The organism is Noviherbaspirillum aridicola, from assembly GCF_019656455.1.
Lineage (GTDB): Bacteria > Pseudomonadota > Gammaproteobacteria > Burkholderiales > Burkholderiaceae_D > Noviherbaspirillum > Noviherbaspirillum aridicola.
Map to the genome: position 1 here is coordinate 109978 of NZ_BPMK01000003.1, position 227427 is coordinate 337404.

213 protein-coding genes, 2 tRNA genes, 1 other RNA gene and 1 pseudogene (1 of these 217 only partly in view) are annotated in these 227427 nt (G+C 66.2%); 144 read left to right on the forward strand and 73 right to left on the reverse strand.

Translation table 11 applies throughout. The features are described 5' to 3' along the window. A protein-coding gene (locus NCCP691_RS04115) for an Lrp/AsnC family transcriptional regulator (protein WP_220806980.1) crosses the window boundary here: on the reverse strand, positions 1-168 show its 5' portion. 324 nt of this gene lie to the left of the window's left edge; only the first 168 of its 492 coding nucleotides appear in the window; it begins with the start codon at positions 166-168; the stop codon falls past the left edge of the window. Positions 169-345: 177 nt separating this feature from the next. Here NCCP691_RS04115 and phhA point away from each other — a divergent pair, with 177 nt between their 5' ends. Further along, complete coding sequence (gene phhA, locus NCCP691_RS04120; protein WP_220806981.1) at positions 346-1239, forward strand: phenylalanine 4-monooxygenase; 894 nt, start codon at positions 346-348, stop codon at positions 1237-1239. Here the strand turns inward: phhA and NCCP691_RS04125 are convergent. Further along, the gene (locus NCCP691_RS04125) at positions 1217-1504 is read right to left on the reverse strand and encodes an EF-hand domain-containing protein (RefSeq protein ID WP_220806982.1); all 288 of its coding nucleotides are present in this window, start codon (positions 1502-1504) and stop codon (positions 1217-1219) included. The genes phhA and NCCP691_RS04125 overlap by 23 nt on opposite strands. Positions 1505-1749: 245 nt before the next feature. Here NCCP691_RS04125 and NCCP691_RS04130 point away from each other — a divergent pair, with 245 nt between their 5' ends. Both NCCP691_RS04130 and NCCP691_RS04135 read left to right on the forward strand, forming a co-directional pair. Continuing rightward, complete coding sequence (locus NCCP691_RS04130) at positions 1750-5373, forward strand: indolepyruvate ferredoxin oxidoreductase family protein (protein WP_220806983.1); 3624 nt, start codon at positions 1750-1752, stop codon at positions 5371-5373. 65 nt (positions 5374-5438) lie between these two features. Further along, complete coding sequence (locus tag NCCP691_RS04135) at positions 5439-6002, forward strand: nucleotidyltransferase family protein (RefSeq protein WP_220806984.1); 564 nt, start codon at positions 5439-5441, stop codon at positions 6000-6002. Here the strand turns inward: NCCP691_RS04135 and NCCP691_RS04140 are convergent. Continuing rightward, on the reverse strand, positions 5990-6319 hold the full coding sequence (locus tag NCCP691_RS04140) for a hypothetical protein (RefSeq protein WP_220806985.1): 330 nt from the start codon (positions 6317-6319) through the stop codon (positions 5990-5992). The genes NCCP691_RS04135 and NCCP691_RS04140 overlap by 13 nt on opposite strands. Positions 6320-6489: 170 nt before the next feature. On the opposite strand from NCCP691_RS04140, the gene NCCP691_RS04145 reads away from it, so the two are divergent. Beyond that, positions 6490-7245 (forward strand): DUF72 domain-containing protein, encoded by a 756-nt coding sequence (locus NCCP691_RS04145; protein ID WP_220806986.1) that lies wholly within the window; start codon positions 6490-6492, stop codon positions 7243-7245. Here the strand turns inward: NCCP691_RS04145 and NCCP691_RS04150 are convergent. Together NCCP691_RS04150 and NCCP691_RS04155 are read right to left on the reverse strand one after the other, a co-directional pair. Next, entirely contained in the window at positions 7187-8626 is a 1440-nt protein-coding gene (locus NCCP691_RS04150) for a serine/threonine protein kinase (protein WP_220806987.1), read from the reverse strand. The two genes, NCCP691_RS04145 and NCCP691_RS04150, sit on opposite strands and share 59 nt — an antisense overlap. A 2-nt stretch (positions 8627-8628) precedes the next feature. Next, positions 8629-9372: a metallophosphoesterase family protein gene (locus NCCP691_RS04155; protein ID WP_220806988.1), complete on the reverse strand. Its 744-nt coding sequence runs from the start codon at positions 9370-9372 to the stop codon at positions 8629-8631. 166 nt (positions 9373-9538) lie between these two features. Between NCCP691_RS04155 and NCCP691_RS04160 the strand changes: the two genes are divergently transcribed. After that, on the forward strand, positions 9539-11992 hold the full coding sequence (locus NCCP691_RS04160; RefSeq protein ID WP_220806989.1) for a mechanosensitive ion channel family protein: 2454 nt from the start codon (positions 9539-9541) through the stop codon (positions 11990-11992). 21 nt (positions 11993-12013) lie between these two features. Here NCCP691_RS04160 and NCCP691_RS04165 read toward each other — a convergent pair whose 3' ends face one another. After that, entirely contained in the window at positions 12014-12838 is an 825-nt protein-coding gene (locus NCCP691_RS04165) for a CBS domain-containing protein (RefSeq protein WP_238482309.1), read from the reverse strand. Between the two features lie 183 nt (positions 12839-13021). Between NCCP691_RS04165 and NCCP691_RS04170 the strand changes: the two genes are divergently transcribed. Next, entirely contained in the window at positions 13022-13885 is an 864-nt protein-coding gene (locus NCCP691_RS04170; protein ID WP_220806991.1) for an ankyrin repeat domain-containing protein, read from the forward strand. On the opposite strand, the gene queC is transcribed toward NCCP691_RS04170, so the two are convergent. From queC to NCCP691_RS04185, 3 genes are read right to left on the reverse strand one after another with little or no spacing between them, the layout of a single operon-like run. Continuing rightward, on the reverse strand, positions 13882-14586 hold the full coding sequence (gene queC / locus NCCP691_RS04175) for a 7-cyano-7-deazaguanine synthase QueC (RefSeq protein WP_220806992.1): 705 nt from the start codon (positions 14584-14586) through the stop codon (positions 13882-13884). The two genes, NCCP691_RS04170 and queC, sit on opposite strands and share 4 nt — an antisense overlap. A gap of 32 nt (positions 14587-14618) precedes the next feature. After that, complete coding sequence (locus NCCP691_RS04180; RefSeq protein ID WP_220806993.1) at positions 14619-15356, reverse strand: DUF3108 domain-containing protein; 738 nt, start codon at positions 15354-15356, stop codon at positions 14619-14621. After that, complete coding sequence (locus tag NCCP691_RS04185; RefSeq protein ID WP_220806994.1) at positions 15353-16600, reverse strand: DUF3108 domain-containing protein; 1248 nt, start codon at positions 16598-16600, stop codon at positions 15353-15355. Before NCCP691_RS04185 ends, NCCP691_RS04180 begins: the two co-directional genes overlap by 4 nt. Here NCCP691_RS04185 and NCCP691_RS04190 point away from each other — a divergent pair. Next, on the forward strand, positions 16599-17294 hold the full coding sequence (locus NCCP691_RS04190; protein ID WP_220806995.1) for a PhaM family polyhydroxyalkanoate granule multifunctional regulatory protein: 696 nt from the start codon (positions 16599-16601) through the stop codon (positions 17292-17294). The genes NCCP691_RS04185 and NCCP691_RS04190 overlap by 2 nt on opposite strands. A gap of 28 nt (positions 17295-17322) precedes the next feature. Here the strand turns inward: NCCP691_RS04190 and NCCP691_RS04195 are convergent, their stop codons facing one another. Beyond that, complete coding sequence (locus NCCP691_RS04195; protein ID WP_220806996.1) at positions 17323-19029, reverse strand: SulP family inorganic anion transporter; 1707 nt, start codon at positions 19027-19029, stop codon at positions 17323-17325. A 267-nt stretch (positions 19030-19296) separates the two neighbouring features. Between NCCP691_RS04195 and NCCP691_RS04200 the strand changes: the two genes are divergently transcribed. From NCCP691_RS04200 to NCCP691_RS04230, 7 genes are all read left to right on the forward strand, one after another. Beyond that, a complete protein-coding gene (locus NCCP691_RS04200) occupies positions 19297-19959 on the forward strand; it encodes a response regulator (protein ID WP_220806997.1) in 663 nt (220 codons plus the stop codon). Next, complete coding sequence (locus tag NCCP691_RS04205; RefSeq protein ID WP_220806998.1) at positions 19956-21308, forward strand: ATP-binding protein; 1353 nt, start codon at positions 19956-19958, stop codon at positions 21306-21308. Before NCCP691_RS04200 ends, NCCP691_RS04205 begins: the two co-directional genes overlap by 4 nt. A 418-nt stretch (positions 21309-21726) precedes the next feature. Further along, positions 21727-22914, forward strand: a complete 1188-nt coding sequence (locus NCCP691_RS04210) for a cation:proton antiporter (RefSeq protein ID WP_220806999.1) — start codon at positions 21727-21729, stop codon at positions 22912-22914. Positions 22915-22916: 2 nt separating this feature from the next. Next, positions 22917-24032 carry a YbdK family carboxylate-amine ligase gene (locus NCCP691_RS04215; protein ID WP_220807000.1) on the forward strand — a complete coding sequence of 372 codons (1116 nt, stop codon included), beginning with the start codon at positions 22917-22919 and terminating at the stop codon, positions 24030-24032. 302 nt (positions 24033-24334) lie between these two features. Further along, complete coding sequence (locus NCCP691_RS04220) at positions 24335-25189, forward strand: ferritin family protein (RefSeq protein WP_220807001.1); 855 nt, start codon at positions 24335-24337, stop codon at positions 25187-25189. A gap of 63 nt (positions 25190-25252) precedes the next feature. Beyond that, entirely contained in the window at positions 25253-25729 is a 477-nt protein-coding gene (rfaE2, locus tag NCCP691_RS04225; RefSeq protein ID WP_220807002.1) for a D-glycero-beta-D-manno-heptose 1-phosphate adenylyltransferase, read from the forward strand. Continuing rightward, positions 25726-26739 (forward strand): asparaginase, encoded by a 1014-nt coding sequence (locus NCCP691_RS04230; protein ID WP_220807003.1) that lies wholly within the window; start codon positions 25726-25728, stop codon positions 26737-26739. Before rfaE2 ends, NCCP691_RS04230 begins: the two co-directional genes overlap by 4 nt. Before the next feature lie 28 nt (positions 26740-26767). On the opposite strand, the gene NCCP691_RS04235 is transcribed toward NCCP691_RS04230, so the two are convergent. From NCCP691_RS04235 to NCCP691_RS04245, 3 genes are read right to left on the reverse strand one after another with little or no spacing between them, the layout of a single operon-like run. Further along, the gene (locus NCCP691_RS04235) at positions 26768-27226 is read right to left on the reverse strand and encodes a copper chaperone PCu(A)C (RefSeq protein ID WP_220807004.1); all 459 of its coding nucleotides are present in this window, start codon (positions 27224-27226) and stop codon (positions 26768-26770) included. A 24-nt stretch (positions 27227-27250) separates the two neighbouring features. Next, complete coding sequence (trmL, locus tag NCCP691_RS04240; RefSeq protein WP_220807005.1) at positions 27251-27721, reverse strand: tRNA (uridine(34)/cytosine(34)/5-carboxymethylaminomethyluridine(34)-2'-O)-methyltransferase TrmL; 471 nt, start codon at positions 27719-27721, stop codon at positions 27251-27253. A gap of 11 nt (positions 27722-27732) precedes the next feature. Beyond that, positions 27733-28479: a ComF family protein gene (locus tag NCCP691_RS04245; RefSeq protein ID WP_220807006.1), complete on the reverse strand. Its 747-nt coding sequence runs from the start codon at positions 28477-28479 to the stop codon at positions 27733-27735. A gap of 65 nt (positions 28480-28544) precedes the next feature. Between NCCP691_RS04245 and NCCP691_RS04250 the strand changes: the two genes are divergently transcribed. The 7 genes from NCCP691_RS04250 (at position 28545) to NCCP691_RS04280 (ending at position 34632) form a co-directional block, all read left to right on the forward strand. Continuing rightward, complete coding sequence (locus tag NCCP691_RS04250; RefSeq protein ID WP_220807007.1) at positions 28545-29474, forward strand: methyltransferase domain-containing protein; 930 nt, start codon at positions 28545-28547, stop codon at positions 29472-29474. A 561-nt stretch (positions 29475-30035) separates the two neighbouring features. Then, positions 30036-31196 (forward strand): cytochrome c oxidase subunit II, encoded by a 1161-nt coding sequence (gene coxB, locus NCCP691_RS04255; RefSeq protein WP_220807008.1) that lies wholly within the window; start codon positions 30036-30038, stop codon positions 31194-31196. Between the two features lie 18 nt (positions 31197-31214). After that, complete coding sequence (gene ctaD / locus NCCP691_RS04260; RefSeq protein WP_220807009.1) at positions 31215-32810, forward strand: cytochrome c oxidase subunit I; 1596 nt, start codon at positions 31215-31217, stop codon at positions 32808-32810. A 36-nt stretch (positions 32811-32846) separates the two neighbouring features. Further along, the gene (locus NCCP691_RS04265; protein WP_220807010.1) at positions 32847-32954 is read left to right on the forward strand and encodes a cytochrome oxidase small assembly protein; all 108 of its coding nucleotides are present in this window, start codon (positions 32847-32849) and stop codon (positions 32952-32954) included. A 1-nt stretch (position 32955) separates the two neighbouring features. Next, positions 32956-33519, forward strand: coding sequence for a cytochrome c oxidase assembly protein (locus NCCP691_RS04270; RefSeq protein WP_220807011.1), 564 nt, complete (start codon positions 32956-32958; stop codon positions 33517-33519). Positions 33520-33521: 2 nt separating this feature from the next. Next, on the forward strand, positions 33522-33740 hold the full coding sequence (locus tag NCCP691_RS04275) for a DUF2970 domain-containing protein (protein WP_220807012.1): 219 nt from the start codon (positions 33522-33524) through the stop codon (positions 33738-33740). Between the two features lie 31 nt (positions 33741-33771). Then, entirely contained in the window at positions 33772-34632 is an 861-nt protein-coding gene (locus tag NCCP691_RS04280) for a cytochrome c oxidase subunit 3 (RefSeq protein WP_220807013.1), read from the forward strand. Between the two features lie 67 nt (positions 34633-34699). On the opposite strand, the gene NCCP691_RS04285 is transcribed toward NCCP691_RS04280, so the two are convergent. After that, positions 34700-34900, reverse strand: a complete 201-nt coding sequence (locus tag NCCP691_RS04285) for a twin transmembrane helix small protein (RefSeq protein WP_220807014.1) — start codon at positions 34898-34900, stop codon at positions 34700-34702. A 69-nt stretch (positions 34901-34969) separates the two neighbouring features. Here NCCP691_RS04285 and NCCP691_RS04290 point away from each other — a divergent pair, with 69 nt between their 5' ends. The 5 genes from NCCP691_RS04290 to NCCP691_RS04310 all read left to right on the forward strand — a co-directional run bounded on the left by NCCP691_RS04290 (position 34970) and on the right by NCCP691_RS04310 (position 38922). Beyond that, a complete protein-coding gene (locus NCCP691_RS04290) occupies positions 34970-35695 on the forward strand; it encodes an SURF1 family protein (protein WP_220807015.1) in 726 nt (241 codons plus the stop codon). Further along, entirely contained in the window at positions 35670-36260 is a 591-nt protein-coding gene (locus tag NCCP691_RS04295; protein WP_220807016.1) for an SCO family protein, read from the forward strand. Before NCCP691_RS04290 ends, NCCP691_RS04295 begins: the two co-directional genes overlap by 26 nt. Positions 36261-36270: 10 nt before the next feature. Continuing rightward, positions 36271-37383, forward strand: a complete 1113-nt coding sequence (locus NCCP691_RS04300; protein ID WP_220807017.1) for a COX15/CtaA family protein — start codon at positions 36271-36273, stop codon at positions 37381-37383. Between the two features lie 7 nt (positions 37384-37390). Then, a complete protein-coding gene (gene cyoE / locus NCCP691_RS04305; protein WP_220807018.1) occupies positions 37391-38275 on the forward strand; it encodes a heme o synthase in 885 nt (294 codons plus the stop codon). Positions 38276-38376: 101 nt separating this feature from the next. Then, a complete protein-coding gene (locus NCCP691_RS04310; RefSeq protein WP_238482322.1) occupies positions 38377-38922 on the forward strand; it encodes an SCO family protein in 546 nt (181 codons plus the stop codon). Positions 38923-38971: 49 nt separating this feature from the next. Here the strand turns inward: NCCP691_RS04310 and rpoH are convergent, their stop codons facing one another. From rpoH to ftsY, 4 genes are all read right to left on the reverse strand, one after another. Further along, complete coding sequence (gene rpoH / locus NCCP691_RS04315) at positions 38972-39862, reverse strand: RNA polymerase sigma factor RpoH (RefSeq protein ID WP_220807019.1); 891 nt, start codon at positions 39860-39862, stop codon at positions 38972-38974. Positions 39863-40068: 206 nt separating this feature from the next. Next, positions 40069-40995, reverse strand: a complete 927-nt coding sequence (gene ftsX / locus NCCP691_RS04320; protein ID WP_220807020.1) for a permease-like cell division protein FtsX — start codon at positions 40993-40995, stop codon at positions 40069-40071. Further along, on the reverse strand, positions 40992-41678 hold the full coding sequence (locus NCCP691_RS04325; protein ID WP_220807021.1) for a cell division ATP-binding protein FtsE: 687 nt from the start codon (positions 41676-41678) through the stop codon (positions 40992-40994). The genes ftsX and NCCP691_RS04325 overlap by 4 nt, the downstream gene beginning before the upstream one ends. Next, positions 41675-42829, reverse strand: a complete 1155-nt coding sequence (ftsY, locus tag NCCP691_RS04330; RefSeq protein WP_220807022.1) for a signal recognition particle-docking protein FtsY — start codon at positions 42827-42829, stop codon at positions 41675-41677. Before ftsY ends, NCCP691_RS04325 begins: the two co-directional genes overlap by 4 nt. A gap of 142 nt (positions 42830-42971) precedes the next feature. Here ftsY and NCCP691_RS04335 point away from each other — a divergent pair, with 142 nt between their 5' ends. Genes NCCP691_RS04335 through NCCP691_RS04355 form a run of 5 tightly spaced genes read left to right on the forward strand, consistent with a single transcriptional unit; the run spans position 42972 to position 47143 of the window. After that, positions 42972-44342 (forward strand): M16 family metallopeptidase, encoded by a 1371-nt coding sequence (locus NCCP691_RS04335; RefSeq protein WP_220807023.1) that lies wholly within the window; start codon positions 42972-42974, stop codon positions 44340-44342. 17 nt (positions 44343-44359) lie between these two features. Further along, positions 44360-45685: a M16 family metallopeptidase gene (locus NCCP691_RS04340; protein WP_238482310.1), complete on the forward strand. Its 1326-nt coding sequence runs from the start codon at positions 44360-44362 to the stop codon at positions 45683-45685. Further along, positions 45682-46317, forward strand: a complete 636-nt coding sequence (rsmD, locus tag NCCP691_RS04345; RefSeq protein WP_220807025.1) for a 16S rRNA (guanine(966)-N(2))-methyltransferase RsmD — start codon at positions 45682-45684, stop codon at positions 46315-46317. The genes NCCP691_RS04340 and rsmD overlap by 4 nt, the downstream gene beginning before the upstream one ends. 42 nt (positions 46318-46359) lie before the next feature. Further along, on the forward strand, positions 46360-46860 hold the full coding sequence (gene coaD / locus NCCP691_RS04350; protein ID WP_220807026.1) for a pantetheine-phosphate adenylyltransferase: 501 nt from the start codon (positions 46360-46362) through the stop codon (positions 46858-46860). Between the two features lie 22 nt (positions 46861-46882). Further along, entirely contained in the window at positions 46883-47143 is a 261-nt protein-coding gene (locus tag NCCP691_RS04355; RefSeq protein WP_220807027.1) for a YfhL family 4Fe-4S dicluster ferredoxin, read from the forward strand. Positions 47144-47150: 7 nt separating this feature from the next. Here NCCP691_RS04355 and NCCP691_RS04360 read toward each other — a convergent pair whose 3' ends face one another. From NCCP691_RS04360 to NCCP691_RS04410, 11 genes are all read right to left on the reverse strand, one after another. Further along, on the reverse strand, positions 47151-48245 hold the full coding sequence (locus NCCP691_RS04360; RefSeq protein ID WP_220807028.1) for a GGDEF domain-containing protein: 1095 nt from the start codon (positions 48243-48245) through the stop codon (positions 47151-47153). Between the two features lie 46 nt (positions 48246-48291). After that, positions 48292-49143 (reverse strand): MOSC domain-containing protein, encoded by an 852-nt coding sequence (locus tag NCCP691_RS04365; RefSeq protein ID WP_220807029.1) that lies wholly within the window; start codon positions 49141-49143, stop codon positions 48292-48294. A gap of 66 nt (positions 49144-49209) precedes the next feature. After that, positions 49210-50301, reverse strand: coding sequence for a redox-regulated ATPase YchF (gene ychF / locus NCCP691_RS04370; RefSeq protein ID WP_220807030.1), 1092 nt, complete (start codon positions 50299-50301; stop codon positions 49210-49212). A gap of 112 nt (positions 50302-50413) precedes the next feature. After that, positions 50414-51520 (reverse strand): patatin-like phospholipase family protein, encoded by a 1107-nt coding sequence (locus tag NCCP691_RS04375; RefSeq protein WP_220807031.1) that lies wholly within the window; start codon positions 51518-51520, stop codon positions 50414-50416. Then, positions 51517-52092, reverse strand: a complete 576-nt coding sequence (pth, locus tag NCCP691_RS04380; protein ID WP_220807032.1) for an aminoacyl-tRNA hydrolase — start codon at positions 52090-52092, stop codon at positions 51517-51519. Before pth ends, NCCP691_RS04375 begins: the two co-directional genes overlap by 4 nt. 141 nt (positions 52093-52233) lie before the next feature. Beyond that, the gene (locus NCCP691_RS04385; RefSeq protein ID WP_220807033.1) at positions 52234-52836 is read right to left on the reverse strand and encodes a 50S ribosomal protein L25/general stress protein Ctc; all 603 of its coding nucleotides are present in this window, start codon (positions 52834-52836) and stop codon (positions 52234-52236) included. Between the two features lie 111 nt (positions 52837-52947). Next, complete coding sequence (locus NCCP691_RS04390) at positions 52948-53898, reverse strand: ribose-phosphate pyrophosphokinase (protein ID WP_220807034.1); 951 nt, start codon at positions 53896-53898, stop codon at positions 52948-52950. 94 nt (positions 53899-53992) lie between these two features. Then, positions 53993-54069 (reverse strand) — tRNA-Gln (locus NCCP691_RS04395). Then, positions 54068-55000: a 4-(cytidine 5'-diphospho)-2-C-methyl-D-erythritol kinase gene (gene ispE, locus NCCP691_RS04400; protein ID WP_220807035.1), complete on the reverse strand. Its 933-nt coding sequence runs from the start codon at positions 54998-55000 to the stop codon at positions 54068-54070. Before ispE ends, NCCP691_RS04395 begins: the two co-directional genes overlap by 2 nt. Beyond that, on the reverse strand, positions 54985-55587 hold the full coding sequence (locus NCCP691_RS04405; protein WP_220807036.1) for an outer membrane lipoprotein LolB: 603 nt from the start codon (positions 55585-55587) through the stop codon (positions 54985-54987). The genes ispE and NCCP691_RS04405 overlap by 16 nt, the downstream gene beginning before the upstream one ends. Beyond that, positions 55584-57392 (reverse strand): tetratricopeptide repeat protein, encoded by a 1809-nt coding sequence (locus tag NCCP691_RS04410; protein ID WP_220807037.1) that lies wholly within the window; start codon positions 57390-57392, stop codon positions 55584-55586. The genes NCCP691_RS04405 and NCCP691_RS04410 overlap by 4 nt, the downstream gene beginning before the upstream one ends. A 221-nt stretch (positions 57393-57613) precedes the next feature. Between NCCP691_RS04410 and mutM the strand changes: the two genes are divergently transcribed. The 3 genes from mutM to mutY are packed head-to-tail and all read left to right on the forward strand — an operon-like array spanning position 57614 to position 61549. Continuing rightward, the gene (gene mutM / locus NCCP691_RS04415) at positions 57614-58435 is read left to right on the forward strand and encodes a bifunctional DNA-formamidopyrimidine glycosylase/DNA-(apurinic or apyrimidinic site) lyase (protein WP_220807038.1); all 822 of its coding nucleotides are present in this window, start codon (positions 57614-57616) and stop codon (positions 58433-58435) included. A gap of 47 nt (positions 58436-58482) precedes the next feature. Then, a complete protein-coding gene (locus tag NCCP691_RS04420; RefSeq protein ID WP_220807039.1) occupies positions 58483-60420 on the forward strand; it encodes a dynamin family protein in 1938 nt (645 codons plus the stop codon). A 10-nt stretch (positions 60421-60430) separates the two neighbouring features. Next, the gene (gene mutY, locus NCCP691_RS04425; protein ID WP_220807040.1) at positions 60431-61549 is read left to right on the forward strand and encodes an A/G-specific adenine glycosylase; all 1119 of its coding nucleotides are present in this window, start codon (positions 60431-60433) and stop codon (positions 61547-61549) included. Here mutY and NCCP691_RS04430 read toward each other — a convergent pair. From NCCP691_RS04430 to ilvA, 7 genes are all read right to left on the reverse strand, one after another. Next, on the reverse strand, positions 61508-62641 hold the full coding sequence (locus NCCP691_RS04430; protein WP_238482311.1) for a GGDEF domain-containing protein: 1134 nt from the start codon (positions 62639-62641) through the stop codon (positions 61508-61510). The two genes, mutY and NCCP691_RS04430, sit on opposite strands and share 42 nt — an antisense overlap. Before the next feature lie 203 nt (positions 62642-62844). Beyond that, positions 62845-63474 carry an LON peptidase substrate-binding domain-containing protein gene (locus NCCP691_RS04435; protein WP_238482312.1) on the reverse strand — a complete coding sequence of 210 codons (630 nt, stop codon included), beginning with the start codon at positions 63472-63474 and terminating at the stop codon, positions 62845-62847. 25 nt (positions 63475-63499) lie between these two features. Next, complete coding sequence (gene rapZ / locus NCCP691_RS04440) at positions 63500-64360, reverse strand: RNase adapter RapZ (RefSeq protein WP_220807042.1); 861 nt, start codon at positions 64358-64360, stop codon at positions 63500-63502. A gap of 60 nt (positions 64361-64420) precedes the next feature. After that, on the reverse strand, positions 64421-65359 hold the full coding sequence (gene hprK / locus NCCP691_RS04445; protein ID WP_220807043.1) for an HPr(Ser) kinase/phosphatase: 939 nt from the start codon (positions 65357-65359) through the stop codon (positions 64421-64423). A gap of 13 nt (positions 65360-65372) precedes the next feature. After that, positions 65373-65840, reverse strand: a complete 468-nt coding sequence (locus NCCP691_RS04450; RefSeq protein ID WP_220807044.1) for a PTS sugar transporter subunit IIA — start codon at positions 65838-65840, stop codon at positions 65373-65375. 222 nt (positions 65841-66062) lie between these two features. After that, positions 66063-66902, reverse strand: coding sequence for an NADPH-dependent 7-cyano-7-deazaguanine reductase QueF (gene queF, locus NCCP691_RS04455; RefSeq protein WP_220807045.1), 840 nt, complete (start codon positions 66900-66902; stop codon positions 66063-66065). A 53-nt stretch (positions 66903-66955) separates the two neighbouring features. Continuing rightward, positions 66956-68479 (reverse strand): threonine ammonia-lyase, biosynthetic, encoded by a 1524-nt coding sequence (gene ilvA, locus NCCP691_RS04460; RefSeq protein WP_220807046.1) that lies wholly within the window; start codon positions 68477-68479, stop codon positions 66956-66958. Positions 68480-68565: 86 nt separating this feature from the next. On the opposite strand from ilvA, the gene NCCP691_RS04465 reads away from it, so the two are divergent. From NCCP691_RS04465 to clsB, 16 genes are all read left to right on the forward strand, one after another. After that, complete coding sequence (locus NCCP691_RS04465) at positions 68566-69054, forward strand: YqaA family protein (RefSeq protein ID WP_220807047.1); 489 nt, start codon at positions 68566-68568, stop codon at positions 69052-69054. Between the two features lie 117 nt (positions 69055-69171). Next, a complete protein-coding gene (locus NCCP691_RS04470) occupies positions 69172-73164 on the forward strand; it encodes a DUF3683 domain-containing protein (protein ID WP_220807048.1) in 3993 nt (1330 codons plus the stop codon). A gap of 3 nt (positions 73165-73167) precedes the next feature. Then, positions 73168-73608, forward strand: a complete 441-nt coding sequence (locus tag NCCP691_RS04475; RefSeq protein ID WP_220807049.1) for an HIT family protein — start codon at positions 73168-73170, stop codon at positions 73606-73608. A gap of 2 nt (positions 73609-73610) precedes the next feature. Beyond that, complete coding sequence (locus NCCP691_RS04480; protein WP_220807050.1) at positions 73611-74021, forward strand: gamma-butyrobetaine hydroxylase family protein; 411 nt, start codon at positions 73611-73613, stop codon at positions 74019-74021. Between the two features lie 154 nt (positions 74022-74175). Continuing rightward, the gene (ubiE, locus tag NCCP691_RS04485) at positions 74176-74910 is read left to right on the forward strand and encodes a bifunctional demethylmenaquinone methyltransferase/2-methoxy-6-polyprenyl-1,4-benzoquinol methylase UbiE (RefSeq protein WP_220807051.1); all 735 of its coding nucleotides are present in this window, start codon (positions 74176-74178) and stop codon (positions 74908-74910) included. A gap of 9 nt (positions 74911-74919) precedes the next feature. After that, positions 74920-75837 (forward strand): Tim44 domain-containing protein, encoded by a 918-nt coding sequence (locus NCCP691_RS04490; RefSeq protein WP_220807052.1) that lies wholly within the window; start codon positions 74920-74922, stop codon positions 75835-75837. An 88-nt stretch (positions 75838-75925) separates the two neighbouring features. Beyond that, complete coding sequence (locus tag NCCP691_RS04495; RefSeq protein ID WP_238482313.1) at positions 75926-76495, forward strand: ubiquinone biosynthesis accessory factor UbiJ; 570 nt, start codon at positions 75926-75928, stop codon at positions 76493-76495. Then, positions 76496-78070 carry a ubiquinone biosynthesis regulatory protein kinase UbiB gene (gene ubiB / locus NCCP691_RS04500; protein WP_220807054.1) on the forward strand — a complete coding sequence of 525 codons (1575 nt, stop codon included), beginning with the start codon at positions 76496-76498 and terminating at the stop codon, positions 78068-78070. A gap of 4 nt (positions 78071-78074) precedes the next feature. Then, entirely contained in the window at positions 78075-78698 is a 624-nt protein-coding gene (locus tag NCCP691_RS04505; RefSeq protein ID WP_220807055.1) for a methyltransferase, read from the forward strand. Positions 78699-78791: 93 nt separating this feature from the next. Further along, positions 78792-80261 carry a high affinity choline transporter 1 gene (locus tag NCCP691_RS04510; protein ID WP_220807056.1) on the forward strand — a complete coding sequence of 490 codons (1470 nt, stop codon included), beginning with the start codon at positions 78792-78794 and terminating at the stop codon, positions 80259-80261. Between the two features lie 103 nt (positions 80262-80364). After that, on the forward strand, positions 80365-80667 hold the full coding sequence (locus NCCP691_RS04515) for an FmdB family zinc ribbon protein (RefSeq protein WP_220807057.1): 303 nt from the start codon (positions 80365-80367) through the stop codon (positions 80665-80667). Between the two features lie 29 nt (positions 80668-80696). Continuing rightward, entirely contained in the window at positions 80697-81326 is a 630-nt protein-coding gene (locus NCCP691_RS04520; RefSeq protein ID WP_220807058.1) for a DUF502 domain-containing protein, read from the forward strand. A 79-nt stretch (positions 81327-81405) separates the two neighbouring features. Beyond that, positions 81406-83208, forward strand: coding sequence for an aspartate--tRNA ligase (gene aspS, locus NCCP691_RS04525; RefSeq protein ID WP_220807059.1), 1803 nt, complete (start codon positions 81406-81408; stop codon positions 83206-83208). A gap of 109 nt (positions 83209-83317) precedes the next feature. Then, positions 83318-83812, forward strand: coding sequence for a dihydroneopterin triphosphate diphosphatase (gene nudB, locus NCCP691_RS04530; RefSeq protein ID WP_220807060.1), 495 nt, complete (start codon positions 83318-83320; stop codon positions 83810-83812). Positions 83813-83846: 34 nt separating this feature from the next. After that, complete coding sequence (locus NCCP691_RS04535) at positions 83847-84650, forward strand: endonuclease/exonuclease/phosphatase family protein (RefSeq protein WP_220807061.1); 804 nt, start codon at positions 83847-83849, stop codon at positions 84648-84650. A gap of 36 nt (positions 84651-84686) precedes the next feature. After that, the gene (clsB, locus tag NCCP691_RS04540) at positions 84687-85853 is read left to right on the forward strand and encodes a cardiolipin synthase ClsB (protein WP_220807062.1); all 1167 of its coding nucleotides are present in this window, start codon (positions 84687-84689) and stop codon (positions 85851-85853) included. Between the two features lie 60 nt (positions 85854-85913). On the opposite strand, the gene gcvA is transcribed toward clsB, so the two are convergent. After that, the gene (gene gcvA, locus NCCP691_RS04545) at positions 85914-86825 is read right to left on the reverse strand and encodes a transcriptional regulator GcvA (RefSeq protein WP_220807063.1); all 912 of its coding nucleotides are present in this window, start codon (positions 86823-86825) and stop codon (positions 85914-85916) included. 107 nt (positions 86826-86932) lie between these two features. Between gcvA and NCCP691_RS04550 the strand changes: the two genes are divergently transcribed. The 6 genes from NCCP691_RS04550 to NCCP691_RS04575 all read left to right on the forward strand — a co-directional run bounded on the left by NCCP691_RS04550 (position 86933) and on the right by NCCP691_RS04575 (position 93421). Then, a complete protein-coding gene (locus tag NCCP691_RS04550) occupies positions 86933-87820 on the forward strand; it encodes a DMT family transporter (RefSeq protein WP_238482314.1) in 888 nt (295 codons plus the stop codon). Between the two features lie 43 nt (positions 87821-87863). After that, a complete protein-coding gene (locus NCCP691_RS04555; protein ID WP_220807064.1) occupies positions 87864-88607 on the forward strand; it encodes an SIR2 family NAD-dependent protein deacylase in 744 nt (247 codons plus the stop codon). A 79-nt stretch (positions 88608-88686) separates the two neighbouring features. Next, a complete protein-coding gene (locus tag NCCP691_RS04560; RefSeq protein ID WP_220807065.1) occupies positions 88687-89196 on the forward strand; it encodes a pyridoxamine 5'-phosphate oxidase family protein in 510 nt (169 codons plus the stop codon). Between the two features lie 230 nt (positions 89197-89426). Beyond that, on the forward strand, positions 89427-90599 hold the full coding sequence (locus tag NCCP691_RS04565; protein ID WP_220807066.1) for a hypothetical protein: 1173 nt from the start codon (positions 89427-89429) through the stop codon (positions 90597-90599). Positions 90600-90725: 126 nt separating this feature from the next. Further along, on the forward strand, positions 90726-91511 hold the full coding sequence (locus tag NCCP691_RS04570; RefSeq protein ID WP_238482315.1) for a ferritin-like domain-containing protein: 786 nt from the start codon (positions 90726-90728) through the stop codon (positions 91509-91511). 224 nt (positions 91512-91735) lie between these two features. Next, a complete protein-coding gene (locus NCCP691_RS04575) occupies positions 91736-93421 on the forward strand; it encodes a methyl-accepting chemotaxis protein (protein WP_220807067.1) in 1686 nt (561 codons plus the stop codon). A gap of 13 nt (positions 93422-93434) precedes the next feature. On the opposite strand, the gene NCCP691_RS04580 is transcribed toward NCCP691_RS04575, so the two are convergent. Together NCCP691_RS04580 and NCCP691_RS04585 are read right to left on the reverse strand one after the other, a co-directional pair. Continuing rightward, entirely contained in the window at positions 93435-94169 is a 735-nt protein-coding gene (locus NCCP691_RS04580; protein WP_220807068.1) for an anti-sigma factor, read from the reverse strand. Beyond that, positions 94166-94756, reverse strand: a complete 591-nt coding sequence (locus NCCP691_RS04585) for a sigma-70 family RNA polymerase sigma factor (protein ID WP_220807069.1) — start codon at positions 94754-94756, stop codon at positions 94166-94168. The genes NCCP691_RS04580 and NCCP691_RS04585 overlap by 4 nt, the downstream gene beginning before the upstream one ends. Positions 94757-94847: 91 nt before the next feature. Here NCCP691_RS04585 and NCCP691_RS04590 point away from each other — a divergent pair, with 91 nt between their 5' ends. The 6 genes from NCCP691_RS04590 (at position 94848) to NCCP691_RS04615 (ending at position 102431) form a co-directional block, all read left to right on the forward strand. After that, positions 94848-95222: an RNA-binding S4 domain-containing protein gene (locus NCCP691_RS04590; RefSeq protein ID WP_220807070.1), complete on the forward strand. Its 375-nt coding sequence runs from the start codon at positions 94848-94850 to the stop codon at positions 95220-95222. Positions 95223-95396: 174 nt separating this feature from the next. Then, positions 95397-96035: a TetR/AcrR family transcriptional regulator gene (locus tag NCCP691_RS04595; RefSeq protein WP_220807191.1), complete on the forward strand. Its 639-nt coding sequence runs from the start codon at positions 95397-95399 to the stop codon at positions 96033-96035. 53 nt (positions 96036-96088) lie between these two features. Next, positions 96089-97879, forward strand: coding sequence for an acyl-CoA dehydrogenase C-terminal domain-containing protein (locus NCCP691_RS04600; protein WP_220807071.1), 1791 nt, complete (start codon positions 96089-96091; stop codon positions 97877-97879). A 57-nt stretch (positions 97880-97936) separates the two neighbouring features. Then, positions 97937-100324: a 3-hydroxyacyl-CoA dehydrogenase/enoyl-CoA hydratase family protein gene (locus tag NCCP691_RS04605; RefSeq protein ID WP_220807072.1), complete on the forward strand. Its 2388-nt coding sequence runs from the start codon at positions 97937-97939 to the stop codon at positions 100322-100324. Between the two features lie 18 nt (positions 100325-100342). Then, entirely contained in the window at positions 100343-101539 is a 1197-nt protein-coding gene (locus NCCP691_RS04610) for an acetyl-CoA C-acyltransferase (protein ID WP_220807073.1), read from the forward strand. Between the two features lie 124 nt (positions 101540-101663). Next, positions 101664-102431: an enoyl-CoA hydratase gene (locus NCCP691_RS04615; protein ID WP_220807074.1), complete on the forward strand. Its 768-nt coding sequence runs from the start codon at positions 101664-101666 to the stop codon at positions 102429-102431. A gap of 10 nt (positions 102432-102441) precedes the next feature. Here the strand turns inward: NCCP691_RS04615 and NCCP691_RS04620 are convergent, their stop codons facing one another. Continuing rightward, the gene (locus NCCP691_RS04620; protein ID WP_220807075.1) at positions 102442-103137 is read right to left on the reverse strand and encodes a hypothetical protein; all 696 of its coding nucleotides are present in this window, start codon (positions 103135-103137) and stop codon (positions 102442-102444) included. After that, a complete protein-coding gene (locus NCCP691_RS04625; protein WP_220807076.1) occupies positions 103134-104087 on the reverse strand; it encodes a fatty acid desaturase family protein in 954 nt (317 codons plus the stop codon). The genes NCCP691_RS04620 and NCCP691_RS04625 overlap by 4 nt, the downstream gene beginning before the upstream one ends. Positions 104088-104382: 295 nt before the next feature. Between NCCP691_RS04625 and NCCP691_RS04630 the strand changes: the two genes are divergently transcribed. Next, positions 104383-107004: a hypothetical protein gene (locus NCCP691_RS04630; protein ID WP_220807077.1), complete on the forward strand. Its 2622-nt coding sequence runs from the start codon at positions 104383-104385 to the stop codon at positions 107002-107004. A gap of 93 nt (positions 107005-107097) precedes the next feature. Continuing rightward, entirely contained in the window at positions 107098-107772 is a 675-nt protein-coding gene (locus NCCP691_RS04635) for a hypothetical protein (RefSeq protein ID WP_220807078.1), read from the forward strand. Here NCCP691_RS04635 and NCCP691_RS04640 read toward each other — a convergent pair. The 3 genes from NCCP691_RS04640 to NCCP691_RS04650 form a co-directional block, all read right to left on the reverse strand. Next, positions 107759-108178: a secondary thiamine-phosphate synthase enzyme YjbQ gene (locus NCCP691_RS04640; protein WP_220807079.1), complete on the reverse strand. Its 420-nt coding sequence runs from the start codon at positions 108176-108178 to the stop codon at positions 107759-107761. The genes NCCP691_RS04635 and NCCP691_RS04640 overlap by 14 nt on opposite strands. 16 nt (positions 108179-108194) lie before the next feature. Continuing rightward, positions 108195-108719, reverse strand: a complete 525-nt coding sequence (locus NCCP691_RS04645) for a hypothetical protein (protein ID WP_220807080.1) — start codon at positions 108717-108719, stop codon at positions 108195-108197. Between the two features lie 107 nt (positions 108720-108826). Then, positions 108827-110536 carry a thiamine pyrophosphate-binding protein gene (locus tag NCCP691_RS04650; protein WP_238482316.1) on the reverse strand — a complete coding sequence of 570 codons (1710 nt, stop codon included), beginning with the start codon at positions 110534-110536 and terminating at the stop codon, positions 108827-108829. Between the two features lie 80 nt (positions 110537-110616). On the opposite strand from NCCP691_RS04650, the gene rnpB reads away from it, so the two are divergent. From rnpB to NCCP691_RS04740, 18 genes are all read left to right on the forward strand, one after another. Beyond that, positions 110617-110971: RNase P RNA component class A (gene rnpB / locus NCCP691_RS04655), an RNA gene on the forward strand. A 362-nt stretch (positions 110972-111333) separates the two neighbouring features. Next, entirely contained in the window at positions 111334-112317 is a 984-nt protein-coding gene (locus NCCP691_RS04660; RefSeq protein WP_220807082.1) for an SLAC1 anion channel family protein, read from the forward strand. Positions 112318-112701: 384 nt separating this feature from the next. After that, positions 112702-113130, forward strand: coding sequence for a division/cell wall cluster transcriptional repressor MraZ (mraZ, locus tag NCCP691_RS04665; protein ID WP_220807192.1), 429 nt, complete (start codon positions 112702-112704; stop codon positions 113128-113130). Positions 113131-113139: 9 nt separating this feature from the next. After that, positions 113140-114108 (forward strand): 16S rRNA (cytosine(1402)-N(4))-methyltransferase RsmH, encoded by a 969-nt coding sequence (rsmH, locus tag NCCP691_RS04670; RefSeq protein WP_220807083.1) that lies wholly within the window; start codon positions 113140-113142, stop codon positions 114106-114108. Then, positions 114105-114377, forward strand: a complete 273-nt coding sequence (ftsL, locus tag NCCP691_RS04675) for a cell division protein FtsL (RefSeq protein WP_220807084.1) — start codon at positions 114105-114107, stop codon at positions 114375-114377. Before rsmH ends, ftsL begins: the two co-directional genes overlap by 4 nt. Further along, on the forward strand, positions 114377-116134 hold the full coding sequence (locus NCCP691_RS04680) for a peptidoglycan D,D-transpeptidase FtsI family protein (RefSeq protein ID WP_220807085.1): 1758 nt from the start codon (positions 114377-114379) through the stop codon (positions 116132-116134). The genes ftsL and NCCP691_RS04680 overlap by 1 nt, the downstream gene beginning before the upstream one ends. A 29-nt stretch (positions 116135-116163) precedes the next feature. After that, the gene (locus tag NCCP691_RS04685) at positions 116164-117672 is read left to right on the forward strand and encodes a UDP-N-acetylmuramoyl-L-alanyl-D-glutamate--2,6-diaminopimelate ligase (RefSeq protein WP_220807193.1); all 1509 of its coding nucleotides are present in this window, start codon (positions 116164-116166) and stop codon (positions 117670-117672) included. After that, complete coding sequence (locus NCCP691_RS04690; protein ID WP_220807086.1) at positions 117672-119054, forward strand: UDP-N-acetylmuramoyl-tripeptide--D-alanyl-D-alanine ligase; 1383 nt, start codon at positions 117672-117674, stop codon at positions 119052-119054. The genes NCCP691_RS04685 and NCCP691_RS04690 overlap by 1 nt, the downstream gene beginning before the upstream one ends. A gap of 1 nt (position 119055) precedes the next feature. After that, positions 119056-120225 (forward strand): phospho-N-acetylmuramoyl-pentapeptide-transferase, encoded by a 1170-nt coding sequence (mraY, locus tag NCCP691_RS04695; protein ID WP_220807087.1) that lies wholly within the window; start codon positions 119056-119058, stop codon positions 120223-120225. A gap of 20 nt (positions 120226-120245) precedes the next feature. After that, positions 120246-121925, forward strand: a complete 1680-nt coding sequence (gene murD / locus NCCP691_RS04700; RefSeq protein WP_220807194.1) for a UDP-N-acetylmuramoyl-L-alanine--D-glutamate ligase — start codon at positions 120246-120248, stop codon at positions 121923-121925. Continuing rightward, positions 121922-123133 (forward strand): putative lipid II flippase FtsW, encoded by a 1212-nt coding sequence (gene ftsW / locus NCCP691_RS04705; RefSeq protein ID WP_220807088.1) that lies wholly within the window; start codon positions 121922-121924, stop codon positions 123131-123133. Before murD ends, ftsW begins: the two co-directional genes overlap by 4 nt. Next, positions 123130-124206, forward strand: coding sequence for an undecaprenyldiphospho-muramoylpentapeptide beta-N-acetylglucosaminyltransferase (gene murG / locus NCCP691_RS04710; protein ID WP_220807089.1), 1077 nt, complete (start codon positions 123130-123132; stop codon positions 124204-124206). Before ftsW ends, murG begins: the two co-directional genes overlap by 4 nt. Beyond that, complete coding sequence (gene murC / locus NCCP691_RS04715) at positions 124203-125588, forward strand: UDP-N-acetylmuramate--L-alanine ligase (protein ID WP_220807090.1); 1386 nt, start codon at positions 124203-124205, stop codon at positions 125586-125588. The genes murG and murC overlap by 4 nt, the downstream gene beginning before the upstream one ends. 11 nt (positions 125589-125599) lie before the next feature. Continuing rightward, entirely contained in the window at positions 125600-126586 is a 987-nt protein-coding gene (locus NCCP691_RS04720; protein ID WP_220807091.1) for a D-alanine--D-alanine ligase, read from the forward strand. An 18-nt stretch (positions 126587-126604) separates the two neighbouring features. Beyond that, positions 126605-127378, forward strand: a complete 774-nt coding sequence (locus NCCP691_RS04725) for a cell division protein FtsQ/DivIB (protein ID WP_220807092.1) — start codon at positions 126605-126607, stop codon at positions 127376-127378. Between the two features lie 2 nt (positions 127379-127380). Further along, positions 127381-128613, forward strand: a complete 1233-nt coding sequence (gene ftsA / locus NCCP691_RS04730; RefSeq protein ID WP_220807093.1) for a cell division protein FtsA — start codon at positions 127381-127383, stop codon at positions 128611-128613. Positions 128614-128709: 96 nt separating this feature from the next. Next, positions 128710-129882: a cell division protein FtsZ gene (gene ftsZ / locus NCCP691_RS04735; protein ID WP_220807094.1), complete on the forward strand. Its 1173-nt coding sequence runs from the start codon at positions 128710-128712 to the stop codon at positions 129880-129882. Between the two features lie 141 nt (positions 129883-130023). Next, on the forward strand, positions 130024-130530 hold the full coding sequence (locus tag NCCP691_RS04740) for a peroxiredoxin (protein ID WP_220807095.1): 507 nt from the start codon (positions 130024-130026) through the stop codon (positions 130528-130530). 80 nt (positions 130531-130610) lie between these two features. Here NCCP691_RS04740 and NCCP691_RS04745 read toward each other — a convergent pair whose 3' ends face one another. Further along, the gene (locus NCCP691_RS04745; protein WP_220807096.1) at positions 130611-131063 is read right to left on the reverse strand and encodes an Lrp/AsnC family transcriptional regulator; all 453 of its coding nucleotides are present in this window, start codon (positions 131061-131063) and stop codon (positions 130611-130613) included. A 42-nt stretch (positions 131064-131105) separates the two neighbouring features. Then, positions 131106-132320: a benzoate/H(+) symporter BenE family transporter gene (locus tag NCCP691_RS04750; protein WP_220807097.1), complete on the reverse strand. Its 1215-nt coding sequence runs from the start codon at positions 132318-132320 to the stop codon at positions 131106-131108. Positions 132321-132493: 173 nt separating this feature from the next. Between NCCP691_RS04750 and proB (NCCP691_RS04755) the strand changes: the two genes are divergently transcribed. Continuing rightward, positions 132494-133615 carry a glutamate 5-kinase gene (proB, locus tag NCCP691_RS04755; protein ID WP_274387221.1) on the forward strand — a complete coding sequence of 374 codons (1122 nt, stop codon included), beginning with the start codon at positions 132494-132496 and terminating at the stop codon, positions 133613-133615. Then, a complete protein-coding gene (locus tag NCCP691_RS04760; RefSeq protein WP_220807099.1) occupies positions 133612-134514 on the forward strand; it encodes an aspartyl/asparaginyl beta-hydroxylase domain-containing protein in 903 nt (300 codons plus the stop codon). The genes proB (NCCP691_RS04755) and NCCP691_RS04760 overlap by 4 nt, the downstream gene beginning before the upstream one ends. A 50-nt stretch (positions 134515-134564) precedes the next feature. Here the strand turns inward: NCCP691_RS04760 and NCCP691_RS04765 are convergent, their stop codons facing one another. After that, positions 134565-135326, reverse strand: a complete 762-nt coding sequence (locus tag NCCP691_RS04765) for a DeoR/GlpR family DNA-binding transcription regulator (protein ID WP_220807100.1) — start codon at positions 135324-135326, stop codon at positions 134565-134567. A gap of 159 nt (positions 135327-135485) precedes the next feature. On the opposite strand from NCCP691_RS04765, the gene glpD reads away from it, so the two are divergent. From glpD to lpxC, 9 genes are all read left to right on the forward strand, one after another. Then, entirely contained in the window at positions 135486-137009 is a 1524-nt protein-coding gene (gene glpD, locus NCCP691_RS04770) for a glycerol-3-phosphate dehydrogenase (protein WP_220807101.1), read from the forward strand. Positions 137010-137075: 66 nt separating this feature from the next. Further along, positions 137076-138173 carry an ABC transporter ATP-binding protein gene (locus tag NCCP691_RS04775; protein ID WP_220807102.1) on the forward strand — a complete coding sequence of 366 codons (1098 nt, stop codon included), beginning with the start codon at positions 137076-137078 and terminating at the stop codon, positions 138171-138173. Between the two features lie 2 nt (positions 138174-138175). After that, positions 138176-139261 (forward strand): ABC transporter ATP-binding protein, encoded by a 1086-nt coding sequence (locus NCCP691_RS04780; protein ID WP_220807103.1) that lies wholly within the window; start codon positions 138176-138178, stop codon positions 139259-139261. A gap of 1 nt (position 139262) precedes the next feature. After that, positions 139263-140132, forward strand: a complete 870-nt coding sequence (locus NCCP691_RS04785) for a carbohydrate ABC transporter permease (protein WP_220807104.1) — start codon at positions 139263-139265, stop codon at positions 140130-140132. After that, complete coding sequence (locus NCCP691_RS04790) at positions 140129-140944, forward strand: carbohydrate ABC transporter permease (RefSeq protein WP_220807105.1); 816 nt, start codon at positions 140129-140131, stop codon at positions 140942-140944. Before NCCP691_RS04785 ends, NCCP691_RS04790 begins: the two co-directional genes overlap by 4 nt. A gap of 1 nt (position 140945) precedes the next feature. Continuing rightward, a complete protein-coding gene (locus tag NCCP691_RS04795; protein WP_220807106.1) occupies positions 140946-141230 on the forward strand; it encodes a DUF2160 domain-containing protein in 285 nt (94 codons plus the stop codon). Positions 141231-141320: 90 nt separating this feature from the next. Continuing rightward, the gene (locus NCCP691_RS04800) at positions 141321-143045 is read left to right on the forward strand and encodes an ABC transporter substrate-binding protein (protein WP_220807107.1); all 1725 of its coding nucleotides are present in this window, start codon (positions 141321-141323) and stop codon (positions 143043-143045) included. A 67-nt stretch (positions 143046-143112) separates the two neighbouring features. Then, entirely contained in the window at positions 143113-144603 is a 1491-nt protein-coding gene (gene glpK, locus NCCP691_RS04805; protein WP_220807108.1) for a glycerol kinase GlpK, read from the forward strand. Positions 144604-144682: 79 nt separating this feature from the next. Next, a complete protein-coding gene (gene lpxC, locus NCCP691_RS04810; protein ID WP_220807109.1) occupies positions 144683-145612 on the forward strand; it encodes a UDP-3-O-acyl-N-acetylglucosamine deacetylase in 930 nt (309 codons plus the stop codon). Between the two features lie 84 nt (positions 145613-145696). Here the strand turns inward: lpxC and NCCP691_RS04815 are convergent, their stop codons facing one another. Further along, the gene (locus NCCP691_RS04815) at positions 145697-146206 is read right to left on the reverse strand and encodes a DciA family protein (protein ID WP_220807110.1); all 510 of its coding nucleotides are present in this window, start codon (positions 146204-146206) and stop codon (positions 145697-145699) included. Between the two features lie 63 nt (positions 146207-146269). On the opposite strand from NCCP691_RS04815, the gene NCCP691_RS04820 reads away from it, so the two are divergent. The 7 genes from NCCP691_RS04820 to NCCP691_RS04850 all read left to right on the forward strand — a co-directional run bounded on the left by NCCP691_RS04820 (position 146270) and on the right by NCCP691_RS04850 (position 156023). Then, the gene (locus NCCP691_RS04820) at positions 146270-147220 is read left to right on the forward strand and encodes a M23 family metallopeptidase (protein WP_220807111.1); all 951 of its coding nucleotides are present in this window, start codon (positions 146270-146272) and stop codon (positions 147218-147220) included. 220 nt (positions 147221-147440) lie between these two features. After that, the gene (gene secA / locus NCCP691_RS04825; RefSeq protein ID WP_220807112.1) at positions 147441-150203 is read left to right on the forward strand and encodes a preprotein translocase subunit SecA; all 2763 of its coding nucleotides are present in this window, start codon (positions 147441-147443) and stop codon (positions 150201-150203) included. A 121-nt stretch (positions 150204-150324) separates the two neighbouring features. Continuing rightward, positions 150325-151563, forward strand: coding sequence for a bifunctional glutamate N-acetyltransferase/amino-acid acetyltransferase ArgJ (argJ, locus tag NCCP691_RS04830; RefSeq protein ID WP_220807113.1), 1239 nt, complete (start codon positions 150325-150327; stop codon positions 151561-151563). 1 nt (position 151564) lies between these two features. After that, positions 151565-152440, forward strand: coding sequence for an ATP-binding protein (locus tag NCCP691_RS04835; RefSeq protein ID WP_220807114.1), 876 nt, complete (start codon positions 151565-151567; stop codon positions 152438-152440). After that, positions 152433-152858 carry an NUDIX domain-containing protein gene (locus tag NCCP691_RS04840; protein ID WP_274387222.1) on the forward strand — a complete coding sequence of 142 codons (426 nt, stop codon included), beginning with the start codon at positions 152433-152435 and terminating at the stop codon, positions 152856-152858. Before NCCP691_RS04835 ends, NCCP691_RS04840 begins: the two co-directional genes overlap by 8 nt. A gap of 241 nt (positions 152859-153099) precedes the next feature. Continuing rightward, positions 153100-154395: a D-amino acid dehydrogenase gene (locus NCCP691_RS04845; RefSeq protein ID WP_220807115.1), complete on the forward strand. Its 1296-nt coding sequence runs from the start codon at positions 153100-153102 to the stop codon at positions 154393-154395. 83 nt (positions 154396-154478) lie between these two features. Beyond that, positions 154479-156023 carry a sigma 54-interacting transcriptional regulator gene (locus NCCP691_RS04850; RefSeq protein ID WP_220807116.1) on the forward strand — a complete coding sequence of 515 codons (1545 nt, stop codon included), beginning with the start codon at positions 154479-154481 and terminating at the stop codon, positions 156021-156023. Between the two features lie 12 nt (positions 156024-156035). On the opposite strand, the gene yacG is transcribed toward NCCP691_RS04850, so the two are convergent. The 8 genes from yacG to ispB all read right to left on the reverse strand — a co-directional run bounded on the left by yacG (position 156036) and on the right by ispB (position 162971). Further along, positions 156036-156224 (reverse strand): DNA gyrase inhibitor YacG, encoded by a 189-nt coding sequence (yacG, locus tag NCCP691_RS04855; RefSeq protein ID WP_220807117.1) that lies wholly within the window; start codon positions 156222-156224, stop codon positions 156036-156038. 7 nt (positions 156225-156231) lie between these two features. Then, on the reverse strand, positions 156232-156987 hold the full coding sequence (gene zapD, locus NCCP691_RS04860) for a cell division protein ZapD (RefSeq protein ID WP_220807118.1): 756 nt from the start codon (positions 156985-156987) through the stop codon (positions 156232-156234). 131 nt (positions 156988-157118) lie between these two features. Next, positions 157119-157751, reverse strand: coding sequence for a dephospho-CoA kinase (gene coaE, locus NCCP691_RS04865; RefSeq protein WP_220807119.1), 633 nt, complete (start codon positions 157749-157751; stop codon positions 157119-157121). Positions 157752-157761: 10 nt separating this feature from the next. After that, complete coding sequence (locus NCCP691_RS04870; protein ID WP_220807120.1) at positions 157762-158628, reverse strand: prepilin peptidase; 867 nt, start codon at positions 158626-158628, stop codon at positions 157762-157764. Next, on the reverse strand, positions 158628-159854 hold the full coding sequence (locus NCCP691_RS04875; protein WP_220807121.1) for a type II secretion system F family protein: 1227 nt from the start codon (positions 159852-159854) through the stop codon (positions 158628-158630). Before NCCP691_RS04875 ends, NCCP691_RS04870 begins: the two co-directional genes overlap by 1 nt. A 10-nt stretch (positions 159855-159864) precedes the next feature. Further along, positions 159865-161604, reverse strand: coding sequence for a type IV-A pilus assembly ATPase PilB (gene pilB, locus NCCP691_RS04880; RefSeq protein WP_220807122.1), 1740 nt, complete (start codon positions 161602-161604; stop codon positions 159865-159867). Between the two features lie 272 nt (positions 161605-161876). Then, positions 161877-161953, reverse strand: a tRNA-Pro gene (locus NCCP691_RS04885). A 28-nt stretch (positions 161954-161981) separates the two neighbouring features. After that, on the reverse strand, positions 161982-162971 hold the full coding sequence (gene ispB, locus NCCP691_RS04890; RefSeq protein ID WP_220807123.1) for an octaprenyl diphosphate synthase: 990 nt from the start codon (positions 162969-162971) through the stop codon (positions 161982-161984). A 229-nt stretch (positions 162972-163200) separates the two neighbouring features. On the opposite strand from ispB, the gene rplU reads away from it, so the two are divergent. The 4 genes from rplU to proB (NCCP691_RS04910) all read left to right on the forward strand — a co-directional run bounded on the left by rplU (position 163201) and on the right by proB (NCCP691_RS04910) (position 166239). Continuing rightward, positions 163201-163512, forward strand: coding sequence for a 50S ribosomal protein L21 (gene rplU, locus NCCP691_RS04895; protein ID WP_089397768.1), 312 nt, complete (start codon positions 163201-163203; stop codon positions 163510-163512). Positions 163513-163547: 35 nt separating this feature from the next. Further along, on the forward strand, positions 163548-163805 hold the full coding sequence (gene rpmA, locus NCCP691_RS04900; RefSeq protein ID WP_220807124.1) for a 50S ribosomal protein L27: 258 nt from the start codon (positions 163548-163550) through the stop codon (positions 163803-163805). 143 nt (positions 163806-163948) lie between these two features. Continuing rightward, complete coding sequence (gene obgE / locus NCCP691_RS04905) at positions 163949-165058, forward strand: GTPase ObgE (protein ID WP_220807125.1); 1110 nt, start codon at positions 163949-163951, stop codon at positions 165056-165058. A gap of 59 nt (positions 165059-165117) precedes the next feature. Beyond that, entirely contained in the window at positions 165118-166239 is a 1122-nt protein-coding gene (gene proB, locus NCCP691_RS04910; RefSeq protein WP_220807126.1) for a glutamate 5-kinase, read from the forward strand. A 10-nt stretch (positions 166240-166249) separates the two neighbouring features. Here the strand turns inward: proB (NCCP691_RS04910) and NCCP691_RS04915 are convergent, their stop codons facing one another. Continuing rightward, a complete protein-coding gene (locus NCCP691_RS04915; protein WP_238482317.1) occupies positions 166250-166837 on the reverse strand; it encodes a CNP1-like family protein in 588 nt (195 codons plus the stop codon). Between the two features lie 2 nt (positions 166838-166839). Beyond that, a complete protein-coding gene (locus NCCP691_RS04920; RefSeq protein ID WP_220807127.1) occupies positions 166840-167418 on the reverse strand; it encodes an RNA pyrophosphohydrolase in 579 nt (192 codons plus the stop codon). 197 nt (positions 167419-167615) lie between these two features. Here NCCP691_RS04920 and NCCP691_RS04925 point away from each other — a divergent pair, with 197 nt between their 5' ends. Together NCCP691_RS04925 and NCCP691_RS04930 are read left to right on the forward strand one after the other, a co-directional pair. After that, positions 167616-169340, forward strand: a complete 1725-nt coding sequence (locus NCCP691_RS04925; protein WP_220807128.1) for a proline--tRNA ligase — start codon at positions 167616-167618, stop codon at positions 169338-169340. 52 nt (positions 169341-169392) lie between these two features. After that, complete coding sequence (locus NCCP691_RS04930; RefSeq protein ID WP_220807197.1) at positions 169393-169971, forward strand: lytic transglycosylase domain-containing protein; 579 nt, start codon at positions 169393-169395, stop codon at positions 169969-169971. 81 nt (positions 169972-170052) lie between these two features. On the opposite strand, the gene NCCP691_RS04935 is transcribed toward NCCP691_RS04930, so the two are convergent. Both NCCP691_RS04935 and ffh read right to left on the reverse strand, forming a co-directional pair. Beyond that, complete coding sequence (locus NCCP691_RS04935) at positions 170053-170565, reverse strand: SWIB/MDM2 domain-containing protein (protein WP_220807129.1); 513 nt, start codon at positions 170563-170565, stop codon at positions 170053-170055. A gap of 405 nt (positions 170566-170970) precedes the next feature. After that, positions 170971-172338 (reverse strand): signal recognition particle protein, encoded by a 1368-nt coding sequence (gene ffh, locus NCCP691_RS04940; RefSeq protein ID WP_220807130.1) that lies wholly within the window; start codon positions 172336-172338, stop codon positions 170971-170973. Positions 172339-172510: 172 nt separating this feature from the next. Here ffh and NCCP691_RS04945 point away from each other — a divergent pair, with 172 nt between their 5' ends. The 13 genes from NCCP691_RS04945 (at position 172511) to NCCP691_RS05005 (ending at position 187094) form a co-directional block, all read left to right on the forward strand. After that, on the forward strand, positions 172511-174292 hold the full coding sequence (locus tag NCCP691_RS04945; RefSeq protein WP_220807131.1) for a sensor histidine kinase: 1782 nt from the start codon (positions 172511-172513) through the stop codon (positions 174290-174292). After that, a complete protein-coding gene (locus NCCP691_RS04950; protein ID WP_220807132.1) occupies positions 174282-175613 on the forward strand; it encodes a sigma-54-dependent transcriptional regulator in 1332 nt (443 codons plus the stop codon). The genes NCCP691_RS04945 and NCCP691_RS04950 overlap by 11 nt, the downstream gene beginning before the upstream one ends. Positions 175614-175691: 78 nt before the next feature. Then, positions 175692-176501: a cytochrome C assembly family protein gene (locus NCCP691_RS04955; RefSeq protein ID WP_220807133.1), complete on the forward strand. Its 810-nt coding sequence runs from the start codon at positions 175692-175694 to the stop codon at positions 176499-176501. Continuing rightward, positions 176498-176728: a PP0621 family protein gene (locus NCCP691_RS04960; RefSeq protein WP_220807134.1), complete on the forward strand. Its 231-nt coding sequence runs from the start codon at positions 176498-176500 to the stop codon at positions 176726-176728. The genes NCCP691_RS04955 and NCCP691_RS04960 overlap by 4 nt, the downstream gene beginning before the upstream one ends. 52 nt (positions 176729-176780) lie before the next feature. Then, positions 176781-178460 (forward strand): sensor histidine kinase, encoded by a 1680-nt coding sequence (locus tag NCCP691_RS04965; RefSeq protein WP_220807198.1) that lies wholly within the window; start codon positions 176781-176783, stop codon positions 178458-178460. A 16-nt stretch (positions 178461-178476) separates the two neighbouring features. Then, a complete protein-coding gene (locus NCCP691_RS04970) occupies positions 178477-179943 on the forward strand; it encodes a sigma-54-dependent transcriptional regulator (RefSeq protein WP_220807135.1) in 1467 nt (488 codons plus the stop codon). Continuing rightward, positions 179943-180524: a 1,6-anhydro-N-acetylmuramyl-L-alanine amidase AmpD gene (gene ampD / locus NCCP691_RS04975; protein ID WP_373870322.1), complete on the forward strand. Its 582-nt coding sequence runs from the start codon at positions 179943-179945 to the stop codon at positions 180522-180524. Before NCCP691_RS04970 ends, ampD begins: the two co-directional genes overlap by 1 nt. 337 nt (positions 180525-180861) lie before the next feature. Beyond that, positions 180862-183771, forward strand: a complete 2910-nt coding sequence (locus NCCP691_RS04980; protein ID WP_220807137.1) for a ribonucleoside-diphosphate reductase subunit alpha — start codon at positions 180862-180864, stop codon at positions 183769-183771. Positions 183772-183857: 86 nt separating this feature from the next. Beyond that, a complete protein-coding gene (locus tag NCCP691_RS04985; RefSeq protein ID WP_220807138.1) occupies positions 183858-185027 on the forward strand; it encodes a ribonucleotide-diphosphate reductase subunit beta in 1170 nt (389 codons plus the stop codon). A gap of 138 nt (positions 185028-185165) precedes the next feature. Further along, on the forward strand, positions 185166-185336 hold the full coding sequence (locus NCCP691_RS04990; RefSeq protein ID WP_220807139.1) for a hypothetical protein: 171 nt from the start codon (positions 185166-185168) through the stop codon (positions 185334-185336). 242 nt (positions 185337-185578) lie between these two features. Further along, positions 185579-186163 carry a histone H1-like DNA-binding protein gene (locus NCCP691_RS04995; protein ID WP_220807140.1) on the forward strand — a complete coding sequence of 195 codons (585 nt, stop codon included), beginning with the start codon at positions 185579-185581 and terminating at the stop codon, positions 186161-186163. Between the two features lie 98 nt (positions 186164-186261). Further along, complete coding sequence (locus NCCP691_RS05000; protein WP_220807141.1) at positions 186262-186804, forward strand: YggT family protein; 543 nt, start codon at positions 186262-186264, stop codon at positions 186802-186804. Then, on the forward strand, positions 186801-187094 hold the full coding sequence (locus tag NCCP691_RS05005) for a DUF167 domain-containing protein (protein ID WP_220807142.1): 294 nt from the start codon (positions 186801-186803) through the stop codon (positions 187092-187094). Before NCCP691_RS05000 ends, NCCP691_RS05005 begins: the two co-directional genes overlap by 4 nt. On the opposite strand, the gene NCCP691_RS05010 is transcribed toward NCCP691_RS05005, so the two are convergent. From NCCP691_RS05010 to NCCP691_RS05050, 9 genes are all read right to left on the reverse strand, one after another. Then, positions 187084-187545: an outer membrane lipoprotein gene (locus NCCP691_RS05010; RefSeq protein WP_220807143.1), complete on the reverse strand. Its 462-nt coding sequence runs from the start codon at positions 187543-187545 to the stop codon at positions 187084-187086. The two genes, NCCP691_RS05005 and NCCP691_RS05010, sit on opposite strands and share 11 nt — an antisense overlap. A gap of 39 nt (positions 187546-187584) precedes the next feature. Next, the gene (locus NCCP691_RS05015; protein ID WP_220807144.1) at positions 187585-188517 is read right to left on the reverse strand and encodes a carbohydrate kinase family protein; all 933 of its coding nucleotides are present in this window, start codon (positions 188515-188517) and stop codon (positions 187585-187587) included. A 39-nt stretch (positions 188518-188556) separates the two neighbouring features. Beyond that, on the reverse strand, positions 188557-189666 hold the full coding sequence (locus NCCP691_RS05020; protein WP_220807145.1) for a DUF3426 domain-containing protein: 1110 nt from the start codon (positions 189664-189666) through the stop codon (positions 188557-188559). Between the two features lie 6 nt (positions 189667-189672). Further along, the gene (prmA, locus tag NCCP691_RS05025) at positions 189673-190593 is read right to left on the reverse strand and encodes a 50S ribosomal protein L11 methyltransferase (RefSeq protein ID WP_220807146.1); all 921 of its coding nucleotides are present in this window, start codon (positions 190591-190593) and stop codon (positions 189673-189675) included. A 2-nt stretch (positions 190594-190595) separates the two neighbouring features. Further along, the gene (gene accC / locus NCCP691_RS05030; protein ID WP_220807147.1) at positions 190596-191975 is read right to left on the reverse strand and encodes an acetyl-CoA carboxylase biotin carboxylase subunit; all 1380 of its coding nucleotides are present in this window, start codon (positions 191973-191975) and stop codon (positions 190596-190598) included. 87 nt (positions 191976-192062) lie between these two features. Continuing rightward, complete coding sequence (gene accB, locus NCCP691_RS05035; RefSeq protein ID WP_220807148.1) at positions 192063-192530, reverse strand: acetyl-CoA carboxylase biotin carboxyl carrier protein; 468 nt, start codon at positions 192528-192530, stop codon at positions 192063-192065. Between the two features lie 81 nt (positions 192531-192611). Then, on the reverse strand, positions 192612-193049 hold the full coding sequence (gene aroQ / locus NCCP691_RS05040; RefSeq protein ID WP_220807149.1) for a type II 3-dehydroquinate dehydratase: 438 nt from the start codon (positions 193047-193049) through the stop codon (positions 192612-192614). Between the two features lie 85 nt (positions 193050-193134). Continuing rightward, the gene (locus NCCP691_RS05045) at positions 193135-193656 is read right to left on the reverse strand and encodes a TlpA family protein disulfide reductase (RefSeq protein WP_220807150.1); all 522 of its coding nucleotides are present in this window, start codon (positions 193654-193656) and stop codon (positions 193135-193137) included. Beyond that, positions 193653-194264, reverse strand: a complete 612-nt coding sequence (locus tag NCCP691_RS05050; protein WP_220807151.1) for a hypothetical protein — start codon at positions 194262-194264, stop codon at positions 193653-193655. The genes NCCP691_RS05045 and NCCP691_RS05050 overlap by 4 nt, the downstream gene beginning before the upstream one ends. A gap of 161 nt (positions 194265-194425) precedes the next feature. Between NCCP691_RS05050 and mpl the strand changes: the two genes are divergently transcribed. The 8 genes from mpl to corA all read left to right on the forward strand — a co-directional run bounded on the left by mpl (position 194426) and on the right by corA (position 202787). Continuing rightward, the gene (gene mpl / locus NCCP691_RS05055; protein WP_220807152.1) at positions 194426-195802 is read left to right on the forward strand and encodes a UDP-N-acetylmuramate:L-alanyl-gamma-D-glutamyl-meso-diaminopimelate ligase; all 1377 of its coding nucleotides are present in this window, start codon (positions 194426-194428) and stop codon (positions 195800-195802) included. Further along, positions 195799-196383 carry a YqiA/YcfP family alpha/beta fold hydrolase gene (locus tag NCCP691_RS05060; RefSeq protein WP_220807153.1) on the forward strand — a complete coding sequence of 195 codons (585 nt, stop codon included), beginning with the start codon at positions 195799-195801 and terminating at the stop codon, positions 196381-196383. The genes mpl and NCCP691_RS05060 overlap by 4 nt, the downstream gene beginning before the upstream one ends. Beyond that, on the forward strand, positions 196380-196970 hold the full coding sequence (locus tag NCCP691_RS05065; RefSeq protein ID WP_220807154.1) for a chorismate--pyruvate lyase family protein: 591 nt from the start codon (positions 196380-196382) through the stop codon (positions 196968-196970). Before NCCP691_RS05060 ends, NCCP691_RS05065 begins: the two co-directional genes overlap by 4 nt. A gap of 12 nt (positions 196971-196982) precedes the next feature. Next, positions 196983-199043, forward strand: a complete 2061-nt coding sequence (locus NCCP691_RS05070; protein ID WP_220807155.1) for a ribonuclease catalytic domain-containing protein — start codon at positions 196983-196985, stop codon at positions 199041-199043. A 69-nt stretch (positions 199044-199112) separates the two neighbouring features. Further along, positions 199113-200012: an energy transducer TonB gene (locus NCCP691_RS05075; RefSeq protein ID WP_220807156.1), complete on the forward strand. Its 900-nt coding sequence runs from the start codon at positions 199113-199115 to the stop codon at positions 200010-200012. Continuing rightward, positions 200009-200833, forward strand: coding sequence for a shikimate dehydrogenase (gene aroE, locus NCCP691_RS05080; RefSeq protein ID WP_220807157.1), 825 nt, complete (start codon positions 200009-200011; stop codon positions 200831-200833). The genes NCCP691_RS05075 and aroE overlap by 4 nt, the downstream gene beginning before the upstream one ends. After that, entirely contained in the window at positions 200833-201528 is a 696-nt protein-coding gene (gene mtgA, locus NCCP691_RS05085; protein WP_220807158.1) for a monofunctional biosynthetic peptidoglycan transglycosylase, read from the forward strand. Before aroE ends, mtgA begins: the two co-directional genes overlap by 1 nt. 296 nt (positions 201529-201824) lie before the next feature. Continuing rightward, complete coding sequence (corA, locus tag NCCP691_RS05090) at positions 201825-202787, forward strand: magnesium/cobalt transporter CorA (protein WP_220807159.1); 963 nt, start codon at positions 201825-201827, stop codon at positions 202785-202787. Positions 202788-202829: 42 nt separating this feature from the next. Here the strand turns inward: corA and hemL are convergent, their stop codons facing one another. Both hemL and thiD read right to left on the reverse strand, forming a co-directional pair. Further along, the gene (gene hemL / locus NCCP691_RS05095; protein WP_220807160.1) at positions 202830-204110 is read right to left on the reverse strand and encodes a glutamate-1-semialdehyde 2,1-aminomutase; all 1281 of its coding nucleotides are present in this window, start codon (positions 204108-204110) and stop codon (positions 202830-202832) included. 19 nt (positions 204111-204129) lie between these two features. Next, positions 204130-204954, reverse strand: a complete 825-nt coding sequence (gene thiD, locus NCCP691_RS05100; RefSeq protein ID WP_220807161.1) for a bifunctional hydroxymethylpyrimidine kinase/phosphomethylpyrimidine kinase — start codon at positions 204952-204954, stop codon at positions 204130-204132. A gap of 99 nt (positions 204955-205053) precedes the next feature. Between thiD and NCCP691_RS05105 the strand changes: the two genes are divergently transcribed. From NCCP691_RS05105 to NCCP691_RS05130, 6 genes are all read left to right on the forward strand, one after another. Continuing rightward, positions 205054-205206 carry a rubredoxin gene (locus NCCP691_RS05105; protein ID WP_220807199.1) on the forward strand — a complete coding sequence of 51 codons (153 nt, stop codon included), beginning with the start codon at positions 205054-205056 and terminating at the stop codon, positions 205204-205206. A gap of 165 nt (positions 205207-205371) precedes the next feature. Beyond that, the gene (locus tag NCCP691_RS05110; protein WP_220807162.1) at positions 205372-205770 is read left to right on the forward strand and encodes a response regulator; all 399 of its coding nucleotides are present in this window, start codon (positions 205372-205374) and stop codon (positions 205768-205770) included. A gap of 21 nt (positions 205771-205791) precedes the next feature. Continuing rightward, positions 205792-206157, forward strand: coding sequence for a response regulator (locus NCCP691_RS05115; protein WP_274387223.1), 366 nt, complete (start codon positions 205792-205794; stop codon positions 206155-206157). A gap of 9 nt (positions 206158-206166) precedes the next feature. Further along, on the forward strand, positions 206167-206745 hold the full coding sequence (locus NCCP691_RS05120; protein WP_220807163.1) for a chemotaxis protein CheW: 579 nt from the start codon (positions 206167-206169) through the stop codon (positions 206743-206745). Positions 206746-206819: 74 nt separating this feature from the next. Next, positions 206820-209111, forward strand: coding sequence for a methyl-accepting chemotaxis protein (locus NCCP691_RS05125; protein ID WP_220807164.1), 2292 nt, complete (start codon positions 206820-206822; stop codon positions 209109-209111). Positions 209112-209206: 95 nt separating this feature from the next. Further along, on the forward strand, positions 209207-215146 hold the full coding sequence (locus NCCP691_RS05130; RefSeq protein WP_220807165.1) for a hybrid sensor histidine kinase/response regulator: 5940 nt from the start codon (positions 209207-209209) through the stop codon (positions 215144-215146). A gap of 147 nt (positions 215147-215293) precedes the next feature. Here the strand turns inward: NCCP691_RS05130 and NCCP691_RS05135 are convergent, their stop codons facing one another. Then, entirely contained in the window at positions 215294-216784 is a 1491-nt protein-coding gene (locus NCCP691_RS05135) for a cryptochrome/photolyase family protein (RefSeq protein ID WP_220807166.1), read from the reverse strand. A 75-nt stretch (positions 216785-216859) separates the two neighbouring features. On the opposite strand from NCCP691_RS05135, the gene NCCP691_RS05140 reads away from it, so the two are divergent. The 6 genes from NCCP691_RS05140 to NCCP691_RS05165 are packed head-to-tail and all read left to right on the forward strand — an operon-like array spanning position 216860 to position 221420. Next, positions 216860-217528: a YqgE/AlgH family protein gene (locus tag NCCP691_RS05140; protein WP_238482319.1), complete on the forward strand. Its 669-nt coding sequence runs from the start codon at positions 216860-216862 to the stop codon at positions 217526-217528. After that, complete coding sequence (gene ruvX, locus NCCP691_RS05145; protein WP_220807167.1) at positions 217529-217918, forward strand: Holliday junction resolvase RuvX; 390 nt, start codon at positions 217529-217531, stop codon at positions 217916-217918. It begins immediately after the preceding gene. Then, complete coding sequence (pyrR, locus tag NCCP691_RS05150) at positions 217905-218411, forward strand: bifunctional pyr operon transcriptional regulator/uracil phosphoribosyltransferase PyrR (protein WP_220807201.1); 507 nt, start codon at positions 217905-217907, stop codon at positions 218409-218411. Before ruvX ends, pyrR begins: the two co-directional genes overlap by 14 nt. Next, positions 218404-219363 (forward strand): aspartate carbamoyltransferase catalytic subunit, encoded by a 960-nt coding sequence (locus tag NCCP691_RS05155; protein WP_220807168.1) that lies wholly within the window; start codon positions 218404-218406, stop codon positions 219361-219363. Before pyrR ends, NCCP691_RS05155 begins: the two co-directional genes overlap by 8 nt. Before the next feature lie 4 nt (positions 219364-219367). Continuing rightward, positions 219368-220654 carry a dihydroorotase gene (locus tag NCCP691_RS05160; protein ID WP_220807169.1) on the forward strand — a complete coding sequence of 429 codons (1287 nt, stop codon included), beginning with the start codon at positions 219368-219370 and terminating at the stop codon, positions 220652-220654. Between the two features lie 10 nt (positions 220655-220664). Next, on the forward strand, positions 220665-221420 hold the full coding sequence (locus NCCP691_RS05165) for a lysophospholipid acyltransferase family protein (protein WP_220807170.1): 756 nt from the start codon (positions 220665-220667) through the stop codon (positions 221418-221420). On the opposite strand, the gene NCCP691_RS05170 is transcribed toward NCCP691_RS05165, so the two are convergent. Further along, a complete protein-coding gene (locus NCCP691_RS05170; RefSeq protein ID WP_220807171.1) occupies positions 221399-222220 on the reverse strand; it encodes a symmetrical bis(5'-nucleosyl)-tetraphosphatase in 822 nt (273 codons plus the stop codon). The genes NCCP691_RS05165 and NCCP691_RS05170 overlap by 22 nt on opposite strands. Positions 222221-222502: 282 nt before the next feature. Here NCCP691_RS05170 and NCCP691_RS05175 point away from each other — a divergent pair, with 282 nt between their 5' ends. The 5 genes and pseudogenes from NCCP691_RS05175 to NCCP691_RS05195 all read left to right on the forward strand — a co-directional run. Further along, positions 222503-223912 (forward strand): mannose-1-phosphate guanylyltransferase/mannose-6-phosphate isomerase, encoded by a 1410-nt coding sequence (locus NCCP691_RS05175; protein ID WP_220807172.1) that lies wholly within the window; start codon positions 222503-222505, stop codon positions 223910-223912. Between the two features lie 174 nt (positions 223913-224086). Next, a complete protein-coding gene (gene gmd, locus NCCP691_RS05180) occupies positions 224087-225130 on the forward strand; it encodes a GDP-mannose 4,6-dehydratase (protein WP_220807173.1) in 1044 nt (347 codons plus the stop codon). Continuing rightward, a complete protein-coding gene (locus NCCP691_RS05185) occupies positions 225114-226031 on the forward strand; it encodes a GDP-mannose 4,6-dehydratase (RefSeq protein ID WP_220807174.1) in 918 nt (305 codons plus the stop codon). Before gmd ends, NCCP691_RS05185 begins: the two co-directional genes overlap by 17 nt. Before the next feature lie 131 nt (positions 226032-226162). Next, on the forward strand, positions 226163-227254 hold the full coding sequence (locus NCCP691_RS05190) for an MraY family glycosyltransferase (RefSeq protein ID WP_220807175.1): 1092 nt from the start codon (positions 226163-226165) through the stop codon (positions 227252-227254). A gap of 34 nt (positions 227255-227288) precedes the next feature. Further along, a pseudogene (locus NCCP691_RS05195) lies at positions 227289-227427 on the forward strand (phosphomannomutase/phosphoglucomutase); the annotation flags it as partial.

Sequence of the window (227427 nt, forward strand, 5' to 3'; positions counted from 1 at the left end):
GACGTACTGCCGGATCACGCCGGCTTCCTCGAGCTGGCGGATGCGGCGCAGGCAGGGCGAGGGCGACAGGTTGACCCGCTCGGCCAGCTCCTGGTTGCTGAGCCGTCCTTCGGCCTGCAGGATCGCCAGGATTTTGCGATCCGTCTTGTCCAGTTTGATCGTTGGCATGATCTTCCAAAATTGAGCGGAGAAGAGAAAGAATATTGCCAAAAAAAGGAAAGCCGCGCGCGACTTGGCAATTTTCTGCCGGCCTCCCTTGTCTATACTGCCCCCATTACGCTTGTCATGAAAACATCGGCATCAGCCGGGGCGACAGGCATTCCGGTTCGAGAGACGAGGGACGAAATGAACACGACAGTCGATCAGGCCGACTTTTTCCGCACGCTGGAAGAAAAGTCGGACCACGGCAAACTGCGCGGCGACTACAGCGGCTGCGACGAACGTTATGTGGTGCAGCAGGACTGGCAGGCCTACACGCCCGAGCAGCACGCGCTCTGGCGGCGGCTCTACCAGCGGCAGGCGAAGCTGGTGCCGGGGCGGGCCTGCCAGGTCTTCCTCGACAGCCTAGCGAAGATGGATGCGGGCGACGGCATTCCCCGCTTCGACCGCACCAGCGAAGCGCTGCGCCGCGCCACCGGCTGGGAGCTGGTGGCGGTGCCCGGCCTGGTGCCCGACCAGGTCTTCTTCGAACACCTGGCCAACCGCCGCTTCCCGGTCACCGTCTGGCTGCGCGAGCCGCATGAATTCGACTACATCGTCGAGCCGGACGTCTTCCACGATTTCTTTGGCCATGTGCCGCTGCTGTTCAATCCCGTGTTCGCCGACTACATGCAGCAGTACGGCAAGGGCGGCCTGAAGGCTTCCCGCCTCGACGGTCTTCCCAATCTCTCGCGGCTGTACTGGTACACGGTGGAATTCGGCCTGATGCATACGCCGGAGGGCTTGCGCGCCTACGGTGCCGGCATCCTGTCCTCGGGCGGCGAGGTGGAATACTGCCTGTCCGACCCGCGTCCGCGCCGCGTCGCCTTCGAGGTGGAAAGGGTGATGCGCACCCTGTACAAGATCGACTCCTTCCAGGAGACGTATTTCGTGATCCGCGATTTCCAGCAGCTGTTCGACGAGACCGCGGCGGATTTCGCGCCGCTTTATGCCCGGCTGCGCGAACAGGAAGTACTGCCGGCCAACACCCTGCTGCCGGGCGAAACCAATATCCCGCCTAACTCGAAATCCGGGTCTTGATCATCTGCCGGATCTCGGCGGCCGTGAGGAGACCGTCGCGGTCGGCGTCCAGCCGGTCGAAGGATTCGGCGATGTGGTGCAGGCGCGCCCGCTGCGCCTCGACGCGGCTCAGCATGCCATCGCCGTTCTGGTCGGCGGCGCGCAGCTGATCGCGGTATTTCGCCACGGGGGAGGACGAGGGTTGCACGGGGACTTGCTCGGTGGCGACGGCGAGGCCGGCGCCGAAGAGGGTGCCGAGAGCCATGCATATCAGGATCGGATGCATTTTTCCTCCTGGACACTTTTCAAACGCTGACTACTCTAAGCAGCCGGCGCCGGGCTGACGAAACGATTTACGGCTTGTTACACCTTGAGCGATGCCGCTGGATGCTGCGTCGTGCATTGAGCGGCACCGGCGCCTGTGCTAATGTCCACAGCGTCAAAATGAAAGAAACGACACGTCCAAAAGACCTGTCAGTTTGACAGCGAGACCATCGCGCCCAAGAACACAATTTTTGGTACGGAGACTGAATGAACGCACCCCTTCCTCCCGGGCAGCGCCAGCTGCTGGAGAATATTTCCCTCGACGACAAATTCACGCTGGAGCGCGGACGCGCCTTCCTCACCGGCACCCAGGCCCTGATCCGGCTGCCCATGCTGCAGCGGCAGCGCGACCTCAAGGCGGGGCTCAACACCGCGGGGTATATCACCGGCTATCGCGGCTCGCCCCTGGGCAATGTGGACATGACCGCGATGAAGGCGCGCAAGTATCTCGAGGCGCATCACGTGAAGTTTCATCCCGGGATGAATGAAGACCTCGCCGCCACCGCGGTCTGGGGCACGCAGCAGGTGAACCTGTTCCCGGGCGCGAAATACGACGGCGTGTTCTCGATGTGGTACGGCAAGGGCCCGGGCGTGGATCGCTGCGGCGACGTCTTCAAGCATGCGAACATGGCGGGCACCGACAGGCATGGCGGGGTGCTGGTGCTCGCCGGCGACGACCACGCTGCAAAGTCTTCGACCACCGCCCACCAGAGCGAACACATCCTCAAGGCCTGCGGCATCCCGGTGCTGTATCCATCCTCGGTCCAGGAATACCTCGACTACGGCCTGCACGGCTGGGCGCTGTCACGCTACACCGGTCTCTGGGTATCGATGAAGTGCGTGACCGATCTCGTCGAATCGGGCGCCTCGGTCGACATCGATCCGGAGCGGACCCGCATCGTCATCCCGTCCGACTTCGAGCTGCCGCCGGGCGGCCTCAACATCCGCTATCCCGATACCGTGCTGGATCAGGAAGCGCGGATGAACAATTTCAAGTGGTATGCGGCGCTCGCCTACGTGCGCGCCAACCGCCTGAACGAGGTCATCTGGGACAGCCCGCATGCCCGCATCGGCATCGTCACCGCCGGCAAGTCCTATCTCGACACCCGCCAGGCGCTGGCCGACCTCGGCATCGACGAACAGGTGGCGCGCGACATCGGCATCCGCCTGTACAAGATCGGCATGACCTGGCCGCTCGAGGCCGAGGGCGTGCGCGCCTTCGCCCAGGGGCTGGAAGAGATCATCGTGGTCGAGGAAAAGCGCCAGATCCTCGAATACCAGCTCAAGGAAGAGCTGTACAACTGGCGCGACGACGTGCGCCCGCGCGTGGTCGGCAAGTTCGACGACACCGGCGAATGGAGCGGCAATCATCGCGAGGGCCACGGCAACTGGCTGCTGCCCGCGACTTATGAACTCAACCCGGCGCAGATCGCGCGCGCCATCGCCGCACGCATCTCCCGGTATTTCGCCGGTCATCCGATCGAGCAGCGGGTGAAGGAACGCATCGCCTATCTGGAAGCGAAGGAGGCCGTGCTCAAGGTGGGCAGCGGCAAGCCCGACCCGCAGCGCGACCGGGTTCCGCATTTCTGCTCCGGCTGTCCGCACAATACCTCGACCAAGGTGCCGGAAGGCAGCCGGGCGCTGGCCGGCATCGGCTGCCACTACATGGTGCTGTGGATGGACCGCCAGACCGCGACCTTCACCCACATGGGCGCGGAAGGCGTGACCTGGGTCGGCCATGCGCCGTTCACCGAAGAACAGCACGTGTTCTCCAATCTCGGCGACGGCACCTATTTCCATTCCGGGATACTCGCGATCCGGGCGGCGGTGGCGGCCAGGGTCAACATGACCTACAAGATTCTCTACAACGATGCCGTCGCCATGACCGGCGGGCAGAACGTGGACGGCCCGCTCGACCCCGCGATGATCTCGCGCCAGATCGCGGCCGAGGGCGTGCAGCCGATCGTGGTGGTGACCGACGACCCGGAGAAATATCCGGCCGGCGTCAACTGGGCGCCGGGCGTTACCATCCGCCACCGCGACGAGCTCGACGCGGTGCAGAAGGAGATGCGCGAGGTGAAGGGCGTGTCGGCGATCATCTATGACCAGACCTGCGCCTCGGAGAAGCGCCGCCGCCGCAAGAAGCTGGGGCCGGACGGCAAGCCGCTGTATCCCGATCCCGCCAAGCGCGCCGTGATCAATGAAGCCGTGTGCGAAGGCTGCGGCGACTGCAGCGTGCAATCCAACTGCCTGTCGGTCGAGCCGCTCGATACCGAGTTCGGCCGCAAGCGCCAGATCAACCAGTCGTCCTGCAACAAGGACTTTTCCTGCGTGAAGGGCTTCTGCCCGAGCTTCGTCACGGTCGAAGGCGGCCAGCTGAAGAAGCCGAAGAAGGCCGCCGCCAGCGACAAGCAGGGCGCCACCGCGCTGCCCATCCTGCAGGGCAGCCGGCTGCCGCAGCCGCAGCTGCCCGGCACCGCGCAGCCTTTCGGCATCCTGGTCACCGGCGTCGGCGGCACCGGCGTGATCACCATCGGCCAGATCCTGGCGATGGCCGCCCACGTGGAAGGCAAGGGCGTGTCGGTGCTGGACATGAGCGGGCTGGCCCAGAAGGGCGGCCCGGTGATGTCGCATGTGCGCCTGGCCGACCGCCAGGAAGACATCCATTCCACCCGCGTCGGCACCGGCGCGGCCGACCTGGTGATCGGCTGCGACGCCATCGTCACCGCCAGCCGCGATGCGCTCTCCCGCATGGGCGAGGGCCGTACCTACGCCGCGGTCAACGCCACCGGCACCCCGACCGCGGCCTTCGTGCGCAACCCCGACTGGCAGCATCCGGGCGCGCTCGCCGAGCAGGACATCCGCAATGCCTGCGGCAGCGACAGGGTGGAGTTCATGCAGGCAGGGAAGCTGGCGACGGCGCTGATGGGGGATACCATCGCCACCAACATGTTCATGCTCGGCTACGCCTGGCAGAAGGGCTGGGTGCCGCTGTCGGAGGCGGCGCTGATCAAGGCGATCGAACTCAACGACGTGTCGGTGGAGTTCAACAAGCAGGCCTTCGTCTGGGGCCGCAACGCGGCGCACGACTGGGCGGCGGTGGAGCGGCTGGCCGGCCTGAATGAAGCGCAGGCGCAGGTGATCGAATTCAAGCGCGCGCCCTCGGTCGATGAACTGATCGAGACCCGCGCCGCCTTCCTGGCCAAATACCAGAACGCGCGCTATGCGGATGAGTATCGTGCTTTCGTCGACCAGGTGCGGACGGCCGAGCGCAATGCGATCGGCGAGCGCACGCCGCGCCTGACCGAGGCGGTGGCGCGCTATCTGTTCAAGCTCATGGCGTACAAGGATGAGTACGAGGTCGCGCGCCTGCACAGCGACGCCGCGTTCCAGGCGAAGATCGATGCCATGTTCGAGGGCGACTACAAGCTGAAATTCCATCTCGCTCCGCCGATCTTCGCCAGGCGCGATGCCGATGGCCATCTCGTCAAGCGGGAGTACGGTCCCTGGATGCTGAAGGCTTTCGGCGTGCTCGCGAAGATGCGTTTCCTGCGCGGCACGGCTCTCGACCCCTTCGGTCGCACCGAGGAACGCAAGACCGAGCGTGCGCTGATCGCGCAGTATCGCGAAACCGTCTCGTCGCTGCTGCCGCAGCTGAGCGCGGACAACATGCAGACCGCGGTCGCCATCGCCAGCGTGCCGGACCAGATCCGCGGCTATGGCCATGTCAAGGAAAGGCACCTGAAGGCGGCCCGGGAAAAGGAAGCGGCGCTGCTGCAGGCCTTCCGCCAGGGAGCGGTGGCGCCCGATCCTTCGCGTCACGCCGCGTGATGCCGCATGTGCCACCCCGGGCTGCCGCGCCGACGGCGCGGCAGCCCATCGTTTCCTCACCCAAGATGATGCTGGAACAAACCCTGTGCCAATGGATCGAGGCCGATCCGCTGCGCATGCGCGCGCTGCATATCGCGGCCGACCTCGACCTGCCGGACTGGTGCATCGCCGCCGGCTTCGTACGCAATCTCGCATGGGACAAGCTGCACGGTTTCGCGCAGCCGACGCCGCTGGCCGACATCGACCTGGTGTATTTCGATCCCTTCCAGGTCGGGCCGGTGCGCGACCGCGAGCTGGAAGCCCACCTGGCGACGGTCGATGCCTCGCTGCCCTGGTCGGTGCACAACCAGGCGCGCATGCATGAGCGCAACGGCGACGCGCCCTACGAGGACACGCTCGACGCGATGCGCCACTGGGTGGAAATCGAGACCGCGGTCGGCGTGCGGCTGAATGTGCGGCGCGAGGTGGAGATCGTCAGCGCCTTCGGGCTCGACAGCCTGTTCGCGAAGAAGCTCACGCCCAATCCGCGCCGCCGCAGGCTGGCGGAATTCAGTGCCCGGCTCAATCGCAAGAACTGGTTGTGGACCTGGCCGGAGCTGCAGGTCGAGACCGCGCCTCAGTCCAGCTGATTGCGCAACGCCGACAGTTCGATGTGGGTGAGGATCACCGCGCTCTTGAGCGCGTAGTTCATGCCGTCGGCAGGACGCAGGCGGCTCTGCGCCTGCTCGCTCAGACGCGCCAGGTCGTCGAGGCTCTGCCGCACCTGGCCGGCGTCCTGCTGTCTGAGTGCCTGCCGGGCCTGGCTGCTGTGCTGGCCGAGCTGGTTGACGTAGTAGCGCATGTCTTCCGGCACGTTGGCGTCGGAGCGGCATGCCCGCACCGCGTGGTCGATGGTGCGGTCGATGAAGCCGAGGCGTTGTTGGATCTCGTCGTGGTGCGCTGCCATTCAATCCCCCGAAGTCCCCGATCTGGTGAGCGGTTTTGATGATGGGCCCGCTGCGAAGTTCCTGTTCGCTCCCGCACCGCGGGAATGAAGAAGCCCTATTCTGCGCGCGCGCAGCACGCGATTCTATGCGCGCTGCACAATGTCCTCCGGTCACATGACGGGAGACGGGATTGGACGCAGGGAACGGGACGGGGACGCTGATCGGCTGCGCAGGCTGGAGCCTCTCGCGCGCCGTGGCTTCGCATTTTCCCGGAGAGGGCAGTCATCTCGAGCGCTATGCCCGGGTGCTGCCGGCGGTGGAAATCAACAGCGCTTTCTATCGTCCGCACAAGCCCGCGACCTATGCGCGCTGGCGCGACAGTGTGCCCGCCGCGTTTCGGTTTTCGGTGAAGATGCCGAAGGAAATCTCGCACCTGCGCAGGCTGCGCGACTGCGGGCAGCCGCTGGAGAATTTCCTGTCCGAAGTGGCCGGGCTGGGCGACAAGCTGGGCTGCCTGCTGCTGCAGCTGCCGCCGTCCCTGGCTTTCGATCCGCCGGCGGCGCAGGCTTTCCTGCTGCGCCTGCGCGCGGCGACCGGGGTCGATGTCGTCTGCGAGCCGCGGCACGCAAGCTGGTTCGGCGAGGAGGCGGCGGCACTGCTGGCGGAATGCCGCATCGCTTACGTCGAGGCCGATCCGTCGCCGCATGCGCTGCCCGCGTCGCCCACCGGCCCGGTGTACCTGCGCCTGCATGGCACGCCGCGCATTTATTACTCCGACTATCCGGAGGACGTCATCGATACGCTGGCGGCCAGGCTGTCGGCGCTGCGCGAAGCGGGCCGCACGGCGTGGTGCGTGTTCGACAATACGGCGGAAGGCGCGGCGGTGCCTAATGCGTTGTCGCTTCTGGCGAAGCTTGCGGCACGCTGCCCGCCCGCGCGCCCTTGACCACGGTCACCGTGCATTCCGCCTGCGCCACCACCTGCGAGGACACGCTGCCGAGATAGCGGCGCAGCGCGGAGATGCCGCGCGAGCCGATCACGATGTGGTCGACGTCGTTGATGCGCGCGTACTCGACGATGGCCGACGCGGGATCGGGCGCTTCCAGCACATGGAAGGTGATCTTCTCCGGCGCGATATTGAGGGGCCGCGCCCAGTGCTTGAGCGCGACCAGGTGCTTGACGTGAATATTGCGTCCCTGGCTGTCGACCACGTCGTCCATGCCGATGCGGCTGGTGCGCTGCACGGTCAGGCAGGCGAGCCGGGCGCCGGGCTCGGTCTGCAGGATGCGGCGGGCGGCGATGCGCAGCGACTCCGCGAGTTCTTCCGAACCGTGCGCGATGTCGATCGCGACCGCGATGATCGGCGCGCGCGCCAGCTGCTGCTCCGCCGATTGCTGCGGCATGGCTTCCATGCCGATCGCATGGAACCAGCGGCGGGTGACGGTGAACAGGCCGTCGCGCGCCGATTTCTCGGCACGTGCGGTGAGCTTCACCTGCTCCGGATTCTGCAGCTCGAAGGCAAGCTGGGCCGCGGTATCGTGGCGCGCGGCGGGATTGACCTCCAGGCAGCGCAGGATGATCTCCTGCAGCCAGGGGGGAATCGCGGGATTGATCGCGCGCGGCGGCTCCGGGTCCCGGTACAGGCGTCGGCGCAATCCGCGCACCGAGGTCGGATGGCCGTGCGGCCGCTCGCCGGTGGCCAGGTGATAGAGCAGCACGCCGAGCGCGAACAGGTCGCTGCGCGGGTCGTTGCGGATGTGCAGCACCTGTTCCGGCGAGATATAGGGGCCGGTGCCCATCGGCAGCCGGAATTCCTCCGCCAGCAGGTCCGGCATCTTGTCGTGGCGCGACAGGCCGTAGTCGATCAGGATCGCCTCGCCGCCGGCGCGGAACATGATGTTGCTCGGCTTGATGTCGAGATGGATCACATGCTGCCGATGCAGGTCGTGCAGCGCGCTGGCGACGCGGATGCCGATCGAGATGACTTCATCGACCGGCAGCGGGGCCTGATCGAAGCGCGCGCGCAGGGACTCGCCGGCGATGCGCTCCATCACGATGTAGGGATGGCCGGTGAAGTCGCCCGAGGCGATGAAATGCGGCACGTGTATGCCGGTCAGCTTGGGCATGATCATCTGCTCGACTTCGAAGCCGACGATCACGGTCGGGTCGTCATTGTCGCCGAGGATGGGGATCTTCATCAGCAGCGGCGCCTCGCCCGGCACCGGCTCGACCCTGCTGACCGCCCACAGCCAGGCCATGCCGCCCTTGTGCAGCCGCTGATCGAGGCGGAAGCCGTCGATCACCATGCCCGCTTCCAGCCGCTGCATGTTCAGCGTCCCTCGAGCAGGCGCTCGGCGAGCGCCGGCGGCAGGCCGGCGGCGCGGATCTTCTCCGCCGCCAGGTCGTGGTCGTAGGGCACGCGGAAATAGGTGAGTTCGTTGCTGGCGTCGTCGAACAGCGCATAGCAGGCGGCGGGATTGCCGTCGCGCGGCTGGCCGACCGAACCGGGCAGCACCAGCCAGCGGCGCTGCGTGGACAGCGGAATGCTGCTGTCGCCGGTCGGCACGAAGGACGAGATCTTCCCGGTGAGCGACAGGTTGTACAGCGCCGGTTCATGCACATGGCCGACGAAGGTGATCCGGCACTGGGTCGCATGCATGCTCTTGACCGCCTCCAGCGTGCCGTTGATGTATTCCCAGCTGCCGGGGTCGGCCGCGGTCGCGTGCACATAGAGGCAGTGCCCGGACTGCTGCGTCAGCGGCAGCTGTTCGAGAAAGCGCAGATGTTCCGGCGCCAGCTGCGACCGGGTCCACTCGACCACCTGGCGCGCCTGCGCATGCATGCTGGCGCTGCCGCCCTGCACCGTGGCCTGGTCATGATTGCCCTGCACCGCGATGCCGCCGCGGGCCACATGTTCCATCACGGTCTGCACCACCCAGCCGGGGTCGGCGCCGTAACCGACGAGGTCGCCGAGGAAGGCATAGCGCTGCGCCCGCTTTTCCTGCGCATGGGCGAGGCAGGCGGCGAGGGCTTCGCGGTTGGCATGGATATCGGTCAGGATGGCGGTGAGCATGGCGTGTACCGGGCGTGGCGGCGTTGGCGAAGCCCTCATCCTACTCCCCGATTCTTTGAATTTGCTTACAAGATGCCGGAGCTGAAATTGGATTTCGGGAAACTTCGGCGGCCCCGGCCCTTCCAAGCCATGCGCACCGCGCTTTCCCAAGATAAGAAAACAGAACGTGAAACGCTTTCCGGATTGTCTACTTCGCTGCCTGCTCGCCGCCTGGCTCATGCTGGCCGTGCAGGCCGGTCTTGCCCAGGCGCCGCCGGCGCCCGCCGCACCCGCCGCACCCCCTGCCGCCAAACCGGGCGACGCCCCGGCCGTGCCCGAGGCGCCGGCCGCCATTCCCGTGCCCGACATCGCGGTGCAGTCGGAGAATGCGATGCTGGAAATCCGCCAGCTCGACAACCGCGGCAGGATGGAGGAAACGCTGGTCAGCGCCGAGCGCGGCCTGCCCGCCCTGGAACGGGAAACCGGTTTCCGCCTGCGCGAGGTGCGACAGCTCAGGAGCGCGAGCGCCTCGCTGGACACGGTGCAGGGACTGGAGGAGGCGCTGCGCGATATCGAGCAGCGGACGGCGCCGCTGCGCCGCGATCTGACCCGCGTGGCGCTGCAGTCGGACCGCGACCTGAAGGAGCTCGACCGGCTCGAGGCGGTGTGGAAGGCGACGATAGAAGCGGCCAGCGCGGCCGCCGCGCCGCCGGAAGTCATCGACCGCGCGCGCGACATCGCCCGCACGGTGGCCCAGGCCAAGAAGCGGGTGATGGACGGGCGGGCGCAGGTGCTGGCGCTGCAGGGCCGCGCCTCCGACATCGGCACCCGCATCGCCGACGCCCGCGAGCTGCTCGCCGGCGCCAGCGAGCGCGCGGTCACGCGCCTGCTGTATCGCGACAGCCCGCCGGTGTGGAGCGCCGAATACTGGTCGGGAGAGGTCGACAGCTTTTCCGACGAGGCGCGGAACAACCTCGTCAACCAGACCAATACCCTCAACGACTACCTGCGCACCCGCGAGAGCGGCTTCATCCTGCACCTGGTGTTCTTCGGCCTGCTGGTGGTCATGTTCGTGGCGGTGCGCAACCGCATGGACGCGGTGCAGGGCACGGAGGAGGCGCTGCCGGGCAGCCGGCAGATCTTCGACATGCCCATCGTCTCCGCCATGCTGTTCGCGATGCTGTGCAGCAGCTGGTTCTATCCGCGTCCGCCACGCGCGCTGTGGCTGCTGATCGGCGTGCTGGCCGCGGGACCGCTGCTGGTGTTCGCGCGCCGCGTGGTGGAGGCGCGCATCTGGCCGCTGCTGGCCTCGCTGGTCGGCTTCTATCTCGCCGACCGCCTGCGCGCGCTGTTCGCGCCGTTGCCGGGCGTGCACCGGGTGCTGCTGCTGCTGGAAGTGCTCGGCCTAATGCTGTTCGTGCTCACCTGGCTGCGCCGCAACCGCGACGCGCCGCATACGGTGCCGCCCGAGCAGCGCTTCGCCTGGCGCATCGCGCTGGCGGGCGTGCGCGCCGCGCTGCTGCTGTCGGTGGGCATACTCGCGGTGACCGCCAGCGGCTATGCCCGTCTCGGCGACCTGCTCATGCGCGGCCTGCTCGCCAGCGCCTATACCGCGGTGGTGCTGTATGCGCTCACGCGGGAGGGACTGGTGCGCGGCCTGCTGCACGTGCCGCCAATCTCTTTCCTCGCCGGCGTGCGCCGCCATCGCGCGACGATCGCCATGCGGCTCAACACCTGGTTCAAGCGGCTTGCCTTCCTGCTGTGGGTGATGCTCAGCCTGCAGGCCACCGGCTTCCTGCAGCAGGCGCTCGACTGGGCGGGCGAGGTGTGGAACGCTTCGTGGGCCATCGGCTCGCTCAGCATTTCGATCCGCGAGATCAGCCTGTTCCTGCTGATCCTGTGGACCACATGGATGCTGTCGCGGCTGACGCGCTTCCTGCTGGAGGAAGAGATCTTCTCGCGGGTGCGGCTCGACCGCGGCCTGCCCTATGCGGTGTCGACCACGGTGCACTACATCATCCTGCTGTCGGGCCTGGTGCTGGCGCTGACCGCGGTCGGCGTCGACATGACGAAGTTCACCATCGTCGCCGGCGCGCTGACGGTGGGCGTGGGCTTCGGCCTGCAGAACATCGTCAACAATTTCGTGTCGGGGCTGATCGTGCTGTTCGAGCGCCCGGTGAAGGTGGGGGACACGATACAGATCGGCGACATGGTGGGCCGGGTGCAGCACATCGGCATCCGCGCCACCATCGTCCACAGCACCGCCGGATCGGAAGTCATCATCCCCAACGGCAAGCTGATCGCCGACCAGGTCACCAACTGGACCCTGTCGAGCCAGCTGCGGCAGATCGCCGTGCCGGTGATCACCAAGCCGGACGTCAGCGTGCTGCAGCTCAAGACCATCCTGCTCGACATCGCCCGCGCCAACCGCCAGGTGCTGGAAGTGCCGGCGCCGGAAATGCTCTTCCTCAAGCGCGGCGTGGACCTGTTCGAGTTCGAGCTGCGGGTATGGACGGCGGACGTCGACGCCTGGCTGCAGGTGCGCAGCGACCTGATCACCGCGATCAACGAAGCCCTGAGCAACAACGCGCTCGCGGCGGCGGCGGCCGAGCATCCGCCGCCGCCGCCGGAGACCGTCTAGCGGGCCGCTGCCGGCAGGTCGCTAGGGCGTGGCGCCGCCGGCGGTGCCGGCCGAGCCCGCGGTTCCCGCCGTGCCGCCGGAAGGCGCGCCCGGCGTGCCGATGCCGATACCCTCTGGATCGCCGCTCTCGCCCGAGGTGGTGTCGTTGCCCTGCCTGGCGATGTGGCGCACCGTCACGCCCTGCTGCTGCGGCGGCGGCAGGCGGCCGGCGCCCTCGGGGCTCAGGCCGGTGCTGTTGGGCGCATTGCGGTTGGCGAGCTGCTCGGGCGTGACTTCCACCGCGTCGGCCGGATCGCCGGTCGATGAGGGCTCGACATCCGGTTCCATCTCCTCGGCCAGGACATTGGAGCCGGCCATCCCCGTCGCGGTGCCGGTGTCCGAACCCGTCGCCATGCCGGCGGCACCGGCGCCGCCGGCGGCAGCGATCCCGCTGCGGTCCGGCTCGGACGGCGAGGATACCCGGCTGAGCACCTGCCCGGCGCGGTCCGGATCGGCATCGGTGGCAATGTCGCCGAGCGACACGATGCCGACCAGCCGGTGCGCGTCGTCATGCGTCACCACCGGCACCCGCCGCAGCTGGCTGTCGGCCATCTGCCGCATCACCTCATCCAGGTCCTGGTCCTCGAAGCACCAGCGCACGTCGGTGCTCATCACCGCATCCACCGCGGTGCCGTCGGGCGGCAGGCCGGCCGAGACGCCGCGCACCGTGATGTCGCGGTCGGTCACCATCCCCACCAGCCGTTCGCCGTCGCATACCGGCAGCGCGCCCACATTGAGATCGTCCATCATCTGCGCCGCGCGCCGCAGGCTCTCCTGTGGCGACACAAACTGGACATTGCGTGTCATGACTTGTGAAACCCTCTGCATGGCGATCACCTTTCATTTCAAGAACAGGCGGCCGGGCGCGATACGGACCGGCCGCATCATTCCGATAACGCGACCGCGGTTTGGTTCAAGACAGGGCGCCGCGCTTCGGCTGGCACTGCTTATGCAATCGCTGGCGCTTCCCTTTGGAGAAAGAGAAGCATCATGGATATCAACGACAGATTGCTCGGCGCGGTCATGCAGTCCGACAGCACCGCGGTGCGCGCCTGCCTCGCCACCGGCGCCTGCATCAATGCCAGGGATGTGGACGGCTGGACGGCGCTGCACTACGCGGCCGGCCTCGCGGATACGTCGATGGCGGCGCTGCTTTTGGCCGAGGGCGGCGATATCGGGACGCGGGACAAATACGGCATGACGCCGCTGCACATCGCCGCCCTCAGCGGCAGCGAGCAGATGGTGGGACTGCTGCTGGACGCCGGCAGCGCTCCCGACGAGCGCGACCTGTATGGCGTCACCGCGCTGTCGCTTGCCGCCGGGCACGGAGCCGACGGCGCGGTGCGCCTGCTGCTGGCGGCGGGCAGCGATGTAAATATTACCGACGACCTGGGTTACAGCGCGATGCACTGGGCGGCCAGCAACAGGAAGACAGAAGTCATGCGTGCCCTGCTGCAAGCCGGGGCCGCGCTGCACAAGCAGGACAATGACGGCGCCACGCCCTTGCACCTGGCGGTCTTTGCCGGTCATGCCGACGTCGCCAGCCTGCTGATCGCCGCCGGCGCCTCGACCGACGCGGTCGACTGCGAGGGACGCACCCCGCTGCACGTGGCCGCGCAGGAGGGTCGCGGCTTCCTGGTCACGATGCTGCTCGCCGCCGGCGCCGGGCGAGACCTGCGCGACCGCCACGGCGACACGCCGGGAAACCTGGCGCAGGCGCAGCATCATGCGACGGTGGTGAGGTTGCTGTCGGAGAGCGGCGGACCGCAGGCGCACGCCGCCGAGCCGCCGTCCACCGCACGCACGCTGAACGCGGGCGCCCGGCGCGACAGGCCGGGGGCAGGGAAGTACTAGGGCGCCGCGGCGAACTGCCGGTACCCGCGCGCCCTCAGCTCGCATGCGGGGCACTTGCCGCAGCCGTAGCCCCAGTCGTGCAGCGCGCCGCGCTCGCCGAGGTAGCAGGTGTGGGTGTCGCTGCGTATCAGGTCGACCAGCGCCTGGCCGCCGGTGTCCTGCGCCAGCTTCCAGGTCGCCGCCTTGTCGATCCACATCAGCGGCGTCTCCAGCCTGAAGCGCGTCGCCATGCCGAGATTGAGCGCCACCTGCAGCGCCTTCATGGTGTCGTCGCGGCAGTCGGGATAGCCGGAGAAATCCGTCTCGCACATGCCGCCCACCAGCACGTCCAGCCCTCGCCGGAACGCGAGCGCGGCGGCCACCGTCATGAACAGCAGGTTGCGGCCGGGGACGAAAGTGTTGGGCAGGCCGTTCGCCTGCATCGCGATTTCCGCGTCGCTGGTGAGCGCGGTATCGGAGATCGCGCCGAGCAGGCCGAGATCGACCAGGTGGTCGTCGCCGAGGCGTCGGTCCCAGTCCGGACTCAGCGCCCGCATCTTCTGCAGCAGGGTCGGGCGCACCTGCAATTCCACCGCGTGGCGCTGGCCGTAGTCGAAGCCGATGGTCTCCACCCGCGGATAGCGCGCGAGCGCCCAGGCCAGGCAGGTGGTGGAATCCTGGCCGCCCGAGAAGAGCACCAGCGCGCCGGTAGTCGTGGTCATGGTGATGTTCCTGGAACGGAAAGGCCTAGATTCTATCGCTTGACCTGCTGCAGCGTCTGCTCGATGAAGTCGCCGTCATCCTCGCTGTAGCGCAGGCGGACCGGATACCACTCCAGGCCAGGGGCCAGCCAGATGTCGAGCTGCTGGTCCTTCGAGCCCGGCTCGGGCATGCGCACCACGTGCAGCGTCGCCATTTCTCCCGCCCCGGTGGCGATCTTTTCCTGGCCCACCGCCTTGAAGGTCCAGGGATCGAGGTCGCGCCTGCCGGCCACGGTGAAGGTCCACTGGCTGCCTGCCTTCGCTTTCGCCGGCGTCGCGCGCGCGGTCGAAATCAGTTGCCACAGCACCGTGTTGCGGTCCTGTTCGCCGCCCTTGAGCGGCAGCGTCGCCCCGTTCTCGCCGAAGCGCACGGTCCTCGCCCCCTGGTCGAAGACCGTGGTCTGGGCGGGGCGGCGCAGCCGCTTTTCCTCGAAGGAAGCGGGCACGAGTCCGTTGGGGCCGATCGTGCCCTCGCTGCGCGTGTCGAGAATCTTGCCGAGCAGGGCGGCGCGCGCCTGGCTGCTGGCGGTGAAGCGGCCGCTGGACGCCTCCCACCTGGCCACCGCCTCGCCCTCCAGCGACAGGCCTTTCTGCCGGGCCTTGATCGTGTATTGCAGTTCGGCGTTCGGCGGCGGATTGACTTTCTGCCTCGGCGGCGCGGACGCGGCGGCGGCGTCGAGGCCGACGGCAAGCAGGCATGCCGGCAACAGGGCGCTCAGGCGGAGCATCATTTTTCGGTCGGCGACGCAGCGCCGTGAAGTTCGGAAAGGGACATGTCGAGGAATTCTCCGTTTGCGTAATTGTGCCGCACCCGCACCGGGTACCACTCGAGCTGCGGCGCGAGCCAGATGTCGATGCCCTGGTCGCGCCGCCCGCCGCGCGGCTCCCGCTTCAGATGCCAGGCCAGGTGGCGGCCGTGCGGCGTTTCCACCTCTTCCAGGCCGATCATGCTGAAGCGCCAGCGGTCGGCATGGCGGGCGCCGGCGACCACGATTTCCAGCTCGCCGCCCGGGACGAAGCGGCTGCCGTCGCCGCGGCCGAGCGCGGCAAGCTGCCAGGCGACGCTGGCGCGATCCTGCTCGCCGCCCTGCAGCGGCCAGCTGCCGGCGGACGAGGAAAAGCTGATGCGCCCGGCCTGGCGGTCGAACCAGGCCTGCGCCATGTCCTTGCGCCACGGCGTCTCGCTGTAGCGCTCCGGCATGATGCCCTGCGGGTTGATCCTGCCTTCGCTTTGGAAGTTCAACACCGTGATGCGGAACAGAATCGTGACGCTCGCCTCGCCGCTGATGCGGTAGCGGTCGCCGTCGGTCTGCCAGTTGAAGCGGCCGCTGCCATACCAGTTGCTGCCCTCGCGCAGCGCGGTGACCGTGTATTCCAGGCGGGCCGGCGGCGGCGGATCCGCGCGCCAGGGAACGGGGGGCGCTTGCTGTGCCGGCGGCGTTTCACCCGTGCCTTCCGCGGCGCTCGTTGCGTGCGCGGTGGCGTTCACGTCGGCGCCGGCATTCGGCTCCGCCGTCTCCGTGGCCGTCGCGGCCGGTGCCGCCGGTTCCGTCCCGGCGATCTGCGGCGGTGTGGCCGGTGCGGGCGCCGGCCGGGGACGCGGCTTTGCCTTGCTCTTCGGTTTTTCCCTCGGCGCGGGCGGCGGCGGCGCGGTCTTCGGCGGCGGCGGCGGAAGCAGCGCGACCGACAGCGGCTCGGCCGGGACGTCCGTCGGGCCGCCGGGCAGCGTCAGGTAGCCGCTCGCCCAACCCATGACGAGCAGGTGCGCGACGACGGAGGCGGCCAGGATGAACAGCCAGCGCCAGGGGCGGCGGGGCGGCGACGGGGAAACGGACATTGCGCTAGTGTAGCAAGGCTGGCCGCCCGCGCTTTCCTTGCGCGCCCTCACATGACAGCCGGCGGCGGCCGGCGCATACTTCAGGCTTGGCGTCTTGCCATGAATGGAACGGATTTCCCGCCAGAGGAGACAGATCATGACCAATCCGAGCATGCCGAACATTCCGGGGATGGAGGCCGTCGCCGACACCCTCGAATTCGTCAAGAACCTGTGGGGCAGCATGGGCATTCCCGGCATGGGCGCCGCCGGCATGCCGGGCGCGATGCCCGGGATGAACATGCCCGGGATGAACATGCCGGGCATGGTGATGCCCACCCTGTCCGTCGAAGAGATCAACAAGAAGATCGCCGACCTGAAGGCGGTCGAGTCCTGGCTCAACCTCAACATGGGCATGCTGCGCAGCACGATACAGGCGCTGGAAGTGCAATCCGCCACCATCAGCACGCTGCAGTCGATGGGCCAGACCTTCGCGGCCAGCATGAGCGGCGGCCTCAAGGAAGGCGGCGAGTCGAAACCGGCGTCCGGCAACGGCTCGGCCGGCGCCGGCAACGGCCATGCGGCTGGGAAGGAAGCGTCCGCCGCACAGCCCGCCGGCGCGGAAACGGGCGATGCGGCCATGTTCGCGGCGCCGCTGGTCAACGCCGCGGCCTGGTGGAACGCACTGCAGGAACAGTTCGCCAACGCGGTCACCACCGCCATGGCCGACGGCGCGAAAGCCATGGCTCCCGCCGCGCCGGCCACGGAGGAAGAAAAGCCGGCGGCCCGGCCGAAACGCGCCGGCGCCACCGCCAACAGCCGCCGCAAGAGCGGCAAGCCGGGCGGCGAGTCGTGACGCGGCCGACGCCGGCAGGACCGTCGAGCTAGCGGGCAGCCCGCGCAATCCCGCCGTATCCCCCGCCCTCCGACAGCGCCGCCACCGCCGCGCTGTCGGTCGGGAAAATGCGCGCCGGCCCGAGCGTCTGCGCGAAGCCCGCCTTTTCCAGCATCTCCATCACCTGTTTCTTCACCGAGCACAGCTGCAGCGAAATGCCCTCGGCCTGCAGCGAGGCATGCAGCTGCGCGAGCGCGTCGGTGCCCGTGGTGTCGATGTCGTTGATGCCGCTCGCGCACAGCAGCACCCGCCGCAGGCCGCGGTCCTGCCGGCAGCGTTCGCCGATGAAGCGCAGCAGCGCCGCCGAGGTCAGAAAGTTGAGCGCGGCATCGATGCGCACCGCCAGCAGGTCCGGCGCCAGCGGCGGCAGCGAGAAGCGGGCGCGGTCGCGCAGGGTGCCGTCGGCATGCAGGCTCACTTCGATGATGCGCGGCTCGGTGCGCCGGTAGAGGAAGGCGCCCATGGTCAGCACCACGCCGGCCACCACGCCCCAGTGCAGGCGCGGCATCGAAAACAGCGTCACGAAAAAGGTCACCAGCGCGATGGCCGCATCGAGCCGCGACACCGCGAACAGGCGCCGCAGCGCACGCAGGTCCAGCAGCGAGAACACCGGCATCATGATCATCGCCGCCAGCACCGCCAGCGGCAGATGGCGGATCAGGTCGGTCAGGAACAGCAGGGAGAGCAGCACGCACAGCGTCGCGACGAGCGTGGCCCAGGCGCTCTGCGCGCCCGCGTACAGGTTGAGCGCCGACCGCGAGAACGAGCCGCTGACCGGGAAGGCGCCGGTGAAGCCCGCCACCGTCTTGGCCAGGCCCTGGCCGATCAGTTCCTGGTTTTCGTCCCAGGCCTCGTTGCGCTTGCGGCTGAGCGCGCGGCAGCTCGTCATGGCCTCGGTAAAGCTGATCAGCGCCAGCACCAGCGCCGCCGGCCACAGCTCCTGGTGGCTGGCGAGCGGGATCGACGGCGGCAGCGAAAGCGCCGGCAGGCCGGCGGGAATGGCGCCGACCACCGCGCCGCCGAGGCGTTCGTAATCCAGCAGGCGTCCGGCGCCGATGCCGAGCACGCATACCGCCAGCACGCCCGGAAAGGCCGGCCACAGGCGCTTGAACAGCGCCAGCAGCAACAGCGAGGCGAGTCCGAAGCCGCAGCTCAGCAGCACCCGGGTGCCGTCGTCGCGCAGCTGCCGCATGAGGGATCCGGGGTCGTCCGCCCGCAGCCCGGTGAGGGCCGGCAGTTGCGAGACGATGATGATGATCGCCGCCGCATTGATGAAGCCGGTCATGACCGGCTGCGAGACCAGGCTGGCGATGCGGCCGAGGCGGAAGGCGCCCAGCAGGAACTGGATCAGGCCGGCGTAGAGCGACAGCCAGATGGCCAGCCCCACCCATTTCGCGCTGCCCGGTTCGGCCAGCGGCGCCAGCGAACCGAAGGTCAGCAGGCTGGTCAGTGCGACCGGCCCCACCGCCAGCAGCGGCGCCGAGCCCCAGAGGATGCCGACGATCGCCGGCAGCAGGGCGGCGTAAAGTCCGGTTTCGGCCGGCATGCCCGCCAGCGCCGCATACGCCACCGCCTGCGGCACCAGCACCAGCCCGACGGTGATGCCGGCCCAGACATCCTGGCGCAGGCCGGCCGGCGTGGGGCGCGGCCATTGCAGGAAGGGGAAGAAGCGGCGGAGACGGGGCGAGATCTGCATGGCAGGGCATGACGATACGGCAATTGCGGAAAACCTGCTGCCGGAATTGACAAGGCCCGTGCCGGGGCACGGGCCTGTCGTCTCCTCACCATCCTCGAGAATGGATTCTTTATCAACACACACGGCGTGAAGGATGCCGTGGCGCAAAGTCTACCGCCCAATACTTATTGGAATCTTAAGGCCCGCCGCGCAGCTTGCCCTGCCGCCGCCGGCGTGCCTACAATCCGACGCTCACCCCTATACGGCGGCGCCGCCCGCTCCCGAATCATGAAAGTACTGCTGGTCGAAGACGACGCCATGATCGGCGAAAACATCCAGATCGCGCTCGAAGGCGAGGACATCGTCATCGACTGGGTGCGCGACGGCGGCGCGGCCGAGGCGGCGCTCGCCGGCGGCGCCTATGACGCGATGCTGCTCGACCTCGGCCTGCCGCGCAAGGACGGCATCGACGTGCTGCGCTCGCTGCGCGGCCGCGGCAACAACATGCCGGTGATGGTGATCACCGCGCGCGACACCGTGGCCCAGCGGGTGCAGGGCCTCAACAGCGGCGCCGACGACTACCTGGTCAAGCCCTTCGACCTCGAGGAAATGATCGCCCGCCTGCATGCGCTGGTGCGGCGCGCGCGCGGCGCGGTGGAACCGGTCTACCGCAACGGCGAAGTCGTGGTCAACACCGCCACCCGGCAGGTGCTCGCCGGCGAGCGGCAGGTCATCCTGTCTTCCCGCGAGTGGACCATTCTCGACGCGCTGGTGTCGCGTCCCGGCGCCATCCTGTCGCGCGCCCAGCTCGAGGAAAAACTCTACGGCTGGTCCGGCGACGTCGAAAGCAATGCGGTCGAAGTCTACATCCACGGGCTGCGCAAGAAGCTCGGTCAGCAGTTCATCATCAATGTACGGGGGCTCGGCTACATGGTCGAGAAGACGGCATGATGCGCTCGCTGCGCATCCGCCTGATCCTGCTGCTCGGGATCGCGATCGGCGGCGCCACGCTGCTGCAGTTCACGGTCGCCTTCAACACTTCGATGAAGAAGGCCGACACGCTGTTCGACTATCACATGCAGCAGATGGCGATGGCGCTGCGCGACAGCAATTTCGAACAGCCCGACTGGTACACCTCGAAGAAGGAAGAAGAGATCAACTTCGACTTCGTGATCCAGGTGTGGACCGACGACGGCGTGCGCGTCTACCAGTCGCGGCGCTACCGCTCCCTGCCCGAGCAGGGCGTGCTCGGCTATTCCACCGTCACGCTCGACAACGGCGACTGGCGCATCTACTCCGTGCATACCGATACCCGGGTGATCCAGGTCGCCCAGAAGATGGACAGCCGGCGCGACCGCGCCATCGACGTCACGCTGCAATCGGTCTGGCCCATCATTCCGGTGTCGCTGCTGCTGCTCGGCGCGGCCTGGTGGGTGGTCACCTCGGCGCTGGCGCCGCTCAACCGCATCGGCAGCGACCTCGCCCGGCGCGACGCGCGCTCGCTGGAGCCGGTCTCGGACGCCGGCGTGCCGAAGGAAGTCTCGCTGCTGGTGGCCGAGCTCAATTCGCTGCTGGCGCGCGTCAACGGCGCACTGCTGTCGCAGCAGCGCTTCGTCGCCGACGCCGCGCATGAATTGCGCTCGCCGCTGACCGCCCTCAAGCTGCAGGTGCAGACACTGGCGAGGGCGCGCGACGATGCCGCGCGCAGCCAGGGCATCAGCCGCCTGCTCGGCGGCGTCGACCGCGCCTCGCGGCTGGTGGAACAGCTGCTGTCGCTGGCGCGCGAGGATCCGCTCGCCCACGATGCCGGGCCGTCCGAGGTCGACCTGTCGGCCTGCGTCGACACCGCGATCGCCGACGTGTCGGTGCTGGCGGCCTCGCGCGCGGTCCGCCTCGAGCACGCGCCGGCGGCGCCGGCGCTGGTGCACGGCGACAGCGAGAGCCTGCGCATCATGTGCCGCAACCTGCTCGACAACGCGGTGCGCTATACCCCCGAGGGCGGCGTCGTCCGCTGCACGCTGTCCGCCGCGCCGGACCAGGTGCTGCTGTGCGTGGAGGATTCCGGTCCCGGCATTCCCGAGGAAGACCGGGCACGGGTGTTCGACCGCTTTTACCGGCTGCCGGGCACCAGTCCCGGCGGCAGCGGCCTCGGCCTGGCCATCGTCAGGGCCATCGCCGACCGCCATGGCGCGGACGTCCAGCTCGGACGGAGCGCGCTGGGCGGGCTCTCCGTCTCGGTCCGGCTGGCGCCGATGCCGTCGCCCGCCGAACAGCAGGATGCGGCGGAAACCACGGAATGAGCCGCAACAACCCTTTCTTAAGTTTCCCTTAAGAATCGTGGTGCATGATGCGTTTCATGCACCGAAGGATTGGTGCCGGGACCACCCTCCCGACTCCGGATTCCGGTCCCGCGCCCGCGGGATCCGCGGCGCCGAGCATCGGCGGCGCACGTAAAGAGCAACGACGTTGCACAACAGAGGAAGGCCGAGCGCCTTTTTAAGCCCCCCTTAAGCAAGGGGGATTTTTTTTCGCCGCAGCCGGCGGCACGGTCCGCCGCAGGACCCGCGCCGCGACTAGCCCCGTCTCCTGCCCAGCCACCCGTCGCATCCCGGGTGCTGCGCTTGCGCAATACACAACTTTGCGCCACATCAGACAATGCGCGGCTGCGCCGGTGGGAGCGATTTTTCTTGCCGCACCACCAACAAACATGGAGGACCCATGACCGAAACCATGCTCTCGGCCACCGACCTCGTATGGCCGCTGGCCTTCGCCCTTGCCTGGGTGCTGGGCGAACTCGGCCATCGCTTCACCGGGTTGCCAAGGGTGAGCATCTACGCGCTGACCGGTTTTTTCGCCTCGTACTGGCAGGCCGGCCTGTTGCCGCGCGTCTCGGACAGCACGATGCTGCTGCTGGCCAATATCGCGTTCGGCCTGATCCTGTTCGAATTCGGCTACCGCATCAACCTGCGCTGGCTGCGCACCAATGCGTGGGTAGGAATTACCGGCCTGTTCGAAGCCCTGCTCACTTTCTCCCTGGTGTACGTGGTCGCCTACGGCTTCGGCCAGACCATGCTGTCGTCGCTGCTCCTGGCCGCGCTCGCCATTCCCACCTCGCCGGTGGAGCTGATGCGGGTGGTCAATGAAAGGCGAGCTTCCGGGCAGGTGACCGAGCGCGCGCTGCACCTGTCCGCGCTCAACTGCTTTCTCGCCGTGTTCGCCTTCAACCTGGTGGTCGGACTCTGGACCTTTGAGAGTTCGGGCAGCGTCTGGGGCGCGGTCTCCAACAGCCTGCTGGTGCTCGCGGTATCGGGCGCGCTCGGCGCGCTGTTCGGGCTGGCGGTGCCGGGGCTGCTGCGCAAGCTCGGCAAGGTCAGCACCGATGCCACCCTGGTCTTCGGACTGGCCGTGATCCTGCTCGCCGCGCTGGCGCAGACGCTCAAGGTATCCCCCTTGCTGGCGACGCTCACCTTCGGCTGCGTCGCCCGTCACCGCCGCGTCGTCTTCAACCAGACCCAGCGCAATTTCGGCGAACTCGGCAACCTGCTCACCGTGCTGCTGTTCGTCGTGATCGGCGCCGGCCTGTCCTGGGCGCGCGTCTACAACGGCCTCTGGATCGGACTGGCGCTGCTCGCCGCCCGCTTCGCCGGCAAGCTGATCGGCACCGCCGCCTTTTCCCGCGTATCCGGCACGAGCTGGCGCAAGGGCGTGCTGACCGGGGTCGCGCTGTCGCCGATGTCGGTGCTGGTGGTCCTGCTCTTGCTGCAGACCCGGCAGATGGGCGTCGATCTGCTCGACCAGCTGGCGCCCCTGAGCGCGGCGGCGCTGGTGCTCGCCATCCTCGGCCCGCTGCTGGTGCAGTGGGCGCTGAAGCTGGCGCACGAAACCGCGGACGACGAGGAGAAATAGACATGCCGCTCGAAACCTTCAAGACTTCCAGCCCGCTCACGCTCGGCGTGGAGCTGGAGCTGCAACTGGTCAGCCTCTCCGATTTCGACCTGGTCGATGCCAGTCCCGACATGCTCGACCTGCTCGGCCGGCGCAAATTCCCGGGCAACGTGGTGCCCGAGATCACCGAGAGCATGATCGAGATTTCCACCGACGTGCAGACCAGCCATCACGGCCTGCTGGCGCAGCTGCGCGAAATCCGCGACGCGCTGGTGACGGCGGGCGACAGGCTCAATGTGGGCGTATGCGGCGGCGGCACCCATCCGTTCCAGAAATGGACCGAGCGCAAGATATTTTCCAAGCCGCGCTTCAAGCAGGTGTCGGGCCTGTACGGCTACCTCGCGAAGCAGTTCACCATCTTCGGCCAGCACGTGCACGTGGGCTGCGGCAGCGGCGACGACGCGCTCTACCTGCTGCATTCGCTCAACCGCTACATTCCGCATTTCATCGCGCTGTCCGCGTCCTCGCCCTATTCGCAGGGCAGCGACACGCTGTTCAATTCGGCGCGGCTCAATTCGGTATTCGCGTTTCCGCTGTCAGGGCGCGCGCCCTTCCTGCTTTCCTGGGACGATTTCCGCCACGATTACTTCTCGCGCATGGAAGAGACCGGCATCGTCAGCAGCATGAAGGACTTTTACTGGGATATCCGACCCAAGCCGGAATTCGGCACCATCGAGCTGCGGGTCTGCGATACGCCGCTCACCGTGGACCGGGCCGCGGCGCTCGCCTGCTACCTGCAGGCGCTGTGCAGCCACCTGCTCGAGCGCAGCGAGCCGCCGCCGGAGGAAGACGACTATCTCGTCTACAACTACAACCGTTTCCAGGCCTGCCGCTTCGGCCTCGACGGCACCCTGGTGCATCCGCAGACGCACGAGAACCTGTCCATCAGGGAAGACATCCTGGCAACGCTGCGCAAGCTCGAGCCGCACGCCGACAAGCTCGGCAGCCGGCCGGCGTTCGACCACCTGTATCAGGTCACCCACGCGGGAAGCGATGCGCACTTCCTGCGGCAGGAGCGGGCCTCCAGCGGCAGCGCCGAAGGCATGGTCGATGCAGCGCTCCGGCGATTCCGAGAGTAAATGAGTTTGAAACGGCGCAGGCGCGCGGCACTTGTCGACCCGACGACGGTCATACAGCCGACAGCGCGGCCACCGGATGTCCGACGGTCGCGCGCGCCATCGTCCGGCACCGGCTGTGTCGCAGGCAAGGCCTGCGGGCACCGCCGCAAAGCCAGCGCGCGGATCGGCGGGTGAGCGCGGCAGGAAGCTCGACCCGCGGCCCGAGATCCGTTCCCTTTTTGCCAAGGTTGCCGGCGGCTGTCACGGTGCTGCTACATTTTCTTGGTAGAATCAACCACTTATCTCAATCACTAAGGTGCTTCATGCTGTACCCGGAACTATTCAAATCGCTCGAACAAGTGCGCTGGAACATGGAGACGGACATCCCCTGGGACAAGTTCGATGCCTCACTGCTGTCGGACGAACAGGCACAGACCATCCGGATGAATGCGATCACCGAATGGTCGGCCCTGCCCGCGACCGAGATGTTCCTGAGGGACAACCGCGGCGACAGCGATTTTTCGGCATTCATGTCGGTCTGGTTCTTCGAGGAGCAGAAGCATTCCCTGGTGTTGATGGAGTACCTTCGCCGTTTCCGCCCCGACCTCGTTCCCACCGAGGAAGAGCTGCATAACGTGCGCTTCGAGTTCGATCCGGCGCCTCCGCTGGAAACCCTGATGCTGCACTTCTGCGGCGAAATCCGCCTCAACCACTGGTATCGCTGCGCCTCCGAATGGCATACCGAGCCGGTGATCAAGCAGATCTACAAGATCATCAGCCAGGACGAGGCGCGCCACGGCGGCGCCTATCTGCGCTACATGAAAAAGGCGCTCAACGAAGCCGGCGACGCCGCCCGTGCCGCCTTCGCCAAGATCGGCGTGCTGATGGCCTCCGCCCGCCGCACCGAAAAGCCGCTGCATCCGACCAACCTGCACGTGAACCAGGCGCTGTTCCCGAACGACACGGTGCAAAGCCGCCTGCCCGACCCGAACTGGCTCGAGCGCTGGCTGGACGGCCAGATCAAGTTCGACGGCGAGTGGGAAAAGAAGGTCGTCGACCGCATCCTGCACAACATGTCGCTGCTGTTCGAGCGTACTTTCGAATCGGTGCAGGACCTGAACCGCTATCGCAAGGAAGTCACCTCGCGCCTGGCCGCGCAAAAGCCTGCCGCGGCCTGACGGGCGAAGCGTTAAACTGGAGGCCGCGCGCGTTCCGCCCGCGGCCTTTTCCGTTTCTGCGCCATGCCCGACTTCGAAAAAAAACTCGCTTCCCGCAAGACCCTCGCCGAACGCATCGCGGCGCTGCCGCAACCGGTCGTGCTGACCAACGGCGTCTTCGACATTCTCCACCGCGGACATGTCACCTATCTCGCCCAGGCCCGCGCGCTCGGCGCCTCGCTCGTGGTGGCGGTCAACACCGACGCATCGGTCAGGCGCCTGGGCAAGGGCGACGACCGTCCGATCAACAGCTGCGACGACAGGATGGCCGTCCTCGCCGCGCTCGAATCGGTCAGCCTGGTCGTGCCCTTCGATGAAGACACCGCGCTCGAAGTGGTGCAGGAAGCCCGGCCCGACATCTATGTGAAGGGCGGCGATTACGACATGGCCGCGATCCCCGAGGGCAGGGCCGTCAGCGCCTACGGCGGTCGTGCGGTCGCCATCGCTTTCGAGCATGACCGGTCCACCAGCAAGCTGCTGGCGAAGGTGCGCAGCCAATGATCGGGCAAGGATTCGACATACTCGCCGAAAGCACGCGCGGCGGCCACGTCGAATCGGTGCATGCGGGCGCGGTCGCCGTGGTCGACACGGCAGGGCGCCTGCTGTACAGCGCGGGCGATCCGGACTTCCCCGCCTTCACCCGCTCCACCATCAAGCCCTTCCAGGCACTGCCGCTGCTGCGTGCCGGCGGCCACGAGAAATTCCGCTTCGGCAGCCGGGAGATCGCGCTGCTGTGCGCCAGCCACTCCGGCGAAGACATGCACACATCGGTCGTGCAGCGCATGCTGCATGAGGCGGGATGCGACGAGCATCACCTGCGCTGCGGCTGCCATGTCCCGCTGCGCTACGGAACAGGGGAGGCGCCGCCCGCCGGCATGTCGTTCAATCAGCTGCACAACAACTGCAGCGGCAAGCATGCCGGCTTTCTCGCCTATTGCGTGCAGCACGGGCTGCCGCTCGACAGTTACCTCGACCCGTCGCATCCGCTGCAGCAGGCGGTCCGGCGCAGCGTCGCATCCGCCGCGCGGCTGCCCGAGACCGCCCTGATCACCGGCACCGACGGCTGCTCCGCACCGAACTTCGCACTGCCGCTCTCGCGTCTCGCGCATGCCTATGCGCGGCTGAGCCAGGGCGAAGGCGACACCGAGGCGGGCGACCTGTACGGCCTGCTGTTCGCGGCAATGACCGGGCACCCGGAGCTGGTGTCCGGCAGTGGTCGCGGCGACCTCGCGTTCATGCGCACCGCGCCCGGCGACTGGGTCGCCAAGGGCGGCGCGGAAGCGGTCCAGGTGCTCGGCATACGCTCGGCGGGCATCGGCATAGCCGTCAAGATCGCCGATGGCGGGGCGAGGGCGCTGTATCCGGCGACGATCGCGGTGCTGCGGGACATCGGCCTGCTGCCCGACCCGTCGGCGACGCCGCTACGGGAATGGGAGCAGCCGGCGCTGAAGAACCTGCGCGGCCTGCAGACCGGCGTGCTGCGGGCGACGCTGCGATTGCGCAGGCACTGAACGGCGGCCCGCCCGGCGGTCCACCGGATCAGTGACCGTGACGGTGCCCGCCCGCGGCCTCCTGCACGCTGACCTCGACCTCGAGCTTGCCCGCCTTGTCGAACTGCAGGGTCAGCGGAAAGCGCTCGCCGGCCCTGAGCGGCTGGCGCAGGCCCATCAGCATCAGGTGGTAGCCTTCCCCCGGTTTCATCTCCAGCGTCGCCGCCGAACCGATGTCGATGCCGCCGACTTCGCGCATCTTCATCACGTTGCCCTGCATGCTCATCGTATGCAGTTCGACCGACTTCGCCACCGGCGTGGCGGCGCCGACCAGCCTGTCGGCGGCCTTTCCCCTGTTCTCGATGGTCAGGTAGGCGCCGCCGGCCGGCTGCTGCGGCATCGTCGCCCGCGCGTAGGCCTGGCTCACCCGCAGCTCCTGTGCATGGGCGGAGCCGAGGGCCAGGGCGGCGCAGGTGGTGAAGAGGGCGATGATCGAGCGCTTTTGCATGATGCTTTCCTTTGATTGAATGACTCAGGCGCCGCCGGCGTAGCCGTGCTGCCGCCAGGCTTCGAAGACCACGACCGCCACCGTGTTGGACAAATTGAGGCTGCGGTTGCCCGGCCGCATGGGCAGCCGGATGCGCTGTGCTGCCGGGAAGCTCTCCCGAAGCGCCGGCGCCAGTCCCCGCGTCTCGGAGCCGAAAATGAACCAGTCGCCGGGCCGGAAGGCGACGGACGCGAACGGCGTCGAGCCGTGGGTGGTCAGCGCGAACATGCGTTCCCGGTCCGGGTTTTCGGCGAGCAGGAAAGCGTCCCAGCCGGGATGCACCTTCATCGTCGCATAGTCATGGTAGTCGAGTCCGGCGCGCCGCATCTTCGCATCGTCCAGCGGAAAACCGAGCGGTTCGACCAGGTGCAGCTGCGCGCCGGTGTTGGCGCACAGGCGGATGACGTTGCCGGTATTCGGCGGAATTTCGGGTTCGACAAGCACGACGTTGAACAAGCAGGACTCCTTTAATTGACGGTGCGGGCGAACACCAGGGCGGTGACGCGGGCCGCGCCGCGCCGCTTGAGCGCGGCGGCGGCCGCATTGAGCGTTTCGCCGGTGGTCATCACGTCGTCCACGATCGCCACATGGGCGCCGGCAAGCGCGCCCAGTCGCATCGGATCGACACGGAACGCCTGCCGCATGTTCCGGCGGCGCTCGTCCGGGTGCAGCAGGGCCTGCGGCGTGGTGTCGCGCTGACGCTGCAGCAGCCGCAGGTCGAGCGGCAGCTTCAGCAGCGACGCGAGCGGACGTGCGATTTCCGCCGCCTGGTTGAACCCGCGCTCGGCCAGTCGGCTTGGTCCCAGCGGCACCGCGGTCAGCAGGGCGGGTGGCGGATGCATGGAGACTCGCCACGTCTCGGCCATGCTGCGCGCGAGCAGCGGCGCGAGCGCGAGGCGGTGACCGAACTTCAGCCCGAGCACCAGCTGTTCGAGCGGCGGGGCGTAGTCGACCGCCGCCACCGCCGCATCGAAGGCCGGAGGGCGTCGCAGGCACTCGCCGCACTGCGTCGCCGCCGACGCGTCTGCCGGCAGCGGCAGCGCGCAACGGCGGCAGCGCCTGGGCCGGGCGGCAAAGTGCTGCGCCGCGCATCCCGCGCACAGCCCGTCGCCGCATTCGCCGCCGCACAGCGCGCAGGCGCCGGGCAGCAGCGCCCGCAGCATGCCGGTCAGGGCGGGCAGGGCGGACAGCACGGAAGGCAGGGGCGGCGGCATCGGAGCAGCAGGCGGGACTAGCGTGTAAACTTCGCCATTATCTCACTGCGGCACCGGATTCCCCCTTGTCATCTCCAGCTCCCGACAACAGCGCCAGCGGACCGATCGATATCGGGCTCGTACGCCGCCTGTTCCATTCCCCAGGCAATTTCGCCGACTCCGATTTCCTGCGCCGCGAGATCGCCGGCCGCATGCACGAGCGCCTCGCGCTGGTGAAGATCGCGCCCCGCCGGGTGCTCGATATCGGCTGCGCCGACGGCCCCGACCTCGGCCGCCTGCACGAGCAGTATCCGCAGGCGGAGGTGCTCGGACTCGATGCATCGGAAACATTGCTCCGCTGCGCGCGCGAGCGCCACCAGGCCGCGAGTTCGGCGGTCAGCCGGCTGTTCGGCCGCTGGCTGCGGCAGTCGGGCGGCGGCGGACCGGCCGGGCTGGTGTGCGGCGACCTCGGCCACCTGCCGCTGCAGACCGGCGCCGTCGATCTCGTCTGGTCCAACCTCGTGCTGCACTGGCATCCGCAGCCCGACCAGGTCTTTTCGGAATGGCGCAGGGTGCTGGCCACCGACGGCCTGCTGATGTTTTCCTGTTTCGGCCCAGACAGCTTCCGCGAAATCCGCCATGCGTTCGCCCAGGCCGACCATGCATCGCATGCGCTCAGCTTCGTCGACATGCATGATTTCGGCGACATGCTGGTCAACGCCGGGTTCTCGACGCCGGTGATGGACATGGAAACCATCACCGTCACCTACGAGAGCGTGGACAAGCTCATGGCCGACGTGCGCGCCTGGGGCGGCAATCCGCTGCTGACGCGTCGCCGGGGACTGCTCGGCCGTGCCGCCTGGCGGCGGGTGGCCGACGCCCTCGAAGCCATGCGCGGCGGCGACGGCCGCATCCCGCTCACCTTCGAGGTCGTCTACGGCCACGCCTTCCGTCCCGCGCCGCGGCAGACCGCCAGCGGCGAAGCCATCATCCGCTTCGAGCCGCGCCGCAAGTGAATGAGGCTGTCGGACAAACGCCGTCGGCGGCGCACATCCCGCCGCCGGCCGCGCCTCGCCGTCTCCCGGGCGGCCGGCGCTTGACGCAGGCTGGTTTGTAAGACATTTCCCGCTTGATAACCAGCCAAAGTCCGACTTATACTTCGGGGGTTTTGCGCTGTGCGCGCGTCTCCCCGGACCGAACCCAGGCAACACTTCACGACCCACGCGCGGAATCTGCGGAAGCACAACGACCGATCCTGCCGCGGCGCCAGGACCGCATGCGCCCGGCGCGGCCTTCCGTCCTCGCAGCAATTCATCCTCGTACGTGGTTGCGAAGTCTCCTGCCTGTTTTCCCAGTTTCTGGAAGCGTTGTCATAAGGAATGATTTTTGTTGTATGCTCGTTTGTCATGACCCCTCACCGGGCATGCTGACGGCGTTCCGCCGACAGCGCTCCTCAGGACGGAGACAACCGGCACGCCAGTCATGGCGGGCCGCGAAGAATGGAACAGATGCCGGACGCACCGCGGGCGCGACCGGCAGCAGGAAAGAATTCCAATTGAGAGGCATTTGAGGAAACTATGAAACTTGCGAAGCGCGTCCAATCCCTGATGCTCGGTGCGTCGCTGCTGGCTGCGGGCCTGCCGGTCTGGGCAGTGAACGACAGCGACGGCGGTCCCGCCGTGCGCCAGCTGAACTTCCAGCAGCCGGTCACCCGGATCGCAGAAGAGGTCTACTCGCTGCACAACCTGATGCTGGTGATCTGCCTGGCGATCTTCATCGGCGTCTTCGGCGTGATGTTCTATTCCATCCTCAAGCATCGCCGCTCCCTCGGCCACCAGCCGGCCACCTTCCATGAAAGCACCGCCGTCGAGATCGCCTGGACCGTGGTGCCCTTCCTGATCGTCATCGCGATGGCGCTGCCCGCCACCAAGACCGTGGTCGCGATGAAGGACACCTCCGCCGCCGACATCACGATCAAGGCCACCGGCATGCAGTGGAAGTGGGGCTACGACTACCTCAAGGGCGAAGGCGAGGGCATCTCCTTCCTGTCCGCCCTGGCCACGCCGCGCGCGCAGATCGTCGACGCCTCGGTCGCCAAGAGCGACAACTACCTGCTCGAGGTCGACAATCCCGTCGTCGTGCCCGTCAACAAGAAGATCCGCATCGTCACCACCGCCAACGACGTGATCCACGGCTGGACCATCCCGGCCTTCGCGGTGAAGCAGGATGCGATTCCCGGCTTCGTGCGCGACACCTGGTTCCGCGCCGAGAAGATCGGTACCTACCGCGGCCAGTGCGTCGAGCTGTGCGGCAAGGACCACGCGTTCATGCCGATCGTCGTCAACGTGGTGTCCGACGCCGATTACACCAAGTGGGTCGAGGGCAAGAAGAAGGAAATGGCTGCCCTGGCCGACGATCCGAACAAGACCTGGACCCTCGACGAGCTCCGCCAGCGCGGCGAGAAGGTCTATGCCGCCAACTGCGTGGCCTGCCACCAGGCTACCGGCAAGGGTGTGCCCGGCGCCTTCCCGGCCCTCGACGGTTCCCCGGTCGTCACCGGCCCGCGCGCCGAACAGATCAGCGTGATCGTTAACGGCCGCAAGGCAATGCCGGCCTTCAAGGGTACGCTGTCGGAGACCGATATCGCCGCCGTGATCACCTACACGCGCAACGCCTGGTCGAACAAGGCGCAGGAAAACATCGTTCAACCGGCCGAAGTGCTGGCAGCGCGCAAGTAATCGCATTAGGAGACTGAGATGAGCACCACCGTAGTCGATCACGCCCACGATCACTCGCACGACCACGCACACGACCATCCGCACGGCTGGCGGCGCTGGCTGTTCGCCACCAACCACAAGGACATCGGCACGCTGTACCTGTGGTTCTCCTTCGTCATGCTGCTGTCCGGCGGCGTGCTCGCGCTGGGCATCCGCGCCGAGCTGTTCCAGCCCGGCCTGCAGCTGGTGCAGCCCGAGTTCTTCAATCAGCTCACCACCATGCACGGCCTGATCATGGTGTTCGGCGCGATCATGCCGGCCTTCGTCGGCTTCGCCAACTGGATGATTCCGCTGCAGATCGGCGCTTCCGACATGGCCTTCGCGCGGATGAACAACTTCTCGTTCTGGCTGCTGCCGCCCGCCGGCATCCTGCTCGCCGCCTCCTTCCTGGCACCGGGCGGCGCCACCGCGGCGGGCTGGACGCTGTATGCGCCGCTGTCGACCCAGATGGGCATCGGCATGGACATGGGCATCTTCGCGATGCACATCATGGGCGCGTCCTCGATCATGGGTTCGATCAACATCATCGTCACCATCCTCAACATGCGCGCCCCCGGCATGACGCTGATGAAGATGCCGATGTTCTGCTGGACCTGGCTGATCACCGCCTACCTGCTGATCGCGGTGATGCCGGTGCTCGCAGGCGCGATCACCATGACCCTGACCGACCGCCACTTCGGCACCTCGTTCTTCAACGCGGCCGGCGGCGGCGACCCGGTGATGTACCAGCACATCTTCTGGTTCTTCGGCCACCCCGAGGTCTACATCATGATCCTGCCGGCCTTCGGCATCGTGTCGCAGATCATCCCGGCCTTCGCCCGCAAGCCGCTGTTCGGCTATGCGTCGATGGTGTACGCGACCGCCTCGATCGCGATCCTGTCCTTCATCGTCTGGGCGCACCACATGTTCACCACCGGCATGCCGGTGACCGCGCAGCTGTTCTTCATGTACGCCACCATGCTGATCTCGGTGCCGACCGGCGTGAAGGTGTTCAACTGGATCGCGACCATGTGGAAGGGCTCGATGACCTTCGAGACGCCGATGCTGTTCGCGGTCGGCTTCATCTTCGTGTTCACCATGGGCGGCTTCACCGGCCTGATCCTGGCGGTGACCCCGATCGACATCCAGATGCAGGACACCTATTACGTGGTGGCGCACTTCCACTACGTGCTGGTCGCCGGCTCGCTGTTCGCGCTGTTCGCCGGCTTCTACTACTGGGGTCCGAAGTGGACCGGGTACATGTACAACGAAACCCGCGGCAAGATCCACTTCTGGGGTTCGATCATCACCTTCAACATCACCTTCTTCCCGATGCACTTCCTCGGGCTGGCCGGCATGCCCCGCCGCTATGCGGACTATCCGGCGCAGTTCACCGACTTCAACATGATCGCCACCATCGGCGCCTTCGGCTTCGGCCTGATGCAGGTCTACTTCCTGTTCGCCGTGGTCCTGCCGTCGATCAAGGGTGGCCAGAAGGCGGCCGACAAGCCCTGGGATGGCGCCGAAGGCCTGGAGTGGACGGTGCCGAGCCCGGCGCCCTTCCATACCTTCGAAGAACCGCCGGTCGTCAAGTAAGGAGAACGCGGCGGGCGCAAGCCCGCCGCACATGTGATGGCAGATCCGCGCAAACCCAATAACCTGAGGACCGGCCTGATCCTCGCATCGATCGCGCTGATGTTCTTCATCGGCCTGTTCGTCAAGAAGATCTGGCTGAGCTGACATGAGCGAACCCACGGATGCAGGCGGCAACGGCAGACTGAACCGGCAAATGCTCGGCAAGCTGCTGGTGGTGGCGGTGATGATGTTCGGTTTCGGCTACGCGCTGGTGCCGATCTACCAGAAGATCTGCGAAATCACCGGCATCAACCTGCTGACGCCGAAAGACGTCACGGTGGAGGGTCCGGTCAATACGCAGGTCGACAAGACGCGCACCATCACGATCGAGTTCGATGCCACCGCGCAGGGCCCGTGGCGCTTCCGGCCCACGGTGTCGAGCATGCAGGTGCATCCCGGCGAGATGGCGCAGGTGGTGTACGAAGTGGTGAACACGCAGTCGCGCAGCGTCGATGCGCAGGCGATTCCGAGCTATGCGCCGCAGCAGGCGTCGGCCCACTTCAAGAAGATGGAGTGCTTTTGCTTCAAGCAGCAGACGCTGGGACCCAATGAAGCCAAGCAGATGCCGGTCGTGTTCTTCATCGACCCGGCGCTGCCGAAGGATGTGAAGACGATCACGCTGTCGTACACCTTCTTCGAAATCGGCGGCCCCGGCAAGAAGACGAGCTGACGATGGATGATGAGCTGAAAAAGGCGGCGCAGCGCAAGGCCTCGTTCGGCGCAACGATGAAGGCAGTGTTCTGGTCGTTTTTCGGGGTGCGCAAGCGTCGAGACTATGAAAACGATGCGCAGCAGCTCAATCCGGTGCACGTGATCATCGCCGGCATCATCGGCGCCGCGATCTTCGTCGCGACCCTGCTGCTGATCGTCAAGAGTGTGGTGGCCCAATAAATCAATTTGAATTTCGTATCGGGAGATGGAGATGAGTTCTCAACACGCTACCAAGGCACCCTACTATTTCGTGCCGGGTCCTTCGAGCTGGCCGGTTCTGGGCGGCGCTTCGCTGCTGGTCACCATGGCCGGCGCCTCCGGCTGGGTCAACGGCTTCGCCTGGGGCGCGCCGGTAACCCTGGTCGGCGTCCTCGCCATGCTGGTGGTGCTCTACAAGTGGTTCGGCGACGCCATCGCCGAGTCGGAGAGCGGCCTCTACGGCCCGCGCATCGACCTGTCCTACCGCTGGAGCATGAGCTGGTTCATCTTCTCCGAGGTCATGTTCTTCGCCGGCTTCTTCGGTGCGCTGTTCTACGCCCGCGCGGTCACCGCGCCGTGGCTGGCCGACCTCGACCACAAGATCCTGTGGCCGGATTTCGTGCCCGAGTGGGGCAACACGCCGGCGGGCACGATCGATCCGTTCGCCAAGATGGGTCCGTTCCCGATCCCGACCATCAATACCGCGCTGCTGCTCGCTTCGGGCGTCACGCTGACGATCTCGCACCACGCGCTGCGCGCCGGCGTGCGCGGCAAGGCCGCGTTCTGGCTGTTCGCCACCATCCTGCTGGGCACCATCTTCATGGGTTTCCAGGTTTATGAGTACATGCATGCGTACAGCGACCTGAACCTCAAGCTCACCTCCGGCATCTACGGTTCGACCTTCTTCATGCTGACCGGCTTCCACGGCTTCCACGTGACGCTGGGCGCGATCATGCTGGCCGTCGTCCTGTACCGCCTGATGAAGGGCCACTTCACGCCGGAAAACCACTTCGCCTTCGAAGGCGCCGCCTGGTACTGGCACTTCGTCGACGTGGTCTGGCTCGGCCTGTACGTGGTCGTGTACTGGCTGTAAGCAGCCTTGGTCCAAATGAAGAAGCCGCACCTCGGTGCGGCTTCTTTTTTGCGTTTCCCGGCGCGCGTCAGCGTATGCCTGTCGGCTGTATCCATCCCTGGCTGTGGGCGAAGAGAATCAGCAGGAACAGCGTGATCGAGAAGCCGACCCGAAAAGCCAGCGCCTTCACGGTACGATTGCTCTTTCCCCGGTCCCGCATCAGGAACAGCAGCGCCGAGCCCAGGCTGGCGAGAATCAGGAAGAATGCGATGGCGACCAGGATTTTCATGAACGCGGAATGGCCGGGTGCGGCCTGTGGAGGCCGCCGGGCCGAATGGATGAGTAAAAAGGCATTGTAATGCGGTTGCGCTTTCGCTTCAGTTGGATTCCCTTCATTGCCGCGCTGTGCACCGCCGCGGCCGGCGTATCGCTCGGCCAGTGGCAGACCCGCCGCGCGCTCGAAAAGGAAGCCATCGAGGCGCGGCTGACCGAGCGGACCGCGCTGCCGCCGCTGGACTTGAGATCGGCGCCGCCGGACCCAGATGCGATCGAGTACCGCCGCGTCGTCGCCAGGGGCGAGTTCATGCAGAACTGGAACATCTGGCTCGACAACCGCCCGCACCAGGGGACGGCGGGCTTTCACCTGCTGACTCCGTTTAGAATGGCCGGCAGCGATGCGTGGGTACTGGTTGCCCGCGGCTGGGTGGCGCGCAACCCCTTCGAGCGTACCCGCCTGCCGTCCATCGCCACGCCGGACGGGGAAGTCAGGCTGGAAGGCGTCGCCGTGCGCCACGCCGGTCGCGTCCTGCAGCTGGGCGAGGCGCCGCCGCCCGCCCCGGGGGCCATCGTGCAGAACGTGGCCATTGACGACGTCGCAAGGTCGGCCGGCATCCGCCTGCTGCCCTTCATCGTCGAGCAGACCGGCGACATGCGCGATGGCCTGGTGCGCGACTGGCCGCGGCCGTCGAGCGGCGCCGACAAGCATCGCGGTTACGCCTTTCAGTGGTATGCATTGGCAGCGACCGCGCTGCTGTTTTTTGTTGTGACAGGATTCAGACGTGGAACAAGCCAGACAAAAGAGTAGCGGACGCTGGAAGCTGTTTGCGGTGCTCGCCGTATGCGCGTCGCCGATGATCGCCTCCTATCTCACCTACTACGTGATCAAGCCCGAGGGCCGCACCAACTACGGAGAGCTGATCGACCCGCGCGCCCACCCGATGCCCGCGCTCGGCGCCACCACCCTCGACGGCAAGCCCTCGGAGCTCGACAGCTTCAGGGGCAAGTGGATCATGCTGCAGGTGGCGGGCGGCGACTGTGGCGATGCGTGCCGCAAGCGGCTGCACGACATGCGCCAGCTCAGGCTGGCTCAGGGCAAGGACATGGACCGTATCGAACGGGTCTGGCTCGTCACAGATGGCCAGCCGCTGGAAACTGTGCTCATGCGCGAGTACGACGGTACCCGCATGCTGCGCGTCAGCGCGGACGCGGTCGGCCGCTGGCTGCCGGTCGAGCAGGGCGGCAGGCCCGAGGACCATATCTACATGATCGACCCGCTCGGCAACCTGATGATGCGCTTCCCCAGGGACGCCGATCCCAACAAGATCAAGAAAGACCTTTCGAAGCTGCTCAAGGCTTCCCGCATAGGATGACCGCCGCGCCATGCTGATACAACTCGCGATCATGGGACTGCTGGCGGCGATGCTGCCGCTGGCCATCGTCTGGGCCTCCAGTGACGCCGACAAGTACCGCAAGCTGGTCTGGGTCACGGTTTTCCTGACCTTCGACCTGATCATGTTCGGCGCCTTCACCCGACTGACCGATTCCGGCCTCGGCTGCCCCGACTGGCCGGGCTGCTACGGCCACGCCAATCCGCTGCAGGCGCACGAGCAGATCAGCGCCGCCGAGGCCGCCATGCCCACGGGCCCCGTGACCGTGGCGAAGGCCTGGATCGAGATGATCCATCGCTACCTGGCCATGGGCGTGGGCGTGCTGATCATTGCCATCATGGTCATCGCCTGGATGCGCTGGCTGAAGTCGAAGCGCCAGGAGGCCCGCTTTTCGCCCGGACTGCCGACCATGCTGTTCGTATCCGTCTGCCTGCAGGGCGCGTTCGGCGCCTGGACCGTGACGCTCAAGCTGCAGCCGGCGATAGTCACGACCCATCTGTTGCTCGGCATGCTGCTGCTGGCGATGCTGACCTGGCTCGGCGCCCGGCAGAGCGCGGTACCGGCGTCGTCGCCCGACGGCCGCAGGCTGGCGCTTTCGGCGGCGGTGGGCAGCGCGCTGCTGGCAGTGCAGATCGCGCTCGGCGGCTGGGTGAGCACCAATTACGCGGCGCTGGCCTGCCTCGACTTCCCGCTCTGCCACGGCAAGCTGGTGCCGGAAATGGACTTCGCCAACGGCTTCGAACTCTGGCGCCATCTCGGCAAGACCGGCGACGGCGACTGGCTGCCTTTCCCGGCCCTGACCGCCATCCACTGGGTGCATCGCAATTTCGCTTTCGTGGTGGTGGCCTGGCTGGGCTGGCTCGGACTGCGCGCGATGCGCATCGACGCCACGCGCCGCACCGGTCGCCGCATACTTATCGTCGCCGGCCTGCAGTTCATGACCGGCATGTCGACGATTTTCCTCAAGTGGCCGCTCGCGCTGGCGGTGGTCCACAACGGCGGCGCGGCCGCTCTCGTGCTGCTGCTCACCATGTTAAACTTCGAGGCTCGCAGTGCGGCGCAAGCCGCCGTCAACCGGGCTGCAACGCGGCTTTCCGCCGCCTGAGATCAACGTGAATACCCTGACCATTCCACCCAACCGGCTGGCCCAGTACTGGGCGTTGACCAAACCCCGCGTCACCCAACTGGCAGTGTTCTGCGCGGTGATCGGCATGTTCCTCGCATCGCCCGGCCTGCCGGACTGGAAAGTCGTGGTCGCCGCGACCATCGGCATCTGGCTGCTCGCCGGCGCCGCGTTCGCCGTCAACTGTCTGGTGGAGCGCGAGATCGACTCGCGCATGGCCCGCACCGCGCGCCGGCCCATGGCGCGCGGCGAACTGACCGTGCCGCAGACCCTGGTCTTCTCCGGCGTCATCGGCGGCGCCGGCATGTGGGTGCTGTTCAATTTCGTCAATCCGCTCACCATGTGGCTCACCTTCGCCACCTTCGTCGGTTATGCGGTCATCTACACCATGCTGCTCAAGCCGGCCACGCCGCAGAACATCGTCATCGGCGGCCTGTCCGGCGCGATGCCGCCGGCGCTCGGCTGGGCCGCGGTCGCCAACGACGTGCCGATGCAGGCCTGGATCCTGGTGCTGATCATCTTCGTCTGGACCCCGCCGCATTTCTGGGCGCTGGCGCTCTACCGCCGCGACGACTATGCCAAGTCCGGGCTGCCGATGCTGCCGGTCACGCACGGCCTCAAGTTCACGCAATTCCACATCTGGCTCTACACCATCGCGCTGGTCGCCACCAGCATGCTGCCGTTCGCGGTGCGCATGAGCGGCCTGATCTACCTCGCCAGCGCCGCGGTGCTCGGCGCCATCTTCCTGCGCTACGCCTGGCTGATCTGGAAACACTACACCGATCTGCTGGCCCGCAAGGCCTTTGCCTATTCCATCATCTACCTGTCGCTGCTGTTCGCGGCGCTGCTGGTCGACCACTACATACGGTTCTGATCGTGACTCCTTCCAAGCCCGTGCGCTGTCTCGCCTCCCTCCTGCTGGCCGCCTCCAGCCTGCTCCTCGTTGCCTGCGACAGGCAGGGCGAGGGTGGGCAGATGCTGCTGTCCCCGGTCGGATCGGGATTCAAGAACACCGATGTCACCGGCCTGGACTACGCGAAGGGATTCGCGATGAAGGACCATAACGGGCAGCCGCGCAAGCTCGAAGATTTCCGCGGCAAGGCGGTGGTGGTGTTCTTCGGCTATACCCATTGCCCCGATGTCTGCCCGACCACGATGGCCGAGATGGCCAACGTGATGCAGCAGCTCGGCCCCCAGGCGGAGCGGGTGCAGGTACTGTTCGTGACGGTCGACCCTGAGCGCGATACGCCGCAGCTGCTGTCCCAGTACGTGCCCGCGTTTCATCCGAGCTTCCTCGGACTCATCGGCGACAAGGCCGAGACCGAAAAGATCGCGAAGGACTTCCGGGTGTTCTATCAGAAGGTGAACGGCAAGGACGGCGGCTATACGATGGACCACACCGCCGGCAGTTATGTGTTCGACCCGCAGGGCAGGATCCGGCTGTTCGTGAGGCACGGCCAGGGGACCGAGCCTATCGTGCACGACCTCAAGCTGCTGCTCTCCGAGGCGGGCGGCAAATAAAAAAAGGCGCCTTTTCAGGCACCTTTCTTGTTTCAGTCGGATCAGGCGATCACGCGTAGGACGCGAGCGTCGTCTTCATCTTCTTGAGCGCGGCGCTCTCGATCTGCCGGATGCGCTCGGCCGACACGCCGAACTCGTCCGCCAGCTCATGCAGGGTCGCCCCCGAGCCGTCGTCGTTGGCCAGCCAGCGTGCCTCGACGATGCGCCGCGACCGCGGATCGAGCTTGCCGAGCGCAGTCTCCAGTCCTTCCGACTGCAGGCGGTCGTACTGGCGCGCTTCCAGTTCGCGCGTGGGCTCGCTCGATTCCGAGGACAGGTAGGCGATCGGTGCGAACTTTTCGTCTTCGTCGTCGCTCGGCGCATCCAGCGCGATGTCGTGGCCCGACATGCGGGTTTCCATCTCGATGACTTCCTCGCGCTTGACGTTGAGCGTCCTGGCCAGGTCGTCGACCTGCGCCGGCGTCATCGTATCGAGGCCTTCCTTGTGGCTGCGCAGGTTGAAGAACAGCTTGCGCTGCGCCTTGGTCGTGGCCACCTTCACCAGGCGCCAGTTCTTCAGGATGTACTCGTGGATTTCGGCCTTGATCCAGTGCATCGCATAGGACACCAGGCGCACGCCCTGTTCCGGATCGAAGCGCTTGACCGCCTTCATCAGGCCGATATTGCCTTCCTGGATCAGGTCTGCATGCGGCAGACCGTAGCCGAGATAACCGCGCGCGATCGACACCACCAGCCGCAGGTGCGAGAGCACCAGTTTCTGCGCGGCGCCAAGGTCATTGTCCTTGCGGAAGCGGCGGGCCAGGTCGGTTTCCTCTTCCTGGGTCAGCATCGGAATGCGATTGACCGCCGAAATATACGCTTCGATATTGCCGAGATTGCCGGAAAAACCAAGCGCCAATGCCTTGCTGCTGAACGGAACCAGTGCGGATTGTGCTTTCATTCTTTCTCCTTGCTTCCCAAGCGGGGATGGTCGGAAATGACAGCATCCCCTGATGGAAAGTATATTAGCACTCCATGAGCGAGAGTGCTAATCGCGGCTTCCAACCGGGACGATAGCCGCTTCCTAATTGAAATTAAGGCAAGAAAATGCTTTGCCTACTGTAGAAGAACGGGGCGCCGCGGCAATGCGCGGCGTCAAGATGCGCCTCAGGCCAGGCGCGCCAGATGCCGTCGCACGCAGAGCGCCGCACCAAGCAGACCGAGCAGCGCGCTCGCGGCGAGCAGCACCGCCGACGTGGCGGCGCCGAGCGGCGCCAGACGGAATTCGGACGCATACAGCCTTGCGAATTCCGTGACGGCGCCGTTGAGCGGTTGCAGCGCCAGTGCCACCAGCAGCAGCGCCAGGGCGCCGGCGGCCAGCCCCAGCATCGCGCCCGAGTAATAGAACGGCCGGCAGACGAAGCTGTCGGTCGCGCCGACCAGGCGGCACACTTCGATTTCCTCGCGCTGGGTCATCACCTGCAACCGGATCGTGTTGAACACGACCGCGATGACGACCACTCCAAGTGTTGCTGCGAGGAAAAGAAGCGCCAGCCGCAGCACCTGCAGCAGGGCCGCCAGCCGCTTGACCCAGGCCGAATCGATCTGCACGTATTCGACGCCGGGCAGCGCCTTGATGCGAGAGGCGATGGCTTCGACCCTGCCCGCCTCCGCGGAGTTCTGCACGCCGGATAATTTCAGCACATAGCTGTCCGGCAGCGGATTCTCGCCGAGCGCGGTGATCGCTTCCGACAGCCCGGTCTTGTCCTTGAGCGTCGTGAGCGCGCGTTCGCGCGGAATGAATTCCAGCCGGCCGGCACCGCCGCTTTCCTGCAACAGGCTGCGTATCCGCGGCGCCAGGGCACTGGCCTGTTCGCGGCTCGCATCCAGGGCCATGAAAATGCTGATCTCCGGCTCCACCGCGAGCTGCTCCGACACCGGGCGCACGTTCTCGAGAATGGTCAGGCCGGCGAACGGCAGGGCAAGCGCGATCGCCACCACGATCGCGTTCAGCCCGAAGCTGCCGCGCGAACGCAGCACATGGCGCAGCGCATCGCCGATGGCCAGTCCGTGCAGGCGCAGCCAGGCGCTCATGCCGTCACCTCGGCGTTCATTTCCTCGGCGGGAAAGTCAACCAGCCTGCCGCGCTCGAGATAGATCACCCGCGGGGCGTCACGCAGCATGGATTCGTCGTGGGTGGCGATCAGGCAGGTCACGCCGACGCCGTGAAACGCCTTGAGCGCGCTCATCACGCGGTTGGCGCTGGCGCGGTCGAGATTGGCGGTGGGTTCGTCGGCCAGGATGATCTGCGGCCGGTTGACGATGGCGCGCGCGATCGCCACCCGCTGCTGTTCGCCGCCGGACAGCGCGAGCGGCTCGCTGGCGGCGTGGCCGAGCAGGCCGACCTTGTCGAGCGCCGCGCGCGCGCGCTTCTCGGCATCCGCGCGCGGAGTGCCGGTCACCATCAGCGGCAGCATGACATTGGCCAGCACGCTGCGGTCGGTGAGCAGGCTGTGCGGCTGGAAAATCAGGCCAAGGTTGCGCCGCAGCCAGGGCAGGCCGGACGGCTTGAGCTTGCCGATGTCCTGCCCGTTGACCGTCACCGTCCCCGAAGTCGGCCGCTCCATCGCGGCGATCATGCGCAGCAGCGTCGACTTGCCGGCGCCGGACGGCCCGGACAGGAAGACCAGCTCGCCCTTGTCGATGCGCAGGTCGATGTCGGACAGGGCGGCGGCGTTGCGCGCGTAGTGCTTGGAGACCCGGTGGAATTCAATCATGTGAGCAGGGCGTCGACGAACTCTTCTGCGTTGAAAGGCTGCAGGTCTTCGATCTTCTCGCCGACGCCGATGAAATAGACCGGCACCGGGTGGGTCTTGGCGATGGCGGCCAGTACGCCGCCCTTGGCGGTACCGTCGAGCTTGGTCACGACCAGGCCGGTCAGCTGCAGGGCGTCGTCGAAAGCCTTGACCTGGGCCAGCGCGTTCTGGCCGGTATTGCCGTCGATGACGAGCAGCACTTCGTGCGGCGCGCCCTCCAGGCCCTTGCCGATCACGCGCCGGATTTTCTTCAGTTCTTCCATCAGATGCAGCTGGGTCGGCAGGCGGCCGGCGGTGTCGACCATGACGACGTCGGTCTTGCGCGCCCTGGCGGACTGCACCGCGTCGAAGGCGACCGCGGCGGGGTCGCCCGATTCCTGCGCGATCACCGCGACATTGTTGCGTTCGCCCCAGATCGCAAGCTGCTCGCGCGCGGCGGCGCGGAAAGTGTCGCCGGCCGCCAGCAGCACGGACTGCCCGTGGGCCTGCAGGTGCTTGGCCAGCTTGCCGATGGTGGTGGTCTTGCCGGCACCGTTGACGCCGGCGATCATCATCACCAGCGGCTGGTGGCGGCCGAGCACGAAGGGCTTCTGCAGCGGCGCCAGCAGCTCGATGAGCAGCGTGCGCAAGGCATCCTTGACCTGGGCGGCCTCGGTCAGCCGCTCGCTCTTGACCTTCTTCCTGAGCGCGTCGAGCAGGTGGCGGGTCGCTTCGACGCCGGCGTCGGACATCAGCAGCGCCGCCTCGAGTTCATCGTACAGGTCGTCGTCGATGCGGGCGCCGACGAAGAGCGTGGTCAGGTTGGACGAAGTCTTGGACAGGCCGGCCTTGAGCCGCTGCATCCACGACTGCCTTTCCTCCGGCGTCTGGACGTCGGCGACGAGTTCGCCCTCATCCCCGGCGGGTGCGGGTGCGGGTGCAGGGGCGGAGGTCTCTTCGGCCGCGGCCGGCGCGTCCTCTTTCCTGAACCAGGACGGAATCCATGACGATTTCTGCTCCGCGGCTGCGGGCGCGTCCGCAGCGCCGGTGTCGGCCGCAGGCGCCTCGGCCGGGGGCGCGGGCTCCTGCACTGGCGGCGCGTCGTTCTGTTTTTTCTTGAAGAAACTAAACATCTGTGCAGGCGGGAAGGGGTTCCGCCGGAGCAAAGGGCGGCCGGCGGAAAGAAGATACAATCGGAACCTTCTTTTGCGCGCCCCGCGGCAGACGCCGCAGGGCACTTCAAAAACAGCCCCGTATTCTATCAGAGCACAGACCATGAAATTTCGGATTGCCCTCATGGCGGCAGCATGGGCCCTTTGCCTGTTCCTGCCCGGCGCCCATGCGCAGACCACCCAGGAATTCACCTTGAAGAACGGCATGAAGGTGATCGTGAAGGAAGATCACCGGGCGCCAACCGTCGCCCACATGGTGTGGTACCGGGCCGGCTCGATGGATGAGCAGAACGGCACCACCGGCCTCGCACACGTGCTCGAGCACATGATGTTCAAGGGCACCAGAACCCTCAAGCCCGGCGAGTTCAGCCAGCGCGTGGCGGCGCTCGGCGGCCGCGAAAACGCGTTCACGAGCAAGGACTACACCGCCTATTTTCAGCAGATCGAGAAGTCGAACCTGGAAAAGGTGATGGCGCTGGAAGCCGACCGCATGGCGAACCTGGTCTTCAGCAAGGATGAGTTCGCGCGGGAGATCCGGGTGGTGATGGAGGAGCGGCGCTGGCGTACCGAGGACCAGCCGATACCGCTGCTGTATGAAAGTCTCTATGCGACCGCGTACCAGGCCCATCCCTATCGCCATCCCATCGTGGGCTGGATGAGCGACCTGCAGACGATGACGGTGGAAGATACGAAGCACTGGTACGAGCGCTGGTACGCGCCGAACAATGCGACGCTGGTCGTGACCGGCGACGTCGACGCCAGGCGCGTGCTGGCGCTGGCGGAAAAGCATTACGGCCGGATTCCGAAGAAGCCGCTGCCGATGACCCGCACCCAGGTCGAGCCCGAGCAGCAGGGCATGCGGCGCGTCATCGTCAAGGCGCCGGCAGAGAATCCCTATGTGGCGCTGGCGTTCAAGGTGCCGACCCTGCGCGACGTGGAAAAGGACGATGAAGCGCATGCGCTCGACGTACTTGCCGCCATCCTCGACGGCTATGACAACGCGCGGCTCAACGCGCGCCTGGTGCGCACCGACCGCGTGGCCGTGTCGGCCGGCGCCGGCTATTCCAACATCAACCGTGGGCCCTCGCTGTTCGTGCTCGACGGCACGCCGGCCGACGGCGTCACCACCGAGCAGCTGGAAAAGCTGCTGCGCGCCGAAGTCGAGCGCATCGCCAACGAGGGCGTGTCCGAGTCCGAGCTGGAACGGGTCAAGACGCAGCTGGTCGCAAGCCAGATCTACAAGCGCGATTCCATCTTCGGCCAGGCGATGGAAATCGGCACGATGGAAATGTCCGGCATCTCGCACAAGCTGATCGACCGCATCATCGAGAAGCTGCGGGCGGTGAAGGCCGAACAGGTGCAGGCCGTCGCAAGGAAATATTTTGGCGACGACAAGCTCACCGTCGCCACCCTCGTCCCGCTGCCGCTGTCCGAGAAAAAAGCGCCGCCGCCGCCCAAAGGCCTGCGCCACTGATTGCAAGAGGAATGAAGATGATCAAGCGTTTCTGGTTTGCCCTCGCGCTCGCGTTCACTGCCTGCGGTCCGGCGTTTGCCGCCCTGCAGATCCAGTCCTGGACGCTGGATAACGGCGCGCGCGTCCTGTTCGTCGAAAACCGGTCGATTCCCATCCTCGACATCAGCGTGGAATTCGACGCCGGTTCGCGGCGCGACCCCGCCGGCAAGTCCGGCCTGGCCGAACTCACCAATGCCATGCTCGCGCGCGGGCTGCGCGAGGCGACCGGCGCCGCCGCGGAGCCGGCAATGAGCGAAGCGCAGATATCCGATGCCTTCGCCGACCTCGCCGCCCAGCGTGGCGGCGGCGCCAGCGCCGACCGCGCGGGCGCCACGCTGCGCACGCTGTCGAGCAGCCGCGAGCGCGATGCCTCGGTCGCCTTGCTGGCGCGCATCCTGGCCCAGCCGTCGTTCCCGGCCGATCTGCTCGCGCGCGACAAGGCCCGCACGATCGCCGCCATCCGGGAAGACGAAACCAAGCCTGAGTCGATCGGCAGCAAGGCATTCTGGCGGCTGATGTACGGCGACCACCCATATGGTCAGCATGAAACCGTCGCCTCGGTGGACGCGATCACCCGCGACGACCTGGTCGCCTTCCACCAGGCTCACTATGTCGCCAACCGTGCCGTCATCGCGATCATCGGCGACATCAGCCGCGCGCAGGCGGATGCCATCGCGCGCCAGCTCACGCAGCGGCTGCCCCAGGGCGCGGCGCTGCCCGCCCTGCCGCCGGTGCAGCTGGCGCCGCCGCGCGAGCAGCGCATCGCTCACCCGGCGTCGCAGGCCCATATCATGCTAGGCGTGCCGGCGATCGTGCGCGGTGACCCGGACTACTTCCCGCTCATGGTCGGCAATTACACGCTGGGCGGCGGCGGTTTCGTGTCGCGGCTCACCCATGAGGTGCGGGAAAAGCGCGGCCTGTCCTACAGCGTCTACAGCTATTTCAATCCCATGGCCCAGCCGGGGCCGTTCCAGGCTGGCCTGCAGACCCAGAAGGACCAGGCCGACGAGGCGCTGAAGATCGTGCGCGCAACCGTGGCCGGCTTTCTGCGCGAAGGACCGACGCCGGCCGAGCTGAAGGCGGCCAAGGACAACCTGATCGGCGGCTTCGCGCTGCGCATCGACAATAACCGCAAGATCCTCGACAACATGGCGGCCATCGGCTTCTATGGCCTGCCGCTCGACTATCTCGATACCTGGACCGAGCGCGTGGCCAAAGTGACGGCGGCCGACATCCGCGCCGCCTTCCAGCGCAAGATCGCGCTCGACAAGATGTCGACCGTCATCGTCGGCAACGGCCAATGAAAAGCCGGTCGTCGCAGTCGGCGCGCCCCGTGTCCGGCCCGAGGCAGGTCCGCATCATCGGCGGCCAGTGGAAGCGCACCCCGCTGCCGGTGCTCGATGCCGAAGGCTTGCGGCCGACCCCGGACCGGGTGCGGGAGACCGTCTTCAACTGGATCAACCATCTGATCGACGGCCAATGGTCGTCGCAGCGCTGTCTCGACCTGTTCGCCGGCACCGGCGCGCTCGGCTTCGAAGCGGCCAGCCGCGGCGCGGCATCGGTGACCATGGTCGAACAGAGCCTGCCCGCGATCCGCCAGCTGCAGGCCAACCAGGCCAAGTTGAAGGCGGACCGCGTCGCCATCGTGCGAGGCGACGCGCTGGCCAACGCACGTGCCATGCAGGCGCGCGGCGAGCGCTTCGATCTCGTCTTCCTCGACCCGCCGTATCACCAGGACTGGCTGGTAAAAATACTGCCGCTGTGCGCGTCGCTTCTGAGCCCGGCGGGCATGGTATATGCTGAAGCAGAAATGCCGCTGGAACCCGGTTCCGGCGCCGGATGGCTGCAAGACTGGGAAGTGCTGCGCAGCGACCGGGCCGGCATGGTGTGGTATCACTTGTTGCGCCGCAATAGCCCTGCGCAAATTCAGGCATAATGCGCGTTCAGAAATTTGAACAGATTTGGTCTGGGAGCCGCGATGGTTACTGCTGTTTATCCGGGAACATTTGATCCGCTCACCCGCGGGCACGAGGATTTGGTGCGCCGGGCGTCGGGTCTGTTCGACAAGCTGGTGGTCGGCGTCGCCGACAGCAAGAACAAGCGGCCCTTCTTTTCGCTCGACGAGCGCCTGTCGATCGCGAGCGAAGTGCTCGGTCACTACCCGAACGTGCAGGTGATGAGCTTTTCCGGCCTGCTCAAGGATTTCGTGCGCGCCAACGATGCGCGCGTCATCGTGCGCGGCCTGCGCGCGGTGTCCGACTTCGAATATGAATTCCAGATGGCGGGCATGAACCGCTACCTGCTGCCCGACGTCGAGACCCTGTTCCTGACGCCCTCGGACCAGTACCAGTTCATCTCCGGCACCATCGTGCGCGAAATCGCCACCCTCGGCGGCGACGTGTCCAAGTTCGTCTTCCCCTCGGTCGAAAAATGGCTGAAGAAGAAAATGGCGGACATCCACGCGGCCGGCGGCCAATAATTCCGGAGAGGCTGGTTTCACCATGGCGCTGATGATCACCGACGAATGCATCAATTGCGACGTCTGCGAGCCTGAATGCCCGAACGACGCCATTTCGATGGGGCCGACGATCTACGAGATCGACCCGCAAAAGTGCACCGAATGCGTCGGCCATTACAGCGAGCCGCAATGCGTGCAGGTCTGTCCGGTCGAGTGCATCCCCTTCAATCCCGCCTGGCGCGAGAGCAGGGAAGAACTGCAGGCCAAGTTCGAGCGCCTGCAGGCGCAGAAGGCCGCGGCCTGATGCCCGCCTAGGCGGCGCCCACCACCCGGTTGCGGCCGTCCGCCTTTGCCTTGTACAGCGCCTGGTCGGCGCGCGCCAGCAGATCCTGCGCCGCCGTCTCGACCGTGGACGCCGCTTCCAGCGTCTCGAGTGAGGCAACCCCGACCGACACCGACACGGCCAGCGTGTCCCCGCTGGCGAGCCGGACCGGCTGCTCGGCCACGCTTTGCCGGATGCGCTCCGCGACGCACACCGCGTCCACCATTTCCGCGTCGATCAGCAGCACCACGAACTCTTCGCCGCCGAAACGGCCGAGCGCATCGGACAGCCGCAGCTCCGCCTTGATGCGGCCCGCCACTTCGCGCAGGACTTCGTCGCCCGCCTGATGTCCGCGCGTGTCGTTGATCTTCTTGAAATGGTCGATATCGATATACATGCACGACAGCGCATGGCCGTGGCGGCGGCTGCGCCCGAGCTCTTCCATCAGCCGCCGTTCCACATAGCGCCGGTTGTTGACGCCGGTGAGCGGGTCGGTCAGACCGATGTGCTTGAGCCGCTCGCCGTTGATCACGTTCTCGAGGGAGATCGCGATGATCGACGCCCGGTGCTCGATGAAGTCGGTGGCCATGCCGGGCATGAAACGCCGGGGATCGCCGCTGCCGAGGTTGAGGCTGCCGATCAGCTGCCCGCGCCGGCGCAGCGGCACGATGGCGACGCTGGCGGGCGGGCGCAGCGGTTCGGGATACATCGGCCCGTGCAGCTGCTCCCGATAGGCGGCCAGCAACGGATGCGACAGGCGTCCGGCCAGTTCGCCGAACTCGGCTTCCTCCTCCAGGAACAGCAGCTGCGGCCATGACGACTGGCTGATGCCGAGGTCGGCCAGCATGCGACGGATTTCGTATTCCGGATCGAGCAGCGACAGCGTGATGGTGTCCAGCGCGGCCGCGGTGGCAAAGGAATGGAACAGGGCATCCAGCAGCTCGCGCAGGCTGCCGGCGGAGATGAACTGCAGGTCGAAGGCCTGGTGGCGCCGCAGGATCTGCTGGTTATGCTCGGCCTGCTCCAGCAGCTGTGCGAGCTGCTTTTGCAAACGCAGATTTTCCGCCACCAGGTCACGCGCCATGGACGAGGCTCCGTCAGTTCAGCGCGCGAGTCGCCGGCGCGCCCGGTCAGAAGGCGAGGGCGACGTCGACTTCCTGGCCGACGCGCAGCACCTGGCCTTCGCCTTCGAGCAGGATGGTATTCATGCCGAAGGCAATGCCGCCGCCGACTCTAGCATTTGTCCGGAAACTTTGCATCACGTCCAGCGGATCCGGACCCGGAACGCCGGTGGCCTGGTCCACCGAGGGCATGTTGCAGCGGGCGCAGGGCTTGACCGGCTTCAGGCGCGCGCTTCCGATGCGGATCTCCTCCGCATGGTCTTCCTCGTAGGCGCCGACGCCGGCGACGACGAGATTGGGGCGGAAGCGGTCCATCGGCAGCGCGTCCCGGCCCTGCGCACGCAGCTTTTCATTCAGGTCCGCGAGCGACTCTTCCGAGATCACCAGCATCGGAAAGCCGTCGGTGAACATGTTCGGCGCCTCGACGGCGCCGGTCCATTCCCTGCTCGACAGGCGTTTGGCGTCCGCGTGGAAGCGCACCAGCCGGCACGGCGTGCCGAGGAAATTGCTGAACCAGACCGCGGTCGTCTCGTCGCAGTCGTAGGCCTTCACCACGTCGTCCCACACCCGCACTTCCAGCGTGCGCTCATCCTCCGGCGCCGGCAGTCCGAGCGGCACCTCCAGCCGCAGCATGCCTGGCGCGCGCAGCTCCAGGGTATCCGCCTTGATGCGCGGGACGATCAGCGCCATGCGCGGATGCTGGCGTTGCGACATGAAATTGCCGTCGGCATCGACCACCATCCACTCGCGGTCGTAGATCTGCTCGCTCATCAGGCCGGCCGGGGTGAGCACCGCCTCGCGCAGGGAGATGCCGGCGCAGGACTTGATCGGGTAGAGGTTGAGCTGGGTGAGGGTGGGCATTCCGGTTTCTATGATGGTTGGTCGCGAATTGCCCGCAGTTCGTCACTGCGGACGGTGGCGGCGCGATCAGACGTTGAACAGGAAATTCAGCACATCTCCGTCCTTGACCACATACTCCTTGCCTTCCGCCCGCATCTTGCCGGCTTCCTTGGCCCCCTGTTCGCCCTTGCAGGCGATGAAGTCGTCGAAGGAGATGGTCTGGGCGCGGATGAAGCCGCGCTCGAAATCGGTGTGGATCACGCCCGCGGCCTGGGGCGCGGTGGCGCCGACCGGGATGGTCCAGGCGCGCACTTCCTTGACGCCGGCGGTGAAGTAGGTCTGCAGGCCGAGCAGCTTGAAGCCTGCGCGGATCAGGCGGTTCAGGCCCGGCTCTTCCATGCCCATGTCGGCCAGGAAGGCGCCCTTGTCCTCTTCCTCGAGATCGGCGATCTCGGCCTCGATGGCGGCGCAGATGGCGACGATCGGCGCGTTTTGTTCGGCCGCATAGGCGCTGAGCTGGTCGAGCAGCGGATTGTTGCTGAAGCCGTTTTCGGCGACGTTGGCGACATACATCGCCGGCTTGGCGGTGATCAGGCAGAGCGACTTGATGATCGCCATTTCCTCGGCGTCGAGGCCGAGCGCGCGCACCGGGCGTGCCTCGTTCAGCTCGGGCACGATGCGCTCGAGCAGCGCGACCAGCTTTTGCGCGTCCTTGTCGCCGGACTTGGCTTTCTTGCCTTCGCGCTGTATGGCCTTCTCGACGGTCGCCAGGTCGGCCAGCGCGAGTTCGGTCTGGATCACCGCGATGTCGTCCAGCGGGCTGACCTTGCCGGCGACGTGCACCACGTTCGGGTCCTCGAAGCAGCGCACCACGTTGACGATGGCGTCGGTCTCGCGGATATGCGCGAGGAACTGGTTGCCCAGGCCTTCGCCCTTGGACGCGCCGGCCACCAGGCCGGCGATGTCGACGAATTCCACCACCGCCGGCACGATGCGCTCCGGCCTGACGATCTCCGCCAGCGCGTTCAGGCGAGGATCGGGCACCTCGACGATGCCGACATTGGGCTCGATGGTGCAGAACGGGTAGTTCTCGGCTGCGATGCCGGCCTTGGTCAGCGCGTTGAACAGGGTGGATTTGCCGACGTTAGGCAGGCCGACGATGCCGCATTTGAGACTCATGGGGGTGCTTTCAATAGAATTCTTGCAAGACCGCGGCCCCGCATCGCGGGCCGCGTCGAAAAACGACAATTGTAACCCTGCCGCATGGGCTTATCCAAAGCGGCGGGACGGATCAGAGCGGTTGCACAAGGGTCGGGTCGGGTTTCTCCACGAAGGCCGCCAGCGCGTCGCGCAGACGGCCGCTTTCGCCGATGGCCAGCCTCCAGTTGAGCACCCGGAAGTCATTGTTCTGTCCGTAGTAGTGGAAATCGTTGCGGTCGGGCAGCTTCCCGCGCGGCAGGGTCTGCAGGAAGGCCCGCGACGGTGAGACCAGGATCAGGTTGTCCAGCCATTCGCGGTTGGCGCCGGCCCCGGCGCGGCGCCAGGGCAGCGACTTGTCGAGCCAGCCGGGAACGATGCGGCTGCCGAAATGCGGATACAGCACCAGCCCGCCTTCCGGATTGCCGGCCACGCGGGAGTAGGGCAGGGACAGGTGGTAATCGATCAGGCCGCCATCCCAGTACGTGCCTTCCGGCGCTTGGGCGATGCCGCGCACCGGCGTCATCGTGAAGGGCAGCGTGCCCGAGGCCAGCAGTGCGCGGCGCAGGTTGTCCGCGCCCAGCGGCGCGAAGCGGGTGTCGAAGTTGTCGAATTTCGCCTTCAGCCAGAACAGCGGGTCGCGGGCATCGCCGATGACGACGCGGCCGAGATGGTCGGCCAGCCGCGAACGCGCGGCGAGATTGCCGAGTACCGCCAGCCCGAAGCCGGCGGAAAGCATGAGATTGCGGCGCGGCGCCCTGAGCAGGCCGCGCCCGCGCGCGACCAGGATCTGCAGCCGGTGATAGGGATGATTGACGATCTCGGATTCATATCCGTCGATCAGGCCGCCGAGCACGTTCTCGCAGGTCTCGGTCACGTATTCGGCGGACGGGCGGTGCGGATAGCGCTGGCTGCAGTACAGGTCGGCGAGGCGCTCGAAGGCGGCGGCCGGGTCCGCCTGGCAGGCGGCCGCCATGCGCCAGGCGCCGATCGAGGCGCCGATCAGCGTGCGCTCGCGCGGTGCGGACGGCAGCCAGCTGCCGAACAGCCACTGGTCGAGCTTCTGCAGGATGAGGCCTTTCGGCCCGCCGGCCGCGCCCGGCACCACCGCGATATCGGCGGCGCGCAGACCGTGCTCGCGGATGTGGGCGAGCGCCTTCGGTCCGGCGTGGATATCGATTGCGTGCGCGGCGTTTTTCATTTGCCCGTATGCAGCTGCATCATCGCCGCTTCGAACTTGCCCTCGCAAAGCAGCGGGATGACATCGATGCTGCGCGAGATCGCTTCATCGATGAGCGGCTGTTCTTCCTTGCGCGGGCGATGCAGCACGAAGTCCACCACCGGCTGCTGGAGATTGAGCGTGCGGGGATGGCCGATGCCGATGCGCAGGCGCCAGTAGTCCTGCGTGCCGAGCGCCGCGGTGATGTCCTTGAGACCGTTGTGGCCGCCCGAGGAACCGCCGCGCTTGATCTTGGCGCTGCCCGGCGGCAGGTCGAGCTCGTCATGCACGACCAGCACCTCGTCCGCCGCCATCTTGTAGAAGCGGGCGATGGCGCCGACCGACTGTCCCGACCGGTTCATGTAGGTCTGCGGTTCCAGCAGCCAGACTTCCTGGCCGGCGATGCGCGTCTTGCAGGCCAGCGCGTTGTAGCGCGACTCGCGCGCGAGCGCGCCGCGCGCCAGCTGGTCGACCAGCCAGAAGCCGGCGTTGTGGCGCGTGTGTTCATAATCCGGTCCCGGATTGCCGAGACCGACGATCAGGCGTATGGGCATGCTTGCAAGGCCCGGCGGCGGAGCAGGGCGCTGTATGAGGAAAGCGGTGATTATCCCGGAATCGGGTATGTGGCGTCCAACGCGCGCACGAAAAGAAAAACCCCGCCGGAAGGGGCGGGGTTCTTCGGGTGCGAAGCGAAATTACTTGGCTTCGCCGCCTTCGGCTGCGGCGTCGTCGGCGGACTGCTGGCCGGCCGGCACGCTGGCGGTGGCGATGGTCAGGTTTTCCTGGCTCACCGCGGTCACGCCCTTGGGCAGCGCGAGGTCGGCCAGGTGGACCGAAGCGCCGGCCTCGACCTTGGACAGGTCGACTTCGATGAACTCGGGCAGGTCTGCCGGCAGGCAGGAGATGTCGAGTTCATTGATGACGTGGCTGATCACCGCGCCGCCCAGCTTCACGGCGGGCGAAACTTCGGCGTTCACGAAGTGCAGCGGCACCTTGACGTGGATCTTCTGGTTGGCGTCGACGCGCTGGAAATCGACGTGCAGCACCAGCTGCTTGAACGCGTGGGTCTGGAAGTCACGCAGCAGGACCTTCTCGGTCTTGCCATCGACTTCGAGGTCGAGGATCGAGGAGTGGAACGCCTCTTTCTTCAGCGCGTGGAACAGCGCGTTGTGGTCGAGGGCGATGGTGACCGGCGGGGTGTTGCCACCGTAGATGATGCCCGGGGTCTGGCCGGCGTTGCGCAGGCGGCGGCTCGCTCCGGTCCCCTGCTCTTTGCGCGGAAATGCGACTACTTTCATGGTTTAGCTCCAAATATGGCAAGGCCAGGCCTTGCGTTTAGGCCCCCCGCGACCAGGGGGCCAGAAAAACCTTCGCCCCGCGCGGGCGGGGTGAAGGTGAATGCAGAAAACTTAGTCGGCGAACAGCAGGCTGACCGAATCGCCCTTGGTGATGCGCTTGATCGTCTCTGCCAGCAGGTCCGCGCAGGTGAGCTGGCGGATTTTGGTGCAGGCCCTGGCCGCGGCCGACAGCGGAATCGTGTCGGTGACGACCAGTTCGTCCAGCGGCGAGGTGGTGATGCGCTCGATCGCGGGACCGGACAGCACCGGGTGCGTACAGTAGGCGATCACCTTCTTGGCGCCGCGCTCCTTGAGCACTTCGGCAGCCTTGGTCAGCGTGCCTGCGGTGTCGACCATGTCATCCATGATCACGCAGTTCCGGCCTTCGACTTCACCGATGATGTGCATCACCTCGGACACGTTGGCCTTGGGGCGGCGCTTGTCGATGATCGCGAGATCGCAGTTCAGGCGCTTGGCCAGCGCGCGGGCGCGCACCACGCCGCCGACGTCCGGCGACACCACCAGCAGGTCGTCGTGATCCTTGGCGATCAGGTCCGACAGCAGGACCGGCGACGCATAGATGTTGTCGACCGGGATATCGAAGAAGCCCTGGATCTGGTCCGCGTGCAGGTCCATGATCAGGACGCGGCCGACACCGGCCTGCTGCAGCATGTTGGCGACCACCTTGGCCGAGATCGCCACGCGCGCGGAACGCGGACGGCGGTCCTGGCGGGCATAGCCGAAATAGGGGATGGCGGCGGTGATCCTGCCGGCGGAAGCGCGCTTGAGCGCGTCGACCATCAGCATGATTTCCATCAGGTTGTCGTTGGTCGGTGCGCAGGTCGACTGCAGCACGAACACGTCCTTGCCGCGGACGTTCTCGTTGATCTCGACCATGACTTCGCCGTCGGAGAACTTGGAAACGACGGCCTTGCCGAGAGGGATGCCCAGCTGCTTGGCGACTCCTGCTGCCAGCTCCGGGTTAGCGTTGCCGGTGAAGATCATCAGGTTTTCAAGCGCCATGGGACACCTAAGTGCAATAGATTGGAGTTGAAAAGCCGCCAAGCTTGACTGGTCTGTCTCGCATTGGCGGCTTTCTTTTTTGCTGCTGTTTTAATGGCAGGGGAACAAGGATTCGAACCTTGGAATGCCGGAATCAAAATCCGGTGCCTTAACCAACTTGGCGATTCCCCTACACAACCGTGTTGCCTGTCATCCTGTCCTGCGACAGCATGCCAGACGAATTCTGGCTTTTCGACTTCAGCAGATGCGAGAGCGGGTGGCGCTCGATCGACCTGGCCTTCCATGCTTTCCATTGCGGGTGCCCGGTCGACTGCGCAGCTTGCACCACTGCGTCGGCGTCGCGTTCCTGCGCAAATGCGCAAAAAACACAGGCGCCCGAACCGGTCATTCTCGCATCCCCGTATTGCCTGAGCCATTTGAGGGCCTCGGACACCGGCGGAAAAAGCTTTTCAGCCACTGCTTGAAGATCGTTCTTTCCGAAGCGGGTGGGCGCTTCAGGAAAGTCCGTTATTCTGACGGGTTCCGAATCTCTTGTCAATTCCGGACTGGAAAAAATTGCGGCGGTGGGCACTTGCACCCCGGGTTCCAGCACCACGTACCAGCATTTAGGCGTCCTCACTTCGGCCAGCGCTTCGCCCACGCCTTCGGCGAATGCGTTGCGGCCGAAGATGAAGAACGGTACATCGGCGCCGAGGCGCAGTCCGAGCGCCATCAACTGCTCGCGATCGAGCCCGGCCTGCCACAGGTGGTTCAGGGTGATCAGCGTGGTGGCCGCGTCGGACGAGCCGCCGCCCAGCCCGCCGCCCATCGGCAGGCGCTTGCGCACCGCGATGTCGGCGCCGGCCCCGCGCTTGTCCGGCACCGCCTGCTGCAGCAGGCGCGCCGCGCGCACGACGAGGTCGCTGTCTTCCGGCACGCCTTCGACTTCGGTGACGCGGCGGATCACGCCGTCGTCGCGCAGGCTGAAATCCAGGCTGTCGCCCACGTCGAGCAACTGGAACACCGTCTGCAGCAGATGGTAGCCATCGGCCCGGCGCCCGGTGACGTGCAGGAAAAGATTGAGTTTGGCCGGAGCCGGGCAGTTCTTCAGGACGCTTGCCATGAGTCGATTACGATGCGGATGGATACCTCGCCCGCCTGTTCCGTGCTGCGGGAGAGATCGATGCGGCGCGGCCGGCCCTCGTCGGACCAGGCGGCGTAGTGAATGCGCCAGCCGTCATGGGTGAGGACCTGGTCCCGGCGCGGCGAGGCAATGAAGCGCCGGCCGTCGCTGTCGGTGGCGAAGCCCTGCAGCCATTCGCGCATGCCGGCCACGGGCAGCGGCCAGCCGAGCGCCTCGGCGGTGAGAGTGTCGACATCCGGCGCGACCCGCATGGGCTGCCCGGGCTGCGCCATGGTGGCGCCGGCGGGACCGGCCTCGATCACCGCCACCGTCTGGCCGAGCGGGGACAGCAGCGTGACCCCGGTGCGCTCCGGCGCCTGCGCCCAGACGAAACTGCCGTGCACCGATTCTTCCTTTTGCGTGCCCTGATAGCGCACCGACAGCCGGCCACCAAGCTCCAGCCGCGCATGATAGTCGCGCTGGGCGGCGGCGGCCGGCGCCGCGCCGGGCGGGGGCAGGGCCGCGCAGCCAGCCAGCGCCAGGCTGGACGCCACGAGCGCCAGCCGCAACGGGCAAGCCCACGTCATAGCCTGACGTTGAGCCGCGCCAGCGTGCTCTTGAGAGTGTCGTTCTGCGGATCCTTGTTCTGCGCGTCGCGCCACAGCTTCTGCGCATCGTCGCGCTGGCCGCGTACCCACAGCACCTCGCCGAGATGCGCCGCGATCTCGACGTCGGGGCGCAGCTCGTAGGCGCGCCGCAGCAGCGCCTCCGCTTCCTTCAGGCGGCCGAGCCGGAACTGCACCCAGCCCATGCTATCCAGGATGAAGGGATCGTCGGGCGCCAGCTTGAGGGCCTTTTCGATGAGGGTGTAGGCTTCGTCGAGGCGGATGTTGCGCTCCGCCAGCGAATAGCCGAGCGCGTTGTAGGCGTGCTGGTTCTCCGGCGCCAGCTGCATGATCTTGCGCAGCGAGGTTTCCATTTCTTCCCACAGGCTGCTCTTCTCGGCCAGCATCGCGTAGTCGTACAGCAGGTCGGTGCTCGTCGGGAAGCGCTTGAGACCCTGCGTGAGCACCTCGAGCGCCGCCGGCAGCTGGTTGTTGTCCCGCAGGAGCTGGCCCTCGGCGATGATCAGCTGGGCCTGTTCGCGCTCGCCTTCGGCGGGCAGGTCGCGCAGCAGCTTGCGGGCCGCCTCGAGCTCGCCGCGCTTGGCCATGACCTGGGCGCGCTTGAGCTGCGCCTGCAGATAGGCTTCGCCCGGTTCGATCTGTTCCAGCCACTTCAGCACCGCGGCACTGTCCTTGCGCTCTTCCGCGATCTGCGCCAGCAGCAGCAGGGCCTGCGAGGGATCGCGGTCCTCGTCCGGCTTTTCTTCCACCACGGCGAGATAGTCGGTCAGGTAGCGTTCCGCCGCCTTCAGGTCATTCGTCTGCGCCGCCAGCACGCCGAGTGCGTAAAGCGAGGTCGCGTCCTTCGGGTCGTTCTTGAGCAGCGCTTCGAAGTCGCGCCGGGCCCTGCCGTATTCCTTCATCTCGACCAGCATGCGGGCATGGGCGAGGCGCACGTCGCGCGAATTCGGGTAGCGGTTCAGGAAATCCTGCAGCCGCTTGACCGCGGCCTCCTTGTCGGGCGTGACCTGGGCCAGCGCCAGCGCGGCGAGTTCGGAATCGGGCTTGATACGCAGGGCCGCCTCGGCTTCCTTGCGTGCGCGCTCGGCGTCGCCGTTGCCGAACGCGGCCTGCGCCAGCGCGAGCCGCGCTTCCGGCAGATCGCCGTACGGCGCGAGCACGTCTTCCAGCAGCGCGAAGGCGGCCGCCTTGTCCTTTGCCCGGGCCAGCAGTCGCTGCATCTGGAAGGCCAGCAGGCCGCGGGTCTGCGGACGGGCTTCCTTCAGACGCTGTTCGAGTATCGGCCTGGCTTCGGCCAGGTTTTCGCCGAGGATGGCGAAGCTCAGGTAGTACTGCGCCGCCTCGTCGGATTCGGGGGCGATGGTACGCCAGAGGCGCACCGCGGCCATGGCTTCATCCACCTGCTTGGCGGCCAGCGCGATCTCCGCCGCGCGCCGGGCCAGGCGCGGGTCGCGGGTCTGCTGCGCCGCGCTCATCACCGTCACATAGGCCGACTGCCATTCGCCGCGCTGCAGCGCGATCTCGGAGCTCAGCAGCTTGAACAGCAGTTCCTCGGTGAGTTCCGCCGCGGGCAGGTTTTCCTCCTGCTTGTCTTCCTCGGATGCATTGCCGCGCGCGGCCTGCGAAAGGGCGACCTTCTTGGTCCGGCCCTGCGACGAAGCGGTCTGCTCCGAGGCCAGCGGCGGAATGTCGGTCTTCTGCGGCGCCTTGCTTGCGCATGCCGCCAGGACCAGCGGCAGCGTTACAATGAGAAGCGTGTTTTTCAAGGGGATTTCCCGAAGATTAAAGCTGTGGGCATTTTACGCCCAATGTCCGGCGGACGCGCCCGCGCCGCCTTGCCTGTCCTGCCCGTCCCGCCTGCTGGTTGGTGGCGGGGAGTCGCGCGGTGTTCCCCGCGATCCGTTTTTTTCCGGCCGCCGGCGTGTCGCGTAGAGATAGCACGGCCGCGCGGCGTCAAATTTGTCATTCTGCAAAAAGCCAGCCTTCCATGCCCGAATTGCCCGAAGTCGAAGTCACCCGCCGCGGTGTCGCACCGCACCTGGAGGAGCGCGAGGTAAGCGATGTCATCCTGCGCCATACCGGCCTGCGCTGGCCTTTTCCGCCGCGGTTGCCGGATCTGCTGCGCGGACGGCGCATCCTGTCCACCGGGCGCCGCGGCAAATACCTGCTGATCCGGTTCGCGCACGGCACGCTGATCATGCATCTCGGCATGTCCGGCCACCTGCGCATCCTGCCGGCGGGCACGCCGCCGCAGAAACACGATCATGTCGACCTGGTGCTCGGCGATGTCATGCTGCGTATGACAGACCCCCGCCGTTTCGGTGCCGTGCTCTGGCATGGCGTCGAGGAGGGGGCGCTGGAGGAGCACCTGCTGCTGCGCGGCCTCGGTGTCGAGCCGCTGGAGGAGGGATTCGACGGCGCCCTGCTGTACAGGATGACCCGCCGGCGTGCCGCGCCGATCAAGCAGGTGTTGCTTGCGGGAGACATTGTCGTCGGCGTCGGCAATATATATGCATCGGAAAGCCTGTTCCGGGCGGGCATCAATCCCAGGACCGCGGCACATCGCATCGGGCTGGCGCGCTATGAAAAGCTCGCGGCGGCGATTCGCGAGATTCTCGCCGCTTCGATCGAAAAAGGGGGCAGCACGCTGCGGGATTTCAGGGCCGCCGACGGCAGGCCGGGGTACTTCCAGCAGACGTACTTCGTGTATGACCGCGCGGGCGAGGACTGCCGTATCTGCGGCGGCGCCGTGCGTCAACTGACCCAGGGCCAGCGTTCCACCTTCTATTGCCCAAATTGTCAAAAGTAGGATCGGGTGCTAGATTGCTGCCTATCACTCTGAACACCGGGGAAAACGTGAGCAATCTGGTACAGAAGTTCCAGGAATACAGCGGCTGGCGCAATGCCGTGCTGGCCGCACTGGCCCGCTGGCGCGCCGGCATCGAGACGGCCGAGCTTTCCGACGCGGCGGGCGACCAGCGGCTCGCGCGGCTGTCCGCACGCCTGACCGACGACAAGCTGTCGATCGCCTTCGTCGCCGAATTCTCGCGCGGGAAATCCGAACTCATCAACGCCATCTTCTTCGCCGACTACGGCCAGCGCATCCTGCCGTCGTCCGCCGGCCGCACCACGATGTGCCCGACGGAGCTGATGTACGACGAGACCTTCCCGCCGTCCATCCGGCTGCTGCCGATCGAAACGCGCGCGCAGGCGGCGTCGACCAGCGACTTCAAGGAGCAGAGCAATGTCTGGACCGTGCTGCCGCTCGACATCAGCTCGGGCGAAGGCATGCTGGAGGCATTCAAGCAGGTCAGCCTGACCAAGCGGGTGCCGGTCGACGAGGCGCGGCTCTACGGCCTCTATCATGAAGACGACCCGGATGCGGCACTGTCCGTCGATGCGGACGGCATGGTCGAGATTTCGCAGTGGCGGCACGCGATCGTCAATTTCCCGCACCCGCTGCTCAAGCAGGGGCTCGTGATCATCGATACCCCGGGCCTCAACGCGATCGGCACCGAGCCCGAGCTCACGCTCAACCTGATCCCGAATGCCCATTCCGTGCTGTACGTGCTGGCCGCCGACACCGGCGTGACCAAGAGCGACATCGATGTCTGGCGCGACCATATCGGCGCCGGACCGGCGCGCATGGTGGTGCTCAACAAGATCGACAGCATGTGGGACGAGCTGCGCAGCCCGGCCGAGGTGGCCGAGCAGATCGACCGCCAGGTGGCGACCGTCGCCCACACGCTGGAGCTGGACCGCGGCCAGGTATTTCCCATCTCGGCGCAGAAGGGCCTGGTCGCCAAGGTCAATCATGATGCCGCCCTGCTTGAGAAGAGCCGGCTGCCGCAGCTGGAGGCGGCGCTGTCGGAAGAACTCATCCCGAGCAAGCAGGAGATCGTGCGCAGGCAGCTCGCCGGCGAGATCGACGAACTCGCGGCCTCGGCGCATTCGCTGCTGGCCGCGCGCACCCGCAACGTGGTGGAACAGCTGGTCGAGCTGCGCAGCCTGCGCGGCAAGAACCAGAACATCATCGAGCACATGATGAAGCGCGTCGACCTCGAGAAGAAAGAGTTCGACAACAGCCTGCTCAAGCTGCAGGGCACGCGCGCGGTATTCACCCGCCTGTCGACCGAGGTCTTTACCAACCTCGGCATGGACGTGCTCAAGGCGGACATCGCCGAGACCCGGACCGCGATGGAGCAGAGCCGCTTCACCTCCGGCCTGCGCGCGGCGGTGAAGGAGTTCTTCACCCGCGTGCGCTACAACCTCAACCAGTCCTCGCGCAAGACCGAGGAAATCACCGCGATGATGACGGTGATGTACCGGAAGTTCTCGACCGAGCACGGGCTGGCGCTGTCGGCGCCGATGCCGTTCTCGCTCGACAAGTACATCAAGGAAGTCGAGCTGATCGAGGGGATCTACCACAAGCAGTTCGGCGCCGCCGCCATCCTCACGATGCCGCAGATGTCGCTGATGTCGAAGTTCTTCGACTCCATCGCATCCCGCGTCAAGCAGAGCTTCCTGCAGGCCAACCGCGACGTCGAGGCCTGGCTGAAGGTGGTGATGGCGCCGCTGGAAGCGCAGATCTGGGAGCACAAGCAGCAGCTCAAGAAGCGCCGCCAGTCGATCGAGCGGATCCACGTCGCCACCGACGACCTGGAGGAAAAGCTCGGGTCGCTGGAAGAGATGCATGCCGAGCTCGAGGCGCAGAAGGACAAGCTGGCCGCGCTCGAAGCAGAGCTCCGCCGCGCGGTCGATTCCGAGCTGTCCGAACTGCGGGCCGCCGCCTGATCGGATCCTGATGAAAAAATTGCTGGACACGACGCCCGCTTCGGCGGGCGTCGCGCATTTTTCCGCCGCCGAAGAGGGCTTCGCCGACGCCGTGGTCGCCTGGCAGAAGCGGCACGGCCGTCATGCGCTGCCCTGGCAGAACACGCGCGATCCCTACCGCATCTGGCTGTCCGAGATCATGCTGCAGCAGACGCAGGTGGCCACCGCCATTCCCTACTACCAGCGGTTCCTGCAGCGCTTTCCCGACGTTGCCGCACTCGCAGCGGCGGCGCCCGAGGAGGTGATGGCGCACTGGAGCGGTCTCGGCTATTACAGCCGCGCGCGCAACCTGCACCGCTGTGCCCAGCGCGTGGTGGCCGAATACGGCGGGCGCTTTCCCGTCGATCCCGGCCTGCTGGCGGAGCTGCCGGGCATCGGCCGCTCCACCGCCGCCGCCATTGCCGCGTTTTCGAGCGGCGCGCGCGCGGCGATCCTGGACGGGAACGTGAAGCGGGTCTTTTGCCGGGTTTTCGGCATCGACGGATTTCCGGGCGAGCGGCGGGTCGAGGAAGCGCTATGGCTGCGCGCGGAGCGCCTGCTGCCTGCCGCCGGCATGGAGGCCTATACCCAGGGCCTGATGGATCTGGGTGCGACGATCTGCACCCGCAGCCGGCCGTCCTGCCCGCAATGCCCGCTCGCGCCGCGCTGCGTCGCACTGGCCCAGGACCGCGTAGCCGATCTGCCTGCCCGCAAGCCGAAAAAGACGGTGCCGGAGCGCCACGCGTCGATGCTGGTGCTGTCGCACGGCGACGAGGTGCTGCTCGAGCAGCGGCCCGACAGCGGCATCTGGGGCGGCCTGCTGTCGCTGCCGGAACTGGGTGCGGACGCAGGCGAAGCGGATGTCGTCGCCCTGGCGTCGCGCTTCGGCGAGGCGGGCGACAGTGAAAGACTGTCGCGGTTCACGCATGTGTTCACCCACTTCAAGCTGCATGTCGCGCCCTGGCGGATGCGGCTGCGCGGGCGCGCGGGCCTGGCGTCGGACGGTGCGCATGTCTGGTACCCGGTTGCCCGGCTGGAGGATGCGCCGCTGCCGGCGCCGGTGAAGAAGCTACTGCTGGCTGCATTCCGGAGCGGCGACCTGCTCGGTTGACCACTCCACCCGGTTGCGTCCGAGCTGCTTGGCGCGGTAGAGCGCGGCGTCGGCGCGCGCGATCAGGTCGGTGATCTTCTCGCCCGGCCGGTACTCGGCGACGCCGATCGACAGCGAGATATGCTTTTGCGGCAGCACTTTCTGGAAGTCGAGGAAGTGGGCATACACGCGCAGCCGCTCGGCATGCATGACCGCGCCCTTGAGGTCGGTGTCGGGCAGGATCTGCAGGAATTCATCTCCGCCGTAGCGGCCGAGGACGTCGGTGTCGCGGATGCAGTCGCGCGCGGTCTTCGCGAATTCCCTGATGATGGTGTCGCCCGCGAGGTGGCCGCAGTTGTCGTTGATCTGCTTGAAGCGGTCGATGTCGATCAGGCAGATGCAGAACGGCACAGCGCGGGTCTGCGCATGCAGCCTGGCCTGCTCGAGTTCGGTCTGCAGCTGGCGCCGGTTGTAAAGGCCGGTCAGCTCGTCGCGCACCGATTTTTCCTCATAGTGCTCGAGCTGGTAGCGGGTGGCGCGCAGCAGCTGCCGCATGTTCTGGATCTGCTTGCCGACCAGGATCATGCCGGGCAGCGTCAGCGCCAGCACGCACCACTGCACGAGGTCAGCGCGGAACACGAAGTCATGGCCCTCGGCCTGGCCCCGCAGCAGGATGATGGCGAGATAGGCGCTCAGGCAGACTGCCGACAGCATGATCAGCGACAGCGTCGTCAGGCGGAAGATCCCGAACGAGAAGGCGATCAGCATGAAAGGCACCAGCGCGATCTGGGTCGGACGCTCCAGCCAGGCGACGGTCAGCATGATTGCCAGCGACACCACGAGCTGCGGCAGCATCAGGCTGGGATCGCGGTAGCGGGTGTGATGGCCGAAGCGGAACAGCAGATGGAAGCCGGCGACGCTGGCGACCACGACCATCGCGATGAGCACGAAGCTGCCGCCGCTGATGAAGCCCTGCCGGTAGAAGACGAACAGGCTGAGCGCATACAGCAGCGAAATCAGGCCGATCGGGGACACCTGCGGCATCCGTACCGGCTTGATGGTCCGTCGCCGGTTGATCGACTCGGACCTTAAGGTCTCGCGTGCATCATCCATTAACATTCGAAAAGCGCTCAAGATGGTACCTGATGGGCCCTGCGGAAGAGTTTGCCAGGGGAGTGGAACTGCGGACGAAACGACTCCTGCATTTATCCTATGAATGCATGGCGCCGATTTTGCGCACCGACAAACGGGTTTGATATAGGGCCGTCGCCGCGGCGAGGCGGGCGGGAAGCGATTGACGCTTTGCTATCGAAAGCTCAGATGATGCCGTGCTGGGTCAGGAACTGGTGCACCACTTCGAGGCGCGAGCGCGGGTCCTCGAGTTCCAGCAGCGCCTGCCGCGCCTTGAGTGGAATCGGCAGCAGTTCGCACCAGCGATTGGCGACCCAGCCCGCGCTGTCGAGGCGCAGCGGCTGCGAGAACGGACTGATGAAGTCTTTCCCCTGCTCGGCGCGACCCTGACGCTCGACGTTTTCGATCACGGTCTTGAGCGCGCCGGCGCAGGCCACGTGCAGCGCATCCGCCGCGGGCATGCCGTCCGGCGCGAGCATGTGAACCCTTGCTTCCAGCCGCTGGTCCGGCAGCACGCGCGTGTCCTCGATGCGAAAGCGTTCGCCGCCCTCGGTCACCAGGCTCATGAGGCCGAGCTGCGCCATGTCCCAGTCGCGCATGTGGGCCAGCGTGCCGACCCGTTCCGGCTCGGCGGCGGCGCCGACCTCCTGCCCCGCGCGTATGAGCACCACTCCGAAAGGCCGCTCCTGCTTCATGCATTCGCGCACCATGTCGATATAGCGCGTCTCGAATACCCGCAGCGGCAGCACGCCCTGCGGGAAGAGCACGGTATTGAGCGGGAACAGCGGCAGCCAGGCCTCGGTTTGCGGCAGCATGATGGGAAGGAGTGCGGTGTACGCGTCAGGAGAGTTCGCGGTGGCGCACGAGCACACGCTCGCTCGCGCGGAAGTGTCGGGCCAGCTGCTCGACCATGTAGACCGAGCGGTGCTGGCCGCCGGTGCAGCCGATGGCGACCGTCAGATAGCTCCGGTTGTCATTCTTGAATGAGGGCAGCCACTTCTCGATGAAGGTGCGGATGTCGGCCAGCAGTTCGGCGACATGGGCCTGCGAGTCGAGAAAGGCGATCACCGGTTCGTCGCGGCCGTTGAAGGGGCGCAGCGCGGTGTCGTAATACGGATTCGGCAGCACGCGTACATCGAATACCATGTCGGCATCGAGCGGCACGCCGAACTTGAACGCAAAGGACTCGAACAGCAGCGTCAGCGGCGTCCTTTCGGTCTCCACCAGGTCCTTGATCCAGGCCCGCAGCTTGTTGGCCGACAGGCCGGAAGTGTCGATCACGTGACCGACGCCCTCGATGCCGGACATGATCTCGCGTTCGAGCTGTATGCATTCGGTCAGCGTCGGCTGTTCGTTGCTGCCGGGAGGACGGAAGCGGTGCGACAGCGGATGACTGCGGCGGGTTTCGGAAAAGCGGGTGATCAGGGATTCGGTCTTCGCCGTCAGGAACAGCACCTTGACGTCATGACCGTCCTGCTTGAGCTGGCGGATGTCGCCGGGCAGGCTGAGCAGGGAGTCGGCGCTGCGCGCATCCATCGCCACCGCCAGCGTCTCGCCGCCTTCTTCCATGCGGGTGGCGACGAGTTGTCGCAGCAGCTTGGGAGGCAGGTTGTCGACGCAGAAATAGCCGGCGTCCTCGAGGGCGTTGAGGCCGACGGATTTGCCCGAGCCGGAGATGCCGGTGATGAGAATGATGCGCATGGCGGCAATCATACCGTAAGGTTCCGGCAATCGCTCGTCGGCGGCCGGCCCTGCCTGCGCCTATTCGTTGCCCATCGCCTTTTGCTGGCGCTCCATGAATTCCTTGAGCGTGTCGATGCCGCGCAGCTGCAGGATGGTGTTGCGCACCGCGGCTTCGAGCAGCACGGCGAGGTTGCGGCCGGCTTCGACCGGGATCACCACCTTGCGGATCGGCAGGCCGAGCACTTCCTCGGTCTGCGAGTGCAGGGGCAGGCGCTCGTAGTTTTCCTCGAGCGTGCTGCGGCGGACCAGGTGCACGATCAGCTTGAGCCGCATCTTGCGGCGCACCGCCGTCTCGCCGAAGATGGTCTTGATGTCGAGCAGGCCGAGACCGCGGACTTCGAGCAGATTCTGCAGCAGCGGCGGGCAGCGGCCTTCGATCATGTTCGGCGCGATGCGCGCGAACTCGACCGCGTCGTCGGCGACCAGGCCGTGGTTGCGCGAAATGAGTTCGAGACCGAGTTCGCTCTTGCCCAGCCCGGATTCGCCGGTGATCAGCACGCCGACGCCGAGCACGTCCATGAATACGCCGTGCATCGTCACCCGTTGCGCCAGCTCCTTGGACAGGTAGACGCGCAGGTAGTCGATCACCTGGGCCGCCGGCAGCGGCGTCGAAAACAGCGGGATGTTGGTCTCGTCGCAGACGGCGAGGATGTAGGGCGGCGTTTCCAGTCCCTCGGCGATGATGAAGGCCGGCGGTTCGCCGTTGACCAGCTCTTCGGTCTGGTACTTGCGCGAGGCGGGGGAGAGCTTGTTGTAGTACTGGATTTCCTGCTGGCCGAAGACCTGCAGTCGTCCGGGGTGGATCAGGTTCAGGTGACCGACCTGGTCCGCCGCGGACGTGGCGTCGCCCGAGATGCGCCGCTCGCCGCCGGGGAAGCCGGCGAACCAGCCCAGCTGCAGCGCCTCGCGGGTGTCGTCGAACAGCTGCTGTATGGTCAGGTGGGTGGACGTCGGCATGCCCGGTGTGCGGTCAGGCGTGGATGCTCGGCTGCCACGCGAGGATGCGGGCGTGGACGGAAGCCGCGTCGGGGTCGGTGGCCAGTTGCTGGCGGAAGGCCTGGTCGGAGAACATTTCGGCGATCTCGGACAGGATTTCGAGATGCTGCTGGGTCACGTGGTCCGGAATCAGCAGGAAGACCAGCAGGCTCACCGGCTGGCCGTCGGGCGACTCGAAGGGAATCGCTTCCTTGAGCCTGACGAAGGCTGCGAGCGGGGACTTGAGGCCCTTGATCCGGCCATGCGGCACTGCAACGCCGTGGCCAAGTCCGGTGGAGCCGAGGCGCTCCCTCGCGAACAGGTTGTCCGACACAACCGAGCGTGCAATGCCGCAGTTGTTTTCAAAGATCAACCCCGCCTGCTCGAATGCGCGCTTCTTGCTCGAGACCTCGAGGTCGAGAACCACATTCTTGGCTGACAGGATTTTTGCCAGATTGGTCATTTTGGGAAAAGCCTATGGTGCACTGCACAAAACACGGTGTCGAGACGCATTATAGGCCTCTTCGGCGAATGCGCAATCTACAGCTTAGGATTGCATCCGCCCTGTCCATTGATGCCGGACATGAAACCCATGCGCGCCGAACGCGTCGCGTCATAACTGCCACACGCGTGGCGCTTCGACCGCCGACGGCCGGAAAAGTTTTCCGGCCAGAATTGCAAGCGCTCACTGCCTCGCGTTGCGATCGTTCGAAGGCCGCTGCCCGGTGCTGAAGTTGGTGCGCCAGGGATTGATGTCAAGACCGCCGCGCCGCGTGTATCGCGCGTACACCGCAAGTTTCTGTGGCTTGCACCGGCGCAGGATATCCATGAACACCCGTTCCACGCACTGTTCGTGGAATTCGTTGTGATTGCGGAAGCCGATCAGGTAGCGCAGCAGGCTTTCCTGGTCGATCGGCGGTCCGACGTAGCGGATCTGCACGCTGCCCCAGTCGGGCTGGCCGGTCACGAGGCAGTTCGACTTCAGCAGATGCGACACCAGCACTTCCTCGACCGGCGATTCATCGAACCTGGCGACGAGCAGGGACGGGTCCGGCGTGTAAGTGTCCACATCGATGTCGAGGCGGTCCAGCAGCAAGCCTTCGAGTTCGCCCATCTTCAGGTTGCCGAAGGCATCGGGCAGGGTCAGCCTGACCTGGACGGAACTGCCGAAGCCGTCGGAGAGATCGGCGCGCAGCATGTCGGCCAAAGCTTCCGGACTCGCGACCCGGGTCTGGTTGAAGGAATTCAGGTAGAGCTTGAGCGACTTCGATTCGATGATGTTGGGAGAGTCGGCGGGCACCATGAAAGTACCGACCGCCACCTGCGGCTTGCCGCGCATGTTCAGCCACGACAGCTCATAGGCGTTCCAGATGTCCATGCCGAAGAAGGGCAGGGTGCCGCTGATGCCGATTTCCTCGCGCTTGGCCTGGCGCGGGATCGGAAACAGCAGCGCCGGCGAGTACTCCGCCTGATACGCAGTGGGTTTGCCGAGCGGCGAGGCATCCGGCTGGTTGGGGGTGGTCATACGAAAATACCAATAGACAGGACCGGGCGGCTGGCGTTCGCCCGGTCCGGGGATTACAGGAACAGCTTGTACGCCGGGTTCTCGCTTTCGTCCCAGTAGCGGTAGCCGAGCCCGGAGAGGAAGTTGCGGAAGGCCTTCATTTCCTTTTTCGGCACCTGCAGGCCGACCAGGATGCGCCCGACGTCGCCGCCCTGGTTGCGGTAATGGAACAGGCTGATGTTCCAGTTGGGCGCCATGCAGTCGAGGAAGCGCATCAGCGCGCCCGGGCGCTCGGGGAATTCGAAGCGATACAGCAGTTCGTCGTGCGCCAGCGGACTCTTGCCGCCCACCAGATGACGGATGTGCAGCTTGGCCAGTTCGTCATGGGTCAGGTCCAGCGTCCTGAAGCCGTGCTTCTCATAGTTCTTCGTGATGCGGCCGGGCTCCTCGCTGCTCGAGATCTGCAGGCCGACGAATACGTGCGCGGTCTTTTCGTCGCTGATGCGGTAGACGAACTCGGTCACGTTGCGCGGGCCGGTCAGCTCGCAGAAGCGCCTGAAGCTGCCGCGCTCCTCGGGAATCGTGACCGCGAACACGGCTTCGCGCGCCTCGCCCACCTCGGCGCGGTCGGCGACGAAGCGCAGGCGGTCGAAGTTCATGTTGGCGCCGCAGGCGATGGTGACGAGGTTCTCGTTGCGCAGCGGCTTCTTGGAGGCGCGCGAGCGCTCGATGTATTCCTTGGCGCCGGCCACCGCCAGCGCGCCGGAGGGCTCGAGGATGCTGCGCGTGTCCTGGAACACATCCTTGAGCGCGGCGCAGACCGCATCGGTGTCGACCAGGATCACGTCGTCCACATACTGCTTCGCGAGGCGGAAAGTCTCCTCGCCGACCAGCTTGACCGCGGTGCCGTCGCAGAACAGGCCGACGTCCGGCAGCGCGACGCGGCGGCCCGCCTTCAGGCTGCGCGCCATGGCGTCGGAGTCGGTCGACTGCACGCCGATGATCTTGATGTCCGGCCGCACCGCCTTGACGTAGGCCGCCACGCCGGAGATCAGGCCGCCGCCGCCGATGGCCGCGAAGATCGCGTGTATCGGCCCCGGATGCTGGCGCAGGATCTCCATGCCGATGGTGCCCTGGCCGGCGATCACGTCGGGATCGTCGAAGGGATGGACGAAGGTCAGCTTGTGCTTCTTTTCCAGCGTCAGCGCGTGGTTGTAGGCGTCGGTATAGGAATCGCCGAACAGCACGACCTCGCCGCCGCGCGCCTTCACCGCTTCGATCTTGACCGGCGGGGTGGTGGTCGGCATCACGATCACCGCGCGGCAGCCGAGACGGCTGGCGGAGAGCGCCACGCCCTGCGCGTGGTTGCCGGCCGAGGCGCAGATCACGCCGCGCTTGAGCTGCGCCGGGCTGAGATGCGCCATCTTGTTGTAGGCGCCGCGCAGCTTGAAGCTGAAGACGCTCTGCATGTCCTCGCGCTTGAGGTGAATTCGGTTGCCCATCCGCTCGGACAGGGTGGGGGCGAGCTCCAGCGGCGATTCGACCGCGACGTCGTAGACGCGGGCAGTGAGGATCTTCTTGAGATAGTCGGTTGTCATGGGCCAGTGCGTTGTTCGGTTCCCGACGCGGCGCGCAAGGGAACTCGTCATTATAATGGACGCCCCTCGTCAACTCTCATCCATTCATGATCGAAACGGCAATCCGCTGGCTGTTCGACGTCCTCGCGGTTCCCGAAGTCGGCCTCACGTCCGTTTTCCTGATCAGCCTGCTGTCCGCCACGCTGCTGCCGATGGGTTCGGAGCCCGCGGTGTTCGCGGTGGTGAAGGCGAACGAGGCGATGTTCTGGCCAACCATCCTGGTCGCCACCGTCGGCAATACCATCGGCGGCGCGATCGACTACTGGATGGGCTATGGCGCGAAGCAGGCCTTCGCCAGGGAGCGCGAAAGCCGCTGGTTCGGCTGGCTGCAGCGCTACGGCGCCAAGACCATGCTGCTGTCCTGGCTGCCCGGCGTCGGCGATCCGATCTGCACGCTGGCGGGCTGGCTCAAGTTGCCATTCTGGCCATCGATCTTCTACATGGGGGTCGGCAAATTCCTGCGCTACCTGACGATGACCGCCGCGCTGCTCTGGGTTCCCGACGGCTTCTGGCGCGATCTTGCCAACCTGTTTTGACTGTTTGGAAAAGAATCCAACATATTCAATGATTTAGCCATGCACGAAGTAAGGCTGTTGAAGTCCGCCGCATGGCAATACGCTAAAATGCGCCTTTAGATCAGCGCACCACCCCAGATGAACGCCCCAGCACAAATCCAGGCCCTGCTTTCCGATGCGCAGACCGACGCTGCTCCGTCGCGCCTGCGTGAAATCCCCTACAACTACACCTCGTTCTCCGACCGCGAAATCGTCATCCGCCTGCTCGGCGAGGACGCGTGGCGGCTGCTGGACGAGCTGCGCAGCGAGCGCCAGACCGGCCGCTCCGCGCGCATGCTGTACGAGGTGCTGGGCGATATCTGGGTCGTGCGCCGCAATCCCTATCTGCAGGACGACCTGCTCGACAATCCGCGCCGCCGCGACGCGCTGATCGATGCGCTGAACCACCGCCTGAATGAAGTCGAAAAGCGCCGCCTGACCAGCGACCTGGCCGAGGCGGGCGATGCCAACGCCAGGCGCCGCAGCGTGGCGGTCGAGTCGCTGCTGAAGGCGGCCCGCAAGGCGGTCGCCGACTTCGGCGACGAATTCCGCAGGATGCAGGAACTGCGCAAGCGCGCCACCCGGGTGCTGGCCCGCTACACCGCCAAGGACAACATCAAGTTCGATGGCCTGTCGCGCGTCTCGCACGTGACCGACGCCACCGACTGGCGCGTCGAGTATCCGTTCGTGGTGCTGACGCCGGATACCGAGGACGAGATGGCCGGCCTGGTCAAGGCCTGCATCGAACTCGGCCTGACCATCATCCCGCGCGGAGGCGGCACCGGCTACACCGGCGGCGCCGTGCCGCTGACGCCGATGTCGGCCGTGATCAACACCGAAAAGCTGGAGCAACTCGGCGCGGTCGAAATGACCGCGCTGCCGGAAGTCGGCCGCGAGTACGCGACGATCTATACCGGCGCCGGCGTGGTCACCAAGCGGGTATCGGACGCGGCGGAAAAGGCCGGCTTCGTGTTCGCAGTCGATCCGACCTCGGCGGAAGCTTCCTGCATCGGCGGCAATATCGCGATGAACGCCGGCGGCAAGAAGGCCGTCCTGTGGGGCACCGCGCTCGACAACCTCGCCAGCTGGCGCATGGTCGACCCCAACGGCGACTGGCTGGAAGTCACCCGCATCGGCCATAACCTCGGCAAGATCCACGACGCGCCGATGGCGAAGTTCAGGCTGGAGTGGTCGCATCCGGCGGAAAAGGGGCGCCGCAGCGAACCCTTCCGCACCGAATACCTGGAAATCGAAGGACGCCGCTTCCGCAAGGAAGGCCTGGGCAAGGATGTCACCGACAAATTCCTTGCCGGCCTGCCCGGCATCCAGAAGGAAGGCACCGACGGCCTGATCACTTCCGCGCGCTGGATCCTGCACCGGATGCCCAGGCATGCGCGCACGGTCTGCCTCGAATTCTTCGGCCAGGCCCGCGACGCGATTCCGTCCATCGTCGAGATCAAGGACTTCCTCGACGCCGAGGCGAAGAAGGGCGGGGCGATCCTCGCCGGCCTCGAGCATCTGGACGAGCGCTACCTGCGCGCGGTCGGTTATGCGACCAAGTCCAGGCGCGGCGTGCTGCCCAAGATGGCGCTGATCGGCGACATCGTCGGCGACGACGAGGAAGCCGTCGCACGCGCCGCCTCGGAAGTGATCCGCATGGCCAATACCCGCGTGGGCGAGGGCTTCGTCGCCGTCAGCCCCGAGGCGCGCAAGAAATTCTGGCTCGACCGCGCCCGCACGGCCGCGATCGCCAAGCACACCAATGCGTTCAAGATCAACGAAGACGTGGTGATTCCGCTCGACCGCATGGGCGAGTACACCGACGGCATCGAGCGCATCAACATCGAACTGTCGATCAAGAACAAGCTGCAGCTGGTCGAAGAGCTGCGCAGGTTCTTCGCCTGCAGCCATCTGCCGGTCGGCAAGAGCGAGGATGCCGACGCCGCCATTCCCGCCGAGGAGCTGCTGGAAGACCGCGTGGTGCAGGCCCGCCAGCTGGTCGATCTCGCCGGCGCGCGCTGGCAGTACCTGCTCGCCAATCTCGACAAGCCGCTCAAGGCCGCGCACGATGATCTCGCCGCGCTCGGCGTGCCGATGACCTGGATCGACGAGCGCCTGCAGCGGCAGCCGGATGCCGCGCTGTTCCATGTGCTGCAGGACCGGACCATCCGCGTGTCGTGGAAGGCCGAGCTGCGCGCGCCGCTGCGCCAGATCTTCAACGGTGCCGCCTTCAAGCTCATTCTCGAGGAGTGCAATGCGCTGCACAAGCGCGTGCTGCGCAGCCGCGTGTTCGTCGCGCTGCACATGCACGCCGGCGACGGCAACGTGCATACCAACATCCCGGTCAACTCGGACAACTACGAGATGCTGCAGGATGCGCATGCCGCGGTGGCGCGCATCATGGTGCTCGCGCGTTCGCTCAATGGCGTGATCTCCGGCGAGCACGGCATCGGCATCACCAAGCTGGAATTCCTCACCGAGGACGAGCTGCGCGATTTCCGCGACTACAAGCTGCGCGTCGACCCGGAGGGCCGCTTCAACAAGGGCAAGCTGCTCAACGACCCGGCCATGCCGTCCGACCTGCGCAATGCCTACACGCCGTCCTTCGGCCTGATGGGCCATGAGTCGCTGATCATGCAGCAGAGCGACATCGGCGCAATCGCCAACAGCGTCAAGGACTGCCTGCGCTGCGGCAAGTGCAAGCCGGTCTGCTCGACCCATGTGCCGCGCGCGAACCTGCTCTACTCGCCGCGCAACAAGATCCTCGCGACTTCGCTGCTGGTCGAAGCCTTCCTGTATGAAGAGCAGACCCGCCGCGGCGTGTCGATCAAGCACTGGGAAGAATTCGAGGACGTGGCCGATCACTGCACCGTGTGCCACAAGTGCTTCACGCCGTGCCCGGTCGACATCGACTTCGGCGACGTGTCGATGAACATGCGCAACCTGCTGCGCAAGATGGGCAAGAAGTCCTTCAATCCGGGCACCGCGACCGCGATGTTCTTCCTGAATGCGACCGACCCGGCGACCATCAACGCGACCCGGCAGGCGATGACCGGCATCGGCTTCAAGGCCCAGCGCCTGGCCAACGACATGCTCAAGAAGTTCGCGAAGAAGCAGACCAAGGCGCCGCCGGCCACGCACGGCAAGCCGCCGGTGAAGGAGCAGGTGATCCACTTCATCAACAAGAAGATGCCGGGCAATCTGCCGAAGAAGACGGCGCGCGCGCTGCTCGACATCGAGGACGACAAGATCGTGCCGATCATCCGCGATCCGAAGCAGACCACCGCCGATACCGAAGCGGTGTTCTACTTCCCGGGCTGCGGCTCGGAGCGGCTGTTCTCGCAGGTCGGCCTCGCGACCCAGGCGATGCTGTGGCACGTCGGCGTGCAGACCGTGCTGCCGCCGGGTTACCTGTGCTGCGGCTATCCGCAGCGCGGCGCCGGCCAGTACGACAAGGCCGAGAAGATGATGACCGACAACCGTGTGCTGTTCCACCGGGTCGCCAACACGCTGAACTACCTCGACATCAAGACCGTGGTGGTTTCCTGCGGCACCTGCTACGACCAGCTGCAGAGCTATGAATTCGAGAAGATCTTCCCCGGCTGCCGCATCATCGACATCCACGAGTATCTGCTGGAGAAGGGCGTCAGGCTGGAAGGCGTCAATGGCGTGCGCTACATGTACCACGACCCCTGCCACAGCCCGATGAAGCAGCAGGATCCGCTGAAGACGGTGAACGCGCTGATCACCACCGCCGACGCGCAGAAGATCGAGAAGAACGACCGCTGCTGCGGCGAATCCGGCACCTTCGGCGTGAGCCGGCCGGACATTTCGACCCAGGTGCGCTTCCGCAAGGAAGAAGAAATGCGCAAGGGCGCCGGCAAGCTGCGCGACGACGGTTTCGACGGCCAGGTGAAGATTCTGACCTCCTGCCCGTCCTGCTTCCAGGGCCTGTCGCGCTACAACGAGGACGCCGGCACCAGCGCCGATTACATCGTGATCGAAATGGCGCGCCACCTGCTCGGCGAGAACTGGCTGCCCGAGTATGTGGCACGGGCCAACAACGGCGGCATCGAACGCGTACTGGTATAAGACATGAGCGACAAGCCTTCCTGCGAACTCTGCGAACAGCCCGGCGGCGAAGTCATCTACCGCGACGACAACTACCGGATCGTGCTGGTGGATGACGAGCGCTATCCCGGTTTCTGCCGCGTGATCTGGAATGCGCACGCGCGCGAAATGACCGATCTCTCCAGCGCCGAGCGGGCGATCCTGATCGCCGCCGTATTCCAGGTCGAGGAGGCCGTGCGCGAGGCGATGGCGCCGGACAAGGTCAATGTCGCCAGCCTCGGCAACGTGGTGCCGCACCTGCACTGGCACGTGATTCCCCGCTACGAGAACGACGCCCATTTCCCGAATCCGATCTGGGGCGAGCTGCGCCGCACGCCGGACCCGTCCGACATCGAGCAGCGGCGCGCGCGGGTCGAGCGCCTGCGCGAGCTGCTGCAGGACCGTTTCCACGAATCCCTACTCTGATCATGACTATTCCTTCGCCTACCGCGCTGACGGTGCACAAGCAGTCGCGCACCCTGGAAATCGCCTTCGACTCGGGCGAGCGCTTCAGCCTGCCCTTCGAATTTCTGCGGGTTTATTCGCCCTCGGCCGAGGTGCGCGGCCACGGGCAGGGCCAGGAAGTGCTGCAGACCGGCATGCGCGACGTGCTGCTCACCGACGTCCAGCCGATGGGCAATTACGCGGTGCAACTGACTTTTTCCGACGGCCACAATTCCGGCATCTATTCCTGGGACTACCTGTACGCCATCGGGCAGAAGCAGGCGCAGATGTGGGAAGACTACCTGCGCCAGCTGGAGGGGGCCGGCTACACCCGCGAAAGCGGACGCGACGCGCCGATGACCCGCAAGGGTTCGGCCTGCGGTCACCAGCACTGAAGCCCCTGCCGGCTTCCTCCCGCCGCACTTCCGCCGTGCCCGCTTGACCGCGGGCAAGCTCAATTCAGCGCCGATTTCTCGCCGCACGGAACGTCTGCCGGCCGCGCGGGTCTGCACTTGTATAATGCAGCCTCGACTATGAAGGCTGGCCCCCATGACCAATACCACTCATTTCGGTTATCAAACCGTCGCAGAAGAAGAGAAGGCGCACAAGGTCGCCGAGGTGTTTCATTCCGTCGCCGCGAAGTACGACGTGATGAACGACCTGATGTCCGGCGGCCTGCACCGGCTGTGGAAGACCTTCACCATCGCCCAGGCGGGCGTGCGGCCCGGCTTCAAAGTGCTCGACATCGCCGGCGGCACCGGCGACCTCGCCAGGGCCTTCGCGAAGCAGGCGGGTCCGACCGGCGAGGTCTGGCTCACCGACATCAACGAGTCGATGCTGCGCGTCGGTCGCGATCGCCTGTTGAACAAGGGCCTGGTGACCCCCACCTTGTTGTGTGACGCGGAAAAGCTGCCGTTCCCGACCGACTATTTCGACCGGGTGTCCGTCGCCTTCGGCCTGCGCAACATGACGCACAAGGACCAGGCGCTGGCCGAAATGCGGCGCGTGCTCAAGCCCGGCGGCAAGCTGCTGGTGCTGGAGTTCTCCAGGGTATGGGAGCCGCTGCAAAAGCCGTACGACGTGTATTCCTTCTCGGTATTGCCCTGGCTCGGCCAGCGCATTGCCAACGACGCCGAAAGCTATCGCTATCTGGCCGAGTCGATCCGCATGCATCCGGACCAGGAAACGCTCAAGCAGATGATGCAGGAGGCGGGACTGGAAAGGGTGGAGTATTTCAACCTGACTGCCGGCGTGGCCGCGCTGCATACCGGCATCAAACTCTAGGAGCTAGCCATGAAGAAGTATGTCGTTGCACTGATGGTCGCGCTGAGCGCAGCCACCATGGTCGTCCCTGAAGCCGATGCCAAGCGCATGGGCGGCGGCAGTTCCATCGGCCGTCAGTCGCAGAGCATGAACCGGCAGGCGACGCCGCCGGCACAGCAGCAGCCGTCGCAGGCCAGTCAGGCGGCACCGGCCAACCCGGGCGCGGCGGCGGCCAATGCCGCCCGCCCGAGCCCGTGGCGCGGCATCCTCGGCGGCGCGCTGCTCGGTCTCGGCCTGGGCGCGCTGCTGTCCCACCTGGGCATCGGCGGCGCGCTGGCGAGCGTGATCGGCACCATCCTGACCTTCGCGCTGATCGCGCTGGCGATCATGTTCATCGTGCGCATGGTGCGCGGCAAGAATGGCGGCAACCGGCCGGCCTATGCGGGCGCGGGATTCGGCGGACAGCCGATGGCGCGCACGCCCGAGATCGGCTCCGGCCTGAACCAGCCGTCGGGTCCGGCGGCCTTCCAGGATCAGACCGCCTACTCGTCCGCGGGCGCCGCGACCATGGATGTTCCGGCCGACTTCGACGTGCCGGCCTTCCTGCGCCATGCCAAGACCTATTTCATCCGCCTGCAGGCGGCATGGGACCGGGCCGACATCAACGACATCCGTGAATTCACGACGCCCGAGATGTTCGGCGAGCTGCGCCTCCAGCTGCAGGAGCGCGGCGCCTCGGCCAACCACACCGACGTGGTGTCGCTCGACGCGGAACTGGTCGGCATGGAACGCACCGCGACCGACTACGTCGCCAGCGTGCGCTTCTCCGGCATGATCCGCGAAGAGGAAAACGCGCCGGCTCAGCCCTTCGCCGAAGCCTGGCACCTGAGCAAGCCGATCGCCGGCCAGGGCGGCTGGGTACTGGCGGGTATCCAGCAATTGTCCTGAGCCCGGCTGTACGCTCCGGCAAGCTGTTACACTTGGGCCGCCCGTGATTCACGGGCGGCTTTGTTTTGCGATCATGATTCCTTCCCCCATGCCTTTGCCGATAGCCGCGGTGATCAATCACCTGCTTGCGCCCGAACCCTGGGCGCGTGAAAAACTCGCCCGCCACGCGGGCAAGGTCGCGCTGTTCGATGCCGGCCTGCTGTCGCTGCGGCTGCGGGTCGCCGCCGACGGCATGGTGGAGGATGCCGGCGAGGGCTCGCCCGACGTGACGATCAGGGCCAGCATGTCCGACCTGCCGCTGATTGCGCAAAACCGCGAACAGGCGTTTTCCTATGTGCAGATCGACGGCGACGCCGATTTCGCCCACACGATTTCGCAGCTCGCGCAATCGCTGCGCTGGGAAGCAGAGGCCGATCTCGGTCGCGTGATCGGGGATGTGGCCGCGGTGCGGCTGGTCGGCGGCGTGCGCCACGCGCTCGATACCGCGAAGACGGCCCAGCGCAAGCTGGCCGAAAACCTGGCCGAGTACTTCACCGAGGAGCAGCCGTTGCTGGTGCGGCCGCACGCCGTGAATGATTTTTCCGCCGAAGTGAACCGCCTGCGCGACGACGTCGAGCGGATCGCCAAGCGCATCGAGAAGCTGAAGGGAAGCCGCTAAATGTTTTTCCGTTTTCTGCGGCTGTTCAAGATCGCCCGCGTCGTCGTCAAGTATGGACTGGACGACATCGCCGTCTCCGGCCTGGCCAGCCCGCGCCTGGCGCGGCTGATCGCCGCGCTGAGCTTCTGGCGCGACATCTCGGCGCCGCGCGGCAAGCGCCTACGCATGGCCCTGGAAGAGCTGGGACCGATCTTCGTCAAGTTCGGCCAGGTGCTCTCGACGCGGCGCGACCTGATGCCGCCCGATATCGCGGCCGAGCTGGCGCTGCTGCAGGACCGCGTGCCGCCCTTCGACAGCGCGCTCGCGGTGCGGCAGATCGAAAAGGCGCTCGGCGCCCATCCCGACGAACTGTTCGCCGAGTTCGAGCGCGAACCGGTGGCGTCCGCGTCCATCGCCCAGGTGCACTTCGCCCGCCTCAGGGACGGCACGGCGGTCGCGGTCAAGGTGCTGCGGCCGGGCATGAAGCGTTCGATCGAGGAAGACATCGCGCTGATGAAAGTCGCCGCCGGCATGGTGGAGCGGCTGTGGGCCGACGGCCGCCGCCTGAAGCCGCGCGAGGTGGTCGGCGAGTTCGACAAGTATCTGCATGACGAGCTGGACCTGATGCGCGAGGCGGCCAACGCCAGCCAGCTGCGCCGCAATTTCACCGGCTCGGACCTGCTGCTGGTGCCCGAGATGTTCTGGGACTACTGCTCGACCTCGGTCATCGTGATGGAGCGCATGCGCGGCATTCCGATCTCGCAGATCGACCGCCTGGTGGCAGAGGGCGTGGATCTGAAAAAGCTTTCGCGCGACGGCGTCGAAATCTTCTTCACCCAGGTGTTCCGCGACGGCTTCTTCCATGCCGACATGCACCCGGGGAACATCCTGGTATCGGTGGAGCCGGAGACCTTCGGCCGCTACATCGCGCTCGACTTCGGGATCGTCGGCACGCTCACCGATTTCGACAAGGACTATCTGTCGCAGAACTTCCTCGCCTTTTTCCGGCGCGACTACAAGCGGGTGGCGGAGGCGCACATCGAGTCCGGCTGGGCGCCGAAGGATACGCGGGTCGACGAGCTGGAGTCGGCGGTGCGGGCCTGCTGCGAGCCGATTTTCGACCGCCCGCTGCGCGACATCTCCTTCGGACAGGTGCTGCTGCGCCTGTTCCAGACCTCGCGCCGCTTCAATGTCGAGGTCCAGCCGCAGCTGGTGCTGCTGCAGAAGACCCTGCTCAACATCGAGGGCCTCGGCCGCCAGCTCGATCCCGACCTCGATCTCTGGAAGACGGCCAAGCCCTATCTCGAACGCTGGATGCAGGAACAGATAGGCTGGCGCGGCATGATCGCCAAGCTCAAGGAAGAGGCGCCGCACTACAACAAGGTGCTGCCGCAGCTGCCGCGCCTGGTTCACCAGGCGCTGACCGGCGCTTCCGAGCGGCCGCAGGAGACGGTGGATCTGCTGCGCAAAGTGCTCGACGAGCAGCGCCGCACCAACCGCCTGCTGACCTTCGGCGTCTATTTCGGCGGCGGCATCGCGGCGGGCATCGTGATCGCCCAGATGTTCGCGCGCTGGGCACAGTTCATGCACTGGTAACGCCGTGACGACGCCCGACTTCAAGAGCCGCGACCCCAACCAGGCCGATTTCTGGACCGAGCGCTTTGCGCAGGACTTCACGCCCTGGGACCGGGGCGCCGCGCCGCAGGATTTCGCCGCGTTCGTCGCCGGTTCGCCGCGCCGCTATGCGACGCTGATTCCCGGTTGCGGGGCGGGGCACGAGGTGGCGCTGCTGGGCGAGGCCGGCTGGGACGTGACGGCGATCGACTTTTCCCCGGCGGCGGTGGACGCCGCGCGGCAGAAGCTGGGCATCTGGGGCGAGCGGGTGCGGCAGGCGGATTTCTTTGCCTTCGTGCCGGACAGGCCGGTCGAGCTGATCTACGAACGGGCCTTCCTCTGCGCGCTGCCGCGCGAGCGATGGCCGGAGATCGTCCGGCGCTACGCCGGTCTGCTGGCGCCGGGCGGTTTGCTGGCGGGGTATTTTTATTTCGACGCAGCGCCCAAGGGTCCGCCGTTCGGCGCCGATCCGGTGCAGCTGCGCGCCATGCTGGAGTCCTGGTTCGAGCAGATCGAAGACAGGGCGGTCGGCGATTCCATCCCGGTGTTCGCCGGCCGGGAGCGCTGGCAGGTCTGGCGCCGGCGGGAACGGGACGCCGCCCCGGGCTGATGCCGGAAAAAGTGTGGCGGAGAGGATGCAGCGACGCGGAAGACGTACCGATTTTCAATATAATTGGCCCATTTTTCTTCGGAGCAAGCCCGGATGAACGTCACCCTGATTTCCTTCGTCGTGCTGTATCTGCTGGGCACCCTCGCTCTGGGCGTGTGGGCCGGCACCCGCGTCCACAACACGGCCGATTTCGCCGTGGCCGGGCGCAGCCTGCCGCTGGTCATGGTGATCACCACCACCTTCGCCACCTGGTTCGGCGCCGAGACGGTGATGGGCATCCCGGCCCGCTTCGTACAAGGGGGGCTCGGCGAGATCGTCGAAGACCCGTTCGGCGCGGGCATGTGCCTGGTCCTGGTCGGCCTGTTCTTCGCCGCGCGCCTGTACCGCCTCAATCTGCTGACCATCGGCGACTTCTTCCGCCAGCGCTACGGCAAGGGCGTGGAAGTGTTCTGCTCCGCCGCCATCATCCTCAGCTATCTCGGCTGGGTGGCCGCCCAGGTCACCGCCCTCGGCCTCGTCTTCAACGTGCTGACCGGCGGCGCGATGTCGGTCGCCACCGGCATGATCGTCGGCACGCTGGCGGTGCTCATCTACGTGGTGGTCGGCGGCTTCCTCGCCGTCGCCTGGACCGATTTCATCCAGATGATCGTGCTGGTGGTCGGCATGTCCATCATCGCCGTCTTCTCGGCCGACCTCGCCGGCGGCACGGACAAGGTGCTGGCCGTCGCCGGCGAACAGGACCTCTGGAATTTCTTCCCCGAGCCGAGCTTCGTCGAACTCGCCGGCTTCATCGGCGCCGCCCTGACCATGATGCTGGGCAGCATCCCGCAGCAGGACGTCTTCCAGCGCGTGATGTCGGCGAAGGATGCGAATACGGCGCGCAACGGCGCGATCATCGGCGGCGTCAGCTACATCCTGTTTGCCTTCGTGCCGATGTTCGTGGTGCTGTGCGCGGTGATGGTGATGGGCAGTGAAGGCATGGAACTGGCCAAGAACGACTACCAGCGCCTGCTGCCCACCTTCGTGCTGACCCAGATGCCGCTGGTCATGCAGATCCTGTTCTTCGGCGCCCTGCTGTCGGCGATCAAGAGCACGTCGTCGGCGACCCTGCTGGCGCCGTCGACCAGCTTCACCGAAAACATCCTCAAGAACCTGCGCCCGAACATGAGCGACCGCGAGCAGCGGCTCGCGATGCGCATCACCATCGTCGTCTTCGCCGGGCTGGTGCTCGCCTACGCGATCGCGATGCAGGGCACCTCAATCTACGACCTGGTGTCGTCGGCCTACCAGGTGACCTTGGTCGGCGCCTTCGTGCCGCTCGCCGTCGGCCTGTACTGGAAGCGGGCGACCACCCAGGGCGCGATCTTTTCGATCGCCGCCGGCGTCGGCACCTGGATCCTGTTCTTCCCGCAGGTGAGCGGCCTGGGCGACTCCTTCCCGCCGCAGCTGGCCGGCCTGATCGCCGCCCTGACCGGCATGTTCGCCGGCTCGCTGCTGCCGCAGGTGCTGAAGAACCGCCACGACGGACACATCCATCACCTCAAGGCGCACGGCCAGCACTGAAGGGAGGCGGGCAGCCGCCTCCCGCGATGACGGAACGGCATCCTATATTTCCTGGAAAACCTTTATAATTCAGGGTTTTGTACACTTTTTGCGGAGATATTCGATGCCTATCTATGCTTATCGCTGCGAATCCTGCGGTTTTTCCAAGGACGTCCTGCAAAAGGTCTCCGACGCACCCCTGACCGACTGCCCCGAGTGCAGCAAGAGCACGTTCAGGAAGCAGCTGACGGCCGCCGGCTTCCAGCTCAAGGGTACCGGCTGGTACGTGACCGACTTCCGCAACGGCAGCGGCGGCACTTCCAAGCCGGCCACGACCAGCACCACCGACAGCGGCGCGAAAACGGACTCCGGAACCGCGACCGCAGCCCCGGCCGCTGCCCCGGCGCCTGCACCCAGCGCCGGCTGACCTCCGTCACCTGACCTCCGACCTCTGAGATGCGTAAATATTTCATCACCGGCCTGCTGATCCTGGTCCCGCTCGTCATCACCGTCTGGGTGCTGAAGCTGATCCTGACCACGATGGACCAGTCGCTGCTGCTGCTGCCCGAGGACTGGCAGCCGAACAAGCTGTTCGGTTTCCAGATCACCGGCATGGGCGCGGTGCTCACGGTGCTGGTGGTGTTCCTGACCGGCGTGCTGGCCCGCAACTTCATCGGCACGCGCATCGTGCACCTGTGGGAGCGCCTGCTCGGCCGCATCCCCATCGTCAACTCGATCTATTCGAGCGTCAAGCAGGTGTCCGACACGCTGTTCTCGTCCTCCGGCAATGCCTTCCGCAAGGCGGTGCTGATCCGCTATCCGCACCAGAACGCCTGGACCATCGCGTTTCTGACCGGCGTGCCCGGCGGCGATGTGAAGAACCATCTCGCCGGCGACTACATCAGCGTCTATGTGCCGACCACGCCGAACCCGACCTCGGGCTTCTTCCTGATGCTGCCGCGCGCCGACACGATCGAGCTCGACATGTCGGTGGACGAGGCGCTGAAGTACATTGTCTCCATGGGCGTGGTCGCGCCCCCGGCGGCAACGCAGAAGGCACCGAAGGCCGTGCCGGTCCGGACCTGACGCGGGCCAACATTTTCACGACGCCGCGCGCCCCGCAGCACGCGCCGGCGCTTACCAAGATCTGATACTGGAAAACACTATGTCTATGCGAACTCATTACTGCGGCCTCGTCAGCGAGGAATTGCTCGGCCAAACCGTCAGCCTGTGCGGCTGGGTGCATCGCCGGCGCGATCACGGCGGCGTGATCTTCATCGACCTGCGCGACCGCGAAGGCCTGGTGCAGGTGGTGTGCGATCCCGACCGCGCGGACGTCTTCAAGACCGCCGAGGCCGTGCGTAATGAGTATTGCGTGCGCATCACCGGCGTGGTGCGCAACCGCCCGGAAGGCACCACCAACGCCAACCTGAAATCCGGCAAGATCGAAGTGCTGTGCCATGACCTCGAAGTGCTCAACGCCTCGGTCACGCCGCCGTTCCAGCTCGACGACGACAACCTGTCCGAGACCACGCGCCTGACCCATCGCGTGCTCGACCTGCGCCGCCCGCAGATGCAGAAGAACCTGCGCCTGCGCTACCAGACCACGATGGAAGTGCGCAAATTCCTCGACGCCAACGGCTTCATCGACATCGAGACCCCGATGCTGACCAAGTCGACGCCGGAAGGCGCGCGCGACTACCTGGTGCCGTCGCGCGTGAACCCGGGCAATTTCTTCGCGCTGCCGCAGTCGCCGCAGCTGTTCAAGCAGCTGCTGATGGTGTCGAACTTCGACCGCTACTACCAGATCACCAAGTGCTTCCGCGACGAGGACCTGCGCGCCGACCGCCAGCCGGAATTCACCCAGATCGACTGCGAGACCTCGTTCATGAACGAGCAGGAGATCCGCGACCTGTTCGAGGGCATGATCCGCGGCGTGTTCAAGAACGTGCTGGATGTCGAGCTGCCGAACCCGTTCCCGGTCATGCAGTATTCCGAGGCGATGGGCCTGTACGGTTCCGACAAGCCCGACATGCGCGTCAAGCTGCAGTTCACCGACCTGACCGCGGTGATGAAGGATGTCGAGTTCAAGGTCTTCTCCGGCGCCGCCAACATGGAAGGCGGCCGCGTGGTAGGCCTGCGCATCCCGGGCGGCGGCCAGATGCCGCGTTCCGAGATCGACGCCTACACCCAGTTCGTCGCCATCTACGGCGCCAAGGGCCTGGCCTACATCAAGGTCAATGAAAAGGCCAAGGGCCGCGACGGCCTGCAGTCGCCGATCGTCAAGAACATCCACGACGCCGCGCTGGCCGCCATCATCGAGCAGACCGGCGCGCAGGACGGCGACCTGATCTTCTTCGGCGCCGACAAGGCCAAGGTCGTCAACGACGCCATCGGCGCGCTGCGCGTGAAGATCGGCCACAGCGACTTCGGCCGCAAGAACGGCCTGTTCGAAGACTCCTGGAAGCCGCTGTGGGTCGTGGACTTCCCGATGTTCGAGTACGACGAGGACGACCAGCGCTACGTGGCCGCCCACCATCCGTTCACCTCGCCCAAGGACGGCCATGAAGACCTGCTCGAGACCGATCCGGGCAAGGCGCTGGCCAAGGCCTACGACATGGTGCTCAACGGCTGGGAGCTGGGCGGCGGGTCGGTGCGTATCCATCGCGCCGACGTGCAGAGCAAGGTGTTCCGCGCGCTCAAGATCGACGCCGAGGAGGCGCAGCTCAAGTTCGGCTTCCTGCTCGACGCGCTGCAGTACGGCGCGCCCCCGCACGGCGGCCTGGCCTTCGGTCTCGACCGCCTGGTCACGATGATGGCCGGCGCCGAGTCGATCCGCGACGTGATCGCCTTCCCGAAGACCCAGCGCGCCCAGTGCCTGCTGACCCAGGCGCCGTCCGAGGTCGACGAGAAGCAGCTGCGCGAGCTGCACATCCGCCTGCGCAACGTCGAGGCTGCCAAGGCATAAGCCGTCTCCGGCTGCGGAAAAAGGCGCGTCCCCGGGTCGCGCCTTTTTTGTTGCGGCCGACGATTTTTGCCTTCGGTTATCATCTGCGCACCAGCAGCCGCGACAGCCCATGCAAAAGCCCTACAAGATCCCCGAATCCGTCCTCGTCGTGATCCACACGCCGGAACTCGACGTCCTGCTGATCGAGCGCGCCGACAAGCCGGGCTACTGGCAGTCGGTCACCGGCTCGAAGGACCGCGAGGATGAACCGCTGGCCGAAACGGCGGTGCGCGAGGTCTTCGAGGAAACCGGCATTCTTATCGCCGACGAAACTTCCGGCGAGCAGCAGGGTTCCAACCGCGTGTCGCGCAGCCGGCTGGTGGACTGGCAGTTGTCCAACGTCTACGAGATCTATCCGGTCTGGCGCCATCGCTACGCGCCCGGCGTGACCCGCAACACCGAACACGTGTTCGGCCTGTGCGTGCCGCGCGGCATACCGGTCGTGCTGGCTCCGCGCGAACATACCGCTTATCGCTGGCTGCCCTGGAGGGAAGCGGCCGACCAGTGTTTTTCACCCTCGAACGCGGAAGCCATCCTGCTGCTGCCGGCCCATCGCAGGTGCTGAATGCCGCAGGCCTTCCGTCCACATGATTGATTGCATGAAGCTACGGATCGCCACCTACAACATTCACAAGGGGGTCAGCACGCTGCGCAGCATGCCGCGCGTGCATGCGCTCAAGCAGGCGCTGGCGTCGATGGAAGCCGACATCCTGTTCCTGCAGGAAGTGCAGGGCCGACATGACAAGTACCAGACCCGCCACGCCGGACTGTGGCCGGAAGTCGAACAGCACCGTTTCTTCGCCGGCGAATCGCATCATTCCGCCTACGGCATGAACGCGGTCTACGACCATGGCCATCACGGCAATGCGCTGATCAGCCGTTACCACATCCTGTCCTCGTCCAACCACGACGTCTCGGACCACGCCTATGAATCGCGCGGCATCCTGCACTGCGTGGTGGAGACGCCGGCGGTGGCGGTGCACTGCTACGTGATCCATCTCGGCCTGTTCGCGCGCAGCCGCCGCCGCCAGACCGAGGCGCTGGTGGAAGCCGTGCACAAGTTCTCGCCGCCCGATGCGCCGCTGATCATCGCCGGCGATTTCAACGACTGGACCAACCAGCTCAGCGCCACCCTGCGCGAGCAGCTCGGCGTGACCGAAGTGTTCGACGAGAACATTCCGTCGCGCGGCTTCGGCACCTATCTGCGGCGGCTCGGCGGCCGGGGACCGCAGCTGCGGCCCGCGCGCACCTTCCCGGCGGCGCTGCCTTGGCTGCGGCTGGACCGGATCTACGTGCGCGGCTTCCGCATCGAGTCGGCGCAGGTGCTGCATGGCCCGATCTGGGCCAAGCTGTCGGACCATGCCCCGATCGTGGCTTCGCTGGAGTTGAAGACCGGCCTGTAAAATGGGCCGCATCGCCCCGTCATCGGACCCGTCCCCATGCGCCCGATAGAGTTCGTCGCCCACAACCACGTCACGCTGCTGCACAGCGGGGCCGAGTTTTTCCCGGCGCTGATCGCGGCGATCGACGGCGCGCGCTTCGAAGTGCACCTGGAAACCTATATCTTCACGCTCGACCAGACCGGGGTGCAGGTCAGGGATGCGCTGCTGCGGGCGGCCGCGCGGGGCATCACGGTCAACGTGATCACGGACTGGCTCGGCACCGGGCACAGGCAGTCGGTGCTGCTCAACCGCGCATTGAAGGCGGGCGGCGTGCAGCACAAGGTATTCAATTCCTGGTTCCGGCGCGGCGTCACCCGCAGCCATCGCAAGATCTGCACCGTCGACCGCAGCGTCGCCTTCCTCGGCGGACTCAACATCAATCACGACATGGTGTCGGACGACGGCTTCGATACGCCGCTGCCGGCGCCGCGCTGGGACTTCGCGGTACGCGTGCAGGGACCGCTGGTCGCGCACATCCATCGGGAAGTGCAGGAACAGTGGCAGCTGCTGCACGGCCTCGGCCTGCGCGACCGCTGGGAGCTGTTCCGCGAACGGCGCCGCCATCCGCACGGCATCCAGCACGGCGTGGCGGAGGCCGCGCTGGTGGTGCGCGACAACCTGCGCAACCGGCGCACCATCCAGCGCACCTATCTCAAGGCGCTCGGCAACGCGCGCAAGAGCGCGCTGCTCGCCAATCCTTATTTCGCGCCGGGGCGCAAGCTGCGCGACGGCCTCGCGGCGGCCGCGCGGCGCGGCGTCGATGTGACGCTGCTGCTCGGCGTCGGCCAGTTCCGGCTGCAGGATGCGGTCGCGCATTCGTTCTATCCCAAGCTGCTCAAGAGCGGCGTCAAGGTGGTCGAGTACCGCAAGACCCAGCTGCACGGCAAGGTCGCGGTGATCGACGATGAATGGGCGACGGTCGGCTCCAGCAACTGGGACGGGCTCAGCCTGCTGGTCAACCAGGAGGCCAACGTGGTGGTGCGCGACCAGGCCTTCGCGCGCTCGCTGCGCGAGCACATCGAGCGCGCGGTGCAGGAGGGCGTGCACGTGCGGCTGGAGGACTACGCCAACATCCCCTGGTACGAGCGGGTATGGCACGGGGCGGCGTACTGGATCTACAGGATCGTCCTGAGGGCGATCACGCTCGGGCGTTATTCCGAGTGACGGCGCCGGCATGAAACCCGGGGCGGGCAGGGCGGCGTGCCCCGCTGCGTGCCTGCCGCGTCACCGGGGCGCGCCGGCCCCGGCTTCCTTCCTGATCCAGTCGCAGAATGCCTTCACCGCCGGCCGCGCCTCGGCTTCGGGCAGCCGCAGCAGGTGAAAGCGGTAGGGGCCGGTCATTTGCTGCGGCAGCAGCCGCACCAGCCGCCCGCGCGCGATGTCTTCGGCGATGAAGCATTCGGCCGCCAGCGCCACCCCCTGGCCGTTGGCCGCGGCCTCGAGCGTCAGGTAGGTATGCGAAAAGCTCGGCCGCGTGCCGCCCCGATAGGCGACGCCGAAGTGCCGCAGCCAGCGCGGCCAGTTGATCTCCTCGGGAATGCGCATCTCCACTTCGTCATGCAGCAGCTGGTGCGCGAGCAGGTCGGCGGGCGCGCGCACCGGCGGCATGCGCTCACGGTAGTCGGGACTGCAGACGGCGGAAAAATTCTCCTCGATCAGCGGCTCCGCCTGCAACCCCGGATACGGGCCGGTGCCGAGCCGGATCGCCACGTCCACTCCCTCGCGCACGAAGTCGGCCGGGTGCAGCGATGCCAGCACGCGCATGTCGACCTCCGGCACTTCCTCGCGCAGGCGGCCCAGGCGCGGCATCAGCCAGCGGAAAACCAGCGAGGGCACCGAGGTCACGGTGACCACCCGCTCGTCGGCGCGCAGCCTGACCGCCTCCGACACATCCGCGAGACCCGCCAGCAGCGGCTGCAGCGCCTGCGCATACTGGCGCCCGGCGGGCGTGAGCGCGACGCCGCGCGGCAGGCGCTGGAACAGGGCGACGCCGAGCCAGCTCTCGAGCTGCTTGACCTGGTGGGCGACGGCGCCGGCGGAGACATGCAGTTCGGCGGCGGCATGCTGGAAACCGCCGTGGCGGGCGGCGGCCTCGAAGGCGCGGACGGCGGGCAGGGGTGGCAGGCGATGCTGCATGAGGCTCAAAATGATTGGGGCAGTTCAGCAAGAATATTGGTTTGTGAGAAGGATCGCAAGGACATAGACTGCACCAACCCTCAATTCCGTTTGCCCTGGAGTTTCTCGTGTCGCATCGCATGGCCGTCATCCTGATCCTGTTGTCCGCGCTCGGTTTCGGCGCCATGGCACTGTTCGCCAAGCTCGCCTATGCATCCGGCGTCAGCCCGGCGATGCTGCTGGCGCTGCGTTTCGGACTCGCGGTGGCGATGCTGGCGCCGGTGGTTTTCCTGCGGCGCCTGCGGCTGCCGCGCGGAAGCGCGCTGCTCGGCTTTGCCTTCATGGGCCTGCTGTACACCGGCCAGTCGCAGGCGTATTTCACCGCGCTGCTGCATGCCAGCAGCGGCCTCGTCGGCCTGCTCCTGTATGCGTATCCGGTGCTGGTGACGCTGATCTCGGTCAGCCTCGGCTGGGACAAGCTCGACCGCCGCACCTTCCTTCTGCTGGCGCTGGCGATCGCCGGCATGGCCATCACGCTCGGCGGCGACCTGCAGGGCACGCCTCTGGGGATCGCGCTCGGACTGGCGGCGGCGGCGATCTACGCGGTCTATATCGTGACCGGCGGGCGCATCATGGCCAGCGTCGATCCCTTCGCCGGTACGCTCGTGATCATGAGCGCCGCCGCCATCGGCAATGGCGTGCTCGCGCTCGGCGGCGACGCGACGCTGCCCTCGGGCGCGACCGCCTGGGCGGCGGTGGCGGCGATCGCGCTGTTCTCGACGGTGATGGCGATCGCATTCTTCCTGGTCGGGATCAAGTATGTCGGCGCCTCGCAGGCATCGATCATCTCCACGCTGGAACCGGTGATCACGATCGCGCTCGGCGTCGCGGTGCTGGGCGAAACCGTGAGCGCGGGGCAGCTCGTCGGCGGCGCCATGGTGCTGGCGGCGGTGATCCTGCTCGCGGCGCGTCCGCGCCCGGCGCAGGACCGCGCGCTGCAGGCTGCGGCGGGCTGAGGACCGGGCTATACTGGCCCGGCGTCTTTTCCGCCGCCGCGCCATGAACTTCGACCCCGACCTGCTCGACAAGCTGCGCAACAGCCGCCACCTGGCGGTCTTCACCGGCGCCGGCGTGTCGGCCGAAAGCGGCATTCCCACTTTCCGCGATGCGCTTGCCGGTTTATGGGCGAAGTACCGGCCGGAAGACCTGGCGACGCCGGAAGCCTTCCTGCGCGATCCGGCCATGGTGTGGCAGTGGTACGCATCGCGGCGCGCCGCCATCGCCGCCATCCATCCCAATCCCGGCCACCATGCCATCGCCCGGCTCGGGCAGCTGCTGCGCAGGCTCACGGTCATCACGCAGAACGTCGACGGGCTGCACCAGGCGGCGGGCAGCGGCAGGGTCCTGGAATTGCACGGCAACATCCATCGCAATACCTGCTTCGCCTGCGGACGCGAGGCGACGCCGGAAGAGGCGGCGCAGGATGCGACGCCACCGCTTTGTCAGGGCTGCGGCGGCATGCTGCGTCCGGGCGTCGTGTGGTTCGGCGAAGCATTGCCGGCGGAGGCATGGCGGCAGTCGGTCGAGGCGGTGGAGGACGCCGATCTTTTCTTCTGCGTGGGCACCTCCAGCCTGGTGGAGCCCGCCGCCAGCCTGCCGCGGCTCGCGCGTTCGCTCGGATGCGCGGTGGTGCAGATCAATCCCGACGCCACCGCGCACGACGCCGTCGCCGACTTCATCCTGCGCGGCAAATCGGGCGAAGTGCTGCCGCGCCTGCTGGACGCCGCCTTTCCGGCGGCCTGAACGTCGGCCGGAACTTTCCGGCGCCGCATCCGTTCTCCTTCATGCCGCGCGTCGCGGCGCGCCCGGAAAGGAGCCGATCATGGATGTACAGGAACAGCAGCACACCGACCTGCAGCAGGTGGCCGAGCTGGTGGACGAGATCAAGTTCGCGATGATGACCACCGAGGAAGCCGACGGCACCCTGCGCAGCCGTCCGATGGCCACCATGCAGATGGACGGCAGCGGCTGCCTCTGGTTCTTCACCGCAATGTCGTCGCCCAAGGTGGACGAGGCGGAGATGCATCATCAGGTCAATCTCAGCTACGCGAATCCCGACAAGCAGGACTACCTCTCGGTGTCCGGCAACTGCGAGATCGTGCGCGACAAGGACAAGATGCGCGCGCTGTGGACGCCGTGGGTGCAGCCCTGGTTTCCGAAGGGCGTCGACGATCCCGACCTCGTGCTGTTGAAGGTCACCATCACCGAAGCCGAATACTGGGTGGCGCCGGGCAGCGCGGCCAAGCGGCTGTACGGACTCGCCAAGGGCATCATGACCGGCAACACGGACGCGCTCGGCGACAACCGCAAGATCGTCGTCCAGCACCTGTAAGCCTTACCCGGCACTGTGTAAAAACGCGTGCGGCAGGCGGCAAGGCGGGATGCGCCATGCCTGACGCCGCGGCCCGGTGCGGCCCGACGCGGCCAGACCCGCCGCTTATTTTCCTTCGCTCATTGCTTGCACCGCGGTTCGTGGCCGGCCACTTCCGGCACGGATGTTGCGAACGTGTCCCGTTCTTGCACCACTCGTCACGAAACCGCATTTTCGAAAGGAGTACCGCAATGGCTTTGGATTTATTCAGCGCGAAGGGCGTGCCGCTCGACCAGCAGCGCTTCACATGGCGCGACATGGTCGGCAAGCCGATCAGCAAGCTCGATGATGACGCCTTCACCCGCGTGCGCATCATCCTCATGAACGGCATCGAACTCGACGCACTGCGCATGAAGCACATCATCGCGCGCCGCAACCGCGAGCTGCGCGTGCCGCTGGCGAAGATCCGCCGCTGCGAACAGCACCAGGCCACCATGGTCAACTGGCTGCTCGGCCCCGACCATTCCCCGATCGAGACCACCATCGCCTATGAGCAGGTCGCCATCGAGGTCACCGCCGCTGTGGCGCAGAACGAGCCCGATCCCTACATGGCCCAGACCTATCGCTTCGGCCTGCTGGAAGACTTCGACCACCTCTACCGTTATTCGGCCCTGCTCGACAGGCTGGAAGGCAAGGACGCCAACAACATCCTGCAAAGCTATACCGACATCCTGCCCGGCCGTCCGACGGTGGTCGAACATCGCGCGCCGGAGGACGATGTGCGCGACTCCTACGACCGCAAGACGGCCGACCAGCTGACCAAGCTGCATGCGCTGATGATCACCGCGTCGGAATTCCAGACGCATGACTACTACATGAACATCGGCCCGCTGTTCGCCGACCCGATCGCGCGCCAGCTGTATGCGGAGATCGCCTCGATCGAGGAACAGCACGTCACCCAGTACGGCTCGCTGGTCGACCCGGACGAGTCGATCCTGGAACAGATGCTGTTGCATGAGGCGATGGAAGCCTACAACTATTACAGCTGCGTGCAGCAGGAAACCAACCCGCGCATCAAGGCGATCTGGGAGCGCTTCCTCGATTACGAGCTCGGCCATTTCCACATGGTCGCCGAACTCTTCAAGCAGTACGAACGGCGCGACCCGGCGGAGATCATCACCGGGCCGCTCGCCGAGCCTGTGCCCTTCGCCAGCCAGCGCGACTTCGTGCGCAAGGTGGTGGCGCAGGAGGTCGATCTGCGCGCCAACGGCACGCAGTTCGTCGACAAGGCGCAGGAGAGCCCGGCCTCGATCGCCTACCGCGACCAGCTCAACTCCGCCGGTTCGCCGAGCGAAACCGTGGCCGCGGGCTATGTCTGGACGCCGGGCGGCGAAATCAATCGCCGGCACGCCGTGAGCGTGTAGGCGCGCCGCCATCATCATCAGTGACAGCCAGCCACCGTCAGCAGGTCACACAGGCATCCCTCGTCCGGGGATGCCGCCCGCGGCGGTCCGGCCGGCATTCCAACGCAATCTGAGGAAGGAACAGCCATGAAAGAGCAACCCCCGATGGGCATGAACCGGACCGGCATTCAGATGTCGCCGATCGACAGCAAGGAGATGCAGGGCATGCCGCCGCCGGACATGATGCAACCGACGCCCGGCGACGAAAGCGGCATGATGGAAATGCGCGGCGAGTACATCCTCGCCTCCGATCCGGTCGGCTCGGTGCCGATCCCCGGCACGGTGCGCGGCGCGCTGACCACCGGCGCCTCCATGCTGACCGGCGACATGCCGCAGCTGCTGATCGACAAGCTCGGCGAGCGGCTCGCCTTCGAGCGTACCGGCACCCGCCTGTACGACGCGCTGATCAACAAATTCCAGACCCTGCAGGACGGCACCACCAGCATGACGCTGGCCGACCTGCAGCGCATCCGCGAGGATGAGGCGCGCCACTTCCACATGGTCAGATCGGCGATCGAGTCGATCGGCGGCGACCCGACTTCGCAGACGCCCTGCGCCGATGTCACCGGCGTCGAGTCCATGGGCCTGATGCAGGTGATCACCGATCCGCGTACCACGATGGCGCAGTCGCTGCATGCCATCCTGGTGGCAGAGATGACCGACAACGCCGGCTGGGAGATGCTGATCGCGCTGGCCGAGGAACAGGGGCAGGACACCATGGTCACCGAGTTCAGCGTCGCCCTCGACGAAGAGCGCGCGCATCTGCAGATGGTGCGCGGCTGGCTGGAAGAAGCCACGCTCGGCAAGGTCGTCTCCAGCGGTGCGATCGTCGACGACGTCAGCGACGCCACCCAGTCGCAGCAGCTGCACTGAGCGCGGCGCGCGCCGTCCGGATGCCCGGGGGCCCTGGCCCGCCGGGCATTTTTCATGTCCGCGGCACGCTTCGCGCCGTACAAGTCCCCGCATCTACGTGTTTCTCCTGAGCAAAATTTGGTCCGAATCCCGGTAAACTCGATTTTGGGAAATGGCGGCGATTGCGCTCGCCGACCCGTGTCCCGTACCGGCCAGCCCCGCGCCGGCAGTCCCGAGAGGTCCTCATGCTCAGCAACATCAACCATATCTCCATCCGCGCCCGGCTCGTGTTCGTCATTGGCTTTCTCTCGCTGCAGCTGGTGGCCGGCGGCGTCATCGGCATCTTCAGCCTCGGCCAGGCAAACGGCGCGATGCAGTCGCTGTATGACGACCGGCTGGTCGTGCTCGGCCAGCTCGATCGCGCGGTGCGCCTGCTCGACGGCAGCCAGCTCGATATCGCCAAGGCGATCAGCGACGAGCCGGAAGAGGCCAGTTTCGTGCTCGACGAGGTGGAGGCAGGCATCAGGAAGCTGGACGGCATCTGGGACGGCTACATCGCCGGCGCCCTCGGGGAGGAAGAGCGCAAGCTGGCCGAGCGCTTCTCCGCCGAGCGCAAGAGCTTCACCGACGAGGGCCTGCGCCCGGCGATCGCGGCGGTCCGCGCCGGCAACCGCGAGCAGGCGAACGAACTGCTGCAGGGCGCGATGGAAGAGAACTTCAAGCCGTTGCGCAAGACCATCGATGAACTGATCCAGCTGCAGCTCGATGTCGCGCGCGCCGACTTCGAGCGTTCGCAGCAGCGCTACAGGCTCGTGTTCTACAGCTGCGGCGCCGCCATCCTGTTCGGCCTGGCGCTTGCCGCGGTACTCGGCTGGTGGCTGGTGCGCGCGATCACGCGCCCGCTCGACAAGGCGGTGCGCGTGGCCGGCGCGATCGCCGCCGGCGACCTCACGCAGCAGATCGAGGTGCGCTCGCGCGACGAGACCGGCAGGCTGATGCAGGCGCTCAAGGACATGAACGACAGCCTGGTCGGCATCGTCGGCCAGGTTCGCGGCAGCACGGAAAACATCGCCGCCGCCTCCGGCCAGATCGCTTCCGGCAATCTCGACCTGTCCTCGCGCACCGAGCAGCAGGCCAGCTCGCTGCAGGAGACCGCGTCCTCCATGGAAGAGCTGACGTCGACCGTGCGGCAGAACGCGGACAACGCGCGCCAGGCCAACCAGCTCGCCGGCTCCGCCTCCGAAGTCGCCAATCGCGGCGGCGCCGTGGTGAACGACGTGGTCGCGACCATGACCGCCATCGACGCCTCGTCGAGAAAGATCGTGGACATCATCGGCGTCATCGACGGCATCGCCTTCCAGACCAATATCCTCGCGCTCAACGCGGCCGTCGAGGCGGCCCGCGCCGGCGAACAGGGACGCGGCTTCGCGGTGGTGGCGGCGGAAGTGCGCAGCCTGGCGCAGCGCTCGGCGGGCGCGGCAAGGGAGATCAAGAGCCTGATCGACGACTCGGTGTCCAGGATATCCAGCGGCAGCGAACTCGTCGCCCGCGCCGGCGCGACCATGGATGAAGTGGTCGCCAGCGTGCGCCGCGTCAGCGACATCATCGGCGAGATCAGCGCCGCCAGCCAGGAACAGACGGCCGGCATCGAGCAGGTGAACCAGGCGATTTCGCAGATGGACGAGACGACGCAGCAGAACGCCAGCCTGGTGGAGCAGGCCGCGGCCGCATCCGCCTCGATGCAGCAGGAGGCGGCGCGGCTGGCCGAGGCGGTGGGGCAGTTCAGGCTGCAGGCCGGCGCTGCCGCCAACGCGCCGGTGGCCGCGGCACCCGCCATCGTCGCGCGGACGGCGCCGGTGCCGGCCCCGCCGGCCACGCGCGGCGCCCCCCGACTTCCGGCCGCGTCCGGCGGCGACTGGGAAGAATTCTGACGCCGGCCCGGCGCTACAGCCGCACCCAGGCGCCCTTGTAGATCACCGGCCCGCTCGGCGCCTGCTTGTCCGGCGATCCGCCGGGCGGCTCGAGACTGACCGCCAGCGCGGGCACGTTCTCCGGGCTCAGTCCCTTCGGCAGGGGCAGGGTGGCGCCGGGCGCGACCAGGCCGAGCGAGCGCGGCGGGCCTTCCTTCGGCAGCGCCCAGAGCTCGAGACTGCGGTCCGGCGCCGGCGGCGCCGCCAGCAGCTTCACGCTCAGGTGGCCGCGCGCCGCATTGCCGGTGACGACCAGCGCCGGCTGCGAACGATCGTCGGCCAGCATCGCCAGATAGGACGGCGATTCGACGCCGGGCGCCGGCAGCCGGGTCAGCAGCACGCTCAGCAGGATGGTCGCCAGCGCGGTCGACACCATGCCCAGGCCGCGCCAGAAGGCGAGGTCCTCGCGCAGGCCGAGCCAGAAACCGCGGCGCGCCGCCGGCGCCTGGGCCGCCCCGGGCCGTGGCTGCAATCCCAGCCGGGACTCGAGCGCCTGCCATACCTCGGGCGAGGGCCGGGCCGGCGGCAGGAGTTCGGCCATCGGCTGCAGCCGGTTCTGCCAGCGCGCCACCGCCGCGCGCAGCGCCGCGTCCTCGGCCAGCCAGCGCTCGAAGCGCCGCCGGGCGCCGCCCCGCAGCGTGCCGAGCGCATACTCGGAAGCCAGCATGTCGAGCAGCCGCCGGTTGCCGTGCAATTGTTCCCGCTTCATGCGGCTTCTCCCGACAGGCATTTGCGCAGCCGTTCCAGGCCGCGCCGTATCCAGGTCTTGACCGTTCCGATCGGCAGCCGCAACTGCTGCGCGACTTCCGAGTGCGACAGGTCGTGATAGAAGGCGAGCGCGATCGCCTGCCTGTGCAGGCCCTCCAGCCGCGCCAGGCATCGCGCCAGCGCCCGCGCGTCCTCGCCCAGCTGCAGGCGCTCCGGCTGCCCGGGTTCGCCGCTTTCCATCGCGTCCATCACGTCCTTGTCGAAAGCGTCCGCGTCGATCTCGGCCGTGGCGCCGGCCGCCTGCAGGCGCCGCAGCACGTCGAAGGACTTGTTGCGGACGATGGTGCTCATCCAGGTCATCGGCGCGGCCAGGCTGTCCTGGTAACCGGAGGCATTGTTCCAGATGCTGACGAAGCTTTCCTGCAGCACATCCTCGGCCAGCTCCCGCTTATGCAATATACGCAGCGCGAAGGCGAACAGTTTCGCGGAAGTAGCGTCATACAGGAAACGGAATGCCGCGGCGTCGCCGCGGGCCGTCCCGGCGAGCCATGCTCGTAGTTGCGTGTTTGTCCGTTCGTCGGTCGCCACGGCGATTCCTGTTGTTAAACCGGTCCGGCATTATAGGACGGACAACGCCGTCGCCGTAGAATCACCGCTTTCGCAAAAAACTCTGGCTGAAATGACTTCCGAATCCGTTCGCATCGACAAATGGCTGTGGGCAGCCCGCTTCTTCAAGACCCGCTCTCTCGCGACCGACGCCGTCGACGGCGGCAAGGTCAAGCTCAACGGCGAACGCGTCAAGCCCGCGCGGGGCGTCAAGGTCGGCGACCGGCTCGAGATCGACAACGGCGCCACCGAATGGGAGGTGCTGGTGCGCGACCTGTCCGACAAGCGCGGCTCCGCCACCATCGCCCAAGGTCTCTACGAAGAGACCGAACGCAGTCTCGCCGACAAGGCGCGGCGCGCAGAACAACGCCGGCTGTACCAGGAGCCCGGCGAAGCCATCAAGGGCCGTCCCACCAAGCGGGACCGGCGTCAGCTCGACCGCTTCTGAGCGTGTCATCCGGGGCGAATTACTAGAATTCGCCCTCTAAGCTTCCCGTTTGACATTTATACTTCGGTAGATAATAGTACGAGCGTTCGCTTAAGTGAGCGCCGTCGCTTTCAGACATCCACTCGAACAGGCACCACAAAGGCAACCAACATGAACGACTCGACAACCAAAGTGATGCGCAAGGGCGAAATGACGCGCGCCGCGATTCTCGACGTGGCGCTCGATCTCGCCAGCCGCGACGGCCTCGAAGGCCTGACCATCGGCCTGCTCGCGGACAAGATGAACATGAGCAAGTCCGGCGTGTTCGCCCACTTCGGTTCGCGCGAGGACCTGCAGATCGAGGTGGTCAAGCTGTATCACCACCAGTTCGAGCAGGAGGTGTTCTACCCGAGCATGAAGGAGCCCCGCGGCCTGCCCCGTCTTCGCGGCATGTTCGCGCGCTGGGTCAAGCGGGTGTCGATGGAAATCGCCTCCGGGTGCATTTACATCAGCGGCGCGGTCGAATACGACGACCGTCCCGGCGCGATCCGCGAGGAGCTGGCCGGCATGGTGCGCGCCTGGAAGAACGCGCTGCGCCGCTGCGTGGTCCAGACCATCGAAATGGGCCACCTGTCGCCGGCGACCGATCCGGATCAACTGGTGTTCGAGATGTACGGACTAATCTTGGCGCTGCACCATGATGCCCGCTTCCTCAAGCTCCCGGGCAGCGTCAATCGCGCCGAAGTCGGTTTCGAGCGCCTGATCGACAGCTACCAGCCTTCCCGGAACGACGTCACCGCAGCGAACAAGGCCGCAAGCAAGAACACCGCTTAACCGATAAGCGCTTTCCAGCACTCAAACCGTTTTGCCGTCAGGAGATTAAAACCATGGGTCAATACGTCGCTCCCTTGCGTGACATGCACTTCGTTCTGCATGAACTGCTCAAGGTCGAAGAAGAATTCAAGCAGCTGCCCAAGCATGCGGAAATCGACAGGGACATCATCAACCAGGTGCTGGAGGAGGGCGGCAAGTTCGCATCCGAGGTCGTGTTCCCGCTGAACCATTCCGGCGACCGCGAAGGCTGCCGCCTCGACAAGGAAACCCACGTGGTGCAGACCCCGAAGGGCTTCCGCGAGGCCTATCAGCAGTATGTCGAAGCCGGCTGGCCGGCACTGTCCTGCGACCCGGAATTCGGCGGCCAGGGCTTGCCGGTGGTGCTCAACAACAGCTTCTACGAGATGCTCAACTCGGCCAACCAGGCCTGGACCATGTACCCCGGCCTGTCGCACGGCGCATACGAGGCACTGCATGCGCACGGCACGCCCGAGCTGAAGGCGACCTATCTGCCCAAGCTGGTCTCCGGCGAGTGGACCGGCACGATGTGCCTGACCGAGCCGCACTGCGGCACCGACCTCGGCCTGCTGCGCACCAGGGCCGAACCGCAGGCCGACGGCTCCTACCGCATCACCGGCGGCAAGATCTTCATCTCCGCCGGCGAACATGAAATGTCGTCCAACATCATCCATCTGGTGCTGGCACGCCTGCCCGACGCGCCGTCGGGCACCAAGGGCATCTCGCTGTTCCTGGTGCCGAAGTACATCCCCGATGCCAGCGGCAACCCGGGCGAGCGCAACAAGATCTTCTGCGGCGCGATCGAAGAAAAGATGGGCATCCATGGCAACTCGACCTGCCAGATGAACCTCGACGGCGCCACCGGCTGGCTGATCGGCGAGCCGAACAAGGGCCTCAACGCCATGTTCGTGATGATGAACGCCGCCCGTCTCGGCGTCGGCATGCAGTCGCTCGGCCTGACCGAAGTCGCGTACCAGAACGCCGTCGTCTACGCCAAGGACCGCATCCAGATGCGCAGCCTGTCGGGCGTGAAGGCGCCGGAAAAGGCGGCCGATCCGATCATCGTGCATCCCGACGTGCGCCGCATGCTGCTGACCGCGCGCGCCTTCGCCGAGGGCGGCCGCGCGTTCTGCTCCTACATCGCGCTGCAGATCGACCGCGAGCTGAACCATCCCGACGAGGAAGTGCGCAAGGAAGCCGCCGACGAAGTCGCGCTGCTGACCCCGATCATCAAGGCCTTCCTGACCGACAACGGCTGGATCGCCACCTCCGAGGCGATGCAGGTCTACGGCGGCCACGGCTACATCTCCGAATGGGGCATGGAGCAGTATGTGCGCGACGCCCGCATCAACATGATCTACGAAGGCACCAACACCATCCAGTCGCTGGATCTGCTGGGCCGCAAGATCCTGATGGACAACGGTGCCAAGCTGCGCAAGTTCGGCGCCAAGGTGCAGGCCTTCGTCGAAGAGAACGGCACCGATGAAAAGATGGCCGAGTTCATCACCCCGCTGGCCGACCTCGGCGAGAAGGTGACCAAGCTGACCATGGAAATCGGCATGAAGGCCTTCCAGAACCAGGATGAAGTCGGCGCCGCCGCCGTGCCCTACCTGCGCGTGGTCGGCCACCTGGTGTTCTCCTACTTCTTCGCGCAGATGGCCAAGATCGCGCTGGAGAAGCAGGATTCCGGCGACAGCTTCTACAAGGCCAAGCTCAGCACCGCGCGCTTCTACTTCGCGCGGCTGCAGCCGGAAACCGCGATGCTGATCCGCCAGGCCCGCTCCGGCGCCGCCTCGGTCATGGCAATGGAAGAAGATCTGTTCTAACAACAAGAGCGGCCGCCTCCCGGAGGACGCGGCCGCGACCACACCTGGAAGACAACCATGTCCAATTTCATCGTCAAGAAAGTCGCCGTGCTCGGCGCCGGCGTGATGGGCGCGCAGATTGCCGCTCACTGCGTGAATGCCAGGGTGCCCGTGGTGCTGTTCGACCTGCCGGCCAAGGAAGGCCCGAAGAACGGCATCGTGCTGCGCGCCATCGAAAACCTCAAGAAGCTCAACCCGGCGCCGCTCGGCAACAAGGATGACGCCGTCCTGATCCAGGTCGCCAACTACGAGGACCACCTCGAGCTGCTCAAGGGCTGCGACCTGATCATCGAAGCCATCGCCGAGCGCATGGACTGGAAGCACGACCTGTACAAGAAGGTCGCGCCCTACATCGGCGAAAACACCATCTTCGCCTCCAACACCTCCGGCCTGTCGATCACCGCGCTGTCCGAAGGCTTCGACGCCAATCTGAAGGCGCGCTTCTGCGGCGTGCACTTCTTCAACCCGCCGCGCTACATGCACCTGGTGGAGCTGATCCCGACCACGGCCACCCGTCCCGAGATCCTCGACCAGCTCGAAGGCTTCCTCACCACCACCCTGGGCAAGGGCGTGGTGCGCGCCAACGACACGCCGAACTTCATCGCCAACCGCGTCGGCATCTTCGGCATGCTGGCCACCATCTATGAAGCCGAGAAGTTCGGCCTGACCTACGACGTGGTGGACGACCTGACCGGCAAGAAGCTGGGCCGCGCCTCGAGCGGCACCTTCCGCACCGCGGACGTCGTCGGCCTCGACACCATGGGCCACGTCATCAAGACCATGCAGGACAACCTGGCCAACGACCCGTTCTTCCCGGTCTACAAGACGCCGGACGTGCTGGCCAAGCTGGTCGCCGCCGGCGCGCTCGGCCAGAAGACCGGCGCCGGTTTCTACAAGAAAGTGGGCAAGGACATCCTGCGCTTCGACGCCGCCAGGAACGACTACGTGCCGGCGGGCGGCAAGGCCGATGAAATCATCAACCGCATCCTGAAGGAAAAGGATCCGGCCAAGAAGATGAAGGCGCTGCGCGAATCGACGAATCCGCAGGGCCAGTTCCTGTGGGCGATCTTCCGCGACGGCTTCCACTACATGGCGGTGCACCTGGCCTCGATCGCCGACAACGCGCGCGACATCGACTTCGCGCTGCGCTGGGGCTTCGGCTGGAAGACCGGCCCGTTCGAAAACTGGCAGGCCGCCGGCTGGCAGCAGATCGCCACCTGGGTGCAGGAAGACATCGATGCGGGCAAGGCCCTGTGCAACGTGCCGCTGCCGGCATGGGTGTTCGACGGCCGCGACGGCGTGCACAAGCCGGAGGGCTCCTGGTCGCCCGAGAAGAAGACCTATGTGCCGCGTTCCGATCTGCCGGTCTACCAGCGCCAGGCCTTCCGCGCGCCGCTGCTGGGCGAGGGCACGATCGACGGCGGCAAGGCCGGCACCACGGTGTTCGAGGATGAGTCGGTCCGCATCTGGCATCAGAACGACGACGTGCTGATCCTGTCGCTCAAGACCAAGATGCACGTGATCGGCCAGGGCGTGATCAACGGCCTGTACAAGGCGGTCGCCGAAGCCGAGCAGAACTACAAGGGCCTGGTGATCTGGAGCGCGGACGCGGCCGAAGGCGGCGCCTTCTCCGCCGGCGCCGACCTGCAGTCCATGCTGCCGGTCTTCATGTCCGGCGGCGCCAAGGCGATCGCGCCGGAAGTGGCCAAGCTGCAGCAGGCCCACCAGGCGCTCAAGTACGCCAACGTGCCGGTGGTGGCCGCGGTCGCGGGCCTCGCGCTCGGCGGCGGCGCCGAGCTGATGATGCACGCGGCCAAGCGCGTGGTCTCGATCGAGTCCTACATCGGCCTGGTCGAAGTCGGCGTCGGCTTGGTGCCGGCGGGCGGCGGCCTGAAGGAAGCGGCGGTGCGCGCGGCCAACGATGCCAAGGGCAACGACATCCTGCAGTTCCTGAAGAACTACTTCACCAACGCGGCCACCGCCGCGGTGTCGAAGTCGGCGCTGGAAGCGCAGAAGATGGGCTACCTGTCGCAGAACGACGTCATCGTCTTCAACCCGTACGAGCTGCTGCACGTGGCCAAGGTCGAGGCGCGCGCGATGTTCGACGCCGGCTATCGTCCGCAGCTGCCAAAGCTGGTGCCGGTCGTCGGCCGCACCGGCATGGCCACCATCATGGCGCAGCTGGTCAACATGCGCGACGGCGGCTTCATCTCCGCGCACGACTACAAGCTGGGCGCGATGATCGCCGAGATCGTCTGCGGCGGCGACGTCGAAGCGGGCAGCCTGGTCAGCGAGCAGTGGCTGCTCGACCTGGAGCGCAAGGCCTTCGTCGAACTGCTGAACAACCCGAAGACGCAGGAACGCATCATGGGCATGATGCAGACCGGCAAACCCGTCCGCAACTGATCGGACCAGGAGCAAAGAATGAGCAAACAACTGCAAGAAGCTTACGTCGTCGCCGCCGTCCGCACCCCGATCGGCAAGGCGCCGCGCGGCATGTTCAAGAACGTGCGTCCGGACGACCTGCTGGTGCGCGCCATCCAGGCCGCCGTCGCACAGGTGCCGAACCTGGATCCCAACACCATCCAGGACGCCATCGTCGGCTGCTCCTTCCCGGAAGCCGAGCAGGGCATGAACATGGCCCGCAACGCGGTGCTGCTGGCCGGCCTGCCGAACACCGTCGGCGGCGTCACCATCAACCGTTACTGCGCCTCCGGCATCACCGCGGTGGCGATGGCCGCCGACCGCATCCGCGTCGGTGAAGCCGACGTCATGATCGCCGCCGGCGCCGAGTCCATGTCCATGGTGCCGATGATGGGCCATCACCCGGCCATCAACATGGGCGTGTTCAAGGACGAAAACATCGGCATGGCCTACGGCATGGGCCTGACCGCGGAAAAGGTCGCCCAGCAGTGGAAGGTCTCGCGCGAGGCGCAGGACCAGTTCGCGCTGGAGTCGCACCGCAAGGCCATCGCCGCGCAGGAAGGCAATGCGCGCGGCGACGAGATCTGCGCGGTCGAGATCGTCGAGCGATTCCCGAATCTCGAAACCGGCCAGATCGACGTCCGCACCCGCACCGTCAACCAGGATGAAGGCGCGCGCCGCGACACCAGCCTGGAAGTGCTCGGCAAGCTCAAGCCGGTGTTCGCCGCCAAGGGCAGCGTCACCGCCGGCAACAGCTCGCAGACCTCGGACGGCGCCGGCGCGCTGATCCTGGTCAGCGAAAAGATCCTCAAGCAGTTCAACCTGACGCCGCTGGCGAAGTTCTCCTCGTTCGCGGTGCGCGGCGTGCCGCCGGAAATCATGGGCATCGGTCCGAAGGAAGCGATTCCCGCCGCCTGCCGCGCCGCCGGCATTACCCAGGACCAGCTCGACTGGATCGAACTGAACGAAGCCTTCGCCGCCCAGGCGATCGCGGTGATCCAGGACCTCGGCCTCGATCCCGCCAAGGTCAACCCGTTCGGCGGCGCGATCGCGCTCGGCCATCCGCTCGGCGCCACCGGCGCAATCCGCGCGGCCACCGCGATCCACGCGATGCGCAACCGCAACCTGAAGTACGGCATGGTCACCATGTGCGTCGGCACGGGCATGGGCGCGGCCGGCATCTTCGAACGCGTGTAAGGACGCCGTTCGATCCCGGAAAAGCCGTACGGCCGCAAGCTGTACGGCTTTTTTTCATGGGCGCGGCGTGCCGCCGTCGCATCAGGCACAATCGGACTCTGACACCAATCAACCAGGAGACAGCATGGATATCCAGACCAGCAAGGAACACGGCGTACTGACCATCGAATTCAACCGCCCGGAAAAGAAGAACGCGATCACCTCGGCGATGTACCAGCTGATGGCGGATGCGCTCAGGGATGCGGAAGGCGACAGCGCGGTGCGTGCCATCCTCATCGCCGGCAAACCGGAAGTCTTCACCGCCGGCAACGACCTGGAAGACTTCATGAAACATTCCTCTGCGCCGGTGGGCGACCGTCCGGTCGCGCAATTCATGCGCCATCTCAGCGGCGCTACCAAACCCGTAGTGGCGGCGGTGGCCGGCAACGCGGTCGGCATCGGCACCACGCTGCTCATGCACTGCGACCTCGTGTACGCCGCCGACAATGCCAAGTTCTCGATGCCCTTCACCCAGCTCGGCCTGTGCCCGGAATTCGCATCCAGCCTGCTGTTCCCGGCCATGGTCGGCTATCAGCGGGCGGCGGAAAAGCTGCTGCTCGGCGAAGCCTTCCTCGCCGACGAGGCGCTGGAAATGGGGCTGGTGAGCCGTGTGCTGCCGGTCGACGATCTTTTGCCGTTTGCCCGCGGCCAGGCCGCCAAGCTCGCGGCGCTGCCGGCCTCGTCGCTGCGCGTGACCAAGAGCCTGCTCAAGACCGCGCAGGCGCAGGCGGTGCAGGCCCGCATGCAGGAAGAGAACCGCCACTTCGGCGAGATGCTGTCCGCGCCCGAGGCGAAGGAGGCGTTCACCGCCTTCTTCGAGAAGCGCCGCCCGGACTTCACGAAGTTCGCCTGAGCCGGCCCGCTCAGCCGGCCAGCGTGAGCACCAGCCGGCTGAGCGGTTCCAGCACCCGCATCGGGGTGATGCGCCACAGCCGGCGCGGCCGCGACAGCGGAATCGCGCAGCGCAGGATCACGCCATAGTCCAGGGATGCCGGATGCGGGAAATAATCCTGCTGTATCGACACGATCTCCCTGAAACCCTTGGCGTGGTAGTAGGCCAGCTGCGGATCGCGCGGCAGGCTGGGATGAAAGCGCTTCCTGCCGTGCACGTAACGCCAGACCGGCAGCCCCGGCTCGGCCAGCCGCGCCCTGCGGAACCCGGGGATGGGCGAGCCGAGAAAGATGTCCCGCCAGCCGGCCTTGAGCGCGCGCGGATAAAAGAACCGGAAGATCTCCTCAACCGCCTCGGCATGGCTGCTGCTCAGGCTGATGCCGAACAATGAGTGCGTATCCGACCCGCATTCCTCGTGGCCGAGGGCCGCCTGCGCCCAGCGGGTCGGCGCGCTGAAGACGGCGGGATTCACCGGGCGCATGAAAAGCGAGGCGAGCGCGCGGCCGCTCGTGCCGCAGAAAGCGCCGATCGACAGTTCCGGGTAGTCCCGTATGCGCCGCGCGAGCGATTCGCCGTCGGCGGCCTGGCCGGGCTCCCACTTCGCCCGTTCCAGTTCGAGCAGGACAGGCAGGTCGCGCTCGCCCAGATAGCGTACGTGGATGATCATTCTGCCGGCGCCCCGCCTTCAGGTTCGCGGCTCAGCTCAGCGAGCAGTCCGTGCAGATAGCCGTGCGTGATCACCGCGTGGCGGCGGTAGTGGCTGTCTTCCATCAGCAGGTCGTGCAGCCGGCGCAGCCGCAGGAACGGCACCGACGGGAACAGGTGATGCTCCGCGTGGAAGTTGACCCCGTTCTGGCAGATCAGCAGGCGTTCCAGGGGACCGGCAAGCACCGTGCGCGATGCATAGAAGCCCGGACCCGGCATGCCGAAATGTTCGCCGAGGTCGCGCAGGTAGAGGATCGCCATGAAAAAGGTTGCCATCGGCAGCAGCCAGTACAGCAGCACTTCCCGCCACAGATCGAAAGCCCAGACGCCGGCGAGGACCGCGATGGCGAATGCCGCGCGCGCGGCGTGCACCCGCAACGGCAGCGAGGTCGCCATGCCGGCGTCCAGCGTGTAGCGCTTGAGTTCGTTCAGGGTGTACCAGCCGGCTGCATGCCTGGCGATCTCCAGCAGCACATGCTTCCTGGGCTTCGGATACTGGTACTGCGGCTTGCGCAGCGCCGCCTGGAGATTGGGGTCGGCGTCGGTGCCGGGCGCCCGGTGATGCGCCAGGTGATTGCGGCGGAAGCCATGCACGCTGATGAAGAAGGGAAAAGCGGTGAGCAGGTCGCCCAGCAGATCGTTGAGCCAGGGATGCCGCCGGCTGAACTGGAAGTGGCTGTATTCGTGCATCAGTACCAGCAATGCATTCTGCCGGGTCGCGATCAGCAGCATGCACGCCAGGCTGGCGGCGAGATGCGACAGCCAGACGGCGAGCGCGGCGAGCATCGAGATGTATACCCATTCCAGCAGGGTCTGCATCAGCAGGCGTGCGGGAGCGGGGCGGGAGAGCTGCCGGAGCAGCTCGCGGTCGCGCAGCAGCAGGCTGCGGGGATCCGGGGGGGTATCGTGCATCGTGCGTTGTCTTTGCGATAACAAATGATGGGTGGCGATCCTAGTCCCGCAATGTGTCGGTCTGATGACATCCCGCCGATGGAACCGCGGGTGTTGCGTCTTGTACTCATGGGCTTCTTCTCGCCTGGTCCCGTCCATGTTCCGCATGCTGATTCCCCGTGCAGCAACCCCGGCTCCGCCCCTCCCGCAACCGGCGGGGCCGGCTGCGCCGGCTTCACCGGCCGCTTCAGCCGCGAATTCCTCCGCAGCCGGGCCCGCCGCGCCAGCCGCCGAGTCCGCGGGCACCCGGAACCGCATGCGCGCCCGTTTCATGCAGCTCCTGCGACAGCATCGCTTCGATCCCGCACTCCGCGTCGCCGGCGAGTGGCCGGAAGCGGCGGCGGAGATCGGCCGGCTCTGGCAGGCGCAGATCGAACGCTTCAGGCCGGCGAACGCCGACCGCGACGCGCTCGACCGCCTGCTTGCGCTCGAAGCCGAGCGCAAGAGCCTGCCGCATGACCCGGTGCGCAGCCATGCCCTCCGCATGGTCGGCAGGAGCGAACCGGCGGGCGCGGGCGACGGCCACGCACGGACCCGGCACGAAGTCTGCGAACAGGAGATCGAGACCTTTTTCGACGCCCTGCGCTTTACGCCGTCCGAGCGCGCGCGGATCCGACAGGGATTCGAGACGATGGGCACCGGCGGCATGCACCGCGCGCTGCCGGTCCTGCTGACGAGCGTCGTCATCGGACTCGGCGGCGGCGCCCTGATGGCGGATGGCGGCACGCTCAAGGCGGGCCTGCACATCGCGCGCATGTCGGTGCAGCTCGCGCTGGGCGCGGCCATTTTCTATGCGGGGCGGGACAGATTCCGCACATCCGCGCTGGAGGACGTGCTCACGCACGGCCGGGCGGACAGCGCGCCGCGGCTGAAGCAGGCGCCGCATCTCATGCGCGCTTCCTGGGACGCGATGCGCCGCATTCCCGGCATGCGGTCCGCGCTCGGGGCGCTCGAAAGCGCGATCGGGCGCCTCGACGATGGCGGCGAGGCGCCCGATCCTGCCGCGGTCGCGGACCTGCGGCGCTGCTTCGCCCGGGTCTGCCACCTGATGTCGGTGGCCGACGGCTACAAGCGCGCGGCCGACAATGCCGCCGGCGAGTTCCAGGGCAATGAGCGTACGCTGACGGTCAGCTGGGGCACCAGCCTCATGTACCTGATCGGCATGGGCCTGAGCATCCTGACACCGATGAAGATCGATGCCGCCGGCGTCGGCGGGGCGATGACGGCGAGCGCCGCGCTCGGGCTGCTGGCATTCCTCGCCGCGCAGGTCGCCGGCGGCGCCGACGCGGACGGCCTGGAGAAGGGGCAGCGGGCGATCGTCAACCTGGTCAGGCACGTGGTCGGGGATGTCGCCCATGATCGGGTGCTCGACGACTGGGCGCGCGCCTATGCGGATTACCTCGCCGCCGACGGCGGGCGGCAGGCGCCATCCCGGAAAGCGGCCTTGCAGCGCCTCGACGAAACGCTCGCCGGGCTGGATGCGGGGCAGGGGAGCGAGCGCGGCGAAGACGAGCCGGGTGCCGGCGATACGCCCCCGTCCGCGGGAACGGGCCGCTCCTTCCCGCAACCCGCGCCGGCGCCTGCGCCAGCCGGTGACGGAAACACCGCGGGCGACGCGGAACTGGAGGCGCTGCTGCGGTTCACGCTCTTTGCGTCCGAGCGGCTCGATACCGGCGCACGCCCCGCATCGCCGCCGCCAGGTCCGGATCCGGCTCCGCGCCCCGCGACGTCCGCCGATGCCGCCGGAACCGACGGCGGCCGCACGAAGGAATCCGACCCGCTGCAGCGCGCGCTTGCGGACATCCTGCTGCAGAGCTGGAAGACGCCGCTCGGACTGCGGCTGGAAGCGATGGACAGACTTCTGACGGGCGAGGTGGCCAGGACGCATGACAGGCTGCTCAGGACGGCGACCGATCTGGGCCCGCGCAATCTGTTCGGCCTGCGTGGCGGCCGGAAGCGGGCCGATGCCCTGCGCGATGCGCTCAAGGGCGATCTGGCCGACCTGCATCACCTGGAATGCGCCCGGCGCGAGATGCGCGCCGACGATGGCGGCAGCCCCGCGCGGGACGCTGCCGATCGGGCCGCCGCGCACCTGGCGCACATCCGGAACAGGCACGTGCGCGATCTCTTCACCGGCGACACGCGGGCGCAGCTCGCGGCGATGAGGAAGTCGCGCAGGCTGACGGCGGGCGAAACCCTGCGCTACACGGTGACCAACTTCGGCAGCAATGTCCTGCCGGTGGTGGTGACCACCGGCCTCGGCGCCGGCGACCTGTCGGTGACGCTTCAGCGTGTCGCCGGCACCTATGCCGGGCCGCAGTACCTGGATTTCAAGATGGGGGCGCTCGCGTCCACCGGCGTCCAGCCAGGCGCGTACATCAGCGCCGGCGCACGCGCGGCGTTCCAGAAGCGCGACATGGACACCGTGCGCGAGGCGCTGCGGCCCGCCCAGCCCGAGACGGTGCGCGCCCCCAAGCCGGAAGACGGCGAACAGCAGGCCTGGCTGGATGAACTCGTGGCCCGCCTCGAGCAGCGCAAGCGGGTGCCGGAGGTCCTCGCCTTTCCCGCGCCCGGCGAGGACGACATGGCCGTTCCCCTGGCGGGCACCGCGGGCCACCTGTCCTCGCTCTACCGCGGCGCGAGCGGGAAACAGAAGCGGGCGGCGAAGATGGCATACATGAAGATGGGCCTGACCCAGGCCGGCGTCGGCACCGTCGCCGTCATGATGCAGCCTTTCGCCGCCCGTCGCATGGAGCAGTCGCGCGACGCGCGGCAATCCGCGCCGGCGCTGCTCGACCGCGCGCGCGAGGCGATGGCGCGGCGACGGCCGGCCATGGCAGGCGACGACGTCGCCGATGGCGGTCGCGGGCAGGCATAGACCGGCTTCCTCGCCGTGCGCGCACACCGCCTATAATGGAACCACTTCTATCGCGGCCCGGCGTCCGCCGCCGCCCGCATCATCGGGAAATCCATGAAAGCCAACACACCGACCCGCGCGGACGGCATCGCCGCGCTGCTGATCGTTCTCTACATCCTGCTGCTGGCCGCGATCCCGGCGCTGCGGCCCGTGGCGGAGGTCAAGGCGCTGTTTTCGGAAGAGGGGCCGTTCGAGATGCTCTCGATCGTGTCCTGGATCGTCGCCGCCGTCGTCATGCTCGCCGCGTTCCGCGAGGAGAAGCGCGGCGCCCTCCTGTTCGGCCTGCTGTTCGTGCTGTTTGCCGCGCGCGAGGCGGACTGGCACAAGAAGTTCACCGCCGACAGCCTGCTCAAGTCGAACTACTACCGGCACACCGAGGCGCCGCTGATGGAGAAGCTGCTGGCGTTCGCGGTGGCGCTGGCCTTCATCGCGCTGGTCCTCTATGTCGGCTTCGTGATCGCGCGCTTTCTGCTGGCGCGCGGCGGATGGCGCACGCGCGGCGGCCTCTGGCTGCTCGCCGGCACCGCGCTGGTCGTGCTCGGCAAGCTGCTCGACCGCGCGCCGGCGGAACTGGCGCTGGCCGGTCATGCGCTGAGCGAAAGCGTGGGCTTGTACGCGGGCGTATTCGAGGAAGGGCTGGAGATGATCCATCCGCTGATCCTCGCCTGGTCGCTCTGGCTGTGCCGCGGCCTGCCGCTGTTCGGCCGCGCCGGCTTCAGTCGCCGATGATCTTCACCAGCACGCGCTTCCTGCGCATGCCGTCGAATTCCCCGTAGAAGATCTGCTCCCAGGGGCCGAAGTCGAGCCGGCCCTCGGTGACCGCCACCACCACTTCGCGTCCCATGATCTGGCGCTTGATGTGGGCGTCGGCATTGTCCTCGCCGGTGTCGTTGTGGCGGTACTGGCCTATCGGCTCATGCGGCGCCAGCCGTTCCAGCCACGTTTCATAGTCCTGGTGCAGGCCCGGCTCGTCGTCATTGATGAAGACCGAGGCCGAGATATGCATCGCATTGACGAGGGCGAGACCCTCGCGGATGCCGCTGTCGGCCAGCGCCGCCTCCACCTGCGGCGTGATATTGACGAAGGCGCGCCTCGCCGGCGTATTGAACCAGAGTTCCTTGCGATAGCTCTTCACGTTCCGCCGCGCCGCTTCAGGTTCGTCCGAACAGCCGGGACCACCAGCCCGCGCGCCGGGCCGGGCGCGGAAAGGCCTTCACCTTGCCGACCGCCCGCGGCCCCTGGGCCGGCTCTTGCTGCCGCGGCTCGCTGCCGTCCGCGTCCAGGGATTCGACCTGGCGGTCGTACTCGAGGAACAGCACCTTGCTCTCGAGCACCTTGATCACGTTTTCCTTGTCCGCCAGCCGTGCCCGCAATTCGTTCGTCACCTGGTCCTTCACCTTGCGCAGCTCGGCCTCCAGTGCCAGCGCACGCTCCAGCGAACGATTGCGTTCTTCCAGCAGGGCGATGCGCAGGTGCTCGCGCGCGCGCGCCGCGTCGCCGTCTTCCTCGTCCGCGTGCAGGCGGCCGTAGGCGCGCAGCAGTTCGGAGGTTTCGATCTGGGTGTCGCCGTCGGGCGAGACGGTCTTGCTGAGGCGGCCGCGCTCGATGTCGCGGTAGAGGGTCGAGCGGTTCTTTCGGACAAGTTTTGCCGCCTCGGTGACGGATACAAGTGCCATATGCCTGATCAGTGGAAGCCAGCGGAAGACCGGTGCGGACGAGCGCAGTGCCACGCCGCGGTCGTGTCGTCATCATTGACCGGCGCGGGCGGAAAAAATTCTGCGCTTCAGTTCCCGCGCGCCGCCAGCGCGGCTTCCCGTATCGCGCTCAGGCTGGCGCCCGGCGTGATCAGCTCCGTGTCGTAGCGCAATTCGATCAGCGCGGGCAGACCCTGGTCCTGCATGTAATCCAGCGCGCGCCGCAGGGCGGGGCCGAAGTCCGCCGTCGCCGCCACGCTCTCGCCGTGTGCTCCGTAGCTCTTCGCCAGCGCCGCGAAATCCGGGTTGCGCAGGCCGGTTCCCGACACCCGTCCCGGAAACTCGCGCTCCTGGTGCATCCGTATCGTGCCGTAGGCGCCGTTGTTGAAAACGATGAAAAGCGCCGGCGCGCCGTATTGCACCGCGGTCGCCAGCTCCTGCCCGGTCATCAGGAAGTCGCCGTCGCCGGCGAAGTTGAGCACCATGCGCGGCCGGCCCTGATGGGCGCTGACGATCGCCGCCGCCACCGCGGCCGGCACGCCGTAGCCCATCGCGCCCGAGGTGGGCGCGAGCTGGGTGCGCAAGCCGCCGTAGCGCCAGAAGCGGTGCGCCCAGGTGGCGAAGTTGCCGGCGCCGTTGGTCAGGATGGTGTCGGCCGGCAGCGCGGACTGCAGCGTCTGCACCACCTGCCACAGGTTGAGCGGTGCATCGGTCTGCCGGAACACCGGCGGCTCCTGCTGCCAGGCTTCGTACTCGGCGCGCGCCTGCGCGACGGACGCGCGCCGTGCGCCGGCATCGACCGGGGGCAGCGCGGCCAGCGCCGCCGCCAGCTGCGGCATGCCGCTGTTGATCATCAGGTCCGCCTGGTAGACCCTGCCAAGCTCCTCGGCACCGGTGAGCACGTGGATGAGCTTCTGGCGCGGGCAGGGCGGCTCCAGCAGCGTGTAGCCGCCGGTGGTCATCTCGCCCAGGCGCGGGCCGAGGGCGAGAATCAGGTCGGACTCCCGCACCCGCCGCGCCAGCTGCGGATTGATGCCGATGCCGACGTCGCCGACATAGTGCGGATGGCGATTGTCGAACAGGTCCTGGAAACGGAAGGCGCAGGCCACCGGCAGCGCATTGGCTTCGGCAAAGCGGCGCAGATCCTCGCAGGCCTGCGCATCCCAGCCGGACCCGCCGAGCAGCAGCAGCGGATGCCGTGCCGCCGCCAGCATCTCCCGCAGCCGCGTCATCTGCGCCGCCGACGGCGCCGCCTGCACCGGCTGATAGGGACGGGCGTCGGCGACCGCCGCGCTGTCGGCCAGCATGTCTTCCGGCAGCGCCAGCACCACCGGCCCGGGACGGCCGCTGGTCGCGCGCTGAAATGCGTGGGCCACGTACTCGGGTATGCGGTCGGCGCGGTCGATCTGCGCCGCCCACTTGACCATGCTGCCGAACATGCGGCGGTAGTCGATCTCCTGGAAGGCTTCGCGCTCGACGAAGTCGTTGCCGACCTGGCCGATGAACAGGATCATCGGCGTCGAATCCTGCTGCGCGGTATGCACGCCGATCGCCGCATTGGTCGCGCCGGGCCCGCGCGTGACGAAGCATACGCCCGGTCGCCCGGTCAGCTTCCCGTAGCTGTCGGCCATGAAGGCCGCGCCGCCCTCGTGACGGTTGATGATGAAGCGGATAGGCGAGTCGTGCAGCGCGTCGAGGACGGCGAGATAGCTTTCGCCCGGCACGCCGAAGACGAGATCGACGCCATGGGTGCGCAATGCGTCGACGAGGATGCGGCCGCCGGTTCTGGATTCGGGCATGTTGATGACGGTGGAAGACAAAACGCTAACGTAGCAGAAAATCCTCGGGCGCATCCGGCGCCCGGGGTACAATGCCGGCCGAAGCAGGCCAGACAGTCGCTGGCCGTCGCAAGACGGCGGGAGGAAGGTCCGGACTCCACAGAGCAGGGTGACGGCTAACGGCCGTCCGCCGAAAGCCGCAAGGTATAAGGCGAGGAACAGGGCCACAGAGACGAGTCTTTGGGAACGGGGAAGGCGCAAGCCGGCCCTGCGTCACAAAGGGTGAAACGCGGTAACCTCCACCTGGAGCAATTCCAAATAGGCACGCGATGATGTTGCTCGCGGAGCGTGCGGGTAGGAAGCTTGAGCCCTGGAGCAATCCAGGGCCTAGAGGAATGGCTGTCATAACGGGGCAACCCGTCGTAACAGAATCCGGCCTATCGGCCTGCTTCCTTTTTTTCGCGCGGCCGCGCATGACGGCCGCCTCGCTTGAGACAACTCAACGCACCTCGTCTCTTCGCCGGTATAGTGGCATGCCAAGTGCCTGCCGGCCGTGGGATGGAAACAGTGAATAGTGGAGGATCGCGGATCCCCATGCGCCTCTGAACATAGCGGCCGCTAGATGCAGTAACCACGGCGCCTGACCGGATTCGCCTTCCCGCTTCCGAATCTTCATCCCACGACCAGCAGGCATTTTCCTTCGCGCGGCTCTCCTGCCGAGCGAGCCCCCCGGGTACGCTACGGTTTCCGTATCAGCGCCGCACCCCTTTCTTCTGGCCTATCATATGGTTCGGTCACGCCGCCGCCAGGGAGAAAACATGTCAGCCGCCATCCCCGATACCTTCGTCCGTCCCGTCAACCGGCTCGAGCATTTTCCGGTGGCGCTGTTCGCCTCCTCGATGGGATTGTCCGGACTGGCGATCGCCTGGCAGCAGGCGCACAAGCTGCTCGGCGCCCCGGTGCTGGTGGTGGCCGCCCTGCGCGGCATGGCGAGCGCGCTGTTCCTGCTGCTGCTGGTCGCCTACGCCGGCAAATGGCTCCACCACCGGCGCGCGGCGCTGGAAGAGGCGGGCCATCCGGCGCGGGCCGGCTTCCTTGCCACCGTCTCCATTTCCATCCTGCTGCTGGCGGCGGTGTGGATGGAGCAGGCGCCGCGCGCGGCCGGCTGGATCTGGGCGGCGGGGGCGCTGCTGCACATCGGCCTGACGTTGCGGACCATGCACGGCTGGCTGCATCATGACCGGCACCTGGTGGCGCACGTCAATCCGTCCTGGTTCATTCCCGTCGTCGGGAACCTGGTGGTGCCGGTGGCGGGCGTGCGTTTCGCCTCGCCCGAGGTGTCCTGGTTCTTTTTCAGCGTCGGCATCGTGTTCTGGGCGGTCCTGCTGACCATCGTGCTGTACCGCCTGTTCTTCCATGAACCGCTGCCGCCGAAACTCGTCCCCACGCTGTTTATCCTGCTCGCGCCGCCGGCGGTGGGCTTCGTCGCCTGGACGTCGCTCACCGGCCAGGTCGACGCCTTCGGCCGCGTCCTTTTCTATTTTGCATTGTTCATCGGCCTGCTGCTTGCCGCCGACATGCGGCGTTTCCTGGCGCTGCCTTTCTTCGCTTCAAGCTGGGCCTGTTCCTTTCCGCTCGCGGCGCTCACCGTCGCCGCGCTCGCGATGCTGCGCCTGGCGGGCAATCGCTTTCTGGCCGGGCTGGCGCTTGCCCTGCTGGCATTGCTGACGCTGGTGGTGGCGCTGCTCGCGTTCCGGACCCTGCTCGCCCTGCGCCGGGGGGAGCTATGCGTGCCTGACTGAGGTCACTTTTTCCCGTTTTGAAGAGACTTAGGTGAGTGTGGACTTTTCCGCACTCCCGCGCCCTGTCTCGCTTTCTCTTTTTTCCATGCGGGAATTTTCCCACACATGTATATTCCTCAGAGTTCACCTTCAGTGTGTTCTCTAAGTGCTTCATTTTCTTCGGGTTTCACTGCACGGATTGCTCGAGGGAAGCGCGCTAAGTCCTTGAGTCCATTAGGAAAAATAGCATTTCTCTTTCCTGATATTACTTGACCGCAAATAAAGCATCCTCTAAAGTGGGCGGAAGTGTGAAAAAGTGTATTTTTGTGGGGCAAAAAGGCCTGGCCGCACGACAATCGCGTTTCACCAAAACCATCAAAAACGACAACCACGAGGGTAATCAGGGTGTTTCAGGGCGCTTCAGCACTGAGTCTCGATGCGAAAGGGCGGATGACGATCCCCGCCAAGCACCGCGACGCCCTGACCGTCCAGTGTGAAGGCCGCGTCACCCTGACCAAGCACCCCCACGGTTGTCTGCTCTTCTTTCCTCGTCCTGTCTGGGAAAACCACCGCGAACAGATCGCCGCATGGCCGATGTCGGCCCGCGCCTGGCAGCGCATCTTCCTTGGCAATGCATCCGATGTCGAAATGGATACCGCGGGCCGCATCCTGATTGCGCCCGAACTGCGCTCGGCCGTCGGCCTGACGCGCGACGTCATGCTGCTCGGCATGGGCAGCCATTTCGAGATCTGGGATGCCGAGAAGCTTGCCGAAAACGAAGCGCAGGCGGTTGCCAATGGCATGCCTGACGTGTTGAACGATTTTTCCTTCTGACGGGCCGTGATGAATCCACAAGCGGTGCCCGGATTGCAGCACCGGACGGTGCTGTTGCAGGAGGCGGTCGAAGCGCTGGCGATCGACGGCGCGCGCGCCGACGGCGTGTTCGTCGACGGCACCTTCGGGCGCGGCGGGCACAGCCGGCTGATCCTGGACAGGCTCGGCCCGAAAGGCAGGCTGATCGCGTTCGACAAGGATCCGCTGGCGATTGCCACCGCGCAGCAGATCGCGGATCCGCGTTTCGCGATCGTGCATGACAGTTTCGCCACGCTCGGCGAGGCGCTGGCGGCGCGCGGCGTGCAGCAGGTCGACGGCATTTTGCTGGACCTCGGGATTTCGTCGCCGCAGGTGGACGACGCCGCGCGGGGATTCAGTTTTCGGCTGGATGGGCCGCTCGACATGCGCATGGATACGACGCGCGGGATGTCGGCGGCGGAGTGGCTCGCGACCGAGTCGGAGCAGACGATAGGAAAGGTGATACGGGATTATGGGGAAGAACGGTTTGCTTTTCAGATTGCAAAGGCGATTGTTGCTCGCCGGGCAGTCGGCCCAATTTCAAGCACACGACAGCTTGCCGAGATCGTGGCACACGCCGTCAAAACCCGCGAGAAGGGCAAGGACCCGGCCACTCGCACATTTCAGGCTATCCGGATTTACATCAATAAAGAGCTTGAAGAACTCGAAGTAGCACTCGAGGCGGCACTGGAAAAACTCGGCCCTCAGGGGAGACTGGCTGTGATCAGCTTTCATTCACTGGAAGATCGCATCGTCAAGCGCTTCATGGCTTCCAGAGCCAATGCGCCGCAGCCCGACCGCCGCCTGCCGATCCGCGCCGCCGACCTGCCGCAGCCGGTCCTGAAGCTGCTGGCAAAAATGAAGCCGTCCGCAGCCGAAGTCTCCGCCAACCCCCGCGCCCGCTCCGCCATCATGCGCGTAGCCGAGCGCACCTCCGTTTCCCTGTCGAGCAAGCCATGAGCGGCCGCATCAATCTCATTCTCACGGTATTGCTGGTGCTGTGCGCACTGTCGCTGGTCAATTCCCAGTACCAGGCGCGCCGCCTGTTCATCGAGCTGGAGCGCGCCCAGGCGGCGGCGCGCCAGCTCGAGATCGAATGGTCGCAGTTGCAGCTGGATCAGTCGACGCTGGCAAAGCATGCCCGCATCGAAGCCAACGCGCGCCGCGATCTCGGCATGATGCCGGTGACGCCCGCACGCACCCAGTACATCAATAAGGGAGGCAGGTAATGCGCGGCGCCTCCCGTACCGCTGCCGGCAAGGGCGTGCAGTTCAGCGCCAGCCCGGTGCTCGCGCTCAAGCTGCCCGTCTGGCGCTCGCGCGTGGTCCTGTTCGTGATGTTCGCCGCGTTCGCCGCGCTCGCCGGCCGTGCGCTCTGGCTGCAGGGCCTGTCGACGGAATTCCTGCAGAAGCAGGGCGCGTCGCGCTATGCCCGCACGCTGGAACTGCCCGCCACCCGCGGCAAGATCACCGACCGCAACGGCCAGGTGCTGGCGTCTTCGCTGCCGGTCAGGGCGGTGTGGGCGATTCCCGAGGATGTCGCCGAGGCGCCGCCGGAAAAGCTGCGCGAGCTGGCGAAGCTGCTCGACATGAGCGAGCGCGATCTCGCCAAGAAGCTCGACTCCGACCGCACCTTCGTCTACCTGAAGCGGCAGGTGGAGCAGGAGACGGTCGACAAGATCCTCAAGCTCGGCATCGCCGGCATCGAGACCCGCAAGGAATACAAGCGCTATTACCCCGAGGGCGAGGTGATGGCCCACATCGTCGGCTTCACCAACGTCGAGGACGCCGGCCAGGAAGGCATGGAGCTGGCGTTCCAGAAGACGCTGGCCGGCACCACCGGCAGCCGCCGCGTGATCAAGGACCGCCTCGGCCGCATCGTCGAAGACATCGAGTCGGTGCGCATGCCGCACGACGGCAAGGACCTCGAGCTGTCGATCGACCGCAAGATCCAGTACATCGCGTTCTCGCACCTGAAGGAAGGCGTCGAGCAGCACAAGGCAAAGGCGGGCGGCATCGTGGTGCTGGATGCGAAGACCGGCGAGGTGCTGGCGCTGGCCAACCTGCCGACCTACAACCCGAACGAGCGCGGCCGCCTGACCGGCGCCCAGCTGCGCAACCGCGTGCTGACGGACACCTTCGAGCCGGGTTCGGTGATGAAGCCGTTCACCATCGCGCTGGCACTGGAAAACAAGCTCGCCACGCCGGGCACCATGATCCAGACCGCGCCCGGCAAGCTGACCATCGGCCGCGCCACCATCGGCGACGCCCACGCGCATGGCTTGCTGACAGTGTCCGAGGTGCTGGAAAAGTCGTCCAACGTCGGCACCGCCAAGCTGGCGCTGCAGATGCAGCCGCAGCAGATGTGGGACCTGTTCACCGAAGTCGGATTCGGCCAGGCGCCCAAGCTCGGTTTCCCCGGTGCGGTGGCCGGCCGCGTGCGTCCGCCGAACTCCTGGAAGCCGATCGAGCAGGCGACGATGAGCTACGGCCACGGCATCTCGACCTCGCTGATCCAGATGGCGCATTCGTACATGATCTTCGCGCGCGACGGGGAAATGATTCCGATCACTTTCCACAAGTCGACCGACCAGCCGATCGCGCGCCGTGTGATTTCCGCGAAAACCGCGCGCGACGTGCGCATAATGCTGGAACTGGCGGCCGGACCGACCGGCACCGCGCCGAAGGCCCAGGTCCCCGGCTACCGCGTGGCCGGCAAGACCGGCACCGCGCACAAGCTGGTCGGCGGCCAGTACGCGAACAAGTATGTCTCCGGTTTCGTCGGCTTCGCGCCGGTCTCCGACCCGCGCATCATCGTCGCGGTGATGGTGGACGAACCCTCGAATGGGGCGCACTATGGTGGCCAGGTGGCGGCGCCGATCTTCGCCGCGGTGGTGCAGAACGCGCTGCGCGCGCTCAACGTGCCGCCGGACTCCGCCGTGACCGACATCATCGTCCCCGCCGACAGCCCGAAGGAGAGCTTGTGAACGCCGCGACCTCCTCACTCCCCGATGTGATGCGCTGGATGCAGGCGGCGGCGCCTGCCGCCCAGCTGTCGTCGGATTCGCGCACCATCGGCGCCGGCGACGTGTTCCTCGCCTATCCGGGCGATGCCGCCGATGGCCGCCACTACATCTCGCAGGCGATCGCCCGCGGCGCGCGCGCGGTGGTGTACGAAGCCGACGATTTCACCTGGGACGCCGGCTGGACCGTGCCGTCGCTGGCGGTGGCCGGGCTCAAGCAGCTGGCCGGTCCGATCGCCGCCGAACACTATCGTCATCCCGATGCCGCGATGTATTCGGTCGCGGTGACCGGCACCAACGGCAAGACTTCCTGTTCACAGTGGCTCGGCCGCGCGCTGTCGCGGCTCGGCCAGCCGACCGCTGTGATCGGCACGCTCGGCGCCGGCCTGTTCCGTGCCGGCGACAGCCAGGGGCTGGACAGCACCGGCTACACCACGCCCGACGCGGTCATCCTGCAGCGCCGGCTCGCGCAGCTGCGCGACCAGGGCGCGCAGGCGCTCGCGATCGAAGCCTCGTCCATCGGCCTCGACCAGGGACGGCTCAACGGCATGCATTTCGATGTGGCCGTCTTCACCAATTTCACCCGCGACCACCTCGACTACCACGGCGGCATGGACGCCTATGAAGCGGCCAAGCGCAGGCTGTTCGACTGGCCGGGTCTAGGGCACGCGGTGGTCAACCTCGACGACGCCATGGGGCAGCGGCTGCTCGCGCATCTGCGCGCGACGCGCCCGGCGCTGCCGCTGACCGCCTATACGACCGGCAATGCGGCGGCGGAGCAGGGCGTGAGCCTGCTGCGTGCCAGCGACATCCGCAGCAGCCACGGCGGCACCGTGTTCCGGCTCGACGCACCGGCCGGCAGCGTTCAGGTCAGGACGCAGCTGATCGGCCAGTTCAATGTCAGCAATGTGCTGGCGGTGCTCGGCGTGCTGCTGGCGAAGGGCATCGATCTGAAGACGGCTGTCGACGCCGTCGAAAGCCTCACGCCGGTGCCCGGCCGCATGCAGCAGCTCGGCGGACAGGATGCGCCGCTGATGGTGATTGATTACGCGCATACGCCGGACGCGCTGGAAAAGACGCTTGCCACGCTGCGCCAGGTCGCGCAGCAGCGCGGCGGCGAACTCTGGTGCGTGTTCGGCTGCGGCGGCGACCGCGACCCGGGCAAGCGGCCCCAGATGGGCGCGGCGGCGCAGGCGGCTGACCATGTGGTCGTCACCAGCGACAACCCGCGCAGCGAAGAGCCCTCGGTCATCCTGGACCAGATCGTCGCGGGCATCGATCGCAGCCGGCTGAAGCAGGCGTCGGCGCTGCAGGTCATCGAGGATCGCGCCTCCGCGATTCTCTGGGCCGGGCGCCACGCGGGCAAGAACGACGTGGTTCTGCTGGCCGGCAAGGGGCATGAGCCTTATCAGGAAATCAAGGGCAAGAAGCTGCCGTTCCTCGACGCGGATCATGCGGCGCTGGCGCTGGCCGCGAGGGCAACGATGAAAGGAGCGTCCTGATGAAATCGTCACTGGCGGCGATCCAGCCTTTTGTGAAACAGTCGCGCGTCGAAGGCGCGGGCGGCGAGGTTGCCTTCGACGGCGTGTCCACCGACAGCCGCCAAGCCGGCCCCGGCAACCTGTTCGTCGCGCTGCGCGGCGAGCGCTTCGATGCGCATGACTTTCTGACGGACGTCGCCGCGCGCGGCGTCGCCGCCGTGGTGGTGGAGCGCGTACCGGCGGGATTGACGGTGCCGGCGCTGGTCGTGCCCGACACCCGCATCGCGCTCGGCGAAATCGCCGCTTTCTGGCGCGCCCAGTTCCGCCTGCCCGTCATCGGCGTCACCGGCAGCAACGGCAAGACCACGGTCAAGGAAATGATCGCCGCCATCCTCGCCGCCGCCTTCGGCGCCGACAAGGTGATGGCCACGCGCGGCAATCTCAACAACGACATCGGTGTGCCGCTGACGGTGTTCCGCCTGCACGACGGCTACGAGGCGGCGGTGATCGAGCTCGGCATGAACCATCCCGGCGAGATCGCGGCGATCACCGCCATCGCGCAACCGGTGGTCGGGCTGGTGAACAATGCACAACGCGAGCATCAGGAATTCATGGCCACGGTGGAAGCGGTGGCCGAGGAAAACGGCAGCGTGATCCGGGGCCTCGGCGCCGACGGCGTCGCGGTTTTCCCCGCGGACGACGTCTACGCGCCGCTGTGGCGGGGCTATGCGGGACAACGTAAAACTATGACATTCGGCCTGACGCCCGATGCGGACGTCAGTGCCACATTCAGGGTGAACGATTTCGGCAGCGACCTGTCCATAACTGCCGGCGGGAAACATTTCCAGGTAACACTCTCGGCCGCGGGCGAACACAACGTCCGCAATGCTCTTGCTGCAACAGCTTGCACGCTTGCCATCGGCGTTCCGGTGGACGCGGTGGTGCGCGGGCTGGAGGCATTCGCTCCGGTCAACGGCCGGCTGCAGCGCAAGACGGCCAGGAGTGGCGCGCTGGTGATCGACGATACCTACAATGCCAACCCCGACTCGGTGCGGGCCGCGATCGACGTGCTGGCCAATGCCGGCGCGCCGCGCGTGCTGGTGCTGGGCGACATGGGCGAGGTCGGCGACCAGGGGCCGCAGTTTCATGACGAGGTCGGGCGCTATGCGCGCGACCGCGGCATCGAGCATCTGCTGACCCTGGGCGAGCTGGCCGCGCATGCGAGCGGCGCATTCGGGGCGGGGGCGCAGCATTTCGGCGATATCGATTCGATCAACCGCGCAGCCGAGGCAATGATTGCCGCCGGTACGACGGCGCTGGTAAAGGGCTCGCGCTTCATGAAGATGGAGCGGGTAGTCGCTTGCCTCGTCAATCCACAAGACAAAGGACAGGGATCCCACTGACATGCTGCTTTGGCTGGCGCAATATTTTCAACAAGAACTCGGACCGCTTCGGGTCTTCAACTTCATTACTTTCCGCGCCGTGTTCGCCACGCTGACCGCGCTCGTGATCGGTCTCATCGCCGGTCCGTCGATGATTCGCATGCTGACCCGCATGAAGGTCGGGCAGGCGGTGCGCACCGACGGCCCGCAGACCCACCTCGTCAAGTCCGGCACGCCGACCATGGGCGGCGCCCTGGTGCTGCTGGCGATCGGCATCTCGACCGTGCTGTGGTCCGACTTTTCCAACCGCTTCGTCTGGGTGGTGCTGGTCGTGACCCTCGGCTACGGCGCGATCGGCTGGGTGGATGACTACCGCAAGGTGGTCTACAAGGACCCGGAAGGCATGCGCTCGCGCGAGAAGTATTTCTGGCAGTCGCTGATCGGTATCGTGGCCGCGATCTATCTCGCGTTCTCGGTCTCGGCACCGACCAATACCGAAGTGCTGCAGCTCTTCATGGAGTGGGTCCGTTCGGGCTTCAACCTCGATCTGCCGCCGAAGGCCGACCTGATCGTCCCGTTCTTCAAGACCATCAGCTATCCGCTCGGCGTCTGGGGCTTCATCGCGCTGACCTATTTCGTCATCGTCGGCACCAGCAACGCGGTCAACCTCACCGACGGCCTCGACGGCCTGGCCATCATGCCGACCGTGATGGTCGGCTCGGCGCTCGGCCTGATCGCCTATCTGACCGGCAGTGCGGTGTATTCGAAATACCTGTTCATCCCCTACATCCCGGGCGCGGGCGAGCTGCTGATCTTCTGCGGCGCGCTGGCGGGGGCAGGGCTGGCCTTCCTCTGGTTCAACGCCTATCCGGCGCAGGTCTTCATGGGCGACGTCGGCGCGCTCGCGCTCGGCGGCGCGCTCGGCACCATCGCCGTCATCGTGCGCCAGGAGATCGTGCTCTTCATCATGGGCGGCATCTTCGTGGTCGAGACCCTGTCGGTGATGCTGCAGGTCGGCTACTTCAAGTACACCAAGAAGCGCTTCGGCGTCGGCCGCCGCATCCTGCTGATGGCGCCGCTGCACCACCACTTCGAACAGAAGGGCTGGAAGGAAACCAAGGTGGTCGTGCGCTTCTGGATCATCACGATGATGCTGGTGCTGTTCGGACTCTCAACCCTGAAGCTGCGGTGATGGAAAACGGCGTGCAAAACATGATCGACGACGACGCGGACCGCGATCCGCAGGAGCTGGCGCAGAACGGCGCGCAGCCGCTCCCGCGCGCGGACGCGACGGCGCCGGCCGCCGAAGATGCCGATGCGCCCGCGCAGGCGATGGCCGGGGCATCGGCGGACACGGTGGTGGCGGAGGAAGCCGCCCCCGCACCGTCCTTCGATGAATGCCTTGGTTATGCGGGCAAGCGGGCATTGGTGCTCGGACTCGGCGAGTCCGGCCTGGCCATGGCGCGCTGGCTGGCCGAGCGCGGCGCCGTGCTGCGCGTGGCCGACACCCGCGCCGAGCCGGAGCGTCTGCCCGAGCTGCGCGCGGCCGTGGCCGAGCTCGAATTCATCGCCGGGCCGTTCTCGGCATCGCTGCTGGACGGCGTGGATTTCGTCGCGCTCAGCCCGGGCCTCGCGCCCGCGCGCGAGCTGGCCGAGATCGAGCCGGCGGCCGCCGAACGCAGGATCCCGCTGTGCAGCGAGATCGAACTCTTCGCCCAGGCGCTGGCGGCGCTGCGCGCATCGCGCGCTTACCAGCCCAAGGTCATCGCGATCACCGGCACCAACGGCAAGACCACGGTCACCAGCCTGACCGGCCTGCTGTGCCGCCGCGCCGGACTCACGGTGCAGGTGGCGGGCAACATCAGCCCGGCCGCGCTCGATGTGCTGCGCGAGGTACTGGCCGGCGACAGCCTGCCGCAGGTCTGGGTGCTGGAGCTGTCCAGCTTCCAGCTGCATGCGACCCGCAGCCTGCAGGCCGACGTCGCCACCGTGCTCAATGTCACCCAGGACCACCTGGACTGGCATGGCGACATGCAGGCTTATGCGGCGGACAAGGCAAGGATTTTCGGCGCGCACACGGTGCGCGTGCTCAACCGCGACGACCCGGTGGTGATGCGCATGGCCTCCCCGCTGGCCACCACCGTCAGCTTCGGCGGCGACGAGCCGGAACAGCCCGACTGCTTCGGCCTGGTCGATGACAACGGCATGCAGTGGCTGTCGCTGGCGGTGGGCGCCGAAGAAGGCGTCAGGCGCCGCCGGCGCAAGGACAGCGCGGAGGATATCGAAGTCAGCGTGACCCGCCTGATGCCGGCCGATGCGCTCAAGATCCGCGGCCGCCATAACGCCGCCAACGCGCTGGCCGCGCTCGCGCTGTGCCGCGCCATCGGCCTGCCGCTGGCGCCGCTGCTGCACGGCCTGCGCGACTACCGGGGCGAGCCGCACCGGGTGGAACCGGTCGCCTGCATCGGCGGCGTCGATTACTACGACGACAGCAAGGGCACCAATGTCGGCGCCACCGTGGCCGCGCTCAACGGCCTCGGCCACGGCATGGCCGGGCGCCTGCTGCTGATCGCGGGCGGCGACGGCAAGGGACAGGATTTTTCGCCGCTGGCGGAGCCGGTCGCGAAATACGCGCGCGCGGTGCTCCTGATCGGCAAGGATGCGGAGGCCATCCGCGCCGTGCTGCCGCAGGACGGGCTTGAGGTGCAGGATTGCGCGACGCTGGAAGCGGCGGTGCAGAAGGCGGCCGAACTCGCGCAGCCGGGCGACGCCGTGCTGCTGTCGCCCGCCTGCGCCAGCCTCGACATGTTCCGCAACTACAAGCACCGCGCCGAGGTTTTCGTCGAAGCCGTGCGTGAAGTGGCGCTTGCCCGTGGCGAGGTGATCGCATGAAGTTCGCGCTGCCGTCCTTCGGCTCTTCCACCCCGGCGCCCCGCACGACGACCGGCGCCGGCCAGCGCTCGCGGATGATGGAATACGACCAGCCGCTGGTCTGGGTCACGGTGCTGCTCATGCTGTTCGGCATGGTGATGGTGTATTCGGCGTCGATCGCGTTGCCCGATTCGCCCAAGTACGCCAACTACAAGAACCACCACTTCCTGGTCCGCCAGGCGAGCTTCGTCGCCATCGCGCTGATCGGCGGCCTGCTCGCCTTCCGCGTGCGCGTCGAGACCTGGCAGAAGTGGGCGCCCTACCTGTTCGTCGGCACCATGGTGCTGCTGGTGCTGGTGCTGGTGCCCGGCGTGGGCAAGGGCGTCAACGGCGCGCGGCGCTGGCTGTCGCTGAAGGTATTCAATCTGCAGCCGTCGGAGATGATGAAGCTGTTCGTGGTGCTGTACGCCGCCGACTACACGGTGCGCAAGCAGCAGTACATGCACAAGCTGACCAAGGGCTTTTTGCCGATGACGGTGGCGATCGGCTTCGTCGGCCTGCTGCTGCTGCTCGAGCCCGATCTCGGCGCCTTCGGCGTGATCGTCTGCATCGCCATGGGCATCCTCTTCCTCGGCGGCATCAACGGCATCTGGTTCGGCGGCATCGGCGCCACCCTCGTCGGCATCTTCACCATGGTGATCGTGCTGTCGCCCTGGCGGCGCGAGCGCATCTTCGCCTATCTCAATCCGTGGGAAGAAGGCAATGCGCTCGGCAAGGCCTATCAGCTGTCGCATTCGCTGATCGCCTTCGGCCGCGGCGAGCTGTTCGGCGTCGGTCTCGGCGGCAGCGTGGAAAAGCTGCATTACCTGCCGGAGGCGCATACCGACTTCCTGCTCGCCGTGATCGGCGAGGAGCTGGGTTTCGCCGGCGTGCTGGTGGTGGTCGCGCTGTTCTACTGGATCGTCAAGCGCGCGTTCGAGATCGGCCGCCAGGCAATCGCGATGGACCTGACCTTCGCCGGCCTCGCCGCCAAGGGCATCGGCATCTGGATCGGCGTGCAGGCCTTCATCAACATGGGCGTCAACCTCGGCCTGCTGCCGACCAAGGGACTGACGCTGCCGCTGATGAGCTACGGCGGTTCCGGCGTGGTCCTCAACTGCATCGGTCTCGCGATCCTGCTGCGGATCGATTACGAAAACCGGGTACTGATGCGCGGAGGCCGGATATGAAGAAGCTGCTGATCATGGCGGCCGGCACCGGCGGCCACATTTTTCCGGGACTGGCGATCGCCAGGACCATGCAGGCCCGGGGCTGGCAGGTGAGCTGGCTCGGCACGCAGCACGGCATGGAGCGCGAGCTGGTGCCGAAGCACGGCATCGAAATGGATGCGATCGATTTCGCCGGCCTGCGCGGCAAAGGCCTGAAGCACACCCTCACCGGCGGCCTGAAGATGCTCGCCGGCTTCGCCGCCTGCCTGCGCGTGATCGGACGCCGCCAGCCCTCCGTGGTGCTCGGCATGGGCGGCTATGTCACGGTGCCGGGCGGCCTGATGGCGAAGCTGCGCGGCGTGCCGCTGGCCCTGGTCAACGCCGACGCCGCGCTGCTGCTGTCGAACAAGGCACTGGCGCCGGTTGCGCGCCGCGTGCTGTTCGGCTTTCCGGCCGACTTCGGCAGTGCCGCCGGCAAGGCGCTGGTGACCGGCAACCCGGTGCGCAAGGAAATCACCGATCTGCCGCCGCCGGCGCAACGCTATGCCGGCCGCGGCGGTCCGCTGCGCGTGCTGGTGGTCGGCGGCAGTCTCGGCGCGCGGGTGCTCAACGAGTGCCTGCCCGCCGCGCTGGCGCAGCTGCCCGAAGCGCAGCGCCCGGTCGTCACCCACCAGTCCGGCAAGCTCAACATCGAGGCGCTGCGGGCCGGCTATGCTGCCGCCGGCGTGCAGGCGGAAGTGGTGGATTTCATCGATGACATGCCGCGCCGTTATGCGGAAGCGGACCTGGTGATCTGCCGCGCCGGCGCGATCACGGTGTCGGAACTGACCGCCGCCGGCGTGGCCAGCGTGCTGGTGCCGCTGACGGTGTCCACCACCTCGCACCAGCGCGACAACGCGCAATGGATGGCGAAGCAGGGCGCGGCGATCCATCTGCCGCAGGGCGAGATGTCGCCGCCGCAGATGGCGCAGCTGCTGCAGACGCTGACAAGAGAAAAATGCCTGGCGATGGCCGAGGCGGCTTACGCGCTGGGCAAGCGCGAAGCCAACGAGGCGATCGCGCGGGTACTGGAAGAACTGGCGGAAAACGCATGAAACACAAGGTCAAGAACATTCATTTCGTCGGCATCGGCGGCGCCGGCATGAGCGGCATCGCCGAGGTGCTGCTCAACCTCGGCTACACGGTGTCCGGCTCCGACCTCGGCAGCAATGCCGCGACCCAGCGCCTGGCCGGACTCGGCGCGCGCGTCACGCTCGGCCATGCGTCCGAGAACGTGCAGAACGCCGACGCCGTCGTCACCTCGACCGCCGTGCGCAACGACAACCCGGAAGTGGTCGCCGCCCGCGCGCGCCGCATCCCCATCGTGCCGCGCGCGATCATGCTGGCCGAACTGATGCGCCTGAAGCAGGGCATCGCCATCGCGGGCACCCACGGCAAGACCACCACCACCAGCCTGGTCGCCAGCGTGCTGGCCGAGGGCGGGCTCGATCCCACCTTCGTCATTGGCGGCCGCCTCAACAGCGCCGGCGCCAACGCCAAGCTGGGCGCGGGCGACTTCATCGTGGCCGAGGCGGACGAGTCCGACGCTTCCTTCCTCAACCTGTCGCCCTCGATCGAGGTCATCACCAACATCGACGCCGACCACATGGAAACCTACGACCACAGCTTCGCCAAGCTGAAGCAGGCGTTCGTGGAGTTCACCAACCGCCTGCCGTTCTACGGCGTGGCGATGCTGTGCATCGACGATGCGAGCGTGCGCGAGATCATGCCCTTCATCTCCAAGCCGGTGCTGACCTACGGTTTCCATGCCGATGCCCAGGTGCGCGCGGTCGATGCGCGCGCGGTCGACAGCCACATGGAGTTCACCGTGCTGCAGGACGGCTACGCGCCGCTGACGGTGCGCCTGAACCAGCCCGGCATGCACAACGTGCAGAACGCCTGCGCCGCGATCGCGATCGCGCGCGAGGTCGGCGTCGACGACGCCGCCACCGCCAAGGCGCTGCGCGAATTCAACGGGGTGGGCCGCCGCTTCACCCGCTACGGCGACATCAAGCTGCCCGACGGCGGCGCGTTCACCCTGGTCGACGACTACGGCCACCACCCGGTCGAGACCGCGGCCACGCTCGCCGCCGCCCGCGGCGCCTACCCCGGCCGCCGGCTGGTGCTGGCCTTCCAGCCGCATCGCTATACCCGCACCCGAGATCTGTTCGAGGATTTCGTCAAGGTGCTGTCGAGCGTCGACGCGCTGCTTCTCGCCGAGGTCTATCCCGCCGGCGAGCAGCCCATCGTCGCCGCCGACGGCCGCGCGCTCGCCCACGCGCTGCGCGTGCAGGGCAAGGTGGAACCGATTTTCGTGGAAAACATCGCGGACATGCCGGCCGCCATCATGGACGCGGCAAGGGACGGCGACGTCGTCATCACCATGGGGGCGGGCTCGATCAGCGGCGTCCCCGGCAAGCTGGCCCAACAGGCCTGACAGGAAAGAACATGAGTGCAACAGATCTGAAAAAGGAATTCGGCAAGGTGGGCGTCCTCTACGGCGGCCGTTCCGCCGAGCGCGAGGTATCGCTGATGTCCGGCCAGGGCGTACTGGCCGCGCTGCAGAGCAAGGGCGTGGACGCGCACGGGTTCGATCCCGCGCTGCGCGGCATCGCCGAACTGGCGGCGGAAAAATTCGACCGCGTCTTCATCGCGCTGCACGGCCGCTACGGCGAGGACGGCACGCTGCAGGGCGTGCTCGAACAGCTCGGCATTCCCTATACCGGGTCCGGCGTGATGGCTTCGGCCATCGGCATGGACAAGGTCATGACCAAGCGCATCTGGCTCAGCCACGGGCTGCCGACGCCGCGCTTCCTGGTGCTCGACGCGAAGGAGGCGACGCCGGAAGAACTGCGCAAGGTGCCGGACGAACTCGGCCTGCCGCTGATGCTCAAGGCGCCGCATGAAGGTTCGACCATCGGCATCAGCAAGGTGGTCGGCTATTCCGACATGCAGCCCGGCTTCGCGCTGTGCGCGAAGTACGACGAGGCGGTGCTGGCCGAGGAATTCATCAGCGGCCGCGAGCTGACGGTGCCGGTGCTGGGCACCGGCCGCGGCGCCCGTGCGCTGCCCATCGTCGAGATCGTCGCCCCCCAGGGCAACTACGACTACGAGCACAAATACTTCAGCGACGACACGCAGTACCTGTGCCCGGCGCCGCTGGACGACGCGCTGACCAAGCGCATCCAGTCGCTGGCGGTGCGCGCCTTCAACGCGCTCGGCAGTTCGGGCTGGGCGCGCGTGGACTTCATGCTGCGCGCCGCCGACAACGAGCCCTTTCTGCTGGAGATCAATACCTCCCCGGGCATGACGGGCCACTCGCTGGTGCCGATGGCGGCCCGCGCCGCCGGCATGAGCTATGAGGACCTGTGCGTGGAGATTCTGCGTTCGGCGGACATGGATCTGCGTCCGACCGCGGACTGGAAGCCGGCTTAAGGACCAAAGGGAAAAGCCATGTGGCACGACGTGAGAATGCTCAATGCAACCACCAGCGCGCTGCTCGGTCTGCTGGTGCTGAGCCTGCTCGGGTCCGGCCTCTGGTGGGTCGCCAACCGGCCGATGTTCACGCTCAAGGCGATCCGCATCGAGGCGATGGAAGGCACGACGCTGCGGCATGTGAGCCCGTCGACGGTGCGCACCACCGCCGTGCCCCGCATCCGCGGCAACTTCTTCACCGCCAACCTGGACAGCGTGCGCCAGGCGTTCGAAGCGGTGCCGTGGGTGCGCAAGGCCTCGGTGCGGCGCGAATGGCCGAACCAGCTGATCGTCAGCATCGAAGAGCACCGGCCGCTCGGCACCTGGGGCGAGGACGGCCGCCTGCTGTCGGAAAAGGGCGATGTCTTCACCGCCAACCTGGCCGAGGCCGAAGAGGATGCCGAGCTGGCGGAATTCGGCGGCCCGGCGGGCAGCGAGAAGGAAGTGCTGGCGCGCTACCGGCAGCTGGAGGAATGGCTGCGTCCCGCCAGCCTCGCGCCGCGCGCGCTGCACCTGTCGGAGCGCTATGGCTGGAGCATGCGGCTCGACAGCGGCGTGCGGGTCGAGCTGGGCAGGGAGCAGGGGCCGGACATGCTCAAGGGCCGGGTCGACCGGCTGGTCGGCGTCTGGCCGCAGCTGGCGGCGCTGCTGCAGGACAGGATAGAAAGTGTGGATATGCGTTATCCGAACGGCCTGGCTCTGAAGGCCCAAGGACTGGCACTCGGGAACGTTAGCAAGAAGGTCAAACGATAAACATGACAAAAGACGCAAAAAACCTGATCGTCGGCCTCGACATCGGCACCTCCAAGGTGGTGGCCGTGGTGGCCGAGGTGATGCCCAACGGGAGGCACGAGGTGATCGGACTCGGACAGCACGAGTCCAGGGGCCTCAAGAAGGGCGTGGTGGTCAACATCGAGGCGACGGTCGAATCCATCCAGCGCGCGCTGGAAGAGGCCGAGCTGATGGCCGACTGCAAGATCAAGAACGTCTACACCGGCATCGCCGGCAGCCATATCCGCAGCTTCAACTCCAGCGGCATGGTGGCGATCAAGGACAAGGAAGTGACGGCGGCCGACGTCGCGCGCGTGATCGAGACCGCCAAGGCGGTCAACATCCCGACCGACCAGCAGCTGCTGCACACCGTGCCGCAGGAATTCATCGTCGACAACCAGGACGACGTGCGCGAGCCGATCGGCATGAGCGGCATCCGCCTCGAGGTCAAGGTGCACATCGTCACCGGAGCGGTCTCGGCGGTGCAGAACATCGTCAAGTGCGTGCGTCGCTGCGGCCTCGAAGTGTCGGACCTGATCCTGCAGCCGATGGCTTCCGCCGACGCCGTGCTCACGCCCGATGAAAAGGAACTCGGCGTGGTGCTGATCGACATAGGCGGCGGCACCACCGACGTGGCGATCTTCACCGAAGGCGCGATCCGCCACACCGCGGTGATCCCGATCGCCGGCGACCAGATCACCAACGACATCGCGATGGCGCTGCGCACGCCCACTGCGGAGGCCGAGGAGATCAAGCTGCGCTTCGGCGTCGCCAAGCAGGTGCTGGCCGACCCGGGCGAGTCGCTGGAAGTGCCGGGCCTCGGCGACCGCGGACCGCGCAGCCTGTCGCGCCAGGCACTCGCGGCCGTGATCGAGCCGCGGGTGGAAGAATTGTTCGCGCTCGTGCATCAGGTGGTGCGCGAGTCGGGATACGAGGAAGTGCTGTCCTCAGGCCTGGTCCTGACCGGCGGCTCGGCGATGATGCCGGGCATGGTCGAACTGGCCGAGGACATCTTCCTGAAGCCGGCGCGCCTGGGCGTGCCGGAATACAGCGGCCAGCTGGCCGACGTAGTGCGCAGCCCGCGCTACTCGACCGTGCTCGGCCTGCTGCTTGAAGCAAAGAAGCAGTACATGCGCGGACATATCGTCACTCGCCAGGATGGCTCGGTGAAGGCGGTATGGCAACGCATGAAAGAGTGGTTTCTGGGTAATTTTTAAATCTGGGTCTTGGCAAAGCAACCGCAGTTTCCAGTCGCCAGTCGCCGCATCGCGCGGGGACTATCGACTGAGAACTGCAATATCTGAGGAGTCAACATGGAAATCGATATGATCGATAACGCAAATCAGGGCACCGTCATCAAGGTCGTCGGGGTCGGAGGCGCGGGAGGCAACGCGGTACAACACATGATCAACAAGGGCGTGTCCGGCGTGGAGTTCATCGCCGCCAACACCGATGCCCAGGCGCTGGCCGCTTCCAAGGCCGGCAACCTGATCCAGATCGGCGACAGCGGCCTTGGCGCCGGCATGAAGCCGGAAGTCGGCCGCAAGCTGGCGGAAGACTCGCGTGCGCGCATCGAAGACGCGCTGCGCGGCGCGCACATGGTGTTCATCGCCGCCGGCATGGGCGGCGGCACCGGTACCGGCGCCGCGCCGGTGGTGGCCGAGGTTGCCAAGGAGCTCGGCGCGCTGACGGTTGCCGTGGTGTCCAAGCCCTTCTCCTACGAAGGCGCCAAGTGCATGGAAATCGCCGAGGAAGGCCTGGAAGCGCTGTCGCAGCACGTCGACTCGCTGATCGTCATCCTCAACGAGAAGCTGGAAGAAATCTATGAAGACGACAGCATGATCGAATGGCTGCAGCATGCCGACGACGTGCTCAACAATGCGGTCGCCGGCATCGCCGAGATCATCAACGTGCCGGGCCACATCAACGTCGACTTCAACGACGTCAAGACCATCATGGGCGAGCAGGGCAAGGCCATGATGGGCACCGCCACCGCTTCCGGCGTCGACCGCGCGCGCATCGCCGCCGAGCAGGCGGTCGCCTCGCCGCTGCTGGACGGCATCGACCTGTCCGGCGCGCGCGGCGTGCTGGTCAACGTCACCGCCAGCCGCAGCCTCAAGGGCAAGGAAATCAAGGAAGTCATGGCCACCGTGCGCGCCTTCGCCGCGCCGGACGCGTCGATCGCGCAGGGCATCGCCTACGACGACAGCATGGGCGACGACATCCGCGTCACCGTGGTCGCCACCGGCCTGGGCCGCGCCCGCAAGAACGTGCAGCTGGTCCAGACCCCTATGCTGCGCACCGGCACGCACAACGAGCCGGTCATGGCGCACGGCGGCATGGCCACCGGCGGCAACGGCTTCGAGGGCCTGAGCAAGCCGGCCGTCTGGCGCCGCGAGTCGGCATCGGAAACCGTGCGCGCGCTGGAGAAGAACGGCATGGAAACCTACGACATCCCGGCCTTCCTGCGCAAACAGGCTGACTGAAGCACCGGATGCATGAGTCCCTGCCGGCGGCAGGGGCAAGCATGCAATCCTGCCAAGAAAAAGGCATACTGGCCGCGCCACCGTGATGACGGTGGCGCGGCGTTTTTTTGCGCCGCCGATTTAATGCAAAGGAGAGGACACATGAGCATCAATGTCGGAGATCGCCTGCCGCAGGGCAGCCTGTCGGAATTCATCGAAGTCGAAAGCGAAGGCTGCTCGCTCGGGCCGAACACCTTCCAGGTCGGCGACCTCGTCAAGGGCAAGAAGATCGCGATCTTCGGCCTGCCCGGCGCCTACACGCCGACCTGCTCCGCCAAGCATGTGCCGGGCTTCGTCGCGCTGGCCGACCAGTTCAAGGCCCGGGGCGTGGACGAGATCTGGTGCATCTCGGTCAACGACCCCTTCGTGATGGGCGCCTGGGGCCGCGACCAGAAGGCGACCGGCATCGTGCGCATGATGGCCGACGGCGACGCTTCCTACAGCAAGGCGCTCGGACTCGCCGCCGAAGTGCCGCGCTTCGGCATGGGCCTGCGTTCGCAGCGGTATTCGATGCTGGTTGAGGATGGCGTGGTGAAGCAGCTCAACGTGGAGCAGCCGGGCAAGTTCGACGTATCGAATGCGGAGACGCTGCTCGGTCAGCTCGGCTGACCGGCCGCGCCCCGCAGGCACTGCCGCTGGTTTGAGGGAGGCATGCCGCCTCCCTCCCTCTCGTGCATGCGGACGACCGTCTACGTCAGCTGCAGCTTGCCCGCTACGGCAAGATCTTCCACCACCACCCGCGTCAGCGTCCGTTGCACGCAGGGGAGCACAAGCAGCTGCTCGCAGATGAATCCGCGATAGTCCGCAAGGCTGCGCGCGCGGATCTTCAGCAGATAATCGAAATGCCCCGCCACCCGGTGGCACTCCTGGATCTCCGGCAGCCGCTGCACGGCGGATATGAATCCCTCCCATGGCACACCGCGTCGCAGGCTCACTTCCGTAAAGACGAGCAGCGGAAAGCCGAGCAGATCTGGATTGAGCAAGGCCGAGCAGCCGACAATGAACCCCGCTTCCTGCAGCCGCCGCAGGCGTGCAAGGCATGTGGAAGGGGAAAGACCGACCTGCGCCGCCAGCTCGGCATTGCTGATCGTCGGGCTTTCCTGCAACTCGCGCAGTATGCGCCGGTTGATCTGGTCAAGCATCTGACATCCCTCGCACGGGCGGAACGACAAACCGCGCGTGGGTCACGGTTCCTCGGCCGGGGTGCCGGCGGCGACAACCGGGTGCGGCGACCTGGGCATTCTTGACTTCATCACCGCCAGGGTCAGCCCGCCCAGCACCAGTCCCCAGAGCGCCGAGCCAAGTCCAAAGAAGGAAATGCCGGAAGCGGTTGCCAGAAAGGTCACCAGCGCCGCCTCGCGTTCCGTTTCATCCGCGAGCGACGAAGCAAGGCTGGACGCGAGCGTGCCCAGCAATGCCAGGCCCGCCAGCGTCGTCGTCAGCCCCGCAGGCAGCAGTGCAAACAACGCGACCACCGATGCGCCGAAGATGCCTATCGCGAGGTAGCCGACGCCGCACACCACGCCGGAGATATAGCGGCGCCGCGGGTCAGCATGACTCTCCGGGCTGGCGCAGATGGCACCGACGATCGCCGCCGGGTTGGTCCCGGACGAGCCGAAAAGCGAAAGCGGAATCGATATCACGCCGCTCACGCCGACGACCGACTTCGGTGAGATCTCGTAGCCTGCATTGCGCAGCACATGGATCGCAGTGGCGAACTGCGTCAGCGCCAGGATCAGCAGCGGCAATCCGAGCCCGACGAGCGCATCGAGGGAGAACGTGGGCCAAGTCAGTTCCGGTCGCGCGAGAGTAAGCTCGACCGGGGGCGCCGATCCGGCGTGACCGGCCGCGACCAGGATGCCGACGGCCAGGGCAGCCGCCACCGCATACCGTGGCAGCGCCCGCCGGCATAGAAGATAAGTGACGAGGACAGGCAGCACCACGGCGGGCATGCCGTGCAGCGCCTGGAAGATTTTCGTGCAGAACTGGAAGAGCACGCCGGCGATCATCGCCGACAGCAGGGGTGCGGGAAGGCGAGCCATGAGCCAGGTGAAAAGCCCGGTGGCGCCGATCAGCGTGACCAGTACGGTCAGCACGAGATAGCACCCGATGACGTCGCTGAACGGATACTGCGCGAGCCCGGATATCAGCAGGGCGACGCCCGGGGTCGACCATGCGCCGATGACCGGCATCCGGTGCCGAAGCGTCGGCCATAGACCGGCACAGCCTGCTCCGATCGATACCGCCCAGATCCAGGTGGACAGCAACTCCGCGGACAGCCCGCCGGCCTGCGCCGCCTGAACCACGATCAGTACCGGGCCGCTGTAGGTGGCAAACAGGGCCACCAGCCCGGCCACGGCGGCGGACAGGGAAAAGTCCCGCATGATTCGCAACATCATTCTCCATTCACCTTTCGAAACGCGTTGGGGGTATTTCAGCCCGCGCCGGACAGGCGCTGCGGGCGAAGTGAGCATTTAACCACAACTAGTTGACTTTTTTGCAATTCTACTCGTAGTATTGCCAGCTTCTTAACTATTTGGTGTCGACAGGACCGCCTGTCGCCCGCTCGACGATGTCTGCAAACCGGAGAAGACGCTGGACGGTAAAGATAGGAAGCGCGCTGTTGACCGCAGGGGGAATGGGGCTGGACAGACATGCGTTGCAGGGCTGGGTGGACCAGATATGCGGACTCCGCCGTGCCGGGCTCGACGTCGTTCTCGTCTCCTCCGGGGCGATCGCGGAAGGCGTCGTCCGCCTGGGATGGCGGCAGCGTCCCTCACAACTGCCCCGCCTGCAGGCGGCAGCGGCGGTAGGGCAGATGGGACTGATGCAGGCGTATGAAGACGCCTTTCGCCTGCACGGCGTCCATGCCGCGCAGTTGCTGCTCACCCACGACGACTTCGCCGACCGCGCGCGCTACGTCAATGTTGCCGCCACGATCCGGACGCTGCTCCGCATGGGCGTGATCCCGGTCATCAATGAAAACGATACGGTCAGCACCGAAGAAGTCTGCTTCGGCGACAACGACATGCTCGCGGCCCTGGTCGGCAACATGATCGGCGCCGGCCACCTTCTCATCCTGACCGACCAGGAAGGCCTCTACACCCGCGATCCTCGCAAGTCGGCCGATGCCCGCCTGATCGCACACGCACCGGCCGACGCCGCCTGGCTGCGCGAGGCGGCGGGCGGCAGCGGCGCATGGGGGCGCGGAGGCATGGCGAGCAAGGTGCGCGCCGCAGGCTTGTTCGCGCTGTCCGGCGGCGCCACCACCATCGCCGCCGGCCATACCCGCAACCTGATGGCCCGCATCAGCCAGGGCGAACCGATAGGAACACGCCTGGAACCGGGACGCTGCCGTCTGCAGCGACGCGGGCTGTGGCTCGCGGGCTGCCTCCGTGCGAAAGGCGCGCTGATCGTGGCGCGGCAGCAAGCGAATCCGGAAGAGATGGTCGCCGACCTGACGGTCGGGCTGTCCGCCGCCGTCAGAGGCGACTTCGCGGCCGGAGAAACGATAGAAATCGAGGACACGAATGGAGGGAAGCTTGGAAAAGGCATAAGCAACTACAGCGCACGTGACATCAAGAGAATGATTGCCGACGCCGCAAGCCCGCATGCCTCTTCGCCCGCGGTCGCGAAGCCGGTGATCAGCTACAGGAACATCGTTCCCCACTCAATTTTGGAAGGACTTGCATGACAACGAGAACCGTTCTGGCCGGTCGCATCAACTTCGACAACGCAGCGCTGAAAAAAGACCTGGCCGTGCTTGCCGGCGTGCCGATCATCAAGGAGCAGTACGACGAATTCAGCTCCGGGACCTGGATCAACCACTCGATCTACAACCGCACCGGCGAATGGTCCGACACCCAGTACACCGACTACGATCATCCCGCCCGCAGGACGCAGATCGGACAGGCGACGCCCTATCTCTGCAAGATCATCGAAGAAACCTTCGACGTCGAACACATGCGCATGGCGCGCGTGCGCAACCTCATCAAGGGGCAGGTCATACCCCACGTCGACTTTCTCGAGCTGTCGGAAAAGAAGGACGGCTACATCCGCATCCTGATCCCGCTCGAGACCTGCCTCGACTCCTATCACACCGAGGAACACTTCGGTGTGTTCAGGATGCGCAAGGGCGACATCTGGATCCTCGAATCGACATTGCCGCACGGCGCCCACAATCTCGGCCATGACAACCGGCGGATTCTGAGCCTGGACTTCCAGTACACCGACGAAGATGTGCCGCACTACTCGCGCATCTTCAGGGACAAGGCCGCACACGACGAGTCGCACCGTCCCGCGATGGTGGCGCGGGCGAAACTGGAGGAAGAAGACCTGGAAGACTTCCTCGCCATGCTCGCGACCGACTTCACGGATCCGTTTCAGGCGGAAGCCATCCTCGTCCGTCTGTCCGAACTGCAGTTGCGCTTCGATTCACCAGTGAGCGATATCTACCGGAACATCGTGCGGGTGGCGAAAATGACCGGCCGGGCGGACCTGATCGAGCACTGCGAAAACATGAGCCGCTTCTATATCGGCTCGCGCAAGCTCAATGAGCGCTTCATGCTGAGAAAAGACCTTCTCGCTGCCTGATCACGGCCACGGATGCGGGAGCGCCGCCTTCCCGCATCCACAAACCGCGCTTACGGCGCCACCACCAGTTTCACCTGAGCCTCCTTCAGCACCCGCGCCAGATTCTCCGGCGGCTTCGCGTCGGTAAACAGCATGTCCACCTGCGACAGGTGCGCCATCCGCACCAGCGCCTGCCGGCCGAACTTGTCGCGGTCCGCCACCAGCCATACCTGGCGCGACTGCTCGATGATGGTCTGCGCCACCTTCACCTCGCGCGCGTCGAAGTCGCGCAGCGTGCCGTCTTCCTCGATGCTGGAAATGCCGATGATGCCGATGTCGACCTTGAACTGGCGGATGAAGTCGATGGTGGCCTCGCCGACGATGCCGCGGTCGCGCCCGCGCACCACGCCGCCGGCGATGATGACTTCGCAGTGCGGGTTGTCGGCCAGGATGGCGGCGACGTTGAGATTGTTGGTCACCACGTGCAGGCCCTGGTGCCGCACCAGCGCGCGCGCCACTTCCTCGGTGGTGGTGCCGATGTTGATCAGCAGCGAGCAGCCCGGCGGCACCTGCTGCGCCACTGCCTGCGCGATGCGGCGCTTGGCTTCGATATTCATCACCTGGCGCTGGCTGTAGTCGATGTTCTCGACCGAAGAGGGCAGTCCGACGCCGCCGTGATAGCGCGCCAGCAGCCGTTCTTCCTCCATTTGCTTGACGTCGCGCCGCACCGTCTGCGGCGTCACGCCCAGTTCCTGCGCCAGGTCTTCGACCGACATGGTGACCCGCTGCCGGACGACTTCCAGCAGCTGCCTTTGACGTGGATTAAGCGCCATTCATCCTTCCCGTGGAAATCCTGCGAGGTTTGTAAAATTCAAGCATACGAAAACAAACGAAAAAGAAAAGGACAAAAAGCTGTTGCTTTGTTTTCGTTTGATGTCGTATCTTTAGCACTTCGCATCTTACCGAGAATAACTTCGCCAGGCGAGAACCGGATGAACAGTCCCCGCAACACGATCGAATGCGACCTGCTGATCATCGGCGGCGGCATCAATGGCGCCGGTATCGCGCGCGATGCCGCCGGGCGCGGGCTGTCGGTCGTGCTGTGCGAAAAGGACGACCTGGCGGCCCACACCTCCTCGGCCTCGACCAAGCTGATCCATGGCGGCCTGCGCTACCTGGAGCACTATGAATTCGGTCTGGTGCGCAAGGCGCTGATCGAGCGGGAAGTGCTGCTGCGCGCTGCGCCGCACATCATGTGGCCGCTGCGTTTCGTGATGCCGCACGACCGCGGGCAGCGTCCGGCGTGGATGATCCGCGCCGGTCTGTTCCTGTACGACAGCCTCGCCAGGCGCGAACTGCTGCCCGGTTCCCGCTCGGTCGACCTGCACCGGCATCCGGCGGGGGCGCCACTCAAGCCGGAGTTCAGCCGCGGCTTCGTGTACTCCGACGGCTGGGTGGACGACGCCCGGCTGGTGGTGCTCAACGCGGTCGATGCGGAACAGCGGGGCGCCACCGTGCTGCCGCGCACCCGCTGCGCTGCCGCCCGGCGCGAGGGCGACCACTGGCTGGCGCGGCTGGAACAGCCGTCGGGGGAGATCACGGTGCGCGCCCGCGCGCTGGTGAACGCCGCCGGGCCGTGGGCCGCGCAATTCCTGGCCAGCGCCATGCAGCGCCCGTCGGACAAGGTGCTGCGCCTGATCAAGGGCAGCCATATCGTGGTCCCGCGCATGTTCGACCATCCGTATGCCTACATCTTCCAGCATCCGGACGGCCGCATCGTGTTCACGATTCCCTATGAACAGGATTTCACCCTGGTCGGCACCACCGACCTCGACTACCGCGGCGACATCAACGCGGTCCGCATCTCCGATGAGGAAATCGCCTATCTCTGCGAGCTGTCCGGCTACTACTTCCGCAAGCCCATCGTTCCGTCCGACGTGGTCTGGAGCTATTCCGGCGTGCGCCCGCTGGTGGAGGACGAGTCGGCTTCGGCATCCGCCGTGACCCGCGACTACCGCTTCGAATTCGATACCGACGGCGCGCCGCTGCTGTCGGTCTTCGGCGGCAAGATCACGACATTTCGCAAACTCTCGGAAGAAGCGGTGGATATGCTGGCAGCGCGGCTGGGCAGGCCCGCCGCCGGCTGGACCGCGGACGCCTGCCTGCCGGGCGGCGACCTGTACGGCGCGGCGCCGAGCAAGCGGGGCGTGCTGGAATTCGACAGCTTCGTGAAGGCCATGCAGCGCAAGTACGAGTGGCTGCCGGCCCCGGTGGTGGCCCGCTACGCACGCGCCTACGGCACGCGCATCGGCCTGCTGCTCGCCGGCCGCATGAGCGTGGAAGACATGGGCGAGGAGATCGCGCCCGGTCTGTATGCGGCGGAAGTGGAATACCTGCGCCGGCATGAATGGGCGCGCACCGCCGCCGACATCCTGTGGCGGCGCAGCAAGCTCGGCCTGCACCTGCCGCGCGGCACGGAAGCAAGACTGGAGGAATGGATGCAGGCGAAAGCCTGAGATGCGACCGCCGCCCGACAACAAGAACACGGGAAGGGCGGGAAAAGGGACAAAAAAGGAGGAGACGTGCATCTTGCATTGGAAAACGTCGGCAGCAGGGTGGGTGCGCAGCAGCACATCCATCCGACGTCGCTGACGCTGGCAGCGGGCACCATCAATGTGCTGCTCGGCGCCACGCTCGCGGGCAAGACCTCGCTGATGCGGCTGATGGCCGGACTCGACCGTCCGAACGAAGGCCGCGTGCTCGCCGACGGCCGGGACGTGACCGGGGTGCCGGTGCGCGAGCGCGACCTCGCCATGGTCTACCAGCAGTTCATCAACTACCCGTCGTTCACCGTCTTCGACAATATCGCCTCGCCGCTGCGGATCAAGCGCGTGCCGGAAGCGCAGATCCGCCAGCGCGTGCACGAGATGGCCGAGCGCCTGCACATCACTCCCTATCTGCAGCGCATGCCGTCCGAGCTGTCGGGCGGCCAGCAGCAACGCACCGCCCTGGCCCGCGCGCTGGTCAAGCAGGCCGGCCTGCTGCTGCTCGACGAGCCGCTGGTCAACCTCGATTACAAGCTGCGCGAGGAACTGCGGCGCGAACTCACCGCGCTTTTCTCCGAAGGCAAGACCACCGTCGTCTACGCCACCACCGAACCTCTGGAAGCGTTGCAGCTCGGCGGCCACGTGGCGCTGCTGCATGAGGGCCGGCTGCTGCAGTCCGGGCCGACCGTCGATGTCTTCGATGCGCCATGCTCGCTCGACGCCGCCCGCACCTTCAGCGATCCGCCGATCAATCTCTTGCCGGCCCGTCTCGACGAGCAGGGCAACGCGCGTCTGGACGACGGCCTCGCGATCGCGCTGCTGCCGGAACAGCGCAGGCTGGCCGGGACGCAAAAGGAGCTGGTGCTCGGACTGCGCGCCCACAGCCTGCGCCTGGCGCCCGCGCATCAGGATGGCGAGGTGGCGATAGACGCCGAGGTGGAACTGTCCGAGATCAGCGGCTCCGAGACCTATCTGCATGCGCATCGCGGCAGTCTCGCCCTGGTCGCGCAGCTGCCCGGCGTGCAGGACCTGCCGATCGGTTCGCGCTGCACGCTGTACTGCCGCGGCGCCGACATCTTCCTGTATGCCCGCGACGGCGCCTTGCTGTCGGCGCCGCAACGCAAGGGGAACTGAACATGGCCCGCATCGAACTCCAGTCCCTGGCCCATGCCTACAAGCCCGATCCGCAGTCGCCGGCCGACTATGCGCTGCGGCCGATGAACATGGAATGGAAGGACGGCGGCGCCTACGCGCTGCTCGGTCCCTCGGGCTGCGGCAAGACCACGCTGCTCAACATCATTTCCGGCCTGGTGACGCCGTCGCACGGGCGCGTGCTCTTCAACGGCAAGGACGTCACCAACCTGCCGCCGGAGGCGCGCAACATCGCCCAGGTATTCCAGTTCCCGGTCATCTACGACACCATGACCGTGTTCGACAACCTCGCCTTCCCGCTGCGCAACCGCGGCTGGAAGGGCGCGGAGATCAACAAGCGCGTGCACCAGGTGGCGGCCATGCTCGACCTGTCGTCCGACCTCAGGCACAGGGCGAGCGGATTGTCGGCAGACGCCAAGCAAAAGATTTCCCTCGGCCGCGGACTGGTGCGCCCGGACGTGGCCGCCGTGCTGTTCGACGAACCGCTGACGGTGATCGACCCGCATCTCAAGTGGCTCCTGCGGCGCAAGCTCAAGGAGATCCACCACGAGCTCAAACTGTCCCTGATCTACGTGACCCACGACCAGGTGGAGGCGCTGACCTTCGCCGACCAGGTGGTGGTCATGACCCAGGGCGAGGTGGTGCAGGCCGGCAGCGCGCAACAGCTGTTCGAAGAACCGGCGCATACCTTCGTCGGCTATTTCATCGGCAGTCCCGGCATGAACCTGCTGCCGTGCCGGATCGAGAACGGCGGCGCCAGGCTCGATGCCGGCCTGCTGCCCCTCAGCCCGGCGGCGCAGTCGGCGCTGCAGGGTGCGCAGGGCGAGATCAAGCTCGGCATCCGGCCGGAGTTCGTCGAGTGCGGCAGCGTGCAGCAGCCCGGCGCATTGCCGGCAGTGGTGCAGTCGGTGCGCAATCTCGGCACCCACTGCCTGGCCGACTTCCGGCTCGGCGCGCATGCGGTGTCGGCAAAGCTGCGGCAATGCGAGGCGCGCGCCGGCGAGCAGGTCTGGCTCAGCCTGCCGCCGCAGCGCACGCTCTACTACGTCAACGACAAGCGGGTGGCATGACATGAAAACCGTCAACAACAAGGCCTGGTTCCTGATCCTGCCGGTGATCCTGTGCGTGGCCTTCTCGGCGATCGTGCCGCTGATGACCATCGTGAACTATTCGGTGCAGGACATCCTCGGCCCCAACCAGCGGGTATTCGTCGGCACGGAATGGTTCCAGATGGTGATGCGCGACGAAGAACTGCACGGCGCGCTGTACCGGCAGCTGCTGTTTTCGCTGTCGGTGCTGGCGATCGAAATCCCGCTCGGCATCCTGATCGCGCTGTGCATGCCGGCGCAGGGCTGGCGCGCCTCGCTGTCGCTGGTGCTGATCGCGCTGCCGCTGCTGATCCCCTGGAACGTGGTCGGCACCATCTGGCAGATCTTCGGGCGCGGCGACATCGGCCTGCTCGGTCATGCGATCAACAGCATGGGCATCGACTACAACTACACCGGCGACACCATCGACGCCTGGCTCACCGTGCTGGCGATGGATGTGTGGCACTGGACGCCCCTGGTGGTGCTGCTCTGCTATGCCGGCCTGCGCGCGATTCCCGACGCCTACTATCAGGCGGCGAAGATCGACGGCGCCTCGCGCTGGGCGGTGTTCCGCTTCATCCAGCTGCCCAAGCTACGCAACGTGCTGATGATCGCGGTGCTGCTGCGCTTCATGGACAGTTTCATGATCTATACCGAGCCTTTCGTGCTGACCGGCGGCGGTCCCGGCAACGCCACCACCTTCCTGTCGCAGTACCTGACACAGAAGGCGGTCGGCCAGTTCGACCTCGGCCCGGCGGCGGCCTTCTCGCTGATCTACTTCCTGATCATCCTGCTGTTCTGCTTCGTGCTCTACAACTGGATGCAACGGGTCGGAACGGGAGACAAGAAATGAAGACGAGAACCCGGCCGCGTTACACCGCGGCCATCCTGGCGGTCTACCTGCTGCTGTCGCTGCTGCCGATCTACTGGATGCTCAACATGTCCCTCAAGACCAACGAGGAGATCGTGGGCGCCCTGACCATGGTGCCGCAGCAGCTGACCTTCGACAACTTCAAGGCCATCTTCACCGACCCGTCCTGGTACGACGGCTACATCAATTCCATCATCTACGTGGCGATGAACATGGTGATGTCGGTGCTGGTCGCGCTGCCCGCCGCCTATGCGTTTTCGCGCTATTCCTTCCTCGGCGACAAGCACCTCTTCTTCTGGCTGCTGACCAACCGCATGACGCCGCCGGCGGTGTTCCTGCTGCCGTTCTTCCAGCTGTATTCGACCTTCGGCCTGATGGATACCCATATCGCGGTCGCGCTCGCGCACATGGTGTTCAACGTGCCGCTGGCGGTCTGGATCCTGGAGGGTTTCATGTCCGGCATCCCAAAGGAGATCGACGAGACGGCCTACATCGACGGCTACAGCTTTCCGGCCTTTTTCGTGAAGATCTTCCTGCCCATGATCAAGGCCGGCATCGGCGTGACCGCCTTCTTCTGCTTCATGTTCAGCTGGGTCGAGCTGCTGCTGGCGCGCACGCTCACCTCGGTCAACGCCAAGCCGATCGCCGCCACCATGACGCGCACGGTGTCGGCGGCCGGCATGGACTGGGGCGTGCTGGCGGCCGCCGGCGTGCTCACCATCGTGCCCGGCGCGCTGGTGATCTGGTTCGTCCGGCACTACATCGCCAAGGGCTTCGCGATGGGGAGGGTGTGAGATGGAAAACGCATTCGAATGGATGGCCTGGACGCCGCCGGTGGCGATCTTCTTTTCGGCGGTGGTGCTGATGCTGGCGGCGATGACCGTGTGGGAACTGCGTTCGCCGACGATAGAACGCAAGGGCTTCCTGCCGATCCCGACCACCCGCGGCGACCGCCTGTTCATCGGCCTGCTGGCGGCCGCCTATGTGAATCTCGCCTGGGCCGGCGCGACCGACCTCACGCAATGGATAGGCGCGGCAATTGGTTTCGTAGTGCTTCTGGTTGTAATGCGCTGGGGCTGACCGGCCCCGGCTTGGCACCGCGGCGGCGCACGGGTCCTTCCCCTCGTGCGGCGTTCCTGTCCCGGGAAGGCAATGACAAAAGGTGGAGATATGAAAATCAGACTGACAGCGCTCGCGGCGGCAGCCATGCTGACCAGCGGCGCAAGCTGGGCGGACATCAAGGCCGCGGAGAAATGGATAGACCAGGAATTCCAGCCGTCCACGCTGAGCAAGCAGCAGCAGCTGGAAGAAATGAAGTGGTTCATCGCCGCCGCCGACAAGCTCAAGGCCAAGGGCGTCAAGGAAATCAACGTGGTGTCGGAAACCATCGACACCCACGTCTACGAATCCAAGACCATGGCCAAGGCCTTCGAGGAAATCACCGGCATCCGCGTGCGCCACGACCTGATCCAGGAAGGCGACGTGGTCGAAAAGCTGCAGACCTCCATGCAGTCCGGCAAGAGCATCTACGACGGCTGGATTTCCGACTCCGACCTGATCGGCACCCATTACCGCTACGGCGCCATCGAGCCGCTGTCGGACTACATGGCGGGCAAGGGCAAGGAATTCACCAACCCCAACCTCGACCTCAAGGATTTCATCGGCACCAGCTTCACCACCGCGCCGGACGGCAAGCTCTACCAGCTGCCCGACCAGCAGTTCGCCAACCTGTACTGGTTCCGCGCCGACTGGTTCGAGCGCAAGGACCTGAAGGAAAAGTTCAAGGCCAAGTATGGCTATGAGCTGGGCGTGCCGGTCAACTGGTCGGCCTACGAGGACATCGCCAACTTCTTCACCAACGACGTCAAGGAAATCGACGGCAAGAAGGTCTACGGCCACATGGACTACGGCAAGAAGGACCCGTCCCTCGGCTGGCGCTTCACCGATGCCTGGCTGTCGATGGCCGGCACCGCCGACAAGGGCATCCCCAACGGCATGCCGGTCGACGAGTGGGGCATCCGCGTCGCCGACGACAAGTGCACCCCGGTCGGCGCCTCGGTCGCGCGCGGCGGCGCCACCAACTCGCCGGCCGCCGTCTATGCGCTGACCAAGTATGTCGACTGGATGAAGAAATACGCGCCGCCGCAGGCGCAGGGCATGACCTTCTCCGAGGCCGGTCCGGTGCCGGGGCAGGGCGAAATTGCCCAGCAGATCTTTTGGTACACTGCCTTCACCGCGCCGATGACCAAGGCCCAGGCCGTCATCAACCAGGACGGCACGCCGAAGTGGCGCATGGCCCCCGGCCCGCACGGCCCGTACTGGAAGCAGGGCATGCAGAACGGCTACCAGGACGTCGGTTCCTGGACCTTCTTCAAGTCCACGCCGGACGAGCGCAAGGCGGCGGCCTGGCTGTATGCGCAGTTCGTGAATGCGAAGACCACCTCGCTCAAGAAGTCGATCGTCGGCGTGACCTTTGTGCGCGACTCCGACATCCGTCATGAGTACTTCACGAAGAACGCGGCCAAGTACGGCGGCCTGATCGAGTTCTACCGCAGCCCGGCGCGCGTCGCATGGACGCCGACCGGCACCAATGTGCCGGACTATCCGAAGCTGGCGCAGCTGTGGTGGAAGAACGTGGCGACCGCGGTCACCGGAGAAAAGACGCCGCAGCAGGCGATGGACCAGCTGGCCGACGAGATGGACCAGGTGATGTCGCGTCTGCAGCGCGCGGGCATGAAGAATTGCGCGCCCAAGCTCAACGCCAAGGGCGATCCGAACAAGTATCTGTCGGACACCGGCGCGCCGTGGAAGAAGCTGGCCAATGAAAAGCCCAAGGGCGAGACCATCGCCTACGACAAGCTGTTGCAGGCCTGGAAGGAAGGCCGGGTGCAGTAATCCGGCCGTGGTGTGAGACGAAACCGGCGCAGTGCATGCTGCGCCGGTTTTGCAGACAACAAGAGCTATGAGCAAATACATCCTCGCCCTCGACCAGGGCACCACGAGTTCGCGCGCCATTCTGTTCGATCACGACGGGCGGCCCTGCCATGTCGCGCAGCAGGAATTCCGCCAGATATTCCCGCAGTCCGGCTGGGTCGAACACGACGCCAGCGAGATCTGGGACAGCCAGCTCGCGGTCGCCCGCCAGGTATTGCGCGAGAACGGCGTGCCGGCGAGCGAGGTGGCGGCGCTGGGCATCACCAACCAGCGCGAGACCGTGGTGCTGTGGGACCGCGCCAGCGGCGAGCCGGTTGCCAATGCGATCGTCTGGCAGGATCACCGCAGCGCGGCGTTCTGCGACAGCCTGCGCGAGCAGGGCAAGGGCGCGCTGTTCCAGAAAAAGACCGGCCTCGTGGTCGATGCCTATTTCTCGGGCACCAAGCTCAAGTGGCTGCTCGACAATGTGCCGGGCGTACGTGACCGCGCCGAACGCGGCGAACTCGCGTTCGGCACCGTCGATGCCTGGCTGATCTACAAGCTGTGCGGCGAGCATGTGGCCGACGTCAGCAATGCCTCGCGCACGCTGCTGTTCAACATCCACACGATGAGATGGGATGAAGAGCTGCTGGCACTGCTCGACATTCCCGCCAGCCTGCTGCCGCGCGTGGTGCCGAGCAGCGGCGTGGTGGGCAACACGCGCGCCGAGCTGTTCGGCGCGGCGGTTCCGATCGCCGGCATCGCCGGCGACCAGCAGGCGGCCACCTTCGGCCAGGCCTGCCACCATCCGGGCATGGCCAAGAATACCTACGGCACCGGGTGCTTCATGCTCATGCATACCGGCCGCGAAGCAATCGCTTCGTCAAACAATCTCCTGACCACGGTGGGCTGGCAGATCGGCGACCGCACCGACTACATGCTCGAGGGCAGCGTGTTCAACGCCGGCGCCGCGGTGCAGTGGCTGCGCGACGGCCTCGGCATCATTCGCAGCTCCGACGAGGTCGAAGCGCTCGCCACCAGCGTGCCGGATACCGGCGGCGTGCATTTCGTGCCCGCGTTTTCCGGCCTCGGCGCGCCGTACTGGGACGCCTACGCGCGCGGCACCATGGTCGGCATCAGCCGCGGCACCACCGCCGCGCACATCGCCCGCGCCACCCTTGCCGCCATCGCCTACCAGAGCGCCGACGTGCTCGAAGCCATGCAGCGCGACGCCGCGATCGGACTGACCGAACTGCGGGTCGACGGCGGGGCCGCACGCAACGACCTGCTGATGCAGTTCCAGGCCGACGTGCTCGGCGTACCGGTCGTGCGGCCCATGGTCACCGAAACCACCGCGCTCGGCGCCGCCTACCTGGCCGGCCTGGCCGTCGGCTTCTGGCATTCGCAGGCAGAAATCGGCGCCCAGTGGCAGGTGCAAAAACGCTTTGAACCGGCGATGCCGGAAGACGAACGCCACGCCCGTCTCGCCGACTGGCGGCGGGCGGTGAGCAAGGCCCGGGACTGGCTGCAGCACGATTGACATTCATGCACGTGGTGCGGGGCCAACAAGGGGCGAGGCCGGAAAACTGACCCGGAAGTTAGTTGCTATACTGCCCCCTATGCTCAAACAACGAACAATCAAACAGCTGGTCAGGACCATCGGCGTCGGACTGCATTCCGGCACCAAGGTCGAACTCACCCTGCGCCCGGCCGCGCCCGATACCGGCATCATCTTCCGCCGCGTCGACCAGGATCCGCCGGTCGTGCTGCCGGCGGCCGCCGATGGCGTAGGCGATACCCGCATGGCTTCCGTGCTGGACAAGGGCGGCGTGCGCGTTTCCACCGTCGAACACCTGATGTCGGCCTGTGCGGGCCTCGGCATCGACAACCTCTACATCGACGTCACCGCCGAGGAAATACCGATCATGGACGGCTCCGCCGCCTCCTTCGTATTCCTGCTGCAGCAGGCGGGGCTGGAAGAACAGAACGCGCCCAAGCGTTTCATCCGCGTCAAGAAACCGGTGGAAGTGCGGGAAGGCAGCGGCGCCCAGGAAAAATGGGCGAGGCTGGAACCCTACGATGGTTTCAAGCTGCGCTTCTTCATTGAATTCAATCATCCGGCGGTCGACGTCACCGGCCAGATCGCCGAAGTCGATTTCGACACGGATTCCTACATCCGCGAGATTGCCCGCGCGCGCACCTTCGGCTTCATGCAGGACGTGGAAACCCTGCGCGGCCTCGGCCTGATCCGCGGCGGTTCACTCGAGAATGCGATCGTGATGGACGAGTACCGGATCCTCAACCCGGACGGCCTGCGCTACGACAACGAGTTCGTGCGCCACAAGATCCTGGACGCCATCGGCGACCTCTACCTGGTCGGCCGCCCGCTGCTGGCGAGTTATGTCGCCCACAAGTCCGGCCACACGCTCAACAACCTGCTGCTGCGCGAGCTGCTGTCGCAACCCGACGCCTACGAGATCGTGACCTTCGAATCCGCCGACAAGGCGCCTCGGGCTTATGCGCCGCAACTGCTCGAGGAGTGGGCGTAGCAGAGGTCAGGGTACAGAGGTCAGGTTACAGAGGGTGGAGTCTGCAGCTGGCGCTCGCCGCGACGCTCTGACCTCTGACCTCTGTCACCTGTAACCTGACACGTGCCGCTTCAGCATGGCTTCCAGCGCTGCTTTCAGTTCCTGATTCTGCGGCGTCTCTTCCAGTGATTCCTTCAGTGATGCAAGCGCCGACTTGGCCGCGGAGGGCAGTACCAGCTGCTTCTGCGGTCTTGTCTTTTCTGCAATCTTTCTGACTTGCACTTTAATTCGTATTGCGCTAACCTGCCACCCGCCCTTGAGCAGGGCCTCTTGCAGTTTTGGCAATTGCTGCTTGAGTTTGGCGGCGAAGGCAGCGTTCGGCGCGGCCAGCACCAGCTGGCCGGACTCGAACGAAAGCACGGAGCAGGCGTCAAAAAGCGCGGGCAATACCGACGCGCAGTCCTGCTGCAAGGCAGCCAGGCGTGCGACCGTCGGCAGCAGCGCGGCCATCTTGTCGTTGCCGCGCAAAAAATCCGATACGCCGCGCGAAGTCTGTACATGCTGTGCAGACTTTGCGCCTGTCTGGCGGATGGGGAATGAGGCAAAGCGTTTCATGGGTCGCACCATATCACAAGCGACACGCCTTTTCGCCCCTGCCGAGGATCACGAGGAGCTGTCATGCAGATCATCTTGTTGCACCCCCGCTTCAGCGCCAGGACGATCACGCTCAGCCACTGGCATCTGATGCTGGCCGGCGTCCTGTTTGTCGGGGCGGTCATTCTCGCGTCTTCCCTCCTGTATTACCTGACCATCCGCTATGCCGGCAGCGTCGACCTGCCGCTGGTGCGCGACATGGTGGCCGCCAACAGCCAGGATGACGATGCCCGCAAGGACAAGTACGTGCGGGAAAACCTGGCGGCGATGGCGATGAAGGTGGGCGAGATGCAGGCCCAGCTGATGCGCCTGGATGCGCTCGGCGAGCGGGTGCAGGGCCTGGCCGGCGTCAAGCCGCAGGAATTCAATTTCCGCGAGCTGCCGGGCCGCGGCGGCGCGGAGTCGAGCAGCATGCCGCAGCCCCAGCTTTCGATGGAAGACTTCCAGGCGCTGCTGGACCGCATGGCGCGCGATGTCGAACACCGCGCCGACTACATGAACGTGGTCGAGACCACGCTGATGTCGCAAAAGGTCAAGGCCCGTCTGCTGCCCACGGTGCAGCCGGTCAATGTCAGCTACAACGCCTCCGGCTTCGGCTGGCGGCTCGACCCGTTCTCCGGCCGCAGCGCCTTCCATGAAGGCATCGACTTCCCCGCCCCGGTCGGCACGCCGATCGTCGCCGCCGCCGGCGGAGTGGTGATCGCCGCCGAATACCATCACCAGTTCGGCAACATGGTGGAGATCGACCACGGCAACGACATGGTCACCCGCTATGCCCATGCATCGAAGCTGCGCGTGAAGCTCGGCGACATCGTGCGCCGCGGCCAGCACGTCGCCGACATCGGCTCCACCGGCCGCTCGACCGGCGCCCATCTGCATTTCGAAGTCCTGGTCAAGGGCGTGCAGCAGGATCCGCACAAGTTCCTGGCGGCCGGCGCCGACCCGACCAAGCTCAACGCCCTCGCCGCGAAATAGGGACAGGCCGGCCGGGCGGACCGTCCCTCAGCGCCGGCTATTGTTTCCTGACCGGCAATCCCCATCTGCCCCGGAAGTGCGTCTGTGTTTGCGCAAGCCGCCTGTCCGGCATCCGTTCCCGGCGGGACGCCGGCCCGAACCTGCGTGCTAAAATCCGCAATTTAGCCGAGCCGGTTATTGGCAGAACCAGCCTTCGCGTCATCCAAATTCATAATCAAGCATGTCATTTCTGACCCAGATTTTCGGCAGCCGCAACCAGCGACTGATCAAGCAGTACCAGAAAACCGTCCGTGAGATCAATGCGCTCGAGCCGGCGATGGAAAAGCTGTCGGACGCCGAACTGCAGGCCAAGACGGCCGAGTTCAAGCAGCGCGCGGCCCAGGGCACGACGCTCGACGACCTGCTGGTGGAAGCCTTCGCGGTCTGCCGCGAGGCCAGCAAGCGGGTGCTGAAGATGCGCCACTTCGACGTGCAGCTGATCGGCGCCATGGTGCTCCACTACGGCAAGATCGCGGAGATGGGTACCGGCGAAGGCAAGACGCTGATGGCGACGCTGGCCGCCTACCTCAATGCATTGTCCGGCAAGGGCGTGCACGTGGTGACCGTCAACGACTATCTCGCCCAGCGCGACGCCGAATGGATGGGCAAGCTGTACGGCTGGCTGGGACTGACCACCGGCGTTAACCTGTCGCAGATGCCGCATGACGCCAAGCAGGCCGCCTATGCGGCCGACATCACCTACGGCACCAACAACGAATACGGCTTCGACTACCTGCGCGACAACATGGTCTACGACACGCGCGACCGCGTGCAGCGCGGGCTGAATTTCGCGATCGTCGATGAGGTCGACTCCATCCTGATCGACGAGGCGCGCACCCCGCTGATCATCTCCGGGCAGGCGGAGGACCATACCGAGCTGTATCTGAAGATGAATGAAATCCCGCCGCTGCTGACCCGGCAGATCGGCGAGGAGACCCCGGACGGCAAGGGCAAGATCGAAGTCCCGGGCGACTACACCAAGGATGAAAAGGCGCACCAGGTCCTGCTGACGGAAGCCGGCCATGAAAAGGCGGAAGAAATCCTCACCCGGATGGGCCTGCTGCCCGAGGGCGCCTCGCTCTACGACCCGGCCAACATCACCCTGATCCATCACCTGTACGCCGCCCTGCGGGCCCATGTGCTGTACCACAAGGATCAGCACTATGTGGTGCAGAACGGCGAAGTGGTGATCGTCGACGAATTCACCGGCCGCCTGATGTCCGGCCGCCGCTGGTCCGAGGGCCTGCACCAGGCGGTGGAAGCCAAGGAGCGGGTCAAGATCCAGGCCGAGAACCAGACCCTGGCCTCGATCACCTTCCAGAATTACTTCCGCATGTACGGCAAGCTGGCCGGCATGACCGGCACCGCCGATACCGAGGCCTACGAATTCCAGGAGATCTACGGCCTCGAAACCGTGGTCATTCCGCCGAACCGTCCGAGCCAGCGCAAGGACCGCCAGGACCAGGTCTACCGCAGCGCCGAGGAAAAGTACAACGCGGTGGTCAACGACATCAAGGACTGCTACGAGCGCGGCCAGCCGGTCCTGGTCGGCACCACCTCGATCGAGAATTCCGAGCTGATCTCCGGCGTCCTCAACAAGCACAAGCTGCCGCACAACGTGCTCAACGCCAAGCAGCACGCGCGCGAGGCGGAGATCATCGCCCAGGCCGGCCGCCCGAGGATGATCACCATCGCCACCAACATGGCCGGCCGCGGCACCGACATCGTGCTCGGCGGGAACGTGGACAAGCAGATCCAGCTGATCGAAGCCAATCCCGATATCGCCGACGCCGACAAGCAGGCCCAGGCCAAGACCCTGCGCGATGAATGGCAGTCGCTGCATGAGCAGGTGGTGGCCAGCGGCGGCCTGCACATCATCGGCACCGAGCGTCACGAATCCCGCCGCATCGACAACCAGCTGCGCGGCCGCGCCGGCCGCCAGGGCGACCCGGGCTCCTCGCGCTTCTACCTGTCGCTCGACGACCCGCTGCTGCGCATCTTCGCCGGCGACCGCGTGCGCGCGATCATGGACCGCCTGAAGATGCCGGAAGGCGAACCGATCGAGGCCGGCATCGTCAGCCGCTCCATCGAGTCGGCCCAGCGCAAGGTCGAGGCACGCAACTTCGACATCCGCAAGCAGCTGCTCGAGTACGACGACGTCGCCAACGACCAGCGCAAGGTGATCTATCAGCAGCGCAACGAGCTGCTGGAGACGCAGGACGTCTCCGACATGATCGCCAACCTGCGCCAGGGCGTCTTCACCGAAGTATTCCGCAGCCATGTGCCGGAAGAGTCGATGGAAGAACAGTGGGACATCAAGGGACTCGAGGCGGTGCTTGCCAATGAATGGCAGCTCCAGGTGCCGCTGTCGGCGATGCTGGAGGCCGAGCCCGACCTCACCGACGAAGACCTGCTCGAGCGCGTGCTCAAGGCCGCCGGCGATGCCTATGACGCCAAGGTCGCGATCGTCGGCAGGGAAGGTTTCGGCGGTTTCGAGCGCAGCGTGATGTTGCAGAGCATCGACAGCCACTGGCGCGAACACCTCGCCGCCCTCGACCACCTGCGCCAGGGCATCCACCTGCGCGGCTATGCGCAGAAGAACCCGAAGCAGGAATACAAGCGCGAAGCCTTCGAGCTGTTCGGCCAGATGCTCGACCTGATCCGGAACGAAGTGGTGAGCACGGTGATGACGGTGCGCATCCAGTCGCAAGAGCAGATCGAGGCCGCCGAGCAGCAGATGGCGCAGCCGCACCTCGAGAACGTGCACTACCAACACGCCGACTTCAATCCGAACGCGGCGCCGGAAGAACTGCTCGCGCCAGTGGCGACCGCGGACGACGGCCGGCAGCCGGTCGCCAACGCCATGCCGAAGGTCGGCCGCAACGATCCCTGCCCCTGCGGCAGCGGCAAGAAGTACAAGCAGTGCCATGGCAAGCTGAGCTGACGGCAGCCTGGCAAGCGCGAAGAAGGGCGGGGCAACCCGCCCTTTTCATTTGGGGCTGGCGGGCGGCGCGGCCGCTTGCGTTTACAATTACGCTCTTGTTCAACCGTCTTTCCCCACCGTCATGGCCGTCAATCTCCCGCTCCCCGTCGCCGCCAACCTGAAACCCGTCCCCGGCATCGAACTCGGTTACGCCGAAGCCGGCGTGCGCAAGGCCAACCGCAAGGACCTGCTGGTCATGAAGCTGGGTGAAGGCGCCAGCGTCGCCGGCGTGTTCACGCAAAACCGTTTCTGCGCCGCGCCGGTGCAGGTCTGCAAGACCCATCTGCAGGGACTGCAGTCGGGCGGCAAGGGCATCCGCGCGCTGGTGATCAATACCGGCAATGCCAATGCAGGCACCGGCGATGCGGGACTGGCCAATGCCAACGCGACCTGCAGCGCGCTCGCCGAACTGCTCGGCTGCGACGCGTCCCAGGTCCTGCCTTTCTCCACCGGCGTGATTCTCGAGCCGCTGCCGGTCGAGCGCATCGTCGCCGGCATGCCGCAGGCGATCGCCAACCTCAAGCCGGACAACTGGTACAACGCCGCCGAGTCCATCATGACCACCGACACCCAGCCCAAGGCGGCGTCGCGCACGGTCCTCATCAACGGCAAGACCGTCACCATGACCGGCATCAGCAAGGGGGCCGGCATGATCAAGCCCAACATGGCGACCATGCTCGGCTTCCTCGCGATGGACGCGAAGGTCTCGCAGCCGCTGCTGGAGCGCATGGTCAAGGCCGCGGCCGACAAGTCCTTCAACTGCATCACCATCGACGGCGATACCTCGACCAACGACTCCTTCATGCTCATCGCCACCGGCGCCGGCGCGCTGGAGGTCAGTGATGCGGACAGCGCCGAATACGCGCAGCTCGTCGCCGCCGTGACCGACCTGTCGCAGGAGCTGGCGCAGATGATCGTGCGCGACGGCGAAGGCGCGACCAAGCTCATGACCATCACGGTGGAAGAGGGCGCGAGCATCGAAGAGTGCCGCAAGATCGCCTACGCGATCGGCCATTCTCCCCTGGTCAAGACCGCCTTCTATGCCTCCGATCCCAATCTCGGACGCATCCTGGCGGCGATCGGTTACGCGGGCGTGGACGATCTCGACGTCGCCAGGATCAATCTCTGGCTGGACGACGTCTGGGTCGCGAAGAACGGCGGCCGCAATCCCGACTACAAGGAAGAGGACGGGCAGCGGGTGATGAAGCAGAGCGAGATCACGATCCGCGTCAAGCTGGCGCGCGGCAGCGAGAGCGCGACGATCTGGACCTGCGACCTCTCGCACGACTACGTCAGCATCAACGCCGACTACCGGTCCTGACATGACGCAGCTCGATCAATTCCTGCAGCGCGCAGAAGCGCTGCTGGCGCGCCTCGAAGCCGTCCTGCCGCCGGGTACGCCGGCGCCCGACTGGAGCGCCGGACCGGCGTTCCGCTGGCGCAAGCCGGGCGGCAAGGGCAGCCGCGGCTGGCTGCAGCCGGTCGCGCACATCGCGCGCATCACGCTCGACGACCTGCACAACATCGGCCCGCAGAAAGAGCAGATCGACCAGAACACGCGTCAGTTCGTCGAGGGGCGTCCGGCCAACAATGTGCTGCTGACCGGCGCCCGCGGTACCGGCAAGTCCTCGCTGATCAAGGCCTGCCTGAACCGCTATGCGGCGCAGGGCCTGCGCCTCATCGAGGTCGACAAGGAAGATCTGTCCGACCTGCCGGACATCGTCGACCTGGTCGCCGCGCGTCCCGAGCGTTTCGTGATCTTCTGCGACGATCTCTCCTTCGAGGAAGGCGAGGGCGGCTACAAGGCGCTCAAGGTCGCGCTCGACGGCAGCATCTCGGCGCAGTCCGACAATGTGCTGATCTACGCCACCTCGAACCGCCGTCACCTGATGCCGGAACGGATGTCCGACAACGCCAGCTACGTGCATACCGAGGATGGCGACCTGCATCCGGGCGAGACGGTGGAAGAGAAGATTTCCCTGTCCGAGCGCTTCGGCCTCTGGGTCTCGTTCTATCCGTTCCGCCAGGACGACTATCTCGACATCGTCGCGCACTGGCTGCGTCACTTCGGCTGCGACGATGGCGCGATCGAGGCTGCGCGCGCCGACGCCCTGCGCTGGGCGCTGCAGCGCGGTTCGCGCTCCGGGCGGGTGGCCTGGCAGTTCGCGAAGGACTACGCGGGCCGCACCCGTGGCTGAGACGACTACCCGGAAGGCGCCGGTCGAGGTCGTCGTCGGCATCCTGATGAAGGAAGACGGCGACGTGCTCCTCGGCCAGCGGCCGGATGGCAAGCCCTATGCGGGCTACTGGGAATTCCCGGGCGGCAAGGTCGAGCCCGGCGAATCGCTGTTCGAGGCATTGCGGCGAGAGCTGATCGAAGAGCTGGGCGTCGAGATACTCGACGGCGAACCCTGGTGCTGCGTCGAGCATGTCTACCCGCACGCCCATGTCAGGCTGCATTTCTTCATCTGCCGGCAGTGGCGGGGCGAACCGCAGAGCCTCGAGGGCCAGGCCTTCGCGTGGCAGGGCCATGTCGCCGTCGAACCGCTGCTGCCCGCGACCATTCCGCTGATCGAGTGGCTCAACCGCCTGCGCTGGAAGACGGATCAGGTGTAATGATTTCTGTACGCTGTACAGATTTTCGTACGGATCTTCCAAGCCACTGATATTCAAGTTTCTTTTCATTCCTGCCGCCGGGCGCGCCGAAAAGTGTATGAAATGATGTACACCCGGCCGACCGGCCGGATCATGGCTAAATACCTGATCTCAAAGCACTTTCATTTCTGGCACAGGCGTTGCTGTATGTACAGCCATACCCGGCCGTCCGGGTCCTCGATCAACCAGAACAGGAAGCAGCGTGAAAATCATCGTATTGGGCAGCGGCGTCATCGGTACCACTTCGGCCTGGTATCTCGCGCAACAGGGGCATGAGGTCACCGTGGTCGACCGCCAGAGCGGTGCCGGCCTCGAGACCAGCTTTGCCAACGCCGGCGAAGTCTCGCCCGGTTATTCGGCGCCCTGGGCCGCGCCCGGCATCCCGCTCAAGGCGATGAAATGGCTGCTGATGAAGCACAGCCCGCTCGTCATCCGCCCCGGCATGGACCCGGCCATGTGGCGCTGGGTCTGGCAGATGCTGATGAACTGCACCGCCAGCCGCTACGAAATCAACAAGAGCCGCATGGTGCGTCTGGCCGAATACAGCCGCGACTGCCTGATCGCCCTGCGCAGCGCGACCGGCATCGAGTACGACCAGCGCACCCAGGGCACGCTGCAGCTGTTTCGCACCCAGCAGCAGCTCGACGCCGCGGCGCAGGACATCGCGGTCCTGCAGCGCTCGGGCGTGCCCTACGAGTTGCTCGACCCGGCGGGCTGCATCGCGGTCGAACCCGCGCTCGCGCATGTGCGCGGAAAGTTCGTCGGCGCCCTGCGCCTGCCCAATGACGAGACCGGCGACTGCTTCAAGTTCACCGGCAACCTGGCAAAGCTGGCCGAGCAGGCCGGCGTGAAATTCCGCTACGGCGTCGGCATCGAGCGCCTCGAGACCGACGGCAGCCGCATTACCGGCGTGCGCACCTCGGTCGGCGACCTCAAGGCCGACAGCTATGTGCTCGCCCTCGGCAGCTACTCGCCGCTGCTGCTGCGCGACGTCGGCATCCGGGTCCCGGTCTACCCGATCAAGGGTTACTCGATCACGGTCCCGATCGAGGACGCCGCCGGCGCGCCCGAATCGACCGTGATGGACGAGACCTACAAGGTGGCGATCACCCGTCTTGGCGACCGCATCCGCGTCGGCGGCACCGCCGAGATCGCGGGTTACGACCTCACGCTGCGGGCAGCGCGACGCGCCACCCTCGAGCATTCGGTGGGCGACCTGTTCCCGCGCGGCGGCGACCTCGCCAAGGCGGAGTTCTGGTGCGGCCTGCGTCCGATGACGCCGGACGGTACGCCCGTCATGGGCCCGACCCGCTACCGCAACCTCTACCTCAACACCGGCCACGGCACGCTGGGCTGGACCATGGCCTGCGGCGCCGGCCGCGTGCTGGCCGACCTGGTGTCGGGCCGGCGCCCGGAGATCGACACCGAGGGCCTCTTCATCGACCGCTACGGCCGCGAGCCGCTGCAGCGGCAGGCGCCCCGGAGCGCACATGCCTGAGGCGCGTACCGCATGCCGAAGCGGTATCATCTGCAGGGCGCACGCGCCGCGTCCGCCCTGCAACCGTCAGCGCTTCCTTCTCCATGCGGATAGATGTCCAGTTCGCCGACCGTGTCGGCATCGCTCATGAAATCCTTGCCGTCCTCGCCCGCCGCGACATGAACGTGGTGGCGGTCGAGGTCGACACCGCCGACGTCTTCATCGATATCCCCGAGCTCACGCCGGAACTGCTGCCCTCATTGCGCGAGGACTTCCTGCGGGTGTCGGGCGTGCTCGCGGTCCAGGTGGTCGATGTGCTGCCCGGCGCGCGCCGCCGGTTGCACCTCGATACGCTGCTGGCAGTGATGGCCGATCCCATCATGGCGGTCGATGCCGAGGGCCGCGTGATCGCCGCCAATGCCGCCGCCGCCGCCGTGGCCCACATGAACGAAAGCGAATTGCAGGGCAAGACCCTTGGCGAACTGTTCGGCGAGGACGGCCTGCAGGCCGAACTCCTCGAGCGCCGCTTTCAGGCACCGCCGCGCGAGGTGCGCCTGCATGGCGAGCCCTTCCTGCTGGAGGCGACGCCGGTGTCCGAGCCGGTCGATTCCGCGCTCGGGCATACGGTGGGTGGCGTCGTCACCCTGCATGCGCCGAGACGGCTCGGCGGACGCCTGCACGCGCTGCAGCACTCCGGCGGATTCGATGCCATCATCGGCGAGTCGGAGCCGGTGCGCGCGCTCAAGGCGCGGGCGGCGCGGGTGGCGATGGTGGATGCGCCGCTGCTGATCGTCGGCGAGACCGGCACCGGCAAGGAACTGGTGGCGCAGGCCTGTCATGCGGCCAGTCCGCGCGGCAGCGCCCCCTTTCTGGCGCTGAATTGCGCGGCACTGCCGGAGAGTCTGGCCGAGAGCGAACTCTTCGGCTACATGTCCGGCGCTTTCTCGGGCGCGCAGCGCGGCGGCAAGCCCGGCCTGATCGAGATGGCCGACGGCGGCACCGTGTTCCTCGACGAGATCGGCGAAATGTCGCTCTACCTGCAGGCCAAGCTGCTGCGCTTCCTGAACGACGGCCGCTTTCGCCGCATCGGCAGCGATCGCGAAATCAAGGTGAACGTGCGCATCATCAGCGCCACCCACCGCAACCTGCGCAAGATGGTGGCCGAGGGAAGCTTCCGGGAAGATCTCTTCTATCGACTGAACGTGCTGCAGCTGGAAGTGCCGGCGCTGCGCGAACGCCCCGACGACATCCTGCTGCTGGCCCGGCATTTCATCGAGCGTGCCTGCGCGCAGGCGCAGAAGCCGATCTGCCGGCTCAGCGCCCAAGCCTGCGCGGCGCTCGTCGCGCATGCCTGGCCCGGCAACGTGCGGCAACTGCAGAACGTGGTGTTCCGCGCGATCACGATGACCGACAAGCGGTTGCTGGACGCGGACGATCTCGACCTCGCGGAAGGCGGCGCCGTCAGCGCCCGCGTCGTCCAGCCCGGCGAAGCCGACGACTGGGAGCAGGCGATCGCCGCATTCGAGCGGTCTTTTCTGGAAAGCCTGTATCCGCGCTATCCGTCCACGCGCAAGCTCGCGCTGCGGCTGCGCACCTCGCATTCGATGATCGCGGGGAAGCTGCGCAAGTACGGAATTACAGGAAGGTAGGACCGCGCAGGCCTAGTGCGCGGAGTTGCCGTCGTCGTCGAAGTCCTTGGGCGGATTGACGGCGGGGATGCTGTACTTTTCCTCGGCCCACGCGCCCAGGTCGATCTGCTTGCAGCGCTCGGAGCAGAAAGGGCGGTACTTGTTCTTGTCGGTCCACTCGACCTTTGCCCCGCAGGTGGGGCAGTTCACAACGGTCGCCATCTTGTCTTCAGAAATTGCAGAGAGTCAGTTCGAACGGCACGTCGCTTTCCAGGGACTTCGGCTTCATGTCCCCGTCCTGCATCGTGAAGCGAACCCACAGCATATACTTGTTGGCCGAAATTTCGGGGATCGCGCCGAGGCTCTCGTCGATCGACAGCCGCAGCATCTGGTACACCTTGCCCTGCAACATCTGCTGGAAGCTGCCGCCCGCAGCGGCCGCGCTCATGGTTCGGCCGGATTCGCGCAGCAGGCGCAGCACCAGGCTGATCGCCTCGAACAGCGGCAGCAGCGGCGCGAACCAGCCGGAGATGTCGTCGAAACGCTGCTGCGGCGTACGGTGCTGCCAGGCATAGTAGGAAGGCAGATCGAATTCGCAGGCGCCGCCGGGAATGATGGTGCGTCCGCGGATGCTCATCAGCCACTCGTTGTCGCGCACGTTCTGGCCCGTCTTGCCCTGGGCCGACATCAGCGCGGTGCTGCAGCGGTCGACTTCGGACAGCACCGCATCCAGGCGCCCGCTCTCGACGTTCGGATTGGACTTGAATCCCAGCAGCGTCTGCTTCTGGCGCTCCAGCTCCTGCAGCAGGTCGGATTTCAGGTCGGCACGGCCCGCCACCTCCAGCATTTCGAAGATGGTCGAGAGCGCGACGTGGTGTTGCCAGGGGTGCTCCTGGTGCAGGAAAAACGCGAACTTCTCGTACAGATCTTCCAGCCGCAGCAGAGTGCGAATACGCTCATTGAAAGGGTATTCGTAGGTGATCAAAATGACGTCCTTCTACTTGATGGTTGGGCTGGAAGGCTTGGGCTGAAAGCAATTGTGTGATTCTGAACGATGCGATGAAAAATTACAAATAGCGGCGGGCATCAGCCGCCCTTGCAGCGTGTAATCGTTTGTTACGGGGGAGGGGCGGCGGCCTGCGCGGCGAGCGACAGATAGTGCGCGTGCAGCCGGTCGACCTGCGGAGCCAGCGATTGCGCGTCGCCGTCGTTGTCGATCACGTCGTCCGCCGCCGCCAGCCGCTGCTCGCGGGTCGCCTGTGCGGCCATGATGGCGCGCACCTGTGCCTCGGGGAGTCCGCTGCGGCTCATCACCCGGCGCACCTGGGTCTGTTCCGCGCAATCGACCACCAGCACGCGCGAGACGCGCTCGCGCCAGCCGCGCGACTCGACCAGCAGCGGCACGACGAAGATCAGATAGGCACCAGTGGCGGCCTGCGCGGCGCGCTCGGTCTCGATGCGGATCAGCGGATGCAGGATGGCTTCCAGCCGTGCCTTGGCGCCCGCCTCGGAAAACACATACTCGCGCATGCGGGCGCGATCCATCGCACCCTCGGCGGTGAGGAAGGAGGCGCCGAATTGCGCATGGATCTGCGCGATCGCGGCGCCGCCGGGCGCGGTGAGCTGATGCGCGATCAGGTCGGTATCCACCAGCGAAGCGCCGCGCGCGGCGAACATGTCGGCGACCGTCGTCTTGCCGCTGCCGATGCCGCCGGTGAGGCCGATCGAGAATCTGCGCGCGCCGCTCATGGCACGCGCCTCAGACGGGGAAGCCGAGATAGGCTTCGACCAGGTCCTTGCCCCAGAACAGCGCGATCAGTCCCGCGGCCGCGAGATAGGGGCCGAAGGGGATCGGCTTGTTGCGGCCGTGACGGGCGAACACGATGAGCGCGATGCCCACCAGCGCGCCGACCAGCGACGACAGCAGGATGATCACCGGCAGCATCTTCCAGCCCAGCCAGGCGCCGAGTGCGGCCAGCAGCTTGAAGTCGCCATAGCCCATGCCTTCCTTGCCGGTGACCAGCTTGAACAGCCAGTACACCGCCCACAGGATGAGGTATCCGGCGGCCGCGCCGATCACCGCGTCGGCGAGCGGAACGAAGGTGGCGTTCAGGTTGAGCAGCAGGCCCGCCCAGAGCAGGGGCAGGGTCAGGTCGTCCGGCAGCAGCTGGGTATCGAAATCGATGAAGGTCATCGCGATCAGCATATAGGCAAACAGCAGCGTTGCCAGGCCGGCGATGCCGCTGCCGAAATGCCAGACGAGCACGCCGGAGAGGACGCCGGTAAGCAGTTCGACCAGCGGATAGCGCGGCGAGATCGGCGCCTTGCACGACGAGCACTTGCCGCGCAATACCAGCCAGCTGATGACGGGGATGTTTTCCAGCGCGCCGATCTGATGGCCGCAGTGGGGACAGGCCGAGCGCGGGACCATCAGGTTGTAGCGATCGGTATGGGGCAGGGGCTTGCCGCTTTCCTGCGCCACATAGTTGTCCGACTCGCGCTGCATCATGCGGGGCACGCGATGAATCACGACGTTCAGGAAACTGCCGATCAGCAGGCCGAACACGACGGCGACCGCCGACGGCAGCGCGCCGCCGGCCGGCGCGAACAGAACCAGATCGAACATCAGACGACCGCCCCGAGCTTGAAGATCGGCAGGTACATCGCCACCACCAGGCCGCCGATCAGCACCCCGAGGATGGCCATGATCAGCGGTTCCATGAGGCTGGACAGGGACTCCACCGCGTCGTCGACCTCCGCTTCGTAGAAATCGGCCACCTTGGACAGCATCTGGTCGAGTGCGCCCGACTCCTCGCCGATGGCGACCATCTGCGTCACCATGTTCGGGAAGACGTTAACGTTCTGCATGGACGCAGTCAGGCTGGTGCCGGTGCTGACTTCGGTCTGGATCTTGCGGGTGGCTTCCGCGTACACGATATTGCCGGACGCGCCGCCCACGGAGTCGAGCGATTCCACCAGCGGCACACCCGCGGCAAACATGGTCGAGAGCGTACGGGTCCAGCGCGCGATGGTCGCCTTGCGGATCACTTCGCCGAAGATCGGCGCACGCAGCAGCGCGCGGTCCATGAAGGCCTGCACCTTGGGCGAGCGCTTCCAGGACTGGAAGAACAGATAGAGGCCGGCGAACAGGCTGCCGAAGATCAGGTACCAGTAAGCCACGAAGAAATCCGAGATCGCCATCACGAACAGCGTCGGCGCCGGCAGGTCGGCGCCGAAGCTCTTGAACACTTCCTTGAAGGCCGGCACCACCCAGATCATGATCACCGAGGTCACCACGAAGGCGACCACCAGGATGGAAATCGGGTAGAACAGGGCGGACTTGATCTTGCCCTTGATCGCCTGCGTCTTTTCCTTGTAGGTGGCCAGACGGTCGAGCAGGTCTTCCAGGATGCCCGCCTGTTCGCCGGCGCTGACCAGGTTGCAGAACAGGCTGTCGAAGTACAGCGGAAACTTGCGGAAGGCCTGGTTCAGGCTGCTGCCGGTCTCGACATCGGTGCGGATGTCGTTGATCAGCTTGGCCACCGCCGGGTTGGCGTGACCCTTGCCCACGATGTCGAAGGCCTGCAGCAGCGGCACGCCTGCCTTCATCATGGTGGCCAGCTGGCGGGTGAACAGCGTGATGTCCTTGTCGCTCACCTTCTTGCCGGTCGAGAAGGACTTCTTCTTGACCTTGGTGACGAGTATGCCCTGCCGGCGCAGCGTGGCGTTGACCAGGGTTTCGCTGGCCGCGCGCAGTTCGCCCTTGACCACCTTGCCGGTCTTGTCCTTGCCTTCCCAGGCGAAGATCGAATCCTTTACCGCGCCCGCAGTCTTGCCTGCCGCAGTTGCCATGTCTTCCCCTCTATTCGTTGGTGCAGCCGAGCACTTCTTCCAGGCTGGTGAGGCCCTGCTTGACCTTGACCAGGCCGGCTTCGCGCAGCGTCTTCACGCCGTCGCGCCTGGCCTGTTCCTCGATTTCCAGCGCGGTGCCGTGCGCCAGGATGATGCGTTCGATTTCCTCGCTGATCGGCATGATCTGATAGATGCCGACCCGGCCCTTGTAGCCGCTGCCATTGCAGCGTTCGCATCCTACAGGCTTGTAGGGCATCCAGGTGCCGTCGAGTTCCTCTTCCTTGAAGCCCGCCTGCAGCAGCGCTTCGTCGGGCACCACCGTCGGCTGCTTGCAGCTGCACAGCCGCCGGGCCAGACGCTGGGCGGTGATCATGATCACGGAGGAGGCGATGTTGAACGGCGCCACCCCCATGTTCATCAGGCGGGTGAGGGTGGACGGCGCATCGTTGGTGTGCAGCGTCGAGAAGACCATGTGGCCTGTCTGCGCCGCCTTGATCGCGATGTCGGCGGTTTCCAGGTCGCGGATTTCGCCGACCATGATGATGTCCGGATCCTGACGCAGGAAGGCCTTGAGCGCCGCCGCGAACGTCAGGCCCGCCTTGTCGTTGACATTGACCTGGTTGACCCCGGGCAGGTTGATTTCCGCAGGATCTTCCGCGGTCGAAATATTGATGCCGGGCTTGTTCAGGATGTTGAGGCAGGTGTACAGCGACACCGTCTTGCCCGAACCCGTCGGACCGGTCACCAGCACCATGCCGTACGGCCGCTGGATCGCATCCATCAGCAGCGCCTTCTGGTCCGGATCGTAGCCGAGCGCATCGATGCCCATCTGCGCCTGGCTCGGATCGAGAATACGCATCACGATCTTTTCGCCGAACAGCGTGGGCAGCGTGCTCACGCGGAAGTCGATGGCACGCGTCTTGGACAGCACCAGCTTCATGCGTCCGTCCTGCGGCACCCGTTTTTCCGAAATGTCGAGCTTGGAGATGACCTTCACCCGCGATGCGAGTTTTTCCTTGATGGCCAGGGGCGGCTGCGCGATCTCCCGCAACACCCCGTCGATACGGAAGCGAATGCGGTAGAACTTCTCGAAGGGCTCGAAATGCAAGTCCGACGCGCCCATGTTGATCGCGTCGATCAATATCTTCTGCAGGAACTTGACGACCGGCGCATCGTCGATGTCCGCCGTCGCCGACTCGCCGGCCGCGGCCGCCGCGGCGGCGCCCATTTCCTCTTCGCTGAAATCGACGTCCAGGTCGTCGCCGATCAGCTCGTCGAGATTCTGCTCCGCGCTCTGGCCGAGCTTGTCGATCAGTTGCACCAGCTGCGTGTGCTCGACGATCACCGGCTCCACCGCCAGTTCGGTCTGGAACTTGATCTGGTCCAGGGTCTGCGTGTCGGTCGGATCCGAAATCGCTATCGAGACCTTGTTGCCGCGCTTGGCCAGCGCGAGCACCCGGCGCTTCTGCATCAGCTTCGGATCGACGACGTTGTCGGGCAGGTAGCTGCGGTTGAGCGCCGACAGATCGAGCTGCGGATAGCCGAAGGTCTCGGCGCAGAACGCCGCGAGCGAGCGCGCATCGATGACGGCGCTGCCGACGAGCACGTCGATGAACGGCGTCTTCTCGCTGTGCGCCTGCTTGCTGAGCGCCTCGGCCTGCTGCGCGCTCAGCCTTCCGGCCTGCACCAGCGCGCGCGCCAGGCCGGGCACCGGCACCGCTGAGGTCTGATTGGGGAGAACCGCCGCCATGAAATGTGTGAGGAAAGCCGCTGAGGGCAGAGTCATCCAGTGCGTCAGATAATGCCTATAGGCATCTGATTTGTAAAGGCATTGTGGCCAAACCGACATCGTGTGTCGGTCGCATTGGAGAAAAGCGTTGCGCGCATGACATGCGAACGTGCGAATCGCATTGACGCGAACAGCGGCGAGGCGGACAGGTGAGGGAGGTCTTGCGGGACGCCGCCGAAGGAATCATGGCGACTGTTGATACGCGACGGGTCGCGTGATATTGCGGAAGGAATTGGTCGGGGTGAGAGGATTCGAACCTCCGGCCTCTACGTCCCGAACGTAGCGCTCTACCAGGCTAAGCTACACCCCGATTTTCCTTGTCGGTCTGTTGAAATCCGCTAGTGATTTCGGTCGACCGCGAAAGCGCATAATTGTAGCAGAGCATCCTTGAATTTACTAGTGCCGATTCCGGAAATTGCGCTGGCTGCCTGCTGTGCGGCCTTTTCCGCCGCGCGCTTGGTGTATTCGAGCGCGCCGGAGCCGGTGATCGCCGCGAGCACCTGGTCGAAGTGCTGCTCGTCGCCGGTCTCGATGCAGCTGCGCACCAGGCTGCGCTGCGCAGCGGTGCCGTGCTGCATCAGGTAGATCAGGGGCAGGGTGGGTTTTCCTTCGCGCAGATCGTCGCCGACGTTCTTGCCGATGTCGCTCGCATTGCCCGAGTAGTCCAGAACATCGTCGATCAGCTGGAAGGCGGTGCCCACGGAGCGGCCGTATTCGGCGGCGGCGTCGATCTCCGCTTCCGAGGCGCCGGCGATCAGCGCGCCGAGCTGGGCGGCCGCCTCGAACAGCTTCGCGGTCTTGGAGCGGATCACCTGCAGGTAGCGTTCCTCGGTCACGTCGGGGTCGTGCATGTTGAGCAGTTGCAGGACCTCGCCCTCGGCGATGACGTTGGTGGCGTCGGCCAGGATCTGCATCACCCGCATGTTCCGGATCGAGACCATGATCTGGAACGCGCGGGAATAGACGAAGTCGCCGACCAGCACCGCTGCCGCATTGCCGAACATCGCGTTGGCCGTGGCCCGTCCGCGCCGCAGGGAGGATTCGTCGACGACGTCGTCATGCAGCAGGGTGGCGGTGTGGATGAATTCGACCACCGCCGCCAGGTCGTGGTGATGGGCGCCGCGATAGCCGAAGGCATTCGCCATAAGCAGCACCAGCACCGGCCGGATACGCTTGCCGCCCGCCCCGATGATGTACTCCGAGATCTGATTCACCAGCGGCACTTCCGAATGAAGCTGCCGGCGGATGACGCTGTTGACGGCTTCGAGATCGGCGGAAATGGGCTCGATGATCCCGTTCTGGGACGCGGGTTGGAGTGCGGCGGACAAGATGGAACCTGAGGAATCGTGAATTTCACGGATTATACGATGACTAATGACTCACGTTACGGTCCCGGCGGCGCCCGCGGGACGCGGGCTGCCCGGAATACAGTGCCCGCCGCGCTTTGACTGGCCCACTAAGTCTATGTATAATCAGCGGTTTTCCCGATTCTGCCTGGCATCTGAAGCGACGGATCGAGAAGAAAAAGTTCTTTAGTCAATAATCGATGAGGTTCATATGTACGCGGTCATAAAAACCGGCGGCAAACAATACAAGGTTGCTGCTGGCGAAAAACTCAAAGTAGAACAGATACCGGCTGACATTGGTTCCGAAATCACCCTCGATCAAGTGCTCGCTGTGGGCGCTGGCGACAGCATCAGGTTCGGTGCTCCGCTGGTTGAAGGTGCCAAGGTCCAGGCAACGGTAGTGGCGCATGGTCGCCACGACAAGGTGAAGATCTTCAAGATGCGCCGCCGCAAGCACTATCAGAAGCGTCAGGGCCATCGCCAGAACTACACCGAACTGCAAATCGTCTCGATCAACGCATAAGCGGGTCGGGCTAACCGGATACCAAGGAGCTTCACATGGCACACAAAAAAGGCGGCGGCACTACGCGAAACGGCCGCGATTCCGAGTCGAAACGACTGGGCGTCAAGGTCTACGGCGGTCAGGCCATCAATGCCGGCGGCATCATCATCCGTCAGCGCGGCACCCGCGTGCACGCAGGCGAGAACGTCGGCGTGGGCAAGGATCACACCCTGTTTGCGCTGGTCGACGGCAAGGTGCAGTTCTGCACCAAGGGCGCTGCCAAGCGTCACGTCGTGACCGTCGTGCCGGCCTGATACCGGCATACACGCAACCAAGGCGCAAGCCTTGCAGCAAAGGGCTCTGCCGCTGGTAGAGCCTTTTTCGTTTTTTGGGCGTGCGCGCGACGCATGCCTTGTTCCCGTCGGCCGAGCGGCCCGACATTTTTTGCGGCATTCCTATGAAGTTCATCGACGAAACAAGAATCGAAGTTATTGCCGGGAACGGCGGTAACGGCATCGTGTCGTTCTGCCGCGAGAAATTCCGGCCTTTCGGCGGCCCCGACGGCGGCGACGGCGGAAAGGGCGGGTCGATCTGGGCCGTGGCGGACCGCAATATCAATACCCTGGTCGACTACCGCTATTCCAAGCTGCACAAGGCGAAGAACGGCGAGCATGGCCGCGGCTCCGACTGCTATGGCAAGGGCGCCGACGACATCGAGCTGCACATGCCCGTCGGTACCCAGATCAGCGACCTCAACAGCGGCGAGATCATCGCCGACCTGACCGAGCACGGGCAGCGCGTGCTGCTCGCCAAGGGCGGCGAGGGCGGCTGGGGCAACATCCATTTCAAGTCCTCCACCAACCGCGCACCGCGCCAGAAGACCGACGGCAAGGAAGGCGAGCGGCGCGAACTGCGGCTGGAACTGAAGGTGCTGGCCGACGTTGGCCTGCTCGGCATGCCCAATGCCGGCAAGTCCACCTTCATCACCGCGGTATCGAACGCGCGGCCGAAGATCGCCGACTACCCGTTCACCACCCTGCATCCCAACCTGGGCGTGGTCAGGGTGAGTCATGAAAAAAGCTTCGTCATCGCCGACATTCCGGGGCTGATCGAGGGCGCGGCGGAAGGCGCGGGCCTCGGCCACCAGTTCCTGCGCCATCTGCAGCGCACCCGCCTGCTGCTGCACATCGTCGACCTCGCGCCGTTCGATGCCGGCGTGGACCCCGTTAAGGAAGCGAAGGCCATCGTCAAGGAACTCAAGAAATACGACGAGAGCCTGTACGACAAGCCGCGCTGGCTGGTGCTCAACAAGCTCGACATGGTGCCGGAAGAGGAGCGCGCCAAGCGGGTGAAGGACTTCGTCAAGCGCTTCGGCTGGAAGGGGCCGGTGTTCGAGATTTCCGCGCTCACGCGCGAGGGCTGCGAAGACCTGATCAATGCGATCTACGAGTACCTGGCCGAGCAGCGCGAGCAGGAGCACCGCGCCCAGGAAACCAGGATGCTGGAAGAGGCGCGCGGCATCTCTTCCATCGACCCGGACGACCCGCGGTTCAAGGTGATCGAGTAGACTTGCCAAGACTGCTGGCCGCACGGGCGGCCGCGAGCATGCAACGCCATCACAAGAACATGAACACGTCCGTCATCCAGAAAGCCCGTCGTCTCATCATCAAGGTCGGCTCCTCGCTCGTCACCAACGACGGCAAGGGGCTCGACAGTGCCGCCATCGCCAAATGGGCGGAGCAGATCGCGCAGCTGCGCGCGCTAGGCAAGGAAGTGGTGCTGGTCAGCTCCGGCGCGATCGCCGAGGGCATGCAGCGGCTCGGTTTCGAGAAACGGCCGACCGGCATCCATGAGCTACAGGCGTGTGCCGCGGTCGGGCAGATGGGCCTGGCGCAGATCTATGAAACCAGCTTCCGGTACCACGGGCTGCGCACCGCGCAGGTCCTGCTGACCCATGCTGACCTCGCCGACCGCGAGCGCTATCTGAATGCGCGCTCGACGCTGTTTACCCTGCTGCACCTCGGGGTGGTCCCGATCATCAACGAGAACGATACCGTCGTCACCGACGAGATCAAGTTCGGCGACAACGATACCCTCGGGGCGCTGGTGGCCAACCTGATCGAAGGCGACGCGCTGATCATCCTGACCGACCAGCGCGGGCTGTACACCGCCGACCCGCGCAAGCATGCGGACGCGGAGTTCGTGCACGAGGCCAAGGCCGGCGATCCGGCGCTGGAAGCTATGGCGGGCGGTGCCGGCACCGGCATCGGCCGCGGCGGCATGCTGACCAAGATACTTGCGGCCAAGCGTGCCGCGACCTCGGGGGCGCACACCGTGATCGCCTGGGGCAGGGAGGACGCGGTGCTGACGCGGCTCGCCTCCGGCGAGGCGATCGGCACCCAGCTCACCGCGCAGACGGCGCAGCTGACCGCACGCAAGCAGTGGATGGCGGATCACCTGCAGACCGCCGGCAAAGTCGTGCTCGATGCAGGTGCCGTCGGCAAGCTGACCGCCGAAGGCAAGTCGCTGCTGCCGATCGGGGTGGTGGAAGTGGCGGGCGAATTCGGCCGCGGCGATGTGATCACCTGCGTCGACGAGCATGGCCGGGCGGTGGCGCGCGGCATGAGCAATTATTCGAGTTCCGACGCCCGCCGCATCATGCGCCGGCCTTCGAGCGAAATCGGCGCCATCCTCGGTTTCGTGGAAGAGCCGGAGCTGATCCACCGCGACAACATGGTGTTGCTGTAGCGGTCCCCGTTCAGCGGTAGTTGTTGCCGTTCAGCGTGCGCTCATAGCGCAGGCGTTCGACGATGTCCGCGGCCTTGCCCGACACCGACAGGCCCTCGCAGATATAGTCCTTGGCCAGCGTCATGTGGTGCTGGTTGGAGCCGATCTTGCGGATGCGTTCCCACTGGTCGCGCCGGGAGCGGCTCCAGCTGCCGTCGGCCTGGCCGAACGCATACAGCTTGCGCTCCCAGGTTTCACAGCGTATTCCCTCGTAGCTGACGTTGCGCGCGCCGCCCTCGGCGGCGGCGGCGACCAGCACATAGCGCACCACCCCGTCGGCGCCGACGCTGATGGAACTGGTGTCGACGAAGAATTTCTGGCTCGACGTCGCCGTGACATTCAGCGGCACCAGGTTCTCCGGCCTGGGTGCCGGCGGCAGCTGTACTTCGATTTCCTTCCAGGGCTTGTCCTCGTCGTCGAATTCCTCTTCGAAGCGCGACTGCGCGCCGGCATTGCCCAGGCCCAGCAGCAGCATGGCCGACAGCAGGCCCCATGCGAGGCGTGAAACGGACAGGTAAGGGCGCGCCCGGCGCCCGGTTGCACGGTATTGCGGCATCATTGTCATTCCGTCTTGGGTTTGGCGACCGGGGCCGGCGGCTCGGCGGGCGCCCGGGGAGCATGGTTCTGGCGCAGGTAGCGCGCGCCGTGGCGCTGGCCGGGCGTGGACGGCCGCTGCAGGAAGCGCGACAGCTCCTGCAGGGCTTTCTGGTAGACCTCGCGCTTGAATTCGATCACGACGTCGAGCGGTACCCAGTAGTCGTGCCAGCGCCAGGCATCGAACTCCGGGTGATCGGTGCAGCGCAGGTTGATGTCGCAGTCCCGGCCCACCATGCGCAACAGGAACCAGATCTGTTTCTGGCCGCGGTAATGGCCGCGCACCTCGCGCTTGATGAAGCGGTCGGGCACCTCGTAACGCAGCCAGTCGCGGGTGCGCCCGATGATCCTGACGTGTTCGGCCTTGAGGCCGACTTCTTCTTCGAGCTCCCGAAACATCGCCTGCTCGGGTGTTTCGCCGAACTTGATCCCTCCCTGCGGGAACTGCCAAGAATGCTCGCGCACTCTTTTCCCCCACCACACCTCGTTGCGCGAGTTGAGCAGGATAATGCCGACGTTCGGGCGGAAGCCTTCCCGATCCAGCATGTTGCACCTCAAAACTTTCTGCGGCTAGACGGTCCTCATTCTTGCGATTTTTTCATCAGAGGTCCCGGCCGTCGTCGTGCGTGCGCGCAGGCCGGCGGCAGCGGAACCAAATGTGTCCCGAACGGGGCGCATCAGCCAGCTAATCCTTTAAAATTGAGTCGATTATAACCCTCTCTTTTTAAAAAGAATTCACCTCCATGCGCGCATCACGTTTTTTTATTTCCACCCTGAAGGAAGCCCCGTCGGACGCCGAGATCGTCAGCCACAAGCTGATGCTGCGCGCGGGGATGATCAAGCGTCTCGGCTCCGGCATCTACACCTACATGCCGATGGGCCTGCGCATCATCCGCAAGGTGGAAAACATCATCCGCGAAGAAATGAACCGCGCCGGCGCGATCGAGCTGCTGATGCCGGTCGTGCAGCCGGCCGAGCTGTGGCAGGAAACCGGCCGCTGGGACAAGATGGGTCCGGAGCTGATGCGGGTCAAGGACCGTCACGGCCGCGATTTCGCGATCCAGCCCACTTCCGAGGAAGTCATCACCGACGTCGTGCGCAACGACATCAAGTCCTACCGCCAGCTGCCGATCAACTTCTATCACATCCAGACCAAGTTCCGCGACGAGCGCCGGCCGCGCTTCGGCCTGATGCGGGGCCGCGAATTCACGATGAAGGACGCCTACTCCTTCGACCGCGACGTGGCCGGCATGCAGCGTTCGTACCAGATCATGTATGACGCCTACGTGCGCATCTTCGAACGCTTCGGCCTGCAGTTCCGCGCGGTGGCCGCGGACAACGGCGCCATCGGCGGCTCGGGCTCGCATGAATTCCACGTGATCGCCGACACCGGCGAGGACGCGCTCGTCTACAGCCCGGAATCCGATTACGCCGCCAACATGGAGGCGGCCGAGGCTGTCGCGCCCGCCACGCCGCGCGCCGCGCCCTCCCAGCCGCTGACCAGGACGCCGACCCCCGGCAAGGCCAAGTGCGAGGCTGTCGCCGAGCTGTTGAATCTGCCGCTGCAGCAGACCGTGAAGTCGATCGTGCTGGCGGTGGACAGCGAAGAGGCGGGTACGCAGGTCTGGCTGCTGATGCTGCGCGGCGACCACGACCTCAACGAAGTCAAGGCGGCCAAGGTGCCCGGCCTGGCGAACTACCGTTTCGCCACCGAGAGCGAGATCGTCGAGCACTTCGGCACCCGTCCGGGCTATCTCGGCCCGATCGGCACGAAGAAGCCGGTACGGGTGGTGGCCGATCGCACCGTGGCGGCGATGAGCGATTTCGTCTGCGGCGCCAACGAAGAGGACTTCCACTTCACCGGCGCGAACTGGGGCCGCGATCTGCCCGAGCCTGAAGTGGCCGATCTGCGCAACGTGGTGGCCGGCGATCCCTCTCCCGACGGGCGCGGCCGTCTCGCGATCCAGCGCGGCATCGAAGTCGGCCATGTGTTCCAGCTCGGCACCCGCTATTCCGAAGACATGCAGGCCACCTATCTCGACGAGACCGGCAAGCCGCAGCTGATGCAGATGGGCTGCTACGGCATCGGCGTGACCCGCATCCTCGGCGCGGCGATCGAACAGAACTTCGACGACAAGGGCATCATCTGGCCGGCGGCGATCGCGCCCTTCCAGGTCGTCCTGTGCCCGATGGGGTATGACCGCAGCGAGATGGTCAGGACCGAAACCGATCGCCTCTACGACGCGCTCATAGCGGCCGGCGTGGACGTCATCCTGGATGACCGCGGCGAGCGCCCGGGCGTGATGTTCGCCGACTGGGAGCTGATCGGCGTGCCGCACCGCGTCGTCATCGGCGAGCGCGGCCTGAAGGAGGGCAAGCTGGAGTATCAGGGCCGGCGCGACGCCGCGGCCACCGCGGTCGCGGTCGCCGAGATGCCCGCCTTCGTGCGTGCCCGTCTGGCAGCCTGAGGCGCGCCGCGCCCCGCGCCCTGTGACGGTACGTCCCCTGCTCTGGCTGCTGATGGCGGGGGCGCTCGCCTTCGGCGGCGCCGCCCATGGCGGCAATCAGAAGGAAGAGGCCCTGGCCGACTCGGTACGGCTGGCGCTGTCACGCGCCATCACCGATCCGCGTCCTCCCCGCCAGGAATTCGCCACGATCGAGGAACGCATCAAGTACCTGCACTGGGTCGGCGAGATGTCGGAGCGCCTGAAGAAGCGCTGGCCGGATACCCAGACCCGGCGCGAATTCCTGCAGACGGTCTGGTACGAGGCGCGCCGCGCGGGACTCGACCCCGGCATGGTGCTCGGCCTGATACAGGTCGAATCCGGCTTCCGCAAGTACGCGGTATCGCATGCCGGCGCGCACGGCTACATGCAGGTCATGCCGTTCTGGACGCGCGTGATCGGCGACGGCGACCGCACCAAGCTGTTCCACATGCAGACCAATCTGCGCTACGGCTGTTCCATCCTGCGCCTCTACCTGGACATGGAGAAGGGGAACCTGTTCCTCGCGCTGGGACGCTACAACGGCAGCCGGGGCAAGCCCGAATACCCGAACCTGGTGCTCGGCGCATGGAAGCGCTGGGAGTTCGAGCCGTAGGACAGAGGGAGGTGCGGAGAAGGCACCAACAAAAACGCCCGCGCGATGCGGGCGTTTTTGTTTGGCCTCTGGAAAGAGCGATTATTGCAGGTGGTTCGAGATGAGCTTGGTCATTTCGAACATGGAGACCTGCTTCTTTCCGCCAAACACGGCTTTGAGCTTGTCGTCTGCATTGATCATGCGCTTGTTCGCATCGTCCTGCAGCTTGTTCTTCTTGATGTAGTCCCAGACCTTCTTGGTGACTTCAGTGCGCGGCAGCGGATTCGCACCGATCACTGCGCCCAGGGTGGCGGACGGGGTGAGCGGCTTCATGAATGCTGCGTTCGGCTTGCGCGGGGTCTTGGGCTTGGCTGCTGCCTTCTTGGCGACCGGCTTCTTGGCGGGTGCTGCCTTCTTTGCCGGAGCGGCCTTCTTTGCTACCGGCTTGGCTGCCGCCTTCTTTGCTGCGGGCTTGGCCGCTGCCTTCTTTGCTACCGGCTTGGCTGCTGCCTTCTTGGCGGGTGCTGCTTTCTTTGCTGCGGGTTTGGCTGCTGCCTTCTTAGCAGCCGGCTTCTTGGCGGCTGCTTTGGCCGCGGGTTTCTTGGCTGTTGCCATCTTCAAGCCTCCTTCACATAAGTGTGTTGGGAATATGCGTCATTTCACGCACCGCTAATAGTGGTGCGGTTTTCATAGCTATGCAAGTGTTTTTTGAGCGTTTGCAGAGGATTCTTCATAGGGAGCGAGCGCATTTTTGCAGAGGGAGCGCCGAGGGTGCAGACAGTGGACGCGGCGATCTTCTCAGAGAGGAGCGGCCCACACATCGCCGGCCGCATGCGCAGAGCGCGAGCAGGATCAGGGCGATGGACGGCGACGCGGTGTCCCGAGTCATGGCGCAGTGCCGGGCAGGATGCCTGGGGAAGATGACGGAAGGCCCGGCGGGCAGGGGAAGGGAGGGGGGGCGAAGAGGGGGGAGGCAGGCGCCGCCAGAGGGGAAACGGCGCCTTTTCGCTATGCGCGCGTTCAGCGCAGACCGGGCATCATGCCCTTCATGCTGCGCATCATTTTCATCATGCCGCCGCCCTTGAGCTTCTTCATCATCGACTGCATCTGCTCGAACTGCGACAGCATGCGGTTGACTTCCTGGACCTGCACGCCGGCGCCGGCGGCGATGCGGCGCTTGCGGGAGGCCTTGATCAGCTCCGGCCGGGCGCGCTCCTGCGGGGTCATCGAGTTGATGATGCCTTCCATGCGGCGCACCTGGCGCTCCGCCTGGTCCATGTCCGCATTGCCGGCCGCCTGCTGGAACTGGGCCGGCAGCTTGTCCATCAGACCGGACAGGCCGCCCATCTTCTTCATCTGGCTGAGCTGGGCCTTGAAGTCATTGAGGTCGAACTTGCCGCCGCCCTTGATCTTCTCCGCCAGGTCCTTAGCGGCGGCGACATCCACCCCCTTCTTCGCTTCCTCCACCAGGGCGAGAATGTCGCCCATGCCGAGGATGCGGTTGGCCATGCGGTTGGGATCGAAGGGCTCCAGGCCGTCCAGCTTTTCGGCCACGCCGGCGAACTTGACCGGCTTGCCGGTCACGTGGCGCACCGACAGCGCTGCACCGCCCCGGGCATCGCCGTCGAGCTTGGTGAGCACCACGCCGGTGAGCGGCAGCGCGTCGTTGAACGCCTTGGCGGTGTTGATCGCGTCCTGGCCGAGCATGGCGTCGACCACGAACAGGGTCTCGATCGGCTTGAGCGCGGCATGCAGGCCGGCGATCTCCTGCATCATCGCCTCGTCGATGCCGAGGCGGCCGGCGGTGTCGACGATCAGCACGTCATGGTAGTGGCGGCGCGCATGGTCGAGCGCGGCGAGCGCGATGTCGACCGGCTTGTCGCTGGCCGAGGACGGGAAGAAATCGGCGCCGACCTGGGACGCCACCGTCTGCAGCTGCTGGATGGCCGCCGGGCGATAGACGTCGGCCGAGACCGTCAGCACTTTTTTCTTCTTCTGTTCCTTCAGGTACTTGGCCAGCTTGCCGACGGTGGTCGTCTTGCCGGCGCCCTGCAGGCCGGCCATCAGGATGACCGCGGGCGGCTGGGTGGCGAGATTGATCTGGGTCGCTTCCGGGCCGAGGTCCGCGCCCATGATCGCGGCCAGCTCGCGCTGCACGACGCCGACCAGAGCCTGGCCGGGCGTGAGGGAGCCGATCACTTCCTCGCCCATCGCCTTTTCCTTCACCTTGGCGATGAACTCCCGCACCGCGGGCAGGGCGACGTCCGCCTCCAGCAGCGCCAGTCGCACCTCGCGCAGCATTTCGGCGGTATTGGATTCGGTCAGGCGCGCTTCGCCGCGCATGGTTTTGACGACTTTCGCCAGTCTTTGGGTCAGGTTGTCGAGCATGGGATGAAATAGTGTCAAGAAACGGAGGGCGACGGCACGGACGGCGCGTCGGAGAATGGCTTCATTCTACCCGATGGCGCCCGGCGAACGGCCGTCAGGCGCGCCGCAGTCCATGCGCAGCGGGTAATATTGCGCACGGCGCGCGGCCGGGCACAGGGGGAAAAGCAGGGGAATGAAATTCGGAAAACAGTCCGCATGGAGCGCGGCCGCCGTCGCGCTGGCGATCGCACTCGTGGCCGGCGTCTACCTGGTGGCGGCGCAGCGGGCGCGGCAGGACATACACGCGGCCGCCGGACGGCAGCTGCAGATCGTCGCGCTCGACCTGGAGTCGGTGCTGGAGCGCTTCGAGAGCCTGCCGTTCGCGCTGTCCTTCCACCCCGATCTTGCGCGCGTGCTGGAGCGGCCGCAGGACGAGGCGCTCATCCGACGGGTCAACCAGACGCTGCAATCGGTGCAGCGACAGGCGCGGGTCAGCGCCATCTACCTGATGGATGAGAACGGGCTCACCCTCGCATCGAGCAACTGGCAGCAGCCGTACAGCTTCGTCGGAAAGAATTTCTCCTTCCGTCCCTACTTCCGGGATGCGCTGGCGGGCGCCGCCGGCCGTTTCTACGGCATCGGCAACACGACCGGCGAGCCCGGCTATTTCATCTCGCAGCCGGTGTACCGGGGCGAACCGGAGGGAGGCACGCCGGCCGGGGTCATCGCGGTCAAGATCGCGCTCGGCGATTTCGAGCAGACCTGGGCCAGCAGCGAAGAGCCGATCGCCCTGGCCGACGCGCGCGGGGTGGTCTTCCTCAGCAATCGCGCCGACTGGCGCTACCACAGCCTGCGTCCGCTCGACGACCCGGACCAGCAGCGTCTGGTCGGCACCATGCAGTATGCGGGACAGCAGATCCTGCCGATCGCCACCCTGGCGGAAGATGCGGGGGAGCCGGTGGCGCGGCCGGTCGGCCGCCTCGGCTGGCAGCTGATGCAGTTTCCGTCGCCGTGGCGGGTGACCCGCGCCGCGCTGGCGCCGACCATCGCCGCCGCGCTGCTCCTGGTCGTGGCCGCGCTGTCCTGGTGGGCGCTGCTGCAGCGGCGGCGCCGGATGGAAGAGCGCAGCGAATCGCGCCGCGCCCTGCAGCGGGCCGCCGACGAACTGGAACAGAAGATCGCGCAGCGCACCTCCGAACTGGAAGCCAAGTACGCCAAGCTGCAGGAGGCCGAGCGGCTGCTGCGCTCCACCCAGGGCGAACTGGTCCAGGCCGGCAAGCTCGCGATGCTCGGCCAGATGGCGGCCGGCATCACGCATGAACTCAACCAGCCGCTGGCGGCGATTCGCGCCTTTGCCGACAACGCGGTGACCTTTCTCGCGCGGGGCAATGCCGACAAGGCGCGCGCGAACCTGTCCCATATCGCCGACGCCAGCGCGCGCATGGGGGCGCTGGTGGGGCAGCTCAAGGGATTTGCGCGCAAGAGCGACGTGGTGGCGGGCGTCGACCTGGTGCACGCGCTGCGCACCTCGGTGATGCTGCTCGATAACGAGATCCGGCGGCTCGCGCCGGCGCTGGACATCGATGCTCCCGACCGGCTGCTGGTGCCCGGCGATCCCGTCCGCGTCGAACAGGTGCTGATCAATCTCCTGCGCAACGCGCTCGATGCCGTCGAGGAGCGCGACCACCGGCACATCAGCGTCCGCATGCGGTGCGAGGGCGACGAGGCGGTGGTCGGCATCCGCGACTCCGGCGCCGGCATCGCGCAGCAGGTGGCGCGGCATCTGTTCGAGCCGTTTTTCACGACCAAGCCATCGGGCAAGGGTCTGGGGCTCGGGCTGGCGATTTCGTCGTCGATCGTGCAGGCGATGAACGGCCGGCTCGAGGCGCGCAACACGGAGCAGGGCGGGGCGGAGTTCATTCTTCGCCTGCCTTTGCGGTCAGAGGTTAAACAGGGAGAAGCCCTTGCTGAATGAATCCGTCCACCAGGCGCTGCTCGTCGAAGACGAGCAGGCCGTCCGCATCGCCACCGCCCAGACGCTGGAGCTGGCGGGCTTCAGCGTCCAGGCGTGCGCGAGCGCGGAAGAGGCGCGAGCCTGGCTGACGCCCGAATTTCCTGGCGTGGTGGTGAGCGACGTGCGCCTGCCCGGCCGTTCGGGGCTGGATCTGCTGCAGGAGGCGCGCGCCTGCGATCCGGAGTTGCCGGTGATCCTGCTCACCGGTCACGGCGATGTCGGCATGGCGGTGCAGGCGATGCGCGCCGGGGCCTACGATTTCATCGAGAAGCCGTTCGCGGCGGAGGGCCTCACCGACGCCGTCCGGCGGGCCCAGGACATGCGCCGCCTGGTGCTGGAGAACCGCCGCCTCAAGGCCGCCTGGAGCAGCGATCCCGACATGCCGCCGCTGATCGGCCACTCTGCGGCCATCGAGCGGGTGCGGGCGCTGATCCGCGCCGTCGGCCCGAGCGGCGCGGACGTCCTGATCAACGGCCAGACCGGTACCGGCAAGGAAGTGGTGGCGCGCCACCTGCATGCGGCGAGCGGCCGGCGCGGCCCGTTCGTCGCCATCAACTGCGGCGCGCTGCCGGAGTCGGTGTTCGAGAGCGAGATCTTCGGTCATGAAGCGGGCGCTTTCACCAGCGCCCAGAAGCGGCGCATCGGCAAGCTCGAACATGCCAATGGCGGCACGGTCTTTCTCGATGAAATCGAGTCCATGCCGCTGGCGCTCCAGGTCAAGCTGCTGCGCGTGCTGCAGGAACGCAGGCTGGAACGCCTCGGCAGCAACCAGCCGATTCCGATCGACTGCCGCGTCATCGCCGCCAGCAAGGCCGATCTGCTGGCGCTGTCTGCCCAGGGCAGCTTCCGCGAGGATCTCTATTACCGCATCGGCGTGGTCGGCATCGACCTGCCGCGCCTGGCGGACCGCCGCGAAGACATTCCGCTGCTGCTTGGCCATTTCATCCAGGCGGCCGCGCTGCGTTATCAGCGGCCGCCGGTGGAATGGAGCCCGGCGCAGATGGCCGCCTGGCAGGCGCGCGACTGGCCGGGCAACGTGCGCGAGCTGCGCAACTTCGCCGACCGGCTGGTGCTGGGCGTGGAGCAGGCGCGGCCGGCCGGCGCGGAGGAGGCCTCCCTGCCGCAACGCGTGGACGCCTACGAGCGCATGCTGATCGTCGAGGCGCTGGCCGCGCAGCGCGGCAATGTCGCCGCCAGCGCCGACGCGCTCGGCATTCCGCGCAAGACCCTGTACGACAAGTTGCGCAAATATCAGCTCGCCTCGGGCCGGTCACCGGAATGAGACGCGGCGCCCCGGCGGCATGGGGTTGGCCGGTGTACATGGTGTAAACTCGAACTCCGGTTACCTGACGCATCGACGATGCATACAATTCTTTTCATTCTGGCGGCGCTGCTCTACATCGGTTCGGCCCTTCTGCCCAGCGGACAGCGCGCGGCCATCTCCGCCGCCACCGCGCTCGGCTGGCTGCTGCATGGCGGCGCCCTCTGGGCCGACATGGTGCAGCCGGGCGCGCTGCGCATCGGCTTCGCGATGGTGCTGTCGGCCACGCTCTGGATCTCGGTCGCGGCCTACTGGCTGGAAAACCGCAATCTCTCGCTCGACGGGCTGCGCGTGCTGGTGCTGCCATGCGCCGCGCTCGCAGTGATCCTGCCGGCGGCGTTCCCCGGCGCGCTCGTGCCGCTCGAGGGCAAGTCCTCGCTGTTCCCCTGGCATGTCGCGATCGCCATCCTCGCCTACAGCACGCTGACCATCGCCGCCTTCCACGCGGTGCTGATGGCGCTGCAGGAGTCGCGGCTGCACGCGCCGGCCGAGGCAGGCCGCCGCGACTGGCTCGCGCTGGCCATCGACCGCCTGCCGGCGCTGCTGACGATGGAAAAACTGCTGTTCCGCCTGATCGGCTTCGGCTTCGGCCTGCTGACGCTGACCGTGGTCTCCGGCATCGGCTTTTCGGAGCAGCTGTTCGGCACGCCGTTCAAGCTGGACCACAAGAATGCGTTCACCATGCTGTCCTGGCTGCTGTTCGGCGCGCTGCTCGCCGGGCGACTGTGGCGCGGCTGGCGCGGCAAGACCGCGCTGCGTTTCACGCTCACCGGTTTCGCCACCCTGTTGCTGGCCTATGTCGGCAGCCGGTTCGTGCTGGAAGTCGTGCTGCACCGGAGCCTGGCATGAAATACCTGCTCATCGCGCTGCTGGTGGTGGCGGTGCTGTTCTGGCTGAGCCGGCTGCGCGCCCGCGGTCCGGGTCCGGATCGGCAGGCGCGCCGGCCGGCGCAGGGTGAGCCGATGCTGCAGTGCGCGCTCTGCGGCGCGCATTTTCCCGAGTCGGAGGCGGTGAATTCGGCATCCGGCAAGGTCTACTGTTCCGAACAGCACCGGCTGCGGCATGAACCCCGCTAGCTCCGCCGGCGCCGGAGCGGGGCCGGTTCTTCCCCCTCCCGCCACGTCAGACATGCCGCCCGCGCGCACCGACATTCCCCTCAACAGCGATACCCGCGAGACCTTCTGGCGCACGCTGCAGACCTTCTGCGTCACCCGCATCGTGATCGCCGTCGTGCTGCTGGCCTATGTCGCGTTCAACCAGATCAAGGACGCCCGCACCGCGCTGGCCGTGCCCGGCTGGGAAACCTGCCTCGGCTACCTGGCCCTGGCGATCGGCTTCGCCGCGGCGTGTGCCTACCGGCGCCGTCATTTCATGTGGCAGCTGCTGTCCCAGATCGTGGTCGACCTGGTTGCCATTTCTCTGCTCTACGTCGCCGCCGGCGGCGCCCGCAGCGGCCTGGCCATCCTGTACCTGTTCCCGCTGGCGGGCGCGGCGATCCTCGCGCCGCTGGTGCTGGCGCTGTTCTTCGTCTCGCTCGTGACCCTGCTGCTGCTGTTCGAGAGCGGATGGCAGCTGCTGCAGGGCGCGGCCGAAGTATCTCCCTCGCAGGCCGGCCTCTACGGCGCGGCGTTCTTTGCCGCGATCTTCCTGATCAACCGGCTGGCCGCGCGCCTGATCAGAGAGGAAGACCTGGCGGCCCGGCGCGGCCAGGACCTGCACCTGCAGGAAGCGGTCAACCAGCTCGTGATCGCCGACATGGACGACGGCGTGCTGGTGGTGAATGCCGAGGGCCGCGTGGTGGCCGGCAATCCGGCGGCCGAGCGCATGCTCGGGCTGCCGCTCGGCGACCGCTCGGCGCGGCCCGCGTTGCATGCGTCGCCGGCGCTGGCGCCGATCGCCCAGGCCTTCGACGCCTGGCGCGTGCCGGCCGAACTCGGCGGCGGCACGCAGGGACCCTTCTATATACACATCAAGCCGGACGAGGGCGCGCAGAGCGCCGCCAGCCTGCGGCAGTATGTCCAGCATCTGAAGCTGCGCTTCGTCAACGTCCAGACCCCCGGGCTTGCCGACCGCCGCACCGTCGTCTTCCTGCAGGACGTCAGCGAGATCGAGAACCGGGCGCAGCAGCTGAAGCTGGCCTCGATGGGGCGCCTCACCGCCAGCATCGCGCATGAAGTGCGCAATCCGCTGTCGGCGATTTCCCACGCGACCTCGCTGCTGGCCGAGGACATCGTCGCCGGGCCGCAGGCGCGCCTGCTGCGCATCGTCTCCGACAATGCCGACCGGCTGAACCGGATGATCGAGGATATCCTGAAGCTGTCGCGCAAGGCGCAGGCGCACGGCGAACCGATCATGCTGGCGGGCTGGCTGCCCGACCTGCTCGCGGAATTCCGCGAAGTCCACAAGCTCGATCCCCAGCGCATTCATCTCGGGCCGATGCACGCCTATCAGGTGCGCTTCGATCCGATGCATCTGCGCGAGGTGCTGGTCAACCTGCTCACCAATGCGCTGCGCTATGCCAGCCAGCGCCCGGGCAGCATCCGGGTGCACGCGCTGGCGCCGCAGCCGGGCCGGCTGGAACTGCATGTGCAGGACGACGGCTCGCCCATCTCGCCGGAAGTGCGGGCGCATCTGTTCGAGCCCTTCTACACCACGTCCAGCCGCGGCACCGGACTCGGCCTCTACGTCGCCCGCGAGTTGTGCCTGAATAACGGCGCGATGCTCGACTACGAGTACCGGGCGGGCGGCGATATCCAGCCGGGCGGCCGTTTCGTCATTACCTTCGGCGCCTCCGGCGCCGGCGCCTGATCAAAGAACTGTCATCATGCCTGCTCCCCGTATCCTGGTTGTCGACGACGAAGCCGACCTGCGCGAACTGCTCGAAATCACGCTGGTGCGCATGGGCCTGGACGTCGACGCCGCCGAATGCCTCGACACCGCGCGCCATCTTCTCGGCCGGCACGACTACGCGCTGGTCCTGACCGACATGCGCCTGCCCGACGGCTCCGGCATCGAGCTCGTGCGCGAAGTCAGCGGCGCGCACTGCACCCCGATCGCCGTCATCACCGCCTTCGGCAGCACCGACAATGCGGTGGCCGCGCTCAAGGCCGGCGCCTTCGACTATCTGTCCAAGCCGGTCGGCCTCGACCAGCTGCGGCTGCTGGTGCAGTCGGCGCTGCGCATGCAGCCCGGCGCCGTCGCCGACGCGAGGACCGAGCGCGCGCCGGCGTCGCGCCTGATCGGCGAATCGGCGGTCATGCGCGATCTGCGCGCGCAGATCCAGCGGCTGGCACGCAGCATGGCGCCGGTCGCCATCACGGGCGAGTCCGGCAGCGGCAAGGAGCTGGCCGCGCGCGACATTCATGCCCACAGCGCGCGCGCGGACAAGCCCTTTGTTGCCGTCAACTGCGGCGCGATTCCCGAGGCGCTGATGGAGGCGGAATTCTTCGGCTATCGCAAGGGCGCTTTCACCGGCGCGGCCGACGACCGCGACGGGTTCTTCCAGGCGGCCAACGGCGGCACCCTGATGCTCGACGAGGTCGCCGACCTGCCGCTGCCCATGCAGGTCAAGCTGTTGCGCGCCATACAGGAACGCCGGGTGCGCAAGGTCGGCGCCACCGTCGAGGAGCCGGTGGACGTGCGCATCGTCAGCGCCACCCACCAGGACCTGGCGCAATGCGTCGAGCAGGGGCGTTTCCGGCAAGACCTCTATTACCGCCTCAACGTGATCGAGCTGCGCCTGCCGCCGCTGCGCGAGCGGCGGGAAGACGTCGCGCTGCTGGCCGAGACGCTGCTCGCGCGCCTGTCGCCGGCCGGCCAGACGGCGCGGCTGTCGGCGGCGGCGCTCGATGCCCTGTGCGGCTATGCCTTCCCCGGCAACGTGCGCGAACTCGAAAACATCCTCGAACGCGCGCTCGCATTCGCCAACGACGGCATCATCGAACCGGCGGACCTGGCGCTGAAGGCCGCATTCGTTCCGGCCGCGTCCACGCCGTCGCCCGCGCCCACACCTGCGCCCGCCGCCATCGCCGCGGCCGCTGCCACCGCCCCGGGCACGGCGGCGGCACCGGCGACTGCCGAACCGGCCGTCGCGCAGTCATCGGCGGCGCCGGCCGACGCCGAGCTGCCGGCTTCCCTGCCGGATCATCTCGATCAGGTCGAGCGCGAGATCATACTGCGCGCGCTCGCGCGCACCCGCTTCAACCGGACCCAGGCCGCCGAACTGCTCGGCATCAGCTTCCGCCAGCTGCGCTACCGGATGCAGCGTCTGTCCATACACGAACCGGAATGATGAAACGATTTGCGATCGGCGCGGACGGCTGGGCCGACGGCGTCACCCGTCTCGACTCGCCCAACTTCGATGCGCGCGCCGAAGGCACCGCGATCGACCTGCTGGTCATCCACAACATCAGCCTGCCGCCCGGCCAGTTCGGCGGATCGTATGTGGGCGACCTGTTCCTGAACTGCCTCGACTGCGACGCGCATCCGTATTTCGACCAGCTGCGCACGCTGCGCGTCTCCGCCCACTTCCTCATCCGTCGCGACGGCGAGGTCATGCAGTTCGTCGCGGCCGGCAACCGCGCCTGGCATGCGGGATTGTCCAGCTTCCGCGGACGCGAACGCTGCAATGACTTCTCGATCGGCATCGAGCTCGAAGGCACCGACTTCGAAGCCTTCGAGGACGCGCAGTATGCCGCGCTGGCCGATCTCACCGCGGCGCTCCTCGAGCGCTACCCCCTGACTGCAGTCACAGGGCATGAACACATCGCCCCCGGCCGCAAGACCGACCCCGGTCCGCACTTCGACTGGGCCCGTTATCGCAAGTCCTTGATTCGCAAAGACGGCGCCGAGCCGCTCGATTTTCCTTCCTGAACGCGGGAAAAAGTCAACCCGCAAAACGCCTTTCCGCGTCCCCGGGGCGATAAAAAAAGATATTGCGTGACTGCTCATCGGGCACTAGAATTAGTCCCAATCGTGACCCGTACCACTATATATAGTGGTACAGCGATCCCCGAAAATGGGCTGTTCAGAAGCGCCTCGATCAGAGACGCAGTGGGCGAGCATGAACAGCTCTCCCTTTCGCAATCCATTTCATGCGGCACTCGCCGCGGGGGCGGATTTGCATGATCGTCATGAACGCTGGCGGCGGCCGCCGTTCCAATCAATAACCATCTGCAGCGCACGCTGTCGAGATACATCAGGAGGCGAGATGCACTCAACGCAAGAACTTTCCATCAACAACACCGCAGGGCTGGTCCCTCCCCAGGCTGACATCGCTTCGGCCGGCAGCACCGCGAACCTCAACGTCAGCCTCGGCGACTACAAGATCATCCGCCGCAACGGCGCGGTCGTCGGCTTCGAGCCGTCGAAGATTTCGATCGCCATGACCAAGGCTTTCCTCGCCGTCAACGGCGGGCAGGGCGCGGCGTCGGCACGCGTGCGCGAACTCGTCGAGCAGCTCACCGCCGGCGTCGTGACCGCGCTGGTGCGCCGCCAGCCCGCAGGCGGCACTTTCCACATCGAAGACGTGCAGGACCAGGTCGAGCTGGCGCTGATGCGTTCCGGCGAACACGATGTCGCCCGCGCCTACGTGCTGTACCGCGCCAAGCGCATGGAAGAGCGCGCGCAGCAGCAGGCCGCCAGCCCCTCCGATGCGCCGCAGCTGCACGTGGTGGAAGATGGCCGCAGCCGTCCGCTCGACATCAATGAAGTGCGCGCGCTGATCAAGGCCGCCTGCACCGGCCTGGAAAAGCATGTCGATGCCGAAGCGATCCTGGCCGAGAGCGTCAAGAACCTGTACGACGGCGTGCCGGTCGAGGAACTGCACAAGTCGGTGATCCTGGCCGCCCGCGCACTGATGGAAAAGGACCCTGCGTACAGCAAGGTCACCGCGCGCCTGCTGATGCATACCGTCCGCAAGGAAGTGTTCGGCCAGGAAGTCGCCCAGGCCGACGCCGCCGCACACTATATAGAGTACTTCCCGAAATTCATCAAAAAGGGCATCGACGCCGACCTGCTCGATCCCAAGCTCGCCCAGTTCGACCTGAATAAGCTGGCCGAGGCGCTCAAGCCCGAGCGCGACCTGCAGTTCGGCTACCTCGGCCTGCAGACCCTGTACGACCGCTACTTCCTGCACATCCAGGGCACCCGCATCGAGATGCCCCAGGCCTTCTACATGCGCGTGGCGATGGGCCTGGCACTCAACGAGATCAACCGCGAAGCCCGCGCCATCGAGTTCTACGACCTGCTGTCCTCGTTCGACTTCATGAGCTCGACGCCGACGTTGTTCAACTCCGGCACCCAGCGCTCGCAGCTGTCGTCCTGCTACCTGACCACGGTCTCCGACGACCTGGAAGGCATCTACGAAGCGATCAAGGAAAACGCGCTGCTGGCCAAGTTCGCCGGCGGCCTCGGCAACGACTGGACCCCGGTGCGCGCGCTCGGCGCCCACATCAAGGGCACCAACGGCAAGTCGCAGGGCGTGGTCCCGTTCCTGAAGGTGGTCAACGACACCGCCGTCGCGGTCAACCAGGGCGGCAAGCGCAAGGGCGCCGTCTGTGCCTACCTGGAAACCTGGCACATGGACATCGAGGAATTCCTCGACCTGCGCAAGAACACCGGCGACGACCGCCGCCGCACCCACGACATGAACACCGCGAACTGGATTCCCGACCTGTTCATGAAGCGCGTGATGGAAAAGGGCGAGTGGACCCTGTTCTCGCCGTCCGACGTGCCCGACCTGCACGACAAGTTCGGCCGCGCCTTCGAGGAAGCCTATACCGGCTATGAAGCCAAGGCCGCCCGCGGCGAGCTCAAGCTGTTCAAGAAGGTGCAGGCGCTCGACCTGTGGCGCAAGATGCTGTCGATGCTGTTCGAGACCGGCCATCCCTGGATCACCTTCAAGGATCCGTGCAACATCCGTTCCCCGCAGCAGCACGTCGGCGTCGTCCACAGCTCCAACCTGTGCACCGAGATCACGCTCAACACCAACGACTCGGAGATCGCGGTCTGCAACCTGGGTTCGGTCAACCTGCCGGCGCACATGAAGGACGGCAAACTCGACCATGCCAAGCTGCAGAAGACCATCCGCACCGCGATGCGCATGCTCGACAACGTGATCGACATCAACTACTACGCGGTGAAGAAGGCGCGCGATTCCAACCTGCGCCATCGTCCGGTCGGCATGGGCATCATGGGCTTCCAGGACTGCCTGCACATGATGCGGGTGCCGTACGCATCGATGGACGCGGTGGAGTTCGCCGACCGTTCGATGGAAGCCGTCTGCTACTACGCCTACTGGGCCTCGACCGAGCTGGCAGAAGAGCGCGGCCGCTACAGCTCCTACCCGGGCTCCCTGTGGGACCGCGGCATCCTGCCCCAGGACTCGCTCAGGCTGCTGGCCGAGGAACGCGGCGGCTATCTCGAGGTCGACACCTCGGAGTCGATGGACTGGAGCGCCCTGCGCGCACGCATCAAAGAGCACGGCATGCGCAACTCGAACTGCGTGGCGATCGCGCCGACCGCGACGATCTCCAACATCATCGACGTCTCCGCCTGCATCGAGCCGACCTATCAGAACCTGTATGTGAAGTCGAACCTGTCGGGCGAGTTTACGGAGATTAACGAGTACCTCGTACGCGACCTCAAGGCGCGCGGACTGTGGGACGAGGTGATGGTCGCCGACCTGAAGTACTTCGACGGCAGCCTGGCCAAGATCGACCGCATCCCGCAGGACCTGCGCGAGATCTACGCCACCGCCTTCGAGGTCGACCCCAAGTGGCTGGTGGAGGCCGCCTCCCGCCGCCAGAAGTGGATCGACCAGGCGCAGTCGCTCAATATTTATATGGCGGGCGCCTCGGGCAAGAAGCTCGACGAGACCTACAAGCTGGCATGGCTGCGCGGTCTGAAGACCACCTACTACCTGCGCACCATCGGCGCGACCCATGCGGAGAAGTCGACCACCAAGGCCGGCGCGCTCAACGCGGTGTCCGCCAACATGGCACCGGCGGCTGCCGCCGCCGCGCCGGCAGCGACGGTCCCGGCCGACGAGCTCGCAGGTCCGGCCTGCATGCTGCGTCCCGGCGATCCCGGCTTTGAAGAATGCGAAGCCTGCCAGTAAGATGAACCGATGGGCCGGCGCCGCGCGGCAACGCGAGGCGCCGGCATGCTCCGTCACATGACAAATACCTGTAAGGAAGATTGAATATGCTTAGTTGGGATGACGAAGTCGCTCCTGCCGCCCGGCCCGCGCCCGTTCCGCAGCCGGCCACGCCCCCGGCGCAAGTGAATGCGCAGCTGACCAATACCGCGCTCAACCCGGCGCTGGTCTCGCAGGGCAGCGTCGCCAGCGCCGACACCCGCCGCGTCAATGTCGCCGACAAGCGCATCATCAACGGCCAGACCGACGTCAACCAGCTGGTCCCGTTCAAGTACAAGTGGGCCTGGGACAAGTACCTGGCCGGCTGCGCGAATCACTGGATGCCGCAGGAAATCAACATGCAGCGCGACATCGAGCTCTGGAAGAATCCGAACGGCCTGACCGAGGACGAGCGCCGCATCATCAAGCGCAACCTCGGCTTCTTCGTGACCGCCGACTCGCTGGCCGCCAACAACATCGTGCTCGGCACCTACCGCCACATCACCGCGCCCGAGTGCCGCCAGTACCTGCTGCGCCAGGCCTTCGAAGAAGCGATCCACACGCATGCCTATCAGTACATCGTGGAGTCGCTCGGCCTCGACGAGGGCGAGATCTTCAACGCCTATCACGAGGTCGCCTCGATCCGCGACAAGGATGAATTCCTGATCCCGTTCATCGATGTGCTGACCAACCCCGAGTTCAAGACCGGCACCGTCGAAGCCGACCAGACGCTGCTGCGTTCGCTGATCGTGTTCGCCTGCCTGATGGAGGGTCTGTTCTTCTACGTGGGCTTCACGCAGATCCTCGCGCTCGGCCGTCAGAACAAGATGATGGGCGCGGCTGAGCAGTATCAATACATCCTGCGCGATGAGTCGATGCACTGCAATTTCGGGATCGACCTCATCAACACAATCAAGCTCGAGAATCCGCATCTGTGGACCGCCGACTTCCGCGAAGAGATTAAATCGTTGTTTTTGCGGGCCGTGGAGTTGGAATATCGCTACGCAGAGGATACAATGCCGCGTGGAGTGCTCGGCTTGAATGCGCCAATGTTCAAAGGGTACTTGCGATTCATAGCGAATCGCCGCGCACAGCAGATCGGTCTCGATCCGATGTTCCCGCAGGAAGAGAATCCCTTCCCCTGGATGAGCGAGATGATCGATCTGAAGAAGGAGCGCAACTTCTTCGAGACGCGTGTGATCGAATACCAGACCGGCGGCGCGCTGAACTGGGAATAAGAAGCAAAGACAGCGTCCTGCAGTGCGAAGCAAAGCGTAGCAAGTGGAGACAGCAGTCGACCCGAGAGACACACCAGGCCGGGGCAGCAGACCGGCAACCGGGTCGACATGTAAACCCGAGGGGCTTACACCAAACTGATGGACAGTAGACGAACGTATCGCTCATCTCTGTATTCGCCGCTGACCCTGACTCTGTCGGGGAAGGCGGCTTTTGCTCTGGAAAACCTGGTGGTTTTCCGTGGTGCGTATTCCGACGCCGGCATTGTGGCCGGCGTTTTTTTTGGCTGCGAGAACCGCGGCGCGAACTGAGCGCGCGGCCAGTCCTCCAGCGCCACCGTGGTGCAGCGGCGGACTGACGAAGAGTGACGCAGCCAAATGAGGCTGAAGTGCTGCATGAAGAGGTGATGCAGCAGTTCAGCTGGTGCCGAATTCATTGTCGCAAGCAGAAGCTTGCTTGTGCCGATGAATAATCCGGACGGCTCATCGCGATGGGACGTGCGGGTTTCCCAACCTCGTAATTTGAACTTTCTCATCACGTGAAGGAGAAACAAATGGCAACAGCAAAGAAAGCAGCTGCTAAGAAGCCTGCCGCGAAGAAGGCAGCCGCAGCGAAGAAGCCGGCCGCGAAGAAGGTCGCAGCCGCCAAGAAGCCGGTAGCGAAGAAGGCCGCAGCTGCCAAGAAGCCGGTAGCGAAGAAGGCCGCAGCCGCCAAGAAGCCGGTAGCGAAGAAGGCCGCAGCCGCCAAGAAGCCGGCAGCGAAGAAGGTCGCAGCGAAGAAGCCGGTAGCGAAGAAGGCCGTAGCCGCCAAGAAGCCGGCAGCGAAGAAGGTCGCCGCCAAGAAGGTCGCAGCGAAGAAGCCGGTAGCGAAGAAGGCCGCAGCCGCCAAGAAGCCGGCAGCGAAGAAGGCCGCAGCTGCCAAGAAGCCGGTAGCGAAGAAAGCCGCCGCCGCCAAGAAGCCTGCAGCGAAGAAGGCCGCCGCCAAGCCGGTAGCCAAGAAAGCCGCAGCGCCGAAGAAGGCTGCCGCTCCGAAGAAGGCAGCTGCCAAGCCGGCAGCAAAGCCCGCAGCTGCTCCCGCAGCGAAGACCGTGCTGAACCCGGCAGCGGCCTGGCCGTTCCCGACCGGCACCCGTCCGTAATCGGCGAGCTTGCTCACGCGCCTGATTAAGTTCAGGCAAAATGCCCGTTGCGTGGCCCCGTGCTGCACAACGGGCTTTTTCTTTGGGAGATCGGAAACGTGCTGAACAGCATACTTACGTTGGTAGTCGACACCGTTGCGGCCATTCTGGGAGGCGTGCTGCTGCTGCGCTTCTGGATGCAGGTCGTGCGCGTGCGTCCGCCGTCGGCCCTCGGCCAGTTCATCTTTCAGCTGACCGACTGGCTGGTGCGACCGCTGCGTCGGCTGCTGCCGGGAGTCGGCGGGTATGACTGGGCCAGCCTGATCGCTGCCTTCCTGGTCATCCTGCTCGCGGTCGGCATTCAGCTTGCGCTGTTCATCGGCTTCTCGGTCGAGCTGCTGGTCCTCATGTCCCTGATCCGATTCTTCGAGTGGGTGTTCTACGGCTTCATGGGCCTGCTCATCATCGAAGCCATCTTCAGCTGGGTGAATCCGCATGCGCCGCTGGCGCCTTTCATCCGCGCGCTCAACGACCCGCTGCTGCGGCCGCTGCGTAAAGTCGTGCCGCTGATCGGCGGCATCGACCTGTCGCCGCTGGTTGCCCTGATCCTGCTGCGCATTGCGCTCATGGTGGTGACCTCGCTGATCATGTCGCTGGCATGAGCTGGTGCAGTGCCGCGGATGGCGGTCTGCGGATCGCGGTGCAGCTGGCGCCGAACGCGAGGCAGAACGAAATCTGCGGCGTGCATGACGATGCCCTCAGGATCCGGCTGCAGGCGCAGCCGATCGAGGGCAGGGCCAATGAGGCGCTGCTGCGATTTCTTGCCGACAGGCTGAGTGTTCCGAAGAGTGCCGTGACGCTGCTGCATGGGCAGACCAGCAAGCGCAAGGTGGTGCGGGTAGCCGCGCCGCTTTCCGTCGCGGACGCCGAGGGGCGCCTGCTCAGCGGCTGATGGTATGGGCGGGGCTGAGACGGGAGATGCCGTTGGCGGTGGTGACGCGGACGACGTCGCCGACCCGGTAGTTCTCGCCGGGCTCGAGCTGGAAGCTGCGCACTTCGCCACTCTCCAGGCGCACCGTGACGGCGGTGCTGCCGCTTCTGATCGAGGATTCCTCCGCCCGCTGCCCGGCCATGCTGCCGGCCACGGCGCCGCCGATGCTGGCCACCGTGCTGCCTGTGCCGCTGCCGATATTGCTGCCGGCGACGCCGCCGAGGATCGCGCCGAGGAAGGAGCCGATGCCGGAGCCGCGCCCGCCCTGGCGCACCACGTCCCGCACCTCGGTCACCTGGCCGGTCTGCACCAGCGTCGTTCCCTGGGTGGATGAAGTGACCGGCGCCTCGCGCGAGGCACAGGCGCCAAGCAGTACGGCACAGGCCAGCATGCTTGCGATCCTGCTTTTCATCCGGTTCCCTCCTTGACTAGCTCCGCCGCGTGCCCGGCATCAGAAGCGATAGCCGAAGGCCGCGTGGAAGCGTTCTTCGATGTCGGCACGGGTCAGGCTGTGATTCTGCCCGCCCTGATGACTGATCTTGATGGCGCCCATCAGGCTCGCCAGTCGTCCGGTGGTCAGCCAGTCCATGCCGTTGCTCAGGCCGTAGAGCAGGCCGGCGCGGAAGGCATCGCCGCAGCCCGTCGGGTCAACCGGCTTGTCCACCTGCACGCAGGGGATCTCGATGCGCTCGCCGCCGGTATGGATGTGCGCGCCTTGCTCGCCGAGGGTGACGATCAGCGCAGTGGTTCGCTGCGCGATCTGCTCCAGCGTGAGCCCGGTTCGCTCCATCAACAGTTCGGCCTCGTAATCATTGACCGCCACCCATGTCGCCAGTTCAATGAAGCGCTCCAGCTCGGCGCCATTGAACATCGGCAAACCCTGGCCCGGGTCGAAGATGAAGGGGATGCCGAGCGATGCGCATTCCTCCGCATGCTGCAGCATGCCGTCGCGGCCGTCGGGCGCGATGATGGCGTTCTTCACCGCGCCGGCCGAAGCGACCTTGTTCACATGCGAGAAGGACATCGCGCCGGGGTGGAAAGCGGTGATCTGATTGCCCCCCGCGTCGGTGGTGATGAAGGCCTGCGCGGTGAAGGCCGCATCGATGCCGCGCACGCAGCGGCGCGAAATCCCGAGCGCGTCGAGCCGGTCGAGGTAGGGCTGGGCATCCTGGCCGACGGTGGCCATGATCAGCGGATCGCCCTCGAGCAGCCTGAGGTTGTACGCGATGTTGCCGGCGCAGCCGCCGAAGTCGCGCCGCATCTCGGGCACCAGGAAGGAGACATTGATCTTGTGCAGCTGATCGGCCAGCAGCGCGTCGGAGAAGCGGCCCTGGAACAGCATGATCGAATCGTAGGCGAGCGAACCGCAGATAAGGGATGTCATGGTTTTGGTATGGGTGGAGAAAGGCGTGGAACGCCGAGTTCAGGGATAGAAGACATAGACCCGGTAGCCGGAGGCCTGCACCTGGGACAGCTCGAAATGGATCCTGACCGACTGCTCGCTGCGCGCGGCGAAGCCGGCGAGCGGATCGAGGCCTGCGGGCAGGTAGTCGCGCGGGACGAAGACGCGGCGCACCAGCGGCTTTTCATTGACGTCGTTGAGCGTCAGCTCGATATACGGCCAGGCTTCGACGGTGCTGCCCTGGTTGCGCAACAGCACGCTCAGCACGAAGCGGTTGCTGTCCGTTCCCTGCGTCTGCAGTTCGCTTGATTCGATGGAGACGACGTCGATGCGGGCCGGCAGGCCGACCTGGCAGCCGAACAGCCCGCATGCGCTTTCGAGCGCGGGGCGGGTGGACGGGAAGCGCGCCGCCAGCTGATCGCGGAATGCGACTGCGGTCTGCAGCAGCAGCGCCAGGACCAGCAGGCCGCTGCCGATGCTCATCGCGCTGTGCGCCATGCGGGAGAGCCGGTGACGCTGGCGCGCCTGGCGCACGAAGTCCGGCTCTTCATACCCGGCGGCGTCGGCCTGGTCGAGCGGATCCGCCTCCTGCGCCGGCTCGCTCTCGGCGCTGGCGCGCCAGGGTTTGCTCTGCAGGTCGTTGATCGCCTGCTCAACCGGGTCTTCCTCCGTTGCCGGCGGGGCGGGCGGGACGTCGGGTGCCGCCGCGTCCTTCGTTTCCTCTGCTGAACCGGCGGCCGACGGCTTCTGCGGCACGTGGGCGAAGTCGAGCAGGGTCATGCGGAGCATCGGGTTCTCGGGCTGCGCTGCTGGCGCGTCGCCGGCAGCGGCATCGGCGCGCGTCGCAGCCGGACTGCCGTTGAGCAGCGAAGCCAGATCGGTTTCAGTCGCGGGAGCGGGCGGCGCAACGGTTGCCGCGGCCGATGGCGCGGGCGACGAGGATGGCGGGGCCGAGGCCGGCGCCGGGACGGGTTCCGCCTGGCCGTTGTCGTCCAGGCGGATCAGGTTTTCAATGCCGTTGAAGATCTGCTTGCAGGCGCCGCAGCGGACCAGTCCGGCACGCAGCTTCAATTGATCGTGCGCGACCCGGAATGTCGTCTGGCAATGCGGACACTGGGTTGCGAGCGCCATGGCAGCTTACCGGCTGTCGTCGAGGCCGGCGGTGCCGGACAGGGCGACCCAGCCCTCGTGCTCCGCCCAGACCGAGAGCGGCAGAAAGGGCGCATAGGCAGCGATCACTTCACCCGCCTGCCGTGCGAGGACGCCCGACAGGACGAGCCGGCCGCCGGGCGCGACGCGCGAAGACAGCATGGGTGCCATCAGCTTGAGCGGGTTGGACAGGATGTTGGCGACCACCACGTCGAAGCGCGCCGACTGCTTCGCCTGGGCGAAGTCTTCCGGCAGGTAGTAGTCGATGCGGCAGCGGTTGCGCTCGGCGTTGTAGCGTGCCGATTCGATGGCCTGCGGATCGATGTCGACGCCGCATACCGTGCCGGCGCCGAGCTTTTCCGCGACCATCGCGAGGATGCCCGAACCGCAGCCGTAGTCGAGCACGGTGGCGCCGGCCGGCGCGTGCTCCTCCAGCCACTCCATGCACAGCCGGGTGGTCGGATGGCTGCCGGTGCCGAAGGCAAGGCCCGGGTCCAGCTCCAGCACGAGGGCATCGGGATCGGGCGCTTCGTGCCAGCTGGGGACGACCCAGATGCGGCGCCCGATATGGATGGGTTCGAACTGCGACTGCGTCACGCGCACCCAGTCCTGCTCGGTGACTTCGCGCAGCGTGAACGCCGGGACATCCGGAATGCCGGCGGCCTGCGCCGCGGCGGCGACGATCCCGCCGTGCGCGGCGTCGGCCTCGGCCAGCGCCACCACGCGGCTGCGATCCCATGCGGCCTCGGTCGGCTCCATGCCGGGCTCGCCGAACAGCGGACGCTCGGCTTCCGTGCCTTCGTCCGCGTCTTCCACCGACACCGACAGCGCGCCCGCTTCCATCAGCGCATCGGACAGGGCTTCCGCCTGCTCGCGGGCGACTTCGATGACGATTTCAGTCCAGCTCATGATTACTTCTTCACGTTGCCGCTGTCCTTCGGCAGGTCCGGCTTGTTCGCCAGCTTCTGCTCCAGGTAGTGGATGTTGGTGCCGCCCTCGATGAAGCGCGCGTCGATCATCAGTTCGCGATGCAGCGGGATGTTGGTGAGGATGCCTTCCACCACCATCTCCGACAGCGCGATCTGCATGCGCTTGATGGCCTGGTCGCGGGTCGCGCCGTAGGCGATCACCTTGCCGACCATGGAGTCGTAGGTGGGCGGCACGAAGTAGCCGGTATAGGCATGCGAGTCGACGCGGATGCCGGGACCGCCGGGCGGATGCCAGGCGGTGATGCGGCCGGGGGAGGGCGTGAACTTGAACGGGTCCTCGGCGTTGATCCGGCACTCGATCGCGTGGCCGGACAGCTCGATGTCGCGCTGGCGGAAGCGCAGCTTCTCGCCGGCGGCGACGCGGATCTGTTCCTGCACGAGGTCGACGCCGGTGATCATCTCGGTCACCGGGTGCTCGACCTGGATACGCGTGTTCATCTCGATGAAGTAGAACTCGCCGTTTTCATAGAGGAATTCAAAGGTGCCCGCGCCGCGGTAGCCGATCTTGCGGCAGGCTTCGGCGCAGCGGTCGCCGATGCGCTCGATCAGCTTGCGGGGAATGCCGGGCGCCGGTGCTTCTTCGATCACTTTCTGGTGGCGGCGTTGCATCGAGCAGTCGCGCTCGCCGAGCCAGATCGCGTTCTTGAATTCGTCCGCCAGCACCTGGATCTCCACGTGGCGCGGATTCTCCAGGTACTTCTCCATGTAGACCTCGGGGTTGCCGAAGGCGGCGCCCGCCTCGGTCTTGGTCATGGTCACGGCGTTGAGCAGCGCGGCCTCGGTATGGACCACGCGCATGCCGCGCCCGCCGCCGCCGCCGGCAGCCTTGATGATGACCGGGTAGCCGATCTTGCGGGCGATGCGGATGATTTCCTTCGGGTCTTCCGGCAGCGCGCCGTCGGAACCGGGCACGCAGGGCACGCCGGCCTTGATCATCGCCTGCTTGGCCGAGACCTTGTCGCCCATCATGCGGATCGAGTCGGGGCGAGGGCCGATGAAGACGAAGCCGGATTTTTCGACGCGCTCGGCGAAGTCGGCGTTCTCCGACAGGAAGCCGTAGCCGGGGTGGATCGCTTCGGCGTCGGTGACTTCGGCGGCGCTGATGATTGCCGGCATGTTCAGGTAGCTCTGCGCGGAGGGCGCGGGGCCGATGCAGACCGACTCGTCGGCCAGCTTGACGTATTTGGCTTCGCGGTCGGCTTCCGAATGGACGACGACGGTCTTAATGCCCATTTCGCGACAGGCGCGCTGGATGCGAAGCGCGATTTCGCCACGATTGGCGATCAGGATTTTTTCGAACATGTTTGGGTGTGATGCTGTGTGCGACGGTTGGAGCAGGACGGGCTATATATATAGAAGGGGAGCGCCGGCACCGCCGGCGGCCCGGTCCTAGCCGATCACAAACAGCGGTTGGCCGAATTCGACTGGCTGGCCGTTCTCCACCAGGATTTCCTTGATCACGCCGGCGGCATCGGCATCGATCTCGTTGAGCAGCTTCATCGCTTCGATGATGCACAGGGTGTCGCCCTGCTTGACGGTGGAGCCGACTTCGACGAAGGCGGGGTTGCCCGGCGCGGAGGCGCGGTAGAAGGTGCCGACCATCGGCGACTTCACCACATGGCCCTGCGGCTCGGCCGGGGCGGCGGGCGCCGCGGGGGCTGCCGCCGGTGCGGAAGCGGGCGCGGCGGCCACGGTGGTTTGCGGCATCTGCTGCTGCGGCAGCATGACGAGCTGGTTCTGCGGGGCGCTCGAGGATTTGACGATACGGACTTTGCTTTCGCCTTCGGTCACTTCCAGTTCGGCGATGTCTGATTCGGCCACGAGGTCGATCAGCGTCTTCAGTTTTCGTAGATCCATATGAAATCCTTCAGTCTTATTAGATTGATACTGCCGTGAGTCGCCACGCGATTATAAGCGTAGGTGGCGAGTTGACGAAAATTAGAGCCGGTTCAGCGCGAAATCGATGGCCAGCCGATACCCGTCCACGCCCAGGCCGCAGACGACTCCGACTGCCGCGGCCGACAGATAGGAGTGATGGCGGAATGGCTCGCGCTGATGGATATTGGAGATATGCACTTCGATGAAGCGGATCGCCACGCCCGTCAGCGCATCGCGCAGCGCGACGCTGGTATGCGTGAGCCCGCCCGGGTTGATGATGATCGCGTCCACCGCCTCGGATCGGGCGGCGTGGATGCGGTCGATCAGCGCGCCTTCATGATTGCTCTGGAAAGCGGTCAGGCGGGCGCCGGCTTCGGCGGCCTGCGCGGCCGCCGCCTTCTCCACATCGGCCAGAGTGGTCGTTCCATAGACTTCCGGCTCGCGGGTTCCCAGCAGATTGAGGTTGGGGCCGTTGAGCAGGAGGATGTTTTTTGCCATGGAGATGCAACTCCGTTTGACGAGGATGGCGCATTTTGCCGCCGAATCATACTTTCTGGCAAGGACAAAAGATGTTCCGGCCTTGTTACAGGGCGGCAAGGTCGGTTTTCAGTTCGTCCATCTTCAGGCGGCCGATATAGGTCTTCTTTACCTGTCCCTGCCGGTCGATCAATACGGTGTAGGGCAGCCCGCCGGCCTGGTTGCCGAAGCGCCGCGACAGCTCCGTGCCCGACATGCCGCCTGCATAAAGCGGATAGCTGATTTTGTACTTGGTTCCAAATTCGGCGATGTTCGACGGAGAATCGATGCCGATGCCGAGGATCTGGATGCCGCGGCCTCCGACTTCCTGCTGCAGCGCCGACAGCTCCGGCATCTCGTCGACGCAGGGCGCGCACCAGGTCGCCCAGAAGTTGACGACCAGCGGCCGGTCTTTCCATTGCGACAAGGGCTGGGGCTGGCCGCTGGCGTCGTTCAGGGTCTGGGTCAGCAGGGTCTGTACCGCCGACGACTCGGCCGGTGCCGGCGCGGTCTGCCGATGGCCCAGCCAGATGCCGAGCCCGGCGAACAGCAGCGCGACCGCTGCAAAAACGGCAATCTTCCCCTTCATGCGTCCTCGCTGTCGTCGATCAATTCCTGCAGTACGCGGGCGTCCGCGCGGAGCAGCCTGCCGTCGGAGGCCTTGAGCGCGCCGCGCAAGTCATCCAGTTCATACAGCGCCAGGTGCACCCCCTCGTTCTTCCAGAGGAAGCTCAGGACTTCCACCGGTTCGTCGCGCTTCCTGAAATGGGTGCTTTCCGATACCTCGAAATCGACGTTCTTATTGATCAGAAAGATCTCCACGTCCTTGGCGCTGTCGGCGAAGAGCTGGAGGTGGATGTCGGAATGCTCGCCCGCCGTGCCGTTGAGCACCGCGCCGGTCAGGTAGGGGCTGAACTGCCCGAGCTCTCCCATCAGCTGCAGCGCCAGGCGGCGCAGATGCAGCAGGCGCGCCGGCTGAGTGTCGCCGAAGAACAGTTCATTGTAGGCGCGCACCTCTTCTTCGATCTGCGCATTGTCCGGCATGTACTCGCCGCGCACCCGGGTGTTGCCGAGCACCTGCCTGGCTGCCTTGCGCTTGGCGGTACCGTAATCGGCGCCGTCCTCGGCGATCATGCGCGCGGCGGAGGCGGCGATTTCCGCCCGCAACTGATCCAGATTGTTGGTGAAATTGCTCATGGCGTCGATGATACTCTGTACGGACGATCGGCGCGGGTCGGGTAGAATCTCGGTTTCCCCGGCGGCCGGTCAGCCTCCGCTCGTCCCTTCGGACCGTCCCCCTGGACTCCCTTGGACCTTTCTCCGGCCGTTTCAGTCAGATTTTTATTTTCATTCTGCCTATGCATATCCATATCCTCGGCATCTGCGGCACTTTCATGGGCGGCCTGGCGGTACTGGCCAAGGAAGCCGGCCACACGGTCACCGGCTGCGACGCCAACGTCTACCCGCCGATGAGCACCCAGCTCGAAGCGCAGGGCATCCGGCTGATCGAGGGTTTCGACCCGGCGCAGGTCGATCTCGCTCCCGACCTTTTCGTGATCGGCAACGTGGTCTCGCGCGGCAATCCGCTGATGGAAGAAATCCTCAACCGCGGCCTGCCCTATGTCTCGGGCCCGCAATGGATAGGCGAGCACATCCTGCGCAACAAGTGGGTATTGTCGGTCGCGGGCACCCACGGCAAGACCACCACTTCCTCGATGCTGGCCTGGATACTCGAGGACGCCGGCTACCACCCGGGCTTCCTGATCGGCGGCGTGCCGATGAACTTCGGCATCTCGGCCCGGCTGTCGGGGCGCGAGGCCGACTCCAGTTTCTTCGTCATCGAAGCCGACGAGTACGACACCGCCTTCTTCGACAAGCGTTCCAAGTTCGTTCACTACCGCAGCAAGACCGCGATCCTCAACAACCTGGAATACGACCACGCCGACATCTTCCCCGACCTGGGCGCGATCGAAACCCAGTTCCATCACCTCGTGCGCACCGTGCCGCAGGTGGGGCGCCTGATCGTCAACGGCCGCGAGGACTCGCTCAGGCGCGTGGTGGCGCGCGGTTGCTGGAGCGAGTCGGAATGGTTCGGCACGGCCGACGGCCAGGGCTGGTCGCTGGCCGAGCATGAGGACGGGAGCTTCGACGTGCGCTTCAACGGCGAGGTGCAGGGCACGGTCGAGTGGGAGCTGACCGGCGAGCACAACCGGCTCAACGCGCTGGCCGCGATCGCCGCCGCCCGGCATGTGGGCGTGCCGCCGGCGCTCGCGATCGAGGCGCTCGGCAAGTTCGTCAGCGTCAAGCGGCGCATGGAAGTGCGCGGCGTGGTCAACGGGGTGACCGTCTACGACGACTTCGCCCACCATCCGACCGCGATCGCCACCACCGTCGGCGGCCTGCGCAAGAAGATCGGCGCCGCCCGCATCCTGGCGGTGCTGGAGCCGCGCTCCAACACCATGAAGCTCGGCACGATGAAGGAAGCGCTGCCCGGCAGCCTCGCCGATGCCGACCTCGTCTTCGGCTACGGCGCCAGCAGCGGCAAGGATGCGCTCGGCTGGAACCTGGGCGAGGCGCTCGCGCCGCTGGGCGACAAGGCGAGCGCCTTCGACGATATCGGCCTGCTGGTGCGGGCGGTGGTCGCGGCCGCGCGGCCGGGCGATCATGTGCTGGTCATGAGCAACGGCGGTTTCGGCGGCGTGCACCAGAAACTGCTCGACGCGCTGCCCCGATGATTCTTTATCTGCACGGCTTTCGTTCGTCGCCGCAGTCCTTCAAGGCGCGCATGCTGGCCGACCGCATGCGCACGCTCGGACGCGAGAAGGAATACGCCTGTCCGCAGCTGCCGGCGTCCCCGGCGCAGGCCGTCGCGCTGGCCGACGACATCGCGCGGCGCATGGGTCCTGCGCAGCTGACCCTGGTCGGATCCTCGCTCGGCGGCTATTACGCGACCTGGCTGGCCGAACAGCTCGGCTGCCGCGCGGTGCTGCTCAACCCGGCGGTGAAGCCGCCGCGCGACCTCGAGCGATACGTGGGCGTGACGACCGCGTATCACTCCGACGAGCGTTTCGAATTCAAGCGCGAGTACATCGACGAACTGCGCGCGCTCGCGGTCGCCCGCATCACGCGACCGGAACGCTACTTTCTCGTCGCCGCCACCGGCGATGAAGTGCTCGACTGGCGCGAAATGCAGGCGCATTACCCGGGCGCGCGGCATTGCATCATCGAGGGCAGCGATCACGGCATCTCCGACTTCGCGCACTATGTGGACCGCGTGCTGGCATTCGCCGGCATCGCGGCGGAGCAGGCCCGATGAGTCATTCCGGCGTCGCCTTCGCCCGGTGGCAGGCGCATGTCAACCGCGCGGCCGTTCCCGCTTTCCTGCGCGGCTGGCTGACCGACCAGGCGTCGCTGACGGTGAAGCTGCAGCGCCACTGCGGCCAGTTTCGCGTGCAGCGGCTGGCGCAGGGGCATGCGGCCTGCCTTGCCGATGAACGCGCGGCATTGCGCCTGCCGCGGCGCCTGCAGGTGCACGCGCGCGAGGTGCTGCTGCGCTGCGACGGGCGGCCGGTCGTCTATGCGCACACCGTCGTTCCGCTGTCGGCCGGTGCCGACTGGCCTTTCTTTCGCGGTCTCGGCGAGCGCTCGCTCGGGACCACCCTGTTCGGCGACCCCCGGGTGGGGCGCGGCAAGCTCGAATACGCGCTGCTGCGGCCGCGCCATCCGCTGGTGAGAAGGGCGGGTGCCGCCCTCGGCCAGACCTTCGCCGGCCCGTTGCCGGCGCGCCGCTGCCTGTACCGGCGCGGCCGCGGCCTGCTGCTGGTCACCGAACTGTTCCTGCCCGCGATTGCCCAGCTGCACAGCCAGCCGCGCGACGGGCTCCAACTACTCAACGCTGCATAAGCGACGCAATCGATGAACCTATTTTTCGAAGAGTCCGGCGAATTCAAGGCCGGCGCGGTACTGGCCCAGCAGGGCGAAGCCTTCCAGGTCGAACTGGCTACCGGCAAGCGCACCAAGGTCAAGTCCCGCGACGTGCTGCTGCAGTTCACCGCGCCCGAACCCGCGCAGCTGATGCAGGACGCGAAGACCGTGGCCGAAGAGATCGATCTCGACTTCCTGTGGGAAGTGGCGGGGCAGGACGAATTCGGCTTCAACGAACTGGGCGCCGAGTATTTCGGCCATGAGCCCAGGCCCCACGAGGCCGCGGGGCTGCTGCTGCGCCTGCATGGCGCGCCGGTCTATTTTTACCGCAAGGGCCGCGGCCGCTACAAGGCGGCCCCGGAGGAATCCCTCAAGGCCGCGCTGGCCGGCATCGAAAAGAAGAAGCAGCAGGCGCTGGTGCAGGCGCAGTATGTGGACGAACTCAAGGCCGGGCGCCTGCCCGAAAGTTTCCGCCCGATCGCGGTGCAGCTGCTGTTCAGGCCGGACAAGAACAGCATCGAATACAAGGCGCTGGAGGCTGCCGCCAATGAGATGCAGACCACGCCCCAGCGCGTGATGCTGGCCGCCGGCGGCATCGCTTCGCCGCGGCAGCTGCACATGGCGAAGTTCCTGCAGGAGTATTTCCCCAAGGGCACCGGCTTCCCGGCGCTGTCGGTGCCGCAGCCGCCGGCGCTGACCGAGGCGCCGGTGCGTGCCTTCTCCATCGACGATGTCACCACGACCGAAATCGACGATGCGTTTTCGGTGACGACCCTCGAGGATGGCAAGGTCCGCGTCGGCATCCATATCGCCGCCCCGGGCCTGGCGATCCGCCGCGGCGATGCCGCCGACGCCGTGGCCCGCCAGCGCCTGTCGACGGTCTATATGCCGGGCGACAAGATCACCATGCTGCCCGATGCGCTGGTTGACGCCTACACGCTCGGCGAAGGCCGCAGCTGTCCTGCGCTGTCGCTCTACGCCACGCTCGACACCGCCGACTGGCGCGTGCTGGCGACCGAGACACGCGCCGAACTGGTGCCGATCGCCGCCAACCTGCGCCACAACGATCTCGACCAGCTGGTGACGGAGGAAAGCCTGGCCGACGGCAGCGGCGAGTATCCGCACAAGGCCGATATCGCGGTGCTGTGGCAATGGGCGCAGGTGCTGGAAAAGGGGCGCATGGAAAAGCGCGCCGCCTTCGGTCTCAAGCCGGAGCAGACCAACCGCGTCGACTTCAATTTCTATGTCGAGGACGACGTGGTGAGCATCGTGCGCCGCAAGCGCGGCGCGCCGCTCGACAAGATCGTGGCCGAGCTGATGATCTTCGCCAACAGCAGCTGGGGCAAGCTGATGCACGACTGCGGCGTGCCCGGCATCTACCGCGCGCAGGGCGCGAGCGGCGGCGGCTGGGGCGCGCGCATGCAGGTGCGCATGCTCACCCACGCGGCGCCGCACCAGGGACTGGGCGTGGACCAGTATGCGTGGAGCACCTCGCCGCTGCGGCGCTACACCGACCTCGTGAATCAATGGCAGATCCTCGCCTGTGCGCAGAACGGCGTGACCGCGCCGCTGGTGGCGCCGTTCAAGCCCAAGGACGCCGACCTGTTCGCCATCGTCTCGGCCTTCGATGCGGCCTACGCCGCCTATGCCGATTTCCAGTCCGGCATGGAGCGCTTCTGGTGCCTGCGCTGGCTGACGCAGGAGAACGCGCATTTCGTCGAGGCCGTGGTGCTGAAGGAGGAAATCCTGCGCCTGGTCGACATTCCGCTGGTGATTCGCCTGCCCGGCATGCAGCAGCTGCCGCGCGGTACCCAGGTGCGGCTGGAGCTGATCCGCTGGGACGAGGTCGACCTCAATGTCGAGGCGCGGCTGGTCGAGGTGGTGAATGCGCAGGCGGGTACCGCCGACGTCGCCGATGAAGCGGAGCCGATCGATGATGAAATTGCCACGACGGACGCCGAGACGGATGCTGAAGCCGGCGCGGAGGCAGGCGGCCAGGCCGCCGGTACCGAGGCCAATGTCGAAGGCAGTGCGGAATCGGTACAGCAGTGAAATCTGCGCCTTGCCCGCCCGGGCTTTATCGTAAAATTCCCGGGTTATTCCAACGCAGATTCTCGCCGCGTGAAGTTACTCCTCCCTGAAAACCGCATCCTGAGCATTGCCATTGCGGCATCGGTGCTGGTGCACGGCGCCTTGCTGGCGGTGCGCTTCGCGCCGCCGGACGCATTCCGCTTCAAGCCGGCCGATCCCGGACTGGAAGTCATACTCGTCAATGCCAAGCATGACAGGAAGCCGCTGAAGGCCGAGGCGCTGGCGCAGGCCAATCTCGACGGCGGCGGCAATGCCGACAGCGGCCGCGCGAGCTCGCCGCTGCCCGACATGCGCCGGCATGAGAACGGCGACGGCATGACGGCGGCCCGGCGCCGCATTGAAGAACTGGAAAGACAGCAGCGCATGCTCGCGCAGGCCAACCGCAAGTCGCCGGTCACCACCTCGCCGCCGAAGGAGCAGACCAGCAAGGAAAGCCAGGTCCGCCAGGACGCCGACGACGCCACCGACAGCATGCAGGAAATCCTGCGCCGCGAGGCCGAGATCGCCAAGCGCATCGAAGACGAGAACAAGCGGCCGAAGAAGACCTTCATCTCGCCCAGCACGCGCGAGGTCGGCTACGCGATGTACTTCGACGCGGTACGCCAGCGCATCGAGAAATTCGGCACGCTCAACTTCCCGCAGAAGGATGGCAGGAAGCTCTACGGCGAACTCACGCTTTCCATTTCGATTTTCCAGGATGGCAGCATCTATACCGCCGACCGCGACGAAGGCGTGGTGGTGGAACGCTCCTCCGGCAATCCCTCGCTCGACCAGGCCGCGCGCCGCATCGTGCAGCGGGCCGCGCCGTTCGGCGCCTTCGCGCAGAACATGCGCAGCGCCGGCAAGGATGACGTCTGGGTGATGACCACCCGCTTCAAGTTCACCCGCGACGACGGGCTGCAGGCCGAGATGTTCGGGGGCCGCAATTGAAATCGAGCGCGCCCGACCGCTATGTCGTGATCGGCAACCCGGTCGCCCACAGCAAGTCGCCCGAGATCCACGCCTGGTTCGCCCGCGAGACCGGGCAGAACATCCGCTACGACCGGCTGCTCGCGCCGGTCGACGGCTTTCGCGCGGCGGTGCGGGAGTTCATCGCCGCCGGCGGCAGGGGCGCCAATGTGACGGTGCCGTTCAAGCTGGAGGCGCATGCGCTGTCGGATGAGCTGAGCGCGCGCGCGCGGGCCGCCGGCGCCGTCAACACGCTCAGGTTCGAAGACGGCCGCATCCTCGGCGACAACACCGACGGCGTGGGACTGGTCAACGACATCGTATGCAATGCGGGCATCCCCCTGTCCGGACGGCGCATCCTGCTGCTCGGCGCCGGCGGGGCCGCGCGCGGCGTGATCCTGCCGATCCTGGCGCAGGCGCCGGCGCAGCTGCGCGTCGCCAACCGCACCGCCGGCAAGGCCGAAGATCTCGCCCGCGAGTTCGACGCCGAGGGACCGGTCTCCGGTTCAGGCTACGAGGTGCTCGAGTCCGCCTTCGACATCGTGATCAACGCCACCTCGGCCAGCCTCGGCGATGCGCTGCCGCCGATTCCGCCGGCCGTGTTCGCCCCCGGCGCCTTCGCCTACGACATGATGTACGGCCGCGAGGCGACCGTCTTCATGCGCTTTGCGGCGGAACACGGCGCTTCGGTGCGCGACGGCCTCGGCATGCTGGTCGAGCAGGCCGCGGAATCCTTCGCGCTCTGGCGCGGCGTGCGGCCGCATACCGCCGAACTGCTCGCCGACCTGCGAACCCGCCTCTGATGAAACCCCTGCGCAAGCTGCTGTTCTGGGCCATCGCCGCGCCGCTGCTCGCGGTGCTGGCGATACAGCTGTATTTCCTCGGCCAGATCTGGTGGTGGCGCGACCACAATCCGCGCTCGACCAGTTTCATGGAGCAGCAGCTCGACGAGCTGCGCAAGAAGTCCCCCGGTGCCCGGCTCAAGCATCAGTGGGTGCCGTACGACCGCATCTCCAATCATCTCAAGCGCGCCATCATCGCCGCCGAGGACGCGAATTTCTCCGAGCATGACGGCGTCGACTGGGAAGCCCTGCAAAAGGCATATGAAAAGAACATGAAGAAGGGCAGGGTGGTCGCGGGCGGATCCACCATCACCCAGCAGCTCGCCAAGAACCTGTTCCTGTCGGGCGAGCGCAGCTACCTGCGCAAGACCCAGGAGGTGGCGATCACCTACATGCTCGAAGCGACGATGGACAAGGAACGCATCTTCGAGATCTACCTCAACGTGGTGGAGTGGGGTGTCGGCGTATTCGGCGCCGAGGCCGCCGCCCGCCACTACTTCGGCGTCTCGGCCGCCGCCCTCAGCCCGGCGCAGGCGGCCCGCCTGGCGGTCATGCTGCCGCGTCCGCGCTGGTACGACAAGAACCGCGGCTCGGCGTATCTGCAGCGGCGCACCGACCTGATTCTGCGGCGCATGGGCGGCGCCGACATTCCGTAGAACCGCGGCGTGACAACCCGGTCATAAGGCTGGCGGCGAACACCGTCAGGCGCTGCTTGCCTGTTGTCAGGCCAGTCAGTACACTTGCGCTGTTTTTGTTTCCGGAGACCCGTCTTGGGTAGTCCCACATCACACAGTCGACCGTCCACCGACGGAAGATCGGCGAGCTAGCGTCCCATCCGGCGCTCTCGCCCACAGGCGGGGGCGCGTCATTGCGTTCCTGAAGATTCGAATCGGCCCGCGCGAACAGCGCGGGATGGGCCGCGCCCCATCGGAAGGCGCGGCCGGGAGAGCACATGATTAATGTTTTCGTCTTGCAGAACGGCCGCCTGAACCAGGTGTACATCGAGACCCGCGAAGAGCTGGAAAAGATGACGCCGGTCTGGGTCGACCTGACCGATCCCAACGAGGAAGAGCGGGGCTGGGTGAAAAGCATCTACGGCGTCACCCTGCCGGGCGAAGACGAAGTCAAGGACATCGAGGCGTCGGCCCGCTACTACGAAGCGGAGAACGGCGATCTGCATCTGCGCACCGACTTTCTGCTGGAGGAAGACGACGGCTCGCGCGTCATCACCGTGGCCTTCATCCTGGCCCGCAACATGCTGTTCTCCGTGCACAACGAAGACCTGCCGGTTTTCCGCCTGGTGCGCATGCGCGCCCGTTCGCGCCCTGGCTCCATCGCCGATTACAAGGACGTGCTGCTCGACCTGTATGCCACGGACGCCGAGTATTCGGCCGATGCGCTCGAAGGCATTTACCAGAGCCTGGAGGATGTCAGCCGCAGCGTGCTGAAGAAGGAACTGTCCGACGTCGACGCCGCCGCCGCGCTGTCGGCGATCGCGCAGGAGGAAGACTTGAACGGCCGGATCCGCCGCAACATGATGGATACCCGCCGCGCGGTGAGCTTCCTGATGCGCGGGCGTCTGCTCAATTCGGAACAGTTCGAGGAAGCGCGCCAGATCCTGCGCGACATCGAGTCGCTCGACGGCCACACCGCCTTCCTGTTCGACAAGATCAACTTCCTGATGGATGCCACCGTCGGCTTCATCAACATCAATCAGAACAAGATCATCAAGATCTTCTCGGTGGCCTCGGTCGCCTTCCTGCCGCCGACGCTCATCGCCAGCATCTACGGCATGAACTTCCGCATCCTGCCCGAACTCGACTGGAGCTTTGGCTATCCGTTCGCGCTGGCGCTGATGCTGGGCAGCGCGATCACGCCATTCTGGTATTTCCGCCGTCGCGGCTGGCTGAAGTAGCGGCGCGGGCCCGCGGGCCCGCGCCGTCCGGGTGCGGAACGATCAGAGCCGGGTGAAGGCCTGGCGCGCCGCGCTCACCGTCTCTGCAATCACCGCGTCGCTGTGCGCGGCGGACACGAAGCCGGCTTCGAACGCCGACGGCGCCAGGTAGACGCCGAGATCGAGCATCGCGTGGAAGAAGCGGTTGAAGCGGTCCTTGTCGGTCGCCATCATGGCCTTGTAGGAGGCGGGGATGCTGTCGGCGAAGTACAGGCCGAACATGCCGCCGACCGCGTCCGCGCAGAACGGTACGCCCGCCTCACGGGCGGCGGCCGTCAGACCCTCGGCCAGCTTGTTCGTCTGCGCGCCGAGATTCTCGTAAAAGCCGGGCTGCTGCACCAGCTTCATCGTTGCCATGCCGGCGGCGACCGCCACCGGATTGCCCGACAGCGTGCCGGCCTGGTAGACCGGGCCGAGGGGTGCCAGGTGCTGCATCAAATCCTTCCTGCCGCCGAAAGCCGCCACCGGCATGCCGCCGCCGATCACCTTGCCCAGCACGGTCAGGTCCGGCGTGATGCCGTACAGTCCCTGCGCGCAGCCGAGGCCGACGCGGAAGCCCGACATCACTTCATCGAAGATCAGCACGGCGCCGTGCTCGCTGCAGACACGCCGCATGGTCTGCAGGAACTCGGGGGTGGCGCGCACCAGGTTCATGTTGCCGGCCACAGGCTCGACGATCACGCAGGCGATCTGGTCGCCCATGGTGCGGAAAACTTCTTCCAGCTGCTGCGGCTCGTTGTAGTCGAGCACCAGCGTGTGCCTGGCGAAATCCTCGGGCACGCCGGCCGAGGTCGGATTGCCGAAGGTGAGCAGGCCGCTGCCGGCCTTGACCAGCAGGGAGTCCGCGTGGCCGTGGTAGCAGCCTTCGAACTTGACGATCTTGTCGCGCCGGGTGGCGCCGCGCGCCAGGCGCAGCGCGCTCATCGCCGCCTCGGTGCCGCTCGATACCAGGCGCACCTGTTCCACGGAGGGCAGCAGCCGGCAGATCTCTTCCGCCATCAGGATTTCCGCTTCGGTCGGGGCGCCGAAGCTCAGGCCGTGCGTCGCCGCCTCCTGCACCGCGCGGATCACGTCCGGATGCGCGTGGCCGACGATGGCCGGGCCCCAGGAGCCGATGTAGTCGATATAGCGCTTGCCGTCGGCGTCCCAGAAATGGGGGCCTTCGGCGCGGGTGATGAAGCGCGGGGTGCCGCCGACGGAACGGAAGGCGCGTACCGGCGAGTTCACGCCGCCGGGAGTGCTCGCCTGGGCGCGCGCGAACAGGATGTCGTTCTTGGAGTTCATGAAATGATGGGGTGAGTGGTCAATCGGATGGCTGCTCGGGCTCGCGGGTCCAGAAGTAGCGGTCGGGCGTGAGCTTGCCCATGCCGAGCCGTTGCGCGGCGCTCAGCGCCGCGTGCGTGAATTCCTGCGCTTCGGCCGCCGCCTCCGGCACCTCCATGCCGTTGGCGAGCATCGCGCAGAGCGCCGCCGACAGCGTGCTGCCGGCGCCGCTGAAAGTGCCGGGCAGGCGAGGGCGCCGGTCCTCCCGCAACAGCCCGGTGCCGTCGAACAGCAGGTTGCAGACTTCCTGCGCGTCCGCGCCGGATCCCGTCACCAGCACGTATTCGCAGCCGGTGTCGACGAGATGCATCGCATCCACCGCGGTCATGTCGTCGTCCGCCGGTTCGCGCCAGGTTTCGGCCAGGCGTTCGAGTTCCACCGCCGAGGCGATCAGCAGCGTGGCCTGCGGCACCAGCAGTTCGCGCAAGGCGGTCAGCAGTTCGTCGTTGTCCTCGCGCTGCGGCAGGCCGCTGACGAAGGGGTCGAGAATCAGCGGCAGCTCGGGATAGTCGGAGACGATTTCCGCGATCACCGCGATGTTCTCCACGCTGCCGGGAATGCCGACCTTGATCGCCGCCACCGGCATGTCCTCCAGCATCGCGCGCGCCTGGTCCGATACCCAGTCGGCGTCGATCACCTGCACTTCCTCGACGCGTGAGGTATCGGCGATCAGCAGAGAGGTGACGGCGGACAGACCATGGCAGCCCATGGCCGCGAAGGTCGCCAGGTCGGCCTGGATGCCGGTTGCACCGATCGGGTCGGTGGCGCCGAAGGTCAGAATCAGCGGAGAAGTTTGGTTTTGCACGGCTGCTGGATTAAGATGTTCGACTTTGCATTTTACTTGATTGAAGGATCGCGAACCGTGAGCAATAGCGCTGTGCCGAATGAAGAATTCAAGACCTGGATGTGCCTTATCTGCGGCTGGGTGTACGACGAAGCCGAAGGTCTGCCCGAAGAAGGCATCGCACCGGGGACGCGCTGGGAAGACGTGCCGATGAACTGGACCTGTCCGGAGTGCGGCGCGCGCAAGGAAGACTTCGAGATGGTGGCCATCTGAACGTCTGAGCATCCGAGCTTCTGAACAAGAAGCGCGCCGTTCTCCATCGACCCATTCGCAGAAAAACCACGTTGATCTTGATCAACAGCATGCTTGACCTAAAGCATCTTGCTTTTTGTTACAGTAGCGCCGTAGTATTGCTGGGATGGATCGAGAGATAACGTCATGACAACATCAGAGGATAGCGGCGTGAAGATCATGGTGATCGACGACAGCAGCACGATTCGTCGATCGGCCGAGATTTTCCTTGGTCAGGCAGGTTACCAGGTGGTTCTCGCGGACGATGGATTCGACGCGCTGGCGAAGATGAACGATCATCGTCCGGCGCTCATTTTCTGCGACATCCTGATGCCGCGCCTCGACGGTTACCAGACCTGCGCGCTGATCAAGAAGAGCGCCAGGTTCCACGACACCCCGGTAGTCATGCTGTCGTCCAAGGACGGTCTGTTCGACCGCGCGCGCGGCGCCATGGTCGGCTCCGACGCCTATCTCACCAAGCCGTTCACCAAGGACAGCCTGCTCAAGACCGTGCGCCAGTACACGGCGCCGGCACTCTCCAAGTAATACTCCCCATACAGGTATACGATGCCGATACAAAAAATTCTCGTGGTGGACGATTCCCCGACCGAACGCTATTTTTTGACCGACATTCTCGTGAAGAATGGCTTCTCGGTATCCACCGCCGAAAACGGCGAGGAAGCGCTCACCAAGATCAAGGCGGACAAGCCGCAGCTGATCCTGATGGACGTGGTGATGCCCGGCCAGAACGGCTTCCAGGTCACGCGCGCGATTTCGCGCGATCCCGAGACCCAGGACGTGCCGATCATCATCTGCACCAGCAAGGGCCAGGAAACCGACCGCATCTGGGGCCTGCGGCAGGGTGCCCGCGACTACATCGTCAAGCCGGTCGATCCGCAGGAACTGCTGTCCAAGATCGCATCGCTCGGCTGAGTCCGCACCATGACCTCCTCCAGGCTGGATCTCGCTCCCGGCGCAGCCGACAAGGACGGCGGCGCCGGTAATCGCCGCACACGGCTGCGCGAATTCCAGGCGCAGCTCGTCGAGCGCATGCAGGCGGCGAGCAGCGGCGCGCACGCCCACACCTCCCGCCTCGGCATGGCGATCGGCGACAGCCACTGGCTGCTCGATCTGCAGGAGGCCGGCGAAATCGTTTCCGTCGGCGCTGTCACCCGCGTTCCGCTCACGCGCGACTGGTATGTCGGCCTGACCAATATCCGGGGCAACCTGGTGAGCGTAATCGATCTCGCGCGCTTTCTCGGCATGCCGGCCACGCCTGTCGAGAAGGAGAGCCGGATCGTCGCATTCGCGCCCGGCCTCGCATTCAATTGCGGCCTGCTGGTGTCGCGCGTGATGGGCCTGCGCAATCTGGACGAGATGCGGCTCGACGACGCGAGCCCGGCGGACGGGCTTGCGCCCTGGGCCGCCGCCACCTGGCGCGACCGCGAAGACCGCGTCTGGACCGAACTCAAACTTTCCGAAATCGTACAAGACCCGCAGTTCCTGCATGTCGGTCTCTGACATATGCCGCAAGTGACATGCCGCGCGTGCGGTCGCGTCCCGCAGCGCAACAAGCTCAACGAGGAGATTCAGTAATGGCGTTCAAACTACCGCTCTTTTCCAAGGCCAACCGGGAAGCGCCCGCCACAGGGGCGGAAGCGGACGGCATTGCCGCAGGCACCGACGGCGCGCTCGCCGCGAACCGGGCGCCGCAGCTCGGCGACGACACCATCAGCCGCAGCGCCGCCAACCTGAACGCGACCTTCATCGGCGACGCGCTGCAGAAGACCGGCGACATTCGCCTGCCGCTGATCGGCGACCTGCCGCTGCAGCAGCAGGTCCGTCTGCTGCTCGGCGCGCTCGGCGCATCCATCGTGCTCGGCGGCGCCTTCGTGTGGGTCAATTCCAGCCATTCCAGCCTGACGTCGACGCAGACGCAGATCGCGGGTGACGCGCTGATGCACTCCCAGCGGGTGGGTAAGGCGGCGCCGAACGCGATCCAGGGCAACCTCGAGGCGTTCAAGCAGCTCGACGACAGCCGCAAGGAACTCAACCGCGACCTCGCCGTGCTGATGAAGGGCGGTGAATACCAGGGCCGCGCCATCGACGCGCCGAACGCGGAGATGGAGGCCATGCTCGCCGGCGCGCAGAAGGTGTGGGCGAACTCCGACAAGGCGGCCGAGACGATTCTCAAGCTGAAGAAGGAGCTGACCGGCTTCGGCACCACGCTGCAGAAACTGAACGAGCTGTCGCCGCTGCTGCTGGAACTGACCGAACAGATCGCCACGCTCAAGGCGCAGGGCGGCGCCACCCCGCGCGAAATCTCCGCCGCCGGCCAGCTGGTCATGCTGACCCAGCGCCTCGGCCGAAGCGCCAACGAATTCCTGACCTCCGAGGGCGTGAACCCCGAGACCGCCTTCCTGCTCGGCAAGGACACCAACACCTTCCGCGACATCACCGAGGGCTTCCTCAACGGCAGCGACGTGCTGCGCCTGTCCGCCACCAAGGACCCCGACACGCGCGAGAAGCTGCTGGAACTGCAGCAGGCCTTCGGCGAGTACCAGCAATCGGTGGCCGGCATCCTCGGCAACCTGCAAAACTTCATTGCGGCCAAGCAGTCCGAACAGCTGATCTTCGCCGAGAACGAAACCCTCAAGCAGCGCCTGACCGATCTGCAGAAGGCCTACCGCGCGGATGAAGACTCCCAGCACTGGTCGGCCTGGCTGATGATCGCCTGCGCCGCCGCCGCGCTGCTGTCGGCGATCGGCGTCGCGCTGGTTCTGCTGCAGGACAGCCGCAACCGCACCAAGGAAGCGGACCAGCGCCGCCAGGAAGCCGACGAACAGCGTCTGCAGGCGCTCAAGCAGGAAGAAGAAGCCAAGCGCGCCAACGACCAGAACCAGGCCGCGATTCTGCGCCTGATGAACGAACTGCAGGAAGTCGCGGACGGTGACCTCACGGTGCAGGCGACGGTGTCGGAAGACATCACCGGCGCGATCGCCGACTCGGTCAACTACACGGTGGAAGAACTGCGCGGCCTGGTGGGACGCGTGACCAAGACCGCCGAGCGCGTGACCGCCGCATCCAACCAGGCGCAGGACATTTCGCAGGAACTGCTGACGGCATCCCAGAAGCAGTCGCGCGAGATTCAGGAAACCGGCCAGGCGGTGCTCGAGATGGCGGGCCAGATTACCGATGTATCGCGTTCCGCGAACGAATCGGCCGAGGTGGCGCGGCAGTCGGTGTCGGCGGCGGAAGAGGGCGCCCGCGCGGTGGAAGACGCGATCAAGGGCATGAATGAAATCCGCGAGCAGATCCAGGAAACCTCCAAGCGCATCAAGCGCCTGGGCGAATCCTCGCAGGAGATCGGCGAAATCACCGAACTGATTTCCGACATTACCGAACAGACCAACGTGCTGGCGCTGAACGCGGCGATCCAGGCGGCATCGGCGGGCGAAGCGGGCCGCGGCTTCTCGGTGGTGGCGGAGGAAGTGCAGCGGCTGGCGGAACGCTCGGCCGAGGCGACCAAGCAGATCGGCGCGCTGGTACGCACCATTCAGACCGATACCCACGACGCGGTGGCGGCAATGGAAAAATCGACCCAGGGCGTGGTCGAGGGTGCCAAGCTGTCCGATGCGGCGGGCGCCGCGCTGGCCGAGATCCGCAGCGTGTCGAACCGCCTCGCGGAACTGATTCAGGGCATCTCCGCCGCGACCGAGCAGCAGGCGACTTCCGCCAACGGCGTGGCGCAGAACATCCAGAACATCCTGACCGTCACCGAGCAGACGCAGCACGGCACGCAGCAGACCGCGGAATCGATTCGCGAACTGTCGAGGCTGGCCGAAGAGCTCAAGAGCTCGGTGTCGCGCTTCCGCGTGGCCGCCTGACCGGCGCTCTTCGCATTGCGCACGGCCTGACAAGCAACGCAGGGCGGCACGCGGCCAAGCACCGGCGCGCCGCCCATTGACCCCACGAGGCAGTCATGACCACCCCTTCTTCCAGGGAAACCTTCGATACCGGCCCGCTGTCCTGGGTGATCGGCGAAATACGCGAGGCGCTGAACCGGTCGCGCGCCGCGGTTCAGGAAGCCGTCGCGCAGGATGCGGATGCGAGGCTGACCTCGCTGCGTCACGCCAAGACCTACCTGCACCAGGCGCATGGCGCGCTGCAGATCGTCGACGTCGACGGCGTCGCCATCATCACCGAAACCGTCGAAGACTTGCTCGAACGGGCCGACGCCGGCCAGCTGCCGCTGGACGCACGCGCCGCTGAGGCGATCGGCAACGGCTACCAGGCGCTGGTCGAGTATCTCGACGAACTGCTCGCCGGCGCTCCGCATCAGCCGGTCCGGCTGTTCCCGTATTACCGTGCGCTGCTCGAAGTGCGCGGCGCCGAGCGCATCCACCCGGCCGACCTGTTCTTCCCCAACCTCGCGATCCGGCCGCAGTTTCCGGCGGCGACGCCGCTGCCCGCCGATCCCGCGCACTACGTCGCGCTGCGCAAGCGCTTCGAGCTCGCGCTGCTGCCCTTCCTGAAGAGTTCCGACCGCAAGGCCGAACTCGCCAACGCCGCGGTCATGCGCGACATCGCCGGCGAGATCGAAGCCATGCAGTCCAATGCCCAGGCGCGCGCGTTCTGGTGGGTGATGCATGCGTTCGGCGAAGGCGTGGCCGATGAACGGATCGGCAACGAGATCTACGTCAAGCAGCTGTTCGCCCGCATCAACCTGCAGATCCGCCGGCTGTGCCAGGGCTCGCCCAGCATCGCCGAGCGTCTGCTTCGCGACGCGCTGTTCTTCATCGCCGGCGCCGCGCAACCGACGCACCGCATGCAGCAGGTGCGCGCGGTATATCAGCTCGACGGCCACGTGCCCGCCGATTACGACCGCAAGCGCTACGGCCAGGTCGACGGCGATGCGCTGGCCGCGGCCCGCGAGCGGCTGGTCCAGGCGAAGAACCTGTGGAACCGCATTTCGGGCGGCGACGCCAGCGCGGCGGACTCCTTCGAACATGAAATGCTGCTGCTGGCCGACGCCGGCGGCAAGCTCGGCCAGCCGGCCCTCACCAAGCTGCTGCGCGAGCTGAAGGGCATCGCCCGTCACGCTGCGCGCGCGCGGCAGGGCGACATGCTCGGCATGGAGATGGCGACCAGCCTGCTGTTCGTGGAAAACGCGCTCGCCAACCTCAACCGCCTCGCCGCGGATTTCCCGCAGCGGGCGGAAGCGCTCACCGCGCGCCTGCTGGCGATCGTCACCGGCGGCACGCCGGAGGAAGCCGCGCCCTGGCTCGACGACATGTCGCGCCAGGCGCAGCAGCGCCAGACCATGGGCGCCGTGGTGGGCGAGATGCAGGCCAGCCTGCGGCAGGTCGAGAAGATTCTCGACGAATTCTTCCGCGACCCGGCGCAGCGTTCGCCGCTGGGCCAGCTCGACGATGTGCTGCACCAGATCGAGGGCGCGCTCGCGGTGCTGGACCAGGACGATGCGGCGCGTACCGTGCGCCATACGCGCACCGCCGTGCAGCGCTTCATGGTGGACGAGGAGGGCGCGCAGCCCGACGTCGGGCAGTTCGAACAGGTGGCGCAGAACATCGGCGCGCTCAGCTTCTTCATCGACAGCCTGCAGCAGCCTGCCGGTGCCGACGGCAAGCGCTTCTCGTTCGACGAGGAGAGCGGCCTGTTCCGCGCGAACCTGGTCGAACGTCCGGGCAAGGATGCCGGCACAGTGGACGTGGAGGTGGAAACTTCCACCGACACGTTTCGTCCCGAAGACACACCGGTAGGCACCGTCGAGGATGAACTCAACCTGCGCCAGCAGCAATCGGCCGAACTCGCGGTATCGCTGTCGGCCGAGCCCGACAACAAGGCGCTGCAGGACCAGCTGAAGGCTTCGCTGGAACAGATCCGGCGCGATGCCGCATTGCTCGACAACCCGGAAGTCACCGACCGCGCGCAGGCAGGCATCGAACTGCTCGAGAGCGCCGATTTCTCGTCATCGCCGGAAATGCTGCTCGAGGTGATCAGCGCCACCGTGCCGCCGCTCCAGCCCGAGCAGGCGATCGCGCCGGTGGCCGCGCCCGAGAGCGACGAAGCGATCGACGCCGAACTGCTGGAGATCTTCCTGTCGGAGGCCGAGGAGGTGCTGGAGACGGTGCGCCAGACGCTGCCGGCCTCCCGCCACCAGCCGCACAACGAAGAGCATCTGACCACGCTGCGCCGCTCCTTCCATACCCTCAAGGGCAGCAGCCGCATGGTCGGCCTGAATGCCTTCGGCGAAGCGGCATGGGGCATCGAACAGGTGCTCAACGTGCGCCTGGCCGAGTCCACCGGCGGCGACGCCGAACTCTATGCGCTGCTCGACAAGGCGGCCGGCCTGCTCGAGGACTGGGTGCGCGACCTGCGCGATACCGGACACTCCGCGCGCACGCCGGATGCGCTGGTGAAGGCCGCGGAAGGCGTTCGCACGGGACGGGGCTTCCACTACGAGGAGGCGGCCGCACCGGCGGCGCAGGAGCTGCCGGCACCTGTACCGGACGACGCACCGGCCGCGCAGGACGAGATCGAGACCGTGACGCTGCTCGCACCGCCGGACGAGGATGCCTTGCCGTCCGACCCGCCGGTCGATCCCTTCGTCCCCGCGGAAGCCATCGAGCCGGCCGGGCCCGCGGAAGCGCTGCACGTCGAGCCGCTCCCGACCTTCGGGTTCGACGAGGTCGCGCCTCATGCGGAGGATGTCGCCGCGGCCGATCCCGCGCCCGCCGAGGAAATGCCGGAGATGCCGGCGTCGCTGGCCGTGCCGGAGATGGAGGAAGCCCCCGTGCCGGCCATCCCGGAACCGCCCGTCGCGGCGCCCCAGGGCCGCGTCATCGACTTCCCCGTGCCCGGGCAGGAGCCGAGGCAGAACGACAATATCAAGCGTATCGGTGACCTGGAGATCAGCGTCCCGCTGCACAACATCTTCCTGGCCGAGACCGATGAGCTTGTGCGCCTGCTGGCGCGCGACATGGCGGAGTGGCGGCACGAGCCGGAGCGCGGCGCAAGCGTGCAGGCGGTGCACGCCGCCCACTCGCTCGCCGGCAGTTCGGCCACCGTCGGCTTCCACACCCTGCAGGAAGTCGCCCACGCGCTCGAGCTGGTGCTGCAGTCGCTGATGCGCAGGCAGGTGCCGCTGGCTGAGCACGACTTCGACACGCTGGAACAAAGCGTCGAGCGCCTGCGCTTCATGCTGCAGAAATTCGCGCTCGGCGAAATGCCGGCGCATCATCCCGAGTACGCACGCATACTCAACAGCCTGCGCCAGGACCTGACCCGGCGCGGCGAGAGCCTGCCCGCGGAGGCGCCGCAGCCGTCGTCATCCTATCCGCTGATGGATACGCTGACGGACTCGCTGGAAGCCCCGCCCTTCATCGAAGGCTCGCCCGTGCAGCCCGCCGCCTTTGGCGACCAGCCGGCCGGGCAGGCGCACCAGGAGAACCTGGAGCCGCAGGAGGACGGCGTCCCGGCTGTCCTGCCGGATGCCGAGCAGCCGGTCGGCGCCGCCGACGCGGCCGAGCCGCTGCTCGCCCTGCATGATGAGCTGGACGGCGACCTGCTGCCGGTATTCCTGGAAGAGGGCCGCGACATGCTGCCGCAGATGGGCAGCCTGCTGCGCAACTGGCATGCGCAGCCCGGCGACGCGGGCGCGCCCCAATCGCTGCTGCGCCTGCTGCACACCCTCAAGGGCAGTGCCCGCATGGCCGGCGCAATGCGGCTCGGGCAGCATTTCCACGACATGGAAACGCGCATCGAGAATCTCGCGCACATGGGCACCGCGGAACCGTTGGCGCTCGACGATCTGCTGATCCGCTACGACCAGTCGCTGCAGATGTTCGAGCAGCTGCAGGGCGGTGGCACCCCGGCACCCGCGCCGGCGGAAGCGTCTGCGCCCGCGGCCGCCCCCGTCTCCGCGCCAGCCATCGCGGTGCCGAACGCCGTGGCCGCACCGGCTGCGCCGGCATCAAAGGCGGCCCCGCCTGCCGTCGCCGACGCCGCGTCCAGGCTGCCGGCCGCGGCTCCGCTGGTGCGGGTACGCGCCGACATCCTCGACCGTCTCGTCAACCAGGCCGGTGAAGTGTCGATCTCCCGTTCCAAGCTGGAGACCGAGGTCGGAACGCTCAAGCAATCGCTGACCGAGCTGACGGACAACGTGTCCCGTTTGCGCGACCAGTTGCGCGAGATCGAGATGCAGGCGGAGACCCAGATCGCCTCCCGCATGGCGCAGTCGGGCGAACGGGAATTCGATCCGCTCGAGTTCGACCGCTTCACCCGCCTGCAGGAACTGACCCGGATGATGGCCGAAAGCGTCAATGACGTCGGCTCCGTCCACCAGAACCTCTCGCGCACGCTCGACAGCGCCACCACCGATCTCGCCCTGCAGGCGCGGCTTACGCGCGACCTGCAGCAGGACCTGATGCGGGTGCGGATGGTGCAGTTCGCCAGCATTTCCGAGCGGCTGTATCGGGTGACCCGCCAGGCCGCGAAGGAAATGGACAAGCGCGTGTCGCTCGACATTCGCGGCGGCGCCGTCGAAATCGACCGCGGCGTGCTGGAAAAGATGGCCGGCCCGTTCGAGCATCTGCTGCGCAATGCCATCGTGCACGGCATCGAGTCCCGCGAAGCGCGGCGCGCGGCCGGCAAGAACGAAACCGGCGAGCTGCGGGTGGAGGTACGGCAGGAAGGCAACGAGGTCGTGATCGAGTTTTCCGACGACGGCCGCGGCCTCGACCTGCAGCGCATCCGCGACAAGGCGCAGCGCATCGGCCTGCTCACCCATGACGCCGACCCGGGCGACGACGAAGTCGGCCAGCTGATCTTCCATCCCGGTTTCAGCACCGCCGACGAGATCACCGAACTGGCCGGACGCGGCATCGGCATGGACGTGGTGCGCTCGGAAGCGACCTCGCTCGGCGGCCGCGTCGCGACGCGCACCGAGGCCGGCCACGGCACGCGCTTCACCATTCATCTGCCGCTGACGCTCGCGGTCACCCAGGTCGTGCTGCTGTCGGCCGGCGGCACTACCTACGCGGTGCCGTCGGTGCTGGTGGAGCAGGTGCAGCAGCTCAAGACCAATGCGCTCGCCTCCGCCTACAACGAGGGCGCGGTGCAATGGCAGGGGCAGCGCGTGTCGATGCATTATCTGTCGGCGCTGCTCGGCGACCGCAGGGCGTCGCCGGTGGCGCAGCAGTACTCGCCGGTGCTGATCCTCAAGAGCGGCAGCGAGCGCGTCGCGCTGCACGTCGACGAAGTGCTCGGCAACCGCGAAGTGGTGGTCAAGAACATCGGCCCGCAACTGTCGCGGATGATCGGCATCGCCGGCGCCACCGTGCTCGGCTCGGGCGACATCGTGCTGATTCTCAACCCGGTGCCGCTCGCCCAGCGTGCCGCCCAGGACGATATCCGCGCGCCGCGCCTGAATGTGTCCGACGCCCCTGAAGCCATGGGTGCGGTCGCCGAGATGTCCCGGCCGCAGTCGCCGGAGGCGGAGCCGGTGCAGGGCCTGCGCACGCAGAACATCGTGATGGTGGTCGACGACTCGCTCACGGTGCGCCGCGTGACACAGCGCCTGCTGACGCGCGAAGGCTACCAGGTGGTGCTGGCCAAGGATGGCGTCGACGCGCTCGAGCATCTGCAGTCGGTGACGCCCGACGTGATGCTGGTCGATATCGAAATGCCCCGCATGGACGGCTTCGACCTGACCCGCAACGTGCGGGGCGACGAGCGCACCCGCAGCATACCGATCATCATGATCACGTCGCGCACCGCGTCCAAGCACCGCAACTACGCGCTGGAGCTAGGCGTCAACGAGTATCTCGGCAAGCCCTACCAGGAAGAGCAGCTGCTCGGAATGATTGCCGGCTTCGTCGGGAAGGCGGCGTCCGCGCGCTGAACGGCACGCGCTCGCACGCGCCCGTCCGACAGGCCCGCCTGCGCAAGCACGCGGGCCTGTTTCTTTCCGCATGCGGACCACGATGCGACCGGCGGTCTGCCATGTTGAACCGCCGAGGCATCTCAGCGGTGCCCGCGCCGCGCGTCATCATTCCTGCTCGTCGCTGTCGTCCCGCGCGCCGCTTTTCCTCACGACCGCATAGCGTGCCAGCGTGCGCCGCCGCGCCTCGTCATGGTCGACCACCGGCGCCGGATAGTCGCGCCCGATGACGATGCCGGCCGCGTCGAGCGCGGACCGCGGGGCGAGCCAGGGCGCATGCAGATGCTTGTCGGACAGCCTGCCGAGTTGCGGCAGGAAATGGCGGATGAAACCGCCCTGCGGGTCGAAACGTTCCGACTGCGTGACCGGATTGAAGATGCGGAAATAGGGCTGGGCGTCGCAGCCGCTGGAAGCCGCCCACTGCCAGCCGCCATTGTTCGCCGAGAGATCGAAGTCGTTGAGCTGCTGCGCGAAGTAGCGTTCGCCGCGCCGCCAGTCGATGCCGAGGTCCTTGACGAGAAAGCTCGCAGTGACCATGCGCAGGCGGTTGTGCATGAAACCGGTGCGGCGCAGCTGCAGCATCGCCGCGTCGACCAGCGGATAGCCGGTGCGGCCCTCGCACCACGCCGCGAACAGCCGGTCGGCCTGCTCGCCGGTCTCCCATTCGATGCGGTCGTACTCCGGCCGGAATGCCTCGCTCACCACCCTCGGATGCCAGTGCAGGATCATGAAATAGAAATCGCGCCAGATCAGCTCGGACAGCCAGGTCGCGCCCCCATCGGCGCCCTGGCCGCTGCGCATGGCCTGCAGCGCAAGGCGCGCGAGCGACCGTACGGAAACCGTGCCGAAGCGCAGATGCACCGACAGCAGAGACGTGCCGCTCGCGGCGGGATAGTCGCGCAGGCGCTGGTAGTCGCCGAGACGTTCGACGAACCGCTCCAGCAGCCTGGCCCCGCCGCTCATGCCGGTACCGAGCGGCAGGGAGGCGAGGTTGGTGCGGGAGAAGCCGAGCGCCTCCAGCGATGGCATGTCGCCGGCGGGCGGCGGTGCGAGGCGGCCCGGCAGCCCGGAAGTGACCCAGGGCTGCACGCTGTCATCATCGCCGCCCGCGTGCAGCGCCGCCAGCCAGGCTTTCTTGTAAGGCGTAAATACAGAAAAAGGCGTACCGCCGCGGGTCATCACCTCGTTTTTCTCGAAAATCACCTGGTCCTTGAAGCTGAGCCAGGCGCGGCCATCCCGTTCGAGGGCGGCGGCGACGCGCACGTCGCGCTGAACCGCGTAGGGCTCGTAGTCGTGGTTGGCCAGTACCGCCTCCGCGCCGAGCCGCGCGGCCAGCGCCGGAATTTCCTCGACCGGATCGCCGTGCAGCACGATCAGTCCGCCGCCGGCCGCGCGCAGCGCGGCGTCGAGTTCGGCCGCGCTGTCGTGGATGAATTCCACCCGCCGGTCATCCCGCGGCAACGGATCGAGGATAAGCTTGTCGAAAATGAACACGCAGCAGACCTCGCCGGACCGGGCGAGCGCGTGGTGGAGCGCCGCGTGGTCGACATCGCGCAGATCCCGCCGGAACCAGACCAGTGATTTTCCAAACCTATCCATGAACCCTTCCATCTGTGCCGAGACCGCTCCGGCCGGCTGCCCGCGCCGGCTGGAATCAGGGTCAAAGCTGTTAAAATGCCTATTATGGTGAAACCGAGCAAGAGCCGCTTTTCTTTCCAGGCGTCCGCGTCCCCGGCGGGCCATGCCGGCCTGTCCGCACGCCCGCAGCCGGTCCCCGGCCTCGACCTGACCAACCACTTCCTGATCGCGATGCCGTCGATGCTCGATCCGATCTTCGGCGGCACCGTGGTCTACCTGTGCGAGCACAATGCCGACGGCGCGCTCGGCCTGATCGTCAACAAGGCCACCGACATGATGCTCGACGTCCTGCTCGAACGCATCGATCTCACTCCGGGCGCCGCCGCCCGCATGCTCGGCCTCGACACCCAGCCGGTGATGTTCGGCGGCCCGGTGCAGGTGGAACGCGGTTTCGTGCTGCACCAGCCGCACGGCAGCTGGTCCACCACCATCACGCCGAGCGACGAGATCGGCCTGACGACGTCCAAGGACGTGCTCGAGGCGGTGGCCGCCGGCCGCGGCCCGCAGCGCATGCTGGTGACGCTCGGCTGCGCCGGCTGGAGCGCCGGCCAGCTGGAAGAGGAAATCGGCCGCAACGGCTGGCTGACGGTGCCCGCCGAGCCCGCCATCATTTTCGACACGCCGGCGGAAGAACGATTCGCGGCGGCGATGAAGCTGCTCGGCATCGATCCCATCATGCTCACGGGCAGCGCGGGGCACGCCTGAGTGGAAACCGTCCTTGCGTTTGATTTCGGGCTGAAGCGCATCGGCGTGGCCATCGGCAACACCCTGCTGCGCGAAGCCCGGCCCCTGACAGTCATCACCGCCGCTACCAATGACGCCAGGTTCGCCGCCGTCGGCGCCCTGATCGACGAATGGAAGCCGGACCGCTGCGTGGTCGGCCTGCCGCTGCACCCCGACGGCGCCGAGCACGAGCTGACCGTGCGCTGCCGGCGCTTCGGCAATCAGATCAACGGCCGCTTCGGCGTCCCGGTGGTCCTGGTCGACGAGCGCTATTCCTCGGCAGTGATCGTCCAGCGGCGCGGCGAGATCGTGGACGACCAGGCCGCCGCCATCATTCTGCAACAATACTTCAATGACCATGCCCAATCCTGATTTCGACGCGGAAGCCTTGTACCGGGCGCTCGCCGAGCGCATGAAAAGCGGCCTCGCGCAGGCCCGCGACGTGGCCATCGTCGGCATTCATTCCGGCGGCGCGTGGCTGGCCGAAAGGCTGGCCGCCGATCTCGGACTGTCCGCACGCCTCGGCTTCATCGACGTCTCGTTCTACCGCGACGACTATGCCGAGCGCGGCCTGCATCCGGACGTCAAGCCGAGCCAGATTCCGTTCGAGGTGGAGGGGGCGACCATCGTCCTGGTCGACGACGTGCTCTATACCGGCCGCACGACCCGCGCCGCCATCAACGAGCTGTTCGACTATGGCCGCCCGGCCCGCGTGATGCTCGCGGCCCTGGTCGACCGCGGCGGCCGCGAGCTGCCGGTCGCCCCCGACTTCGTCGCCGAAACCGTCACGCTGCCTCCCGATCAGCACTTCGTCCTGCAACGCGCCGCGGACGGCCGTTTCTCCCTGACCGTAGATCATGCATAACCCGCAACTGAACAAGAACGGCGAGCTGCAGCACCTGCTCACCATCGAAGGCCTGCCCCGCGCCATCATCACCCACATTCTCGATACCGCTTCTTCCTTCGTCAGCATCAGCGACCGCGAAGTCAAGAAAGTGCCGCTGATGCGCGGCAAGAGCGTGTTCAACCTGTTTTTCGAGAACTCGACCCGCACCCGCACCACCTTCGAGATCGCCTCCAAGCGCCTGTCGGCCGACGTCATCAACCTCAACATCTCGGCCTCCAGCACCAGCAAGGGCGAATCCCTGCTCGACACCATCGACAACCTGGCGGCGATGCATGCCGACATGTTCGTGGTGCGGCACGCACAGTCCGGCGCGCCCTACCTGATCGCCAAGCACCTGGTCGACACCCGGCAGTCGCATGTGCACGTGGTCAACGCCGGCGACGGGCGGCACGCGCATCCGACGCAGGGCCTGCTCGACATGTACACGATCCGCCACTACAAGAAGGATTTCAGCAATCTGACGGTCGCCATCGTCGGCGACATCCTGCACAGCCGGGTCGCGCGTTCCGACATCCACGCCCTGACCACGCTCGGCGTGCCGGAAGTGCGGGCCATCGGCCCCCGCACGCTGCTGCCCGGCGGACTGGAGCAGATGGGCGTGCGCGTATTCACCGACATGAACGAGGGCCTGCGCGGCGCCGATGTGATCATCATGCTGCGCCTGCAGAACGAGCGCATGTCGGGCGCGCTGCTGCCGTCGGCCCAGGAATTCTTCAAGAGCTATGGCCTGACCCCGGAACGGCTCGCGCTCGCCAAGCCCGACGCCATCGTGATGCACCCCGGACCGATGAACCGCGGCGTCGAGATCGACTCCGCCGTCGCCGACGGCGCGCAGGCGGTGATCCTGCCGCAGGTGACCTTCGGCATTGCGGTCCGCATGGCGGTGATGAGCATTTTGGCGGGAAAGTAAAACCATGAAACTCCATATCAAGAATGGCCGCGTGATCGACCCGGCCAACGGCACCGACGCGCAGCAGGATCTGTACGTGGCCGACGGCAGGATCGCCGCGCTCGGCACCGCACCCGCAGGATTCGTCGCCGACCGCAGCATCGATGCCGCCGGCCTGGTGGTGGCACCCGGCCTGGTCGACCTGAGCGCCCGCCTGCGCGAGCCGGGCTACGAGTACAAGGCAACGCTGGAGTCGGAGATGCAGGCGGCGGTGCAGGGCGGCGTCACCAGCCTGGTCTGCCCGCCCGATACCGACCCGGTGCTCGACGAGCCCGGCCTGGTGGAGATGCTCAAGCATCGCGCGCGCATCCTTAACCAGGCCAATGTCTATCCGCTCGGCGCGCTCACCGCCGGCCTGAAGGGCGAGTCGCTGACCGAAATGGCCGAGCTGACCGAAGCCGGCTGCATCGGTTTTTCCCAGGCGGAGAAACCGGTGCTCGACACCACGGTGCTCATGCGCGCGCTGCAGTATGCGAAGACCTTCGACTACACCGTCTGGCTGCGTCCGCAGGACCCGCATCTCGGCCGCGGCGGCGTCGCCCACAGCGGTCCGGTGGCGTCCCGGCTCGGCCTGCCCGGCGTGCCGGTGATGAGCGAAACGATCGCGCTGTACACCCTGTTCGAACTGGTGCGCTCCACCGGTACCCGGGTCCACCTCTGCCGCATGTCGTCCGCGGCCGGCATCGAGCTGGTGCGCGCGGCCAAGCGCGAAGGCCTGCCGGTGACCTGCGACGTCGGCGCCCATCACGTGCACCTGACCGATGTCGACATCGGCTTCTTCGACCCCAACGCGCGCGTCACGCCGCCGTTCCGCTCGCAGCGTGACCGTGACGCGATCCGGCAGGGCCTGCTCGACGGCACCATCGACGCCATCTGTTCCGACCATACGCCGGTCGACGATGACGAAAAGCTGCTGCCGTTCGGCGAAGCCTCGCCCGGCGCCACCGGCCTCGAACTGCTGCTGCCGCTGGCGCTGCGCTGGGCCGAGGAGTGCGTGACCGAGCCGTCCCAGCGCGTGCCGCGCGCGCTCGCCAAGCTCACCGCCGACGCCGCACGCGTGGCCGGCCTGCCCGGCGGCAGCCTCGCGGTCGGGGCGGCGGCAGACATCTGCGTCTTCGATACGCAGGCGCGCTGGAAGGTGGAAGCGTCGGCGCTCGCCAGCCAGGGCAAGCACACGCCCTTCCTCGGCTATGAAATGAGCGGACAGGTCAGGGCCACGGTGGTCGCCGGCCACCTCGCATTCTCGCGCTGAGCGCCGGCCCATGCCCGTCCTGCGCCTGATCCGCGTCGTGCTGCATCTGCTGCGCGGCCTGGCCACCTGCGCGCTGATATTCCCGTTCACGGATGCGGCGGGCCGGCAGTCGCGGGTGCAGCGCTGGTCGGCGCGCCTGGTGGCGCTGTGCGGCGCCGAGCTGGAAATCGTCCGTCACCACACCGACGAACCGGCGAAGCGCGCGCTGGTGGTCGCCAACCACGTGTCCTGGCTCGACATCTTCGTCATCAATACCCTGCATCCCTGCCGCTTCGTCGCCAAGTCCGACATCCGCGACTGGCCGGTGATCGGCTGGCTGTGCGGCCGCACCGGGACCATCTTCATCGCGCGCGGCAAGCTGCGCGACGTGCGCCGCATCTACCAGGGACTGGTCGAGAGCCTGCGGGCCGGCGAGCATGTCGCCTTCTTCCCCGAGGGCACGACGTCCGCACAGGGCAGGCTGCTGCCGTTCCACGCCAACCTGTTCGAGGCGGCGATCGAGGCGCAGGTGCCGGTCCAGCCCTATGCGATACGCTACCTCGACGCGCAGGGGAACTGGCATCCGGCGGCGGAATTCATCGGCGACATGGGCTTTGTCGACAGCATGCTGACGGTGCTGCGCGCGCGAGGAATGAAGGCGCAGCTGCATCTGCTGCCGCCGGTCGTCACCAGCGAGGCATCGCACCGCCGCGATCTCGCCGACGCCGCGCGCGACGCGATCGGCGCCGCGCTCGGCACGGAAGTTCAGATCGAGCCCGGCTGCTGATACTGCGGGCAATCCACCTGTATCACGCTGCGGTCCTGCAGGCAGACCGCGCTCAGCTTTCCGCCCCACAGGCAGCCCGTATCGAGGCTGATCACATCCTCCCGCATCATCAGGCCGAGTGTCGACCAGTGGCCGAAGACGATGGGCACGCCCGCCGTCCTGCGTCCCGGCACCTCGAACCAGGGCAGGTAGCCGGGCTGGTCCGGCTCGGCTCCCTTTGAGCGCAGGTCCATGGTGCCGTCCGCGCTGCAGAAGCGGATGCGCGTGAGCGCGTTGATGATGCAGCGCAGCCGGTCGGCACCCTGCAGGTCGTCGTGCCAGCGCGCCGGCTCGTTGCCGTACATCGTGCGCAGGAAGGCGACCCAGTCCGGTCCGCGCAGCGCCTCCTCCACTTCCGCCGCCAGCGCCATCACCTGCTGCGCATCCCACTGCGGCAGGACGCCGGCGTGCACCAGCAGGTGCCCCGCCTCGAACAGTGCCAGCGGACGCCGGCGCAGCCAGTCGATGAGTTCGTCGCGGTCGGGTGCGCCGAGGATGTCGTCGAGGGTGTCGGTGCGGTGGGCGGGCCGGATGCCCTGCGACACCGCAAGCAGGTGCAGGTCGTGGTTGCCGAGCAGGGCCAGGGCGCGGTCGCCGAGGGCGCGTACTTCACGCAGGGTGGCGAGCGACTGGGGGCCGCGGTTGACGAGGTCGCCGACGATGATCACCCGCGCATCCGGATGGCGCGAGAAAACGCGGTCGAGCAGTTCGCTCATCTTCTGGCGGCATCCCTGGATGTCGCCCATTGCGTACAGAGTCATGTGTGGCTTTGCTGGAAGCTGTGGTTACCGGATGTGAAGCCGCTGCGGGCCGGCGGTTCCGTTTTTCCGCGCTGCAATGGATGGCCGTTGTAAGTCGTCAATACATGTGTCGGGAATGTGCCAATCCACGCCTTCTTGCTGCGCAAGCTCAAATGGCCGGGAGTCGTTTCGATCAGACTGTGTTGCGTATTAGTCATCTTTTTTGGTCTTGCCGGTGTTGCGACCCCGGTTCCGGCAAGCCGATTCCTGCATCGAGTCCATTCGTACAAGAGCGAGAAAAACATGTTGATCCCTGTCATTTTATCCGGCGGCGCCGGAACGCGCCTTTGGCCTGTATCGCGCGAGGCGCATCCCAAGCCCTTCATGCGCATCGGCGGCGGCAAGAGCCTGCTCACGCAGACGCATGAGCGGGCGCTGGACGTGTCGGGCAACACCGCGCCGCTGATCGTGACCAACCGCGACTACTACTTCCTCTCCCGCGATGAACTCGAAACGCAGCAGGTCAAGCCGCACTATCTGCTCGAGCCCAAGGGCCGCAACACCGCGCCCGCGGTCGCGCTGGCCGCGCTGTGGGTGCAGGAGAAGGACCCCGACGCCTGCATGCTGGTGATGCCCGCCGATCATCTGATCAAGGATACGCCCTCGTTCTATACGGCGGTGCAGCACGCCGAGAACCTGGCGCGCGATGGTTTCCTGGTCCTGTTCGGCGTGCGCCCCACGGCGCCGGAAACCGGCTTCGGCTACATCGAGATGGGCGACAAGGTCAGCGGCCAGGCGCAGGTGGTGCGGCGCTTCGTCGAAAAACCGGACGCGGTCACCGCCTCCCGCTATCTGGCCCAGGGCAATTATGTCTGGAACAGCGGCATGTTCTGCTTCAAGGCGGGCACCATCCTCGACGCCTTCGAACAATACAGTCCCGAACTGCTGGCGGCCGCGCGCGAGGTGCATGCCGCGATCAGGACCGACTGCGACAAGTCTGAACTGCCGGCCAGCTTCGCGGCGCTGGAAAACATCTCGATCGACTATGCGGTGATGGAAAAGGCGAAGAACCTCGCCGTCATCCCAGGCGACTTCGACTGGAGCGACATCGGGGCCTGGAAGGCGGTGGCGGAAGCGATCCCCGCCGACGAGAAGGGCAATACCAGCAACAACTGCCAGACCATCGTGATCGACAGCCAGAACACGCATATCGAGACCAAGGACAGGCTGGTCGCCGTCATCGGCCTCAACAACCTGCTCGTCGTCGATACGCCCGATGCGCTGCTGGTGGCGGACAAGTCCAAGAGCCAGGAAGTGCGTGAAGTCGTCAGCCGGCTCAAGGCCGCCAACCACGAGGCGCACAAGACCCACCGCACCGTGGTTCGCCCCTGGGGCAGCTACACCGTGCTGCAGGACGCGCCGGGCTTCAAGATCAAGCGCATCTCGGTCAAGCCGCGCGCCTCGCTGTCGCTGCAGATGCATCATCACCGCAGCGAACACTGGGTGGTGGTGTCGGGTACCGCCGAGGTCGTCAACGGTGAACAGATCATCTCGCTGCAGGCCAACGAGTCCACCTATATCCCCGCCGGCAACAAGCATCGCCTGACCAATACCGGCGAGGACGAACTGGCGCTGATCGAGGTGCAGTGCGGCGCCTACCTCGGCGAGGACGACATCGTGCGTTTCGAGGACATCTACGGCAGGGCGCAGTAGGGCCGGAGCGGATGGCGGCAGCCGTCACTTCCTTTGATCTGGCTTATCACCCTGAAACTTGACTTCCATAAACTTGTGCCAGCGTTCCGGCGATGCGGGACGCCCGGCACCGCGGGAGGATGGCAGCGCCCAGCGCGTTTCCATTTGGAACAAAATTCATCTTCATAAAACAAAATGAGCACATCTCCGACAGCAATCATCACCGGCATCACCGGACAGGATGGCGCCTATCTTGCCGAACTCCTGCTCAACAAGGGGTACAAGGTCTACGGCACCTATCGCCGCACCAGCTCGGTCAACTTCTGGCGGATCGAGGAGCTCGGCATCGCCGCGCATCCGAATCTCAGCCTCGTCGAATACGATCTCACCGACCTGTCCGCCTCCATCCGCCTGCTGCAGAACACCGGCGCCGGCGAGGTGTACAACCTCGCCGCGCAGAGCTTCGTCGGGGTGTCCTTCGATCAGCCCGTCACGACCGCCGAGATCACCGGCATCGGTCCGCTCAACCTGCTCGAGGCGATCCGCATCGTCAATCCGAAGATCCGCTTCTACCAGGCGTCCACCTCCGAAATGTTCGGCAAGGTGCAGGCCATCCCGCAGTGCGAGACGACGCCGTTCTATCCGCGCAGCCCGTACGGCGTGGCCAAGCTCTATGGCCACTGGATCACGATCAACTACCGCGAGTCCTACGACATCTTCGGCTGCAGCGGCATTCTCTTCAACCACGAGTCGCCGCTGCGCGGCCGCGAGTTCGTCACCCGCAAGATCACCGACTCGGTGGCCAAGATCCGCCTCGGCAAGCTCGACACCCTCGAGCTCGGCAACCTCGACGCCAAGCGCGACTGGGGTTTTGCGAAGGAATACGTGGAAGGCATGTGGATGATGCTGCAGGCGGACGAGCCCGATACCTATGTCCTCGCGACCAACCGCATGGTCACCGTGCGCGACTTCGTCACCATGGCCTTCCGCGCCGCCGACTACCGTCTCGAATGGCGCGGCTCGGGCGAGGCGGAAGAGGGACTCGATGCGTCGACCGGCAAGACACTGGTGCGCATCAACCCGAAATACTACCGTCCGGCGGAAGTCGACCTGCTGATCGGCGACCCGGCCAAGGCACGGGAGAAGCTGGGCTGGTCGCCGAAGACCAGCGTCGAACAGCTGTGCCAGATGATGGTGAAGGCGGACCTCCAGAGAAACGAGCGTGGGTTCTCCTTCTGAAACGGGCTCGGACGGCAGTCGAGGCTGCGTCCTGCTCACCGGGGCGAATGGATTCACGGGCCAGCATGTACGCGCCGAGCTGATCGGCGCGGGCTACAGCGTGTGCAGCGCCGTGGTCGGCGCGGCGCGCGGCCCGCATGAAGCCACGCTCGACATCACGTCACGGGACAACTGCCGGCGCGTGCTGGAAAGACTGCGTCCCGACTACCTGATCCACCTGGCGGCGATCAGCTTCGTGCAGCATGCGGATGCCGACGCCTTCTATCGCGTCAATGTGATCGGCACGATGAACCTGCTCGAGGCGGTGGCCGACGCCCGTCTCGAGCCGCGCAGGATCGTCATCGCCAGCAGCGCCAATGTCTACGGCAACGCCACCGGCGGCGTGATCGACGAAAGCTTTCCGCCGCAGCCGGTCAACCACTACGCCGTCAGCAAGCTGGCGATGGAACACATGGTCAAGACGTTCTCCGACCGTTTCCCCATCGTCCTCACCCGCCCCTTCAACTACACCGGCCGCGGCCAGCAGCCGCATTTTCTGGTGCCCAAGATCGTCTCCCATTTCCTGCAGCGCGCGCCGGTCATCGAACTCGGCAATCTCGACGTGGAGCGGGATTTTTCCGACGTGCGGATGGTCGCGCACGTCTACCGCCGGCTGCTCGAATGCGACAGCGCGGGGGAGACGGTCAATATCTGCAGCGGGCGTCCGTACTCGCTCCGCACCATACTCGACATGATGGCCGCGATCGCCGGCTACGAGATCGAGGTCCGGGTCAACCCGGCGTTCGTGAGGCGGACCGAGGTGAAGACCCTGGTCGGCTCCACCGTCAAGCTCCGGGCACTTGCCGGACCCTTGCAGCCGATCGGCCTGCACGACACACTGCAATGGATGACGCGCGCCTGAGGTGACTTTGCTGTCCAACGGACAAAGAACTGCGTGATAAACAGCAAGCAATAATTTAGACTAGCGGCTTCGTCTTTCGCAGACTTATCAAACATGCATCTGCCAGCCACCGCCAGCAGGTGTGTAGAAACATGTCCACTTTTCTGATTGCCTTCATCATTTCGGCGCTGCTGTCGCTGTTCATCATCCGTTATGCGACCACGCACTCCCTGGACCACGATCTGAAGGGCGTGCAGAAGTTTCACGCGCGCGCGGTTCCCCGCGTCGGCGGCGTGGCGATCTTCATGTCGGTCATCGCGACCTCGGCGATCGCGACCTATCGATCTCCCGGGCAGGGCTACTCGCTGCTGATACTCATTCTGTGTTCATCCATCGCATTTTTCGGCGGTGTCATCGAGGACCTGACCAAACGGGTGAGTGCAAAACGGCGACTCTTGCTGACGATGCTTGCGGCAGGCGCTGGCTACTGGCTGCTCGATGCGCGGATTCAGCGTGTCGATTTTGTCGTGACGAACTTTGTGCTGCTGACCTGGGTCGCGCTGCCGCTGACCGTGGTCGCAGTGGCCGGCGTCGCGAACGCCGTCAATATCATCGACGGTTTCAACGGGCTTGCCGCCGTGGTGACGATGTTCATGCTGCTGTCGCTCGCCTATGTGGCGCTGCAGGTCAATGACACCTTCGTGCTGGTTGCGGCGGTGGCGGTCGCGGGGGCTGCAGCCGGCTTTCTTGTCTGGAATTATCCGGCCGGGCTTATTTTTCTCGGCGATGGCGGGGCTTACTTCCTGGGGTTCATGCTGGCCGAACTCACCGTGCTGCTCGTGATGCGCAATCCCTCCGTCTCGTCCTGGTATGCGTTGCTGCTGGTGATCTATCCGGTTTTCGAGACGCTGTTTTCGGTCTACCGGCGCTTGTTCGTCCGCGGCCGCTCGCCGGGGATGCCCGACGGCATTCATCTGCACAGCCTGATCTTCCGCCGCATCGTGGTATGGGCCGCCGGTCGAAGCGACGATGTGCGAGCGCTGAACCTGCGCAATTCCATGACATCTCCCTATCTGTGGCTGCTTTCACTCCTGGCCGTGATTCCTGCGAGTCTGTTCTGGTGGCACACGCCGACGCTGATGGGATTTTGTCTGCTGTTCGTCGTCACGTATGTGTGGCTGTATGTCCGCATTGTGCGATTCAGGTCGCCCCGCTGGCTGTTCATCCGGGGCAGGAAGCGTTGAAAAAACCACGAGATAACTTAGGGACTGGAGCAAGATGATTTCGACAAGCATTTTCAAAGCCTACGACATCCGCGGCATCGTCGGCAAAACCCTCGATGCCGACGTGGCGCGCCAGATCGGCCGCGCCTTCGGCACCGCCGCTCGTGACAAGGGCGAGCGCAGCGTGGCCATTG

What these genes read in the sequence shown, in the direction of transcription:
- phhA (WP_220806981.1), top strand. Translation starts at nt 346, where the DNA reads ATGAACACGACAGTCGATCAGGCCGACTTTTTCCGCACGCTGGAAGAA.
- NCCP691_RS04125 (WP_220806982.1), bottom strand. Translation starts at nt 1,504, where the DNA reads ATGCATCCGATCCTGATATGCATGGCTCTCGGCACCCTCTTCGGCGCC.
- NCCP691_RS04130 (WP_220806983.1), top strand. Translation starts at nt 1,750, where the DNA reads ATGAACGCACCCCTTCCTCCCGGGCAGCGCCAGCTGCTGGAGAATATT.
- NCCP691_RS04135 (WP_220806984.1), top strand. Translation starts at nt 5,439, where the DNA reads ATGATGCTGGAACAAACCCTGTGCCAATGGATCGAGGCCGATCCGCTG.
- NCCP691_RS04140 (WP_220806985.1), bottom strand. Translation starts at nt 6,319, where the DNA reads ATGGCAGCGCACCACGACGAGATCCAACAACGCCTCGGCTTCATCGAC.
- NCCP691_RS04150 (WP_220806987.1), bottom strand. Translation starts at nt 8,626, where the DNA reads ATGCAGCGGCTGGAAGCGGGCATGGTGATCGACGGCTTCCGCCTCGAT.
- NCCP691_RS04155 (WP_220806988.1), bottom strand. Translation starts at nt 9,372, where the DNA reads ATGCTCACCGCCATCCTGACCGATATCCATGCCAACCGCGAAGCCCTC.
- NCCP691_RS04165 (WP_238482309.1), bottom strand. Translation starts at nt 12,838, where the DNA reads ATGACACGCAATGTCCAGTTTGTGTCGCCACAGGAGAGCCTGCGGCGC.
- NCCP691_RS04170 (WP_220806991.1), top strand. Translation starts at nt 13,022, where the DNA reads ATGGATATCAACGACAGATTGCTCGGCGCGGTCATGCAGTCCGACAGC.
- queC (WP_220806992.1), bottom strand. Translation starts at nt 14,586, where the DNA reads ATGACCACGACTACCGGCGCGCTGGTGCTCTTCTCGGGCGGCCAGGAT.
- NCCP691_RS04180 (WP_220806993.1), bottom strand. Translation starts at nt 15,356, where the DNA reads ATGATGCTCCGCCTGAGCGCCCTGTTGCCGGCATGCCTGCTTGCCGTC.
- NCCP691_RS04190 (WP_220806995.1), top strand. Translation starts at nt 16,599, where the DNA reads ATGACCAATCCGAGCATGCCGAACATTCCGGGGATGGAGGCCGTCGCC.
- NCCP691_RS04185 (WP_220806994.1), bottom strand. Translation starts at nt 16,600, where the DNA reads ATGATCTGTCTCCTCTGGCGGGAAATCCGTTCCATTCATGGCAAGACG.
- NCCP691_RS04195 (WP_220806996.1), bottom strand. Translation starts at nt 19,029, where the DNA reads ATGCAGATCTCGCCCCGTCTCCGCCGCTTCTTCCCCTTCCTGCAATGG.
- NCCP691_RS04200 (WP_220806997.1), top strand. Translation starts at nt 19,297, where the DNA reads ATGAAAGTACTGCTGGTCGAAGACGACGCCATGATCGGCGAAAACATC.
- NCCP691_RS04205 (WP_220806998.1), top strand. Translation starts at nt 19,956, where the DNA reads ATGATGCGCTCGCTGCGCATCCGCCTGATCCTGCTGCTCGGGATCGCG.
- NCCP691_RS04210 (WP_220806999.1), top strand. Translation starts at nt 21,727, where the DNA reads ATGACCGAAACCATGCTCTCGGCCACCGACCTCGTATGGCCGCTGGCC.
- NCCP691_RS04215 (WP_220807000.1), top strand. Translation starts at nt 22,917, where the DNA reads ATGCCGCTCGAAACCTTCAAGACTTCCAGCCCGCTCACGCTCGGCGTG.
- NCCP691_RS04220 (WP_220807001.1), top strand. Translation starts at nt 24,335, where the DNA reads ATGCTGTACCCGGAACTATTCAAATCGCTCGAACAAGTGCGCTGGAAC.
- rfaE2 (WP_220807002.1), top strand. Translation starts at nt 25,253, where the DNA reads ATGCCCGACTTCGAAAAAAAACTCGCTTCCCGCAAGACCCTCGCCGAA.
- NCCP691_RS04230 (WP_220807003.1), top strand. Translation starts at nt 25,726, where the DNA reads ATGATCGGGCAAGGATTCGACATACTCGCCGAAAGCACGCGCGGCGGC.
- NCCP691_RS04235 (WP_220807004.1), bottom strand. Translation starts at nt 27,226, where the DNA reads ATGCAAAAGCGCTCGATCATCGCCCTCTTCACCACCTGCGCCGCCCTG.
- NCCP691_RS04245 (WP_220807006.1), bottom strand. Translation starts at nt 28,479, where the DNA reads ATGCCGCCGCCCCTGCCTTCCGTGCTGTCCGCCCTGCCCGCCCTGACC.
- coxB (WP_220807008.1), top strand. Translation starts at nt 30,036, where the DNA reads ATGAAACTTGCGAAGCGCGTCCAATCCCTGATGCTCGGTGCGTCGCTG.
- ctaD (WP_220807009.1), top strand. Translation starts at nt 31,215, where the DNA reads ATGAGCACCACCGTAGTCGATCACGCCCACGATCACTCGCACGACCAC.
- NCCP691_RS04265 (WP_220807010.1), top strand. Translation starts at nt 32,847, where the DNA reads ATGGCAGATCCGCGCAAACCCAATAACCTGAGGACCGGCCTGATCCTC.
- NCCP691_RS04270 (WP_220807011.1), top strand. Translation starts at nt 32,956, where the DNA reads ATGAGCGAACCCACGGATGCAGGCGGCAACGGCAGACTGAACCGGCAA.
- NCCP691_RS04275 (WP_220807012.1), top strand. Translation starts at nt 33,522, where the DNA reads ATGGATGATGAGCTGAAAAAGGCGGCGCAGCGCAAGGCCTCGTTCGGC.
- NCCP691_RS04280 (WP_220807013.1), top strand. Translation starts at nt 33,772, where the DNA reads ATGAGTTCTCAACACGCTACCAAGGCACCCTACTATTTCGTGCCGGGT.
- NCCP691_RS04285 (WP_220807014.1), bottom strand. Translation starts at nt 34,900, where the DNA reads ATGAAAATCCTGGTCGCCATCGCATTCTTCCTGATTCTCGCCAGCCTG.
- NCCP691_RS04290 (WP_220807015.1), top strand. Translation starts at nt 34,970, where the DNA reads ATGCGGTTGCGCTTTCGCTTCAGTTGGATTCCCTTCATTGCCGCGCTG.
- NCCP691_RS04300 (WP_220807017.1), top strand. Translation starts at nt 36,271, where the DNA reads ATGCTGATACAACTCGCGATCATGGGACTGCTGGCGGCGATGCTGCCG.
- NCCP691_RS04310 (WP_238482322.1), top strand. Translation starts at nt 38,377, where the DNA reads ATGCTGCTGTCCCCGGTCGGATCGGGATTCAAGAACACCGATGTCACC.
- rpoH (WP_220807019.1), bottom strand. Translation starts at nt 39,862, where the DNA reads ATGAAAGCACAATCCGCACTGGTTCCGTTCAGCAGCAAGGCATTGGCG.
- ftsX (WP_220807020.1), bottom strand. Translation starts at nt 40,995, where the DNA reads ATGAGCGCCTGGCTGCGCCTGCACGGACTGGCCATCGGCGATGCGCTG.
- NCCP691_RS04325 (WP_220807021.1), bottom strand. Translation starts at nt 41,678, where the DNA reads ATGATTGAATTCCACCGGGTCTCCAAGCACTACGCGCGCAACGCCGCC.
- ftsY (WP_220807022.1), bottom strand. Translation starts at nt 42,829, where the DNA reads ATGTTTAGTTTCTTCAAGAAAAAACAGAACGACGCGCCGCCAGTGCAG.
- NCCP691_RS04335 (WP_220807023.1), top strand. Translation starts at nt 42,972, where the DNA reads ATGAAATTTCGGATTGCCCTCATGGCGGCAGCATGGGCCCTTTGCCTG.
- NCCP691_RS04340 (WP_238482310.1), top strand. Translation starts at nt 44,360, where the DNA reads ATGATCAAGCGTTTCTGGTTTGCCCTCGCGCTCGCGTTCACTGCCTGC.
- rsmD (WP_220807025.1), top strand. Translation starts at nt 45,682, where the DNA reads ATGAAAAGCCGGTCGTCGCAGTCGGCGCGCCCCGTGTCCGGCCCGAGG.
- coaD (WP_220807026.1), top strand. Translation starts at nt 46,360, where the DNA reads ATGGTTACTGCTGTTTATCCGGGAACATTTGATCCGCTCACCCGCGGG.
- NCCP691_RS04355 (WP_220807027.1), top strand. Translation starts at nt 46,883, where the DNA reads ATGGCGCTGATGATCACCGACGAATGCATCAATTGCGACGTCTGCGAG.
- NCCP691_RS04360 (WP_220807028.1), bottom strand. Translation starts at nt 48,245, where the DNA reads ATGGCGCGTGACCTGGTGGCGGAAAATCTGCGTTTGCAAAAGCAGCTC.
- NCCP691_RS04365 (WP_220807029.1), bottom strand. Translation starts at nt 49,143, where the DNA reads ATGCCCACCCTCACCCAGCTCAACCTCTACCCGATCAAGTCCTGCGCC.
- ychF (WP_220807030.1), bottom strand. Translation starts at nt 50,301, where the DNA reads ATGAGTCTCAAATGCGGCATCGTCGGCCTGCCTAACGTCGGCAAATCC.
- NCCP691_RS04375 (WP_220807031.1), bottom strand. Translation starts at nt 51,520, where the DNA reads ATGAAAAACGCCGCGCACGCAATCGATATCCACGCCGGACCGAAGGCG.
- pth (WP_220807032.1), bottom strand. Translation starts at nt 52,092, where the DNA reads ATGCCCATACGCCTGATCGTCGGTCTCGGCAATCCGGGACCGGATTAT.
- NCCP691_RS04385 (WP_220807033.1), bottom strand. Translation starts at nt 52,836, where the DNA reads ATGAAAGTAGTCGCATTTCCGCGCAAAGAGCAGGGGACCGGAGCGAGC.
- NCCP691_RS04390 (WP_220807034.1), bottom strand. Translation starts at nt 53,898, where the DNA reads ATGGCGCTTGAAAACCTGATGATCTTCACCGGCAACGCTAACCCGGAG.
- ispE (WP_220807035.1), bottom strand. Translation starts at nt 55,000, where the DNA reads ATGGCAAGCGTCCTGAAGAACTGCCCGGCTCCGGCCAAACTCAATCTT.
- NCCP691_RS04405 (WP_220807036.1), bottom strand. Translation starts at nt 55,587, where the DNA reads ATGACGTGGGCTTGCCCGTTGCGGCTGGCGCTCGTGGCGTCCAGCCTG.
- mutM (WP_220807038.1), top strand. Translation starts at nt 57,614, where the DNA reads ATGCCCGAATTGCCCGAAGTCGAAGTCACCCGCCGCGGTGTCGCACCG.
- mutY (WP_220807040.1), top strand. Translation starts at nt 60,431, where the DNA reads ATGAAAAAATTGCTGGACACGACGCCCGCTTCGGCGGGCGTCGCGCAT.
- NCCP691_RS04430 (WP_238482311.1), bottom strand. Translation starts at nt 62,641, where the DNA reads ATGGATGATGCACGCGAGACCTTAAGGTCCGAGTCGATCAACCGGCGA.
- NCCP691_RS04435 (WP_238482312.1), bottom strand. Translation starts at nt 63,474, where the DNA reads ATGCTGCCGCAAACCGAGGCCTGGCTGCCGCTGTTCCCGCTCAATACC.
- rapZ (WP_220807042.1), bottom strand. Translation starts at nt 64,360, where the DNA reads ATGCGCATCATTCTCATCACCGGCATCTCCGGCTCGGGCAAATCCGTC.
- hprK (WP_220807043.1), bottom strand. Translation starts at nt 65,359, where the DNA reads ATGCCGACGTCCACCCACCTGACCATACAGCAGCTGTTCGACGACACC.
- NCCP691_RS04450 (WP_220807044.1), bottom strand. Translation starts at nt 65,840, where the DNA reads ATGACCAATCTGGCAAAAATCCTGTCAGCCAAGAATGTGGTTCTCGAC.
- queF (WP_220807045.1), bottom strand. Translation starts at nt 66,902, where the DNA reads ATGACCACCCCCAACCAGCCGGATGCCTCGCCGCTCGGCAAACCCACT.
- ilvA (WP_220807046.1), bottom strand. Translation starts at nt 68,479, where the DNA reads ATGACAACCGACTATCTCAAGAAGATCCTCACTGCCCGCGTCTACGAC.
- NCCP691_RS04465 (WP_220807047.1), top strand. Translation starts at nt 68,566, where the DNA reads ATGATCGAAACGGCAATCCGCTGGCTGTTCGACGTCCTCGCGGTTCCC.
- NCCP691_RS04470 (WP_220807048.1), top strand. Translation starts at nt 69,172, where the DNA reads ATGAACGCCCCAGCACAAATCCAGGCCCTGCTTTCCGATGCGCAGACC.
- NCCP691_RS04475 (WP_220807049.1), top strand. Translation starts at nt 73,168, where the DNA reads ATGAGCGACAAGCCTTCCTGCGAACTCTGCGAACAGCCCGGCGGCGAA.
- NCCP691_RS04480 (WP_220807050.1), top strand. Translation starts at nt 73,611, where the DNA reads ATGACTATTCCTTCGCCTACCGCGCTGACGGTGCACAAGCAGTCGCGC.
- ubiE (WP_220807051.1), top strand. Translation starts at nt 74,176, where the DNA reads ATGACCAATACCACTCATTTCGGTTATCAAACCGTCGCAGAAGAAGAG.
- NCCP691_RS04490 (WP_220807052.1), top strand. Translation starts at nt 74,920, where the DNA reads ATGAAGAAGTATGTCGTTGCACTGATGGTCGCGCTGAGCGCAGCCACC.
- NCCP691_RS04495 (WP_238482313.1), top strand. Translation starts at nt 75,926, where the DNA reads ATGCCTTTGCCGATAGCCGCGGTGATCAATCACCTGCTTGCGCCCGAA.
- ubiB (WP_220807054.1), top strand. Translation starts at nt 76,496, where the DNA reads ATGTTTTTCCGTTTTCTGCGGCTGTTCAAGATCGCCCGCGTCGTCGTC.
- NCCP691_RS04510 (WP_220807056.1), top strand. Translation starts at nt 78,792, where the DNA reads ATGAACGTCACCCTGATTTCCTTCGTCGTGCTGTATCTGCTGGGCACC.
- NCCP691_RS04515 (WP_220807057.1), top strand. Translation starts at nt 80,365, where the DNA reads ATGCCTATCTATGCTTATCGCTGCGAATCCTGCGGTTTTTCCAAGGAC.
- NCCP691_RS04520 (WP_220807058.1), top strand. Translation starts at nt 80,697, where the DNA reads ATGCGTAAATATTTCATCACCGGCCTGCTGATCCTGGTCCCGCTCGTC.
- aspS (WP_220807059.1), top strand. Translation starts at nt 81,406, where the DNA reads ATGTCTATGCGAACTCATTACTGCGGCCTCGTCAGCGAGGAATTGCTC.
- nudB (WP_220807060.1), top strand. Translation starts at nt 83,318, where the DNA reads ATGCAAAAGCCCTACAAGATCCCCGAATCCGTCCTCGTCGTGATCCAC.
- NCCP691_RS04535 (WP_220807061.1), top strand. Translation starts at nt 83,847, where the DNA reads ATGAAGCTACGGATCGCCACCTACAACATTCACAAGGGGGTCAGCACG.
- clsB (WP_220807062.1), top strand. Translation starts at nt 84,687, where the DNA reads ATGCGCCCGATAGAGTTCGTCGCCCACAACCACGTCACGCTGCTGCAC.
- gcvA (WP_220807063.1), bottom strand. Translation starts at nt 86,825, where the DNA reads ATGCAGCATCGCCTGCCACCCCTGCCCGCCGTCCGCGCCTTCGAGGCC.
- NCCP691_RS04555 (WP_220807064.1), top strand. Translation starts at nt 87,864, where the DNA reads ATGAACTTCGACCCCGACCTGCTCGACAAGCTGCGCAACAGCCGCCAC.
- NCCP691_RS04560 (WP_220807065.1), top strand. Translation starts at nt 88,687, where the DNA reads ATGGATGTACAGGAACAGCAGCACACCGACCTGCAGCAGGTGGCCGAG.
- NCCP691_RS04565 (WP_220807066.1), top strand. Translation starts at nt 89,427, where the DNA reads ATGGCTTTGGATTTATTCAGCGCGAAGGGCGTGCCGCTCGACCAGCAG.
- NCCP691_RS04570 (WP_238482315.1), top strand. Translation starts at nt 90,726, where the DNA reads ATGAAAGAGCAACCCCCGATGGGCATGAACCGGACCGGCATTCAGATG.
- NCCP691_RS04575 (WP_220807067.1), top strand. Translation starts at nt 91,736, where the DNA reads ATGCTCAGCAACATCAACCATATCTCCATCCGCGCCCGGCTCGTGTTC.
- NCCP691_RS04580 (WP_220807068.1), bottom strand. Translation starts at nt 94,169, where the DNA reads ATGAAGCGGGAACAATTGCACGGCAACCGGCGGCTGCTCGACATGCTG.
- NCCP691_RS04590 (WP_220807070.1), top strand. Translation starts at nt 94,848, where the DNA reads ATGACTTCCGAATCCGTTCGCATCGACAAATGGCTGTGGGCAGCCCGC.
- NCCP691_RS04595 (WP_220807191.1), top strand. Translation starts at nt 95,397, where the DNA reads ATGCGCAAGGGCGAAATGACGCGCGCCGCGATTCTCGACGTGGCGCTC.
- NCCP691_RS04600 (WP_220807071.1), top strand. Translation starts at nt 96,089, where the DNA reads ATGGGTCAATACGTCGCTCCCTTGCGTGACATGCACTTCGTTCTGCAT.
- NCCP691_RS04605 (WP_220807072.1), top strand. Translation starts at nt 97,937, where the DNA reads ATGTCCAATTTCATCGTCAAGAAAGTCGCCGTGCTCGGCGCCGGCGTG.
- NCCP691_RS04610 (WP_220807073.1), top strand. Translation starts at nt 100,343, where the DNA reads ATGAGCAAACAACTGCAAGAAGCTTACGTCGTCGCCGCCGTCCGCACC.
- NCCP691_RS04615 (WP_220807074.1), top strand. Translation starts at nt 101,664, where the DNA reads ATGGATATCCAGACCAGCAAGGAACACGGCGTACTGACCATCGAATTC.
- NCCP691_RS04620 (WP_220807075.1), bottom strand. Translation starts at nt 103,137, where the DNA reads ATGATCATCCACGTACGCTATCTGGGCGAGCGCGACCTGCCTGTCCTG.
- NCCP691_RS04625 (WP_220807076.1), bottom strand. Translation starts at nt 104,087, where the DNA reads ATGCACGATACCCCCCCGGATCCCCGCAGCCTGCTGCTGCGCGACCGC.
- NCCP691_RS04630 (WP_220807077.1), top strand. Translation starts at nt 104,383, where the DNA reads ATGCGCGCCCGTTTCATGCAGCTCCTGCGACAGCATCGCTTCGATCCC.
- NCCP691_RS04635 (WP_220807078.1), top strand. Translation starts at nt 107,098, where the DNA reads ATGAAAGCCAACACACCGACCCGCGCGGACGGCATCGCCGCGCTGCTG.
- NCCP691_RS04645 (WP_220807080.1), bottom strand. Translation starts at nt 108,719, where the DNA reads ATGGCACTTGTATCCGTCACCGAGGCGGCAAAACTTGTCCGAAAGAAC.
- NCCP691_RS04650 (WP_238482316.1), bottom strand. Translation starts at nt 110,536, where the DNA reads ATGCCCGAATCCAGAACCGGCGGCCGCATCCTCGTCGACGCATTGCGC.
- NCCP691_RS04660 (WP_220807082.1), top strand. Translation starts at nt 111,334, where the DNA reads ATGTCAGCCGCCATCCCCGATACCTTCGTCCGTCCCGTCAACCGGCTC.
- rsmH (WP_220807083.1), top strand. Translation starts at nt 113,140, where the DNA reads ATGAATCCACAAGCGGTGCCCGGATTGCAGCACCGGACGGTGCTGTTG.
- ftsL (WP_220807084.1), top strand. Translation starts at nt 114,105, where the DNA reads ATGAGCGGCCGCATCAATCTCATTCTCACGGTATTGCTGGTGCTGTGC.
- NCCP691_RS04680 (WP_220807085.1), top strand. Translation starts at nt 114,377, where the DNA reads ATGCGCGGCGCCTCCCGTACCGCTGCCGGCAAGGGCGTGCAGTTCAGC.
- NCCP691_RS04685 (WP_220807193.1), top strand. Translation starts at nt 116,164, where the DNA reads ATGCGCTGGATGCAGGCGGCGGCGCCTGCCGCCCAGCTGTCGTCGGAT.
- NCCP691_RS04690 (WP_220807086.1), top strand. Translation starts at nt 117,672, where the DNA reads ATGAAATCGTCACTGGCGGCGATCCAGCCTTTTGTGAAACAGTCGCGC.
- mraY (WP_220807087.1), top strand. Translation starts at nt 119,056, where the DNA reads ATGCTGCTTTGGCTGGCGCAATATTTTCAACAAGAACTCGGACCGCTT.
- murD (WP_220807194.1), top strand. Translation starts at nt 120,246, where the DNA reads ATGATCGACGACGACGCGGACCGCGATCCGCAGGAGCTGGCGCAGAAC.
- ftsW (WP_220807088.1), top strand. Translation starts at nt 121,922, where the DNA reads ATGAAGTTCGCGCTGCCGTCCTTCGGCTCTTCCACCCCGGCGCCCCGC.
- murG (WP_220807089.1), top strand. Translation starts at nt 123,130, where the DNA reads ATGAAGAAGCTGCTGATCATGGCGGCCGGCACCGGCGGCCACATTTTT.
- murC (WP_220807090.1), top strand. Translation starts at nt 124,203, where the DNA reads ATGAAACACAAGGTCAAGAACATTCATTTCGTCGGCATCGGCGGCGCC.
- NCCP691_RS04720 (WP_220807091.1), top strand. Translation starts at nt 125,600, where the DNA reads ATGAGTGCAACAGATCTGAAAAAGGAATTCGGCAAGGTGGGCGTCCTC.
- NCCP691_RS04725 (WP_220807092.1), top strand. Translation starts at nt 126,605, where the DNA reads ATGTGGCACGACGTGAGAATGCTCAATGCAACCACCAGCGCGCTGCTC.
- ftsA (WP_220807093.1), top strand. Translation starts at nt 127,381, where the DNA reads ATGACAAAAGACGCAAAAAACCTGATCGTCGGCCTCGACATCGGCACC.
- ftsZ (WP_220807094.1), top strand. Translation starts at nt 128,710, where the DNA reads ATGGAAATCGATATGATCGATAACGCAAATCAGGGCACCGTCATCAAG.
- NCCP691_RS04740 (WP_220807095.1), top strand. Translation starts at nt 130,024, where the DNA reads ATGAGCATCAATGTCGGAGATCGCCTGCCGCAGGGCAGCCTGTCGGAA.
- NCCP691_RS04745 (WP_220807096.1), bottom strand. Translation starts at nt 131,063, where the DNA reads ATGCTTGACCAGATCAACCGGCGCATACTGCGCGAGTTGCAGGAAAGC.
- NCCP691_RS04750 (WP_220807097.1), bottom strand. Translation starts at nt 132,320, where the DNA reads ATGATGTTGCGAATCATGCGGGACTTTTCCCTGTCCGCCGCCGTGGCC.
- proB (WP_274387221.1), top strand. Translation starts at nt 132,494, where the DNA reads ATGTCTGCAAACCGGAGAAGACGCTGGACGGTAAAGATAGGAAGCGCG.
- NCCP691_RS04760 (WP_220807099.1), top strand. Translation starts at nt 133,612, where the DNA reads ATGACAACGAGAACCGTTCTGGCCGGTCGCATCAACTTCGACAACGCA.
- NCCP691_RS04765 (WP_220807100.1), bottom strand. Translation starts at nt 135,326, where the DNA reads ATGGCGCTTAATCCACGTCAAAGGCAGCTGCTGGAAGTCGTCCGGCAG.
- glpD (WP_220807101.1), top strand. Translation starts at nt 135,486, where the DNA reads ATGAACAGTCCCCGCAACACGATCGAATGCGACCTGCTGATCATCGGC.
- NCCP691_RS04780 (WP_220807103.1), top strand. Translation starts at nt 138,176, where the DNA reads ATGGCCCGCATCGAACTCCAGTCCCTGGCCCATGCCTACAAGCCCGAT.
- NCCP691_RS04785 (WP_220807104.1), top strand. Translation starts at nt 139,263, where the DNA reads ATGAAAACCGTCAACAACAAGGCCTGGTTCCTGATCCTGCCGGTGATC.
- NCCP691_RS04790 (WP_220807105.1), top strand. Translation starts at nt 140,129, where the DNA reads ATGAAGACGAGAACCCGGCCGCGTTACACCGCGGCCATCCTGGCGGTC.
- NCCP691_RS04795 (WP_220807106.1), top strand. Translation starts at nt 140,946, where the DNA reads ATGGAAAACGCATTCGAATGGATGGCCTGGACGCCGCCGGTGGCGATC.
- NCCP691_RS04800 (WP_220807107.1), top strand. Translation starts at nt 141,321, where the DNA reads ATGAAAATCAGACTGACAGCGCTCGCGGCGGCAGCCATGCTGACCAGC.
- glpK (WP_220807108.1), top strand. Translation starts at nt 143,113, where the DNA reads ATGAGCAAATACATCCTCGCCCTCGACCAGGGCACCACGAGTTCGCGC.
- lpxC (WP_220807109.1), top strand. Translation starts at nt 144,683, where the DNA reads ATGCTCAAACAACGAACAATCAAACAGCTGGTCAGGACCATCGGCGTC.
- NCCP691_RS04815 (WP_220807110.1), bottom strand. Translation starts at nt 146,206, where the DNA reads ATGAAACGCTTTGCCTCATTCCCCATCCGCCAGACAGGCGCAAAGTCT.
- NCCP691_RS04820 (WP_220807111.1), top strand. Translation starts at nt 146,270, where the DNA reads ATGCAGATCATCTTGTTGCACCCCCGCTTCAGCGCCAGGACGATCACG.
- secA (WP_220807112.1), top strand. Translation starts at nt 147,441, where the DNA reads ATGTCATTTCTGACCCAGATTTTCGGCAGCCGCAACCAGCGACTGATC.
- argJ (WP_220807113.1), top strand. Translation starts at nt 150,325, where the DNA reads ATGGCCGTCAATCTCCCGCTCCCCGTCGCCGCCAACCTGAAACCCGTC.
- NCCP691_RS04835 (WP_220807114.1), top strand. Translation starts at nt 151,565, where the DNA reads ATGACGCAGCTCGATCAATTCCTGCAGCGCGCAGAAGCGCTGCTGGCG.
- NCCP691_RS04850 (WP_220807116.1), top strand. Translation starts at nt 154,479, where the DNA reads ATGCGGATAGATGTCCAGTTCGCCGACCGTGTCGGCATCGCTCATGAA.
- yacG (WP_220807117.1), bottom strand. Translation starts at nt 156,224, where the DNA reads ATGGCGACCGTTGTGAACTGCCCCACCTGCGGGGCAAAGGTCGAGTGG.
- coaE (WP_220807119.1), bottom strand. Translation starts at nt 157,751, where the DNA reads ATGAGCGGCGCGCGCAGATTCTCGATCGGCCTCACCGGCGGCATCGGC.
- NCCP691_RS04870 (WP_220807120.1), bottom strand. Translation starts at nt 158,628, where the DNA reads ATGTTCGATCTGGTTCTGTTCGCGCCGGCCGGCGGCGCGCTGCCGTCG.
- NCCP691_RS04875 (WP_220807121.1), bottom strand. Translation starts at nt 159,854, where the DNA reads ATGGCAACTGCGGCAGGCAAGACTGCGGGCGCGGTAAAGGATTCGATC.
- pilB (WP_220807122.1), bottom strand. Translation starts at nt 161,604, where the DNA reads ATGGCGGCGGTTCTCCCCAATCAGACCTCAGCGGTGCCGGTGCCCGGC.
- rplU (WP_089397768.1), top strand. Translation starts at nt 163,201, where the DNA reads ATGTACGCGGTCATAAAAACCGGCGGCAAACAATACAAGGTTGCTGCT.
- rpmA (WP_220807124.1), top strand. Translation starts at nt 163,548, where the DNA reads ATGGCACACAAAAAAGGCGGCGGCACTACGCGAAACGGCCGCGATTCC.
- obgE (WP_220807125.1), top strand. Translation starts at nt 163,949, where the DNA reads ATGAAGTTCATCGACGAAACAAGAATCGAAGTTATTGCCGGGAACGGC.
- proB (WP_220807126.1), top strand. Translation starts at nt 165,118, where the DNA reads ATGAACACGTCCGTCATCCAGAAAGCCCGTCGTCTCATCATCAAGGTC.
- NCCP691_RS04915 (WP_238482317.1), bottom strand. Translation starts at nt 166,837, where the DNA reads ATGATGCCGCAATACCGTGCAACCGGGCGCCGGGCGCGCCCTTACCTG.
- NCCP691_RS04920 (WP_220807127.1), bottom strand. Translation starts at nt 167,418, where the DNA reads ATGCTGGATCGGGAAGGCTTCCGCCCGAACGTCGGCATTATCCTGCTC.
- NCCP691_RS04925 (WP_220807128.1), top strand. Translation starts at nt 167,616, where the DNA reads ATGCGCGCATCACGTTTTTTTATTTCCACCCTGAAGGAAGCCCCGTCG.
- NCCP691_RS04930 (WP_220807197.1), top strand. Translation starts at nt 169,393, where the DNA reads ATGGCGGGGGCGCTCGCCTTCGGCGGCGCCGCCCATGGCGGCAATCAG.
- NCCP691_RS04935 (WP_220807129.1), bottom strand. Translation starts at nt 170,565, where the DNA reads ATGGCAACAGCCAAGAAACCCGCGGCCAAAGCAGCCGCCAAGAAGCCG.
- ffh (WP_220807130.1), bottom strand. Translation starts at nt 172,338, where the DNA reads ATGCTCGACAACCTGACCCAAAGACTGGCGAAAGTCGTCAAAACCATG.
- NCCP691_RS04945 (WP_220807131.1), top strand. Translation starts at nt 172,511, where the DNA reads ATGAAATTCGGAAAACAGTCCGCATGGAGCGCGGCCGCCGTCGCGCTG.
- NCCP691_RS04955 (WP_220807133.1), top strand. Translation starts at nt 175,692, where the DNA reads ATGCATACAATTCTTTTCATTCTGGCGGCGCTGCTCTACATCGGTTCG.
- NCCP691_RS04960 (WP_220807134.1), top strand. Translation starts at nt 176,498, where the DNA reads ATGAAATACCTGCTCATCGCGCTGCTGGTGGTGGCGGTGCTGTTCTGG.
- NCCP691_RS04965 (WP_220807198.1), top strand. Translation starts at nt 176,781, where the DNA reads ATGCCGCCCGCGCGCACCGACATTCCCCTCAACAGCGATACCCGCGAG.
- NCCP691_RS04970 (WP_220807135.1), top strand. Translation starts at nt 178,477, where the DNA reads ATGCCTGCTCCCCGTATCCTGGTTGTCGACGACGAAGCCGACCTGCGC.
- ampD (WP_373870322.1), top strand. Translation starts at nt 179,943, where the DNA reads ATGAAACGATTTGCGATCGGCGCGGACGGCTGGGCCGACGGCGTCACC.
- NCCP691_RS04980 (WP_220807137.1), top strand. Translation starts at nt 180,862, where the DNA reads ATGCACTCAACGCAAGAACTTTCCATCAACAACACCGCAGGGCTGGTC.
- NCCP691_RS04985 (WP_220807138.1), top strand. Translation starts at nt 183,858, where the DNA reads ATGCTTAGTTGGGATGACGAAGTCGCTCCTGCCGCCCGGCCCGCGCCC.
- NCCP691_RS04990 (WP_220807139.1), top strand. Translation starts at nt 185,166, where the DNA reads ATGGACAGTAGACGAACGTATCGCTCATCTCTGTATTCGCCGCTGACC.
- NCCP691_RS04995 (WP_220807140.1), top strand. Translation starts at nt 185,579, where the DNA reads ATGGCAACAGCAAAGAAAGCAGCTGCTAAGAAGCCTGCCGCGAAGAAG.
- NCCP691_RS05005 (WP_220807142.1), top strand. Translation starts at nt 186,801, where the DNA reads ATGAGCTGGTGCAGTGCCGCGGATGGCGGTCTGCGGATCGCGGTGCAG.
- NCCP691_RS05010 (WP_220807143.1), bottom strand. Translation starts at nt 187,545, where the DNA reads ATGAAAAGCAGGATCGCAAGCATGCTGGCCTGTGCCGTACTGCTTGGC.
- NCCP691_RS05015 (WP_220807144.1), bottom strand. Translation starts at nt 188,517, where the DNA reads ATGACATCCCTTATCTGCGGTTCGCTCGCCTACGATTCGATCATGCTG.
- NCCP691_RS05020 (WP_220807145.1), bottom strand. Translation starts at nt 189,666, where the DNA reads ATGGCGCTCGCAACCCAGTGTCCGCATTGCCAGACGACATTCCGGGTC.
- prmA (WP_220807146.1), bottom strand. Translation starts at nt 190,593, where the DNA reads ATGAGCTGGACTGAAATCGTCATCGAAGTCGCCCGCGAGCAGGCGGAA.
- accC (WP_220807147.1), bottom strand. Translation starts at nt 191,975, where the DNA reads ATGTTCGAAAAAATCCTGATCGCCAATCGTGGCGAAATCGCGCTTCGC.
- accB (WP_220807148.1), bottom strand. Translation starts at nt 192,530, where the DNA reads ATGGATCTACGAAAACTGAAGACGCTGATCGACCTCGTGGCCGAATCA.
- aroQ (WP_220807149.1), bottom strand. Translation starts at nt 193,049, where the DNA reads ATGGCAAAAAACATCCTCCTGCTCAACGGCCCCAACCTCAATCTGCTG.
- NCCP691_RS05045 (WP_220807150.1), bottom strand. Translation starts at nt 193,656, where the DNA reads ATGAAGGGGAAGATTGCCGTTTTTGCAGCGGTCGCGCTGCTGTTCGCC.
- NCCP691_RS05050 (WP_220807151.1), bottom strand. Translation starts at nt 194,264, where the DNA reads ATGAGCAATTTCACCAACAATCTGGATCAGTTGCGGGCGGAAATCGCC.
- mpl (WP_220807152.1), top strand. Translation starts at nt 194,426, where the DNA reads ATGCATATCCATATCCTCGGCATCTGCGGCACTTTCATGGGCGGCCTG.
- NCCP691_RS05060 (WP_220807153.1), top strand. Translation starts at nt 195,799, where the DNA reads ATGATTCTTTATCTGCACGGCTTTCGTTCGTCGCCGCAGTCCTTCAAG.
- NCCP691_RS05065 (WP_220807154.1), top strand. Translation starts at nt 196,380, where the DNA reads ATGAGTCATTCCGGCGTCGCCTTCGCCCGGTGGCAGGCGCATGTCAAC.
- NCCP691_RS05070 (WP_220807155.1), top strand. Translation starts at nt 196,983, where the DNA reads ATGAACCTATTTTTCGAAGAGTCCGGCGAATTCAAGGCCGGCGCGGTA.
- mtgA (WP_220807158.1), top strand. Translation starts at nt 200,833, where the DNA reads ATGAAACCCCTGCGCAAGCTGCTGTTCTGGGCCATCGCCGCGCCGCTG.
- corA (WP_220807159.1), top strand. Translation starts at nt 201,825, where the DNA reads ATGATTAATGTTTTCGTCTTGCAGAACGGCCGCCTGAACCAGGTGTAC.
- hemL (WP_220807160.1), bottom strand. Translation starts at nt 204,110, where the DNA reads ATGAACTCCAAGAACGACATCCTGTTCGCGCGCGCCCAGGCGAGCACT.
- NCCP691_RS05105 (WP_220807199.1), top strand. Translation starts at nt 205,054, where the DNA reads ATGTGCCTTATCTGCGGCTGGGTGTACGACGAAGCCGAAGGTCTGCCC.
- NCCP691_RS05110 (WP_220807162.1), top strand. Translation starts at nt 205,372, where the DNA reads ATGACAACATCAGAGGATAGCGGCGTGAAGATCATGGTGATCGACGAC.
- NCCP691_RS05115 (WP_274387223.1), top strand. Translation starts at nt 205,792, where the DNA reads ATGCCGATACAAAAAATTCTCGTGGTGGACGATTCCCCGACCGAACGC.
- NCCP691_RS05120 (WP_220807163.1), top strand. Translation starts at nt 206,167, where the DNA reads ATGACCTCCTCCAGGCTGGATCTCGCTCCCGGCGCAGCCGACAAGGAC.
- NCCP691_RS05125 (WP_220807164.1), top strand. Translation starts at nt 206,820, where the DNA reads ATGGCGTTCAAACTACCGCTCTTTTCCAAGGCCAACCGGGAAGCGCCC.
- NCCP691_RS05130 (WP_220807165.1), top strand. Translation starts at nt 209,207, where the DNA reads ATGACCACCCCTTCTTCCAGGGAAACCTTCGATACCGGCCCGCTGTCC.
- NCCP691_RS05135 (WP_220807166.1), bottom strand. Translation starts at nt 216,784, where the DNA reads ATGGATAGGTTTGGAAAATCACTGGTCTGGTTCCGGCGGGATCTGCGC.
- NCCP691_RS05140 (WP_238482319.1), top strand. Translation starts at nt 216,860, where the DNA reads ATGCCTATTATGGTGAAACCGAGCAAGAGCCGCTTTTCTTTCCAGGCG.
- pyrR (WP_220807201.1), top strand. Translation starts at nt 217,905, where the DNA reads ATGCCCAATCCTGATTTCGACGCGGAAGCCTTGTACCGGGCGCTCGCC.
- NCCP691_RS05155 (WP_220807168.1), top strand. Translation starts at nt 218,404, where the DNA reads ATGCATAACCCGCAACTGAACAAGAACGGCGAGCTGCAGCACCTGCTC.
- NCCP691_RS05160 (WP_220807169.1), top strand. Translation starts at nt 219,368, where the DNA reads ATGAAACTCCATATCAAGAATGGCCGCGTGATCGACCCGGCCAACGGC.
- NCCP691_RS05165 (WP_220807170.1), top strand. Translation starts at nt 220,665, where the DNA reads ATGCCCGTCCTGCGCCTGATCCGCGTCGTGCTGCATCTGCTGCGCGGC.
- NCCP691_RS05170 (WP_220807171.1), bottom strand. Translation starts at nt 222,220, where the DNA reads ATGACTCTGTACGCAATGGGCGACATCCAGGGATGCCGCCAGAAGATG.
- NCCP691_RS05175 (WP_220807172.1), top strand. Translation starts at nt 222,503, where the DNA reads ATGTTGATCCCTGTCATTTTATCCGGCGGCGCCGGAACGCGCCTTTGG.
- gmd (WP_220807173.1), top strand. Translation starts at nt 224,087, where the DNA reads ATGAGCACATCTCCGACAGCAATCATCACCGGCATCACCGGACAGGAT.
- NCCP691_RS05190 (WP_220807175.1), top strand. Translation starts at nt 226,163, where the DNA reads ATGTCCACTTTTCTGATTGCCTTCATCATTTCGGCGCTGCTGTCGCTG.